General features: G+C 62.4%; 214 protein-coding genes, 1 tRNA gene, 2 pseudogenes and 1 riboswitch (1 of these 218 running past the window's edge). Of the genes and pseudogenes, 84 read left to right on the plus strand and 133 right to left on the minus strand.

Annotated features, from left to right (window positions below; translation table 11 throughout):
- From BM408_RS00010 to gspG, 3 genes are all read right to left on the minus strand, one after another.
- Window positions 1–1,113, minus strand: a 1,113-nt coding sequence (locus BM408_RS00010) for a SpvB/TcaC N-terminal domain-containing protein (protein WP_217649404.1), incomplete at its 3' end; no start/stop codon positions are given.
- Window positions 1,114–1,146: 33 nt separating this feature from the next.
- Window positions 1,147–3,891 (minus strand): FG-GAP-like repeat-containing protein, encoded by a 2,745-nt coding sequence (locus tag BM408_RS00015; RefSeq protein ID WP_175541630.1) that lies wholly within the window; start codon window positions 3,889–3,891, stop codon window positions 1,147–1,149.
- A gap of 232 nt (window positions 3,892–4,123) precedes the next feature.
- Window positions 4,124–4,573: a type II secretion system major pseudopilin GspG gene (gene gspG, locus BM408_RS00020; protein ID WP_092127187.1), complete on the minus strand. Its 450-nt coding sequence runs from the start codon at window positions 4,571–4,573 to the stop codon at window positions 4,124–4,126.
- Window positions 4,574–4,824: 251 nt separating this feature from the next.
- Here gspG and BM408_RS00025 point away from each other — a divergent pair, with 251 nt between their 5' ends.
- The gene (locus BM408_RS00025; RefSeq protein WP_092127189.1) at window positions 4,825–5,475 is read left to right on the plus strand and encodes a LysE family transporter; all 651 of its coding nucleotides are present in this window, start codon (window positions 4,825–4,827) and stop codon (window positions 5,473–5,475) included.
- Window positions 5,476–5,477: 2 nt separating this feature from the next.
- Here the strand turns inward: BM408_RS00025 and BM408_RS00030 are convergent, their stop codons facing one another.
- The gene (locus tag BM408_RS00030; protein ID WP_092125681.1) at window positions 5,478–6,956 is read right to left on the minus strand and encodes an aminotransferase-like domain-containing protein; all 1,479 of its coding nucleotides are present in this window, start codon (window positions 6,954–6,956) and stop codon (window positions 5,478–5,480) included.
- A 206-nt stretch (window positions 6,957–7,162) separates the two neighbouring features.
- Between BM408_RS00030 and BM408_RS00035 the strand changes: the two genes are divergently transcribed.
- The 3 genes from BM408_RS00035 to BM408_RS00045 all read left to right on the plus strand — a co-directional run bounded on the left by BM408_RS00035 (window position 7,163) and on the right by BM408_RS00045 (window position 8,775).
- Window positions 7,163–7,537, plus strand: coding sequence for a hypothetical protein (locus BM408_RS00035; RefSeq protein WP_092125683.1), 375 nt, complete (start codon window positions 7,163–7,165; stop codon window positions 7,535–7,537).
- 70 nt (window positions 7,538–7,607) lie between these two features.
- Window positions 7,608–8,243: a LysE family translocator gene (locus tag BM408_RS00040; RefSeq protein WP_092125685.1), complete on the plus strand. Its 636-nt coding sequence runs from the start codon at window positions 7,608–7,610 to the stop codon at window positions 8,241–8,243.
- 49 nt (window positions 8,244–8,292) lie between these two features.
- A complete protein-coding gene (locus BM408_RS00045; RefSeq protein WP_092125687.1) occupies window positions 8,293–8,775 on the plus strand; it encodes a RidA family protein in 483 nt (160 codons plus the stop codon).
- A 10-nt stretch (window positions 8,776–8,785) separates the two neighbouring features.
- On the opposite strand, the gene BM408_RS00050 is transcribed toward BM408_RS00045, so the two are convergent.
- Entirely contained in the window at window positions 8,786–9,949 is a 1,164-nt protein-coding gene (locus BM408_RS00050; RefSeq protein WP_092125689.1) for a PQQ-dependent sugar dehydrogenase, read from the minus strand.
- A 238-nt stretch (window positions 9,950–10,187) separates the two neighbouring features.
- On the opposite strand from BM408_RS00050, the pseudogene BM408_RS00055 reads away from it, so the two are divergent.
- Window positions 10,188–10,763: pseudogene (locus tag BM408_RS00055) on the plus strand (C40 family peptidase); the annotation flags it as partial.
- Window positions 10,764–10,952: 189 nt separating this feature from the next.
- Here BM408_RS00055 and BM408_RS00060 read toward each other — a convergent pair.
- Both BM408_RS00060 and BM408_RS00065 read right to left on the minus strand, forming a co-directional pair.
- Entirely contained in the window at window positions 10,953–14,681 is a 3,729-nt protein-coding gene (locus BM408_RS00060; protein ID WP_092125693.1) for a beta strand repeat-containing protein, read from the minus strand.
- 84 nt (window positions 14,682–14,765) lie between these two features.
- Window positions 14,766–16,400: a ShlB/FhaC/HecB family hemolysin secretion/activation protein gene (locus BM408_RS00065; protein WP_175541631.1), complete on the minus strand. Its 1,635-nt coding sequence runs from the start codon at window positions 16,398–16,400 to the stop codon at window positions 14,766–14,768.
- Window positions 16,401–16,957: 557 nt separating this feature from the next.
- Between BM408_RS00065 and BM408_RS00070 the strand changes: the two genes are divergently transcribed.
- The 9 genes from BM408_RS00070 (at window position 16,958) to budA (ending at window position 24,920) form a co-directional block, all read left to right on the plus strand.
- Window positions 16,958–17,866, plus strand: a complete 909-nt coding sequence (locus tag BM408_RS00070) for a CgeB family protein (RefSeq protein ID WP_092125697.1) — start codon at window positions 16,958–16,960, stop codon at window positions 17,864–17,866.
- Between the two features lie 113 nt (window positions 17,867–17,979).
- Window positions 17,980–19,011, plus strand: coding sequence for a winged helix DNA-binding domain-containing protein (locus BM408_RS00075; protein WP_175541632.1), 1,032 nt, complete (start codon window positions 17,980–17,982; stop codon window positions 19,009–19,011).
- Between the two features lie 219 nt (window positions 19,012–19,230).
- On the plus strand, window positions 19,231–19,734 hold the full coding sequence (locus BM408_RS00080) for a (2Fe-2S)-binding protein (protein WP_092125701.1): 504 nt from the start codon (window positions 19,231–19,233) through the stop codon (window positions 19,732–19,734).
- Window positions 19,731–21,929: a xanthine dehydrogenase family protein molybdopterin-binding subunit gene (locus tag BM408_RS00085; protein WP_092125704.1), complete on the plus strand. Its 2,199-nt coding sequence runs from the start codon at window positions 19,731–19,733 to the stop codon at window positions 21,927–21,929. Before BM408_RS00080 ends, BM408_RS00085 begins: the two co-directional genes overlap by 4 nt.
- 7 nt (window positions 21,930–21,936) lie before the next feature.
- On the plus strand, window positions 21,937–22,374 hold the full coding sequence (gene soxX, locus BM408_RS00090) for a sulfur oxidation c-type cytochrome SoxX (RefSeq protein ID WP_092125706.1): 438 nt from the start codon (window positions 21,937–21,939) through the stop codon (window positions 22,372–22,374).
- Between the two features lie 4 nt (window positions 22,375–22,378).
- The gene (locus BM408_RS00095) at window positions 22,379–22,852 is read left to right on the plus strand and encodes a SoxY-related AACIE arm protein (protein ID WP_092125708.1); all 474 of its coding nucleotides are present in this window, start codon (window positions 22,379–22,381) and stop codon (window positions 22,850–22,852) included.
- The gene (gene soxZ / locus BM408_RS00100) at window positions 22,852–23,175 is read left to right on the plus strand and encodes a thiosulfate oxidation carrier complex protein SoxZ (RefSeq protein ID WP_092125710.1); all 324 of its coding nucleotides are present in this window, start codon (window positions 22,852–22,854) and stop codon (window positions 23,173–23,175) included. The genes BM408_RS00095 and soxZ (BM408_RS00100) overlap by 1 nt, the downstream gene beginning before the upstream one ends.
- Window positions 23,172–23,948: a sulfur oxidation c-type cytochrome SoxA gene (soxA, locus tag BM408_RS00105; RefSeq protein WP_092125712.1), complete on the plus strand. Its 777-nt coding sequence runs from the start codon at window positions 23,172–23,174 to the stop codon at window positions 23,946–23,948. Before soxZ (BM408_RS00100) ends, soxA (BM408_RS00105) begins: the two co-directional genes overlap by 4 nt.
- Window positions 23,949–24,044: 96 nt before the next feature.
- Window positions 24,045–24,920 (plus strand): acetolactate decarboxylase, encoded by an 876-nt coding sequence (gene budA, locus BM408_RS00110; RefSeq protein WP_175541633.1) that lies wholly within the window; start codon window positions 24,045–24,047, stop codon window positions 24,918–24,920.
- 56 nt (window positions 24,921–24,976) lie between these two features.
- On the opposite strand, the gene BM408_RS00115 is transcribed toward budA, so the two are convergent.
- Entirely contained in the window at window positions 24,977–25,777 is an 801-nt protein-coding gene (locus BM408_RS00115) for an SDR family NAD(P)-dependent oxidoreductase (RefSeq protein ID WP_092125716.1), read from the minus strand.
- Between the two features lie 102 nt (window positions 25,778–25,879).
- On the opposite strand from BM408_RS00115, the gene BM408_RS00120 reads away from it, so the two are divergent.
- Together BM408_RS00120 and BM408_RS00125 are read left to right on the plus strand one after the other, a co-directional pair.
- Window positions 25,880–26,884, plus strand: coding sequence for a GlxA family transcriptional regulator (locus BM408_RS00120; RefSeq protein ID WP_092125719.1), 1,005 nt, complete (start codon window positions 25,880–25,882; stop codon window positions 26,882–26,884).
- Between the two features lie 144 nt (window positions 26,885–27,028).
- Window positions 27,029–28,180 carry an ABC transporter substrate-binding protein gene (locus BM408_RS00125; RefSeq protein ID WP_175541634.1) on the plus strand — a complete coding sequence of 384 codons (1,152 nt, stop codon included), beginning with the start codon at window positions 27,029–27,031 and terminating at the stop codon, window positions 28,178–28,180.
- Between the two features lie 40 nt (window positions 28,181–28,220).
- Here BM408_RS00125 and BM408_RS00130 read toward each other — a convergent pair whose 3' ends face one another.
- The 5 genes from BM408_RS00130 to aceE form a co-directional block, all read right to left on the minus strand.
- Window positions 28,221–29,645 (minus strand): reverse transcriptase family protein, encoded by a 1,425-nt coding sequence (locus BM408_RS00130; protein WP_092125724.1) that lies wholly within the window; start codon window positions 29,643–29,645, stop codon window positions 28,221–28,223.
- A 381-nt stretch (window positions 29,646–30,026) separates the two neighbouring features.
- The gene (lpdA, locus tag BM408_RS00135; RefSeq protein WP_092125726.1) at window positions 30,027–31,865 is read right to left on the minus strand and encodes a dihydrolipoyl dehydrogenase; all 1,839 of its coding nucleotides are present in this window, start codon (window positions 31,863–31,865) and stop codon (window positions 30,027–30,029) included.
- Window positions 31,862–32,452, minus strand: a complete 591-nt coding sequence (locus tag BM408_RS00140; protein WP_092125728.1) for an Ntn hydrolase family protein — start codon at window positions 32,450–32,452, stop codon at window positions 31,862–31,864. Before BM408_RS00140 ends, lpdA (BM408_RS00135) begins: the two co-directional genes overlap by 4 nt.
- Window positions 32,453–32,455: 3 nt before the next feature.
- Window positions 32,456–34,096: a dihydrolipoyllysine-residue acetyltransferase gene (aceF, locus tag BM408_RS00145; protein WP_092125731.1), complete on the minus strand. Its 1,641-nt coding sequence runs from the start codon at window positions 34,094–34,096 to the stop codon at window positions 32,456–32,458.
- A 53-nt stretch (window positions 34,097–34,149) separates the two neighbouring features.
- Window positions 34,150–36,873, minus strand: coding sequence for a pyruvate dehydrogenase (acetyl-transferring), homodimeric type (gene aceE, locus BM408_RS00150; protein ID WP_092125733.1), 2,724 nt, complete (start codon window positions 36,871–36,873; stop codon window positions 34,150–34,152).
- 343 nt (window positions 36,874–37,216) lie between these two features.
- On the opposite strand from aceE, the gene BM408_RS00155 reads away from it, so the two are divergent.
- The 3 genes from BM408_RS00155 (at window position 37,217) to folD (ending at window position 41,390) form a co-directional block, all read left to right on the plus strand.
- Window positions 37,217–39,781, plus strand: coding sequence for a PAS domain-containing sensor histidine kinase (locus BM408_RS00155; protein ID WP_092125736.1), 2,565 nt, complete (start codon window positions 37,217–37,219; stop codon window positions 39,779–39,781).
- A gap of 50 nt (window positions 39,782–39,831) precedes the next feature.
- Complete coding sequence (locus BM408_RS00160; RefSeq protein WP_092125738.1) at window positions 39,832–40,458, plus strand: response regulator transcription factor; 627 nt, start codon at window positions 39,832–39,834, stop codon at window positions 40,456–40,458.
- Between the two features lie 86 nt (window positions 40,459–40,544).
- On the plus strand, window positions 40,545–41,390 hold the full coding sequence (gene folD / locus BM408_RS00165; protein ID WP_092125740.1) for a bifunctional methylenetetrahydrofolate dehydrogenase/methenyltetrahydrofolate cyclohydrolase FolD: 846 nt from the start codon (window positions 40,545–40,547) through the stop codon (window positions 41,388–41,390).
- Between the two features lie 8 nt (window positions 41,391–41,398).
- Here folD and BM408_RS00170 read toward each other — a convergent pair whose 3' ends face one another.
- From BM408_RS00170 to BM408_RS00220, 11 genes are all read right to left on the minus strand, one after another.
- Window positions 41,399–41,854 carry a DUF4149 domain-containing protein gene (locus BM408_RS00170; RefSeq protein ID WP_092125742.1) on the minus strand — a complete coding sequence of 152 codons (456 nt, stop codon included), beginning with the start codon at window positions 41,852–41,854 and terminating at the stop codon, window positions 41,399–41,401.
- Between the two features lie 8 nt (window positions 41,855–41,862).
- Entirely contained in the window at window positions 41,863–42,339 is a 477-nt protein-coding gene (gene greA, locus BM408_RS00175; protein WP_092125744.1) for a transcription elongation factor GreA, read from the minus strand.
- 157 nt (window positions 42,340–42,496) lie between these two features.
- A complete protein-coding gene (gene carB / locus BM408_RS00180) occupies window positions 42,497–45,727 on the minus strand; it encodes a carbamoyl-phosphate synthase large subunit (protein WP_092125746.1) in 3,231 nt (1,076 codons plus the stop codon).
- The gene (gene carA / locus BM408_RS00185) at window positions 45,727–46,911 is read right to left on the minus strand and encodes a glutamine-hydrolyzing carbamoyl-phosphate synthase small subunit (protein ID WP_092125748.1); all 1,185 of its coding nucleotides are present in this window, start codon (window positions 46,909–46,911) and stop codon (window positions 45,727–45,729) included. Before carA ends, carB begins: the two co-directional genes overlap by 1 nt.
- A gap of 312 nt (window positions 46,912–47,223) precedes the next feature.
- The gene (gene fahA, locus BM408_RS00190; RefSeq protein ID WP_092125750.1) at window positions 47,224–48,504 is read right to left on the minus strand and encodes a fumarylacetoacetase; all 1,281 of its coding nucleotides are present in this window, start codon (window positions 48,502–48,504) and stop codon (window positions 47,224–47,226) included.
- A gap of 5 nt (window positions 48,505–48,509) precedes the next feature.
- Window positions 48,510–49,826 carry a homogentisate 1,2-dioxygenase gene (gene hmgA, locus BM408_RS00195; protein WP_092125752.1) on the minus strand — a complete coding sequence of 439 codons (1,317 nt, stop codon included), beginning with the start codon at window positions 49,824–49,826 and terminating at the stop codon, window positions 48,510–48,512.
- Between the two features lie 58 nt (window positions 49,827–49,884).
- The gene (locus BM408_RS00200; protein WP_092125754.1) at window positions 49,885–50,361 is read right to left on the minus strand and encodes a MarR family winged helix-turn-helix transcriptional regulator; all 477 of its coding nucleotides are present in this window, start codon (window positions 50,359–50,361) and stop codon (window positions 49,885–49,887) included.
- A gap of 98 nt (window positions 50,362–50,459) precedes the next feature.
- Window positions 50,460–51,434: a Bug family tripartite tricarboxylate transporter substrate binding protein gene (locus BM408_RS00205; protein ID WP_092125756.1), complete on the minus strand. Its 975-nt coding sequence runs from the start codon at window positions 51,432–51,434 to the stop codon at window positions 50,460–50,462.
- A gap of 38 nt (window positions 51,435–51,472) precedes the next feature.
- A complete protein-coding gene (locus BM408_RS00210; protein WP_092125758.1) occupies window positions 51,473–51,673 on the minus strand; it encodes a hypothetical protein in 201 nt (66 codons plus the stop codon).
- Between the two features lie 17 nt (window positions 51,674–51,690).
- On the minus strand, window positions 51,691–53,355 hold the full coding sequence (locus tag BM408_RS00215) for an FAD-dependent oxidoreductase (RefSeq protein WP_175541635.1): 1,665 nt from the start codon (window positions 53,353–53,355) through the stop codon (window positions 51,691–51,693).
- Between the two features lie 128 nt (window positions 53,356–53,483).
- Complete coding sequence (locus BM408_RS00220; RefSeq protein ID WP_092125760.1) at window positions 53,484–53,954, minus strand: CHRD domain-containing protein; 471 nt, start codon at window positions 53,952–53,954, stop codon at window positions 53,484–53,486.
- Window positions 53,955–54,140: 186 nt separating this feature from the next.
- Here BM408_RS00220 and BM408_RS00225 point away from each other — a divergent pair, with 186 nt between their 5' ends.
- The 6 genes from BM408_RS00225 (at window position 54,141) to BM408_RS00245 (ending at window position 59,063) form a co-directional block, all read left to right on the plus strand.
- Window positions 54,141–55,073, plus strand: a complete 933-nt coding sequence (locus BM408_RS00225) for a non-homologous end joining protein Ku (RefSeq protein ID WP_092125762.1) — start codon at window positions 54,141–54,143, stop codon at window positions 55,071–55,073.
- 24 nt (window positions 55,074–55,097) lie between these two features.
- Entirely contained in the window at window positions 55,098–57,719 is a 2,622-nt protein-coding gene (gene ligD, locus BM408_RS00230; RefSeq protein WP_092125764.1) for a DNA ligase D, read from the plus strand.
- Window positions 57,720–57,884: 165 nt separating this feature from the next.
- Entirely contained in the window at window positions 57,885–58,169 is a 285-nt protein-coding gene (locus BM408_RS00235) for a hypothetical protein (RefSeq protein WP_092125766.1), read from the plus strand.
- Between the two features lie 73 nt (window positions 58,170–58,242).
- Complete coding sequence (locus tag BM408_RS00240; RefSeq protein ID WP_092125768.1) at window positions 58,243–58,461, plus strand: hypothetical protein; 219 nt, start codon at window positions 58,243–58,245, stop codon at window positions 58,459–58,461.
- A 108-nt stretch (window positions 58,462–58,569) separates the two neighbouring features.
- On the plus strand, window positions 58,570–58,737 hold the full coding sequence (locus BM408_RS22870) for a hypothetical protein (protein WP_175541636.1): 168 nt from the start codon (window positions 58,570–58,572) through the stop codon (window positions 58,735–58,737).
- Window positions 58,738–58,760: 23 nt separating this feature from the next.
- Window positions 58,761–59,063 (plus strand): hypothetical protein, encoded by a 303-nt coding sequence (locus BM408_RS00245; RefSeq protein WP_175541637.1) that lies wholly within the window; start codon window positions 58,761–58,763, stop codon window positions 59,061–59,063.
- A gap of 109 nt (window positions 59,064–59,172) precedes the next feature.
- On the opposite strand, the pseudogene BM408_RS00250 reads toward BM408_RS00245, so the two are convergent.
- Window positions 59,173–60,124, minus strand: a pseudogene (locus BM408_RS00250) (PA2169 family four-helix-bundle protein).
- Between the two features lie 281 nt (window positions 60,125–60,405).
- Here BM408_RS00250 and BM408_RS00255 point away from each other — a divergent pair.
- Window positions 60,406–60,750: a MoaF N-terminal domain-containing protein gene (locus BM408_RS00255; RefSeq protein ID WP_092125770.1), complete on the plus strand. Its 345-nt coding sequence runs from the start codon at window positions 60,406–60,408 to the stop codon at window positions 60,748–60,750.
- Between the two features lie 28 nt (window positions 60,751–60,778).
- Here BM408_RS00255 and BM408_RS00260 read toward each other — a convergent pair whose 3' ends face one another.
- Entirely contained in the window at window positions 60,779–61,447 is a 669-nt protein-coding gene (locus tag BM408_RS00260; RefSeq protein ID WP_092125772.1) for a DsbA family oxidoreductase, read from the minus strand.
- A 276-nt stretch (window positions 61,448–61,723) separates the two neighbouring features.
- Between BM408_RS00260 and BM408_RS00265 the strand changes: the two genes are divergently transcribed.
- The 3 genes from BM408_RS00265 (at window position 61,724) to BM408_RS22875 (ending at window position 65,214) form a co-directional block, all read left to right on the plus strand.
- Window positions 61,724–63,679: a PhoX family protein gene (locus BM408_RS00265; RefSeq protein WP_092125774.1), complete on the plus strand. Its 1,956-nt coding sequence runs from the start codon at window positions 61,724–61,726 to the stop codon at window positions 63,677–63,679.
- Between the two features lie 210 nt (window positions 63,680–63,889).
- Window positions 63,890–64,939, plus strand: a complete 1,050-nt coding sequence (locus BM408_RS00270) for an Ldh family oxidoreductase (protein WP_092125776.1) — start codon at window positions 63,890–63,892, stop codon at window positions 64,937–64,939.
- Window positions 64,940–65,043: 104 nt separating this feature from the next.
- A complete protein-coding gene (locus BM408_RS22875; RefSeq protein ID WP_175541638.1) occupies window positions 65,044–65,214 on the plus strand; it encodes a hypothetical protein in 171 nt (56 codons plus the stop codon).
- A gap of 27 nt (window positions 65,215–65,241) precedes the next feature.
- On the opposite strand, the gene BM408_RS00280 is transcribed toward BM408_RS22875, so the two are convergent.
- Window positions 65,242–65,766: a MarR family winged helix-turn-helix transcriptional regulator gene (locus BM408_RS00280; RefSeq protein WP_092125780.1), complete on the minus strand. Its 525-nt coding sequence runs from the start codon at window positions 65,764–65,766 to the stop codon at window positions 65,242–65,244.
- 58 nt (window positions 65,767–65,824) lie between these two features.
- On the opposite strand from BM408_RS00280, the gene BM408_RS00285 reads away from it, so the two are divergent.
- Window positions 65,825–66,229, plus strand: coding sequence for a GFA family protein (locus tag BM408_RS00285; protein WP_092125782.1), 405 nt, complete (start codon window positions 65,825–65,827; stop codon window positions 66,227–66,229).
- A 29-nt stretch (window positions 66,230–66,258) separates the two neighbouring features.
- Here BM408_RS00285 and BM408_RS00290 read toward each other — a convergent pair whose 3' ends face one another.
- On the minus strand, window positions 66,259–67,422 hold the full coding sequence (locus tag BM408_RS00290) for an acyl-CoA dehydrogenase family protein (RefSeq protein ID WP_092125784.1): 1,164 nt from the start codon (window positions 67,420–67,422) through the stop codon (window positions 66,259–66,261).
- 117 nt (window positions 67,423–67,539) lie between these two features.
- On the opposite strand from BM408_RS00290, the gene BM408_RS00295 reads away from it, so the two are divergent.
- From BM408_RS00295 to fabG, 3 genes are read left to right on the plus strand one after another with little or no spacing between them, the layout of a single operon-like run.
- Complete coding sequence (locus BM408_RS00295) at window positions 67,540–68,748, plus strand: acetyl-CoA C-acetyltransferase (RefSeq protein ID WP_092125786.1); 1,209 nt, start codon at window positions 67,540–67,542, stop codon at window positions 68,746–68,748.
- A 5-nt stretch (window positions 68,749–68,753) separates the two neighbouring features.
- Complete coding sequence (locus BM408_RS00300) at window positions 68,754–70,901, plus strand: 3-hydroxyacyl-CoA dehydrogenase NAD-binding domain-containing protein (RefSeq protein ID WP_092125788.1); 2,148 nt, start codon at window positions 68,754–68,756, stop codon at window positions 70,899–70,901.
- 55 nt (window positions 70,902–70,956) lie between these two features.
- Window positions 70,957–71,700 carry a 3-oxoacyl-ACP reductase FabG gene (gene fabG, locus BM408_RS00305; RefSeq protein WP_092125790.1) on the plus strand — a complete coding sequence of 248 codons (744 nt, stop codon included), beginning with the start codon at window positions 70,957–70,959 and terminating at the stop codon, window positions 71,698–71,700.
- On the opposite strand, the gene BM408_RS00310 is transcribed toward fabG, so the two are convergent.
- Both BM408_RS00310 and BM408_RS00315 read right to left on the minus strand, forming a co-directional pair.
- Window positions 71,697–72,878 (minus strand): hypothetical protein, encoded by a 1,182-nt coding sequence (locus tag BM408_RS00310; RefSeq protein ID WP_092125792.1) that lies wholly within the window; start codon window positions 72,876–72,878, stop codon window positions 71,697–71,699. The two genes, fabG and BM408_RS00310, sit on opposite strands and share 4 nt — an antisense overlap.
- Window positions 72,879–72,904: 26 nt before the next feature.
- Window positions 72,905–73,312 (minus strand): GNAT family N-acetyltransferase, encoded by a 408-nt coding sequence (locus BM408_RS00315; protein ID WP_092125794.1) that lies wholly within the window; start codon window positions 73,310–73,312, stop codon window positions 72,905–72,907.
- 235 nt (window positions 73,313–73,547) lie between these two features.
- Here BM408_RS00315 and BM408_RS00320 point away from each other — a divergent pair, with 235 nt between their 5' ends.
- Window positions 73,548–73,886, plus strand: a complete 339-nt coding sequence (locus BM408_RS00320; RefSeq protein ID WP_092125796.1) for a hypothetical protein — start codon at window positions 73,548–73,550, stop codon at window positions 73,884–73,886.
- Between the two features lie 63 nt (window positions 73,887–73,949).
- On the opposite strand, the gene BM408_RS00325 is transcribed toward BM408_RS00320, so the two are convergent.
- Both BM408_RS00325 and BM408_RS00330 read right to left on the minus strand, forming a co-directional pair.
- The gene (locus BM408_RS00325; protein WP_092125798.1) at window positions 73,950–74,246 is read right to left on the minus strand and encodes a hypothetical protein; all 297 of its coding nucleotides are present in this window, start codon (window positions 74,244–74,246) and stop codon (window positions 73,950–73,952) included.
- Between the two features lie 81 nt (window positions 74,247–74,327).
- Window positions 74,328–75,188: an AraC family transcriptional regulator gene (locus BM408_RS00330; protein ID WP_092127192.1), complete on the minus strand. Its 861-nt coding sequence runs from the start codon at window positions 75,186–75,188 to the stop codon at window positions 74,328–74,330.
- An 84-nt stretch (window positions 75,189–75,272) separates the two neighbouring features.
- On the opposite strand from BM408_RS00330, the gene BM408_RS00335 reads away from it, so the two are divergent.
- The 4 genes from BM408_RS00335 to BM408_RS00350 all read left to right on the plus strand — a co-directional run bounded on the left by BM408_RS00335 (window position 75,273) and on the right by BM408_RS00350 (window position 78,042).
- Window positions 75,273–75,632, plus strand: coding sequence for a cupin domain-containing protein (locus tag BM408_RS00335; protein WP_092125800.1), 360 nt, complete (start codon window positions 75,273–75,275; stop codon window positions 75,630–75,632).
- Window positions 75,633–75,709: 77 nt separating this feature from the next.
- Complete coding sequence (locus tag BM408_RS00340; protein WP_092125802.1) at window positions 75,710–76,687, plus strand: bifunctional helix-turn-helix transcriptional regulator/GNAT family N-acetyltransferase; 978 nt, start codon at window positions 75,710–75,712, stop codon at window positions 76,685–76,687.
- A gap of 189 nt (window positions 76,688–76,876) precedes the next feature.
- On the plus strand, window positions 76,877–77,452 hold the full coding sequence (locus tag BM408_RS00345) for a chromate transporter (RefSeq protein WP_092125804.1): 576 nt from the start codon (window positions 76,877–76,879) through the stop codon (window positions 77,450–77,452).
- Window positions 77,449–78,042 (plus strand): chromate transporter, encoded by a 594-nt coding sequence (locus BM408_RS00350; RefSeq protein WP_092125806.1) that lies wholly within the window; start codon window positions 77,449–77,451, stop codon window positions 78,040–78,042. The genes BM408_RS00345 and BM408_RS00350 overlap by 4 nt, the downstream gene beginning before the upstream one ends.
- 15 nt (window positions 78,043–78,057) lie before the next feature.
- Here BM408_RS00350 and rlmB read toward each other — a convergent pair whose 3' ends face one another.
- A complete protein-coding gene (gene rlmB, locus BM408_RS00355; protein WP_092125808.1) occupies window positions 78,058–78,813 on the minus strand; it encodes a 23S rRNA (guanosine(2251)-2'-O)-methyltransferase RlmB in 756 nt (251 codons plus the stop codon).
- A gap of 254 nt (window positions 78,814–79,067) precedes the next feature.
- On the opposite strand from rlmB, the gene BM408_RS00360 reads away from it, so the two are divergent.
- Together BM408_RS00360 and BM408_RS00365 are read left to right on the plus strand one after the other, a co-directional pair.
- A complete protein-coding gene (locus BM408_RS00360; RefSeq protein ID WP_092125810.1) occupies window positions 79,068–79,946 on the plus strand; it encodes a c-type heme family protein in 879 nt (292 codons plus the stop codon).
- 56 nt (window positions 79,947–80,002) lie between these two features.
- Window positions 80,003–82,366: a protein kinase domain-containing protein gene (locus tag BM408_RS00365; protein ID WP_092125812.1), complete on the plus strand. Its 2,364-nt coding sequence runs from the start codon at window positions 80,003–80,005 to the stop codon at window positions 82,364–82,366.
- A gap of 151 nt (window positions 82,367–82,517) precedes the next feature.
- Here BM408_RS00365 and BM408_RS00370 read toward each other — a convergent pair whose 3' ends face one another.
- Window positions 82,518–83,276: an ABC transporter ATP-binding protein gene (locus BM408_RS00370; protein ID WP_254774661.1), complete on the minus strand. Its 759-nt coding sequence runs from the start codon at window positions 83,274–83,276 to the stop codon at window positions 82,518–82,520.
- Between the two features lie 106 nt (window positions 83,277–83,382).
- Between BM408_RS00370 and BM408_RS00375 the strand changes: the two genes are divergently transcribed.
- From BM408_RS00375 to BM408_RS00385, 3 genes are read left to right on the plus strand one after another with little or no spacing between them, the layout of a single operon-like run.
- Window positions 83,383–84,000 carry an arylesterase gene (locus tag BM408_RS00375; RefSeq protein ID WP_371326985.1) on the plus strand — a complete coding sequence of 206 codons (618 nt, stop codon included), beginning with the start codon at window positions 83,383–83,385 and terminating at the stop codon, window positions 83,998–84,000.
- On the plus strand, window positions 83,997–85,064 hold the full coding sequence (mnmH, locus tag BM408_RS00380; RefSeq protein ID WP_092125816.1) for a tRNA 2-selenouridine(34) synthase MnmH: 1,068 nt from the start codon (window positions 83,997–83,999) through the stop codon (window positions 85,062–85,064). The genes BM408_RS00375 and mnmH overlap by 4 nt, the downstream gene beginning before the upstream one ends.
- Window positions 85,061–86,158 carry an SMP-30/gluconolactonase/LRE family protein gene (locus BM408_RS00385; RefSeq protein ID WP_092125818.1) on the plus strand — a complete coding sequence of 366 codons (1,098 nt, stop codon included), beginning with the start codon at window positions 85,061–85,063 and terminating at the stop codon, window positions 86,156–86,158. Before mnmH ends, BM408_RS00385 begins: the two co-directional genes overlap by 4 nt.
- A gap of 164 nt (window positions 86,159–86,322) precedes the next feature.
- On the opposite strand, the gene BM408_RS00390 is transcribed toward BM408_RS00385, so the two are convergent.
- The 22 genes from BM408_RS00390 to BM408_RS00495 form a co-directional block, all read right to left on the minus strand.
- A complete protein-coding gene (locus tag BM408_RS00390; protein ID WP_092125820.1) occupies window positions 86,323–86,508 on the minus strand; it encodes a hypothetical protein in 186 nt (61 codons plus the stop codon).
- Between the two features lie 65 nt (window positions 86,509–86,573).
- Window positions 86,574–87,755, minus strand: a complete 1,182-nt coding sequence (locus BM408_RS00395; protein WP_092125822.1) for a PLP-dependent transferase — start codon at window positions 87,753–87,755, stop codon at window positions 86,574–86,576.
- A 157-nt stretch (window positions 87,756–87,912) separates the two neighbouring features.
- The gene (locus BM408_RS00400; RefSeq protein WP_092125823.1) at window positions 87,913–88,437 is read right to left on the minus strand and encodes a phosphoribosyltransferase; all 525 of its coding nucleotides are present in this window, start codon (window positions 88,435–88,437) and stop codon (window positions 87,913–87,915) included.
- A gap of 86 nt (window positions 88,438–88,523) precedes the next feature.
- Window positions 88,524–89,867, minus strand: a complete 1,344-nt coding sequence (locus tag BM408_RS00405; protein WP_092125824.1) for an adenylosuccinate synthase — start codon at window positions 89,865–89,867, stop codon at window positions 88,524–88,526.
- 52 nt (window positions 89,868–89,919) lie between these two features.
- Complete coding sequence (locus tag BM408_RS00410; protein WP_092125826.1) at window positions 89,920–91,110, minus strand: ATP phosphoribosyltransferase regulatory subunit; 1,191 nt, start codon at window positions 91,108–91,110, stop codon at window positions 89,920–89,922.
- 139 nt (window positions 91,111–91,249) lie between these two features.
- Entirely contained in the window at window positions 91,250–91,438 is a 189-nt protein-coding gene (locus BM408_RS00415) for a DUF2065 domain-containing protein (protein WP_092125828.1), read from the minus strand.
- A 5-nt stretch (window positions 91,439–91,443) separates the two neighbouring features.
- Window positions 91,444–92,343 carry a protease modulator HflC gene (gene hflC, locus BM408_RS00420; protein ID WP_092125830.1) on the minus strand — a complete coding sequence of 300 codons (900 nt, stop codon included), beginning with the start codon at window positions 92,341–92,343 and terminating at the stop codon, window positions 91,444–91,446.
- An 11-nt stretch (window positions 92,344–92,354) separates the two neighbouring features.
- Window positions 92,355–93,779, minus strand: a complete 1,425-nt coding sequence (gene hflK, locus BM408_RS00425; RefSeq protein WP_092125832.1) for an FtsH protease activity modulator HflK — start codon at window positions 93,777–93,779, stop codon at window positions 92,355–92,357.
- 56 nt (window positions 93,780–93,835) lie between these two features.
- On the minus strand, window positions 93,836–94,996 hold the full coding sequence (gene hflX, locus BM408_RS00430) for a GTPase HflX (RefSeq protein ID WP_175541639.1): 1,161 nt from the start codon (window positions 94,994–94,996) through the stop codon (window positions 93,836–93,838).
- A gap of 17 nt (window positions 94,997–95,013) precedes the next feature.
- Complete coding sequence (gene hfq, locus BM408_RS00435; protein ID WP_074574082.1) at window positions 95,014–95,283, minus strand: RNA chaperone Hfq; 270 nt, start codon at window positions 95,281–95,283, stop codon at window positions 95,014–95,016.
- A gap of 51 nt (window positions 95,284–95,334) precedes the next feature.
- On the minus strand, window positions 95,335–96,678 hold the full coding sequence (gene der, locus BM408_RS00440) for a ribosome biogenesis GTPase Der (RefSeq protein WP_092125836.1): 1,344 nt from the start codon (window positions 96,676–96,678) through the stop codon (window positions 95,335–95,337).
- Window positions 96,679–96,706: 28 nt separating this feature from the next.
- Window positions 96,707–97,870: an outer membrane protein assembly factor BamB gene (gene bamB, locus BM408_RS00445; RefSeq protein WP_092125838.1), complete on the minus strand. Its 1,164-nt coding sequence runs from the start codon at window positions 97,868–97,870 to the stop codon at window positions 96,707–96,709.
- Window positions 97,867–98,556, minus strand: coding sequence for a YfgM family protein (locus tag BM408_RS00450; protein WP_092125840.1), 690 nt, complete (start codon window positions 98,554–98,556; stop codon window positions 97,867–97,869). Before BM408_RS00450 ends, bamB begins: the two co-directional genes overlap by 4 nt.
- Window positions 98,557–98,652: 96 nt before the next feature.
- Complete coding sequence (gene hisS, locus BM408_RS00455; RefSeq protein WP_092125842.1) at window positions 98,653–100,002, minus strand: histidine--tRNA ligase; 1,350 nt, start codon at window positions 100,000–100,002, stop codon at window positions 98,653–98,655.
- Window positions 100,003–100,007: 5 nt separating this feature from the next.
- The gene (ispG, locus tag BM408_RS00460; RefSeq protein ID WP_092127196.1) at window positions 100,008–101,282 is read right to left on the minus strand and encodes a flavodoxin-dependent (E)-4-hydroxy-3-methylbut-2-enyl-diphosphate synthase; all 1,275 of its coding nucleotides are present in this window, start codon (window positions 101,280–101,282) and stop codon (window positions 100,008–100,010) included.
- A gap of 2 nt (window positions 101,283–101,284) precedes the next feature.
- On the minus strand, window positions 101,285–102,343 hold the full coding sequence (locus tag BM408_RS00465) for a helix-turn-helix domain-containing protein (RefSeq protein WP_254774662.1): 1,059 nt from the start codon (window positions 102,341–102,343) through the stop codon (window positions 101,285–101,287).
- Window positions 102,303–103,112, minus strand: a complete 810-nt coding sequence (pilW, locus tag BM408_RS00470; protein WP_092125846.1) for a type IV pilus biogenesis/stability protein PilW — start codon at window positions 103,110–103,112, stop codon at window positions 102,303–102,305. The genes BM408_RS00465 and pilW overlap by 41 nt, the downstream gene beginning before the upstream one ends.
- Complete coding sequence (gene rlmN, locus BM408_RS00475) at window positions 103,109–104,257, minus strand: dual-specificity RNA methyltransferase RlmN (RefSeq protein ID WP_092125848.1); 1,149 nt, start codon at window positions 104,255–104,257, stop codon at window positions 103,109–103,111. Before rlmN ends, pilW begins: the two co-directional genes overlap by 4 nt.
- 80 nt (window positions 104,258–104,337) lie before the next feature.
- Complete coding sequence (gene ndk / locus BM408_RS00480; RefSeq protein ID WP_092125850.1) at window positions 104,338–104,763, minus strand: nucleoside-diphosphate kinase; 426 nt, start codon at window positions 104,761–104,763, stop codon at window positions 104,338–104,340.
- Between the two features lie 129 nt (window positions 104,764–104,892).
- The gene (locus tag BM408_RS00485) at window positions 104,893–106,509 is read right to left on the minus strand and encodes a pseudouridine synthase (protein WP_092125852.1); all 1,617 of its coding nucleotides are present in this window, start codon (window positions 106,507–106,509) and stop codon (window positions 104,893–104,895) included.
- A gap of 3 nt (window positions 106,510–106,512) precedes the next feature.
- Entirely contained in the window at window positions 106,513–107,280 is a 768-nt protein-coding gene (scpB, locus tag BM408_RS00490; protein ID WP_092127198.1) for an SMC-Scp complex subunit ScpB, read from the minus strand.
- A gap of 123 nt (window positions 107,281–107,403) precedes the next feature.
- The gene (locus BM408_RS00495) at window positions 107,404–108,438 is read right to left on the minus strand and encodes an RluA family pseudouridine synthase (RefSeq protein WP_092127199.1); all 1,035 of its coding nucleotides are present in this window, start codon (window positions 108,436–108,438) and stop codon (window positions 107,404–107,406) included.
- Window positions 108,439–108,455: 17 nt separating this feature from the next.
- Between BM408_RS00495 and BM408_RS00500 the strand changes: the two genes are divergently transcribed.
- Window positions 108,456–109,280 (plus strand): outer membrane protein assembly factor BamD, encoded by an 825-nt coding sequence (locus BM408_RS00500; RefSeq protein ID WP_092125854.1) that lies wholly within the window; start codon window positions 108,456–108,458, stop codon window positions 109,278–109,280.
- Here BM408_RS00500 and BM408_RS00505 read toward each other — a convergent pair.
- Window positions 109,243–111,249: an ATP-dependent DNA helicase gene (locus BM408_RS00505; RefSeq protein WP_092125856.1), complete on the minus strand. Its 2,007-nt coding sequence runs from the start codon at window positions 111,247–111,249 to the stop codon at window positions 109,243–109,245. The genes BM408_RS00500 and BM408_RS00505 overlap by 38 nt on opposite strands.
- Complete coding sequence (locus BM408_RS00510; RefSeq protein WP_092125858.1) at window positions 111,249–111,452, minus strand: DUF465 domain-containing protein; 204 nt, start codon at window positions 111,450–111,452, stop codon at window positions 111,249–111,251. Before BM408_RS00510 ends, BM408_RS00505 begins: the two co-directional genes overlap by 1 nt.
- Before the next feature lie 84 nt (window positions 111,453–111,536).
- Here BM408_RS00510 and BM408_RS00515 point away from each other — a divergent pair, with 84 nt between their 5' ends.
- Entirely contained in the window at window positions 111,537–112,325 is a 789-nt protein-coding gene (locus BM408_RS00515) for a PP2C family protein-serine/threonine phosphatase (protein ID WP_092125860.1), read from the plus strand.
- Here the strand turns inward: BM408_RS00515 and BM408_RS00520 are convergent.
- From BM408_RS00520 to BM408_RS00580, 13 genes are all read right to left on the minus strand, one after another.
- The gene (locus BM408_RS00520; RefSeq protein WP_092125862.1) at window positions 112,311–112,970 is read right to left on the minus strand and encodes a hypothetical protein; all 660 of its coding nucleotides are present in this window, start codon (window positions 112,968–112,970) and stop codon (window positions 112,311–112,313) included. The two genes, BM408_RS00515 and BM408_RS00520, sit on opposite strands and share 15 nt — an antisense overlap.
- Window positions 112,967–114,076: a cell division protein ZapE gene (zapE, locus tag BM408_RS00525; protein ID WP_092125864.1), complete on the minus strand. Its 1,110-nt coding sequence runs from the start codon at window positions 114,074–114,076 to the stop codon at window positions 112,967–112,969. The genes BM408_RS00520 and zapE overlap by 4 nt, the downstream gene beginning before the upstream one ends.
- 13 nt (window positions 114,077–114,089) lie before the next feature.
- Window positions 114,090–115,517, minus strand: coding sequence for a dihydrolipoyl dehydrogenase (gene lpdA, locus BM408_RS00530; RefSeq protein WP_092125866.1), 1,428 nt, complete (start codon window positions 115,515–115,517; stop codon window positions 114,090–114,092).
- Window positions 115,518–115,582: 65 nt separating this feature from the next.
- The gene (gene odhB, locus BM408_RS00535; RefSeq protein WP_092125868.1) at window positions 115,583–116,854 is read right to left on the minus strand and encodes a 2-oxoglutarate dehydrogenase complex dihydrolipoyllysine-residue succinyltransferase; all 1,272 of its coding nucleotides are present in this window, start codon (window positions 116,852–116,854) and stop codon (window positions 115,583–115,585) included.
- A gap of 51 nt (window positions 116,855–116,905) precedes the next feature.
- Window positions 116,906–119,794: a 2-oxoglutarate dehydrogenase E1 component gene (locus BM408_RS00540; protein ID WP_092125870.1), complete on the minus strand. Its 2,889-nt coding sequence runs from the start codon at window positions 119,792–119,794 to the stop codon at window positions 116,906–116,908.
- 281 nt (window positions 119,795–120,075) lie between these two features.
- Window positions 120,076–121,791: a thiosulfohydrolase SoxB gene (gene soxB / locus BM408_RS00545; RefSeq protein ID WP_092127201.1), complete on the minus strand. Its 1,716-nt coding sequence runs from the start codon at window positions 121,789–121,791 to the stop codon at window positions 120,076–120,078.
- A gap of 118 nt (window positions 121,792–121,909) precedes the next feature.
- A complete protein-coding gene (soxX, locus tag BM408_RS00550; protein ID WP_092125872.1) occupies window positions 121,910–122,569 on the minus strand; it encodes a sulfur oxidation c-type cytochrome SoxX in 660 nt (219 codons plus the stop codon).
- Window positions 122,570–122,597: 28 nt separating this feature from the next.
- The gene (soxA, locus tag BM408_RS00555; RefSeq protein WP_092125874.1) at window positions 122,598–123,404 is read right to left on the minus strand and encodes a sulfur oxidation c-type cytochrome SoxA; all 807 of its coding nucleotides are present in this window, start codon (window positions 123,402–123,404) and stop codon (window positions 122,598–122,600) included.
- Between the two features lie 94 nt (window positions 123,405–123,498).
- On the minus strand, window positions 123,499–123,810 hold the full coding sequence (gene soxZ / locus BM408_RS00560) for a thiosulfate oxidation carrier complex protein SoxZ (RefSeq protein ID WP_092125876.1): 312 nt from the start codon (window positions 123,808–123,810) through the stop codon (window positions 123,499–123,501).
- Between the two features lie 49 nt (window positions 123,811–123,859).
- Window positions 123,860–124,327, minus strand: a complete 468-nt coding sequence (gene soxY / locus BM408_RS00565) for a thiosulfate oxidation carrier protein SoxY (RefSeq protein WP_092125878.1) — start codon at window positions 124,325–124,327, stop codon at window positions 123,860–123,862.
- A gap of 149 nt (window positions 124,328–124,476) precedes the next feature.
- On the minus strand, window positions 124,477–125,664 hold the full coding sequence (locus tag BM408_RS00570) for a c-type cytochrome (RefSeq protein ID WP_092125880.1): 1,188 nt from the start codon (window positions 125,662–125,664) through the stop codon (window positions 124,477–124,479).
- Window positions 125,651–127,003: a sulfite dehydrogenase gene (soxC, locus tag BM408_RS00575; protein WP_092125882.1), complete on the minus strand. Its 1,353-nt coding sequence runs from the start codon at window positions 127,001–127,003 to the stop codon at window positions 125,651–125,653. The genes BM408_RS00570 and soxC overlap by 14 nt, the downstream gene beginning before the upstream one ends.
- 27 nt (window positions 127,004–127,030) lie before the next feature.
- A complete protein-coding gene (locus BM408_RS00580) occupies window positions 127,031–127,414 on the minus strand; it encodes an ArsR/SmtB family transcription factor (protein WP_092125884.1) in 384 nt (127 codons plus the stop codon).
- Window positions 127,415–127,670: 256 nt separating this feature from the next.
- On the opposite strand from BM408_RS00580, the gene BM408_RS00585 reads away from it, so the two are divergent.
- From BM408_RS00585 to BM408_RS00595, 3 genes are read left to right on the plus strand one after another with little or no spacing between them, the layout of a single operon-like run.
- Window positions 127,671–128,999 carry a surface lipoprotein assembly modifier gene (locus BM408_RS00585; protein ID WP_092125886.1) on the plus strand — a complete coding sequence of 443 codons (1,329 nt, stop codon included), beginning with the start codon at window positions 127,671–127,673 and terminating at the stop codon, window positions 128,997–128,999.
- Window positions 129,000–129,058: 59 nt separating this feature from the next.
- Entirely contained in the window at window positions 129,059–130,489 is a 1,431-nt protein-coding gene (locus BM408_RS00590; RefSeq protein WP_092125888.1) for a FecR family protein, read from the plus strand.
- Between the two features lie 52 nt (window positions 130,490–130,541).
- Window positions 130,542–131,903: a FecR family protein gene (locus BM408_RS00595; protein ID WP_092125890.1), complete on the plus strand. Its 1,362-nt coding sequence runs from the start codon at window positions 130,542–130,544 to the stop codon at window positions 131,901–131,903.
- Between the two features lie 10 nt (window positions 131,904–131,913).
- Here BM408_RS00595 and BM408_RS00600 read toward each other — a convergent pair whose 3' ends face one another.
- The gene (locus tag BM408_RS00600; protein ID WP_175541640.1) at window positions 131,914–132,954 is read right to left on the minus strand and encodes a glycosyltransferase; all 1,041 of its coding nucleotides are present in this window, start codon (window positions 132,952–132,954) and stop codon (window positions 131,914–131,916) included.
- A 61-nt stretch (window positions 132,955–133,015) separates the two neighbouring features.
- On the opposite strand from BM408_RS00600, the gene BM408_RS00605 reads away from it, so the two are divergent.
- The gene (locus tag BM408_RS00605) at window positions 133,016–135,190 is read left to right on the plus strand and encodes an O-linked N-acetylglucosamine transferase family protein (RefSeq protein ID WP_175541641.1); all 2,175 of its coding nucleotides are present in this window, start codon (window positions 133,016–133,018) and stop codon (window positions 135,188–135,190) included.
- 70 nt (window positions 135,191–135,260) lie between these two features.
- Here the strand turns inward: BM408_RS00605 and BM408_RS00610 are convergent, their stop codons facing one another.
- The 3 genes from BM408_RS00610 to BM408_RS00620 form a co-directional block, all read right to left on the minus strand.
- Window positions 135,261–136,304, minus strand: coding sequence for an XdhC family protein (locus BM408_RS00610; RefSeq protein WP_092125894.1), 1,044 nt, complete (start codon window positions 136,302–136,304; stop codon window positions 135,261–135,263).
- Window positions 136,305–136,366: 62 nt separating this feature from the next.
- Window positions 136,367–138,517, minus strand: a complete 2,151-nt coding sequence (locus BM408_RS00615) for a xanthine dehydrogenase family protein molybdopterin-binding subunit (protein WP_092125896.1) — start codon at window positions 138,515–138,517, stop codon at window positions 136,367–136,369.
- A gap of 11 nt (window positions 138,518–138,528) precedes the next feature.
- Window positions 138,529–138,993, minus strand: coding sequence for a (2Fe-2S)-binding protein (locus tag BM408_RS00620; RefSeq protein ID WP_092125898.1), 465 nt, complete (start codon window positions 138,991–138,993; stop codon window positions 138,529–138,531).
- Between the two features lie 370 nt (window positions 138,994–139,363).
- Between BM408_RS00620 and BM408_RS00625 the strand changes: the two genes are divergently transcribed.
- On the plus strand, window positions 139,364–140,008 hold the full coding sequence (locus BM408_RS00625; protein ID WP_092125900.1) for a deoxycytidylate deaminase: 645 nt from the start codon (window positions 139,364–139,366) through the stop codon (window positions 140,006–140,008).
- A gap of 65 nt (window positions 140,009–140,073) precedes the next feature.
- Here the strand turns inward: BM408_RS00625 and BM408_RS00630 are convergent, their stop codons facing one another.
- The 7 genes from BM408_RS00630 to BM408_RS00660 all read right to left on the minus strand — a co-directional run bounded on the left by BM408_RS00630 (window position 140,074) and on the right by BM408_RS00660 (window position 146,543).
- Window positions 140,074–141,984: a propionate--CoA ligase gene (locus BM408_RS00630; protein ID WP_092125903.1), complete on the minus strand. Its 1,911-nt coding sequence runs from the start codon at window positions 141,982–141,984 to the stop codon at window positions 140,074–140,076.
- 35 nt (window positions 141,985–142,019) lie between these two features.
- Window positions 142,020–142,997, minus strand: coding sequence for an acrylyl-CoA reductase (NADPH) (locus BM408_RS00635; RefSeq protein WP_092125905.1), 978 nt, complete (start codon window positions 142,995–142,997; stop codon window positions 142,020–142,022).
- A gap of 390 nt (window positions 142,998–143,387) precedes the next feature.
- Window positions 143,388–143,861, minus strand: coding sequence for a DUF1203 domain-containing protein (locus tag BM408_RS00640; RefSeq protein ID WP_175541642.1), 474 nt, complete (start codon window positions 143,859–143,861; stop codon window positions 143,388–143,390).
- A 100-nt stretch (window positions 143,862–143,961) separates the two neighbouring features.
- Window positions 143,962–144,453, minus strand: a complete 492-nt coding sequence (locus BM408_RS00645; RefSeq protein ID WP_092125910.1) for an anthrone oxygenase family protein — start codon at window positions 144,451–144,453, stop codon at window positions 143,962–143,964.
- Between the two features lie 133 nt (window positions 144,454–144,586).
- Entirely contained in the window at window positions 144,587–145,123 is a 537-nt protein-coding gene (locus tag BM408_RS00650) for a CSN8/SAC3 domain-containing protein (RefSeq protein ID WP_139237280.1), read from the minus strand.
- 92 nt (window positions 145,124–145,215) lie between these two features.
- Entirely contained in the window at window positions 145,216–145,839 is a 624-nt protein-coding gene (locus BM408_RS00655; RefSeq protein WP_092125914.1) for an isochorismatase family protein, read from the minus strand.
- Between the two features lie 77 nt (window positions 145,840–145,916).
- The gene (locus tag BM408_RS00660; protein WP_092125916.1) at window positions 145,917–146,543 is read right to left on the minus strand and encodes a TetR/AcrR family transcriptional regulator; all 627 of its coding nucleotides are present in this window, start codon (window positions 146,541–146,543) and stop codon (window positions 145,917–145,919) included.
- Between the two features lie 161 nt (window positions 146,544–146,704).
- Here BM408_RS00660 and BM408_RS00665 point away from each other — a divergent pair, with 161 nt between their 5' ends.
- Window positions 146,705–148,333 carry a 4-hydroxyphenylacetate 3-hydroxylase family protein gene (locus tag BM408_RS00665; RefSeq protein ID WP_092125918.1) on the plus strand — a complete coding sequence of 543 codons (1,629 nt, stop codon included), beginning with the start codon at window positions 146,705–146,707 and terminating at the stop codon, window positions 148,331–148,333.
- Between the two features lie 720 nt (window positions 148,334–149,053).
- Here the strand turns inward: BM408_RS00665 and BM408_RS00670 are convergent.
- Window positions 149,054–149,959: a LysR substrate-binding domain-containing protein gene (locus BM408_RS00670; RefSeq protein WP_092125920.1), complete on the minus strand. Its 906-nt coding sequence runs from the start codon at window positions 149,957–149,959 to the stop codon at window positions 149,054–149,056.
- 192 nt (window positions 149,960–150,151) lie between these two features.
- Between BM408_RS00670 and BM408_RS00675 the strand changes: the two genes are divergently transcribed.
- Entirely contained in the window at window positions 150,152–150,802 is a 651-nt protein-coding gene (locus tag BM408_RS00675; RefSeq protein ID WP_092125922.1) for an FMN-dependent NADH-azoreductase, read from the plus strand.
- A gap of 124 nt (window positions 150,803–150,926) precedes the next feature.
- Here BM408_RS00675 and BM408_RS00680 read toward each other — a convergent pair whose 3' ends face one another.
- The 7 genes from BM408_RS00680 to BM408_RS00710 form a co-directional block, all read right to left on the minus strand.
- Window positions 150,927–151,190 (minus strand): hypothetical protein, encoded by a 264-nt coding sequence (locus BM408_RS00680; RefSeq protein ID WP_092125924.1) that lies wholly within the window; start codon window positions 151,188–151,190, stop codon window positions 150,927–150,929.
- Window positions 151,191–151,437: 247 nt separating this feature from the next.
- The gene (locus tag BM408_RS00685) at window positions 151,438–151,986 is read right to left on the minus strand and encodes an NADPH-dependent FMN reductase (protein ID WP_092125926.1); all 549 of its coding nucleotides are present in this window, start codon (window positions 151,984–151,986) and stop codon (window positions 151,438–151,440) included.
- Between the two features lie 166 nt (window positions 151,987–152,152).
- Window positions 152,153–154,087, minus strand: coding sequence for a family 2A encapsulin nanocompartment cargo protein cysteine desulfurase (locus tag BM408_RS00690; protein ID WP_092125928.1), 1,935 nt, complete (start codon window positions 154,085–154,087; stop codon window positions 152,153–152,155).
- Window positions 154,088–154,099: 12 nt separating this feature from the next.
- Complete coding sequence (locus BM408_RS00695) at window positions 154,100–155,032, minus strand: family 2A encapsulin nanocompartment shell protein (protein WP_092125930.1); 933 nt, start codon at window positions 155,030–155,032, stop codon at window positions 154,100–154,102.
- Window positions 155,033–155,112: 80 nt separating this feature from the next.
- Complete coding sequence (locus tag BM408_RS00700; protein ID WP_092125932.1) at window positions 155,113–155,382, minus strand: helix-turn-helix domain-containing protein; 270 nt, start codon at window positions 155,380–155,382, stop codon at window positions 155,113–155,115.
- Entirely contained in the window at window positions 155,379–156,320 is a 942-nt protein-coding gene (gene epsC / locus BM408_RS00705) for a serine O-acetyltransferase EpsC (protein ID WP_092125934.1), read from the minus strand. Before epsC ends, BM408_RS00700 begins: the two co-directional genes overlap by 4 nt.
- A gap of 11 nt (window positions 156,321–156,331) precedes the next feature.
- Entirely contained in the window at window positions 156,332–156,802 is a 471-nt protein-coding gene (locus BM408_RS00710) for a rhodanese-like domain-containing protein (protein ID WP_092125936.1), read from the minus strand.
- A gap of 332 nt (window positions 156,803–157,134) precedes the next feature.
- On the opposite strand from BM408_RS00710, the gene BM408_RS00715 reads away from it, so the two are divergent.
- The 4 genes from BM408_RS00715 to BM408_RS00730 are packed head-to-tail and all read left to right on the plus strand — an operon-like array spanning window position 157,135 to window position 161,253.
- Entirely contained in the window at window positions 157,135–158,154 is a 1,020-nt protein-coding gene (locus BM408_RS00715) for an ABC transporter substrate-binding protein (RefSeq protein ID WP_217649405.1), read from the plus strand.
- On the plus strand, window positions 158,151–159,005 hold the full coding sequence (locus tag BM408_RS00720; protein WP_092125938.1) for an ABC transporter ATP-binding protein: 855 nt from the start codon (window positions 158,151–158,153) through the stop codon (window positions 159,003–159,005). Before BM408_RS00715 ends, BM408_RS00720 begins: the two co-directional genes overlap by 4 nt.
- On the plus strand, window positions 158,998–159,852 hold the full coding sequence (locus BM408_RS00725) for an ABC transporter permease (protein WP_092125940.1): 855 nt from the start codon (window positions 158,998–159,000) through the stop codon (window positions 159,850–159,852). The genes BM408_RS00720 and BM408_RS00725 overlap by 8 nt, the downstream gene beginning before the upstream one ends.
- Window positions 159,853–159,900: 48 nt before the next feature.
- Window positions 159,901–161,253 carry an LLM class flavin-dependent oxidoreductase gene (locus tag BM408_RS00730; protein WP_092125942.1) on the plus strand — a complete coding sequence of 451 codons (1,353 nt, stop codon included), beginning with the start codon at window positions 159,901–159,903 and terminating at the stop codon, window positions 161,251–161,253.
- Between the two features lie 92 nt (window positions 161,254–161,345).
- On the opposite strand, the gene BM408_RS00735 is transcribed toward BM408_RS00730, so the two are convergent.
- The 6 genes from BM408_RS00735 to BM408_RS00760 all read right to left on the minus strand — a co-directional run bounded on the left by BM408_RS00735 (window position 161,346) and on the right by BM408_RS00760 (window position 168,193).
- A complete protein-coding gene (locus BM408_RS00735; protein WP_092125944.1) occupies window positions 161,346–162,299 on the minus strand; it encodes a TauD/TfdA dioxygenase family protein in 954 nt (317 codons plus the stop codon).
- A 63-nt stretch (window positions 162,300–162,362) separates the two neighbouring features.
- Window positions 162,363–164,195 carry a phosphatase PAP2 family protein gene (locus BM408_RS00740; protein ID WP_092125946.1) on the minus strand — a complete coding sequence of 611 codons (1,833 nt, stop codon included), beginning with the start codon at window positions 164,193–164,195 and terminating at the stop codon, window positions 162,363–162,365.
- 194 nt (window positions 164,196–164,389) lie between these two features.
- Complete coding sequence (locus BM408_RS00745) at window positions 164,390–165,514, minus strand: sigma-54 interaction domain-containing protein (RefSeq protein WP_092125948.1); 1,125 nt, start codon at window positions 165,512–165,514, stop codon at window positions 164,390–164,392.
- Window positions 165,515–165,547: 33 nt separating this feature from the next.
- Entirely contained in the window at window positions 165,548–166,342 is a 795-nt protein-coding gene (locus tag BM408_RS00750) for a MetQ/NlpA family ABC transporter substrate-binding protein (RefSeq protein ID WP_092125950.1), read from the minus strand.
- Between the two features lie 119 nt (window positions 166,343–166,461).
- Window positions 166,462–167,127, minus strand: coding sequence for a methionine ABC transporter permease (locus BM408_RS00755; protein WP_092125952.1), 666 nt, complete (start codon window positions 167,125–167,127; stop codon window positions 166,462–166,464).
- Complete coding sequence (locus tag BM408_RS00760; RefSeq protein ID WP_092125954.1) at window positions 167,117–168,193, minus strand: methionine ABC transporter ATP-binding protein; 1,077 nt, start codon at window positions 168,191–168,193, stop codon at window positions 167,117–167,119. The genes BM408_RS00755 and BM408_RS00760 overlap by 11 nt, the downstream gene beginning before the upstream one ends.
- A 316-nt stretch (window positions 168,194–168,509) precedes the next feature.
- Here BM408_RS00760 and BM408_RS00765 point away from each other — a divergent pair, with 316 nt between their 5' ends.
- Both BM408_RS00765 and BM408_RS00770 read left to right on the plus strand, forming a co-directional pair.
- On the plus strand, window positions 168,510–169,094 hold the full coding sequence (locus BM408_RS00765) for a DUF2239 family protein (RefSeq protein WP_092125956.1): 585 nt from the start codon (window positions 168,510–168,512) through the stop codon (window positions 169,092–169,094).
- Complete coding sequence (locus tag BM408_RS00770) at window positions 169,091–170,464, plus strand: MATE family efflux transporter (protein ID WP_092125958.1); 1,374 nt, start codon at window positions 169,091–169,093, stop codon at window positions 170,462–170,464. Before BM408_RS00765 ends, BM408_RS00770 begins: the two co-directional genes overlap by 4 nt.
- On the opposite strand, the gene BM408_RS00775 is transcribed toward BM408_RS00770, so the two are convergent.
- Window positions 170,448–170,891 (minus strand): hypothetical protein, encoded by a 444-nt coding sequence (locus tag BM408_RS00775; protein WP_139237281.1) that lies wholly within the window; start codon window positions 170,889–170,891, stop codon window positions 170,448–170,450. The genes BM408_RS00770 and BM408_RS00775 overlap by 17 nt on opposite strands.
- Before the next feature lie 91 nt (window positions 170,892–170,982).
- Window positions 170,983–171,540, minus strand: coding sequence for a hypothetical protein (locus tag BM408_RS00780; RefSeq protein ID WP_092125962.1), 558 nt, complete (start codon window positions 171,538–171,540; stop codon window positions 170,983–170,985).
- Window positions 171,541–172,433: 893 nt separating this feature from the next.
- On the opposite strand from BM408_RS00780, the gene BM408_RS00785 reads away from it, so the two are divergent.
- The 3 genes from BM408_RS00785 to BM408_RS00795 all read left to right on the plus strand — a co-directional run bounded on the left by BM408_RS00785 (window position 172,434) and on the right by BM408_RS00795 (window position 174,271).
- Entirely contained in the window at window positions 172,434–173,078 is a 645-nt protein-coding gene (locus BM408_RS00785; protein ID WP_092125964.1) for a glutathione S-transferase, read from the plus strand.
- A gap of 29 nt (window positions 173,079–173,107) precedes the next feature.
- The gene (locus BM408_RS00790; RefSeq protein ID WP_092125966.1) at window positions 173,108–173,683 is read left to right on the plus strand and encodes a hypothetical protein; all 576 of its coding nucleotides are present in this window, start codon (window positions 173,108–173,110) and stop codon (window positions 173,681–173,683) included.
- Window positions 173,684–173,881: 198 nt separating this feature from the next.
- Window positions 173,882–174,271 carry a hypothetical protein gene (locus BM408_RS00795; RefSeq protein WP_092125968.1) on the plus strand — a complete coding sequence of 130 codons (390 nt, stop codon included), beginning with the start codon at window positions 173,882–173,884 and terminating at the stop codon, window positions 174,269–174,271.
- A gap of 22 nt (window positions 174,272–174,293) precedes the next feature.
- On the opposite strand, the gene BM408_RS00800 is transcribed toward BM408_RS00795, so the two are convergent.
- Window positions 174,294–174,779 (minus strand): DUF4279 domain-containing protein, encoded by a 486-nt coding sequence (locus BM408_RS00800; protein ID WP_092125970.1) that lies wholly within the window; start codon window positions 174,777–174,779, stop codon window positions 174,294–174,296.
- Window positions 174,780–174,850: 71 nt separating this feature from the next.
- Here BM408_RS00800 and BM408_RS00805 point away from each other — a divergent pair, with 71 nt between their 5' ends.
- Window positions 174,851–175,081, plus strand: a complete 231-nt coding sequence (locus tag BM408_RS00805; RefSeq protein WP_092125972.1) for a hypothetical protein — start codon at window positions 174,851–174,853, stop codon at window positions 175,079–175,081.
- Between the two features lie 25 nt (window positions 175,082–175,106).
- Here the strand turns inward: BM408_RS00805 and BM408_RS00810 are convergent, their stop codons facing one another.
- From BM408_RS00810 to BM408_RS00835, 6 genes are all read right to left on the minus strand, one after another.
- Entirely contained in the window at window positions 175,107–175,841 is a 735-nt protein-coding gene (locus BM408_RS00810) for an AAA family ATPase (protein WP_092125974.1), read from the minus strand.
- Between the two features lie 11 nt (window positions 175,842–175,852).
- A complete protein-coding gene (locus tag BM408_RS00815) occupies window positions 175,853–176,113 on the minus strand; it encodes a UBP-type zinc finger domain-containing protein (RefSeq protein ID WP_175541643.1) in 261 nt (86 codons plus the stop codon).
- A gap of 11 nt (window positions 176,114–176,124) precedes the next feature.
- Window positions 176,125–177,852, minus strand: a complete 1,728-nt coding sequence (locus BM408_RS00820; RefSeq protein WP_092125976.1) for an FAD-dependent oxidoreductase — start codon at window positions 177,850–177,852, stop codon at window positions 176,125–176,127.
- A 126-nt stretch (window positions 177,853–177,978) separates the two neighbouring features.
- Window positions 177,979–178,764: a hypothetical protein gene (locus BM408_RS00825; RefSeq protein ID WP_092125978.1), complete on the minus strand. Its 786-nt coding sequence runs from the start codon at window positions 178,762–178,764 to the stop codon at window positions 177,979–177,981.
- Between the two features lie 233 nt (window positions 178,765–178,997).
- A complete protein-coding gene (locus BM408_RS00830) occupies window positions 178,998–180,143 on the minus strand; it encodes a DSD1 family PLP-dependent enzyme (RefSeq protein WP_371326979.1) in 1,146 nt (381 codons plus the stop codon).
- Window positions 180,144–180,185: 42 nt separating this feature from the next.
- Complete coding sequence (locus BM408_RS00835; protein ID WP_371326980.1) at window positions 180,186–181,157, minus strand: ornithine cyclodeaminase family protein; 972 nt, start codon at window positions 181,155–181,157, stop codon at window positions 180,186–180,188.
- Window positions 181,158–181,335: 178 nt separating this feature from the next.
- Here BM408_RS00835 and BM408_RS00840 point away from each other — a divergent pair, with 178 nt between their 5' ends.
- The 3 genes from BM408_RS00840 (at window position 181,336) to BM408_RS00850 (ending at window position 186,379) form a co-directional block, all read left to right on the plus strand.
- The gene (locus BM408_RS00840; RefSeq protein WP_092125982.1) at window positions 181,336–182,805 is read left to right on the plus strand and encodes an MFS transporter; all 1,470 of its coding nucleotides are present in this window, start codon (window positions 181,336–181,338) and stop codon (window positions 182,803–182,805) included.
- 136 nt (window positions 182,806–182,941) lie between these two features.
- Window positions 182,942–184,210 (plus strand): DEAD/DEAH box helicase, encoded by a 1,269-nt coding sequence (locus BM408_RS00845; RefSeq protein WP_092125984.1) that lies wholly within the window; start codon window positions 182,942–182,944, stop codon window positions 184,208–184,210.
- 213 nt (window positions 184,211–184,423) lie between these two features.
- Window positions 184,424–186,379, plus strand: a complete 1,956-nt coding sequence (locus BM408_RS00850; RefSeq protein WP_092125986.1) for a tetratricopeptide repeat protein — start codon at window positions 184,424–184,426, stop codon at window positions 186,377–186,379.
- 220 nt (window positions 186,380–186,599) lie between these two features.
- Here BM408_RS00850 and BM408_RS00855 read toward each other — a convergent pair whose 3' ends face one another.
- The 5 genes from BM408_RS00855 to BM408_RS00875 all read right to left on the minus strand — a co-directional run bounded on the left by BM408_RS00855 (window position 186,600) and on the right by BM408_RS00875 (window position 189,219).
- A complete protein-coding gene (locus tag BM408_RS00855) occupies window positions 186,600–187,022 on the minus strand; it encodes a DUF1801 domain-containing protein (protein WP_092125988.1) in 423 nt (140 codons plus the stop codon).
- 31 nt (window positions 187,023–187,053) lie between these two features.
- A complete protein-coding gene (locus BM408_RS00860; RefSeq protein WP_092125990.1) occupies window positions 187,054–187,497 on the minus strand; it encodes a DUF1801 domain-containing protein in 444 nt (147 codons plus the stop codon).
- A 34-nt stretch (window positions 187,498–187,531) separates the two neighbouring features.
- Window positions 187,532–187,942 carry an SRPBCC family protein gene (locus tag BM408_RS00865; RefSeq protein WP_092125992.1) on the minus strand — a complete coding sequence of 137 codons (411 nt, stop codon included), beginning with the start codon at window positions 187,940–187,942 and terminating at the stop codon, window positions 187,532–187,534.
- The gene (locus BM408_RS00870) at window positions 187,939–188,286 is read right to left on the minus strand and encodes an ArsR/SmtB family transcription factor (protein WP_092125994.1); all 348 of its coding nucleotides are present in this window, start codon (window positions 188,284–188,286) and stop codon (window positions 187,939–187,941) included. The genes BM408_RS00865 and BM408_RS00870 overlap by 4 nt, the downstream gene beginning before the upstream one ends.
- 168 nt (window positions 188,287–188,454) lie before the next feature.
- Window positions 188,455–189,219 carry an SDR family NAD(P)-dependent oxidoreductase gene (locus BM408_RS00875; RefSeq protein ID WP_092125996.1) on the minus strand — a complete coding sequence of 255 codons (765 nt, stop codon included), beginning with the start codon at window positions 189,217–189,219 and terminating at the stop codon, window positions 188,455–188,457.
- 130 nt (window positions 189,220–189,349) lie between these two features.
- Here BM408_RS00875 and BM408_RS00880 point away from each other — a divergent pair, with 130 nt between their 5' ends.
- Complete coding sequence (locus BM408_RS00880; RefSeq protein WP_092127210.1) at window positions 189,350–190,249, plus strand: LysR family transcriptional regulator; 900 nt, start codon at window positions 189,350–189,352, stop codon at window positions 190,247–190,249.
- A gap of 23 nt (window positions 190,250–190,272) precedes the next feature.
- On the opposite strand, the gene BM408_RS00885 is transcribed toward BM408_RS00880, so the two are convergent.
- The 4 genes from BM408_RS00885 to BM408_RS00900 all read right to left on the minus strand — a co-directional run bounded on the left by BM408_RS00885 (window position 190,273) and on the right by BM408_RS00900 (window position 191,942).
- Window positions 190,273–190,620 carry a hypothetical protein gene (locus BM408_RS00885; RefSeq protein ID WP_092125998.1) on the minus strand — a complete coding sequence of 116 codons (348 nt, stop codon included), beginning with the start codon at window positions 190,618–190,620 and terminating at the stop codon, window positions 190,273–190,275.
- A 19-nt stretch (window positions 190,621–190,639) separates the two neighbouring features.
- Window positions 190,640–191,035: a type II toxin-antitoxin system PemK/MazF family toxin gene (locus tag BM408_RS00890; RefSeq protein ID WP_092126000.1), complete on the minus strand. Its 396-nt coding sequence runs from the start codon at window positions 191,033–191,035 to the stop codon at window positions 190,640–190,642.
- A 70-nt stretch (window positions 191,036–191,105) separates the two neighbouring features.
- A complete protein-coding gene (locus BM408_RS00895; RefSeq protein WP_092126002.1) occupies window positions 191,106–191,615 on the minus strand; it encodes a hypothetical protein in 510 nt (169 codons plus the stop codon).
- Between the two features lie 3 nt (window positions 191,616–191,618).
- Window positions 191,619–191,942, minus strand: coding sequence for a DUF6172 family protein (locus BM408_RS00900; RefSeq protein WP_092126004.1), 324 nt, complete (start codon window positions 191,940–191,942; stop codon window positions 191,619–191,621).
- Window positions 191,943–192,143: 201 nt separating this feature from the next.
- On the opposite strand from BM408_RS00900, the gene BM408_RS00905 reads away from it, so the two are divergent.
- Window positions 192,144–192,680, plus strand: a complete 537-nt coding sequence (locus tag BM408_RS00905) for a hypothetical protein (protein ID WP_092126006.1) — start codon at window positions 192,144–192,146, stop codon at window positions 192,678–192,680.
- A 90-nt stretch (window positions 192,681–192,770) separates the two neighbouring features.
- Window positions 192,771–193,292, plus strand: coding sequence for a GNAT family N-acetyltransferase (locus BM408_RS00910; RefSeq protein WP_092126008.1), 522 nt, complete (start codon window positions 192,771–192,773; stop codon window positions 193,290–193,292).
- Window positions 193,293–193,295: 3 nt separating this feature from the next.
- Here BM408_RS00910 and BM408_RS00915 read toward each other — a convergent pair whose 3' ends face one another.
- The 11 genes from BM408_RS00915 to BM408_RS00965 all read right to left on the minus strand — a co-directional run bounded on the left by BM408_RS00915 (window position 193,296) and on the right by BM408_RS00965 (window position 202,305).
- Window positions 193,296–193,850, minus strand: a complete 555-nt coding sequence (locus BM408_RS00915) for a DsbA family protein (protein ID WP_092126010.1) — start codon at window positions 193,848–193,850, stop codon at window positions 193,296–193,298.
- A 164-nt stretch (window positions 193,851–194,014) separates the two neighbouring features.
- Window positions 194,015–194,263 carry a hypothetical protein gene (locus tag BM408_RS00920; protein ID WP_092126012.1) on the minus strand — a complete coding sequence of 83 codons (249 nt, stop codon included), beginning with the start codon at window positions 194,261–194,263 and terminating at the stop codon, window positions 194,015–194,017.
- Window positions 194,250–194,615 (minus strand): hypothetical protein, encoded by a 366-nt coding sequence (locus BM408_RS00925; protein WP_092126014.1) that lies wholly within the window; start codon window positions 194,613–194,615, stop codon window positions 194,250–194,252. Before BM408_RS00925 ends, BM408_RS00920 begins: the two co-directional genes overlap by 14 nt.
- A gap of 352 nt (window positions 194,616–194,967) precedes the next feature.
- Window positions 194,968–195,183 (minus strand): TOBE domain-containing protein, encoded by a 216-nt coding sequence (locus BM408_RS00930; protein WP_092126016.1) that lies wholly within the window; start codon window positions 195,181–195,183, stop codon window positions 194,968–194,970.
- A gap of 52 nt (window positions 195,184–195,235) precedes the next feature.
- Complete coding sequence (locus tag BM408_RS00935) at window positions 195,236–196,147, minus strand: ATP-binding cassette domain-containing protein (protein ID WP_092126018.1); 912 nt, start codon at window positions 196,145–196,147, stop codon at window positions 195,236–195,238.
- Between the two features lie 18 nt (window positions 196,148–196,165).
- Window positions 196,166–197,053 carry an aliphatic sulfonate ABC transporter permease SsuC gene (gene ssuC / locus BM408_RS00940; RefSeq protein WP_092126020.1) on the minus strand — a complete coding sequence of 296 codons (888 nt, stop codon included), beginning with the start codon at window positions 197,051–197,053 and terminating at the stop codon, window positions 196,166–196,168.
- 21 nt (window positions 197,054–197,074) lie between these two features.
- Window positions 197,075–198,238, minus strand: coding sequence for an FMNH2-dependent alkanesulfonate monooxygenase (ssuD, locus tag BM408_RS00945; RefSeq protein ID WP_092126022.1), 1,164 nt, complete (start codon window positions 198,236–198,238; stop codon window positions 197,075–197,077).
- A gap of 43 nt (window positions 198,239–198,281) precedes the next feature.
- Complete coding sequence (locus tag BM408_RS00950; RefSeq protein WP_092126024.1) at window positions 198,282–199,295, minus strand: aliphatic sulfonate ABC transporter substrate-binding protein; 1,014 nt, start codon at window positions 199,293–199,295, stop codon at window positions 198,282–198,284.
- 39 nt (window positions 199,296–199,334) lie between these two features.
- Window positions 199,335–200,381, minus strand: coding sequence for a sulfonate ABC transporter substrate-binding protein (locus BM408_RS00955; protein WP_092126026.1), 1,047 nt, complete (start codon window positions 200,379–200,381; stop codon window positions 199,335–199,337).
- Between the two features lie 137 nt (window positions 200,382–200,518).
- The gene (gene ssuE, locus BM408_RS00960; RefSeq protein ID WP_092126028.1) at window positions 200,519–201,121 is read right to left on the minus strand and encodes an NADPH-dependent FMN reductase; all 603 of its coding nucleotides are present in this window, start codon (window positions 201,119–201,121) and stop codon (window positions 200,519–200,521) included.
- Window positions 201,122–201,264: 143 nt separating this feature from the next.
- Window positions 201,265–202,305: a sulfate ABC transporter substrate-binding protein gene (locus BM408_RS00965; protein WP_092126030.1), complete on the minus strand. Its 1,041-nt coding sequence runs from the start codon at window positions 202,303–202,305 to the stop codon at window positions 201,265–201,267.
- Window positions 202,306–202,458: 153 nt separating this feature from the next.
- On the opposite strand from BM408_RS00965, the gene BM408_RS00970 reads away from it, so the two are divergent.
- Window positions 202,459–202,740, plus strand: coding sequence for an oxidative damage protection protein (locus BM408_RS00970; RefSeq protein WP_092126032.1), 282 nt, complete (start codon window positions 202,459–202,461; stop codon window positions 202,738–202,740).
- A 9-nt stretch (window positions 202,741–202,749) separates the two neighbouring features.
- Window positions 202,750–204,642 (plus strand): bifunctional tRNA (5-methylaminomethyl-2-thiouridine)(34)-methyltransferase MnmC2/FAD-dependent 5-carboxymethylaminomethyl-2-thiouridine(34) oxidoreductase MnmC1, encoded by a 1,893-nt coding sequence (gene mnmC / locus BM408_RS00975; protein ID WP_092126034.1) that lies wholly within the window; start codon window positions 202,750–202,752, stop codon window positions 204,640–204,642.
- A gap of 95 nt (window positions 204,643–204,737) precedes the next feature.
- Here mnmC and BM408_RS00980 read toward each other — a convergent pair whose 3' ends face one another.
- Entirely contained in the window at window positions 204,738–205,586 is an 849-nt protein-coding gene (locus BM408_RS00980) for a response regulator (RefSeq protein WP_092126036.1), read from the minus strand.
- A 68-nt stretch (window positions 205,587–205,654) separates the two neighbouring features.
- Window positions 205,655–206,875: an ABC transporter substrate-binding protein gene (locus BM408_RS00985; protein WP_092127212.1), complete on the minus strand. Its 1,221-nt coding sequence runs from the start codon at window positions 206,873–206,875 to the stop codon at window positions 205,655–205,657.
- 256 nt (window positions 206,876–207,131) lie between these two features.
- On the opposite strand from BM408_RS00985, the gene BM408_RS00990 reads away from it, so the two are divergent.
- From BM408_RS00990 to BM408_RS01030, 9 genes are all read left to right on the plus strand, one after another.
- Window positions 207,132–207,923, plus strand: coding sequence for a sulfite exporter TauE/SafE family protein (locus BM408_RS00990; protein ID WP_092126038.1), 792 nt, complete (start codon window positions 207,132–207,134; stop codon window positions 207,921–207,923).
- A gap of 58 nt (window positions 207,924–207,981) precedes the next feature.
- Window positions 207,982–209,793: a nitrite/sulfite reductase gene (locus tag BM408_RS00995; protein WP_092126039.1), complete on the plus strand. Its 1,812-nt coding sequence runs from the start codon at window positions 207,982–207,984 to the stop codon at window positions 209,791–209,793.
- 18 nt (window positions 209,794–209,811) lie between these two features.
- Entirely contained in the window at window positions 209,812–210,207 is a 396-nt protein-coding gene (locus BM408_RS01000) for a DUF934 domain-containing protein (protein WP_092126041.1), read from the plus strand.
- Between the two features lie 5 nt (window positions 210,208–210,212).
- The gene (locus BM408_RS01005; protein WP_092126043.1) at window positions 210,213–210,833 is read left to right on the plus strand and encodes a phosphoadenosine phosphosulfate reductase domain-containing protein; all 621 of its coding nucleotides are present in this window, start codon (window positions 210,213–210,215) and stop codon (window positions 210,831–210,833) included.
- Between the two features lie 42 nt (window positions 210,834–210,875).
- Entirely contained in the window at window positions 210,876–211,832 is a 957-nt protein-coding gene (cysD, locus tag BM408_RS01010; RefSeq protein ID WP_092126045.1) for a sulfate adenylyltransferase subunit CysD, read from the plus strand.
- Window positions 211,832–213,145, plus strand: coding sequence for a sulfate adenylyltransferase subunit 1 (locus BM408_RS01015; protein WP_092126047.1), 1,314 nt, complete (start codon window positions 211,832–211,834; stop codon window positions 213,143–213,145). The genes cysD and BM408_RS01015 overlap by 1 nt, the downstream gene beginning before the upstream one ends.
- A 101-nt stretch (window positions 213,146–213,246) precedes the next feature.
- Window positions 213,247–213,576, plus strand: a complete 330-nt coding sequence (gene fdxA / locus BM408_RS01020; RefSeq protein WP_092126049.1) for a ferredoxin FdxA — start codon at window positions 213,247–213,249, stop codon at window positions 213,574–213,576.
- Between the two features lie 70 nt (window positions 213,577–213,646).
- On the plus strand, window positions 213,647–214,750 hold the full coding sequence (locus tag BM408_RS01025) for an NAD(P)/FAD-dependent oxidoreductase (RefSeq protein ID WP_092126051.1): 1,104 nt from the start codon (window positions 213,647–213,649) through the stop codon (window positions 214,748–214,750).
- A gap of 151 nt (window positions 214,751–214,901) precedes the next feature.
- Window positions 214,902–215,016: riboswitch (TPP riboswitch) on the plus strand.
- Window positions 215,017–215,073: 57 nt separating this feature from the next.
- Window positions 215,074–216,372: a purine-cytosine permease family protein gene (locus BM408_RS01030; RefSeq protein WP_092126053.1), complete on the plus strand. Its 1,299-nt coding sequence runs from the start codon at window positions 215,074–215,076 to the stop codon at window positions 216,370–216,372.
- Here the strand turns inward: BM408_RS01030 and thiD are convergent.
- The 3 genes from thiD to thiM all read right to left on the minus strand — a co-directional run bounded on the left by thiD (window position 216,356) and on the right by thiM (window position 218,763).
- Window positions 216,356–217,201: a bifunctional hydroxymethylpyrimidine kinase/phosphomethylpyrimidine kinase gene (gene thiD / locus BM408_RS01035; RefSeq protein WP_092126055.1), complete on the minus strand. Its 846-nt coding sequence runs from the start codon at window positions 217,199–217,201 to the stop codon at window positions 216,356–216,358. The two genes, BM408_RS01030 and thiD, sit on opposite strands and share 17 nt — an antisense overlap.
- A gap of 73 nt (window positions 217,202–217,274) precedes the next feature.
- A complete protein-coding gene (gene thiE, locus BM408_RS01040) occupies window positions 217,275–217,907 on the minus strand; it encodes a thiamine phosphate synthase (RefSeq protein WP_092126057.1) in 633 nt (210 codons plus the stop codon).
- Window positions 217,908–217,929: 22 nt separating this feature from the next.
- Window positions 217,930–218,763 carry a hydroxyethylthiazole kinase gene (gene thiM / locus BM408_RS01045; RefSeq protein ID WP_092126059.1) on the minus strand — a complete coding sequence of 278 codons (834 nt, stop codon included), beginning with the start codon at window positions 218,761–218,763 and terminating at the stop codon, window positions 217,930–217,932.
- 228 nt (window positions 218,764–218,991) lie between these two features.
- Here thiM and BM408_RS01050 point away from each other — a divergent pair, with 228 nt between their 5' ends.
- A complete protein-coding gene (locus tag BM408_RS01050) occupies window positions 218,992–219,660 on the plus strand; it encodes a class I SAM-dependent methyltransferase (protein ID WP_092126061.1) in 669 nt (222 codons plus the stop codon).
- Between the two features lie 31 nt (window positions 219,661–219,691).
- Here BM408_RS01050 and BM408_RS01055 read toward each other — a convergent pair whose 3' ends face one another.
- Entirely contained in the window at window positions 219,692–220,693 is a 1,002-nt protein-coding gene (locus BM408_RS01055; RefSeq protein ID WP_092126063.1) for a glycosyltransferase, read from the minus strand.
- A 292-nt stretch (window positions 220,694–220,985) separates the two neighbouring features.
- Here BM408_RS01055 and BM408_RS01060 point away from each other — a divergent pair.
- The 4 genes from BM408_RS01060 (at window position 220,986) to BM408_RS01075 (ending at window position 223,685) form a co-directional block, all read left to right on the plus strand.
- Window positions 220,986–221,061: transfer RNA gene (locus BM408_RS01060), tRNA-Asn, on the plus strand.
- Window positions 221,062–221,256: 195 nt separating this feature from the next.
- Window positions 221,257–222,024, plus strand: coding sequence for a leucyl/phenylalanyl-tRNA--protein transferase (gene aat, locus BM408_RS01065; protein ID WP_092126065.1), 768 nt, complete (start codon window positions 221,257–221,259; stop codon window positions 222,022–222,024).
- Window positions 222,021–222,827, plus strand: coding sequence for an arginyltransferase (locus tag BM408_RS01070; RefSeq protein WP_254774663.1), 807 nt, complete (start codon window positions 222,021–222,023; stop codon window positions 222,825–222,827). Before aat ends, BM408_RS01070 begins: the two co-directional genes overlap by 4 nt.
- A gap of 78 nt (window positions 222,828–222,905) precedes the next feature.
- Window positions 222,906–223,685, plus strand: a complete 780-nt coding sequence (locus BM408_RS01075) for an IclR family transcriptional regulator (protein ID WP_092126067.1) — start codon at window positions 222,906–222,908, stop codon at window positions 223,683–223,685.
- Between the two features lie 98 nt (window positions 223,686–223,783).
- Here the strand turns inward: BM408_RS01075 and pbpG are convergent, their stop codons facing one another.
- Both pbpG and BM408_RS01085 read right to left on the minus strand, forming a co-directional pair.
- Window positions 223,784–224,848, minus strand: coding sequence for a D-alanyl-D-alanine endopeptidase (gene pbpG / locus BM408_RS01080; protein ID WP_092126069.1), 1,065 nt, complete (start codon window positions 224,846–224,848; stop codon window positions 223,784–223,786).
- A 206-nt stretch (window positions 224,849–225,054) separates the two neighbouring features.
- Window positions 225,055–225,781: the 3' end of a 2-isopropylmalate synthase gene (locus tag BM408_RS01085; RefSeq protein ID WP_092126071.1), read on the minus strand. It continues 812 nt past the right edge of the window; only the last 727 of its 1,539 coding nucleotides appear in the window; its start codon lies off the right edge, out of view; the stop codon is at window positions 225,055–225,057.

The following is a 225,781-nucleotide window of genomic DNA, read 5'->3' on the forward strand; positions in this document are numbered from 1 at the left end:
CCATGCTGTCTTGTACGTTACGCCATCGGCAATAAGGTACCGAACAATGTCCACCAGACCATCGCCATTCACATCGACAAACTGCATGCCTTCACCGTCACCTCCGCGCGACCAGACAGGATAGGGAAGATTCAACGCAGGTGGTTCATCCCATGTGGTTTGAGGTAACGCATAAGAGAACTGTATTGGCGCAAAGCATTTGAGCGCGCCGTCACATCTTTTGATGCTGGCAACCTTGGGACGCACCGTACCCACGGCAGTCGCATAAGAAACCTCATAGGCGGCAACGGAACTGCTTCCTTCATAAGCGCTCGCCGTCTTGAGCCGCACCTGATGTTTCACAAGGCTTCCTGCAGCATACAAAGGGACCACATCGGGTCGCGCTTCATAAACCAGCCGGACAGAATTGTTTGCAGCCTGCCCCGCCGCCGCATTTCCAGAGTAGTCAATCCGGCTGGGGTAGAAACTCCCATTGGCGTTGTCTTCGATGTAGCTGAACGTCATGAAGTTGGTCTTGACGTCGCTGATCTTGCTGATGGCCCACACGCTCACCGTGCTCTTGCCTTGCGCCTCAACGCGTGAGTCGGCTGTGTTGCCATACTCCAGGGTCAGCCCGGCCTTGGTTTGCACGGTGAAAGAAGCGACGCCATTACCGGCAGTTCCCGACGCAACGATCTTGCTGAAGCTGTCCAGCTCGGTCCGGTATTCGCTGCCGGCAACGCCATACGCACCGTTGACCAGAATCAAACGCTGGCCGTCCATGCAGTAGCGATCGTTCATGTCGAAGTTGACGCTGCCTCTTACGCCGTCCTGAGCCTTGGTGCGAGGGCAGCGGCCAATCACACTCAAGCCGCTCAGGCTCCAGCCCGTACCCAGCAAACCATTGCCTCCCTGGCTGTTGTAGGCCAGCTCCAGCTTGGGCTCCATACCGGCGACGCCGGGTGGAACCTGAATGGGAATGCGGTAGGTCGCCGCGCCAGATTCGTTCACCGAGAACTGCCCCGGCGTGCTGCCCGCGACTGTGGTGGTCTGGGCCATGGCAGGCAGAACTGCTGCGGTGCCAAGCCAGCACAGCGCCGCTCCCAGTATTGCTTTGCGATATTTTTCTTGCATCCCTTGCTTTCTTGGCGGCGTCTGTTCTGATCGCTACGGCGCAACGCTGGTGACAGTAGCTTTCTTGAGCCGCCCCAGCACCCAGCTGCCGCTGCCGGTGTTGGCCGGCCAGTATTCGTTGACTGTGGTCTTGCCTGCGCCGGCGCTATTGACGACGCTGATCTGTGTCGGGTCGCCGTACTGAGGGCTTTGGCCGTATTGATAAGAGTTGGTCACCGTTGGGTATGCGCTTCCGCCCAGGTCCCAGCTTTCTTCGACGCTCTGGCTGGGGTAGACAAAGGTCGTGCCTGTGGCCGAGCCTGTTCCCTGGGCGTAGGTGTTGGTCGTGCGTTTAAGCACACTGGCGTTGCCTGAGCCGGCCAGCCTCGTCTCGCTCTTGGCAACGCTTCCGGTCAAGGGCCAGTTCTGGTTGAACTCGGTGTAGCTTTCAATGTTGTTGGCCAGGTTCTTTGACTTCATCCATCTGAAACCCAGCATCCCCCGCCCTGTACCCTGCTCTGCCTTCAGACCGCCGTAGCTGTATTGCGTAGTGATCGCGCTACCGATTCCGTTGCTGCTGGATACGGAGCTCACCACGTACTGCGGATATTGCAGATCCAGCTTCGGATACGCCGAGGCATTGGGGGCGATGTCTTTGGTGTAGACCGCGCTATGGGTCAATGGCTGGGTCACCAACTGCACGACATTGCCTTGCCTGCTTATCTGGCTTGCCAAATCAGGGATTGGGTTGCTCTCCGTGAAAAAACTGACGGTGGCAGACTGGAATCGCGCCCAATCCGTTTTGCCGTCCCCGTTCCAGTCACCCGTGATGATGGGGAAGACGCCTCCATTGGAAAAGCCCACCCCCGGCCCCCATCCCGGGACATCGGGCATTCTTTCAAACCCGTTGCCCGTGGAAATGAAAAAACTGACGGATTCGGACTGGACGCGTGCCCAGTCTGTCTTGCCATCCCCATTCCAGTCGCCCGTGATGATGGGGTAGACGCCTCCATCGGAAAAACCTACCCCGGGCCCCCATCCCGGGACATCGGGCATTCTTTCAAACCCGTTGCCTGTCGAAACGAAAAAACTGATGGATTCGGATTGAACCCGTGCCCAATCCGTCTTGCCATCCCCGTTCCAGTCGCCAGTGAAGATAGGGTATACGCTCCCATTGGGAAAACCTACACTTGGGCCCCATCCAGGGACATCGGCAATTCTTTCAAAGCCTGTACCCGTAGAAACAAAAAAGCTGACGGCGCTGCCCTGAACGCGCGCCCAGTCGGTTTTGCCGTCACCATTCCAGTCGCCCGTGATGATGGGGTAAACGTTGCCGTCCGTGAATCCGGACCCAGGCCCCCACCCCGCAACATCGGCAATTCTTTCAAAGCCTGTACCCGTAGAAACAAAAAAGCTGATGGCGCTGCCCTGAACGCGCGCCCAGTCGGTTTTGCCGTCACCATTCCAGTCGCCGGTGATGATGGGGTAAACATTGCCGTCCGTGAAGCTGGACCCAGTGCCCCATCCCGCAACATCGGCAATTCTTTCAAAGCCGGTTCCCGTAGAAACATAGAAGCTGATACCACTGGATTGAACACGCGCCCAGTCGGTTTTGCCGTCACCATTCCAGTCGCCGGTGATGATGGGGTAAACGTTGCCATCCGTGAAGCCGGACCCGGGGCCCCATCCCGCAACATCGGCAATTCTTTCAAAGCCGGTGCCCGTAGAAACAAGAAAACTGATGCCACTGCCCTGAACACGCGCCCAATCGGTTTTGCCGTCACCATTCCAGTCGCCGATGATGACGGGATAAGTATTGCTGTCCGTGAAACTGGACCCTACCCCCCAGCCAGGAACATCGATGGATCTGCTGAAAACCACGAGACCTGCCGGCGTGTACGCAATAGAAGTGGGGGGCAGGCACACGCCCCCCGTGGCGCACTCCTGCAATGAGCCCAGCCTTGATCGCTTCGTGGCAACGCTCAAGTCATAACTGGCCCGGTAGCTCTTGAATGAGCCGGCACCTTCATAAACCTGCAACTCCTTAAGGCGCGCGGAGCTTCGAATGATGGTTCCTGCCAGATAACCCGTCGCCACATCCGGCCTGGCCTCGTAAATAAACTGCGCCGAATTCACGGGGGTCTTGCCGGCATTTATATTGCCCGCATAGTCAATGCGGCTGGGGTAAAAATCCCCATTGACGTTGTCTTCAACGTAGCTGAACGTCATAAAGTTGGTCTTGACGTCGCTGATCTTGTTGACGGCCCAGACCCTGACCGAGGTCTTGCCTTGCGCCTCAATGCGCGAGTCGGCCGTGTTGCCGTACTCCATCGTCAACCCGGCTTTGGTCTGAACAGTGAAAGAAGCAACGCCGTTGCCCGCAGTACCAGACGCGACGATCTTGCTGAAGCTGTCGAGCTCTGTTTTGTATTCACTGCCGGCCACGCCATAAGCACCGCTCACCAAAATCAGGCGCTGGCCGTCCATGCAGTAGCGGTCGTTCATGTCGAAATTGACGCTGCCCCGGGCGCCGTCTTGCGCCATGGTGCGTGGGCAGCGGCCGATGGCGCTCAGCCCGCTCAAACTCCAGCCCATGCCCAGCAAGCCGTTGCCGCCCTGGCTGTTATAGGCCAGCTCCAGCTTGGGCTCCATGCCGGCGACTCCGGGTGGCACCTGAATGGGAATACGGTAGGTGGCTGCGCCTGACTCATTCACCGAGAACTGGCCGGGCGTTGCGCCCGCGACAACTGTTGTTTGGGCTGCTGCCAGGCCTGTACCAAAGAAAATCAGGGGCAGCACAACAGCTGCGGCGATACGGGCGCAAGCCCTGCCTGTGTGTCTCATGGAACTCCCTCTTTGACCTCGTAGCGCCGTCTGCTATTTGTTTTTGAAGCGGCAAATTTGTTGTGGATTATGCCTATGGACCATGACGCACGGCATAACCTTTTTTGGAAGATATTCACCCCCTCCAATTAGAGGAGGACATGGCGATTGACGCCGTCATCTAACTGGCTGAGCCAACCCTTTGTTGCTATCGGTACGACACGTCTGCATTTTCCGCTTCACCGCCGGGCTGGCCGTCTTTGCCATAAGACAGCAGCTCGAAATCGGCGCCTGCAGAAGGAGGCCGGTAGATATACGGCTTGCCCCAGGGATCAAGCGGAACCGCCTTTTGCAGATACGGCCCTTGCCATTTCGTTTCACCGCTGGGCCTGGTCATCAAGGCCTCCAGCCCCTTGTCGGCACCGGGATAGGAACCGGTGTCAAGCCGATAGGTATCCAGGGCCTTGGCGAGGGCTTCAATTTGCGCCTTGGCCGCACCCTGCTCGGACTTTCCGATCTGGGCAAAGTAACGAGGGCCGACGTAGGCCGCCAGCAAACCAATGATGACCATCACCACGAGCAGTTCCAGCAAGGTGAACCCTCGAGGCCTTTGATCAATGCTGTGGGTATATTTTTTGAGAGTTGGCGGTTTTTTCATGGCATGCGGATTATTGACGAGCAGCTTCACAGGTTCCGGAGAAGGGCCCGCCAATGTTATGCGCGTTTCGTTTTCATCCCCTGGCCCGTTCCAACTGTTTGGCCTGGGACCGGCGTGCGTCATTTCGACATCACCCACCGTATCAGTCGCACACCACGCAACCTGGTCTTTGGGATCACCTCCGCCACCAACGCCTGCATCCCTGTAGGATGGCCTGCGTTTTTCACCTCCCTTACTTTCTCATCGCAAAAATGGCCATCGACACCTGGACCGCCTACTTCCTCGCCTCCATCCTGATCGCGCTCTCACCGGGCTCGGGCGCCGTGCTGGCCATGAGCCATGGCCTGAGCTATGGCATGCAGCGCACCCGCGCCACCATTGCCGGCCTGCAGCTCGGTCTGGTCATCATCCTGCTGGTGGCGGGCGCCGGGGTCGGTTCGTTGCTGGTGGCGTCGGAGCTGGCCTTTAGCGTGGTGAAGGTGCTGGGCGCCGGCTACCTGATTTACATCGGCTGGGCGCAGTGGCGCTCTTCAAACGGCATCGCGCCGGAGGGCGGCGAGAACCTGGCCGACGCCAACGGCCTGTCGGTCAAGCGGCGCTTTCTCACCGGCTTGCTCACCAATGTGACCAACCCCAAGGGCATTCTTTTCATGGTGGCGGTGCTGCCGCAATTCATCAGCCCTGCCCGTCCGCTGTGGCCGCAGTTGCTGGTGATGGCGCTGACGACCGTCGCCGTCGACACCGTGGTGATGCACGGCTATGCATTCGCGGCCAGCCGCCTGCAAAAACTCTTCAAGAACGCGCGAGCCATACGGCTACAGAACCGGGTGTTCGGCGGCATGCTGATGGCGGTCGGTGCGGGCCTGTTTTTCGTCAAGCGCAGCCACGCGGCGGCACATTAGGTTCAGGCGCTCCCAGCCCGCGCCGCCTCTACCGACACAATCTCCGCCAGCTTGCGCAATGCCTCACCGGCCTGGGCGGTATAGGGTGCGCCGCAGCTGATGCGCAAAAAGTGGTCGAAGCGGCTCGAGTTGGAAAACAGCGAGCCCGGCGACACGCGTATGCCCTGGCGGATGGCAGTATCAAAAACAGCCTGCGCCGAGGTGCCGGGCGGCAACTCCACCCACAGCAGCATGCCGCCGCCGGGCACCGACAGCCGGGTGCCGGCCGGAAAGTGCGAGGCGATCGCATCGGCCATCTGTTCGCGTTGCACCGTCAGCACGCGGCGCAGCCGGGCCAGGTGCCTGTCGTACGCGCTGGAGGCCATGAATTCGGCCACGGTGATCTGTGAGAGGACTTCATTGACGCGGCTTTGCGCGTACTTGAGCATGTGGATGCGTGCCTGCCAGCGCCCGCCGGCGATCCAGCCCAGGCGCAGACCGGGCGCCAGGGTTTTGCGCAGCGAGGCGCAGTAAATCACTGAGCCGCTGCGGTCCCAGGCTTTGGCGGCCTTGAGCGGAATGTCGTCGCGGCCCATGGCGGCGTAGGTGTCGTCCTCGATCAGCGCCACCTGCTGGCGCTCGCACAGGCGCACCAGCTTTTCCTTCTCGGCGTCGGGCATCACGCTGCTGAGCGGGTTGTGAAAGTTCGGAATCACCACCACCGCCCGTATCCGGTCGTGCGTCTGAAAGGCCAGGTCCAGCGCCTCGACCGAAATGCCCTGTGTCGGGCTGGTTGGTATTTCAAGCGCGCGCAGGCCCAAGCTTTCGAGAATCTGCAGCAGGCCGTGATACGTCGGCGACTCGACCGCCACCGTGTCGCCGGGGCGGGCCACCGCGCGCAAGGCAATGTTGATCGCTTCGATACAGCCGTTGGTGACAAGGATGTCCTCCGGCGCCAGCTGCATGCCGATTTCCAGTGCGCGCTTGGCCAGCACAGCATTGAGCGGCGAATCATTGAGGAAGTCAGGCGGGCTGGTCAGCATCAAGGGGTGCTTGCGCAGCGCGCGTATGGCGGCATTTTTCAGCTCCTGCGCCGGGTACATCTCGGGCGGGCCGTAGGTGCCGGCCAGGTTGGTGACCAGCGGGAAGATTTCGCACTTGGCAACGTAGTCAGACACCCGGTCGTGGATGCCGACGTACTGCGCCGGGTCCAGCTTGCGGCCCGGGTCGGGCTCGCTGGGCGGGGGCAAATCCACCCGGCGGCGCTTGAGCACAAAGTAGCCCGAGCGCGGCCGCGCCTCCAGCAGGCCTTCATCTTCCAGCGTATGGCAGGCCTCGACCGCCGTCGACAGGCTGACCTGGTGCAGCCGGGTCAAAGCCCGCACTGAAGGCATGCGTTCGCCCGGCATCAGCACGCCGGACTGGATGGCCTGCCGGTAGTGGCTGGAGAGCTGGAGGTAAAGGGGTTGCGCGTGAGCTTGCGCTTGGGGTTGCACGTTCATAAGCCGAATGATCCGTGAAGGGAAAGTAGAGGCACAGCCACAGATGGGGCGAAATCAGACCATAACAGATGACAAAAAAGCCTTCTGTACCGATACAGAAAGGGCTTGAGTGCATCTGTCGGGAATGCCGGGCTTTCCTTAATCTAGCGGTGTCCCTTCCCAGAGCCCTTCCCGTCCTGATTAGCCAACCCCTGAATGGAGCCGCCATGACATACCGCCCCCATCACCCTCATCACTCTTCTTCCCGCCAGCTTGAGCTTGACCCCGGTGAATCGCTGTTTTTCCACAGCAAGGCCGGCAGCGCGCTGATCAGCACCGCCGGCACGCTGCTGGTGACGGGCGCGCCCCGCTGGCTGGGCGAGCAGATCATGTGCAACAGCGCGGTGCTGGAGTCCGGGCAGGCGCACACCGTTCAGCAGGACGGCTGGGTCACTGTGACCGCACAGCATGGCGGTGCGGTGTGCGTCGTCAGCCCGAAAGGCTCGGGAAGTCTTGCCTCGCGATGGGCGGCGCTGCTTTCTGTCTGCGCCGGCGCGTTTGGCCGATATCTCAGCCGATACCGCAGCGCCAAGCCTGTTTAAAGCCGACGCGGTAAATTGGACCCCTGCCCTTTTCTTTCTTCTTCCTCTTGTTCATCCTCCATCAGCGCCCATGACCACCTCCGCCTGGCTCCTCTTCCTCACCATCTCCCTCGTCACCGCGCTCAGCCCGGGGCCGGGCATTTTGCTGGCGGTTTCCAATGCCGTGTCCTGGGGGCCGCGCAAGACGCTGTGGAGTTCGTCAGGCAATGTGCTGGGCGTGTTCTCTGTTTCGGCAGCGGCCATGGCCGGCCTGGGCACCTTGCTGCATACCTCGGCCTGGCTGTTTGCGGTGCTCAAAGCCGTAGGCGCGGTTTACCTGGTCTATCTCGGCTGGCGCCAGTGGACGAGCAAGACCTCGATGTTCGACACACCGTTGCCGACCGACACGCAGCCTGAAAAAAGCAATGCCGCGATGTTCCGCCAGGGCCTGCTGGTCGCGCTGACCAATCCGAAGAGCATCCTCTTCTTCACCGCCCTCTTTCCCCAGTTCATCCGCCCCGAGGCGCCCGTGCTGCCGCAGTTTCTGGCGCTGACCAGCGCTTTTGCCGCCTGCGTGCTGTTCTCGCACCTGGCCTATGTGCTGCTGGCCCGCCACACCCACCGCTGGTTCGGCACGCCGCGCCGGGCGCGTGTTTTTAACCGGATCTGTGGCGGCGCGTTTGGCCTGCTGGGCCTGAGCCTGCTGCGGCTGAAAAATCCCAACTAATTAATACCATCCACCCCTTCATCATTGACCCCAAAGAAAGCCTCACCCCATGGAAGACTCACGCCAGACCCGCTTCGCCGCCATCGAAAAAACCCTGGGCTACAGCTTTGACGGTGAAATCAAGATAGGCGGCAACTACACGTCCACCGTGCAGCACGGCGACGTGATCTACGTAAGCGGCCAGGTCCCGCGCGTGGGCAGCACCGTTGTTGTCACTGGCCGCGCCGGGGCGGATGTGTCGCTGACGCAAGCCCAGCTGGGCGCCAAGGTCTGCGCCATGCGCGCGCTGGCGCTGCTGCGGCAAAACCTGGGCAGCCTGGACCGCATCCAGCAGGTCATGCGGGTCACGGTCTACACGCAGTCAGCCACAGACTTCACCCAGCAAAGCGAGGTGGCCGACGCCGCGTCGGAAGTGCTGCATACGGTGCTGGGCGCCGCGGGCATCCACACGCGCACTTCGGTGGGTGTGGCGCAGTTGCCCAAGAACGCGACGGTCGAGGTTGACCTGATCGCCGCCGTGACGCCGGCATAAAGCCGCCCCGTCAGCGGCCCGGCAAGAGGCGTAGCAGCTTGCCGTTGCTGTTGTCGGTCAATACATAGAGCAGGCCATCGGGGCCCTGCTTCACGTCGCGGATGCGCTCGCCCACCTCGGTGAGCAGCTTGTTTTCACTGACCACCTTGCCACTAAAGGGGGCCGAGAGCTCGATCCGGTCGAGGTAACCAAACTTGAGCGAGCCGACAAACAGGTTGCCCTGCCAGGCTTTGCCGTAGCGCTCACTGGTCAAAAACGCCATGCCTGAGGGCGCAATCGACGGCACCCAGTAATGCAGCGGCTGCTGCATGCCGGCCTTTTCGGTGATGCCCTCGCCGATCTTGCCGCCGCCGTAGTTTTCGCCGTAGGTGATGACGGGCCAGCCATAGTTGGCGCCGGGCTTGGGCAGGTTGATTTCATCGCCACCTTGCGGGCCATGCTCGTGCATCCACAAGGTGCCGTCGGGCGCCAGCGTGGCGCCCTGGGCGTTGCGGTGGCCGTAGCTCCAGATTTCCGGCAGGGCCCCGGCCCGGCCTACGAATGGGTTGTCTTTGGGCACCGAGCCGTCTTTGTTGATGCGGACGATCTTGCCGTGGTGGTTGTCCAGGTTCTGGGCGTCTTCCTTGCGCGAAAACCGCTCGCCCAGCACGAGGAAGAGCTTCCCGTCAACGGTGCCCCCGGTCCGGCTTTCAACAATACGGCAGCCAAAATGCAGGTTGCTGGACACCTTGGGCTTCTGGCTGAAGATGACCTTGAGATTCTCCAGCCGGCTGTCGTCGGCGCTCAGGGTGGCGCGTGCCAGCGCCGTGCTGTTGCCGCCCCCGCTGGCCGCCGGCTCTGAATAGCAAAAGTACACCGTGCGGTTGCGGGCAAAGTCGCTGTCGGCCAGCACATCCAGCAGGCCGCCCTGCCCGCTCGCCGCCACCGGTGGCACGCCGGCCAGCGGCGCCGAGGGCTTGGCGCCCGGCGCGATCACCCGCATGCGGCCGGGGCGCTCGGTCACCAGAAAGCGGCCTTCCGGCAAAAACGCCACGCCCCAGGGGTTTTCAAGGCCAGCGGCCACCGTTTCAGGCCGTACGGCCTGGCTTTGGGCCGGATGGCAGGCTAAAACCGCAAACAAGGCCGCTATCAAAACAGGAGCTGGCTGCGCTCGTATCCATTGGCTTGGAGGCATATTGGGTCCCTTAAATTGTGCTGACTGGGCGATTTACGCCGCGTTTAGGCACCATTGCATCCGAAAACACCTCTGAAAAGGCGCTTTTTACCGCCCAATTCATATGTAAACATAGCATTCAGATGAAAAGTAAGGGTTTATGCGTACACAAAACCGTTACAAATCAATGGCTTAAATACGTTATCAAGAACCCACTTGAGGTTGACGTAGGACAGATCTGTCAAGTATCCTAGGCGCCATGCGAAAAATTGCCCCTGCGCTCATCATTGCCTCTGCGGCCTGGCTGGCAGCGGGCGTGCAGGCGGCTCCCGGTGGTTCCGGCAATTCCAATGACGACATGGACAGATTGCTGGCCGACAAAGGCCTGCTGACCCAGATCGACCATGTCCGCCAAAGCGTCAGCAACAAGGCTTCCGAGCTGGTCGTCAACGCCATGGGTTTCCTGGGCGTGCCCTACAAGCGCGGCGGCAACACGGCCGAAACCGGTTTTGACTGCAGCGGCTTTGTACGCGCGATTTATGAGCAAAGCGTCGGCCTCCTGCTGCCGCGCCGCGCCGAGCAGCAAGCCGCCGCCACCCAGCGCATCGACAAAAACGAACTTCAACCCGGCGACCTGGTGTTTTTCAACACCATGCGCCGCGCCTTCAGCCATGTCGGCATTTATGTCGGCGACGGCAAATTCATCCACTCCCCCAAGCCCGGCGCCGAAGTGCGCGTGGAAAGCATGGGCGTGAGCTACTGGCAGCGCCGCTTTGACGGCGCCCGCCGCGTCACCCCGCAAGGCAGCGCCCCGCAAGACACGGCCGCGCAGCGCACTGCCGCATTCCAGGCTTCGGCCCAACCAGTTACCCAGCCCGCCGCAGATCTGCAGGCGGCGAATGCTGCAGCGCCCCAGATGACGGCGGCGCAGCAAATGCAGCAAGTACTCCAGCAAGAGCAATTCCGGCGCTAAGCCGGTTTTTTTACGCCCTTCTGCTGCGCCCTCCCCGGGCCTTCCCTGTCTTTATTCCTTCTCGCGCTCGTTTTTGGGCGACATATCCAGCTCCACCGCCTGGCCGTTATCGATGGCTTCGCCGGCGCTTGAAGGCGAGCTTCGGACCATGAGCGGCTCACCTTCAGCCGTCAGCGTGCCGGCCTGAGCCAGCTGAAGCACAGTTCCGTCAGCCGACGCACCCTCTGCCAGACTGTTGCCGGACGGGATCACCCGGTTGTTCTCTGCGTTCGAAGACAGCTGCTGGTTGCCTTGAGGCCTGCCGTTCACGTTGACCAGGCCGCCGCCTGAATTGGTCACCTGCCCGAAGTTGCCGCTGACCGTGCCGCTGGCGGCGTTCAGCGTCACCTGGGAGGACGAGCCGGACAGCTGGGCATCACCCACTGCCGACACCGCCACCACGGGCGCCACGACATTGGCCACCACTGAGTCGCCGGCCAGCGAGGCGGAGCCCGAGGCCACCACCACCACATTCACATCGCCCTGCGCCTGCACAATCACATTGGCGCCGCTGATGCTGCCGCTGATATCGCCGGTGCTGCTGCTGACCTGCACATTGCCCTGGCTGACGGTCGTGCCCGTCACATCGCCGACGGCGGCCACTGCCACTTCGCTGGCCGTCACATTGGCTGAAACATCGCCGCCACTAGTGACCTGCACGGCGCCCAGGCTGATGGTGGAGCCGCTGACGTCGCCGCCGGCATTCAGGGTGTTGGTGGCGCTGGCGTCTTGCCCGCGCAGGGTGTGGTTGCTCAAGGCCACATTGCCCAGGGCATCAATGCCATAGCCCTTGACCCACAGTGTGCTGGCCAGGCTGAACGCGTTGGACACCACCGCGAACTGGCCGAGCGCGCTGGCCTCGGTGCCGCCCGACACCATGTGCACATTGCCGCGGCTGGCGCCGGTGCCGGCTACCAGGCTCAGCGCGCGTGCCACGCCGCCGCCGTTCTGGATGTCGCCATTAAGCGTGATGTCTGCGCCCTGGGTGGCCAGCGTGGTGTCGCCCAGCAGGCTGACCGGCGCATCGAAGACAATGCCGCCCGCACCGCTGGCCGTTACCGTGCCGCTGATGCCGGAGCCGCTGGCGCCGCTGCCCAGCGCCAGGCTGCGCAAGGTAGAGCCGCTGAAGTACAGGTTGTAGGGGTTGTTCACCACCACGTCTTCGGCAAAGGTGCCACCGGCCACACGGATATTGGCGCCGCTGCCGGCCTGGCCCAGCGTGTTGCCGACAGACATGGCCTGCGTGCCGCCGCCCAGCAGGCTGCCTATGCCCACAAAAAAGTCCTGCGTGGCCTGGGCGCCGTTCCAGCCCTGCACATAGCTGGAGGCCGAGCTGCCTACGTTGACGGCGAAGTCAAACGCGTTTTGCTGCGAAGCCTGCAGCCAGGTGTACTGGTTGTTGCCACCCGCCGTGCTGGCGTTGCGCACGGCGAAATCAAAGCCCGCGATGCTCAGCGCGCCGAAGTCGCGGCTGGCCGACTCGTCCTGCATGTAAACGGGGTTGCGCTCGGTGAAGCTGTTGTTGCCCGCCACCGTGATGTTGCTCACCTGCTGGTTGTAGAAGCGGTTGGACTGATAAAGCGCCAGGCCGCCCCAGGCGTTGTTGCGGGTGGCCGAGTTGGTGATGGTCACGTTGGCACTGTCGGTCAGCTGAATGCCGGCGCCTTGCGTTGTGCCGGCATCGTTGCCCACCGGCGCACCGTCGGCTGTGACATGGTCGATCACCGCGCCGTCCACGCCGTTCAAATCCAGCTCCGCCCGGCCCGCGCCGCGGCTGGTGACGTTGCTGATAGAGAAGTTATGCAGCCGCGCCGACGCGCCGCCTACCGGCGCGACCTTGATGCCGTAAGCGGTGGCCACGTTGGCGCTCGGGCCGTACAGCGTGAAGTCCCTGAGCGACACATCGTCAGCCGTGACGTTGATGCCGTAACCGTTCACGCCGCGCGCATCGATGATGGTGGCGCCCTGCCCCGCGCCGGCCAGCGTCAGCGCCTTGTTGACCTTGAGCGTGGTGGGCTGCACATAGCTTCCGCCGGCAACGTTCACCGTGCCGCCCGTGACTACGGCGTCCACACCGGCCTGAATCGTCGCCAGCGGCGTCAGCAGGCTGCCCTGCGCGCCGCCGGAACCTGTGGTGGCCACGTTCACGTGGGTGCGGTTGGACGAGGTATAGCCCTGGTCCTGCACAGACCAGCCGCCGTTGCCGGCGCTCAGCGCCAGCAGCGCCTGCTGCCAGGTCAGAGTCGGCGCGGCGGCAATCGGGTTGCTGTGGATGCTGGAGCCGTCCCAGTAGCCGTTCAGGTGCAGGTTCACGCCCCATTCATTGCCCGCCGGGCCCTGGCTGTTGCCTGCAATGGCAATGCCGTTGCCATCGGTGTATTGCACCGAGATGGCGCTCTTGGTGTTTTCAATGCGGTTGCCCGTCACGCTGCCGGTGTTGCGCCCATCGATCAGGATGCCGTTGCGCACGTCGTGAATGTTGTTGTTGCTGATGGTGAAACCGGTGACGCCGTTGGCCACCGCGATCCCGCGGGTAATGCCAGAACCCCAGGCGTAGCTGGTGTAAGGCTGGTTGACCGGGCCGGCGATCTCCATTCCCGTGACCGTCACATTGTTGGCTGTGATGCTGATGCCGTTAAGCTGGCCCGCCGTATCAGGCACCACAATCTTCGCGCCCGCCAGGCCCGTCAGCGTCATGTTGGCCTTGTTCAGCGCCACCTGCTCGGTGTAGTTGCCGGCGTGCACATCCACCGCCGCGCCCGCGCCGGGGCTGCCTGTCTTGGCGATGTTCACCGCGTCCTGGATGCGCGCGCCGCTGTACACATCGACCTGGCTGGCATTGCCGCTGACATTGGGCGCCTGCAGCGCCGACTTGAGCACCACGGTGTGGCCGTTCACCACAATGGCGTTGCTGGCCTGCTGCACGCCTTCCAGGTTGATCACGCCCGACAGCAGGTTGGCGGCATCGCCGACGGCCAGGCGCAAGGTGGCGCCGTCCAGGCTGGCGCCCGCGGCGTTGGAAACACTGGTGCCTGTGGCGCCCGTGGGAACGGCAAATTCATAGAGCCCGCCGTTAAGCGATACCGTGGCGGCCGTGCTGCCCGCCAGCGCGATGGTGCCACCTGTGGCCGTGATGCTGCCCTGGTTGGTGACCGACGGCGCCACCAGCGCCACCAGCCCGGCGCCTTGCGCGGTGATGCTGCCCTGATTGGTGATGCTGCCTGCGGCGCCGGTGATCTGCGCGCCGCCGGTGTTGATGAAGTTGTTCACATCAATGTTGCCGGTGGTCGCGATCAGCGAGCCCACATTCACGGTGGCGCCCTGGCCGAACATCACGCCGTTCGGGTTCATCAGCATGACGGTGCCGGGCGCGGTGAGGCTGCCCAGGATTTGCGAAGGGTTGGCATCGCCCGTCACCCGGTTGAGCATGGCCGACGCCGCGCTGGGCTGCAGGATTTGCACTGCCTTGCCCGCATCGATATTGAACGACGCCCAGTCGACCACGGCCCGCGCGCTCGTCTGGTTGATGGTCAGCTGGTTGCCGGACACGGAGCCCGACGCCGTACCCGAGAACACCGTGCCGTTTTGCGGCAGCCCGGCGCCGCCGGCGATGTCTATGCTCCAGCCGGCCGGGGAAAACAGCAGCGCTGCCGCGGCGGGCAGTGCTTTCAGCGCGAAAGATTTCCGGCGCGAGCGCGGAATGCCAAAGCAGGAAGCCGGGGGGTAAGAATCGGTTTGCATGGAACACCTCTTGAATGCAAAAAGGCCAATGACAGGGAATGGATCAATATGGAATGAGTCAATATGAAATGAATCACCGCAATTTCAGAACCGCACAAGCAGTGAGCCCATGAGGCGGGGGTCTTTGCCCTGCCCCTGCGCCTGGTAGCTCGCAATGGACTTGGTCAGCGGCCACGCCGCCTCGATCGCGGCCACCACATTTCTTTCAAAGAAAAGGCGCAAACCCAGGCCGGCGGACGCCAGGCTCTGGCTTGAAGGCGTGCCGGGCGTGACGCTGCCCACCTTCCACACCTTGCCGATGTCGTAAAAACCAAAGGCCTGCCAGGATCGGATACCCGGCGTGCTGGAGGCGCCGACATAACGCGGCTCAATACGAAACGCCAGCGCGCGTTCACCCACCATTTCGGCTGGCTCATAGGCCCGCCCAAACCGGCGCCCGCCCAGTGCGTACTGCTCTGACGAAAGCAGCGGCGTATTGGCCCACTGGCCACCGGCGCCCACGGTGAGGGAAACATTCGGGCTAACGAATTGCGAGCGCTCGTAGTCGAAAGACAGCTTGTTGAACACACCCTTGGCGCCGGCCCGGCTCTTGAGCAGGTCGGACTCCTTCGTGCCTCCCAGGCCCTGGCTGAAATCCACGTCCAGGGAGTTCTGCCCGTCCAGGCGGTCCAGCACGCGCCAGCTGATGCCTACGCGCAGCGCACGAATGCGGTCTTCAATCACGCGGGTGCCCAGCACGTTGGTGTGCACATCCGAGTGGTCATACACCGCGCGCGCAATCACGCTTTCATTGCGGGTTCTCAGCAAGGGGTAAGAAGCCGACAGCGACACCGTGTCCGCATCACCGCGCACGTCAAAGGGCGCGAGCACATCGCCCGGCTGTGTGCGCGCCCGCGAGACGGAAGCAGACAGCTTGAGCCCCTCCGTCGTCACGACCTGGCTGTAAGAGAGCTGCGCATACGACATTTCGGAGTTGCCCGTGCCAACGCCGACAAAACGCCACTGGTCGTTCACGCCCAGCAACTGGTTGCCGGTCACGGCCACCGTCACCTGCCCCGGCCCGAGGTATTTGGAGCCGTAATTGTCGATGGCGGCAAAGCCCTCCACCCGCTTGATGCTGGCCACCAGCGTGAGATCGGCCGCGCCCGGGGTTTTTGATGGAGACAGCACGCTGCGCAACTCGACGCCGGGCAGGTCGTTGGCCAGCAGCAGGTAGTGCTCCAGCACGGCACCCTTGATGGGCCGCGATGCCGTGATGCGCTCACCGATCAGCGCCAGCTTTTGCGCAATGCGCGGGTTGACGCCCTCTGCCGTCTGGACATTGACGCGCTCGATATAGCCTTCAATCACGCGCAAGGTAAGCGTGCCATCAGACAGCGATTGCGGCGGCACCACTACCAGGGAAAGGATGTAGCCCGCGTTGCGGTACATCGCGGTGAGCGATGACGCGAGCTCGAGGATGTCGTTGCCCGTGATCTCACGCCCGGTGTAGGTGTCGGCGCGTGCCTGCAGCACATTGCCCGGCAGCACGGTGGCGCTTTCGATGTGAATGCGCTGCAGCGTGACGCGGATGGACTTGAGCGAGTCGGGCATGGCCTCGACCGGTTCGCTGCGCAGTTGCGCGGGCGGCGGCGCCGGTGTTGCCTCGGGCTGGAAATCAAAACGTTCGCGAAGCCGGCCGGGGTCAATCGTGGGCGGCGGCTGTTGTGCCAGAGACACGGCTGGCGCGGCCAAAAGCACGCCCAGGGCATAAAGAAGAACTTGGTGTATGCCAACACCATCGGTACGCTTCATTGTCCATCCTCGCGGAAAATCCTGATTCAAGGCTCCCTGACACACCCAGGCCGACTATCTCGGCTCTATTTTTCGTGAATTAAGTCACAGTAACCAATTGTGAAACTTGATACAAGCCTGGAAAAAGTGATTAATTGCCGGTCACTTGTGTCATAGTGTTTCGCGATTTTTTTAGTGAGTCCTTGCGGCCTACTTTTAGGATCCATGAATCGGACCGAATTGCTACCTCCGGCTTATTAGCGATGCGCAAATCGCCTGATTGAGCGACCTACATGTTTCAAAATGTTTCCTGCCCTTTTGTAAAGTTTTTGACCCTGACTGCCATCGAACAACGGTAATGACCGGCCCGATGCGCACCGGGCGCATCGAGAATTGCAAGGCCCGAAGCAGGCTGCGTACGCTGCCCTCACCCATTTCCGGGGGCCCGTTGCGGGGCATGCGTTATAAGCGGCAAAGCAAAAACAAAAATCAGGACACGCCCCGTGAAGGTTCACGTCTATACCGATATCGACACCCTGTTCGGCCGTGCCTCGCGCGTGTGGATGGACATGCTGCTGGACACTGGGCATGAGGTTGAATTCATCGACCTGGGCACCAACACCGATGCGCCCTTGCCCAATGTGGGCGCCGCCGACATCAATGTGCTGATTGCCGGCATCTACGCACTCCCCCGCTTTGCAAAGCATGGGCTGCCGAGGCACGGCAAGCATGTGCTCTGGATGTTTGACCCGCTCACCAAAAACGAAGCCTCGGTGCACCGCCACAAGGCCAGCCTGTTTGATGCGCTTGCGCCCCAGTTGCACGCGGTCATGGCCATGGATACGTCCATCGCTCGCTATGTGGCGGCGCATTTCCCCGCGCTTGCCGTCTTCCACCTGCCCTATCTGGTGGACGGCAAACACGTGCGGGCGCCGCTGGCTGAAGCACAGCGAAGCAGAAACATCATCATGCTGGGCGGAGACACCCCGCGCAGGCGCGAAGCCGAGAAACACTTTCTCGCTTCCAGCGCCCCGCTGGAGGTCGAGTTCATCTGGAGCGGCATGTGGGGCGCGGCCCGCGATGCCTGCCGCGCCGGCTCGCGCATCAGCCTGAGCATTCATGCCGATGCGGAGCACACCTACTTCGACCAGTTCCGGGCTTTTGAAACCTGGGCCTCGGGTACAGCAGTCGTCTCCGACCACTTCGAAGGCTGGGCAGATTTCGGCATCGAGCCCGGCGTGCACCTGGCGATGGCCGCCCCGCAAGACATGCCGTCGGTATGCGCGGAGCTGCTGGCCGACGTGCTGCGGCGCGAAGCCATGGTGCAGGCTTCGCAGCAGTTGTTGCGTGAACGGTTTTCACCGGCCGTGTGGCAGGGCCGCATGCTTGCCATGCTCGAAAGCGTCGCCTGAGCTCGCAAGACCTCTCGCGTGAAGAGCTGATCGGCTTGCGCCTGGCAAGCCATAGGCTGGCGTCGCCACTCACAAATAAGCGCATAGAACATGCCGCGCAATGGTCCGGCGCCGTGCAGGCCCAGGAATACACCCATGCGCGTTGGGCCGTCGGCTCCCGGTTTGCGCCGGCTGCCGCCATCACCGACGCCGCCGTTGAACAGGCAGTGGCCAAACGCAAGGTGGTTCGCACCTGGGCCTTGCGTGGCACCTTGCACCTGGTGGCTGCCGCCGACGTGCGCTGGCTGGTGGCGCTGGCGGCGCCCGCGCTGCTGACGAGAACTGCGGCGGCGTATCGGGAAGTGAATCTGGACGCGGCCGCCTTTCGCAAAATCCTTCCCGCCATCCAGCAGTGCCTGGAGGGCGGCCGGCAATTGACACGTGAAGAACTTTTTGCCGAGCTCGCTCGCCGCCGCATCGATACTGAAGGCCACCGCGGCGGACGCATCATGTATCGCGCCGCGCAAACCGGGCTTATCTGCCTGGGCCTGCCGAACGGCAAGCAGGCCACCTATACCCTGCTCGATGAATGGCTGCTGCTGCAAGCGAAAGCACCGGAAGCTTCACGCGAAGACAGCCTCAAGCTGCTCGCGCAGCGCTACTTCGCAAGCCACGGCCCGGCCACGCTGGCTGATTTCATCTGGTGGTCCGGGCTGGCCGTGGGTGAAGCCCGGGCGGCGCTGGAGATGGCGATGCCCAGCCTGACAGAGGGGCTGCATGCGGGCAGCAAAGTCTGGTGGTCGGCACGCAGGCCGGCGCCAACCGCATTACCAGGCAGCACTGCGGTGGTGCATCTTCTCGCCGGCTTTGATGAATATCTTTTGGGCTACACAGACCGCACGCCCATCGTCGACAAGGCACAGGCGGGCAAGGTCATGACACCCAACGGCCTGTTCCGGCCGGCGCTGCTGGTGGGTGGGCGGGTGGCCGGGACCTGGCAAGCGCAAACAAAAAAGAACGCACTCGTCCTGAACATCGCGCCCTTTGCCGCTGCAGCGCTTTCGTCCCGCAAGACCAGCGCTGCCCTGCAAGAGGCGGCGCAGCGCTACGCCGCATTCAACGGCCTCGCACTGGGTGAGATTCGCCAGGGCATTGCACCGAAGTAATTCGTAGAAGTACTTTGTAGTAGTTCGCCGCTGCCGCAGCCATCACGCGCATGCGCGGCAAGGGTTTACCCCATCGAACTTTGCGCGCGGCCGCGAGTCAGCACATTACTCAGGTATAGCGACTGATGGTGCATTTGACATGCCGCAGCGCTACTATCGCCTCCAGTCTTCCGGCCTATCCTGGTTCCCTGGTTCCTTTCAAACAATGAGGAGTGCTCCATGGCAAAACTGAACGTCAACGGTGTCGTGCGTGAGTTTGAGGCGGAGGAGGACACACCGCTGCTGTGGGTCCTGCGCGAGCAGCTCGGGCTGACCGGCACCAAATACGGCTGCGGCATTGCGGCCTGCGGCGCCTGCACCGTGCACCTGGACGGCGTCCCCACACGCAGCTGCGTGCGGCCCATCTCGACGGTGGAGCCGACCGAAAAAATCGTGACCATTGAGGGCCTGTCGCCAGACGGCTCGCACCCCGTGCAAAAAGCCTGGGTCGCGCTGGATGTTCCGCAGTGCGGCTACTGCCAGTGCGGCATGGTGATGGCGGCAGCAGCGCTGCTCAAAGCCAAACCGAACCCGACAGATACCGACATCAACGAAACGATGAGCAACATCTGCCGCTGCGGCACCTACAACCGCATACGCGCCGCTATCAAAGTCGTCGCCGCCGGCGGCGCCACCAAGAGCGCAGCGCTCGCCATCCAGCACACCGATGGGAGCACGACATGAACGCCCCCGCCTCCACATCTCCACGCCTGTCACGCCGCCGTTTCCTGGCATCGGGCGCATCGGCCGGCCTTGTCGTCGCTTTTCACATTCCGTTTGGCAGCGAGGCTCTCGCGCAAGGCGCCGCCTCGCCGGAGATCAACGCCTGGGTCGTTGTAAAGCCCGATGACACGGTGGTGATCCGCATCGCCCGCTCTGAAATGGGCCAGGGCAGCTTGACGGGTCTGGCCCAACTCGTGGCCGAAGAGCTGGAGTGCAACTGGGCCAAAGTCACCACCGAATACCCCACACCCGGCCAGAACCTGGCGCGCAACCGCGCATGGGGCAATTTCTCGACCGGCGGCAGCCGCGGCATCCGCGAGTCGCAAGACTATGTGCGCAAGGGCGGCGCCACCGCCCGCATGATGCTGGTGCAAGCCGCGGCCGACGAATGGAAGGTGCCGGCGTCTGAATGCCGCGCCGCCAACAGTGTCATCACGCACACGCCCACCGGCCGCACCGTGACCTTCGGCAAGGTCGCGGTGGCGGCAGGCAAAGTCACGCCGCCCACCGAGGTCACACTGAAAGACCCGAAAGACTGGAAGCTGGTCGGCAAGCGCCTGGCGCGTCTGGACACGATAGACAAAGTCACCGGCAAGCAGATCTATGGCGCCGACCTCCAGATGCCCGGCCTGCTCAATGCGGCCATCAAGGACTGCCCGGTGTTTGGCGGCAAGGTCAAAAGCTTTAGCGCCGCCGCAATCGAAAAACGCCCCGGTGTGAAGAAGGTGCTGGCGGTAGGCGACAGCGCCGTCGCCGTGGTGGCCGACACCTGGTGGCGCGCCAAGACCGCCCTGGACGCCCTGCCCATTGAATGGGACTACGGCCCCAACGTCGCGAACTCCAGCGCCACTGTGGCCGCGATGCTCAAGGCTGGCCTGGACGCGCCCGATGCGGCCATCGGCAACCAGAACGGCGATGCCAAAGCCGCGCTGGCAACGGCTGCGCGCAAGATCGAAGCGGTGTATTCCTACCCGCACCAGAACCACGCGACCATGGAACCCATGAACGCGACGGCGCGCTGGACACCCGAGCGCTGCGAAGTCTGGACGCCTACCCAAAACGGCGAAGCGGCGCTGGCCGCCACCTCTGAAGCCGCCGGCCTGCCCGCCAGCAAATGCGAGGTCTACAAGATTCACCTGGGCGGCGGCTTTGGCCGGCGCGGCGCGGTACACGACTGGGTGCGCCAGGCGGTGGACATCGCCAAGCAGATGCCGGGCGTGCCGGTCAAGCTGCTCTGGTCGCGTGAAGAAGACATGCTGCATGGCCGCTACCACCCGGTCACGCAGTGCAAGATGACGGCCGGGCTGGATGCGCAAGGCAATGTCACTGCGCTGCACATGCGCATATCGGGCCAGTCCATCCTGGCCGGGGTGTCCCCGCAAAGCGTGCGCAACGGGCTGGACCCGGTGACCTTCCAGGGCCTGAATGCGCCGGGGCCTGAAGCCTCCATCGGCTACAGCTTTCCCAATCTGCTGATCGACCATGCGATGCGCAACCCCAGCGTGCCGCCCGGCTTCTGGCGCGGGGTGAACCTGAACCAGAATGCGATTTACCTGGAGTCCTTCATCGACGAACTCGCCTTTGCGACCAAGCAGGATCCGCTGGCCTTTCGGCGCAAGCTGATGACCAGCCACCCCAAGCACCTGGCCGTGCTCAACGCCGTGGCCGAGCGCGTGAAATGGAATGTGCCGCCGCCTGACGTGGGCGGCCAGAAGGTGTTCCGGGGCCTGGCCCAGACCATGGGCTTTGGCAGCTATGTGGCGGCCTGCGCTGAGGTGTCGGTAAACAGCGAAGGCGAGCTGAAGGTGCACCGTATCGTGGCCGCCACCGACCCGGGTTATGCCGTCAACCCGCAGCAGATCGAAGCGCAGGTTGAAGGCTCCTTTGCCTATGGCCTGTCAGCCGCCCTGTTCGGCGAATGCACCCAGAAAGACGGGCGCATGGAGCAGGACAACTTCAGCACCTACCCAGTCGTGCACATGCAGCACATGCCCAAGGTGGAAACCATCATCGTGGCCTCGGGCGGGTTCTGGGGCGGCGTGGGCGAGCCGACGATTGCGGTCGCGGCGCCGGCGGTGCTCAATGCCGTGTTTGCCGCCACAGGCAAACGCATACGCGACCTGCCGCTGAAGAACCACAGCCTGAAGAAGGCCTGAAGAACGCATGACCTGGCAAGGGGCCATCGCCGGTGGAATGATGATGATGGCGCCCTGTATCAGCTCTGCGCAATCAACGCTGCGTGTAGTTGGCGACGCGATTCCGCAAGCACTGACAAACACGCCCGGTGACGCGGTGCGCGGCCGCGCCATCGTGGGCAACCGCCAGCAAGGCCTCTGCCTGCTGTGCCATACCGGCCCCATTCCCGAAGAGCGCTTTCAAGGCAACCTCGCCCCCGACCTGTCGGGCGCAGGCGCGCGCTGGAGCGAAGGCCAGTTGCGCCTGCGCATTGCCGACGCGCAGCGTCTGAACCCGGCCAGCATCATGCCGTCTTATTACCGCACCGACGGGCTGACACGCGTGGGCGCCAGCTGGCAGGGCAAGCCGGTGCTAGAGGCACAGCAGATCGAAGATGTCGTGGCCTATTTGCTGACACTGAAGTGAATTCATGACCACCGCAAACAGTCTCTACCCGCTCAACCGCCGCCGCATTCTGGCCGGCGCGGCCGGCATGGGCCTCACCGTCATCCTGCGCCCTGCCGCCGCGCAAGCCGATGAGCTGGCGGCGGCGGTGGCGGCCTATACCCAGGGTGCCCAGGTGCGGGCGGGCAAGGTAAAGCTCGATGTGGCCGAGCTGGTAGACAACGGCAATGTCGTGCCCATCACCGTCACGGCAGAAAGCCCCATGACCACGGCGGACCATGTGAAAACCATCGCCGTCTTCAATGCCAAAAACCCCCAGCGCGATGTGGCCCGGTTCACCCTCGGCCCACGCGCCGGCAAGGCCAGCGTGACCACACGCATACGCCTGGCCACCTCACAGCAACTGGTGGCCGTTGCGCAGATGAGTGACGGCAGCTATTGGTCGCACACAGTGAATGTCATCGTGACGCTGGCTGCCTGCATCGAGGGAGAAGCCTGATGGCCCGCACCCTCATCAACGCGCCGTCAAGCGCAAAGCGCGGCGAAGTCATCGAGATACGCGCCACCATAGGCCACCCGATGGAAACCGGCTTTCGCCCCGGTGAAGACGGCAAAACCCTGCCGCGCAACATCATCCAGCGCTTTAGCTGCCGCTACAACGGCGAGACGATCTTCAGCGCCGAGCTGTTCTCTGCCATTTCGGCCAACCCCTATATCGCCTTTCACACCGTCGCCACCGAGACCGGCACCCTGGTGCTGAGCTGGGAAGGCGACAACGGTTTTGCGCAGACTGAAAGCATCAGCCTGGCCGTCACGGCATGACGCGGGCTTTCGCTGGGCTGCTGTTTTTACTCTTCGCCGCCGGGCACGCCGGCGCGCAAACGGCCCCCGCCGACACCCGCCGCTCGGGCTACGACTTCATGGGCGCCTCCACCCAGGCCATGCAAAAGGACGACACCCTCAACCCCGGCATGCTGTGGGTCAAGGATGGCGAGGTCTTGTGGAACCAGGCCGCGGGCGCCAGCGGCAAGGCTTGCGTGAGCTGCCATGCGGCGGCGCAAAGCAGCATGCGCGGCGTGGCGGCGCGCTACCCGGCGTTTGACGCGGCGCTGGGCCGCCCCGTGACCCTGAGCCAGCGCATCAACCAGTGCCGCCAGCAGCACCAGCTGGCCGCGCCGCTGCGCGCCGAAAGCCAGGAGCTGCTGAGCCTGGAAAGTTTTGTGGCGCTGCAATCACGCGGCATGCCCATGGCGCCGCCCGACGACGCCCGCCTGGCGCCGTTTCGCGAGCGCGGCGCGCAGCTCTTTGCACAGCGCATCGGCCAGCTGAACCTCTCGTGCGCGCAATGCCATGACGGCCTGGCCGGCAGGCGCCTGGCCAGCAGCATGATCCCTGAAGCACACCCCACCGGCTACCCGGTGTACCGGCTGGAGTGGCAGGCGATGGGCTCCTTGCAGCGCCGGCTGCGCGGCTGCATGAGCGGTGTGCGCGCCGAGCCTTTTGCCTATGGCGCGCAGGAGCTGGTGGAACTGGAGCTTTACCTGAACGCCCGCGCGAAAGGCATGCCCCTGGAGTCGCCCGGCGTACGGCCCTGACAGACAAAGCGTCAGCGCTTAGGGCTTCACCGGTTGCCTTTGTGCAGGCCGCCGCATACGATGGCCCGGCAACAAACAACTACAGAGGGAATTGGGATGATGACGGACACGCCATTGGCTTTTGCGCAGAAATCTTCGTGCTCGTCGCTGCGAACGGCCATCAGGCGAGGACGGGTGTTTGGCCTGCTTGGGCTGGCCAGCTTCGCAATCGCCCTGTCGGGCTGCGCGACTGTCACGTCCGCAGAGGCCGACAAACCCGCGCTCTACGTCTACTCCACCATCGACGCCCTGCTGTCGGGCGCCTACGACGGCGAGCTCACTGTCAAACACCTGGTCAGCAAGGGTGACTTCGGGCTGGGCACCTACAACCGGCTGGATGGCGAGATGCTGGTGTTGGGCGGCGTGCCCTATCACTTCACGGCGGACGGCGCCGTCACGGTTGCCAAACCGGACGACAAGATCCCGCTGGCCTATGTGCTGCCCTTCAGGCCTACCCATCGTTTTACGCTGGCGGGTTCGCCCACGGCCATGTCGCTGACAGACATCGAGGCCGCCATTGACGCGCGCCTTCCGAACAAGAACCTGTTTTACGCCGTCGACGTGACGGGGCAATTCACCGGCATCACCACCCGGGCGATTGCCGCGCAGACCCGGCCTTATCGCCCACTGGCCGAGCTGGTGAAGACCCAGGTTCTCTTTCCGCGGGATGCCGCCACCGGCACCATGGTCGGCATCCGCAGCCCGGCCTTCAGCAAGGGCGTGAGCGTTCCGGGCTGGCACTGGCATTTCATTTCGACCGACAGGTCCTACGGCGGCCATGTGCTGGCCATCGGCCTGGTGAACGCCGTCGCCAGCGTCACGCCGTCGCACAAGGTAGACCTGGATCTGCCGGCAAACGAAGACTTCGCCAACTCGGACCAGACCAAGGACAGGTCCGCCGAGCTTCACCAGGTCGAAAAGCAGCAAAAGTAGCCCGGCAAACAGCCAGACTGCCGTTTTTCTCGGGTGAATCCTGCCGGCACCCGATTTCAGGCCGCCTGGTAGCGTTGCGCGGCCTTTTGCAAAGACAAATTCGGCCCCATTGCCAGGCGCGCAGCCGAAAGGGCTTCCCACTGCGCGACGTCGGGCAATGACGGAATGGTCACCAGCTCGCGCTGATCAAACCCGCTCAAGGCCGCATCCACCAGCTCGTCCGGCTGCATCACGATGTGCTGCGGCAGGTGCTCAACAGGCACACCTGCGCGGTTCCAGAACGGCGTGCTGATCGCACCCGGCAAAACGGCCTGCACCTGCACGCCCTTGGCGCCTACCTCATGGTGCAGCGACTGCGTGAACGCCAGCACATAGGCCTTGGTGCCGCCGTAGACGCCGTTGAGCAGCTCGGGCGCCAGCGCCACGATGGAAGCGATGTTGATGACCGCACCCTGCCCGCGCGCCAGCAAACCCGGCAGCGCGGCCCGCGTGAGGCGGGTCAGGGCCACCACGTTGAGCTGGATCATCTCGTCCATGGCGTCGGCGCTGGAATCCACCAGCGGCGCGGTGGCGCCCAGGCCGGCGTTGTTGACCAGCAGGGTGAGGCCCTTGTCGGCCGCCAGGCGTTCTTCGACCTTCAGCATTCCGGCCTTGGCGGTCAGGTCGGCCGGCAGGGCTTCGACCTTGCGGCCGGTTTGTGCGGCCAGCTGCTGCGCCAGGCCCTGCAGGCGCTGCTGGTCGCGCGCGACCAGAACCAGGTCGTAGCCGCGGCGGGCCAGGCGGTCTGCGTAGATCGCGCCTATGCCGGAGGAAGCGCCGGTGATGAGGGCTGTGCCCTTGGAGGTAGGGGTGGTCATGGGGTTTCCTTTGTAGGGGTATCGATATGGAGGATGGACTGCAACCAGTTTAGGGAGCTACCATCTGTCCTAAAGGACCTATAACCCTTAATTTGGGACATCATGAAAAAACGCATTGGATTTCTTGTCGCGCCAGGCTTTCAGATCCTGGACATGGTGGCCGTCACGGTGTTTGAGCTGGCCAACACCGAGATGACCGAAGCCGCCGGGCCCATCTATGACATCGTCATGCTGTCGGAGCACGGCGGCGCGGTGGCCAGTTCGTCCGGCGTGAAAATTGAGACCAAGCCATTCCGTCAGGCCCGGTTTGACACGCTGCTGGTGACAGGAGCGCTGCGCGTTGCGCCCGCCTCCCCCGCCTTGCTGACGTATTTGCGCAAGGCAGGCGCTGCGTCACGGCGCGTGGCCAGTATTTGCACCGGCGCTCACACGCTGGCCGAGGCCGGCCTGCTGGACGGCCGGCGCGTCACCACGCACTGGTGTTTTGCGCGCGAGCTGCAGCGGCTCTTTCCCAAAACGCGTGTGGAAGAAGACCGCATCTTCATCCAGGACGGCCCGGTCTGGACATCGGCGGGCATGACGGCCTGCATCGACATGTCGCTGGCACTGGTGGAGGCCGATCTCGGTGTGGAGGTTTCACGCGCTATCGCCAAAACCATGGTCGTGTACCACCGCCGCAGCGGCGGCCAGTCGCAGTTCTCGGCCCTGCTGGAGCTGGAGCCCAAGTCGGACCGCATCCAAAACGCCCTGGCTTACGCCAAAAACAACCTGCGCAAAAACCTGGGCGTCGAGGAGCTGGCAGATGCGGCCAACTTGAGCCGCCGCCAGTTCAGCCGAAGTTTTCGCGCCGAGACCGGGCAGTCGCCGGCGCGCGCCGTCGAAACCCTGCGGGTCGAGTCGGCCCGCGCCATGATTGAAAGCAGCAGCCACCCCATCGAAATCGTGGCGCGCGAAAACGGCTTTACCGATCCGGAGCGCATGCGCAGGGCCTTCATACGCGCCTTCGGCCAGCCGCCACAGGCCATCAAGCGCGCGGCGCGCATACAAACACAAACACAAACACAAACACAAACACAAACACAAACACAAACACAAACACCCGCCTGAGGCCTCTCACCGGCCGGCGGCCATGTGCGCCGCCTCATGTTGATTCAACGATCAAGATTGATCGAAGATTTTTGCGGCCCTAGGATGCCAGCGGGTTCAATCTCGTCCCCGTATCGGTCTAATCATCCTCAGCACATCCTCAGCATGCACAACTCATTGATCAACTGGAAATCCGCCTTGCGTTACGGTATCGCCGCCAGCCTGGGCCTGGCATTCGCCCTGCACGCGTACGCACAACAAGACATCGTGGTCGGCCACGTCGCCGGCTTCACAGGGCCGGTGAAAAAAGACGCCAGCGAGATGAACCTGGGCGCAACGGTGGCCTTCGCCGCCGTGAACAGCGCCGGCGGCTTCAACGGCCGCAAGTTCCGCATCATCCAGGCAGACGACCACTACAAGCCGGATGAAACCGTGACCGAGATCAAGGCCATGGCCGACAAAGTGGTGGCGCTGCTCCCGGCCACCGGCTCCGCCAATATGGACAAGGTGCTCAAGTCGGGCGTGCTGGACAACGTGACCCTGCCCCTGGTGGGCACCATCCCCAGCCCTGAATCCATACGCACGCCGCTGCACCGCAATGTGTTTCACTTTCGCGCCGGCGACCGCGACCAACTGGAGAGGATGGTCGAGCAGCTGACCACCGTGGGCATGACCAAGATCGGCGTGCTGGCCTCCAAGAACACCGCCAGCGCCGAGCGCGTGGCCATCATCGAGCAGGCTTTGCAGCGGCGCAACCTGAAGCTGGCAGCCAATGGCTTGTTCACCGTGACAGCCAAAACCGACTTCTCGCCGGCGATCAGCGAACTCAACGGCAAAGGCATACAGGCCGTGATCCTGATCGGCCCGCCCAGCCCCATCGCCGACCTGGTGAAGGAAGTGCGGGGGCAAGGCATCAGCGCGCAGCTGCTGTCTATTTCTTATGCCGATGCCGCGCTGGTGACACAAGTCGCCGGGCTGGAGCTGGCGCGCGGCTTCATCATCGCGCAGGTGCTTCCCAACCTGAGCAACAACACCAAAGGGCTGATCACCAGCTTTCGCGAAGACTTCAAGAAATACTCTAACTCCAAGGACGCCCCCACCCACTTCAACCTGGAGGGCTACATCAGCGCCAAGCTGATCGTCGAAGCAATCCGCCGCAGCAAGGACGCCACACCCGAAGGCGTGCGCAAGGGCCTGGAGATGCTGCAGAAGTACGACATGGGCGGCTACACCGTGGACTTTTCACCGGCGCAGCACACAGGCTCGCGCTTTGTGGACCTGGCGGTGATTTCGCGTGACGGGCGGTTGATGTATTAGCCGACCTGCTAACGAAGACGGATCTTCTGCCCTGGATCGTTCAGTTTGCCCAGTCGATCTTGTCAAACAGGCGCATGAGCCTGGCCTGGCGCGTCATACTGAATTGTCCGACCCAGCCGATCCGACCCAGCAGATGTGAGCGAAAGTCGGCAAGCCGCTCCTTGTTTTGAGACGCCTGCCCGTGCAGCGCGCTTTGATGCAAACACGCTTTAAGCCGATCGAAATCATCACGTGGCACATTCGGGCGAACATTGACAACGACGCCGGTCACGCGCTGGCGCTGATGCCGGGGCAGGCAGCGCGTCTTGTCGGGGTGCAAGGCAAAGCCTTCATCCCGCACGATCTCCGCAACCCAGGCGTGCAAGGCGCGAAACTGCAGGCGCAGCGATGCGGGGCCTGAAAACACCAGGTCATCGGCATAGCGCGTGTAACTCGCACCAAACACCCAGGCCAATCCCTCAAGCCGCAAATCGAGATTGAAAGCACAGAGGTTGGCCAGCGCCGGGGAGGTCGGCGCGCCCTGCGGCAAATGCGCGGAAGCAAGGCGCTTGGCGCCCATCCAGTCAAGCCCGCCATCGTCGCGCAAGCGCTCGATGACCATCCCTGCCGTGTGGTGGGTGCAGAGCGCGGTGAGGCTTCGCGCCACACCCTCGGGGTAACCCAGCGTGCGCCAGACGGCGTTGACCTGGGCGGCTCCTATGCTGCCAAAGAAATCGCGCAAGTCAAAACGGATCACCACGGCTTGGCCCACATGGGCAGCCGCATGCGTTTTGACGGAGCGGCCGGCGGTAAAACCGTGCGCGGCCTCATGCACCGGTACCTCGCTCAGCAGCGCATGCAGGATGTGGCGCTGTACACGCTTGAGTTCGACCTTGGGTGTCTCCAGCAAACGCAGGCCGCCCGCCTGCTTGGCCTGCAGGCTGTAACGGTAGTGCTCGACAACTGGCCGCGTCGCCGGCGCCAGCCAGCGCAGTTGCTCGCGTGAGAGCTGGAGCCAGCGCGCCAGATCGGCATCGGTGGTGATGTCGGGCAAGGTGCACGCTTGCAGTCCCAGCGGCCGGGGCCGCATCGCCGGCGGACGCAGGATCAGCCGGCGAATGCGCGGCGGCCTTTCCGGTTCGGGGTCATCGCGGTCGTCGATCGCCTGCGAGGCTTGCGGCTCACTGGAATCGGCCTCGCCGTCTTCGTCTTCATCGTCGTCTTCATCCCCAAAAGCCAGGCCAAAGGCAGGTGAGTCCTCCAGCCGCCGTGCAAGCGAGGTGATGTCAAATTTCTGCCAGGTGATGGGTGACAGGAGCGTCAGCGGCTGAAGCAACTCCCGAAGCCACGCGGGGCGCTGCCCGAGTGCCGCCGCGGCCCTGGCCTGAAGTGCAGGCAAGGCGGTTCCACCCGGTTTGCCTGCATCGGCGAGCAGTGCGCGAGCCAGGCCGCGTGCAATCAAATGTCGGAAGCGGGTTTCGCGCATGGAATTGGGTTGACACCAGCATCCCAACCAGCAGGTCCCGCGTGAGCTGGGTGCGCAGAATGCGCAGGCCGCTCACGCGCCGAAATCGCAGAGTACAAAACAACCATGGGGGTACCCCATGGTGCGGACGGGCAGCAACGAATCGCATTCCGCTCGCAACACTTGGAATGCTGGCGTCGTCGAAATTCTAATGGCATGCCCCCGGCAACACGCTACTGTTCGACGCCAAGTGGGCAGTAAACAACGAGGGAATGCCTCTTTACCTCCCGCCTCAGGTGCGCAAAAGAAGTAGTTCAGGCTCTCTCGGCCGTTGCTGGCATTCAAAATTCAGGCAGAAAAAAGCCCGGGCAAGCCGGGCTTTTTGTTTGCGTGGCGCGCTGCTTACTTGCGCGCGGGCGGCAAGTCGGTGCAGCTGCCGTGCGCCACTTCCGCGGCCATGCCCATGCTTTCGCCGAGTGTGGGGTGCGGGTGGATGGTCTTGCCGATATCGACGGCGTCGGCGCCCATTTCAATGGCGAGCGCGATCTCGCCGATCATGTCGCCGGCATGGGTGCCGACAATGCCGCCGCCCAGGATCTTGCCGTGGCCGTGTGCTTCCGGGCTGTCGTCAAACAGCAGCTTGGTGAAGCCTTCGTCGCGGCCGTTGGCAATGGCGCGTCCAGACGCCGTCCAGGGGAACAAGCCCTTTTTGACCTTGATGCCTTGGGCCTTGGCTTGGTCTTCGGTGAGGCCGACCCAGGCGATTTCAGGGTCGGTGTATGCGACGCTGGGGATCACGCGTGCGTTGAAGGCCGCGCTGGCGAGTTCCTTGTTGCCTTGCAGTTCACCAGCAATGACTTCTGCCGCCACGTGGCCTTCATGCACGGCCTTGTGTGCCAGCATGGGCTGGCCGACGATGTCGCCGATGGCGAAGATGTGCGGCACGTTGGTGCGCATCTGGATGTCGACGGGGATGAAGCCGCGGTCGGACACGCTGATGCCGGCCTTTTCGGCGGCGATCTTCTTGCCGTTGGGGGTGCGGCCCACGGCCTGCAACACCAGATCGTAGGTTTGCGGCGCCGGGGCGCCCTCGCCTTCAAACGTGACTTCAATACCGGCCTTGGTCGCCTTGGCGCCCACGGTTTTGGTCTTGAGCATGATGTTGTCAAAACGCGGTGCGTTCATCTTCTGCCAGACCTTGACGAGGTCGCGGTCGGCGCCTTGCATCAGGCCGTCCATCATTTCAACCACGTCAAGGCGCGCGCCCAGCGTGGAATACACCGTGCCCATTTCCAGGCCGATGATGCCGCCGCCCAGGATCAGCATGCGCTTGGGGACTTCTTTCAGAGCCAGCGCGCCGGTGCTGTCCACCACGCGTGGATCATCCGGCATGAAAGGCAGGCGCACGGCTTGTGAACCCGCCGCGATGATGCAGTTCTTGAAGGCGATGGTTTGCTTCTTGCCGGTCTTTTCCTGGCCCTCGGCTCCAGCGGTTTCTTCGACCTGCAGGTGGTTGGCGCCGACAAACTGGCCCAAGCCGCGCACAACGGTGACCTTGCGCATCTTGGCCATGGCCGTGAGCCCGCCTGTGAGCTTGCCGACGACTTTTTCCTTGTGCGTACGCAGCTTGTTGATGTCGAGCTTGGGCTCGCCAAAACTCACGCCCAGGCTGTCGAAATGCTTGACCTCGTCCATCACTGCGGCCACGTGCAGCAGTGCCTTGGAAGGAATGCAGCCCACGTTGAGGCACACGCCGCCCAGCGTGGCGTAACGCTCTACCAGCACGACCTTCAGGCCCAGGTCGGCAGCACGGAAAGCGGCGGAATAGCCGCCGGGGCCGGCGCCGAGAACCAGCACGTCGCAATCCAGGTCGGCCGAGCCGCTGAAGCTGGCGGCGGCTGGCGCGGGCGCGGCAGCTGCGGCCGCCGGAGCGGCCGGGGCCGCAGACGGTTTCTTCTCCGGCGCAGGCGTGGGCACTGGAGCGGCAGCGGCGCCGGATGCTTCGATCGTCAGCACCACGGAACCCTGCTTGACCTTGTCGCCAAGCTTGACCTTGACCTCTTTGACCACACCGGCAGCCGACGACGGGATTTCCATCGAGGCTTTGTCGCTTTCCACCGTGATCAGGCTTTGCTCGGCCTTGATGGTGTCGCCGGCCTTGACCAGCACTTCAATCACGGACACTTCGTCAAAATCGCCAATGTCCGGCACCTTGATGTCTACCAGGCTGGATGCACTCATTTGGAGGCTTTCAATTTAAGGGTGAATATGTCTATCGGTCCGGCGGAGTTCTTGTCGAACTCGCAACCTGCGCTGAGGCCGGCCAGGGCCACCTCGCGCGCCGTCTTGGCTTTGTCCCATGCGGCATGCATGGCGCCCAATGCAAAGCTGCGGCCTGAGCCAATGCCCCAGAATTCCTTGAACTCAAAGACTTCGCGGTAGCTGTAAAGGCCGTAGATGCCGCTGGCATTGGCGATGACCACCGTGAACTGGCTGGACTCGTAGGGATCGTTGTCATCTTCCTTGGTCTGCAGGAAGAAAGTTTCTTTCAGCATGGGGTGCAGCTTGACGAAGGTGTCGAACACCTCGTCGCGCGAACCCAGCTTGAGCTGCTCTTTGGGCAAGGCCGCCATGGCCTTGCGCAGCACCGGAAAATGCGCCACCGTGCCGGCCATGCCCACATAGCTCATGCCGGCGGGCGTGTCGACCTTGAATATCTTGCTGTTGGCCTCAAAGCGGTGCGTCAGGCTGGTATCGCCGAAGGTCACCAGCGTGTCGGCCGCGATGGCAACCTGCCCCGCTTTCTTGACAACTACTAGCGTGGTCATGCTTTACAACAAGACTCGGCGGAAGTCGGCGAGGATTTGCCCCAGGTAGGCGTTGAAGCGCGCGGCGCCGGCGCCGTCGATCACGCGGTGATCCCAGGCCAGCGACATCGGCAGCATCAGGCGCGGCTGGAAGGCCTTGCCGTCCCAGACCGGCTCCATCTGGCTCTTGGACACGCCAAGGATGGCGACTTCAGGCGCATTGATGATGGGTGTGAAGTAACGCCCGCCAATGCCGCCCAGCGACGAAATGGTGAAACTGGCGCCCTGCATTTCGGCAGGGGTGAGCTTGCCGTCGCGGGCCTTCTTGGCCAGCTCGCCCATTTCCTGGCTGATCTGCAGAACACCCTTCTTGTCGGCGTCCTTCAGCACGGGAACGACCAGGCCGTTGGGCGTATCAGCCGCAAAACCGATGTGGTAGTACTGCTTGTAGACAATTTGGTCGCCGTCCAGCGAGGCATTGAACTCGGGGAATTTCTTCAGCGCCGCAACGCTGGCCTTGATCAGGAAAGCCAGCATGGTGACTTTGAGGCCGGCCTTTTCGTTTTCCTTGTTGGTCGAAACGCGGAAGGCCTCCAGCTCGGTGATGTCGGCGTCGTCATGGTTGGTGACGTGCGGGATCATCACGTAGTTGCGCAGCAGGTTGGCGCCGCTGATCTTCTTGATGCGCGACATGTCCTTGCGCTCGACCGGGCCGAACTTGGTGAAGTCGACCTTGGGCCACGGCAGCAGGTCAAGCCCTGCGCCGCCGCCCGACGATGCGGGCGCCTTCGCGGCCTGCGCCTGGGTGCGGACGCTGCCGTCCATCACCGACTTGGTGAAGGCCTGGATGTCGTCTTGCGTGATGCGGCCTTTGGGGCCGCTGCCTTTGACTTCTGCCAGCGGCACGCCGAGCTCGCGCGCGAACTTGCGCACCGAGGGTGAGGCATGCGGCAGGTTGCCTTGGGGCGCGACGGTGGGGTCATGGGCTGGCTGGCTCGCGGGGGCCGATGCGGCAGCCGGTGCAGGCGCAGCGGCTGCGGCCGGCGCGGCCGGGGCAGCAGCGGGCGCTGGTGCCGCAGCGGCCGGTGCGCTCGCCACAGAGCCTTCCAGGATAGCCACAAGGTCGCCGATATTGACGACGTCGCCCATCTTGACCTTGAGCTCTTTGAGCACACCCGCGGCGGACGACGGGATTTCCATCGAGGCCTTGTCGGACTCCACCGTGATCAGGGATTGCTCGGCCTTGATGGTGTCGCCGGGCTTGACCAGCACTTCAATGACGGACACGTCCTTGAAGTCGCCGATGTCGGGGACGCGGACTTCCACCGGGCCGGAAGCTGCGGGTGCTGCGGCGGGCGCCGGTGCGCTGGCCGCAGGGGCTGCGGGCGCGGCGGCCGGTTTTTCGGCTGAAGGTGCGGCTTCAGCGCCGGCCACTTCCAGCGTCAAAACCACTGAACCCTGTTTGACCTTGTCGTCGAGCTTGACCCTCAGTTCCTTGACCACACCTGCGTGGCTGGAGGGGATTTCCATGGAGGCCTTGTCGGACTCCACGGTGATGAGCGATTGCTCTGCTTTCACGGTGTCGCCGGCTTTGACCAGCAATTCAATCACCGTCACTTCGTCGAAATCCCCGATATCAGGAACTTGAATGTCTACCACTGCCATATTCTTGTCTCCGGTTGCTTCAGGCGTCTGGGCGTCTACGTCAGGGTTTTAACTCAAGCGTAAAGCGGGTTGATCTTGTCGACATTGATGCCGTACTTCTTGATGGCTTCGGTCACCTTGGCGACCGGCACCGTGCCCTCTTCGCTGAGCGCCTTGAGCGCCGCCACGACGATGTAGTGGCGGTTGACCTCGAAGTGCTCGCGCAGCTTGCTGCGGAAGTCGCTGCGGCCGAAACCGTCGGTGCCCAGCACCTTGTAGGTGCGTCCCTTGGGCATATAAGGCCGGATCTGCTCAGCGTAGGCCTTCATGTAGTCGGTCGATGCGATGACGGGGCCGGTGTGCTTTTCAAGCTGCTCGGCCACAAACGGCACCTGGGCTTTTTCGGTGGGGTGCAACAGGCTCCAGCGTTCGGCGTTCTGGCCGTCGCGGGCCAGTTCATTGAAGCTTGGGCAGCTCCACACATTGGCGGCAACGCCCCACTCTTTCTCGAGCAGCTCCTGTGCGGCAATGGATTCGCGCAGGATGGTGCCGGAGCCCAGGAGCTGCACGCGCGGCGTGAGCTTGGCGCCCTCTTTGCAGAGGTACATGCCCTTGATGATCTGCTCTTCGGTGCCGGGCTTGAGACCGGGCATGGCGTAGTTTTCGTTCAGCAGCGTGAGGTAGAAGTACACGTTGTCCTGCTTTTCGACCATGCGCTTCAGGCCATGGTGCAGGATGACGCCGACTTCATGCGCAAAGGTCGGGTCGTAGCTGATGCAGTTGGGGATGGTGCCGGCCAGGATGTGGCTGTGGCCGTCTTCGTGCTGCAGTCCTTCGCCGTTCAGCGTGGTGCGGCCCGAAGTGCCGCCCAGCAGGAAGCCGCGCGCCTGCATGTCGCCGGCCGCCCAGGCCAGGTCGCCGACACGCTGGAAGCCGAACATCGAGTAGTACACGTAGAACGGGATCATGATCCGGTTGTTGGTGCTGTACGAGGTGGCGGCCGCGATCCAGCTGCTCATGCCGCCGGCTTCGTTGATGCCTTCCTGCAGGATCTGGCCCTGTTTGTCTTCCTTGTAGTACATGACCTGGTCTTTGTCGACCGGCGTGTACTTCTGGCCGTCAGGGTTGTAAATACCGATCTGGCGGAACAGGCCTTCCATGCCGAAGGTGCGGGCTTCGTCGACCAGGATAGGCACAACGCGCGGGCCCAGGGCCTGGTCGCGCAGCAGCTGCGTGAGGAAGCGCACATAGGCCTGTGTGGTCGAGATTTCGCGGCCTTCGGCCGTGGGCTCGATCACCGACTTGAAGGTCTCCAGCGCCGGCACGGTGAACTGCTCGTCGGCCTTGACGCGGCGGTGCGGCAGGTAGCCACCCAGCGCCTTGCGGCGCTCGTGCAGGTAGCGCATCTCGGGCGTGTCGTCGGCCGGCTTGTAAAACGGGATGTCGGCGAGCTGGCTGTCGGGGATGGGGATGTTGAAGCGGTCGCGGAAGGCCTTGATGTCTTCGTCGGCCAGCTTTTTGGTCTGGTGGACGTTGTTCTTGCCTTCACCGATCTTGCCCATGCCAAAGCCCTTGACGGTCTTGATCAGCAGGACGGTGGGTTGGCCTTCATGTTTGACGGCCGCATGGAAGGCCGCATAGACCTTTTGCGAATCGTGACCGCCGCGGCGCAGGTTCCAGATGTCGTCGTCGCTCATCTTGGCGACCATCTCGAGCGTGCGTGGGTCCTGGCCGAAGAAATGCTTGCGAACGTAGGCGCCGTCGTTGGCCTTCATGGCCTGGTAGTCGCCGTCCAGCGTGTCCATCATGACCTTCTTGAGCGCGCCGTCTTTGTCGCGGGCCAGCAGTGGGTCCCAGTTGCTGCCCCAGATGAGTTTGATGACGTTCCAGCCGGCGCCGCGGAACTCACCTTCGAGCTCCTGGATGATCTTGCCGTTGCCGCGCACCGGGCCATCGAGGCGCTGCAGGTTGCAGTTGATGACGAAGACGAGGTTGTCGAGCTTTTCACGTGCGGCCAGGCCGATGGCGCCCATGGATTCGACTTCGTCCATCTCGCCGTCGCCGCAGAAGACCCAGACCTTGCGGTTTTCGGTGTTGGCAATGCCGCGGGCGTGCAGGTATTTGAGGAAGCGGGCCTGGTAGATCGCCATCAATGGGCCCAGGCCCATGGAGACGGTGGGGAACTGCCAGAACTCGGGCATCAGCTTGGGATGCGGGTAGCTGGACAGACCCTTGCCGTCGACTTCCTGGCGGAAGTTGAGCAGTTGCTCTTCGGTCAGGCGGCCTTCAAGGTAGGCGCGGGCATACACGCCGGGCGACACATGGCCCTGGATGTAGAGGCAGTCGCCGCCGTGGTTTTCGCTCTCGGCGTGCCAGAAATGGTTAAAGCCGGCGCCGAACAGGCTGGCCAGCGAAGCGAAGGAGCCGATGTGACCACCCAGGTCGCCGCCATCAGCGGGGTGCAGACGGTTGGCCTTGACCACCATGGCCATGGCGTTCCAGCGCATGTAGGCGCGCAGGCGTTCTTCGATCTCAAGGTTGCCGGGGGAGCGTTCTTCGTGGTCGGCTTCAATGGTGTTGACGTAGCCCGTGTTGGCCGAGAAAGGCATGTCGATGCTCTTCTGGCGGGCGTGTTCCAGGAGTTGCTCAAGCAGGAAGTGGGCGCGCTCAGGGCCTTCGCTTTCGATGACGGCGGACAGCGCGTCCATCCATTCACGGGTTTCCTGGCTGTCTTTGTCCAGCGCGTCGTTGGCGGCGGCGCGCAAGTTGTCGCCGGCTTGGGTGGGGTTGGCAGCCATTTTTTGTCTCCTGGGTAGCCTGATAAAGCTTGTTAACCTGCAACACAGCCTCTTGTCGGGGCTGCGCGCAGCACCTGTGTCGGATTTGGTCTAAACGTGTTGTAAACGCAATTTAGATTCAAGTCTCTAGTTTCTCACAATATTCCACAGATTTCAAATCGTGCTTATTGGTTTCATATTAAGAAATTTATAAACACAAACGAAACGGCTTGTGAACCAAGCCGAAAGCAATCTGAATCGCAAAACAGGAGATCCCCAAGGTCGCGCAAGCGCCAGGTTTCTCCTTAAAAGGCGAGGGTCAACGCAGCTCTGCGAAGGCATCTCACTTAAACTGCACCATCCCATGACCCAGCAAGTTCCCGCCCCCGCCGACGCCGCAAACCCCGCCACTATCGCTTTGTGGCGCCGCTGGTGGCGCAGGCAGTCGCCATCGCGCCAGGACCGCTTCATTACCCTGGGGCCGCTGCTGGCGGTCGCACTCTTTCTGGCCGCCGTGATTGCGGCATTCGGTTATCTGCGTATTGAAGAAATCGACCGCGAGCAGCAGGCCGTCAAACGCGACGTGGAATACGCACAGCAGCGCCTGCGCCTGCGCCTGCTGGAGCGGCAAGAGCAGCTTATGCGCATAGGCCGCGACGTCTCCAACAGGGAAGTCGATACCGAAGAATTCATCACCCAAGCCGAGTCGCTGGTGAACCAATACCCCGAACTGATGGCCGTTACCTGGGTGGACAGCAAGCGGCGCATCAAGGTGGCCTATGTGTCGCCCAGCGCCAATGCCAGCCAGCTGCGCGGCGTCGGCGAGCAACTCAAGGTAGGCGAAACCGACGGAACCTATGAACTGGCGCGGGATTTACGGCAACCCGTCTATTCGCGTCCGCTGACAGCCAAGGAGGCCGGCGGCTACAACACGCCGACCCTGCAACTGCAGGTTCCGCTCGACGACCAGGGCAAATTTGCCGGCGTCATCATGGGCGAATACTCCATCGACGGGCTGCTGCGCTTTGGCGTGCCGACCGAGGTCACCGCCAAATACGCCGTGACGCTGGTCGACGATAAAAATGCGGTGCTGGCCGGCAATGTGCCGCCGCCCCGCAACCCCGCAGCCCGCCTGCTGCCCTGGTCTGACGGCGCTGCCGAGTACGAGATACCGGTTTCACCGGTCGGCAACGGCCTGCTGATACGCGCCGAAGGCTACCGCGCCTCGCTGGGTGTTGTGGGCAGCGGCTTCTTCTGGCTGGTCAGTGCATTGAGCGCCTTGACGGTGTGGATGCTGCTGGGCACCTGGCGCCATACCCGGCGCCGCGTTCAGGCCCAGCAGGCGCTGATCTCCGAAACCAACTTCCGCCGCGCCATGGAAAACTCCATGCTCACCGGCATGCGCGCGCTCGACCTGCAGGGCCGCATCACCTACGTCAACCCTGCCTTTTGCCAGATGACCGGCCTGACCGAAGGCGACCTGGTAGGCCGCACGCCACCCTTCCCGCACTGGCCTGAAGGCGAAATCGACACCCTGATGCAGCGGCTGGACGACGAGCTGCACGGCCGCACGCCGCCCGGCGGCTTCGAGGTCCGGGTCAAACGCAAGAACGGCCAGATCTTTGACGCCCGCATGTATGTCTCGCCGCTGATCGATCCGCGCGGCCAGCAGACCGGCTGGATGACCTCCATGACGGACATCACCGAGCCCAAGCGTGTGCGCGAAGAGCTGACCGCTTCCTACGAGCGCTTTACAACCGTGCTTGAAGGCCTGGATGCCGCGGTGTCCGTCGCGCCGCTGGGCAGTGAGGAATTGCTGTTTGCCAACAAGCTGTACCGCTCCTGGTTTGGCGGTGAGGTGTCAGGCCACCTGAACCTGATCGCACAGGCGGGCGTACCCAGCGCCGTGCCTACCGACGACACGCTGGACGCAGTCGACGGCCTGGCCGGCCTGCCCACCGACACGCTGACTGCCGCGCAAACGGAAAACGCCGAGATCTTTGTGCCTGACCTGAGCAAGTGGCTTGAAGTGCGCTCGCGCTACCTGACCTGGGTGGACGGCCGCCTGGCCCAGATGGTAATTGCCACCGACATCACGCCGCGCCGCCATGCCGAAGAGCAGGCCGCCCAGCAAAACGAACGCGCCCAGACCGCCAGCCGCCTGATCACCATGGGCGAGATGGCCTCCAGCGTGGCGCATGAGCTGAACCAGCCGCTCACAGCCATCAACAACTATTGCAACGGCATGGTGTCGCGCATCAAGGGCAAGCAGATCAGCAATGAAGACCTGCTGATCGCCCTGGACAAGACCGCCAAGCAGGCGCACCGCGCCGGGCAGATCATCCAGCGCATACGCTCATTTGTAAAACGCAGCGAACCCAACCGCACGGCGGCCGATGTGGCCACCATGGTGAGCAACGCCATGGAGCTGGCCGACATCGAGCTGCGCCGCCACCATGTGCGCCTGAGCCACTACATCGCAGCCCGCCTCCCCGAGATCATGGTGGACCCTATCCTGATCGAGCAGGTGCTGATCAACCTGATGAAGAACGCGGCCGAATCCATCGAGCAGGCCCACATGCCCACGGCACGGCGCAGCGTGGAACTGCGGGTCGTGCCCAAATACATCGAAGACCAGGCCGTGGTGGAGTTTTCGGTGCTTGATTCCGGGCGCGGCCTCTCACCCGAAGTGATGGGCCGGCTCTATGAGGCCTTCTACTCCACCAAGGCCGAGGGTATGGGTATTGGCCTGAAACTGTGCCGCAGTATTGTCGAGTCCCACCAGGGACGAATGGAGGCCGAGAACCTCTACAATGGGGACGAAGTGGTAGGGTGCCGGTTTACCTTCTGGATTCCCGTGACGCCCCTGCTGGCGCCAACGGCGCCTGCTAGCGATACCATAGCAACCAAGGACACCGGCGTTCATTGAAGACCCTTCAGGAACCGTCTTTTCGAGAAGTTCACGAAAGAAAGTTTGGCATGAGCTTGATTCCCAAAAAAGGTACCGTCTACGTCGTTGATGATGACGAGGGCGTGCGCGACTCCTTGCAGTGGCTGCTCGAAGGCAAGGACTACCGCGTCCGCTGCTACGACTCGGCCGAAACCTTTCTCTCCCGCTACGACCCGCGCGAAGTCGCCTGCCTGATCGTCGACATCCGCATGGGCGGCATGACGGGCCTGGAGCTGCAGGACCGCCTGGTCGAGCGCAAGTCGCCTCTTCCCATCGTGTTTATCACCGGCCACGGCGACGTGCCCATGGCGGTCAACACCATGAAAAAAGGCGCGATGGATTTCATCCAGAAGCCCTTCCAGGAAGAAGCCCTGGTCAACCTGGTCGAACGCATGCTGGAACAGGCCAAGGAAGCCTTCAGCGACTACCAGCAGTCCGCCAGCCGGGACGCCCTGCTCGCCAAGCTCACCTCGCGCGAAGCCCAGGTGCTTGAGCGCATCGTGGCGGGCCGCCTCAACAAGCAGATCGCCGACGACCTGGGCATCAGCATCAAGACGGTGGAGGCGCACCGCGCCAACATCATGGAAAAGCTCAACGCCAACACCGTGGCTGATCTGCTGAAGATTGCTTTGGGGTCTAACGCACCAAAGGTCTGAACCCCCTTTCGCTATCTTTTTGATAGCTCGTAGCGCCCGTGTTGATTTAACAAGCGGGCGTTTTTACTTCTAAAACCGATTAAAAAATGACTGCCCAGCTGATCGACGGAAACGCCCTCTCCAAACAACTGCGAGCCGATGTCGCCCAGCGCGCCGCCGCCCTGCGCGCGCGCGGCATCACGCCGGGCCTGGCGGTTGTACTTGTGGGTGAAAACCCGGCCAGCCAGGTCTATGTGCGCAACAAGGTCAAGGCCTGCCAGGACAACGGCCTGCACTCGGTGCTGGAGCAATACCCCGCCACCTTGAGCGAAGCCGACCTGCTTGCGCGGGTGGAGGCGCTCAACAACGATCCGGCCATCCACGGCATTCTGGTGCAGCTCCCGCTGTCGGCGCATATCGATGCGCAAAAGGTCATCGAATCGATCTCGCCCGCCAAGGACGTCGACGGATTTCACGTCGCCAGCGCCGGCGCGCTCATGGTCGGCCAGCCGGGCTTCTGGCCCTGCACGCCCTACGGCTGCATGAAGATGCTGGAGAGCATCGGCTACGACCTCAAGGGCAAACACGCGGTAGTCATTGGCCGCAGCAACATCGTCGGCAAACCGATGGCCTTGATGCTGCTGCAAAAGAGCGCCACCGTCACCATCTGCCACAGCGCCACGAAAGACCTCAAGGCCATGACGCTGCAGGCCGATGTGATCGTCGCTGCGGTCGGCAAACGAAACGTGCTGACGGCCGACATGGTCAAGCCGGGCGCGGTCGTGATCGATGTGGGCATGAACCGCAATGACGAAGGCAAACTCTGCGGCGACGTGGATTTTGACGGCGTGAAAGAAGTGGCGGGCTACATCACGCCGGTGCCGGGTGGTGTCGGCCCCATGACCATCACCATGCTGCTGGTGAACACACTGGAAGCCGCCGAACGCGGCTGAATCGCCGCTTAATCTGCGGCGGGCTGTACGGCATGCGATGCTGGTTCCGTCCGTGCCAGGCGCCAGAGCGCCACGCCGGCAGACAGCCACTGCAGGATGTACAGCGCCGTACCCAGTCCGTGCCAGAGCTTGAGGTTGCCGCCCTCGGCACGCGCGCTGACGATGCGTGGCGCAATGCCAAACTCCACCAGCAAGGCCAGCAACAAGCCGGCCACGATGAATTTCATGGCTGCCTGTGCTTGCTGGGCAAGAGCCGCATCATCTTTTTTATTGAGCACCACCAGCAAGAGCATGGCGCAGCCCGCGCTGACCCAGGTCTGCGCGGTGAAAAGCTTGGCCGCCATGGCGCCGGCCACAGCGGGCGCCCCCAGATTGGCAAACAGCATGGGAACCACGACGAATCCGAGCCCGGTCAGGCTTCCCCACCACAAGGCAGCGAGCAAAACATTCAGGCGCAGCTTCATAACCCGGCTTAGATGTACATCACCGAAATGATTTCGTAGCGCTTGATGCCACCCGGCGCCTGGACTTCAGCGGTATCGCCTTCGTCCTTGCCGATCAAGGCGCGCGCAATGGGGGAACTGATGTTGACCCGGCCCAGCTTGATGTCGGCTTCGTCTTCACCCACGATCTGGTAGGTGACCTTGTCGCCGGTGTCTTCATCTTCCAGTTCGATGGTCGAGCCGAAAACCACTTTGCCGCCGGCGTCCAGCTCGGCGGGGTCGATGATCTGTGCGGCAGAGAGCTTGCCTTCGATTTCCTGGATACGGCCTTCAATAAAACCCTGGCGGTCTTTGGCGGCGTCGTACTCAGCGTTTTCGCTCAGGTCACCCTGGGCGCGTGCTTCAGAAATCGAATTGATGACCCAGGGGCGGTCAACGGTTTTCAGCTGGTGCAGCTCGGCCTTCAGGCTTTCTGCGCCGCGCTTGGTAATGGGGATGGTTGCCATGTTTTTTTTGCTCCTGCAAAAGCGAAACCGCCACCAGTCACCTGGCGGCGGCGCTTGAACTCAAAATTTCAGTCAAACAAGTTTAATGCAAATCAGGCTTGGCCCAATCTGGAAATAGCCCGGAAAACCCCCGGCAAAACCCGACTATCCCCGACTATCAAGCCAGTTGGGCATGCAGTTCCTGTACTGAATAAACATTCAGGTTGTCGAGATACTTCATGCCTTCCACCGCGGCTTCGGCGCCGGCGATGGTGGTGTAAGTCGTCACGCGGGCCAGCAGCGCCGAGGTACGGATTTGCCGCGAATCGGTGATGGCATTGCGCCGCTCTTCCACGGTGTTGATGACCAGCGCGATTTCATCGTTCTTGATCATGTCCACCACGTGAGGGCGGCCCTCAGTCACCTTGTTCACCACGGCGCAGGTAATGCCCGCCGCTTGAATGGCGGCCGCCGTGCCCTTGGTGGCCACAATTTCAAACTTCAAGGCCGCCAGCTTGCGCGCGACTTCCACGGCACGCGGCTTGTCGTTGTTTTTAACGGTGAGGAAGACTTTGCCCGAGGTCGGCAACTTGGTGCCCGCGCCCAGCTGCGACTTCACAAAAGCCTCGCCGAAGGTCTTGCCAACGCCCATCACCTCGCCGGTGGACTTCATCTCGGGGCCGAGAATCGTATCCACGCCGGGGAACTTCACGAAGGGGAACACCGCTTCCTTGACGCTGAAGTAAGGCGGCGTGACTTCATCCTTGATACCCTGCGAAGCCAGCGACTGGCCGACCATGCAGCGTGCCGCCACTTTGGCCAGCTGAATGCCGGTGGCCTTGCTGACAAAAGGCACGGTACGCGAGGCACGTGGATTGACCTCCAGCACGTAGATCACGTCCTTGCCGTCTATGTTCTGGATGGCAAACTGCACGTTCATCAAGCCGACCACCGTCAACGCTTCAGCCATGGCAGCCGTCTGGCGTTTGATCTCGGTCACGGTTTCCGCGCTCAGCGAATACGGTGGCAGCGAACATGCCGAGTCGCCGCTGTGCACGCCGGCCTGCTCGATGTGCTCCATCACGCCGCCGATGAATGTGCGGCCTTCCGGGTCGCGCAGGCAGTCGACGTCGCACTCGATCGCGTCGTTCAGGAAGCGGTCCAGCAGCACGGGCGAATCATGGCTGACCTTGACGGCTTCACGCATGTAACGCTCAAGGTCGCGCTGCTCGTGCACGATTTCCATCGCGCGGCCACCCAGCACATAGCTGGGGCGCACAACCAGGGGGTAACCCAGCGCTGCGGCTTTTTCAAGCGCTTCAGGTTCGGTACGCGCAGTGGCGTTGGGCGGCTGGCGCAGCTTCAGCTCGTGCAAGAGCTTCTGGAAGCGCTCACGGTCTTCCGCAGCGTCGATCATGTCGGGCGAAGTGCCGATGATGGGCACGCCGTTGGCTTCAAGGTCCAGCGCCAGTTTCAGGGGCGTCTGGCCGCCATACTGGACGATCACGCCCAGTGGCTTTTCCTTGTCGACGATTTCGAGCACGTCTTCGAGCGTCAACGGCTCAAAGTAAAGGCGATCCGACGTGTCGTAGTCGGTCGAGACGGTTTCCGGGTTGCAGTTGACCATGATGGTCTCATAGCCGTCTTCGCGCATGGCCAGCGCCGCATGCACGCAGCAGTAGTCAAACTCGATGCCCTGCCCGATCCGGTTGGGCCCGCCGCCCAGCACCATGATCTTTTTCTTGTCGGTCGGCGCTGCTTCGCACTCGCTGCCTTCGGCCTCGTAGGTCGAATACATATAGGCGGTGTTGGTCGCAAACTCGGCGGCGCAGGTGTCCACACGCTTGTAGACCGGGCGCACGCCCAGCGCACGGCGCTTTTCGCGGATGGCCGTGTCGGTGGTCTTGAGCTGCTTGGCCAGGCGGCGGTCGGAGAAGCCCTTTTGCTTTAGCGCGCGCAGCGTGACAGCGTCGATCTTGTCGAGCGACGTGGTTTCCAGTTCGAGCTCAATCTTCACGATCTGCTCGATCTGCACCAGGAACCAGGGGTCGATCTTGGTCAGCGCAAACACTTCATCGACGCTCATGCCCTGGGCGAAGGCATCGCCCACGTACCAGATGCGGTCAGGACCAGGAGCGCCGAGTTCTTTCTCGAGCACTTCGCGGTCTTGCGTCTTCTCGTTCATGCCGTCCACGCCGACTTCCAGGCCGCGCAGGGCTTTCTGGAAGGACTCCTGGAAAGTACGGCCCATGGCCATCACTTCACCCACCGACTTCATCTGGGTGGTCAGGCGCGAATCGGCCGCCGGAAACTTCTCGAACGCAAAGCGCGGAATCTTGGTAACGACGTAATCGATGCTGGGCTCAAAGCTCGCGGGGGTCGCGCCGCCCGTGATTTCGTTGCGCAACTCGTCCAGCGTGTAGCCGACCGCCAGCTTGGCAGCAACCTTGGCAATCGGGAAGCCCGTGGCCTTGGAAGCCAGCGCCGATGAACGCGAGACACGCGGATTCATCTCGATCACCACCATGCGGCCATCGACCGGGTTGATGGAGAACTGCACGTTCGAGCCGCCGGTGTCCACGCCGATTTCGCGCAGCACGGCCAGCGAGGCATTGCGCAGGATCTGGTATTCCTTGTCGGTCAGCGTCTGGGCCGGCGCGACGGTGATGGAGTCACCGGTGTGCACACCCATGGGGTCCAGATTCTCAATCGAGCAAACGATGATGCAGTTGTCGGCGGTGTCGCGCACCACTTCCATCTCGTACTCTTTCCAGCCGAGCAGAGATTCTTCAATCAGCAGTTCGTTGGTCGGCGAGGCTTCGAGGCCGCGCTTGCAGATGACTTCAAACTCTTCGGAGTTGTAGGCAATACCGCCGCCGGTGCCACCCAGCGTGAAGCTGGGACGGATCACGGTTGGGAAGCCGACAGTCTTTTGCACCGCCCAGGCCTCGTCCATGCTGTGCGCGATGCCGGAGCGGGCCGAGCCCAAACCGATCTTGGTCATCGCGTCCTTGAACTTCAGGCGGTCTTCGGCCTTGTCGATGGCTTCAGGCTTGGCGCCGATCAGCTCGACCTTGTATTTGTCGAGCACACCGTTGTGCCAGAGATCCAGCGCGCAGTTGAGCGCGGTTTGCCCGCCCATGGTCGGCAGGATGGCGTCGGGGCGTTCCTTGGCGATGATTTTTTCAACCGTCTGCCAGGTGATGGGCTCGATATAGGTGACGTCGGCGGTGGCCGGGTCGGTCATGATCGTGGCGGGGTTGCTGTTGATCAGGATGACTTTGTAGCCCTCTTCGCGCAACGCCTTGCAGGCCTGCACGCCGGAATAGTCAAACTCGCAGGCCTGGCCGATGATGATGGGGCCGGCGCCGATGATGAGGACGCTTTTGATGTCTGTACGTTTTGGCATTATTTTTTCCCTCCATGCTGTTCCATGAGGGCTGTGAAACGGTCAAACAGATAGGAAATATCGTGCGGACCCGGCGATGCCTCAGGGTGCCCCTGGAAGCAGAACGCCGGCTTGTCGGTGCGGGCCAGGCCCTGCAGCGTGCCGTCGAACAGGCTGATGTGCGTGGGCCGCAGGTTGGCGGGCAGGCTTTTCTCATCGACCGCAAAACCGTGGTTCTGGCTGGTGATGCTGACGCGGCCGTTGTCGAGGTCTTTGACCGGGTGGTTGGCGCCGTGGTGGCCGAACTTCATCTTGAAGGTCTTCGCGCCGCTGGCCAGGGCCATGATCTGGTGACCCAGGCAGATGCCGAAAGTCGGGATGCCGGTTTCAATGAGTTCGCGCACTGCCGCAATGGCGTAGTCGCATGGCTCCGGGTCGCCGGGGCCGTTGGCCAGGAAGATGCCATCGGGTTTGAGCTTGAGCACGTCGGCTGCAGGCGTCTGCGCCGGCACTACGGTGATGCGCGCGCCGCGCTCGGCCATCATGCGCAGGATGTTTTTCTTCACGCCGAAGTCAAAGGCCACGACGTGGAATTTCGGCGTGATCTGCACGCCATAGCCGGCGCCCAGTTTCCACTCGGTCTGCGTCCACTCGTAGGTTTGTTTGACCGAGACGACCTTGGCCAGGTCCAGCCCGGCCATGCTGGGCGCGCTGCGGGCGGCCGCGACGGCTTTTTCGATCGCGGGCTGACTCACTTCTTCGCCCGCAGGCAAAGCCAGGATGCAGCCGTTTTGTGCGCCTTTGGTGCGCAGGTGGCGTGTCAGCTGGCGGGTGTCGATGCCGGCGATGGCTACCGTATTTTCCTTGACCAGGTATTCGGTCAAGGTCATGGTCATGCGGAAGTTCGAGGCCAGCAGCGGCAGGTCCTTGATGATCAGGCCGGCGGCGTGGACTTTTTCAGCTTCGACGTCTTCGGCATTGATGCCGTAGTTGCCGATATGCGGGTACGTGAGGGTGACGATCTGCTGGCAGTAGCTCGGATCCGTGAGGATTTCCTGGTAGCCGGTCATGGCGGTGTTGAACACCACTTCGCCGACTGTGGAGCCCGCGGCTCCAATGGAATTGCCGATAAAGACCGTGCCGTCTGCGAGCGCCAGGATGGCGTGAGGGGTTCTTCCTGATTTTCCCTGTAGAGACAAAAGCACTGGGTTCTCCGGGTTGGTTACGGTTCGCCCAAGCGTGCACAAGAAACGTCTCGAAGAGACTCTTGCTGGCTGCCTTAGTTGGCTGCTTTTGTGAGGGTGTTTGCTTTGTCTGCGCTCGGGCGAAGCTGTGTTTTGAAAAGCCCTTGATTATAGCCTGAGCCATGCACGCGCCCGCCATTCGGCTGAGTGAATCGAGCCAAAATGGCGCAAGCGTTCCGCAAACCAATGGCTTTACCGGTCAAATCAACCTGTAGCCCTTTGTTCACTAGCGCAGGCAGCTACCAAATCAATAGCAAAGCCATCTGGCGCCCGTCACTGCGTGGCGCGCGCAGGCAGCACCTGGCCCCTGCACTCGCCAAAGCCGATGCGCCTGAAGCCGCTGCGCTCGCATGAGGCGCGCAGGATGACCGCGTCGCCGTCTTCCAGGAAGGTGCGCGTCTCGCCGTTGGCCAGCTTCAGCGCGTTCTTGCCTCCCAGGCTCAGCTCCAGCAAAGAACCGGCCTGCTCCGCTTGCGGGCCAGACAGCGTGCCCGAGCCCAGCAAATCGCCGGGCTGCAGGTTGCAGCCGTTGACGGTGTGGTGCGTCAGCATTTGTGCGACCGTCCAGTAGGCATCCAGAAAATTCGATTGCGACAGGCGCTCGGGGCCCAGACCCGCATCCCGCATGGCCTGCGTATGCAGCCAGACCTCCAGCGCCACACCAATGCCGCCTTGCTGGCGGTTGGCCGGTGAATCGAGGTAAGGCAAAGGCTGGGGGTCACCTTCAGGATGCGCAAACGGCGCCCGGAACGGCGCCAGCGCTTCCAGGGTGACGATCCATGGCGAAATCGTGCTGGCAAAGTTCTTGGCCAGAAAGGGGCCAAGCGGCTGGTATTCCCAGGCCTGCACGTCGCGCGCCGACCAGTCGTTGAGCAGCACCATGCCAAAAGCATGTGATTCGGCCTGGCCGATGGCGATGGGCTCGCCCAACGCGTTGCCCTGCCCCACCAGCACGCCCAGCTCAAGCTCGTAGTCGAGGCGGTGCGTGGGCCGCAATACCGGCACTTCTTCGTTAGGCCCTTTGGTCTGGCCCAGCGGACGGTGAAAAGTCTGGCCGCTCACGCCTATCGACGATGCCCGGCCGTGGTAGCCGATAGGCACCCACTTGTAATTGGGCAGCAGCGGCGCATCGGGGCGAAAGAGCTTGCCGACGGTGGTGGCGTGGTGGATGCCGGTGTAGAAATCGGTGTAGTCGCCGATGCGGCAAGGCAGGTGCAGGGTGACCTCACTCTGGCTTGTCAAAAAGCCTGCCCACTCGGCCTGCTTTGTACTGCCCTCTGCCAGGCCTTGCGAAATCGACGCCCTCAGCGCGCTCAGTTTCGCCGGGCTTTGCGCCATCAACTCGTTCATGTCACCGGTATCGACCAGCGCGGCCGCGCGCAGATCCAGCACCTTGTCGCCAATGGCCACGCCGATCTTGCGCGCACCCTGCGGCCCCTGGCTGTAGGTGCCAAAGGGCAGGTTCTGGATCGGAAAGTCGGTGCCAGCCTCGTTAGCAGATGCAACCCAGCTACGCAGTTGCGGGTCATGGGTGGCGTTGAGCAATGCATTCATGGCACTTAACCTTTGAATTGATCTTTGAGCCCGGCCCAGCAAGCGCTGTAGCCGGCATCCAGCGCCCCGCCCTCCAGCGCATAAGCCGTGGGAATAAAGCGGTAGCGGCTCTCAAACATAAAGGCCAGCGTGTTGTCCAGCTTGTGCGGCGCCAGCGGGGCCGTGCTGGCTTTCTCGAAGGCTTCAGTGTCGGGCCCGTGCGGCACCATGCAGTTATGCAACGACGCGCCGCCCGGCTTGAAGCCTTCGGGCTTGGCGTCGTACTGGCCGTAGACCAGGCCCATGAATTCGCTCATGAGGTTGCGGTGGTACCAGGGCGGGCGGAAGGTGTTTTCAGCCACCAGCCAGCGCGGCGGGAAGATCACAAAATCACAGTTGGCCGTGCCCGGCGTGTCAGACGGCGAGGTCAGCACAGTGAAGATCGACGGGTCCGGATGGTCGTAGCTGATGGAGCCTATCGTCATGAAATGCGCGGTGTCGTATTTGTAGGGCGCCAGGTTGCCGTGCCAGGCGACCACGTTGAAAGGACTGGCCGGCTGCACGGCAGACCACAGGCGGCCGCCAAATTTTTTGACGATTTCAAACCCGCCTTCGGCTGCCGGCGCGCTGTCGAATGCGGCGGTCGGAGCCAGAAAGTCACGCGCGTTGGCCAGGCCGTTGGAGCCTATGGGGCCCAGCTCAGGCAAGCGAAAGTGCGCGCCATAGTTTTCGCAGATATAACCACGCGATGCGCCGTCCGGCAAGGCCACGCTGAAAGCCATGCCGCGCGGCACCACAGCCACTTCACCGGGCTTCACGTCCAGAATGCCCAACTCGGTCGTCAACACCACCCGCCCCTGCTGCGGCACCAACAGCATCTCGCCGTCGGCATTGACCAGCGCGCGCCGCTGCATCGAACGATTGGCGACATACATATGCGCAGCCATGCCGGTCTGCGCCTCGGCGTCACCGTTGGCCGCCACGGTGCGAATGCCGTCCACAAAATCCAGAGGCTCCGCAGGAATGGCAAAAGGATTCCAGCGCAGCGGATCAGGCGGCGTGAGGCTGCCGCCTGCGGCGCCCGTCGTCCAGTGCGGCTGCGCATACAGCTTGTAGCCGCCCGCCATCACGGAAGGCTGGCGGCGGTACATCCAGGTGCGGCGGTTCTCGGCGCGCGGCGCGGTAAAGGCGGTGCCAGAGATCAGCTCGGTGTAGAGGTCATGCGGCGCGCGCTGCGGGCTGTTGCGGCCTTCGGGCAAGGCGCCGGCGACGGCTTCGCTGGCAAATTCATTGCCGAAGCCGGACTGGTAACGCAAGGTATTGGTGGAAGTGTGGGTGGTCATGGAAGTTTCTCCCGGGTCTCAAATATTCAGTGCAGTTCAATTCAGCGGCGCAATGCCCTCATTCTTCAGCTTCACCGGCTTCACCAGCGTCGTCAACCTCGACGCCACCGGCCCTGGCCTGCTCGATCAGGCGGTCGAAAAAGTCGCTGAGCTGCTCGCGCTCGGCCGCACTCAGCACGCCAAAAATATCCTGGTTGCGCTGGCCCACCACGTCCATGGCGCGCTGCCACGCCTTCTTGCCTTTGGGGGTCATGGTCAGCACCACGCCACGCCCGTCCGTCGGGCTGGCGGCCTTGATAACCAGGCCCTGGTCGACCAGCGACTGGGCCGCGCGGCTGGCCTGCCCTTTGTTGAGGTTGGCCTTTTGCGCCAGGTCATTCACCGACAGCGGTGCAAAAGTGCCTACAGCGGTAAGGCAACGGCCATCGCTCATCGACATTCCTGCACCGGCCGCATAAGCGCGCTGGCTTTCAATGTCGGTCAGCTTGTGCAGCAGGTGCAGGCGGTAGGTCAGGGTTCTGTCGAGCTTGATCATGTCCGTCTTGCCTCCGTCCGGTCCTTGGACCCGTTTGTTGTTCCCTCAGTACCGCCACAGCACCGTCCCTACCCTGCCTACCCTGCCTACCCTGCGCATCAATCCAGCTTGATGCCGCTGCCCTTGATCACCTGCGCCCATTTTTCGCGTTCAGCTTTGGCATAGCTGGCCATCTGCGCCGGCGTGCTGGGCGTGGGCTCAAGGCCCAGCACCTGAAAGCGCGCCTTCACCGGCGTGGAATTCAGCGCCTCCACCAACGCCTTGTTCAGTTTAGCGACCACGTCGGCGGGGGTTCCGGCGGGCGCGGCAAGGCCCTGCCAGGCATAGGCCTCAAAGCCTTTGAGTCCCTGCTCGTCCAGCGTGGGGATGGTTTCGAAGTTTTTCACACGCTGCGGGCTGGCAATGCCGATGGCGCGCAGGCGGCCGGCGTTGATAAAAGCCATGCCGCTGGCCGTGTCGACAAACATGAAAGGCAGCTGGCCGCCTGCCACGTCCTGCACCGCCGGCGCGGCGCCGCGGTAAGGCACATGCACCAGACTCAGGCCCGTCTTGCCGCGAAACAGCTCGGTCGCCAGGTGGTGCGGGCTGCCTGCGCCCGGCGTGGCGTAGCTGACGCCGGCCTTCTGCGTTTTGGCCCAGGCCATGAATTCAGGCAGGTTCTTCGCCGGAACGGCAGGGTTCACCACCAGGATCATCGGGAAGCGCGCCAGCAGGCCGATGGGGGCCAGGTCTTTTTCGGCGCTGTAGCTCAGCTTGCTGTAAAGCGCCGGGTTGGCGGCCAGTGTGGCCGTGTCGCCGGTCAACAGGGTGTAGCCGTCGGCTTTGGCATGGGCCACGTACTCGGCGCCGATGTTGGTGGCGGCGCCCGGCTTGTTATTGATCACGAGGGGCTGGCCCAGGGCCTTGCCCATGGTCTCGGTCAGCGCGCGGGCAACCACGTCCGAGCCGCCGCCTGCCGGATAGGGAACGACCCACTCGATCGGCCTGGAGGGATAGGTTTGCGCCGAAGCGGCAGCTGCGGCAAAAGCCAGAAGGCCCAGTGTGCGGCGCAAGAAAGCGGGAAGGCGTTGCATGTTGTCTCCGAAGTGTTGTTGAAAAGAATGAAGAAAAATCAGGTGCCGGCCAGGCGCTCTGACTGCGCGATCAGCGCCAGCGCCTGGCCGGCATCGGCCTGCCTGCTGAGCAAGGCGAGCGCCAGCGTGGCCAGGAACAAAGGCGCCCTGGCCTCGCCGACGCGGGCCGTCGCTTCGGCAAGCGCCGTATAGGTCTGGTCAAGATGGCCGGCCCCGGGTGCGGTCGTGGGAGTGGTCATGGGTTTCTCCTGAAGCATCAAGATGGGTGTGCCTGGCCGGCGGCAAGCGCCTGGCGATAGGGCTTGAGGGCCGCGTCGATATCTGCGGCTCCAGCGTTCTTCCAGCGCCCCAAGAGATAGCCGTCAGGCCGGACCACAAATGCCGAACCCTCGACGGCGCCGTAGCGCTCGCGGGCTTGCCCCAGCGCATCGACGCAAGCGCCGGCGGCCGGCTCGCCCTGGCCGGCAATGCAGATCACCTTGACCGCCGCGGGCCCCTCCTCGCCCGGCGTTGCCAGCGCCGCGATGTCTTGCGGCAATCCGGTTTGCCCTGCGAAGTACAACACCACAAACCCTTCACCAAAGCAGGACGTGAGGTGCACATCGCCGCAGTCGGCGCGCAGCAAGGCCTCCGGCGCCGGCATGCCGGCACGTGCGCCGCTCTCAAAAGCACTTTCTTGCGCCGGCAGGTTGAGCGGCGAGCTCACATATTCGACGGGGGTGGACTGGCGCGGATTGAGCAGCGAACTGACGGCTGCGTCTTCTGTCGCCAGGCGCAGCGCGGCCTCGCGCAACAGCTTGAAGCCGTAGTTGGGCGGCGCCATGAACTCCGTGCTCTTGGCCCCATAAACGATGTTTTCGCGCGTGGCCTGTACGCGCTCGGTGGAATAGCTGTCGAGCAAGGCCTCCTCTGCCCGCCCCTGTTGCACCAGCGCCAGCTTCCAGGCCAGGTTGGCCGCATCATCCAGGCCCGAGTTGAGCCCGCGCACGCCAAAAATCGGCACCAGGTGAGCGGCATCACCGGCAAACAGCGCGCGCCCATGGCGATAGCTGGGCAAGGTGAGGCACTTGGCGTTGTAGATCGAAATCCACAGCGGCTCCCAAGGCTCGTTCTCGCCAATCATCGACAGGTGGCTTTGCACACGCGGCAACACGTTCCCGGGTTTGACGGCCTCTACCGGGTCCTCGTCGTCGCGAATCTGGTAGTCGATGCGCCAGACGTCGTCAGGCTGGCGGTGCATCAGGATGGTGGAGCCCGGATTGGACGGCGGGTCGAACCAGGCCAGGCGCTCCACGGCGCGGCGGGTCTTCTGCACCACGTCGACGATCACATAGCGGCCCTCGTACTGCGTGCCTTCAAGCTGCAGGCCCAGTTGCTCCCGCACCGTGCTGCGGCCGCCGTCGCAGGCAACCACCCAGTCAGCCTGCACGGTGTGCGCGCCGTCAGGCGCCTCAATGTCCACCTGCGCGCCGCCGGCCTCGGGCCGCACCGCCCTCACCTTGCTGGACCAGCGCACGTCGGCCAGGCCGCCCTGCGCCAGCGCCGCCTTGTGCGCAAACTCCTCGGCATAAAACTGCTGGATATTGACCATGGGCGCAAAGCGCTGCGTCGGTTCGCTGGGCATCTGGAAATGCAGCACCTCCCGGTCTCGAAAGTAGCTGCGCCCGCCCACCCAGGAAAGGCCTTTTTCCACCAGTGCTTTGTCGGCGCCGACCCAGCCAAAGATCTCCTGCGAGCGGCGCGACATGCAGATCGCCCGGCTGCCGGCGCAATAGCCGTCATCGGCCTCCACCACCAGGCTGGCGATGCCGCAGCGCGCCAGCAGCGCCGCCAGCGTCATGCCGACCGGGCCGCCGCCGGCAATCAGCACCGGCACCCGGCGGGGCCAGCCTGCGGAATCAGGAGAAAGAGGCGTGGTCACGATGCGCTTGTCCCGGTTGATTAATGGTTGCGCTCGCAACTATAAATCAATCCGGTTGCGCCCGCAACCATTTATGAGGCAACCCCGGCAAGCCCGGGAGCGGAGCCGGCGGCCCGATTGGCCCCCGCCTAGTTGCGCACCACCGTCATCTGGCCGCGCACTTCACCGGCAGGGTAAGCCGCCGTATGAATATTGGCGTACCAGCGGCCCGCCATCAAATCGGCGGCCTGGGCGGGCGTGAGCGTGGCGCTGCCGTCCATGGGGCTGCGAATCGGGCTGGCCCAGCCTAAAGCCACGCCGGCATTGGCGCCAATGGCGGCCGGGCCGTGAAAGTGCCCTGCCGTTGCCGGGCCCGTGAGGCGGGTGTAGTTCACCTTCCAGCGAAGCAGGTTGGTACTGGTGTCGAGCACCGCATCCACCGAGCCGCTGCCGGTGCTGGCATTGGCCGGCACCTCATTGGCGCCCCGAAGCTGCGTGGTGAAGGCCACCAGATTTGATTGCTTTTCCTGTTTTTCCATCACACCGCAACCCGTGACGGCGGCAGCGGCCACAGCCATGGCGGCAAAGGATACGCGGGTGGCGTTGCGGCGAGAAAGCATGGGTCGGCTCCTTGAAAAGTTGCAGCAGATTGTGCGTGGCCCACCCTGGCCAGACCCGTAGGACAAACCCCATGCGAACAGTCGGTTCCGGACGACGCCCCTAGCCCATCGCAGGCCGACACCTCCACATGCGTCTGAACCCGAAACTGCTGTAACAGCCACACCCGCAAGAAAGCAAGACACACCATGGCATCACGCGTTTTATGGAAAGGCGCCATCAGCTTCGGCCTGGTGCACATCCCCGTGGCGCTGCATTCGGCCACATCCGAAAGCGGCATCGACTTCGACTGGCTGGACAAGCGCAGCATGGACCCGGTGGGCTACAAGCGCATCAACAAGCGCACCGGCAAAGAGATCACCAAGGAAAACGTCGTCAAGGGCGTCGAATACGAAGACGGCCAATACGTGGTGCTGTCGGAAGACGAGATCAAATCCGCCTACCCCAAGACCACGCAGACCATCGAGATCGAAAGCTTTGTTCCCAACAGCGAGATCCCCTTCGTCTACCTGGAGCGTCCCTACTACATCGCGCCCATCAACAAGGGCCAGAAGGTCTACGCCCTGCTGCGCGACACCCTGCTGAAAACCCAGCGCGTGGGCATCGCCCGCGTCATCATCCAGACCAAGCAGCATCTGGCCGTGCTGGTGCCTTCGGGGCCGGCACTGATATTAAATCTGCTGCGCTGGGGCGCCGATATCCGTTCGCTGAAGGAGCTCAACCTGCCACCCGTGGGCGCCAAAGTGGCCGGCCTGACCGACAAAGAACTGGCCATGGCCAAACAGCTGGTGGACGACATGACCGGCAAGTGGAAGCCGGATCAGTTCACCGACTCCTTCAAGGACGACATCATGGCGCTGGTCAAGCGCAAGGCCAAGGCAGGCAAACTGGAAAATGTGGTGCAGCCCGATGAAACCGAGGGAGCCGAAGAGACCGAAGGCCGCTCCGGCGCCAAGATCATCGACCTGACCGAGTTGCTGCAACGCAGCCTGCGCAAAGGCGGCGAAGCCCCCAAGGCCAAGGCTGCTGCCAAAACCAAGGCATCCGCCAAAACTCCGGCGCGCAAGAAAACCGCCGCCAAGTCAGCTTCGCATGCGCCGGCGAGACGGCGCGCCGCTTAAGTTCCGGCCCAGCAAGCCGACACCATGGGCGCCCGCGACCTGCTGAAAACCTACCAGGCCAAGCGCGACTTCACGCGCACGCCTGAGCCCGCACGAGGTGGCGCCCGCTCAGACAAGGCCCTCAGCTTTGTCATTCAAAAGCACGACGCGCGCAACCTGCATTACGACTTCCGGCTTGAGCTGCAAGGCACGCTCAAAAGCTGGGCCGTTCCCAAAGGGCCCAGCCTGGATCCGGGCGTCAAACGCATGGGCGTGCATGTGGAAGACCACCCTCTTTCCTATGCGGGTTTTGAAGGCAGCATCCCGGCCAAACAGTATGGCGCGGGCGATGTGATTGTTTGGGACCGAGGTTTGTGGACGCCGCTGGGCGACCCGGTGAAAGGCCTCAAAAGCGGCAAACTCAAATTTGAACTGCACGGCGAAAAGCTCAAGGGCGGCTGGACGCTGGTGCGTATGCACGGCCGGGGCAGTGAGGACCATGAGCCATGGTTGCTGATCAAGGAGCAGGACGAACATGCCCGCACCGAAAAAGAGTTCGACGTACTCAAGGCCTTGCCCAACAGCGTGCTCTCGGGCAATCCCCTGCCCCGTGATGCACCGGCAGCACCCGGCAAAAAAGCGCGGACAAAGGCGGCTGCCACAAAAAACAACGACATCCCCGAAGGCGCCACCAAGGCCAAACTGCCCGAGACACTGGCGCCGCAACTGGCCACCTTGGTCACACGCCCACCCGCCGATCCCGAAGGCTGGGTTTATGAAATCAAGTACGACGGCTACCGGATGCTGGCGCGCATAGAAGGCTCATCGGTGCGCCTGTTCACCCGCAACGGCAATGACTGGACCAGCAAGCTGCCCAAACTGGCCAAGGCTGTCGCCGCGCTGAAGCTGCCTTCAGGCTGGATAGACGGCGAGATCGTGGTGATGAACGAGCATGGCGTGCCGGACTTCGGCGCGCTGCAAAACGCCTTTGACCGCGCGAGCACCGCCAGCATCGTCTACTACGTGTTCGACCTGCCCTTCTTCGACGGATTGGATCTGCGCCAGTTGCCGCTCAGCCAGCGCCGCGAAATCCTGTGCACACTGGCCACCCGCCACCCGCAAGACAGCATCCGCTTTAGCGATGCGTTTGAAGCAGCGCCGCAAGACCTGCTCGACTCCGCCCGCCGCGTAGGGCTGGAAGGCGTGATCGGCAAGCGTGTGGACTCTTCCTACGTGTCAAGCCGTTCGCCAAACTGGATCAAGCTCAAGACGCAGTTGCGCCAGGAATTTGTAATTGGCGGCTACACGGCGCCCAAAGGCTCACGCACCGGCCTGGGCGCGCTGATGCTGGGCGTGCACGATAACGAAGGCAAGCTTCAGTACGCCGGCAATGTCGGCACCGGCTTCAATGACAAGACGCTGGGCACCCTGACAGCCCGGCTCGAAAAGCTTCATACCGACCGCAGTCCGTTTGCCAGGCTGCCCGCCGGCGTCAAAGGCCAATGGGTCAAGCCGCGCCTGCTGGCCGAGGTGGCCTTTGGGGAATGGACCCACAGCGGGCATATCCGCCACTCCGTATTCCAGGGCCTGCGCACCGACAAACCGGCCACACACATCCTCCGTGAAAAACCTGCTGTGCTTGCGAACCAGAAAGGAGCCACCATGCCTCCCGCCAAAAAAACCTCCGACGAAAAACCTGCGGCGAAGGGCTCCCTGAAACCAGCCACCAAGGCACCAGCCAAACCCGTCCCTGCGGCACTGAAATCCCTGCGCGTGACACACGCCGACCGCGTGATCGATGCCAGCACAGGCCTTACCAAACAAAACGTGGTCGAACACTACGCAAGCGTGGCGTCCCTCATGCTGCCACACCTCAAGGCCAGGCCCACATCACTGGTACGCGCGCCTTCGGGCATTGCCGGTGAGCTGTTCTTCCAGAAGCACGCAGAGGCCACTTCCATCCCGGGCATCAAGCTGCTGGACCCGAAACTCGACCCGGGGCACGCACCGCTGCTGGAAGTTCCCACCGCCGCCGCCCTGCTGGCGGCCACCCAGGTCAATGTGATCGAGTTCCATACCTGGAACGCCACCACCCGCTCCATCCACAAGCCCGACCGCATGACCTTTGACCTGGACCCGGGCGAAGGCGTCGGCTGGCCGCAGGTGCAGGAGGCCGCGCAACTGGTACACGCCTTTCTGGACGAGCTGGGCCTGGCGAGCTTTCTGAAAACCAGTGGCGGCAAGGGCCTGCATGTGGTGGTGCCGCTCAAGCGCCAGTACGACTTCGACACCGTAAAGGATTTTTCGCATGCGGTGGTGATGCACCTGGCGGCCGTGATTCCCCAGCGCTTTGTGGCCAAGAGCGGCCCGAAGAACCGCGTCGGCAAGATTTTTGCGGACTACCTGCGCAACGGCTTCGGCGCCACCACAGTGTCGGCCTGGTCGCTGCGCGCCCGGCCCGGCATGGGGGTGTCGGTGCCGGTGGCCTGGGATGAGCTGGCCTCGCTCACCGGCGGCGCCCACTGGACGGCGCAAACGCTGGGCGCCCGGCTGACCGCCGGCAACCAGCCGTGGCACGCTTACGAAGCCTCCCGTAACAGCCTGACCAGCGCCATGAAGCGCCTGGGCTTCAAACCGCCGCGGGCAGGCACCTCCCGCAAGCCGTGAGGCTCGGTCAACGGCCTCTGTCGTCCCCGTCCTACAGAAGCAGAATCCACACCCCGACAGGCTGTTTGCGCCAGCCTCGCTACATTGAAGTTGTAGCGGACGAAGGCCGCACGGGCCTTTGCCCGTTCACCTCGTATTCATCCAACGCACTTCAAGGAGAACTGTATGGCTTCCAACACCAACAATCCAAAGAAGAAAAACCCGCGCCCGGATCAAGACGCCAACCCGCAGGCTCAGGGCCAGCGCAACCAGCCCGGCCAGCAAGACCGCCAGAACGCGAACCAGGCCAGTGATGCGCAATTGAACCAGGGCGGCGCAGGCCAGGGCCAGCACGGCAGCGCCCGCGGCAACCAAGGCCGGCAGGACGACAGCCGGAGCGCTTCACGCAATCAGAAAACCGAACGCGATGAAAACATGGAGCCCAGCGAAACCGGCCGCAGCAGCAACTAAGGCTTCACATCGATCAAATGAAACCCGAGCGAAGGCCCTGCCTTCGCTTTTTCATACCCACAAAGGCCCTGCCATGCACACCACCAAGCTGCCCGATGCCATGGACATCACGCGCTATCTTCAGACCGAAGGACGCCGGGTCGCGGCAGAGCTCGGGCGCAGGCGAGCGCCGGATCCAACAGCCGCCCGCCAGCAGCAGTGCGCCGCACCCAGCGAGCCAAACCCGCCCCGCAGCCTCAGCGAAGCCCTGCAACGCATGGGCGTGGTCTCCCCACCCAGGCGCCGCCTGTAGGTGGCCGCCGCGACTTGGCATGCGGCAGTCTCAAACACTGGTTTTGCCGGCGCCCGCGTCCTATCATTCAGGCAGCGTGACAACAATGCCCATGCGCCTGGAGACATCATGAAAACGCTCTTGCCTCTCACGTCGGCAACCTTGATTGCCGTGTTCCTGTTGTCGGGATGCCCCGACCCCAAAGCGCCCAAGGCACCACCCAAGGTGCCGGAACCCAAGGCAGCACTGATGACGACCGCGCCGGTGTCGCCCCTCCATATCGCGATGCCGGCATGACGATGTTCTTGCGTGCCACACAGATGACTCTGGCGGTTCTGACAGGCATCACACTGGCCGCCTGCGCCACGACCGCAGGCGACCCGCCCTCACACCGCGTCAGCGTGGAAGGCCGGACCTATCTCATCAGCCAGCTGACCGCAGGCACCTGGACGGCGACTGCCCCGAACCCGGCCAACGCAGTCGCCGGCTCGCCGCCGGGACGCGCGGCGCTGCTGCAAGCCATCGAGCAACACTCAGGCTGCAAGGTCACCGACTCCGACTATTCCCGCAACGGGACTCAACTGGATGCGCAAGTCGATTGCGACAGCCGCCTGAAAAACTAGGGCCTGTGAGCACGCAAAAAAAGGGGCGACTCAATGCCGCCCCCTGGTTTGCCGAGCCTCGAGTGCCGGCAAAAAACTAGAACACTGATACCAGCAACCCAAGCAAGGATCAGGCCGCTTTCAGCGCATCGCGCAGGGCTTTGACCTGGTCATGGTTGCGCTGCGCGCCATGCGCCTGGCGCTCCACCACCGTGCGGATGGCGGTGGGAAAATTGCGCTTGAGAGCCTTGCGGTAGCGCGCCACCGCGGCGTCTTCACCGCGCTCGCATTCATTGAGCATGGCCTGGTCGCTGAAGGCACTCAGCGTCGCGCGCACGGAGACCCAGCCGCGGTGCAATGCGCCACTGACGGAGCCGCCCTCATCAGGCTTGCCGCCCAGCTGGCGGATCAGGGTCTGCAGCTCCAGCCCTGCGGCATTCATCGGCGTGGCGGCCCAGCAGGGTTTTGATGTCCTGCGCCTTGGTGTGCTCAGCGCATTCGCGGAAACCGTATTCGCCGTCACGGCAGGACTCGAGCAGGTCGTTCAGGCTTTCGATGATGTCTTCATCGTTATCGACTGCCGCCGCACCGGCAGGTGTCGCGAACGCGCCCTGGCCGGCTCTTTCTGCCCTTTGCCACGCAGCGCGGCTGGCGGGCCTGGCTTGCGGCCAGCTCAGGGTGGAACTCTCCCTGAGGGTCTCCCAATGGGTTGCCAGCAGGCTGTCGTTCTCCTCAAACCCGCCGGGGAACCGTCTGCGCGCCGACACGCCCAGCCGGTAGGCGGGCCCATAGTCGTCAAAGCTGCGGTCGGCTTCGTAGTAATGCTCGCTCATGTAGTTCTCACGCCAGTAGGCCTCTTCGGCCGTCGGATCCAGGGCCTCGGCGGCCTCTTTGCCACCCATGCCACCAGCCACGGCGCCTGCCAGCCCACCCACAACCGCGCCAGCCGGCCCGGCTACCACCCCGGCGGCGGCACCTGCGGCCACCGCGCCCATCGCGGCGCCAATGCCAGTGCCCACGGGATGGGCACCCGGCTCCTTGCTGATAGGGTCAAGATTGAAGTCATGCTCTTTGGCTGCCATGGTGTGCTCCTTAAGATCAAACGCAAATTGCAGGAACGTCCGGATTCCGGACACATGAATTCATCGTCGCGCGAGGGAAAAACCGCTGCGGTCAGGCAAGCACAGCCAACTTTGTAGGAGAGCGCCGCGCACAAGTGGGCATGGCCCGCGGCGCGCTTGTCCTACACCCGATTCACACAACTCCCACAGGGGCCGCCGTTGAAGAGGCCTAAGTTGAACTGCACCATTCATCCAGGCCCGCGTGCAGCAATGCTCAAGGCCTTCTTTCTGGAGCCATCCTCATGACAACTTCCACCTTCCCCGCCTCCCTGCACGGCAAGACCCTGCGCTGGACCTTCAAGGACGGCCCGACCAAGGGCATGAAGTTTGAACACATCTTTGAAAAAGATGGAAAGGTGACCTGGCGTAGCGCCGGCCCAGACGCCAAGGACCACCACGACAGCGCCAGCGCCGCCGTAAAAGTCTCGGACGACGTGCATGTGGTGTCCTATCTCTCAAAGGAAAGCGGCTACACGCTGACGGTGGCGCTTAACCTCAAGACCGGCACAGCCACCGGCTTTGCCTCCAACGGCAAGGACTGGGTCCAGCAGTCCGGCAGCTTTGAAGTGCTGGGCGCGAAAGGCTGAGAAAAAAGGCTGGGACAGCAGGCTGCGCTCAGCCACCCGCGGCGATCTGCCGCAAAGCCTGCTCGAACACTTCGGCGGGTTGCCCGCCCGAGATCAGGTGGCGGTCATTGATGATGACGGCCGGCACGGAGTGGATGCCCTGCGTCAGGTAGAACTGCTCGCGCTCGCGCACATCGTCGGCATATTCGTCTGAAGCCAGCACTTCGCGTGCGCGGGCTTCATCCAGGCCCGCACTCACAGCAGCTTTCACCAGCACGTCGTGCGAAGCAGGGCTCTGGCCGTCGGTGAAGTAGGCCTTGAACAAGGCTTCTTTCAGCACCTTTTGTTTGGCCGGGCTTTCCAGCTCGGCCCAATGCAGCAGGCGGTGCGCATCAAAGGTGTTGTAGATGCGGCTGCGTCCGCCGCCGGGCTCGTCCGCCATGCTGAACTTGAAGCCCACCTGCGCGCCGCGCGCGCGGATGTTCTCGCGGTTGGCTTGAGCCTGGGCAGGCGTGATGCCGTACTTCTGGGTGATGTGCTCGGTGATCTCCTGGCCCTCGGGCGCCATCTTGGGGTTGAGTTCAAAGGGCTGGAAGTGCAGCTCGGCGTTGATGTCGCCGCGCACGCGCTCCAGTGCCTGGTCCAGCGACTTCAGGCCGATGGCGCACCAGGGGCAGGAAACATCGGACACAAAATCGATTTTGAGGGTGGTGGTCATGGTTGCTACCTTGGCTTGGCTGGTTTTATTCAGGCCGATTCTGGCCCGCAGCCCTACAACTTGCGCCGCTGCCCCGGATATTCAAGTACCTGCGACGGGGTTAATCCCCGCCGGGCACCCCGCCGCCAGGCCTTCTGTGGCAGCCCATTTCAAGAAACTGTCACACAAGCTTCCTAAGATTCCGGCAGCACAGCCTGAGCACGCTTCCTGCCGGGAGCGCCGTCTGGGCCGCAGCTTCGCGATTCTTCCCCACCTGAAAACCTGGAAAACACAACAATGTCCGACCTGGCCCACCCCGCAAACCCCACCCGCCGCACCGCCCTGAAGTTCCTGGCGACCGCCCCCATGCTGCCGCTGGGCGCATTGGCCTCCAGCACCCTGCTGTCGGGCTGCGCCACCGGCAGCGGCCCGGCCGCTGCGGGCAACTACCTGTCGTCCAGCTTCTCGTCCATGGCCGCCCCTTCACTGGCCAATGCCGCCGCCATGGCCACCACCACAGTGGGTTCCAGCCTTCAGGTCCAGCTCAAGGACAACAGCACGCAAAGCTACAAGCTGGCCTACCAGCCCTTCTTTGTCACCGGCGACATGGTGCCGGACGGCAAAGGCGGCACGATCCTGGCCGGCGGCTACGTGGACATCAACAACCAGCCCATCATCGACCGCTCGGTGCCCGGCAAGGAACGCCAGATCTTCTCGGACGGTCCGGACGGCACCTCGCTGCTGGGCCTGGCCAACGCCAATGTGCCCGGCGTCAAGGGCAAGGCGGTGTTTGCCGTCGTGCAGTTTGAATACACCACACGCGACAACGCCGGCGCCGATGCCTATGGCAACCTGCCCTCCCCCATCGCCGTGCTGACGCTGGACCAGGACCAGTCCACCGGCAAGCTGAGTCTGGTGAAGTACCACAACGTGGACATGTCCAAGGCGCACGGCCTGTGGATCACCTGCGGCGCCAGCCTCTCGCCCTGGAACACCCACCTCTCCAGCGAAGAGTACGAACCCGACGCGCCTTTCGCCGCCGAAAGCTCGCAGTTCAAGAAGTTCAGCAAGAACGTCTACGGCGACGAAAACAAGGCCAACCCCTACCACTACGGCCACCTGCCTGAAGTCACCGTGCACCCCGACGGCACCGGCAGCGTCAAGAAGCACTACAACATGGGCCGCATCTCGCACGAGCTGGTGCAGGTCATGCCTGACAACCGCACCGTGCTGATGGGCGACGACGCCACCAACAGCGGCCTTTTTGTCTTCGTGGCTGACCGCGAAAAAGACCTGTCCTCCGGCACGCTCTATGTGGGCAAGCTGGGCACCGGCTTCTCCGTCGACCCGGCCGACCAGGGCGCGAAGATTTCCTGGATCAAGCTGGGCCACGCCAACAGCGCCGAAATCGAAAAAATGGCCGACACGCTCAAGCCGGCCGACATCATGACGGTGCACAAAACCGACCCGTCGGACGCCAGCTTCACCAAGGTGTTTTACAACGGCAACCCGAACTGGATCAAGATCAAGCCGGGCATGGAAAAGGCCGCCGCCTTCCTCGAAACCCACCGCTACGCCTACCTGATGGGCGGCAGCATGGGCTTCTCCAAGATGGAAGGCACCACCGTCAACATCAAGGACAAGGTTGCCTACTCTGCGCTGCAGAACATGGTGGACTCCATGGTCAAGACCGGCAAGGGCTGGAACGCGGCCAGCGGCATCGCGATGGACAAAGCCCTCGTCGCCGGCGGCGTGATGGCGCACAAGCTCGACGGCGGCCAGAAGGACCTGGGCGGCAACGCCATCAACAGCGAATGGATGCCGGTGCACACCAAGGCGCTGATCATCGGTGAAGACATCGCTGCCGACGCGCTGGGCAACAAGGCCCACCCCGACAAGATCGCCAACCCCGACAACCTGAAGTTCTCGGAAAAAATGCGCACCCTCTTCATCGGCGAAGACAGCGGCTCGCACGTCAACAACTTCATCTGGGCCTACAACGTCGACACCAAACAGCTGTCACGCCTGATGTCCATGCCCGCAGGCGCCGAAGCCACCGGCCTGCATGTGGTGGACGACCTCAACGGCTGGACCTACATCATGAGCAACTTCCAGCACGCCGGTGACTGGAACTCGCTGCACGGCAAGGTGCAGGCCGTGCTGGACCCGCTGGTCCGCGCGAACTACAAGGACCGCTACGGCGCGGCTGTGGGTTACCTCACCGCCGACCCAAGCAGCATGAAGCTGGGCTGATCACGGTTCAACACACGCTTTAGCCGGCGCCAGCCGGCGCACCAGGCGAGACATCAAGCGGAAAGCGGGCTCAAAGCCTGCTTTCCGCTTTTTTCATGGCGGCAACTCTTTCCAGCCAGCGCTGCCCCTTGCGCGCTGTGCGCTGCGGTTGCGACGACCGGTCTCTAGAATGAGCAACACCCAAAACAGAGCAAACCAGAGACAAGCACCATGCGATACGCCTACCAGGACCTCATCACTTTTGCCGAAAACCTGCTGACAGCCTCAGGGCTGGAGCCCGCCAAAGCCGCCGCGGTGGCCAGCATCCTGGTCGAAGGCGACCTGATGGGCCACAACACCCACGGCCTGGCCTTGCTGCCCGGCTACTTGGGCGAACTCGAATCCGGCTCCATGGAAAAGCTGGGCGCGCCCACCGTGCTGGCCGACCACCCCGCAGCCCTCACCTGGGACGGCCGCCGCCTGCCTGGCCCGTGGCTGGTGCTGGAAGCCATGGCGCTAGCCGCTGAACGCGCGGCCACCCAGGGCACCTGCACGGTGGTGATCCGCCGCAGTCACCACATCGCCTGCCTGGCCGCTTACCTCAAGCGCGCCACCGACCAGGGCCTGGTGATGCTGCTCACCTGCTCAGACCCGAACACGGCCAGCGTCGCCCCTTTCGGCGGGCTGGACGCCGTCTTCACGCCCAATCCGGTCTCGGCCGGCATTCCCACCGGCGGCGTGCCGGTGCTGATGGATGTGTCGACCTCCGCCACCACCAACGGCCTGACCAACCGGCTGCATAAGGAAGGCAAGCACCTGCCCGCCGCCTGGGTGATGGACGTGCATGGCGCGGCCAGCACCAACCCCTCGGTGCTGTTTGAAGAACCCAAGGGCACCATCCTGCCGCTGGGCGGCATGGATTCGGGCCACAAGGGTTACGGCCTGACCCTGCTGGTTGAAGCCCTCACCGGCGGCCTGGCCGGCCATGGCCGCGCCGACCCGAAAGAAGGCTGGGGCGCCACCGTGTTTTTGCAGATCATGGACCCGCGCGCTTTTGCAGGCCTGGACGCCTTCACGCGGCAGACCGGCCATGTCGCCGATGCCTGCCGCGCCTCGCGCCCAGCCCGTGAAGGCAGCGCGGTGCGCACGCCCGGTGAAAAAGGCATTGCACTGGCTGAGCAGCAAAAGCAGGCCGGTGTGGCGCTTTACCCGTCCATCCTGCCGTCGCTGGCCAGCTGGGCCATCAAGCTGGGTGTGACCGAGCCGGCCGCCGTCTCGTAAGGCCATCCGTAGGCCCGCTCTGACACCCATCAGCGCTTCTCCCCGATAAGGCGCAGGCCCTGCCGCACGCATAGTGACTCCACAACAATTCTGTGGAGAACAACATGTCTTTTGCGCTTTATATGGTCGGGTTTGTGATCTTTCTGGCCGGTGTCATCTGGGGCGCTGTGGTGGCCGGCGTGCCGCACCTCTATATCGGCATCGGTGCGCTGATTTTTCTGGGCATAGGCATTTTCAGCGCCGTGAGCCGCACCCGCAGCAAAGACCCATCCTAAGAAGCCAGGGAGCTTGCCGCAGCGGCTTTACGTGGCTGGCGGCGGCTCCTGCGCCAGCAGAACCCGCTGCAGCGCTCCCAGCGTGGCGCTCGCAGCGCGCAACTGGGCTTCATCGAGTTGCGCGGCCAGCGCATTGGCCCAGACCTTCTGCCCCGCCTGGATGGTCTGCAGGGCCTTTCGGCCATTGGCAGTCAGACGCAGCAGCTTGGCACGCACATGGGCCGGGTTGTCTTCATAGGCCGTCAGGCCCTCTTCCGTCAGCAAATCCGCCACGCGCTGCACGCTTTGGCGCGTCAGATTCATGGCGCGGGCAATCTGCGCCACCGACATCGGGGCGTCTTCCACCGCGGCCAGCACCTGCCAGCGGGCGGAGGTCTGGCCGGCCGGCGCAGCCAACGCGTCCCCTGCCGTGACCAGCAGCCCATTGAGCTGCATGACCTGCACAACCAGCCAGCTCAGGGTATTGGCAGCGGGCGTGCGTTCAACAGGGGCGGTGGGAGTTTTTTCACCCTTGTTGACAGCATGCTGTCGTTTATTTATACTTTTGGACATGACAACATTCTGTCATATTGCCTCCGATCTGCAAGCCATATCCACCAAGGGAAGCACCATGAAAAAGACCTATACCGGAAGCTGCCACTGCGGCGCCGTCCGTTTTGAAGCCGACATCGACCTCAGCCAGGGCACCGGCAAATGCAACTGCTCCATCTGCACCAAAACCCGTAACTGGAACGCCCTGATCAAGCCAGACGCCTTCCGGCTGCTGTCCGGCGAAGATGCGCTGAGCGACTACCAGTTCGGCACCAAAAGCGGCCATCACCTCTTTTGCCGGCATTGCGGTGTGCGCTCTTATGAACGCGGCTACCTTGAGCAGATTGGCGGCGATTACGTTTCCATCAAGCTGGCATCGCTGGACAACGTCGATCTGGAAGAACTGATCAACGCGCCGGTCAATTACGCCGATGGGCGCAACAACGCCTGGTGGAACAAGCCCGCTGAAACGCGGCACCTTTGAGAGCGGTTCCGGCCCGCAAGCCCCAGGCGCTACTTCGCGCCCAAACCCATCGCCCGCGAAATCACTTCCTTCATGATTTCATTCGTGCCGCCGTAAATCCGCTGCACGCGGGCGTCGGCGTAAGCGCGGGTGATGGGGTATTCCCACATATAGCCGTAGCCGCCGAAGAGCTGCACACATTCGTCCATCACCTTGCATTGCAGGTCGCTGCACCAGTACTTGGCCATGCTGGCGGTGGCGGTGTCCAGCTTGTCCTGTGCGACCAGCTCCACACATTTGTCGACAAACACACGGGCCACCTGCACCTCGGTTTGCAACTCGGCCATTTTGTAGCGCGTGTTCTGGTAGCTGGCCACCGGCTGGCCGAAGACCTTGCGCTCTTTCACATAGGCCAACGTCCAGTCGATGGCCGACTGGGCGGACGACACCGCCGTGATGGCGATCTGCAGGCGCTCCCAGGGCAGTTGCTCCATCAGACAGATAAAGCCGCGGTTCTCACGGGCTTGTCCGCCCAGCAGGTTCTCAGCCGGCACCTTCACGTCGGTAAAGAACAGCTCCGAGGTGTCTTGCGCCTTCAGGCCCAGCTTTTTGAGGCGCTTGCCGGTTTCAAAGCCGGGCATGCCGCGCTCCACCAGCATCAGGCTGGTGCCCTTGGCGCCTGCCGCCGGGTTGGTCTTGGCCACCACAATGACGAGGTCGGCATGCCAGCCGTTGGTGATGAAGGTTTTGCTGCCGTTGAGCAGGTAGCTGCCGTCAGCCTGCTTGATGGCGGTGGTTTTCACGCCCTGCAGGTCTGAACCGGCGGCGGGCTCGCTCATGGCGATGGCGCCCACCATTTCACCGCTTGCGAGTTTGGGCAGGTATTTCTGCTTTTGCGCTTGGGTGCCGTAGTGCAGGATGTAGGGCGCCACGATTTCACTGTGCAAGCCGTAGCCGATGCCGGTGAAGCCGCCCCGCCCGAGTTCTTCCATCTGGATCACGGAGTACAGCTTGTCCGCGCCCGAGCCGCCGTATTCCTCGGGCATGGTCATGCACAAAAACCCGTTCTCGCCTGCCTTGTTCCAGACTTTGCGGTCGACATAGCCCTGCTCTTCCCACTGTTCGTGGAAGGGCGCGATTTCCTTGTCCATGAAGCGGCGAAAGGCATCGCGAAAGGCTTCATGGTCTGGACTGAAGAGGCTGCGTTCGATCATGCGGGTCACCTGCGAAGGTAAAAACTATTTATGCAAAGCGGCTGCTTTGTGAAATGAATATACTGCAACAGCCTCTACTTTCGACTCCCCATCATCCCTGCCCTCCCAAGGAAAGCCATGAGCACCGAAGCCTTTATCTACGACGCCATCCGCACCCCCCGCGGTAAAGGCAAAAAAGACGGCAGCCTGCATGAAGTCAAACCCGTCAACCTGCTGGCCGGCGTGCTGACGGATCTGCAGCAGCGCAACGGCTTTGACACCGCCGCCGTCGATGACGTGGTGATGGGCGTGGTCTCGCCGGTGGGTGAGCAAGGCTCGGTGATTGCCAAGGTGGCCGCCCTCAAGGCCGGCTGGGACTTCCGCGCCTCGGGCGTGCAGGTCAACCGCTTTTGCGCTTCGGGCCTTGAGGCGGTGAACATGGCCGCGCAAAAAGTGCGCTCAGGCTGGGAAGACCTGGTGGTGGCCGGCGGCGTGGAAAGCATGAGCCGCGTGCCCATAGGCGCCGACGGCGGCGCCTGGGCGCAAGACCCCGAAACCAACAGCGCCACGCTGTTTGTGCCCCAGGGCGTGGGCGCCGACCTGATTGCCACCATAGAAGGCTTCAGCCGCAGTGACGTTGACGCCTTTGCGCTTGAGAGCCAGCAACGCGCCGCCAAAGCGCGGGCCGCCGGTTACTTTGCCAACTCGGTGGTGCCGGTGAAAGACTTCCTGGGTCAGACGATTCTGGGCGAAGACGAATTCATCAAACCCCACACCACGCTGGAAGGCCTGGCCTCGCTCAAACCGGCCTTCGACCAGTTGGGCGGCATGGGCTTTGACGCGGTGGCGCTGCAACGCTACCCGCAAGTCGAGCGCATTCACCATGTGCACCATGCCGGCAATTCGTCGGGCATTGTGGACGGCGCGGCCGCCGTGCTGGTGGGCTCTGAAGCCGCAGGCAAAACGCATGGCCTCAAGCCGCGCGCTCGCATCGTGGCCGCGGCGCTGAGCGGCGCTGACCCGACCATCATGCTGACCGGCCCCATGCCGGCCACACGCAAGGCGCTGGCCAAAGCCGGCCTGACGGTGGACCAGATCGACCTGTTCGAGGTCAACGAGGCTTTCGCCGCCGTGGTGATGCGCTTCCTGAAAGAAATGAAAGTGCCACATGACAAGGTCAACGTGAACGGCGGCGCCATCGCCATGGGCCACCCGCTGGGGGCTACCGGCGCGATGATTTTGGGCACGCTCATCGACGAACTGCACAGGCGCAAGCTGCGCTACGGCCTGGCCACCCTGTGCGTAGGCGGCGGCATGGGTATCGCGACCATTGTTGAAAGAATCTGAACGCCATGAAGACCATCAAATACCAGGTCGATAACAGCATCGCCACCATCACCTTCGACGAGCCCGACTCCCCCGTCAACACCATGTGCCTGCAGTGGCAGGACGACCTGAGCGAAGTCACTGCGCAGGTAGTGAAGGACAAAGCCGCACTCAAAGGCGTCATCCTCGCCTCCGCCAAGAGCACCTTCTTTGCCGGGGCCGATCTGAAGGCCGTGATGCGTCTGGCACCAACCGACGCGCCCAAGGCTTATGCCGAAGTCGAACGCGTGAAGAAAAACTTCCGCACGCTGGAAACGCTGGGCATTCCCGTGGCGAGCTGTCTCAATGGCACGGCACTCGGTGGCGGCTGGGAGGTCGCGCTGGTCGGCCACTACCGCGTGGCGGTGGATGACAGCAAGACCCAGTTCGGCCTGCCCGAAGTGACGCTGGGCCTGCTGCCCGGTGCCAGCGGCGTGACCAAAATGACACGCCACCTGGGACTGATGGGCGCGCAGCCCTACCTGGTCGAAGGCAAGACATTCAGCCCGCGCCAGGCGCTGGAGCAGGGCCTGGTGCATGAGCTGGTGGCCGATGCGGGTGAGCTGCGCGGCAAGGCATTGGCCTGGATTGCCGCCAACCCGGCGGCGCAACACCCGTGGGAAGCCAAAGACTACAAAATCCCCGGCGGCACGCCCGCCAACCCCAAGATTGCCGCGGCCCTTAGCGTCGCCCCTGCCATGCTCAAAAAGCAGACACGCGGCCTCTACCCCGCACCCGAAGCGATTCTGGCCTGCATGGTTGAAGGCACACAGGTGGATCTGGAGACGGCTTTCCGCATCGAAAGCCGCTACCTCGCCAAACTCATGACCGGCGCCAATGCCAAGGCCATGATCAACACCTTTTTCTTCAACATGAACGCCATCAAGAGCGGGCAGTCGCGCCCGCCCAAGGTGCCAAAGTTCAGGCCCAACAAGGTGGGCCTGCTGGGCGCCGGCATGATGGGCGCGGGCATTGCCTACGCGCAGGCCAGCAAAGGCATTGCGACGGTGTTGAAAGACGTGAGCCAGGACAAGGCCGATGCCGGCAAGGCCTACAGCAGCAAGATCACCGCGCCGCGCGTCGAAAAAGGCCGCATGACGGCGGCCGAGCAAAGCGCCCTGCTCTCGCGCATCACCGCGACTGACCAGGTGAGCGAGCTGGCGGGCTGTGACCTCATCATCGAGGCGGTGTTTGAGCGGCGCGACCTCAAGGCCAAGGTTACGCAGGAGGCCGAGCCGCTGCTGGCGCCTGGCGGCTTCTTTGCCTCCAATACCTCGACCCTGCCCATCTCAAGCCTGGCCACGGCCAGTGACAAGCCTGAAAAATTCATCGGCATCCATTTCTTCAGCCCGGTCGACAAGATGAAACTGGTCGAGATCATCCGCGGCAAACAGACCGACGACGAGACCGTAGCGCGCGCCTTTGACTATGTGCAGGCGCTGGGCAAGATTCCCATCGTGGTGAACGACTCGCGCGGCTTTTACACCAGCCGCACCTTCGGCACTTTTGTGATGGAAGGTGCGGCCATGCTGGGCGAAGGCATCCCGGCCGCCGCCATTGAGAACGCCGGTTTGCAGGCCGGCATGCCGGTGGGGCCGCTGGCCGTGCTGGATGAAACCGCCTTGTCGCTGAGCGTGCATGTGCTGGACCAGACGCGCACCGACTTCACCGCCGAGGGCAAGACCTATACCGCCACGCCCGGCGAGTTGCTGGTTGAGCGCATGGTGAAGGAGTTGAAGCGCTCTGGCCGCGCGGCCGGCGGCGGCTTTTACGAATACCCAGCCGAACCAGGTGCCAAAAAGCACCTGTGGCCCGAACTCAAACCCTTGTTTGAGAAACCCGATGCAGCCTGGGACATCAACGAACTCAAAGACCGGCTACTCTACCGCCAGGCGGTGGAAACCGCCCGCTGCCTCAGCGAAGGCGTACTCACCACGGTGCACGACGCCAATATCGGCTCTATCTTCGGCATCGGCTTTCCGGCCTGGACGGGTGGTGCGATGCAGTTCATTTACGGCATGGGTGTTGACGCCTTTGCCGCACGCTGCGCTGAGCTGGCCGCCAAATTCGGCCCCGGCTTTGTGCTGACGGATGCCGTCAAAGACGCGATCCGCAAGCACCAGCCGGTGTATTGAGCTGCTTCGATTACCCTTTCCTTCCTCTCATTCTTTTTATAGCTTCATCCATTTCATGCCAAGACTCAAAAACAAGATCAGCATCATCACCGGCGGCGCCCAAGGCATAGGCCTGGCCACCGCCCTCAAGTTTGCAGAAGAAGGCGCCATCGTGATCGTCTGCGACGTCAAACAAGCCGGGGTAGACGAAGCCGTCAAACAATGCCAGGCCCTGGGCGCCCAGGCCGTCGGTTATGTGATGGACGTGACCCAGCGCGCCATGGTCGACGCCGTGGTCGGCAAGGTCAAAGACCAGTTTGGCCGTATCGACGTACTCGTCAACAATGCCGGCATCACACAAGACGCACGCCTGCAAAAGATGACTCTGGAGCAATTCGACAAAGTCATTGATGTCAACCTGCGCGGGGTCTTCCACTGCGCGCAAGCGGTTGCCGACATCATGACCGCGCAAGGCAGCGGCGTGATCCTCAATGCCAGCTCAGTCGTGGGCATCTACGGCAACTTCGGCCAGACGAATTACGCCGCCAGCAAGTTCGGTGTTATCGGCTTTACCAAAACCTGGAGCCGCGAGCTGGGCCCCAAGGGCGTACGCGTGAATGCGGTGGCGCCGGGCTTTATCGCCACGCCCATCCTGAGCACCATCCCCGACAAGGTGCTCAAGGAGATGGAAGCCCATGTACCGCTCAAGCGGCTGGGCCGGCCTGAGGAGATTGCTACCGTCTATGCCTTCCTGGCAAGCGACGACGCCAGCTATATCAATGGGGCGGTGATTGAGGTGTCAGGCGGGATGTCGGTCTAAAACATCGGCCATTTCAAATAAGGGCGCGCTTTTTTCCAGGGGATGGTCAGCACAACACCTCTGCATTGCCTGATCGGCTCCGCAAAATCGTTGCTGACAACGGCAAGGCCATCGAACTGAGGCATGAACCCGAAGTCGTCACGCTCTTCGGTGTGAGATGGCTCAATACGGATTTTCTGCTTTACCGCCGGAGCATCTTCGTCGTCCTCTGAACGCAAAATTTTCTCGGCCCAGGCATCGAAACACTCATCAACCTCGCGGACTCCCGTCGCTGCGGACGGTTTTAAAGATTCGTCTCTGAGCTTGCGTGTTTCCGCGATGACCACATCGTCGATGTAGTACTTGAGCAAAGCGTTCTTTCCCTTCAAGAGCTTGCCGGTTTTCATGTCATAGGTTTCCACACCGTAGGCAAAAAGACCGTGAGCGCCGCCGTAGTAACCACCCTGCCCTCCACCCCACACCAGGAACCGGGGTGATTGGTACTGAATTTCAAAGCTGTCTTCTTCGCCGCCTTCCATGGACAGGTTGTACAGCCGGTCTGCGGTGCGCTCCACTAGCCTGCGGGCTTGTTCGGCATTAAATTGCTTCATGATGGCCGTGGGGTACCCGGAGAAAACCTGGGGGACCTTGACGCCGGACCGTGGATCCGTGAGGGTGCCGGCCACCACCCCGTTTCGCTTGGGCAGCCGGCTGAGCGTGGTGGGTCCTGTACCCAGCAGCTGACCCCAGACACTCATGTCGCCGAGGGGCGTCAGCTTTGATGCTTCAAAGTCAATCTGCACGGGTGTGTCGGGCAAGGCGGCCTTCCACTGGGCGGTGAAGGCCTTTGTGCTGCCTTCCTTTAATGAGTCCGGCATGCGCCAGTAACCCGTGGGATGGGTGCAGTCATCGCCTCGAAATGCCGCCTTGCACTCCGCCAGCCAACCGTCCTTGAATTTGACCAATGGAATAACCCGGCCCACTGAGCGATCAAAATAATCGGCCAGTGCCGGCGACTGGTTTTCAGGAGCCGGCTCCCGCGTCTTGAGTTCCTCCGCAGAGGCAAACTGAAGCACCAGTTCTTTGGCGCCGAGTTTGCCGACAAAAGTCGGCTCTTCAGCTTGGGCCAGCGCATGGTTTGACAGCGCAACAAGTGCCGTGAAGAAACAGCAAGCCCGGATACCGGTCAACACGCTCATGGTTTTTCCAGAATGGACAGAGTGCATCACCGCTTGCGCCTGATCACAAAGGCATTCTCGGCCTGCTGAAAGCCCACTGCCGGGTAGTAAGACATGGCGCCGGGCGCAGACAACAGGATGAGGGAAACCTCGTCCCCGATGATGGCCTGCGTGCGGCGGATCAGCTCTGTCCCAACGCCCTTGCCCTGGAGCGCCTTGTCGACGGCCAGGTCGGACAGATAGCAGCAATAGCTGTAGTCGGTGAGTGACCGGCTGACACCCACCAGGCGATCCCCCTGCCAGGCGGAAATGACAAGGCTGGGAGCGGCGAACATGCGGGCGATCCGCGGCAAGTCCGACGTGGGCCGGGTAATGCCGGAGGCATCGAAAACGCGCACGACCTGGGCGGGATCCAATGGGTAGTTGTGACGGTACTCAATCGTGCTGTCTGTCATTGCGCCCTCGAAAAGCCTGGTTGCGGTCGATGCCGACGATTCTAGGTGGGCGGCTTGCGTCCGTTTCGCCTGCGCCTGAAAAGCTCAGGTAAAGAGACAGGCAAAAAAAAGCCCGGATCAACCGGGCTGGAATCTGGCATGGCCAGAGGGAGGGATGCGACCCTGAGGTCGCAACCTGAATGTAATGGCCCCAACAAGGATCGCTTGTAGGAGAATGTCTCAAAATCATCTTTTCATGATCGTCAACCCCTCCGTCGTCGTCGACGAACTCATCCAGCGCATCACGTCCATCGTGCTGCGGACCTATGAGGTGGAGCAACTGCTGCCGGAGGGCAACAGCGAAAGCCTCTCGCTTGCCAGCCACGAGCTTGTCAGCGCCGTCGCCACAGACACGGGCCAGATCGATTTCTCGTGCGAATTGCTGCTCAAAGCCGAGGAGAGGCGCAGCTCGTTTCTGGTGAAAGTGCAGGGCCAGGCGGCCTATGAAACACCTGTATGGCGGATCAACGAGATTTATGACGTTGTGGTGGATCCGCTGGACCGCGGCGACTCGGGGTTTGCCGGCCTGGCGTGAAGCAGGCGCGGCTCAAATGATGAGCTATTGATCAAGAAAATGAGAACTGAAGCAAGCCAGATCTCACACGCCCATCAGCGTCTTCACTTTGACAATGACCGGCATCAACGCGACGATAACCAAGACCCCGGTACTGAAGGCCGTAGGCCTGAAGTCCCTCTTGAAGCCACCGCACTGCAAGAAAAGCAGGAACAACGGAAATGGCATGAACAACGCGAACCAGCCGTAGAACCCCTGAATGGGAGCAACAGATGGTACAAATTTGGCCAGCAAGCCGATGACGAGATAAACGAAGCTCGCAGCGAGAACAAGCTGCCCGTCCCGATTCTGGAACAGCGCATAACGAAGCCTGGTGATCATGAAGCTCTTTCAGTATTGATTTGTGGCATGGCTTCTTTCAGCCAGATAAAGCGCGCCCGGAACTAGAAGAAGCCCTGGCGCCTAGGCATGATTAGAGCGCATCTGCCGCAGCCAGGCCCCGGGCGCCAGGCCCACGCTGCCCTTGAAGCGCCGGCTGAAGTGGCTCTGGTCGGCAAAGCCGCAGGCAGCGGCCACCTCGGCCAGTCCCCGCCCGGCCAGCATGCCCGTCTGGGCCCGCTCTATGCGCACCGCGTTCAGGTAAATATGCGGCGGCACGCCGAATTGCCGGGCGAAGGCTCGGGTCAGGTGCACACGCGAGAGGCCGGCCTCGCGTGCGAGGGTATCGACGGTGATGTCCTGGTCGAAGTGGCTGCGCAAATAGTCGCGGATACGAACCATGCGTGCCATGCCGGTGGATCTGGTTTCATCGCCGCCCGAGTGCCGTTCACGCCGTTCACCGTAGCGCTGCAGCAAGCGCACCAGCACATCCCGCGTCAGTTCCTCTGCCCGCAGCGACTCCTGCGCCTGCCCTGCGGCGCTGATCGCACGCGCCAGCGCCTGACCCATGGCCGCATCACGCACCACCGGCTGGCTGAAGTAGGCCGCCATGTCCAGGCCGGCTTCCTTGTCGCGGCATTCGTTCACCACCTGCTGCGACACGTACAGCATGCTGTAGCCAAAGCCTTCCTGCGTGCCGCGCTGGCCGTCGTGCGATTCGTCGGGGTTAAGAAGGATCACGTCGCCGCGCAGGCTGGTGTGCAGCGCGCCGCCGCAGTGAAAGGTCTGCACGCCGGAGGCGGTGACGCCGATGGAATAGGTCTCGTGGCTATGGCGCTCAAAGCTGTGCTCGGTGAAATGGGCGTTCATCTGGGTCACGCCGGCCAGGGCGCCCGGGCGGAAGCGGGCCCAGTCTTTGGGTGTGTGGGCCTGGGCTTGCTGCATGAAACAATCGTACAAGACGCGGCAAGCGCGGACAAGCAGACTCTCCTCTTCAACCGTCTTCAACCGCAACGCAAGAGGAATTCCATGAAAACACAAGCCATAGACCTGCGCACCAAGCTCGCAAGCTTTGAAGGCCACTGGCAACCGCGCACCGTGAGCGAGTTCAACGGCCACGATGTGATGGTGGTCAAGGTCCAGGGGGAATTCAGCTGGCATTCGCACCCGGAGAGCGACGACTTCTTCCTGGTGCTCAAAGGTGAGCTGCACATCGATATCGACGGCCAGCCGACGGTCATGCTCAAGCCCGGCCAGTTGTATGTCGTGCCGCGCGGGGTGCCGCATCGCCCGCGCGCGCCCGAGGAGGCGCACCTGCTGCTGATCGAACCGACCGGTGCACCCAACAGCGGCGATGCTGCCACGGCGGCCCCGCGCCGGGTGATTTAAGCCAGTGATCGGGGCAAAAAAGCAGTGGAAATTCAATTTACTTGACTTTGTCAATTAATTGATTGACGATAGCCATCATGGCATCGTCAAACCCCTCCCCCGCACCCTCCCCAATTTCCTCCTCAGCACCCGCCGCCAGCACGGCGCACGTCAAGGCTGTTCGCCGTTTCAACCGCTTCTATACCCAGCGCATTGGCGTGCTGGACCCTTACCTTGGCAGCGAGTTTTCGCTGACCGAGGTGCGGGTGCTGTATGAGCTGGCCCACCGAGACCAGCCGACGGCCACCGAGCTGGGGCGTGACCTGTCGCTGGACGCGGGCTACCTCAGCCGCATCCTGCGGCGGTTTGAAAGCAAAGGCTGGCTGGCGCGCGTGCCCTCGGTGGCCGATGGCCGGCAAAGCCTGCTCAAGCTGACCGAGGCCGGGCACGCGGTGTTTGCGCCGCTACAGCAGCAGTCGCGCGACGAAGCGGCCGGGCTGCTGGCCGCGCTGGCGCCTGCCGAGCAGCAAAAAATCGTGAGCGCCATGGCCACGGTGGAGCGACTGCTGGCTGGGCCGGAATCACCCGCCGCAACACGCACCGTGATCCTGCGCGACCCGCAGCCCGGCGACATGGGCTGGGTGGTGCAGCAGCACGGCGAGGTTTATGCACGCGAATACGGCTGGAACAGCGAATTCGAGGCGCTGGTGGCCGACATCGCCGGCAAGTACCTGAAAAACCACGAGCCGGACTGGGAAAAATGCTGGGTCGCGGAGATCGACGGCGAGCGGGTGGGCGCGGTGTTTGTGGTGCGCAAGTCAGCCACGGTGGCGCAGCTGCGCATGCTGATCCTCACGCCCGGCGCGCGCGGGCTGGGCCTGGGCGCCCGGCTGACGGATGAATGCCTGGCGTTTGCACGCGCCAAGGGCTACAAAAAAATGGTGCTCTGGACAAACAGCCTGCTGACGGCGGCCCGCGCCATCTATTCAAAGCGCGGCTTTGTGCTGACCAAAAGCGAGCCCCACCATAGCTTTGGGCATGACCTGGTGGGTGAAACCTGGGAGTTGCGCCTGTAAGCGCCTCTAAGCGCCTGAATGCGACGCCGGCCATCGCCAAACACGGGCCCGCGCCTGGAAACTTAAGTAATTCAGGCCTGAAACCCTTGTGCAACAAGCGCAAGCAGCTCCTGTTTTAATAGCAGAGGGTTCCCGCCGGTTTCTGCCCGGGGCGCGGGAGTGCATCGATGAAGCGGCGATAATGCACCCATGAGTTCTCTGCCCGCGGAAGATCGCCCGCAACCCAAATCCCTCACCGACCTTTTTGTTTCATTCACCTTGCTGGCGCTGCAGGGTTTCGGCGGCGTACTTGCCATCGTGCAGCGTGAGCTGGTCGAGAAAAAACGCTGGATGACCCGCGAGGAGTTCATTGAAGACTGGGCCGTGGCGCAGATCATGCCGGGGCCCAATGTGGTGAACCTCTCCCTGATGGTGGGCGGGCGCTACTTCGGCCTCAAGGGTGCAATGGTGGCCCTGGCCGGCATGCTGACCGTGCCGCTTGTGCTGGTGTTGCTGCTGGCCGTGGTCTACGCCCAGTTTGCCGGCCACCCGGGTGTAGCCGGCGCGCTGCGCGGCATGGGCGCAGTGGCTGCCGGGTTGATTGCCGCAACCGGCCTCAAGCTTTCCGGCGCGCTCAAGAAAAACGTGCTGGGCCCACGCCTTTGCGCCGGGCTGGGCGTGCTGTGTTTTGTGGCGATCGCGCTGCTGCGCATTCCGCTGGCCTATGTGTTGCTCACCCTGGGTGTACTGTCTTGCGTGCTGGCCTACCGGAGGCTCAAGCCATGAACGAATCGCTGCAATCACTGCACCTGGTCTTTGGCGCGCGTGACTGGTTTGACCTGTTCCTGCATTACCTTTCGCTGTCGCTGTTGTCGGTGGGTGGCGCCATCAGCACCGCGCCCGACATGCACCGCTTTCTGGTCGACAAGCAGCACTGGCTGACCGACGCGCAGTTCAACGCCTCGATCGCGATTGCGCAGTCGGCGCCGGGGCCGAACGTGCTCTTTATTGCCCTGCTGGGCTGGAACGTGGGCCTGAATGCCGGCGGCATGCTGACGGGCTTGCTGGGGGTGTTTCTGGCGCTGCTGGGTATTTTGATTCCCAGCACCACGCTGACGTATACCGCCGCCCAGTGGGGCCACCGCAACCGCGAGCTGCGGGCGGTGCGTGCCTTCAAGCAGGGCATGGGGCCCATCGTGGTGGCCTTGCTGATCGCCACCAGCTGGATTCTGGCCAGCGCCAATGGCAGCTCGCTGAAGGACTGGCCGGTGTGGCTGCTGACGGCCGCCTCGGCCATCATCGTCTGGCGCAGCAAGATTCACCTGCTGTGGCTGCTGGGCGCGGGCGCCCTGCTCGGCTGGTACGGGCTGATCTAAAAAGCTGTTGACGATTTAAGCGGGGCGCCGCTGGCGCAACGCTTCGTACAGGCACACGCCGCTGGCCACGGACACGTTCAGGCTTTCCACCGCACCGTGCATCGGGATGCTGACCAGCTCGTCGCAGGTCTTGCGGGTGAGCTGGCGCATGCCCTCGCCTTCAGCGCCCAGCACCAGGGCGACCGGGCCTTTTAAATCCACGTCGTAAATCGTTTTCTCAGCGTCGTCACTCGTGCCTATGCACCAGATGTTGCGCTCCTTGAGCTCGTTCAGGGTACGCGCCAGGTTGGTCACCATGAAGTAAGGCATGGTCTCGGCCGCACCGCTGGCCACTTTGGCGACGGTGGCATTGATACCGGCGGCGTGGTCCTTGGGGGCAATCACGGCATGGGCGCCAGCGCCGTCGGCCACCCGCAGGCAGGCGCCCAGGTTGTGTGGGTCGGTGACGCCATCGAGCACCAGCAGCAGCGGCTGGGCTATGCCGGCTTCTTCCAGTTGCTCAAGCAGTTCATCCAGAGATTTGACCTGGGCCAGCGCGTCCACGCGGGCGACCACACCCTGGTGGCCATGGCTGCCGCACATCTTGGCCAGGCGCAGGCCGTCGGATTCGATCAGGCGGATGCCGGCCTCGCGGGCACGGTCGGTGAACTGGCGCATGCGGGCGTCGCGGCGCGAGACGTCAAAAAAGACCTCCAGCACGGACTTGGGAGCGGTTTTGATGCGGACACCGACGGCATGAAAGCCAAAAAGCACTTTGGGGGAAGAAGACATGGAGGGGATTATCGCCCTTGCCTCTTTAGCGGCATTCCTGCCCTTTCCGCCTAGCCTGACTTGCCGCATAACCGGTTTGCCCGGATTCAATCCGCGACCATGAACGCTCATTCATGTGCATTGGCATTACTACCGGTGCATTCAGGGCGACCAGCGGACACAATACCGGTGCAGTAAGACTAAAATAGTAACAATCTGTACACAATATCAATAACTAACTTTCTGGCCGCAAGACGGCACACGGTGGAGATGCTATGGGCTTGAGACTCAAATTCAATTTGGTGCTGATTGTGGTTTTCCTGGCCGGCTTTGGGGCCGCAGGTTATCTGTCACGCCAGCTTTTGCAAGACAACGCCCGCGAGGAAGTGCTGCGAAATGCCAGGCTGATGATGGATACGGCGCTTTCCGTGCGCGCCTATACCGTCGAGCAGATCAAGCCCCACCTGGACAAGCAGCTCGAAGAAGTCTTCCTGCCCCAAACCGTGCCGGCCTACGCCGCTACTGAAACCCTGGGCCATATCCAGAAGAAATACCGCGATTACGGCTACAAGGAAGCCACGCTGAACCCCACCAACCCGCGTGACCGCGCCACCGACTGGGAAGCCGACATCGTCCAGCAGTTCCGCCAGAACGCCGACTCGAAAGAGCTGATTTCCGAGCGCCCCGCCGCCACCGGCCGGCTGCTCTACATTGCCAAGCCCATCCAGATCACCAATGCCGCCTGTCTGCAGTGCCACAGCGTGCCGGCCAACGCGCCTGCCAGCATGATCAAGATTTACGGCGAAGCCAACGGCTTTGGCTGGAAACACAACGAGATCATCGGCGCGCAGGTCGTCACCGTGCCCATGGACATTCCCATCCGCAACGCCGACCGCGCCTTCAAGACCTTTATGGCGTCGCTGGCGGCGGTGTTCGCCGTGGTCTTTGTCGTACTGAATCTGATGCTCAGCTGGCTCATCGTGCGGCCTATCCGCCGCATGTCGCAGGCCGCCGACAAGGTCAGCACCGGCGACTTCGATGTGCCCGAGTTTGCCGACGGTGGCCGGGACGAGGTGGCCGTGCTGGGCAGCTCGTTCAACCGCATGCGCCGCAGCCTGGAAAAAGCCATGCAGATGATTGACCGCGGCGACTGAGGCCCGGTACGACCTGATTTTTGCCGCCACCATCATCTGACGACCTGCACCGACGAATGAGCGACCCCGACGAAAAAACCCGGACACTGCCGGTGCGCCCTGCCGGCGGCGAAGGCAGCGACGTGGCCGCGCTGTTGCCGGGCCAGACCGTTTTTGAATACCGCATCGACAAAATGCTGGGCGGCGGCGGCTTTGGCATCACCTACCTGGCGCAGGACATCAACCTGCAGTTGCCGGTCGCCATCAAGGAATACTTTCCGGGCGACCTGGCCGTGCGCGCGGCCGACCTGTCGGTCAGCGTCCGCTCCAGTGAAAACAAGGCCCAGTTCCAGTGGGGCCTGGAGCGCTTTCTCGACGAAGCCCGGGCACTGGCGTCTTTTCGCCACCCCAACATCGTGCGGGTGCTGCGTTACTTCAAGGAAAACGGCACCGCCTACATCGTGATGGAGTACGAGTCGGGCGACCCGCTCAAGCGCTGGCTGGCCAAGCAGCCCGCGCTGGACCAGCAAAGCCTGCTGAAGATCATCTACCCGCTGATGGACGGCCTGGAAGCCGTGCACAAGGTGAACTTCCTGCACCGCGACATCAAGCCGGACAACATCTACATACGCGCAGACGGCACACCCGTGCTGCTGGACTTCGGCGCGGCGCGGCGCGTCACCGGCAACCAGGACATGACCAACATCGTGAGCCCGGGTTTTGCGCCGTTTGAGCAGTACCACAGCAAGGGCCACCAGGGCCCGTGGACGGACGTCTATTCGCTGGGTGCGGTGATGTACTGGATGACCACCGGCCACAAGCCGATGGAGTCGGCGTCGCGGGTGCGCGAGGACTCCATGCCCAAAGCGGCTGATACAGCCAGCGCGGTGGTCTTCGGTGCGCCCCTGCTGCGCGCCATCGACTGGGCAATGACGCCCAACGAAACGCAGCGCCCGCAGGACGTGGCCGCCCTGCGCCAGGCCTTGCTGAGCTCAGACTTCCTCAAGACACAGACCCTGCGCGCAGCCGCCGTGGGTGGCAACACCACAGTGACCACGGTGGCCGCACAGCCTCCGGCGCCCGCGATGACCATGGCAACGGTGGAGAGCAAGACGTCTGCCAGCACGCCGGTGGACAACGCCCTGCTGGCTTACGCGGCCAACTCGCAGTCGATCCCGCTGAACAGTGCCGAGAACCTGCGCAAGAACGTGCTGGGCACCATCATGTTCCTGGACCTCGTGTCCTATTCCACCTACTCGGTGGACCAGCAGGTGCAAATCAAGGCGCTGTTCAACGAGCTGATCACCAAAGCCATAGGCGGCGTGAAGGAATCCTCGCGCATCATGATCGACACCGGAGACGGCGCGGCGATCTGCTTCCTGGGCGACCCCGAAGAGGCCCTGCAATCAGCCCTGTTGCTGCGCGACCTGCTGGTGCACAAATACGGCCGCAAGCTGTCGCTGCGCGTGGGCTTGCACCTGGGGCCCATCCGCATGGTGTTTGACATCAACAACCGCGTCAATGTGGTGGGCGACGGCATCAATGTGGCCCAGCGCATCATGGATTTTTCCAAGCCCAACCAGATTGTGGTTTCGCGCGCCTACTACGACGTCATCTCGCGCATCACCGACACCGCGGCCAGCCTGTTCGACTACCTCGGCCCGCACATGGACAAGCACCTGCGCTCGCACGAGATCTACGCGGTGCTGGACCCGAATGCCGCGCCGCCCGCGCCGGCAGAACGCAACATGGAGTTCGAGCACACCGCCTCGTTCGCGGCCCTCGCCTCGCTCACGCCAGAGATGGCGCACGACATCGAAAACGAGCTGGCCAAGGCCATTGGGCCGCTGGCCAAGGTGCTGGTGAAAAAAGCCCTGCCGCGCACCGTGAGCGCCCAGGGCCTGCGCGACTTGCTGGCGGTGTCGATTCCCGATGCCACGGCCCGGGAAGCCTTTTTAAAACCGCGCAACGCCAGTGCGCCGGTGCATTCAGCGCCGCACGGCGCCAGCGGCACGCGCACAGGAAGCACCGGAAGCACCAGCAGCAACCTCAGCCGCTCCGTGTCCATGCCGGCGTCCCAGATGGCGCGCGGCGATGCGAGCCGCTTGCCCACCAGCCTGCCGACGGGGCAGACGGGACATTCGCGCCCTTCGACGAGCTCCTTTCCGTCATCACGGTCTTCGGTCTCGTCACCGTCTTCGCATTCCTCGCCAAGCGCCACGTCCATCAATGTGCACACCTTCAGCGCAGAGGTGCAGGCCCAGCTGGAACGCGCGCTGAGCCTGTACATCGGCCCGCTGGCTAAAACCCTGGTGCGCAAGGAAGCCGGGCGCCAGCCAGCCTTCAGCGGCCTCGTACAGGCGCTGGCACAGCACATTGACAAGGCGGACGACCGGGCAAAGTTTGTGGCTGCGGCGAAAAAGCTGCACGCCGGCCACTGAAGGCTGCGGGAAAGCCACAGGAAAGCCGCAGCAAGGGCGGTCTCAGGGGTTTTCGCCGGCAGGGTTTTGCTACTTTTTTAGTAGCTGCTCACGCCCGTCTATTGCGGCAACCAGGCCATTTTTCACTCAAAGTGCGCCTGGTACCCGTCCTTCAGGCAGCGCTGACGCGCCCCGCATCAATGGTGATGCGCCGCTCGCAGCGCGCCGCAATCGCCTGGTCGTGCGTCACCAGGACCAGCGTGGTACCCAGTTCACGGTTGAGTTCAAACATCAGCGACATGACGGTTTCGCCGGTGGCGAAATCCAGGCTGCCGGTCGGCTCATCGGCCAGCAGCACCGCCGGTTGCACCACAAAGGCCCGGGCCAGCGCCACGCGCTGCTGCTCGCCGCCCGACAACACCTTGGGGTAGTGGCCGAGGCGCTCGCCCAACCCTACGCGTTTGAGCATGTCAGTGGCTAGCGCGCGGGCGTTCTTGGCGCCCGACAGCTCCAGCGGGAGCATGACGTTTTCCAGTGCCGTCAGGTTACCCATGAGCTGAAAGCTCTGGAAGACAAAACCGACCTTCTGGGCACGCAGCGCGGCGCGGTCATCTTCACTCAGGGCAAAGAGGTCTTGCCCCGCCAGCCTGACCGTGCCCTGGGTGGGCGTGTCCAGCCCTGCGATGATGGACAGCAAGGTGCTCTTGCCCGAGCCGGAGGCGCCCACGATGGCGGCGGTTTCCCGCGCAGCCAGCGCAAAATCAATATCGCGCAAAATAGTCAGCGTGCCGGTGGAGTCGGTGACCGACTTGAAAACGTGCTCAACGGAAATAATTGAAGAGGCCGGGGCCCTGGAAGCTTGCGGAGCATCTGCCGCGCCTGCTACGGCACTTCCGGCACCATTCACGCCACTAACCGCAGGTTCAAACATGTCAGCCTTGTCAAAAAATGTGAAATCAGACTTTACCAAGCTTGGCCTTGCGGCGGCGGCAAAGACCTTGGTAAAGCCTTGGGTAGCGCTGCTGGCGGCGGTGCTGATGGGTTCGGCCCTGACGGCGGGGGCGCAAACACCCCAGGCGCCAGGCACCAACGCCCAGGGCAACACCATTTTGGTCCTCGGCGACTCGCTGAGCGCCGAGTACGGCCTTAAACGCGGCACGGGCTGGGTGCCCCTGCTTGAAAAGCAGCTCAGCAGCGAAAAGAAATCTGCCAGGGTCGTCAACGCCAGTATCAGCGGTGACACCACCTCCGGCGGGCTTTCGCGCCTGCCCGCCCTGCTGGCGCAGCACAAACCGGCCGTGGTGGTGATCGAGCTGGGCGGCAACGACGCCCTGCGCGGCCTGCCGCTGGACATGACTGAGAAAAACCTGAGCACCATGACCCAGGCCGCCAAAAAGGCCGGCGCCCGCGTGCTGCTGGTGGGCATGCAGGTGCCGCCCAACTATGGCAGCGCCTATGCCGCCACCTTCTCTGGCCTCTTCGGCAAGATCGCCAAAGCAGAGAAAGTGGCGCTGGTGCCCTTCTTCCTCAAAGGGATCGCCGACGTTGCCGACCCGGTGGCCAACTTCCAGGCGGATCGCATCCACCCCAACGAACAGTCGCAGGCCCGCATGCTGGCCAATGTGTGGCCCGAACTCAAGAAACTGATCCAGTGAGCCTTGAACGCATTTCAGCCGAAGAGGCGCTGGGCGCCTTGGGCCGGTTTTCCGATGTCATCGATGCCCGCAGTGAAGGCGAATATGCCGAGGACCACCTCCCCGGCGCCGTGAACTGGCCCAGCCTGCGCGACGAAGAGCGAAAGATTGTCGGCACCAAATACAAGCAGATCAGCCAGTTTGAAGCCAAAAAACTGGGCGCTGCGCTGGTGGCCAAAAACATTGCCGAACATATCCAGCGAGATGTGCTCGATAAGCCCCGGGAATGGCAGCCGCTGATTTATTGCTGGCGCGGCGGCAAGCGCAGCGGTGCGCTGGCCCTGGTGCTGGACCAGATCGGCTTCAGGATCACGCTGGTGGACGGCGGCTACAAGGCCTTCCGGGCGGCCCTGGTGGCCGACCTGCAGCAGCTTGCCGCGCGCTTTCAGTACCAGGTGGTGTGTGGCCCTACCGGCTCGGGCAAGACGCGGCTGCTGCAGGCCCTCAAGGCCGAAGGCGCACAGGTGCTGGACCTGGAAGCGCTGGCCAACCACCGCAGCTCGGTGCTGGGCGCCATCCCCGGTGTGCAGCAACCCAGCCAGAAGGCTTTTGACAGCAGCATCTGGTCTGTGCTGCGCGGCTTTGACCCGGCAAAGCCTGTCTACATTGAAAGCGAAAGTAAAAAAGTCGGCAACGTGGCCGTGCCCGAAGGCCTGGTCGCGGCAATGCGGGTCAGCCCCTGCCTGCAGATCGAGCTGCCGCAGGACGAGCGCGTGGCCTTGCTGCTGGAGGACTATGCCTTCTTTGTCACAGACATCGCGTTTTTCTGCGAGCGGCTGGGCGCCCTGACGGAAGCCCGCAGCAAGGCCGTGGTGCAGGACTGGCAGGCGCGCGCCCGCAGTGGCGACGTGGCCTCTGTGGTGCGTGAACTGCTGGTGAAACATTACGACCCGGGCTACCTGCAGTCCATGCACCGCAATTTTTCGCAGCACGCCGCAGCCCGCGTGCTGTCGCCAGGTGGCCGCAGCGCCGGCGCCATGGCCGCGCTGGCCCGGACCATTCTTAAGGAGGAGAAAACACCATGAAAAAAATCCTTGCCGCTTTCGGTATCGCCCTTGCCGCGCTGGCCGCCTACCTGGGCCTGTGGCCGGTGCCCGTCGAACCGCAAAGCTGGGAAGCGCCCGTGGCCCCCGGCTACGTTGGCCCTTTCGCGGTCAATAACAAACTAGCCGACCTGAAAACAATCCCCCTGGGGGCCGAAGAAGGCCCGGAGCACCTGGTGGTGGCCCGGGATGGAAAGCTCTACGCCACGGTGGCCAGCGGCGCCATCCTGCGGATGAATCCGGACGGCAGCGGCCAGGAGGTGGTGGCCAATACCGGTGGCCGCGTGCTGGGCTTTGACTTCGACCCCGCCGGCAACCTCATCGCCGCCGACGCGTTCAAGGGCTTGCTGTCGATTTCGCCGGACAGGAAAGTGACGGTGCTGGCGGACAAAGCCGCAGGCACGCCGATTCTGTATGCCAATGCGGTGGTGGTCGCCCGCAATGGCAAGGTGTATTTCAGCGACGCATCCAACCGCTTTGGGGCGAAGGCCTGGGGCGGCACCTTCGAGGCCAGCATTCTCGACATCCTGGAGCAGTCCGCCACAGGCCGGGTGATTGAATACGACCCGGCGGCCAAAACCACACGCATCGTGGCAAAGGGTTTTAGCTTTGCCAACGGCGTGGCGCTGAGCCAGGACGAGCGCTCGCTGTTTGTGGCTGAAACCGGCAGATACCGCATCTGGAAGCTGCCGGTGGATGCGCGGGAACAGGACGTCAGCCAGCCCGGCGCCGGCCTCGAGCCGCTTTTTGACAACCTGCCGGGCTACCCCGACAACCTGATGCGCGGCCTGGACGGCAAGGTCTGGGTGGGCCTGGTCAAGCCGCGCAACCCGACGATTGACGGCCTTGCCCGCAAGCCCTTTGTGCGCAAGGTCATACTTCGCCTGCCGCGCGCCTTGTGGCCTATTCCCAAGGCCTACGGCCACGTGGTGGCATTCACGGAAGACGGAAAAGTGGTGGCCGACCTGCAGGACCCGTCGGGCGCCTATCCCGAGACAACCGCCGTGACGGAGACAGCGGACAGGCTGTATGTACAAAGCCTGCATGCCAGGGAACTGGGCTGGTTGCCCAAATAGGCTTGCGAGACCGCTGGTAAAACGGTAAAGCACCAGCCATCAACAAAAAACCCGGCTACACGCTGGGTGTGCCGGGTTTTCGAAAGGTGGGGGAAGCAACAGCCGCTTGCGCTCATCCTTGAAGGGACCAAGACTCCTTAAACAAAAGCGGGGAGTCTGGAAGTTCAGGGCGCCGGGTCAGTGGGTGGCACGCCAGCTGGTGAATCGCCGTCAGCAGGCGGTGCATCGGCTCCATCGTCGCTGGCGTCATCCGGCTTGCCCTCGGCCTTGCGCTTGAGCTTTTCTTCTTTTTTGCGTTTTTTCGCAAGCTCTTTCTGGCGCTTTTCGTACGAGTAATTGGGAGTTGCCACTGCGTGCTTTCGTGAATAAGTAACCCTTACTGTACTGCATTGGCGTCACTGAATCACCGGGCTTTTCATGCGGCTTTTTCCAGGGCTTGGGTGATGTCCGCCTGCAGGTCCGCCACAGCCTCCAGCCCGACCGAAAAGCGCACCAGACCGCCTTTGTAAGGCCAGGGCATGGTGCGCAGCGCCGGGATGTCATAAGGCGCGCACAGGCTCATGGGCCCCGCCCAGCTGTAGCCCAGTTTAAAGAGCTTGAGGCTGTCGCAAAACCGGTCGATCTGCGCTTGCGTGAATTCGGGTTTGAACACGGCGCTTACCAGGCAGGCAGCGCCCGTGCAATCGCGCTTCCACGCCTCGTGGCCGGGCGATCCGGGCAAAGCCGGGTGCAGCACCGCGGCGACTTGCGGCAAGGTCTGGAGCCAGGCAGCCAGCGCACGCGTAGCGGTGTCCTGGGCGGCATAACGCAAGGCGATGCTGTTGAGGCCGCGCAACACGAGTTCGACATCATTGCCGCTCACGCCGTAGCCCACACGCATGTGGCAAAAGTGAACCAGGTGGTGCAGCGCCTGATCACGCGTGACGACCGAGCCCATCAGCACGTCAGCGCCGCCGCTGGGGTATTTGGTCAGGGCCTGAGCTGAAATATCGATGCCCAGGTCGAAAGCGTTGAAAGCCAGGCCGGCGCCCCAGGTGTTGTCCAGCGCGGTCACGATGCCGCCGGGGTGCGCATCCTTGTGCGCCTTGACGGCCGCAACCAGCGCGGGCATGTCGGGAAACTCCATGGTGATGGAGCCCGGCGCCTCGATCCACACCAGCCGGGTTTTGGCGCTCAGCTTGGCGGCCAGGTCGGCAGGGTTCATCGGGTCGTAAAACCGGTGCGTGATGCCCCAGGCGGCGAGCTCACCCTGCGCAAAAGCCTTGTTGGGCCCATAGACGTTGTCGGGGATCAACAGCTCGTCGCCGGCCTTGAGTAGCGCCATGCCCACCAGCACCACCGCCGCCAGGCCGCTGGGCACCAGCGTGCAGTGCTTGCCGCCTTCGAGTGTCGCAATGCGCTCTTCAAGCGTAAAAGTGGTCGGCGTGCCGTGCAGGCCGTAGGTGTAGCCGGTCTTGTGTTTCCAGTCACGGCTGCGCAGCGCGGCGACAGTCGGAAAGGCGATGGTGGAAGCCTTGTAAACCCCGGGCGGGATCGAGTCAAACCCTGCCGGTGGCTTGTAGGGGTGGTGGATCAGGGTGGTGGATGTTTCGCTCATCCACTGATATTAACGGCAAGCTCGGAATCGTTGGGGACAGCGGTATTGTCTCAACTCCCCTATTCCAGCCGGGGCCGCGGAACCGGCTTTGCCGGGCCGCAGGCGCAGCGGCCCCCTCGGGGGGCAGGGAGCTACACGCAGTGAACGACCGTGGGGGCTATATCTTCCACTTCGCCATGAGCTGCTCTGGCGAAAGCGAGTCATAGCCTTCGAAAGGCTGGTGAATCCAGGGGTTGGTAGGCAGCAGCTCAACGGAGTAGTCAGGCTGGAAGGTGGAGACGCCCTTGGTCCAGATCACGGCGCTGCGCAGCTCAGTGATGGGCTTGTAGTTGTTCTTGAGCTGGTGGATCACGGCGTTGAGCGTGTGGCCGGTGTCGGCCAGGTCGTCAACCAGCAGCACCTTGCCAGCGATTTCGCCCTTGGGCGTGGTGATGTAGCGGGCGATGTCGAGGTTGCCTTGCGTCATGCCGGCGTCAGCGCGATAGGAGCTGGTGGACATGATGGCCAGCGGCTTGTCGAAGATGCGCGACAGGATGTCGCCGGGCCGCATGCCGCCGCGGGCCAGGCACAGGATGGTGTCGAACTTCCAGCCGGACTGGTGGATCTTGATGGCCAGTTTCTCAATCAGGTTGTGGTACTCGTCATAGCTCACATAGAGATGTTTGCCGTCTTCTGTCAACATGCGGTTGCTCCTGATTTAGTAGCTGCTTGCGCCCGTCTTTACTGGGCTACAAGCCTGTTTGGCTAAAGTTTCTTGCCGACGCTCGTTCAAACGGCTGCGTAGGGGTTGCGCAGCAGAATGGTGTGGTCGCGGTCCGGGCTGGTGGAGATCATATGGATAGGCACGCCGGTGACCTCTTCAATCCGGTGCAGGTACTTTTGCGCGGCTGCCGGCAGCTTGTCATATTGCGTCACGCCCACCGTGCTCTCGCTCCAGCCAGGCAGGGTTTCGTAGATTGGCTTGCAGCGCTCAATATCCTCGGCGCCCATGGGCAGGATGTCGGTGATATGACCGTCGAGCTCATAACCGGTGCAGAGCTTGAGTTCGTCAATACCGTCGAGCACGTCAAGCTTGGTGATGCACAGGCCCGACAGGCCATTGACCTGGGCTGAGCGCTTGAGCAGCGCGGCGTCAAACCAGCCGCAACGGCGGCTGCGCCCCGTGGTCACGCCCTTTTCGGCGCCCACGGTGCTGAGGTGGTAGCCCACAGTGCCAGGTTTTTCCCAGTCGAGTTCGGTCGGGAAAGGCCCGCCACCCACGCGCGTGCAATAAGCTTTGGTGATGCCCAGAACGTAATGCAGCATGCTTGGGCCCACGCCGGCGCCGGCGGCCGCATTGCCGGCCACGCAGTTGCTGGAGGTCACATAGGGATAGGTGCCGTGGTCGACATCAAGCAAAGTGCCTTGCGCACCTTCAAACAGCAGATTGGCGCCGCCCTCATTGGCGTCATTCAGTTCACGCGAGACGTCGGCCATCATGGGCTTGAGCAACTCGGCGTGGCGCATGGCTTCTGCGTACACGGTGTCGAAATCAACAGCCGGGGCGTGCAGGTAGCCGGTCAGCACAAAGTTGTGCAGGTCCAGCAGCTCGCGCAGCTTGGCGGCAAAGCGGTCGGGGTATTTCAGATCCTGCACGCGCAGCGCGCGGCGGGCGATTTTGTCCTCATAGGCGGGGCCGATGCCGCGGCCGGTGGTGCCGATCTTGGACGTACCGCCCTTCTCGCGATAGGCTTCGCGCGCAACATCCAGCGCGACGTGAAAGGGCAGGATCAGCGGGCAAGCCTCGCTGACGCGCAGGCGTGAGCGAACCTCAACGCCGGCTTTTTCCAGCCCTTCGATTTCTTCAAACAGCTTGGCGGCCGACAGCACCACACCGTTGCCGATGTAGCACTTCACGCCCGGGCGCATGATGCCGCTGGGGATCAGGTGCAGCGCGGTCTTCACGCCGTTGATCACCAGCGTGTGGCCGGCGTTGTGGCCGCCCTGAAAGCGCACCACGCCTTGCGACATTTCGGTCAGCCAGTCGACCAGCTTACCCTTGCCCTCGTCGCCCCATTGGGTGCCCACGACCACGACATTGCGGCCCGCAGTTGCGGTTTGTTTGTTTGTCATCTTCAATTCTCGTTAAGGTTCGTTGGAATCAAGCCTGGCGGGGCGCAGGGCCTCACGCAGCTTTCTTGAGGGGCTGGACCACCCATTGACCGGCAGCGTTGGCCAGTTCGCGGTCGCAATCAAATTCATTGACTTCATGTTCGTGGCCCGGCAACACGCAAGCCACGGTTTCACCACCGGCACGCAGGCGGGCGATAGCGGCGCGCAAACCGGCATCTTCGCCCCAGGGCGCGCGGATAGCAGCCTTCAGGGGCCGGGGCGGCAGCACGCTGACGAGTTCCTTCAAATCCAGGCTGAAGCCGGCTGCCGGGCGGTTACGGCCAAACACGGCGCCCACCTCGTCATAACGGCCACCGCGGGCCAGCTCGGCGCCCTGCCCGTAAATGGCAAAGCGGGTGCCGCTGTAATACGCATAGCCACGCAAATCGGCCAGGTCAAAACTGACTTTGACATCGCCCTTTTCGCCGCCGGTATGGGCAGCCAGCCATTTCAGGTTTTGCAAGGCGGCCTTCAGGCCTGTCGAAGGCGGCAAGACTCTTTCGGCCTCCGCCAAAACCTTCTCATCACCGTAGAGCTGCAACAGCGCTTTCAGGCCTTCGCGTGATTCAGCGGAAATGCCGTCTTTGAGGCTGGCCACCAGGCTGCCTAGCTCGCTGGCATCCTTGGCTGCGAGCGCGGTGTGAATGAGCGCCAGCGTCCTGGGGCTGACGGTGGCGCCGGCCAGCAGGCTGTTGACGATGCGCACATCCGCCATGTCAACGCTCAAGTCGGTCACGCCGGCGGCCTTCAGGCCTTCAAGCGCCAATTGCTGGGCTTCAAGGTCGGCCTCCAGCCCGGCATGGCCGTAGATTTCGGCGCCGAACTGCAGTGGCTCGCGGGTGGCGTGGGGGCGGTCGGTACGGGTGTGCAGCACGGGGCCGCAGTAGCAAAGGCGGGCCACGCCGTTGCGGTTGAGCAAGTGGGCATCAATACGGGCGACCTGGGGGGTGGTGTCGGCGCGCAGGCCCAGGGTGCGGCCGGAGAGCTGGTCGACCAGCTTGAAGGTTTGCAGGTCCAGTGCTTCGCCGGTGCCCGTCAGGAGCGACTCAAGGTGCTCCAGCAACGGCGGCATGACGAGTTCATAGCCGTAGCTGCGGGCTGTGTCGAGGAACAGGCGGCGCAGCTCTTCGATGTGGCGCGCCTCGGAGGGCAGGACATCGGCAATTTGATCGGGCAATTGCCATGATGACGACCAGGCGGGCATTGTGATTTTCGTGGGCTGTTAAAAACAGCATTTTACCGGGCTTGAAGCCGGTTTTCGGCCAGCGCAGGACAGGAGAAGGCTCTCAGGCAGAAATACTGGCCTGCCAAGCCGGGTGCGCCGGCGTGAAAAGAGGTGCAGTTCAGGCCAGCACAGCCAGTAGAACCAGGCCAATCACGATGCTGCAGAGCCCGAAGAAGCGAATCTGGCCGTCGCCCAAGGCGAGAATCTGCTCAAACATGCGGCGCCAGCCGCCGGGAGACAGAAACGGCAAAAGACCTTCGATCACCAGCACCAGGGCCAGTGCCTGCCAAAAGGTGTTGCCTTCCACCTTTTTTATTTTTTGGCAGGTGCAGTGCTGCTGCCGGAGCCGCGCATGGCCTTGAAGAAGTCGGATGAGGGGTCAAGCACCATCACGTCGCTCTTCTTGCTGAAGCTGGCCTTGTAGGCGTCGAGGCTGCGGTAAAACTGGGCAAACTGCGGGTCACGGCCAAACGATTCGGCATAGGTGCGCGCGGCTTCGGCGTCGCCTTCACCTTTGACTTTTTGCGCATCGCGGTAGGCGTTGGCGATGGTCACCTCGCGCTGGCGGTCGGCATCGGCGCGGATTTTTTCGCCTTCGGCCTGGCCGGTGGAACGCAGTTCATTGGCTACGCGCTGGCGCTCGGCCACCATGCGCTTGTAGACGGAATCGGTGATCGCTTCCACATAGTCCACACGGGTGATGCGCACGTCGACCACATCAACGCCCCAGGGCTGGGCGCCCTGCACGGCCTGCAGCACTTCACGTTTGACGTCGGCCATCAGCGCTTCGCGCTTGAGCGACAGCAAATCCTTGACGGTGCGCTTGTTGATCTCTTCCTGGAAGGCGTTGCGAACCACGCGGTTGAGCTGGTTGGCGCCGGCTTTTTCGTCCAGGCCGACATTGCGGATGTATTCGGTGGGCAGGGTGATGCGCCAACGCACGTACCAGTCGATGACGACGCGCTGCTTTTCAGCCGTGAGCATCGGCTCGGCATCAACGCTGTCGAGCACCAGCAGGCGCTTGTCGATATACGAGACGTTCTGGAACGGTGGCGGCATCTTGAAATGCAGGCCCGGCTCGGTGACCACGTCCTTGATCTGCCCCAGGGCATAGACCACGCCGAACTGGCGCTGGTCGACCACAAACAGCGTGGAGCTGAGCAGCGCCAGGAGGACGAGCAGCGAAGAAACAATAAATCCAACTCTATTCACGATCGTCTTCCTTAGCGTGTTTCACGTTCGCGCGAGCGGGCGGAGTCGCGCGAACGGGCATCGAGGGGTGGCAGGCTGGAGGTGGGCGCGGCAGGCACCGAAGACGACGAAGCCGTACCGGGAATCAGCGGTGTTTCGCCGTTCACGGCAGCATCGCCCTGGGCGCTCATCTGCATGATCTTGTCCAGCGGCAGGTACAGCAAGTTGCTGCCCTGGCGCGATTCAACCAGTACCTTGGTGACGCTGCTGTAGACCTGCTGCATGGCGTCGGTGTACATGCGGTCACGCGTGACCTGCGGGGCCTTCTGGTATTCGGTCAGCACCGAACGGAAGCGCTGCGCATCACCCTGGGCTTGCGCCACGATCTTCGCTTTGTAGGCTTCGGACTCTTCCTTCAACCGCGAAGCCGAACCGACGGCGCGCGGAATCACGTTGTTGGCATAAGCCTGAGCTTCGTTCTTGGCGCGTTCACGCTCCTGGCCGGCCTTGAGCACATCGTCAAAAGCAGCCTGCACCTGCTCCGGCGGGCGCACACCGCTTTGCTGCAGATTGATGCCCACGACTTCAACACCGACCTTGTAGCGGTCCAGGATGGTTTGCATCAGGGCACGCACGCGCGGCCCGATCTGGTCGCGCTCATCGGCCAGCGCCGAGTCCATCTTCATTTTGCCGACCACTTCACGAACGGCTGTTTCTGCGGCCTGAACCACTGCGGCAGCGGGATCCTTGCTTTCAAACAAATAGGCACGCGCGTCGTTCAGGCGGTACTGCACGGCGAACTTGATTTCGACGATGTTCTCGTCTTCGGTCAACATCGCGGAATCACGCAGCCCGGTCGCCTTGATGATGACGTCGCGGCCCACATCCACAGAGCGGATCTGTGTGACGACCACGATTTCATGGCGTTGAACGGGATACGGCATGCGCCAGTTGAAACCCGCACCCACCGTAGAGTGGTATTTGCCGAATTGGGTGATGACAGCCTGCTGGCCTTCCTGGACGATGAAAAAGCCCGTTCCGAGCCAGATCAGCACGGCGACGCTGGCAATCAGGCCCACGCCAATGCCGGCGCTTTTCATGTCGGGCTGAAATCCGCCACCATTGCCGCCGTTGTTGCCCCCATTGCCACGGCCGAAGCCGCCACGGTTGGGATTGTTCTTGCCGCCGCCAAAAAGCCCACCGAGCTTGCGGTTGAAATCGCGCCAGAGTTCATCCAGGTCAGGCGGGCCCTGGTTGGGTCCCTGCCCTTGCGGACGGTTGGCTTGCCTGGGCGGCTCCCTGTCCTCGCGCGGCGCTTCGGGTTTGGCATCACCAGCCGGCGGCTTGTCATCGTCCCGGCCCCAGCGCGGATCGTTGAGGTTGAACATGCCTTGGGCGCGTTGCTTGAGCCGGCCGGGAAAGGCCGTCAACGTCTGCAGCACGGGGTTCAGATTCATGGGATCAAACTCGCTTTTTTTCAGTAACCGACATTGTGCCTAATGAAACCGCTGGATCAGGCAACGTCCTCAATAGCTTGGGGTATTTCCTCAGCCGGCGGATTTGCCGCACGGTCAGCCAGCAAAGCCCGCAAAAGCGGCAAGCCCTCACCTGTCTGGGCGCTCACGAAGACACGCTCCACACTTCGGCTGGAGCCTTCAAATGCATCCCTCAGCTCGAACAGATCCTTCATGTGCAGGGGGAAGCTGTCCTTTTCAATGGCATCGAGCTTGTTGAAGACAAGTATTTGCGGCACGTCGGCGGCCCCGATCTCGGAGAGCACGCGCTGAACCTGTTCGATCTGCTCCAGGTACTCAGGATTAGCGCCATCCACCACATGCAGCAGCAGGTCGGCATCCGCAGCCTCCTGCAGCGTTGCGGCAAAGGCATCTATCAGCCCGTGCGGCAAGTCCCGTATGAAACCCACAGTGTCCGACAGGGAGACGGACCGGGCTGCATCCCCGAGGTACAGCTGCCTGGTCGTGGTGTCCAGCGTGGCGAAGAGCTGGTCTGCGGCATAGGCGCGGGCCTTGACGAGCGCATTGAACAGCGTGGACTTGCCGGCGTTGGTATAGCCCACGAGGGAAATCGTGAAAGAGTTGCGCCGCTCCCGCTGCTTTCGCTGGGTCTGCCGCTGTTTCTTGACCTTGGCCAGGCGTTCTTTGGTGCGTTTGATGGCGTCGCCGATCATGCGTTTGTCGAGCTCGATCTGCTTTTCACCCGGGCCACCGCGAACACCGGCGCCGCCGGTCTGCCGCTCCAGGTGGGACCACCTGCGCACCAGGCGGGTCGACATGTATTGCAGCCTGGCCAGCTCCACCTGCAACTTGCCTTCGTGGCTGCGCGCGCGTTGGGCAAATATTTCCAGGATCAGCAGTGTCCGGTCATTGACCGGCATGTCCAGATGCCGCTCAAGATTACGCTGCTGCGCCGGACTCAGGGATTGGTCAAACAGGACTTCAGTCGCGCCGGTGTCCAGCGCGAGCAATTTGATCTCGTCTGCCTTGCCGGTGCCGATAAAAAGCGCGGCGTCTGGAGCCCTGCGTTTGCAGGTAACGCGCGCAATCGGCTGCAGGCCCGCCGTTTGCGCGAGCAAACCCAGTTCCTGCAGATCAGCATCAAAGTTCGGGAGCCCCAAATCGACCCCCACCAGAAGAACGAGGGGTTTGGAGTTCACTGGCGCATCATACGAACTCAGCTGGCGGGGCTTTCTTCAGACTCGCTGGTCGCGAAATTGACGGCGCGACCCGGAACGATGGTGGAGATCGCATGCTTGTAGACCATTTGGGTCACAGTGTTGCGAAGCAGAACCACATACTGATCGAAAGACTCGATCTGGCCCTGCAGCTTGATCCCGTTGACGAGATAGATGGAAACAGGAACATGCTCGCGACGCAAGGTGTTGAGAAATGGGTCCTGCAAGAGCTGGCCTTTGTTATTGCTCACGATATTTTCCGTGTTCAAAAGTTAATAGAACTTGACCTTACCACAGGGCGTGGGCCGGGTCATGTAGTCCTAGGCCGATTCCTTGTCCTTAAAGGGGTTGTGCGAGCTTTTCATCTGGATGCGCAAGGGGGTTCCGACCAGGTCGAACTCCTTGCGGAAACGTCCTTCAAGGTAGCGCTTGTAGGACTCTGTGACGTGTTCAAGCGAGTTGCCGTGAATGATGATGATGGGCGGGTTCATGCCACCCTGGTGCGCATACCGCATCTTGGGGCGGAACACGCCCGAACGCTGAGGCTGCTGAAACTGCACCGCCTCCAGCAGCAGCCGCGTCAGCACCGGGGTGGACATCTTGCGGTTGGCCGATGCATGGGCCTGGATGATGGACTTCCAGACAGGACCCAAACCCTGGCGCTTGATGGCCGAAATGGGGTGGATAGAGGCAAATTTCAGAAAGCCGAGCCGGGTTTCAATGGAGCGCTCAAGAAGTTCGCGCTGGTAGGAGTCCACCGCGTCCGACTTGTTGACGGCCAGAACCACCGAGCGCCCGCTTTCCAGGATGTAGCCGGCGATATGGGCGTCCTGGTCGGTCACGCCCTGGGTCGCATCCAGCAACAGCAGCACGACGTTGGCGTTCTCAATGGCCTGCAGGGTCTTGACGACGGAGAACTTCTCGATGGCCTCGAAAACCTTGCCTTTGCGGCGCAGCCCGGCCGTGTCGATCAGCTCGAATTTCTGCCCTGCCCGCTCAAAAGGCACCGAAATGGTGTCGCGGGTCGTGCCGGGCAGGTCAAACGCCACCAGCCGCTCTTCGCCCAGCCAGGTGTTGATCAGCGTGGATTTCCCCACATTGGGGCGCCCCGCTACGGCCAGGCGGATGATGGAGGGATCCTGTGGCTCGGCCTCTTCCTCGGGGTCAGGCAGATTCAGAGGCTCCAGCGCCATGTCGACCAGCGTACGCATGCCCTGGCCATGTGATGCGGACACCGCCAGCACTTCACCCAAGCCAAGCTCGAAAAACTCGGACAGCTGCACGCCTTCGGTCATGCCTTCGGCTTTGTTGGCCGTGAGCACGGTCGGCTTGCCCAGCTTGCGCAGGTAGTTGGCGATGTCGTGGTCTTGTGCGCTGATGCCGGCCCGGGCATCCACCACAAAAACCACCACGTCGGCTTCCGCCACCGCCTGGCGGGTCTGCTTGGCCATTTCCTTGTAAATACCGGTGGTCGCATCGGGCTCAAATCCGCCCGTATCGATCACGATGTACTCGTGAGGGCCCAGCTTTCCGTTACCGTAATGACGATCCCGTGTCAGCCCGGCGAAATCGGCCACGATCGCATCCCGCGTCTTGGTCAGCCGGTTAAAAAGCGTCGATTTGCCCACATTGGGACGCCCGACTAACGCAATGACAGGTTTCATCAATCAGTTTCTGGCTGGACCGGAGTCCTTATTGGGGCTGGAAGCCGTAAATGCCGCCGCCCTGGGTGACGGCAATCAGCGTATTGCCGGCCAGCACAGGCGTGGCGGCGATGGCGGTGCCGTCGGTAGGCAGGCGATTGAGCAGGGAGCCGTCTTCACGCGACAGCAGGTGGATAAAACCCGAGAAATCGCCGATGGCGACGGAGCGCCCAATCACCAGCGGAGCAGACAGGCTGCGGTAACGCAGGCGGTCCGTGGTCCATGCGCGCTCGCCATCGGCGCGGCGCCATGCATTCACGGTGCCATCGGCTTCAGTGCCGAAGAGAAAGCGGTCATCGCCGTCTATACCCTGCACGCCGTTGGCAGGTTTGGACCAAAGCAGATTGCCGCGCGCAGCGTTGACACATCCGACGCTGGCCTGGAAAGCCCGCGTGCAGACAACGTCGCCTTGCCGGCTCACCCGGCCAACCAGGTCGACAAGCCGCTCCACGTCGTTGATGCCGCGTGGCGTGGCGATAGGCGCTTCCCAGCGCACACCGCCGTTGGTGGGGTTCAGACCCACCAGCCGGCCGCCCAGGCCCACCACCAGCGTGTCACCAACCGCCAGCATTACACCGGACTGGCGAAGGACGAGCGGTTCATTGGGGCGCTGCTGCGTCCAGAGCTTGCGGCCGTTTTGCCCATCAAATGCGCTGACCGACCGGTCTGCCGCCAACACAAAAATCCGGCCGCCCGCGACGAAAGGCGCGGTGAAGGCCTGGGCTGCCAGCTTCTGGCGCCAAATTTCTTTGCCATCCTGCAGGGCGATAACTTCGTTGGCTTTGCTGACCACGGCAACAACTTTGCCGTCGTTACCGGCGCCTGCAGCCAGGGGGGTATTCAGCGCCAGACGCCAGAAGTCGCGGCCGGTCTGGGTGTCGAGGAGAGCGACGGTGCCGTCGCCGCTGGCCACGGCCACGCTGGTGCCGGACACACCCGTTTCAAGCGGGAAGTTGACCTGCCCTACCCGGTTGCTCCAGACCTGGCGTGCAGACACCTGGCCGCTCACCGGCTGGAGTTCGGCCGGTTGTGGTTTGGCAGGGCCGCCGCCAAAAAAAGAGCATCCACCAAGGCCGCCCAGAGCTGCTATCAAAATAATAGCTGGGTACGCACGTGCTGCCTGGACCAAAGGCTTAAAAGGCTGATAAATCATTTCTTCACCTCAGGGTTCGGGGCTGCAGTTGCGGATGTGGTCTGCGCCGGATCCACACCCAACGCATTCAGTTTGACTTCAACAAGGCGCCGGTACTCGACGCGCTCGTCAAGCTCCTTGTAGGCCTTTTCATATTCCGCTCTGGCTTCCGCTTTCTTGCCCTGGGCGGCGAAGATGTCGCCCCGGCGGTCGGCTGCCAGTGCCGTAAAGTCCTTGGGAAAGGTACCTGCAAGCTGCTGGAGCGCCTGGTCATAGGCCTTCTTTTCAAGCAGCAGGCCAGCCAGGCGCAAGCGGGCAACGGCCTTGTAACCCTCGTCGGATGACTTTTCAGCCACCCAGGTCAACGCAGCGCTCGAAGCATCCAGGTTTCCCTTGTCGTAGTAGGTCCGGGCGGCCAGAAGGCTGGCTTGCTGGGCATAGCTGGTGCCGCCAAAACGCTCTTTCATGTCCGCCAGCGAGCGATCGATTCTTGCGGCATCGCCCGACGCCAGGGAACGCTCTACCTCGTCATACAAAACAGAGGCTTTTGCAGCCTGGTCGCGCTGCCAGTACTGATAGCCGTTCCAGGCGGCAAAGACACCGAACACGGCAATCAGGCCCCAGGTAATCAGGTCGCCATACTGCTTCCAGAAATGCTTGAGCTCATCAAGCTGTTCCTGTTCTTCCAAATCGAGGTGTTTTGCCATAAAAGTCTTCTAGTTCTGCCCGGTGACGGTGCGGATTGAGTTGGGGTGATTGTAGAGGGCCGGACTGAGCGCCCAAACGGCCGCGGCCCGGGGCGCTCAGCCGTGCAGGGTGTGCGCCCAGGCGGCCACATCGGCCAGCGGCTGGAGCACCTGCGCCTGCAGGGCCTGCTCCTTCTCACCCCGCAATGGCTTGACGGCAACGCGGCCCTGGGCAAGCTCGGCTTCGCCAAAAATCAGCGCATAGCGCGCTCCGCTGGCGTCAGCCTTCTTGAATTGCGACTTCATGCTGCCCATGCCCTCCCCCGTGCCGGCGTGCACCTGCACATTGACGCCCGCGTTGCGCAAGGCTTCGCAGGCGACCATCGCGGCCGGCATCTCCTGGGGTGACGGCACCACGGCATAGGCATCGGGCGCATTCGCCGGGGGCACCACGCCGACCGCCTCAAGCAGCAGCAGCATGCGCTCCACGCCCATGCCCCAGCCAACCGCAGGGGTCGGTTTCCCCCCGAGCTGCTCGAACAGGCCGTCGTAGCGGCCGCCGCCACAGACCGTGCCCTGAGAGCCGAGCTTGTCAGTGATCCACTCGAACACGGTGAGGTTGTAGTAGTCCATGCCGCGCACCAGGCGCGGATTGATGCGGTAGGCCAGGCCCACTGCGTCGAGCACCGCACGCACCGCGTTCAGGTGAGCGAGCGAAGCTTCACCGAGAAAGTCCATCAACTGCGGCGCCGCTTCGACCATCGCCTGCATGGCGGGATTTTTTGTATCGAGGATGCGCAGCGGGTTGCTGTGCAGCCGGCGCCTGGCGTCTTCGTCCAGCAGGTCGGCGTGCGCCTCAAAGTGCGCGATCAGTGCGGCGCGGTGCGCCATGCGCTCGGCCGGCTGGCCCAGGCTGTTCAATTCAAGCCGCACATGTTCCATCGGGATGCCCAGGTCGCGCAGCAGCGCGCGGCACATCAGGATCTGCTCGGCATCCACGTCGGGGCCGGCAAAGCCCAGCGCTTCGACGTCGATCTGGTGGAACTGGCGGTAACGCCCCTTTTGCGGCCGTTCGTGGCGGAACAGCGTCACGGCGGACCAAACCCGCATCGGCCCGTTGTACAGCGTGTTGTGCTCGATCATTGCGCGCACGATGCCGGCAGTGGCCTCTGGGCGCAGCGTGAGTTTGTCGCCGTTCATCGAATCGACGAAGGAATACATCTCTTTCTCGACGATATCGGTCACCTCGCCGAGGCCGCGCACAAAAAGCGCCGTGGGCTCGACGATGGGCGTGCGCACGTTGGCATAGGCGTAGCGCGCCATCAGTGCGCGCACCTTGGCCTCGAACCACTCCCAGCGCGCCGATTCGGGCGGCAGGATGTCATTCATGCCTTTGACGGCAAGCAGTTTTTCCGTCTTCGCCAAAGCGGGCTTCTCCGCCGCGGCGGCAGCTGTTTTTTCAACCATGGGTGTTACGCGGCTTCAGCGACGGCGTGCGTGCCAAAGCGTTTTTCAATGTAGTTTTCAACAATGACCTGGAACTCCTGCGCGATGTTGTCGCCTCGCAGGGTCAGCCTTTTTTCGCCATCAATGAACACGGGCGCAGCCGGCGCTTCACCAGAGCCGGGCAGGCTGATGCCGATGTCGGCATGCTTGCTCTCGCCAGGGCCATTGACGATGCAGCCCATCACGGCCACCTTGAGGCCTTCAACACCCGGATATTGCTCGCGCCAGACGGGCATCTGGGCGCGCAGGAAATCATCGATCTGCTTGGCCAGCTCCTGGAAGGTGGTGCTGGTGGTGCGGCCGCATCCCGGGCAGGCCGTAACGCTGGGCACAAAAGTGCGCAGGCCCAGCGCCTGGAGGATCTCGGAGGCAATCACCACTTCCTGGGTTCGGGCCTCGCCCGGTTGGGGAGTCAGGGAAACGCGAATGGTGTCGCCCACGCCTTCCTGCAGCAAAATCGACAGCGCCGTGGCGGAAGCCACCGTGCCTTTGGTGCCCATGCCGGCTTCGGTCAGGCCCAGGTGCAGCGCGTGGTCGGTGCGTTTGGCCAATTCGCGGTATACCGAGATCAAGTCCTGCACACCGCTGACCTTGCAGGACAGGATGATCTGGTTGCGGGCCATGCCCATCTCTTCGGCGCGCTGGGCAGAGTCCAGCGCGGAGGTGATCAGCGCCTCGTACATCACCTGCTTGGCATCCCAAGGCGTGGCACGCGTGCTGTTTTCGTCCATCAGGCTGGCCAGCAATTCCTGGTCGAGGCTGCCCCAATTCACGCCGATGCGCACGACCTTGTTCCAGCGCATGGCGACTTCGATCATCTGGCCGAACTGGCGGTCGCGCTTGTCACCTTTTCCGACATTGCCCGGATTAATGCGGTATTTGGACAGCGCCTCTGCGCACGCAGGGTAATCGGTGAGTAACCGGTGTCCGTTGTAGTGGAAATCGCCGACCAGCGGGACATCGATGCCCATGCGGTCCAGTTGCTCACGCACGTAGGGCACGGCCGCAGCGGCTTCGGGCGTATTGACCGTGATACGGACCATTTCAGAACCTGCGAGCGCAAGCTCCTTGACCTGGATGGCGGTGCCAATGGCGTCGACCGTATCCGTGTTGGTCATGGACTGAACACGTACCGGGGCATCGCCACCGACAGTCACAATGCGCGAGCCCCAAGCCACCTGCGCCTGAAGAGAGCGGCGCGGCTTGGGAAAAGCAGACTCTATGGGAAGGCAGCCTTGCAGCACTATTTCACCTCAAATCGGGCAACGTTATCCCTGGCGACCGCATTGAGGTCAAAAGCCTTGCCGCGTACCTGCACCTGGGTGGCATCCGCCCGGCCAACGACGGCAGCCAGCGGCAATACACCAGAGGCTGCTGCGACCTCCCCGGCCGTCAGCGTGCGGCGCAATACAACCGTTCCTTTGGCATCCGTGACTTCCACCCAGGATTCGCCCTTGGCCTGAAAAGTCACGATTCCCGGCGGGACTGCTGGCGACGCCGCGGGTGCAGGCACAAGCGGAGCGACCACAACGGCCGGCACGGAGACGGCGGCGGAAGCGCGCACGGCCGGAGGCGTCGCGGGCGAAAGACCAGAGATCGACAGGGGAACTGCTGCCGCAGGCTGCGGCGCTCCAGCTGGGGCCGCGCCGGCCGATGCGACCGGCCCCTGCACAACGGGCGCGGGGGCCTCGGCGGGAGCGGGGCTCGCCATGGCAACTACTGCCGGCAAAGGTTTGACGGCTTCAACGCCAGCGGCAGGCATGCCATCGGCTTCCACCTTGCCATTGGCAGCATCCTGCTTGGCGACAGGCATAAAAATCAGAACCAGCGCGCCGAGCAGCAGGGCCAGACCGGCCAGAACAGCCGTCCTGGAAACTTGTGTCCAGATTGAAGGCCCGGGACCTTCACCAGGAGAGCGAAACGGCGCATTAATGCCTGCGCCTTGATAGGTCAGCTTGGGCGCACTGGTCTGAGGCAAACGCTCGAGCACCGCCGCAGCATCAAGTTTCAGGGTGCGGCATACGCTGGAGGCAAGCGCCCGCACAAAAACCGAGTCGGGCAACAAATCAAGGCGGTCTTGCTCCAGCGCCTCGAGCTTCTTCACCGGGACCTTGAGAGACACCGCAAGGGCGGCGATATGTATTCCCGCAGCCTCCCTCGCCTGGCGAAGCAATGCGCCCGCCGTCAGTTCAGGGGCTGCATCACTGCCGTGACTAAAACCGGACTCGCCGGCAGATTGAGCGGCTGGCATCGGATCAAGGTCACTCATTGAAAGAACCCTTTTCGTATGCAGCCGCCTCACGGGACTGCGCGAAGCGCTTCTTCAGTTGATCGCCCAGCTGAAGTACCGCATCGCGGTTATTCAGCTTTCTCTCAGTCTTGATGCCTAGCCACAAGGTCTCAGCATTGGCAAGATTGCTGTTGTTAAGGCGGCGTATGTAAAACTGCGCGCGCGTATAGTCACCGCGCTCATACAGCAGGTTGGCCAGGTTGTAGCCCGTTACCGGATTTCCCGCATCCAGTTCATAAGAATGCATCAGGCTTTGCTCAGCTTCGGCCCGTTGCCCGGCACGAACCTGGCAGATACCCTGCGTCATCAACGTTTTGGCGGCGCCACCGTATGTGGGATTGGCCACAGCCTGCGCGAAATACCGCGCGGAATCGGCGTAGCGCCCTTGCTGGCACATCAGCCAGCCATAGTTGTGCGCGGCATCCGCGTCGCGCGGATTCAATGCAAGCGCACGGCGAAAACTGTCTTCGGCCATGGGCAGGTCATTCAAGCGCATGTACACCATGCCCCGCAGGTTGTAGGCGTCTCCGAAAGTCGGATCGGTCACCAGTGACTGCTTGATTTCATCCAGGGCCACATTGGTCTGGCCTTGCTCAAAATAACCCGTTGCGAGCTCAAGCCGCAGCCGCGCGCGCCGCCGCTGGTCGGACTCATCCGACTCGGTGACGATGTCGGTCCGATTGCCAGGCGCGCCGGCGGCATGCTGCTGATTGGCACAGCCCGTCAGCAATACAAGCACCCAACAGGCTGCTACCCACATTACATTGGAGAAAAATCTCATACGCCCATCCCCTTGGCCACAACGACCTTGATTCCCCCGAGCATACCTTGCCGTTGTGCAGCCATGCGCTGTTCTACGCCGGTGCGGTCCTGAACATCGCCGGCGAGTTGCCCACAGGCTGCATCAATATCGTCTCCGCGGGTTTTTCTGACGGTGGTCACAATGCCCGCATCCAGGAGAATTTTCGCGAAAGCCGAGACTTGCGGCATGTCGGACCGTTTCAACCCTGAGGCTGGAAACGGATTGAAGGGAATCAGATTGAATTTGCAAGACAAACCCTGCGCAGCATGCGCCTGAACCAGCGAAACAAGCTGGCGTGCATGTTCCGGCTGGTCATTGACCCCATCCAGCATGCAGTATTCAAACGTAATGAAATCCCTGGGTGCCGATGATTGATAACGGGTGCAGGCTTGCAACAGCTCCGCAATAGGATATTTTTTGTTCAGCGGCACCAGGTTATCGCGCAAGGTGTCTTCCGGCGCGTGCAGCGATACGGCCAGCGCTACCGGGCAATCTTTGGCCAGGCGATCGATCATCGGGACAACACCCGAGGTAGAGACGGTCACACGCCGGCGGGACAGGCCGTAGCCATGGTCATCCAGCATGACTTTTAAAGCCGGAAGCAATTGCGAGTAATTCTGCAGAGGCTCCCCCATACCCATCATCACGACGTTGGAGATAACTCTGTCTTCCCGGCCCAGATGCTGGCGCAGGAAATGCTCGGCAAACCACAACTGGGAAATGATCTCCCCGGTGGTCAGATTGCGGCTGAAGCCCTGGTGGCCCGTCGAGCAGAACCGGCAGCCGACGGCACAACCGGCCTGCGATGAAATGCAGAGGGTGCCGCGGTCCGTTTCCGGAATAAAAACGGTTTCAATGACGTCGCCGGCGCCTACGTCAAACAACCATTTGATGGTGCCATCGGCGGAATCGTGACGGGATACAACCTTGGGACCCTGGATATGCGCGGCGCCTGCGAGTTTTTCACGCAGGGACTTCGCCAGGTCCGTCATTTGCGCGAAATCTGTCGCGCCCTTCTGGTGAAGCCAGCGAAAGAGCTGGGTTGCGCGAAAGCGCTTTTCACCGAGCCGCTCACAGAAAGCGGCCAAACCCTCCAGATCGTAGTCAAGAAGATTGGCCGTCATCGCAGCGAGCGACCGACTGAACCGCCCCAAGCAAGCGACGGCCCTGAAAGGGAGTTGCAAAGCATAGGGGCGGACATGGTTTAGCGTGAGTAGACGTTCATGCCGGGGAAGAAGAACGCGATTTCCGCTTTGGCCGTTTCAGCGGCGTCAGAGCCATGAACAGCGTTGGCATCGATGCTGTCGGCGAAATCGGCGCGAATGGTGCCTGCGGCAGCCTTCTTCGGGTCGGTGGCGCCCATCAGGTCGCGGTTCTTCAGGATGGCGCCTTCGCCTTCGAGCGCCTGAATCATGACAGGGCCGGAAATCATGAAAGAAACCAGATCCTTGAAGAAAGGACGCTCTTTGTGCACAGCGTAGAACGCCTCGGCTTCGCCTTGCGACAGGTGGGCCATCTTTGCGGCAACAACCTTCAAGCCAGCAGCTTCAAAACGCGCGTAGATTTTCCCAATCACGTTTTTGGCCACTGCGTCGGGTTTGATGATGGAGAGAGTGCGTTCGATCGCCATGAGTTTTCCTTAACTAGAGATTTCTTGGATTTTCTAAATTATTCAAAAATTGAATAAAGCCTATGATTTTAACCTGCGGGCACACCGAAGACATATCAACCCCGAGCCCTGAGGTGCTTCTTGCGGGGTTCAGCGATTCCCGCCACGGTTTCCACCGCCACGATTACCGCCTCCGCGATTTCCACCGCCACCGCCGCTGCCGCGGCGCTGCCCGCCTGCACCATTACCACCGCCCATGCCGGCGCCGCCACCGCGGCGCTGCTGTCCCTGGCCCTGGCGCTGTCTTGTAAAGGTATCTGCGCCGATATACCCGAACGATGTTTTCATGGGGTCGGGTTGAGCCCCGCCGGGGCCTTTGTCGCCACGGTCATCACGCCTTTTTTGCCCCTGCATACCGCCGTTGCTGTTGCCCTGCGGCGGTCCAGCCCGGAAGCCCGCGCCTGGATTACCGCCGCCCTGGCTGCGCCCTTTTCCACCGCGACGCCGGTTATTGCCCCTTGGCGCGGAGTCATTTCGAGGCAATGGTGGCTGCAGGTCATCGGGGTCTTGCCCCGCCTCATCTTGCTGCCCCGTATCAGCAGCCCTCATATCGGGAACAGGCGCGGGGGCCCGGGCACGATCACCACGTGATCGCTCATTGCGGCGAGGCCCCCGACTTTGTCGCGGCTCTCCGGCTTCGCCGGCGGAGGGGCCTGCCTGCTGATTTCCCTGTGGGCGTGAGCCAACACGCGACTCCGAGCGATTTAAGGCACTGGTCAAAGCCCAGATATCGCGCTCATCCAACTCGACAAAAGCGCCCCGCTTGAGGCCGCGTGGGAGCACCATGGCCCCGTAACGAATGCGGATCAGCCGGCTGACGGCATGGCCAACGGCTTCAAACATACGCCGCACTTCGCGGTTACGTCCTTCAGAAATCGTGACCCGGTACCAGCAATTGGCCCCTTCCCCGCCACCCGCTTCGATGGAGCCAAATTGGGCAACACCATCGTCAAGGGTCACCCCTTCAAGAAGGCGTTTTTTCTCTTCATTGTTCAGGGCCCCCAGCACGCGGACCGCGTATTCGCGCTCCAGGCCGAAACGCGGGTGCATCAGCTTGTTGGCCAACTCGCCGGAACTGGTCAGGAGCAACAAGCCTTCGGTATTCAAGTCAAGACGCCCCACCGACTGCCATTTGCCCTGGAACAGCTTGGGCAGGCGCCGGAAAACCGTCGGGCGATTCTGCGGGTCGTCATGCGTGACGACCTCGCCCGTAGGCTTGTGATAGGCGATCACACGCGGCGGCGGCGCGTCGACGCGCACCCGGATCGGTTTGCCGTTCACCTTGACCGTATCGCCAAACTGGATGCGCTGGCCGATGTGGGCAGGTTCACCATTGACGGAAATCCGCCCCTCCAGAATCAACTGCTCCATCTCAAGACGGGAACCCAGGCCGGCCTGGGCAAGCACTTTGTGGAGTTTGGGGGTTTCGGGCTGCGGTGACAGCACACGCTTGGGCAGTGCGAGGGCCACATCCTCTTCGTCAGCGTCAAACTGCCCCGTGATCACGTCTTCGAACCGGATAGCCCCTGCCGCAGGGGCGGCGTTCCGTGCCTTGGCGGGCTTCGGCAAAGGCGCCGAATCAGCTTCCGGGGCCGCCATTACCTCAGGCGCGTCCTGGACGGGCAGCCCCGCCGGCAACACCGCCTTGGACTGGTCTTCATCAGGCATATCTGCGGATTCGGAGGCGGAGGAGTCTTGTTGGGTCATGTTTTACATTCTTGCGGGCAAATCGCCGTCATCCTGTCCTATGGGCTCGGAATCGCCGACTTCCGCGGGCTGTGCCTGCGGGCTCTCTGCGAGGGCATCCGCCGTTGCCGAAATATCGGGCACTTCAACTGTTTCGGCCAAACCTGCTGCCAGGGCAGTGTCCTCTGTAGCAAGCTCCAGGCCGGCCAATTCCGCCTCGCCGCCCGCCAGCCCAGCCATGCCAAATTCGATTTGCTCCAGCATGGCGACCGGCGTTGACGTATTGCCATCCATGACGGGAAGCTGATCCAGGGACTCGACCCCCAAATCGTCCAGGAACTGGCGGGTGGTTGCGTAAAGCGCTGGCCGCCCTACGGTCTCCCGGTGGCCGATCACCTCGACCCAACCGCGGTCTTCCAGTTGCTTGAGGATCATGCTGTTGATCGTGACGCCGCGAATGTCTTCCATGTCGCCGCGTGTAACGGGCTGACGATAGGCAATGATGGCAAGCGTTTCCAGCGTCGCGCGGCTGTAACGCGGGGGTTTCTCGGGGTGCAGCCTGTCGAGGTACTCGCGCATCTGCGGGCGGCTTTGAAAGCGCCAGCCTGTTGCAACGTGCACGAGCTCCACGCCGCGGCCCGACCAGTCACTCTGCAGTTCTTCAAGTACCAGCTTGAGGCTGTCGGCAGTCAGTACCCCGTTAAACAGGACGCCCATTTCACGCAATGGCAGCGGTTGCTGCGCGCAAATGAGTGCTGTTTCGAGGACGCGCTTTGCATCCGTCGTGTTCATGATTGTGGTCGTTCCGAAAAAAGGCGGAAAAAAAGCCGGGAAAACGTCGGTTCGGCGCTTGGTCGCGCATTGCAAACATGCGCAATCTCCGGGTCAGGATGCCATGTTGCAGGTAGCTGAAAACTACGAAATTTGATTGTATATCAGGCCCAAACCCGCTATGGCGGCCTGAAAGTCTGCAGGGGGCTCCGATTTGAACTCCATGGCTTGGCCGCTAACCGGGTGCCGGAACGCCAAACGGCATGCGTGAAGACCCTGGCGACCTAGCCCTGCCGCGGGCGCCCCGCCATAGACTTCGTCGGATACCAGCGGGTGCCCCAGAAAAGCCATATGAACCCGGATCTGGTGCGTACGCCCCGTATGCAGCTTGCATTTCACCAGGCAGTACTGTCCCGCGCTTTGCATCAAGGTCACCACGGTAGAGGCCGTTTTGCCGGCGTTCTTCTCCAGATCAACCACCGCCATGCGCAACCTGTTGCGCGGGTCGCGGCCTATGGGGGCCTCCACCTGACGCGTCTTTGCCCCCTGCCAGCCGCCATGGGCCAGGGCCAAGTACTCGCGGCTGACGTCGCGGGCAGCGATCAGGCCAACCAGTTGATCCATCACCGTCCGCTGACGAGCGACCACCATCAACCCGCTGGTGTCTTTGTCCAGACGGTGGACGATGCCGGCGCGCGGCAAAAACACGGCCTGGGGGTCATGCGCCAGCAAGCCATTCAAAAGCGTTCCACTCCAGTTGCCGGGAGCGGGGTGCACCACCAGCCCGGCAGGCTTGTTGATCACCATCAAATAGGCATCTTCAAACACGATCTCCAACGCCATAGCCTCGGGCTTGAAAGCCTGGCTTTGCGGCGTAGGCCGCAACTCGACCAGAAGTTCGTCTCCCGCCTTGACCTTGGTCGAGGCCTTGGTCACGACAACGCCGCCCACTTTCACGACGCCCGCTTCGATCAGTTGCTGCAGATAAGTGCGGGAGAACTCGGGCACAATGGCGGCCAACGCGCGGTCGAGGCGGCTGCCATGGCTGACTGCCGGAACGGTCACTTGCCGCAATTCCATTTCGGCAGTGGTATCCCCCTCCTCCTGAGCCTCGTCCGGAACGCCGCCAGGCGCAACAGCGGCCGATATAATCAATTTGCTCAGTTCAGAATCAGTCATCAAGAAGGTCGATTGCAATGTTTTCCACCAAATTATCGGTTGTTCCCAATGCAATGCCGCTTTTCGCAGCCGTTTGCGCACTGTCTTTTCTGATTGCGGGCTGCTCAAGCACACCGGCCCCTGACAAAACAGCCACCTGGAGCCCAAACAAGATTTACGCCGAAGCCAAGGATGAGGCGAGTTCGGGCGCCTACGACAAGGCAATTCCGCTGTACGAAAAGCTGGAGGGCCGGGCAGCAGGCACTCCGCTGGCCCAACAAGCCCAGCTCGAAAAAGCCTATGTGCAGTACAAGAGCGGCGAGTTGCCTCAGGCCATCGCAACGCTGGACCGTTTCATGAGGCTTCACCCGGCCAGCCCTGCCTTGGACTATGCGCTCTATCTCAGGGGCCTCGTGAACTTCAATGACAACCTCGGGATTTTCGGATTCATCTCCCGGCAAGATCTGTCTGAGCGGGACCAGAAGGCCGCCAAGGAGTCGTTTGAATCATTCAGGACCTTGATCACCCGCTTTCCGGAGTCGAAGTACACGCCCGACGCCCGCCTGCGGATGAGCTATATCGTGAACTCCCTGGCGCAATCGGAAGTGCATGTGGCGCGCTACTACTATTCGCGGGGCGCTTACATTGCGGCCATCAATCGCGCACAGAGTGCGATTGCTGATTACCGCGACGTTCCCGCACTGGAAGAAGCCACCTTTATTCTTTACAAGTCCTACGACGCTTTGGGCATGGTTGAATTGCGAGACGATACCCGCCGCATCCTGGAGAAAAGCTATCCCCAGAGCGAATACCTGAGCAAAGGCTTCAAGTCTGGAGACAATCCCTGGTACAAGTTCTGGTAAGGGCTTGCAGCCGCTCCAGCAACTCGTCTTCAGACATTAAGCGCTTCATGGGCGGAAGCGCTTTCAGCAGGCGCTTTCCGTAGCCCATGGTTGCCAGGCGGCTGTCGCACACCACCAGAACGCCTTCGTCACTTTCCCGGCGTATCAGGCGCCCAGCCCCCTGCTTCAACGCCACCGCTGCCTCGGGCAAAAAGTAGTCATTAAACGCACTGCGCCCTTGCGCCTCGAGAAGCTTTGCGCGCGCTTCAGCCAAAGGGTCGTTAGGCGGAGGAAAAGGAAGCTTGTCGATGATGACCAGTTGAAGGGCATCGCCGGGTACATCAATGCCTTCCCAAAAGGACGCCGAGGCCACCAGGACGCAACCCTTGCCGCCGTCAGAATTACCCTGGCGAAAGCGCTCGATCAACACGCGCTTGGGCATGGCGCCCTGAACAAGCACCTCCATGTCCGCCGTATCCTGAAAGGCCTCTCGCAGCGCATCGCCGATGGTGCGCAGCGCACGCAACGTGGTGGTAAGCACCATGGTCCGACCTCCCAGCTGACGCGACCATCTGGCAGCAGACTTGGCGACCTGCGCCGTGTGAGCGGGGTCACCGGGTTTGGGAAACGCCGGAGGAACGAATAACGCGGCCTGGCGCTGATAGTCAAAAGGACTCCCTACCCTCAAAACCTCTGCATCCTCCAGGCCACAAGGCTGGGTAAACCAGCTGAGCTTCTCGTCGTCTCCGAGCGTCGCTGAGGTAAATATCCACGACTTCGCCGAACCATCGGCCATGTTGAGCACCTTGCTTTTCATCGCCTTCGCGATGTCCAGCGGCGATTCGATCAGGCGCAGCTGTGTTCCGACATCCGCCCAGCGGACACATCCTGGCTGGCAAGCATTGACGAAAGAGCGGGAGCGGTCTGCCAGTGTCACGGCGCGCTCATGAAGCCGTACAAAGTCCGGGGCGATCTCACTGACCGTGTCCAGTGCAGCACAGGCCTGTTCGCAGGAGGCATGAACCGCCTGCAACGCATCACCCCATTCGGCTGCATCGAGGCCCTCGGGGCATTCACCCACCCACCTCAGCTTGGTCCCGGGATACTGCTTGCCGGCACAAAGACGTAACTCGCGTGCGGCATGCTCCACCGCGGAAACAACCTCCGGCCAGTCCACCAGGCCACGGGCCAATTGCAAGCCGCTGGCCAGCATGTCTCTGGCAAAGTCAAGGAGCTGGCCTGTGGTCAGGTTGGTTCCCAGAAATTGCACGCCCGTCTCATTGAGCTGGTGCGCCTCGTCAAATATGGCAATCCGTACAGACGGCAATAACTCGGCGACACCGGACTCGCGCACGGCCAGGTCGGCAAAAAAGAGATGGTGGTTGATCACCACAACATCCGCCGCCATGGCCTCCCTGCGCGCAAGATTCACGTGACATGCCCGAAATCGCGGACATGGCGCGCCCAGGCAGTTCTCACGCGTAGACGTCACCAGGGGAATCATGGGAGAGCGCTCATCCAGCCCCGGCAATTCAGCCAGATCGCCGGTCCGCGTCACCTTGGACCACTCTTCAATTCTCGCCAAGGCCCGCACGGAAACGCCATCGGGTAAATAGGCCTCCTGGCGGGCTGTTTCCATGCGGTGCAGGCAGAGATAGCTGGCCCTGCCCTTGAGCAGGGCTGTCTGCACCGGAAGCCCGAGCGCCTCGACCAGGCGAGGCAAATCACGGCCAAACAGCTGGTCTTGCAGGGCCTTGGTGGCCGTGGACAGCAAAACACGCTCTCCGCTCAGCAAAGCAGGGACAAGGTAAGAAAAGGTTTTACCGACGCCGGTGCTTGCCTCGACGACCAGCGGATAGGCCCCCTCTATGGCGCGCGCCACCGCCAGAGCCATTTCGGTCTGGCCGCTACGGGGTACAAACTGTTCCGCGGCCCGCGACAGAACGCCGCCAGGGGCAAAGACCTCCTCGACCTCAAGCGCAAGCGTCATCAGGCGGGCTCAGGAGGGTCAAGCGACAACTCAAGCTGCGCGATCTGGTCACGAAGCTGCAAACGGCGTTTTTTAAGCCGTCTGAGCAGCAACTCGTCAATGGGCAAGCTATGCGCCGCAATATCCACCAGGGCATTGAGGTCCGCATGTTCCATTTTGAGTTCAATCAGCTGCCGTTCCGGGGAATGTAAATTTAAGTCCAAGGTTTTTTATCCGTACGCGCTGCTTCGCTTGATAATACGTCGATTGCGACCATAAATCGAGCCTCCGGCTCGAACGACCACACAATGTCCAAAGGCTATCGAATCACAGCATCCACCGGTATCCATAAAGGCGATCGGGACTATCAACAGGATCAGGTCAATCTGTTCAGCCATTCACGGATTCCGGGCTGCATGCTGGGTATCGTGGCCGATGGCATGGGCGGACGAAGCGGCGGGCGAAAGGCCTCCGATCAGGTCATGCTGACGGCCAAGCAGCTTTTTGAACGCTATGCGCCAGAGACGGACGACGCTCCGGCCATGCTCAAGCAGATCATCGAAGAGGCCCACATCGTTATCAAACTGACCGCGATTTCAGCCGAGCAGGAACCTCACAGCACGCTGGCCGCGTTCCTCATCAATCCGGGCGGCGATTGCCATTGGGTGCATACCGGCGACTCCCGCATCTATCACTACCAGGGCAGCAAGCTGGTGCACCGCACGGTCGACCACTCTTACGTGCAAACACTGGTCGACAAAGGTGAGATCACTGAAGAAGAAGCCAATGTCCACCCGCAGTCAAACATCCTGATGGGCTGCCTGGGCACCGAGGAAGCGCCGCCCATCACCCACCATTTCATCCCTCAGTTGCGTCCCGAGGACGTGCTGCTCGCCTGCAGTGACGGGGTCTGGCACTACTTCAGCCCCAGCGAGATGGGCTCGGCGCTGTCCATGTTGTCGCCTCGCGAAGCCACCGAGTTCCTGATCCAGAAAGCCCGCTCGCGCGCACGGGGCGGCGGTGACAACCTCTCGCTGGTGATCGTCAAGCTCGAGCCCTTGGCCCCCGAACCTGCGCCTCGCTTAATTGCTGGGTAAATTGGGTAGAGGCAGGGATTTCGCCGGCGGCTTCGTTTGCTTCAGGCGATCAGCTTCGTGCTGGGCCTTGCGTTCCTGAGCCTCTTTTTGGCGCTCACTGAGTTTTTTTGCCTCTTCCGCTGCAGTAGCCTGCTTCTCGCTTCTGGCCTGGGATTTATCCTGGCCTCCCTTTAGCCTGGCTGCGGCGGCTTCGCTGTTGCCCTGCTCGCCAGCTTTTGTGGCGGCACGATCCTCGGCCTTCTTCTTTTCTCTTTCGAGGCGCGACTCATAGTCTTTCACGGCCTTGGCGCGTTGGTCGGCAGCCTCCTGCAGTTTTTCAGGCGACTGTTTTTCTTCCGTCTTGCGAATCTGGTCTGCGCCCCGGATGCGGCGCTCTTCATCATTGAGCAGCAGTTCCTGCCGCCGAAGATCACCCATCGCCTCGCGCCGCCGCTCATTGACCTTACCCAGGCAGCTGTTGACGGCGAATTTTTTATAGCATTCGGCATCTTCTGCCTGAAAGCCCGCTTCCAGCCTGGCACGATCGGCACCGATTCTTGCGCGCTCGACATCCCTCGTCGAAGGGGTTTCTGCAGGCGCTGCCGGTTGGGCGAGCGCAACCACGCACACAGTGGCGAGGAAGAATGCGGCAGTGAAATTTTTCATGTAAGTGTCGTATCCACGTCTCTGCGTTCGAGTGCCAGGAATTCCTTTGACTGCATTTCATTGAGCCGCGAGACCGTGCGAGGAAACTCATGAACCAGCGGTCCTTCTGTGTACAACGCCTCCGGAGCCACTTCTGCCGACATGATGAGTTTGACTCTGCGGTCGTACAGCACATCGACCAGCCAGGTAAAGCGCCTGGCTTCAGAAGCCATACGCACCGGCATATGAGGCACGTCGCTCAAGAGAACCGTATGGAACTGGGTCGCAATTTCAAGGTAATCATTCTGCGACCGCGGGCCTCCGCACAGCGTCTTGAAATCAAACCACACTACCCCGCCTGCTTTACGTCTGGCTTGAATCTGCCTTGATTCAATCTGTAACACCGGGTTTTCATCCTGAGACTCGGCGAGGGCATTGAAAGTTTCCGTCATCTCCGCATCAGCCTGGGGCCCAAGCGGAGTGTGATACAGCCGGGCTTGCTCCAGGGTACGGCCGCGGTAGTCGGTGCCGTTGTCGACGCTGATGATTTCCAGCTTTTCCTTGAGTAGCTCGATAGCCGGCAGCACGCGGTCGCGGTGCATTCCGTTCGGGTACAACTCGTCCGGATGAAAGTTGGAGGTCGTGACAAAACCAACGCCATTCTCAAACAGGGCCGTCAACAGGCGATGCAGAATCATGGCGTCGGTGATATCGGCGACATGAAACTCGTCAAAGCAGATCAGCCGGTAGCGTTTGGCGATACGCCTGCCGAGTTCATCCAAAGGATTTGCCGTCCCCTGGAGATCCTGCAACTCCCTGTGCACTTCCCGCATGAATTCGTGGAAATGCAGCCGAACCTTGCGCTTGAGAGGAACCGCTCCGAAAAAGCAGTCCATCAAAAAACTTTTGCCCCGGCCTACTCCGCCGTGCATGTACACGCCACGCGGCACATCCGGGTGGTTGATCAGTTTCTTGAAAGCATTGGAGCGTTGCTCCTTGAACTCGCTCCACTCGGTCGCACAACGCTCCAGTGCCTCAACGGCACGCAACTGCGCAGGGTCACTGGTGTAACCCCGCGCCGCGAGTTCAGCGTCATACGCCGAGCGTACTGGTTGAGTCACCGGCATTGCGCCTGTGGGCTCAGAAGTTGAGTGTGCGTTTGTCGACCGCCAGCGCGGCTTCCTTGGTCGCCTCGCTCAGCGATGGATGCGCATGGCAGATACGCGCAATGTCTTCGCTGCTGGCACGGAACTCCATGGCCACGACACATTCGGCGATCAGTTCGCTGGCAAATGGGCCGACGATGTGCACGCCGAGGATTTCGTCCGTTGCCGCATCAGCCAGCATCTTCACCATGCCGGTGGTGTCACCCAGTGCACGCGCACGGCCGTTGGCCATGAACGGGAAGGTACCGGCCTTGTAAGCGCGGCCGACAGCCTTGAGCTGCTCTTCCGTCTGGCCGACCCATGCGATCTCGGGGTTGGTGTAAATCACCCAGGGAATGGTGTTGAAGTTGACGTGGCCATGTTGCCCGGCAATACGCTCGGCAACCGCTACGCCCTCTTCCTCGGCCTTGTGTGCCAGCATGGGGCCGCGCACCACGTCGCCGATCGCCCAGACATTGGGCAGATTGGTCTTGCATTCCTCGTCAACCACCACAGCGCCACGCTCGTCGAGCTTCAGGCCCACGGCTTCCGGCGCCAGGCCGATGGTGTTGGCAACACGGCCGATGGAGACGATCAGCTTGTCGACTTCCAGCGTCTGGGCCTGGCCCTTGGCATCGGTATAGGCGACCGACACGCCCTTCTTGGCGGACTTGATCTCACCGACCTTGACGCCGAGCTCGATCTTGAGCCCTTGCTTGGTGAAGGCCTTGTGGGCTTCCTTGGCGATTTGCTGATCCACAGCGCCCAGGAAAGTCGGCAGGCCTTCCAGCACCGTAACTTCGGCGCCCAGGCGGCGCCAGACCGAGCCCATTTCCAGACCGATCACGCCGGAGCCGATCAGGCCCAGCTTCTTGGGCACAGCGCCAATACGCAGCGCGCCATCGTTGGACAGAATGTTTTCTTCATCAAACGGTGCGCCTGGCAATGCACGGGCGTTGGAGCCCGTCGCCACGATGATGTGCTTGCCGGAGATGGTTTCTTCAGCAGCGCCCGCGACCTTGACGTCATACAGGCCGTCTTTGGCTGCGATAAAAGAACCGCGGCCGTGGAAGAAAGTGACCTTGTTCTTCTTGAACAGGTAAACGATACCGTCGTTGTTTTGCTTGACGACCGTGTCCTTGCGGCCCAGCATCTTGGCGACGTCCAGGCTCAGGCCCTTGACCTCGATACCGTGGTCGGCAAAGTGGTGGCCGGCTTGCTCGTAATGCTCAGATGACTGCAGCAGTGCCTTGGACGGAATGCAACCGACGTTGGTGCAGGTGCCACCCAGTGCCGGGCCACCCTTGGCGTTTTTCCACTCGTCGATACAAGCGACGTTAAAACCCAGCTGAGCAGCGCGAATAGCGGCAATGTAACCGCCAGGTCCGCCGCCGATGACGATCACGTCAAATTGTTTGGACATGTTGTTTTTCCGATTGAGTAGTGACAGGCAGTCCGTCCAGCGACGGCCGCCTGCCCTGAAGTTTTTTAGATATCAAACAGCAGGCGGGCCGGGTCTTCCAGCGCTTCCTTCATGGCAACCAGGCCCAGCACGGCTTCGCGGCCGTCGACGATGCGGTGGTCGTAGCTCATGGCAAGGTAGTTCATCGGGCGCACCACGATCTGGCCGTTTTCGACCACGGCGCGGTCCTTGGTCGCGTGCACGCCCAGGATGGCCGACTGAGGCGGGTTGATGATGGGGGTGGACAGCATGGAGCCGAACACGCCGCCATTGGAGATCGAGAAAGTACCGCCCGACATTTCTTCAATGCCCAGCTTGCCGTCGCGCGCCTTGGCGCCGTATTCGGCAATCTTCTTTTCGATATCGGCAAAGCTCATCTGGTCGGCGTTGCGCAGGATGGGCACCACCAGGCCGCGCGGCGAGCCGACGGCGATACCGATGTCGAAATAGCCGTGATAAACGATGTCATTGCCGTCGACCGAAGCGTTCAGCACAGGGTATTTCTTCAGCGCATGGACAGCCGCCTTGACGAAGAAGCTCATGAAGCCGATCTTCACGCCGTGTTCTTTTTCGAACTTTTCCTGGAAGCGCTTGCGCATTTCCATCACCGGCGCCATGTTCACTTCATTGAAGGTGGTCAAGATGGCGTTGGTCGCTTGCGATTGCAGCAGACGCTCGGCGATACGCGCGCGCAGGCGGCTCATCGGCACACGCTGCTCGGGGCGGTCGCCGAGGTCGGAAGGCTTGGCAGACGCTGCGACCTGCGGCAAGGCGGTGGTCGGCGCACCCGTGGGGATAGCGGCTGCAGCAGCAGGCTTGGCGCCGCCGGCGGTGGCACCCAGGACATCGCCCTTGGTGACGCGGCCGTCTTTGCCGGTGCCCGGCACAGAGCCGGCAGCCAGGTTGTTGTCAGCCATCAGCTTGGCGGCGGCCGGCATGGGAACGCCAGCCATGGCGCCACCCGCTGCGGGGGCAGGTGCGGAAGCAACTGCGGCGGCCGGCGCAGCCGCTGCCGCAGCAGCCGGTGCGGCGGCAGGCGCTGCCGCGCCCGCTTTGCCTTCAGTGTCGATACGGGCGATCACCTGATCGGAGACCACGGTGCCGCCGTCGGCGACAACCCGCTCGGTGAGCACGCCGGCTGACGGGGCCGGCACTTCGAGCACCACTTTGTCGGTTTCGATTTCGATCAGGATTTCGTCAACAGCGATTGCCTCGCCGATTTTTTTCTTCCACTGCAGCATGGTGGCTTCGGCCACGGACTCGGACAGCTGGGGGACTTTGACTTCTACGATAGCCATGTTGTTTCTTTCGTGTACGTTCTTGTGTTCTTTGTGTTGGAGAGGCTGGCCTTACTTGGTCAGCACAAAGCCCTTGAGCTTGCCGAACGCGCCGTCGACCAGCGCCTTTTGCTGCTCCTGGTGCAGGTGCGAATAGCCCACGGCGGGAGACGCCGAAGCAGCGCGCCCGGAGTAGCCCAGCTTCTGGCCTTCCAGCATGTTCTCGTGGATGTAGTGCTGCACAAAGAACCAGGCGCCCTGGTTTTGCGGCTCGTCCTGGCACCACACGATGTCAGTGGCGTTAGGGTACTTCTTCAGCTCGGTCGCGAACGCCTTGTGCGGGAACGGATAGAGCTGCTCAACACGCAGGATGACCGTATCGTCCGCGCCTTTTTCTTCACGCTTTTTGGCCAGGTCGTAGTACACCTTGCCGGAGCAGGCGATGACGCGCTTGACCTTGTCGGCCTTCTTGTTGATCTCTTCCTTGTTCTCCGGAATGATGGTCTGGAAACCACCCTTGGTGAACTCGGAGAGCGGCGAGGTCGCGTCCTTGTTGCGCAGCAGCGACTTGGGCGTCATGATGACCAGCGGCTTGCGCAGGTTGCGCACCATCTGGCGGCGCAGCACGTGGAAGATCTGGCTGGCGGTGGTGGGCTGCACAACCTGCATGTTGGTGTCGGCCGACAGCTGCATGAAACGCTCCAGGCGTGCCGAGCTGTGCTCGGGGCCCTGGCCTTCGTAGCCGTGCGGCAGCATCAGCGTGATGCCGTTGACGCGGCCCCACTTCACTTCGCCTGAGGCGATGAACTGGTCGATCACAACCTGCGCGCCGTTGGCGAAGTCGCCGAACTGGGCTTCCCAGATCACCAAGGTGTTGGGGTCGTTGGAGGCATAGCCGTATTCAAACGCCAGCACCGCCTCTTCGGACAGGATGGAGTCGATGACAACAAATGGAGCCTGGTTGTCGGCCACGTTTTGCAGGGGCACGTAGGTGCCGGTATCGAACTTTTCGCGGTTCTGATCGTGAATGACAGCATGGCGGTGCGTGAAGGTGCCGCGGCCGCAATCTTCGCCCGACAGGCGCACCGGGTAGCCGCTGGCCACCAGCGAGGCGAACGCCATGTGCTCACCCATGCCCCAGTCCACAGGAATGTCGCCGCGGCCCATGGCTGCGCGGTCGTCATACACCTTTTTGACCAGTTGGTGCGGGGTGACGGTTGCGGGGATGGCCGTGATCTTGTCGGCCAGACGCTTCCACTCGGCCATGGGGATGGCGGTATCACCGGCATCCGTCCACTTCTTGCCCAGGTAAGGCACCCAGTCAACCGCGTATTTGCTCTTGAAGTTGGTCAGAACGGGGTCAAAGGTGCTCTTGCCGGCGTCCAGTGCGGCGCGCGTGGCCTTGACCATGTCGTCGCCCAGCGTGTCGCCCATACCTTGAGCCGCAAGCTTGTCCGCGTACAGCTTGCGCGTGCCGGGGTGCTGTGCGATCTTCTTGTACATCAGCGGCTGGGTCAGCGCGGGGGTGTCCTGCTCGTTGTGACCCAGTTTGCGGAAGCAGATGATGTCGACCACGACGTCCTTCTGGAATTCCATGCGGAATTCAAGTGCCAGCTGGGTGGCCAGCACGACGGCTTCCGGATCGTCACCGTTGACGTGCAGCACCGGCGCTTCAATCATCTTGACGACGTCGGAGCAATACAGCGTCGAGCGGCTGTCGCGCGGGTCGCTGGTGGTGAACCCGATCTGGTTGTTGATCACGATGTGCACCGTGCCACCCGTGAAGTAGCCACGGGTTTCGGCCAGCGCCAGCGTTTCCATGACCACGCCCTGCCCCGCGAAGGCGGCGTCGCCGTGCACCAGCACGGGCAGCACCTGCAGGCCCTTGGGGTCGGCACGGCGGTCCATGCGGGCGCGCACGGAGCCTTCCACCACGGGGTTGACGATTTCGAGGTGGGAAGGGTTGAAGGCGAGCGTCAGGTGAACCGGGCCGCCGGGGGTGGTCACGTCGGAGCTGAAACCCTGGTGGTATTTAACGTCGCCGCTGGGCAGGTCTTCGGGCGCGGTGTGGTCGAACTCGGCGAACAGGTCGGCCGGGACTTTACCGAGGGAGTTGACCAGCACGTTCAGGCGGCCGCGGTGGGCCATGCCGATCACGATTTCCTGCACGCCCTTGATGCCGCCTTGCTGGATCAGCTCGTCCATGCTGGCGATGAAGCTTTCGCCGCCTTCAAGGGAAAAGCGCTTCTGGCCGACGTATTTGGTGTGGAGGAAACGCTCCAGGCCTTCGGCGGCCGTCAGGCGGTCAAGGATGTGGAGCTTCTTTTCCTTGCTGAGGTTGGGCTTGCTGCGAATGGATTCGAGCTTTTGCTGCCACCAACGCTTGTGGTTCTGGTCGGTGGCATACATGTATTCGGCGCCAATCGTGCCGCAATAGGTTTCGCGCAGTGCGTTCATGAGCTCGCGCAGGCTCATGGTGTCTTTGCCGAAGAAAGTGTTGCTGGTGTTGAACACGGTTTCCTGGTCGGCGTCGCTGAAGCCGTAGAACGATGGCTCCAGTTCGGGAATCTTGTCGCGCTCGGCGCGCTTGAGCGGGTCCAGGTCGGCCCAGCGTGCGCCGACGTTGCGGTAGGCGGCAATCAGCTGCTGGACGGCGGTACGCTTGCGGCCCATTTCGGAGTCGGCGCCGCTGGCGAGGACAACCTTGGTCTGGCCTTGTTTGGCGCGCTCGGCAAAAGCATTGACGACCGGCAGATGCGGAACGTCCTTGGCATTGCTGCCGTCAACGGCTGGAACGTGCTGGAGTGCGTCGAAATACTCGCGCCAGTTGTCGGGCACGCTGCCGGGGTTGGCGAGGTAGTTTTCGTACATCTCTTCGACATAGGGCGCGTTGCCGCCGAAGAGATAAGTGTTGGCTTGATAGGCCGAATAGACAGACGATGCTGCCGGGTTGGAACTCATATCCGCTGACCTCCGTTTCCCTGAGGGAAACATTAGCTGGTTAAAGCTTGTTAATTAACCTTCCGCAACACGGCTGGACCGATTAGCGGATGCGACTGTGGCAGGAAGGGCCTTCAGAAACAACCCAGATTGTGCCACCGAACTGTGACAGCGGAAAGACCATGGTTATGCCCATTTCGAATGGACCATGCTTTTACACACCCTCACATGGCCGGTCATGAGAGCCAATGACAATTCATTGACAGCTCATTGACAGCTACCCTCTAGCTGAGGGCAAAAACTCAGGCAGCAAGGCCCGGATTGCCAGCCATGCCCACGAGTTTGGGCGTGTTGGGTTTGACGGGTTTGATGACCTTGTGGCTCTGGAGGTAGCTTTCCACCACCTCCCATACCGGCGGGCCGGCGTTTTTGCTGGCTTCGGCCACCGGCGCCCAGCCGGCCACCTTGTAGGTCTTGCCGGCTTCGATCAATTTGCCACCCAGGCGCATGTCCTGAATGCGTTCGCCCATCTTCGCGCCGGGCTCGCAGGTGTAGGTCAAACCGCCCACACGCACCATGTCGCCGCCCTGCTGGTAATACGGGTCGGGGTTGAAGAGGTTGTCGCCCACGTCTTCCAGAATGGTCTTGATCATGTCGCCGCGCATCTCGGTCAGCGTGGTCCAGGGGTAGCTGATGGCGGTCTGGTCCATCACGTGTTCGCGCGTGATGGCCTGGCCGGGCAGCAACGAAGTCCCCCAGCGGAAGCCGGGCGAAAACGCGATCTCCGCGCCACGCACCTTCATCAAGGCGTCCAGGATGAGCTGGTCAAAACTGCCATTGAAGTTGCCACGCCGGTAGAGCGTGCCCTCCGTCACTGCCAGCTTTTCACCCAGTTTGGCCGCATAAGGCGCCCTCACCTTGGCGATCAGCTCGTTCATGGCCGCATCGGCGGGCAGCAGATTGGCAAACACTGGCAACAGGCGGTATTTGAAACCGGCCACCTTGCCGTCCTTGACGTCCAGGTCCAGCACGCCCAAAAACTTGCCGTTGCTGCCGGCATTGGTCACGATGGTCTGGCCGCCCGGGTTTTTGACAATGACCGGCACCGGCACGCCGTCGTGCGTGTGGCCGCCCAGAATCGCATCGATGCCGGTGACGCGCGATGCCATCTTCAGGTCCACATCCATGCCGTTGTGGCTGAGCAGCACCACGGCCTGCGCGCCCTTCGCACGCGCCTCGTTCACGGTTTCCTGCATCTCGCTTTCGCGGATGCCGAAGCTCCAGTTCGGCGTGAGCCACGCCGGATTGGCGATCGGGGTGTAGGGAAAGGCCTGGCCGACGATGGCGACCGGCACGCCGTTCATTTCCTTGATCACATAAGGCTTGAATACCGCATCGCCGAAGTCGTTGGTCTTGACGTTTTGCGCGACAAAGTCGATCTTGCCGGCAAAGTCCTGCTCGACGATCTTCTTGATGCGCTCCTCGCCATAAGTGAAGTCCCAGTGGCCGGTCATCACGTCCACGCCCAGCAGCTTGCAGGCATCCACCATGTCCTGACCCTGCGTCCAGAGCGCCGTGGCGCTGCCCTGCCAGGTGTCGCCGCCGTCCAGCAGCAAGGCGCCCGGCCGTCCGGCCTTCAGTTGTTTGACCAGCGTGGCCAGATGGGCGAAGCCGCCTACCTTGCCGTACTGGCGCGCGGCCTTTTCGAAGTTGAGGAAAGTCAGCGCATGCGCCTCGGCCGTGCCCGACTTCAGGCTGGCAGCTTTGAGCAGGTGTTCGCCCACCAGATGGGGCGCCTGCCCGCGCATCGCGCCCACGCCGAGGTTGACGGAAGGCTCGCGAAAAAAAATCGGCAGCAACTGGGCGTGGCAGTCGGTCATGTGCAGCAGGTGCACGTTGCCGGTGCGCGGCAGCTCGTACAGGCTGGCTGCCTGGACGGCGCCGGCCTCACGCAGAGGGAAACCGGCGGCCAGGGCGGCCGCCATGACACTTGCAAACTCGCGGCGGGACAGATTCATGGCGTTGGACATCCTGCCCGGCGCGCCAGGCATTTTCAGGTTGCTATTAATTCAGGAGCTGGTTACGCCCTCGCATAAAGGGCTGGAGGTGAGAATCGCTCCTGATTCGCTCCCGGCTTTATTGATTGACGGGCGATTTCGGATCCAGCAGCAGCGCCATCACATCACGGATCTGCTGCTCATTGAGGATGGACGCATGGCCGAATCTGGGCATGTCGGAACAGGCGTTGTAGGCCTTGGCGTTCCAGAGCTTGCCCCAGGTGTATTCCACGATGGGCTTGCTTTCGGCCGACGCAGGGTTGCTCACGCCGCGCAGCTTGCCGTAGTTGTAGAGGCTGGGCCCGATGGAGCCGAAGGAGAGTTCGGCCTTGCTGATCTGGTGGCAGTTGTAGCAGCTGCCGCCGTTGGCTTCGCCGGCCTTGTCCGTCCAGGTCAGGCCACGGCCGTTTTGCGCGATTTTTTCACCTTCGGCCCAGTCGCCGAGGTACTTGCCGTCTACGGGCAGCTTCACGGTTTTCAGGTTGGCTTCTTCGATCGATTTGGCGAGTTTTTCCTCCAGCGGCTTGCCGGCGGCTTCAGAGCAGGCCTGGTTGGACGCGTCCGGCGCGAGCCGGTCCATCTTGGCGATGCCCTGCTCGCTGAAAGAGCTCTTGAGCACCTGCTGGGTGGCGTCTTCCACCTGCTGCGCGGTTGGGGCGGTGGCGCAGCTGGTCAGCAACAACGCGGTGAGGGCCAGGCCGGCAGCGGAAAAGGCGGCTTGTACGTATGACTTGTTCATGTGGGTTCCCGATTCCAGATTTGGCGGATTAACGCTTCAAGGCAGGCGCAATCGAAACGCCGCCCTTGCTGTTGACGCCCATGTACACACCCAGGGCAATGGTCGCGTCGGACGCGTAACCCGGGAAGGGGAAGCGCTGCTGGCGGTAGCAGTCGTTCAGCCGGCGCTGCATGCTCCACAGGTCGCCGCTGGAGACGCGGTAGGCCGGCCAGGAGCCGAAGCCGATGCCGGCGCCGGGCTGTTTGGTGAGGTTGGGCAAATCCTGCAGGCGCACGCGCTTGTTGTCTTCACCGTGGCACGATGCGCAAGAGAAGTCGTAGGGGCCGCCGCGAAGGTAAAACACCTTCTTGCCCACTTCGTACATCAGCTTTTCCTTGTCGTGCGACTGCGGCACGTTAAAAGCCATGTCACGCGATTCACCCGAGATATAGGCCACAAGCGACTCGATGGTCTTCTGCTCGCCCGCACCGAAGCGGGTCTTGGCGATCTCGCCGGCGTTAAAGCCCTGGAGTTGCTCCATGCAGGTCAAAAGGCGCGATTCCAGGTCCTGCACACGCTGCGTGTCGGCAAAAAACCGCGGCAGCTCGACAAAAGCACCTTTGACCACGCCGGGGCCTTTGCCCAGGTCGCATTTTTCAAGCGATGCTTTCTTGGGGCCACGCGCCTCTTTCCAGAGGCCTTCACCTTTGGCTTCGTAAAGCTCGGCCGGGTTGCCGTCGGCCAGCATGGCGCGGTATTCGGCAATGCCTTCGGCCGTGCTTTTTTGTGCCGCAGCGGGCAAAGGCAAGGCAGAGATCGCGGCCAGCGCCGCCAGCCCGAACAGGCTTGATTTCATCGTGGTCTCCTCAAATATCGCTCAGATTTATCGTTATGGGCGGCTTGCGCCGCTGCGGGAACACCCGGGCCAACACCCGGGCTCAAAGCCGGTTTCAGGCAATGACGGCTTCGTCGGTCCGCTTGTCGCCGTGGTTGTCGACCCAGCTGACCGCGATCTTGTCGCCGGCCTTGCCGCCCTTGAAGGCGAACTGCACGAAGGGGTTTTTGGACACGGCCGTGCCCCACTGGGCGCTCATGACGGTTTTGCCGTTCCAGGTGGCCGAGATGTTCTGGATAAACCAGGCCGGCACGGTCTTGCCGGCGGCGTCTTTGCGCTGGCCGCTTTCCATTTCATGGCTCACGAGCACACGCACCGTGGTTTTGTCGCCTTGGGCCTGTGCCCGGATTCGCATCGGTTCTGACATTTTTTTCTCCTGATTTCGGGGGTGGTGATGGTGGTCGGTGCAAAGCGGCTTAGCCGCCGCAGCCTCCGAGCGTGACCTTCACTTCCTTCACGGCGTAGAAATATTTGTCGCCGGCCTTGGCCAGCGCGTAGACATTGGAGGACTGGCCCATCTTGATGTTGGTCGACACGTTGGCGTCGGTGCCGGCAGGAATGTCGAACATGGCGGCCAGTGCGCTGGGGTTCTTCTCAACCACCAGGGCGATTTGCGAGGTGTTGGCGATGTTGCTTTGGGCGCCCACACGCACCACGTTGCCGTTTTCAGCGATTTCGGGCGCCTGCAGCAGCAGATCCTTGCTTTCGACCGGCGCGCTGGTGGCACCCATGGCCTTGGCCGCATCGGCCAGGGATTTGCTGTCAAAAGCGGCTTTGTTCCAGCCGGCTGCGTTTTGCGCATGGGCCGGGCTCAAACCTGCGGTAGCGGCCAGCACCAGCGCCGTGGCGCCAGAGCTGCTTGCCAAAAAATCACGACGTTCCATGATTGAACTCCTTTTTATATAACTTGAATGTCTTAAACACTGAACTCGATTGGACACAAAAACTCGAAAACGCGGGAGGGTATTTCTCCCAAGCATGCCTCAAAAAAACGCTGCCGGCCTTTGCGTGGTTTTTCATGCAGCCTCGCGCCCTACTTCACCGCGCCCTGCAGAAGCCATTGGGAAACCTGGCCGGCTTCCGCTGCGCTCAAAGCCTGCGGCGGCATCGGGATGGCACCCCAGACGCCTTGTCCACCGGACTTGATTTTGCCCGAGAGGTAATTCGCCGCATCGGCGCGATCTTTATATTTGTTGGCTATATCTTTGAAGGACGGCCCCACCAGCTTGTTGTCCATTCCGTGGCAGGCCAGGCAGGCATTTTTTTGCAGCAGCGGCATGACAGACGCGGCGCCTGCGGCTGCCGGTTTTGCCGTGCTGGAGGCCGGTGTCGCCGCCGCCGACGCGGAGGTTGCTATCTTTTCAGGAGCTGCCTGCGCCCTCCCCACCTGGGCTGGAGCGCTATTTGATGGTGAGCCTGCGGCCATGGGCGGCTGCGTGGTGTCAACCCCGCGGCTGGCGCCCACCAGCCTGGACTGCTCGGCCAGGTTGCCGTGCGCATTGCGCGCGTAATCCGGCAAAAAGCTTTTCACGACCACTTCGGTTTTGCAGTTCGCCATGCAGTTCGATCCCTGCACGTCCGGCTTGGCGGCGCCGCCCAGTTCCTTGCCCGGCCACATCGCGTGCGCTGTGGTCATGCCGTTGCGGTTGGGCAGGCGGGCCTGCACCTCGCGGATGTTGGCATCCGACAGCGTGTAGTCGTCAGGCAGCACATTGCCCAGGTTCAGGATGTAGGCCGTCACGGCGTAGACCTCGTCAGCGGTCAGTGTCTTGGGCGCATTCCAGGGCATCGCACGGTTGATGTAGTCCCACAAGGTCGACACCGTGGCGACCTTCATCAGCGTGGTGCGGTTGGGCTGGTTGGCCCCGGGCATCAGGCCGTCGACACGGCCGTTCTTGATATCTTGTGCGGTGATGCCGCCGGCGATCGGGGTGAAGATTTCGGACGACTCGGCAAAGCTGCCGTGGCACGAAGCGCACTGCGCCTCCCACAGCACTTCACCCTGCCGCACCGACCCCTTCCCCTTGGGCAGGCCCTTGAAATCGGGCCGCACGTCGATGTCCCAGGCCTTGATTTCGGCGGGTGTGGCGGTTCTGCCGACGTCTGCCAGCGCGGCTTGCCGTGCGACGGGCTGCGCATGGGCAAGCCCCGCGCCCAGCAGGCAAAGGCCCGCCAGCACGAGCGAAGGCGAAGAAAACCGGTGCAACTCAAACCTGGACATTTTTCACCTCGCCGTTTTCTTCCAGCGACCATGACTGGATGGCGTTGTTGTGATAAATGCTGCGCGAGGCGCGGACCTTGCGCAGTTCGCTGTAAGTCGGCTGGATCTGCCCGGTCTCGTCGACAGCGCGGCTCTGGAAGATCGCCGGTTTGCCGTCCCAAACAAAATCGGCATTAAAACGCGTCAGGCATTTGGCCAGCACCGGCCCTTCAAGCCGCGCCTGCGTCCAGTTTTTACCGCCGTCTGTCGACACATCGACCCGGCGGATCTTGCCGCGCCCGCTCCAGGCCAGGCCGGTGAGGTTGTGAAAACCTTTTTGCAGCAACACCTGACCGCCGCTGGGCGAGGTCACCACGCTTTTGACTTCCTGCACGCTGGTGTACTGGCGGTGCAGGCCGTCCGGCATCAGGTCGACATAGTGGATCGACTCGTCTTTGGTCCCGTAGGGCATGTCGCCCACTTCGATGCGCCGCAGGTACTTGACCCAGCTCACGCCCTGCACGCCGGGCACGACAAGCCGCAAGGGGTAGCCGTTTTCGGGCCGCAGCATTTCGCCGTTCTGCCCGTAAGCCACCAGCACCTCGCCGCTCATCACCAGGCTCATCGGGATGGTGCGGGTCATGCCCGAGCCGTCCGCGCCCTCGGCCAGGATGAATTTGGCGCGCTTGAAGTCCGCGCCGCACAGCTCCAGCAAGGTGCGCAGGGGCACGCCGGTGAATTCGCTGCAGCTGAGCATGCCGTGGGTGTACTGCACTGTCGGCACGGCAGCGTTGCCCCACTCCATGCCGGTGTTGGCGCCGCATTCGATGAAATGCATGCGGCTGACATTGGGCAGGCGCATCAACTCGTCCATGCCGAACACCATGGGCCGCTTGAGCAGGGTCTCGTCGGAGCCATTGAGCATCAGGCGGTGTTTGGAAGGGTCGATGTCCCACCAGCCCTGGTGGTGGCGCTCAAAGTGCAGGCCGCTGGGCGTGATGATGCCGAAGAGGCCTTGCAGCGGGCAAAAGCTCACGCTGGCCTGGCCGATGCGCGTCAGGCCCGGGCTCTCGCGGCGTTGCAGGTTCTTTTCCCACTCGCTGGGCAGGCCGTAGCCGCGGGCCGCGACGGGCTGGCCCAGCCCTTTGCTGTGAGGCGGGAGGTTCAGGATGTTGGCGTCACCCTCAGCCGCAGACGCGGCGCCCTGCGCACTGGCCTGCCCGGCCGCAAGAGCACTCGCGCTCGCCGCAGCGGCGGCAAATGCACCCGCCAGAAAGCCGCGGCGCCCTGCCCGCACTTCGTGGATCTGCTCGCGTGAGAGAAAGTGCTCGGGAGCGCGCTGAATGAATCGGTTCAACATCAAAAAACTTTCGAGTCAGGCTTTGTTTCAGGCGTCGGGCATGCCGGAGCGGGGCGACAGGCTTTCGCCTGGCGGCAGCGCGCCCGGCTCGTCCAGCTCGATCGCGATCTGGGTGCAGACGCTGCGGCACAGCGCCACCGCTTTTTCGCTTTGCACGCGGTAAATCACCTGCGTGCCTTCTTTGCGCTTGGCCAGTACGCCGGTGCGGTACAGCACGGCCAGATGCTGGGACAGGTTGGGCTGCGTGGTGTCGATTTCGGCCAGCAGCTCATTGACGGACTTTTCGCGCTCGCACAGGGCGCTCAGCACCCGCAGGCGCATGGGCGTGGCCAGCACGGCGAACAACTCGGCCGCCAGCTCAAACACCCGGCCTCTTTCGGCCTGCGCACTGGCGTGAATCATCTGGTCCATAGCGATATCTTCTTAATATAAGTAATGACTAATATTGTTCATCCAAACGGAGGGGACAAGCCCCCGTAAATACCCTTGGCCGCAGCCAAACCTGGTGAATATCACCAAGCCGCCCAAAAAGCCGCCAAAAGGTGTTGTGGCAACGCACGTTTCTCCTCTGTGCGATGTGTAAAAAACCCCTGAAAGACCCTCCTACGTGATATAAAACTTTTGTTGCTTACGGGTTGTTACCGAAGATGTTTCAAAAATAATACTTATGCTTTCAAAAAATATTGTTCTCTCGGGTGGGTTTCTCATTGCCGCACTGCTGGCCAACCCCGCTTTCGCGGAAGTTGACGCCCTGGTTTCCAATGCGCGCACCCTGCTCGACCAAAGCCAGGCGCAAAAGGCCTTTGACCTGCTGGAGCCGCAAGAAGCCACTCGCGCCGGTGACCCGGACTTCGACACCGTGCTGGGCATTGCCGCCAACGAAACCGGCCAGTACACCCGGGCGGTCTTTGCCCTGGAGCGTGTTCTGGCCGTGCAGCCCAGCAACTCACGGGCACGCGCCGAACTGGGCCGCGCGCTGTTCTCCGTAGGCGATACCAAGGCTTCCCGGCAGGTGCTGATGGAAACCAAGCAGGACAACATCCCCGCGGAAGCTGCCGCCACCATCGACCAGTTCCTGCAAGCCATAGACCGGACGGAAGAAGCCGCCCGCTCCTCGGTCAAGCCATTCCTCGAAGCCAGCATCGGCTACGACACCAACATCAACAGCGGCCCCGGCAACCCCAATGTGGCCGTGCCGGCCTTTGGCGGCCTGATCTTCACGCTGAACCCCGCCGGGGTTGAAACCAAAGACGCTTTTGTCACCCTGGGCGGCGGCCTGTCGGCCCGTTACGTGGTGGACCCACGCTGGTCGCTGATCGGCAATGTCTACGGCAACGCCCGCGTCAACGCCAAGTACAACGACTTCAACACCGGCCAGGTCGACGTGAACTTCGGCGCCAGCTACCGCTACGAAAAACACGAGTTCTCCGGCGTCGTCCAGGCCGGCACCTATACCGTCGCCGGCTCGCGCGCCCGCGACCAGCAAGGCCTGGTCGGCGAGTGGACCTATCGCCTCGACGGCTTTCGCCAGTGGAGCACCTACATCCAGTGGGGCGACCTGATGTACCCCGGACAGTCGCTGCGCGACTCCACCCGCACGGTCGTCGGCACCTCGTACGCGCATGCCTTCCGCGACAGCAACCTCATTGTGTTCGCCGGCGGTTATGTCGGCACGGAAAAAGAACGCGCGGCAGGCGTGCCGCACCTGGGCCACGACCTGGTCGGCCTTCGCTTCGGTACGCAAAAAACCCTGTCGGATGCGTGGGCCCTGTTTGCCAGCGCGAGCTATGAAGACCGCAAATACGGCGGCGCCGACCCGCTCTTCCTGGTCACCCGCCACGACAAGCAATGGAGCCTGAACCTGGGCGCCAACTGGGTGCCGGCCAAGCTGTGGCGCGTCACGCCCCAGCTGACGCTGACCTCCGTGAAATCAAACGTCGCCATTTCCGACTACAACCGCAGCCTGTTCTCGCTCACGGTGCGCCGCGACTTCTAAGGCCGGTTTCCAGCTCTTGATTGCAAGCACCACAACAGCAACAACACAAAGCTGCCGCCATGAAAACAAAACGGAACTTCCCGCTCAAGCGCGCCGCCATTTCGGCCGTGGTGGCGGCGGCTTTCCCCATGCTTCCCGCAACCACGATGGCCGCCGGTTCGGCGGGCGTGGCCCAGTTCATTGCCGGTGATGTCAATGTGCTGCGCCCTGACGGCAAGACCGAGGCGCTCTCCAAAGGCAAGGCGCTGCAAAGCGGCGAATCCATCCTGACGGGCAATGGCGGCCGCGCCCAGGTCCGGTTTTCCGACGGCGGCCTGATTTCACTGCAGCCGAACACCGAATTCAAGATCGCCAACTACGTTGATGAAGCCGATCCCAAACAGGACCGCTTCCTCGTCGACCTGCTGCGCGGCAGCATGCGCGCCATCACAGGCCTGATCGGCAAACGCAACCGCGAAAACTACAAGGTCACCACCACCACGGCCACCATCGGCATACGCGGCTCCGGTTTCAGCGTGGGCTACAACCCCGACGGCTCGCTGGGCATCACGACCGAGCTCGACGGCATCGAAGTCTGCAATTCCGGCGGCTGCGTGGGCCTCACGGCCGGCGAATCGGTGCGCGTGATCAGCCCCACCGAGGCGCCTGTGCGCACCAATGTGCGGGCCACCGTGCCGACACCTGCCCCTGTGCAGGAGGTTGTCACGGTGGGCAACCAGACCACGTCTGACGGCAAGGCCAGCATCGTTCCGCCGCCGCCCGTCACTGCACCGGTCAAACAGGTTTTCACCGACCTGGCCGCCGCCGTGGTGTTCACTGACCCGGCGACGTCCAATCCGGCAACCGAAAGCTACCACCCCGAGGCCGGCGTCGCCGTGCTGACCAGCTTCCTCAGCGGGCAGCCGATCGACTTCGACAGTGTCGACGGCAACAACATCCGCACCCAGTTCCGCAGCACACCCGGCCTCACCAACATGGAAAAGGGCACGCTGGGCGTACCGACCGACCCCGACTTCGTCGGCTGGGGCAGCTGGGTGACGGGGCAAAAAATCGTGGCGGGTGCGGCCACCGAGATTGCGTCCGTTCACTTTGTGATGGGCCGGCCGACGCCGCTAGCCCAGATGCCGGCCGACAACATGCAGGGCACTTACCAGCTGGCCGGCGGCACGGCGTTTTCCAGCCTGCACGGCGCGGGGCAGCTCGTTGGCGGCTCCATGACGGCCAATTTCGGTGCCTACAGCCCGGGCCAGGGTTACGGTTATGTCGACCTCACCACGCGCTTTGGCGGCACCGACTATTCCGCAATGCTCAACATTGACATCAACAATTCGAAGATCACCGGCACCTCCGGCACAAACGTCACCGGCTTCTTCACCGGGAACAACGCCAGCCGCGCAGCCATGGTCTACAGCACGCCTGTCGAAAACGCGGGCCAGGTTTCCGGCGCAGCGATCTTTCGGCAAACCAACCTGAGCTCCCCGCCGCAATAAGCCGGCCACCCCGCAACACATTGCATTCGACAAAGTATCCGGAGAAATCACCATGCCCTCGCATTTCAAGCTTCAGCATTCCGTCCTGGCCATGGCGCTGGCAGCCATTTACCCGCTGCAGGCATCGGCGGCGCCCTCTGCCGGTGTGGCCCAGTTCATCGCCGGTGATGTGAACGTCCGCCGCGCCGACGGCGGCACCGCGCCACTGGTCAAGGGTAAAGACATCGAAAGCGGCCAGGCCATCCTGACCGGCGCCAGCGGGCGCGCACAAGTCCGCTTCACAGACGGCGGCCTGGTGTCCCTGCAGCCCAACACCGAATTCAAGGTCGCCAACTATGTGGACAAGGCCGATCCCAAGGAAGACCGCTTCCTGGTTGACCTGCTGCGCGGCAGCATGCGGGCCATCACCGGCCTGATCGGCAAACGCAACCGTGAAAACTACAAGGTCACCACCACCACCGCCACCATCGGCATCCGGGGTTCCGGCTTCAACGTCGGCTACAACCCCGACGGCTCCCTGGGTGTGACCACAGAGCTCGACGGCATCGAAGTCTGCAATGCAGGCGGCTGCGTGGGCCTGACGGCCGGTGAGTCGGTCAGGGTCGTCAACAACACCGATGCGCCTGTGCGCACCAATGTGCGGGCCAACGTGCCAACACCGCCCGCTCAAACAGATCGTGTGGAAATCGAGAAGGTCGACGACAAAGGCAAACCCGTCGTCGTTGAGACAAAGACCGAGACCACCCCGCCCCACCCCACTCCGACCGGCGAGAACGGCACCTTCACCAACCTGACGGCCGTTGCGCATTACCACCTGCCACCGGTCACCTCCGACCCCAACGGCAACTTCGCCGGCCCGGCGCCTTCGGCGTCCGTCGTGCTGAGCGGCAGCAAGGCCACCGAATTCGAGGCAGGCGGGTATACCTTCAAGCCCACCGTGAACACGGCCGCCGGCTCTTTCGGCTCCATGGCCACCAACGACTTCATCGGTTGGGGCAACTGGGCCAGCGCCACCAAGAATGGCGTCACCAATGTCGCCGAACTGCACTACCTGATCGGCCAGGCCACGCCGGTGCTGCCCACCACCGTCGGCGTCGCCAGCTACAGCCTGGTCGGCGGATCGAACCCCACCTCCTACACCGGCGCCAGCGGAACGCTGCTCGGCACGTCCAGCCTCTCCGTCAACTTCGACACGAGCGGCGCCGGCCCGATGATGAGCGTGAACATCAACACCTCGTTCGGCAACGTGGTGGACAACTTCCTGTATTTCTCCAGCTCCACCTTCAGCAGCGCCAGCGGCAACATCAAGGGCATGTTCACGGGCACCAATGCCACTTACGCCGGCCTGATTTACAACGGTGGCCTGTCGCCCGCCGGCTCGTTCACCGGCACCGCCGTCTTCAAGGCGCCTTAAGCCTCCTGCCCTAAGCGGCTGCCGCAGGCCCGAGGTAAAACGCCATCTCCCGCTGCGTGGCCTCGGGGCCATGCACGGCCAGCGCTTGCTGCCTGCCTGCTTCACCCATGCTGCGGCACAGCCCAGGGTCGGCAGCCAGCCGCATCACCGCGTCGTAAGCCTCTTCCTGTGACTGGATGAGCAGGCCCGTCACACCACTCTCCATCACTTCGGCATAACCGCCACGGACGTGCGCCACCACGGGCAGGCCCGCGGCCATGGCTTCCACCACCACGCGGCCATACGCCTCCGTGGAGGCGCCGGTGCGATAGAAAAACGCGTCGAGCGAGCGGTAAAAATCCGGCGTGCTTTCAGCGCCTGCGGGCAACAGCTCGACGCCATCAACGCCCTGCAACGCCGCCGCCAGGCAGGTTCCGCCCATGATGCGCACCCGCAGACCCCGGCTGGCCAGCATGCGGTACAGCGCCGGGTCTTCAGGATGGTGCTTGTCCGGCGCATCACGGCTGACGCGGCCCACGGTAAAGGGTCGGCCCGCATCGCCAACCTGCGCAAACCGGCTGTCCGCCACCTCCAAAAAAGGCTGCACATCCATCAGGCTGCGCGAAATGCGGCCCGGCAGGCCAACGCTGAGCTGCAATAGCTTCGAAACAAACACCAGCTCCGGATCCACACCGGTGCTGTCACGCAGGCTTTCAATCGCCGCAAACAGCTGCGCATGGTTGGCCAGGTTGTAAAAGAGGATGATCTGCCCGAACTTCGCGTACTTCAGCCAGATGCCCGGGCGCATGTGCACACCGGCAATCAGCAGTGCGCCGTCCCGGGGAAACTGCTGCGCGAAGGGCTGGATGGCGGTAATGCCCTGCCCCGCATAGCTGGGGTGCACCGGCACATCCGACCAGAGCTTCACCGGCCGCCGCCCTTGCAGCAGGCGCCGGATGTCCAGCAACTCACGCTCGGCGCCGGTAAAGGCCTCGCTGAAACGCCCAAGCAGGTGCAGCGTCGGAGGCTGTGCGGCGGGAGGCAAAGGAGAAGCAGTGGCGGGGGTGTTCATTCTTGCGCGATTATCCCTGCGATGCCCCCTTGGAAGCAGCCGCTGCCACATAATCCGGAAGATGCAAAACACGCTCCCGAGCGCACCCGATGCAGCCGGCCTGGAGGCCCCCGAAGACGGCCGCGGCTGGATGCTGCGCGGCGCCCAGCTGCACGCAGCCGGCCAGCTTGAACAAGCCTTGATCGCCTTTGAAAAAGCCCTGGCCCTGCAACCCGATGATGTCAACGCCGCCTCGGCCTGCGCCACGCTGCTCTCCGCGCTCTCCAGGCCCGTGGCCTCTTACAAGGCACTGCTCTCGGTAGAGGCCCTGCTGCTGGAAACCGCCGACGGCGCCGCCAACCTGGCCATCGCCGCCGAAAGCTGCGGCGACCTGGCCCGCGCCCGCGTGGCCTATCAGCGCGCATTGGCGCTGGACCCCAACCACGCACGCTCCCTCAACAACGTCGGGCTGATGGCCGCCGCACAGGCGCAGTGGGAGGCCGCCCTCGAATGCGCCCACAAATGCCTGGCGCAAGACCCGGCCCATGCGCCCTACCACGTCAACCTCAGCGACTACCTCTGCGGCGCCAGGCGCTACGCCGACGCACTGGCCGTGCTTGAAACGGCAGCGGCCCGCTTCCCGGACAACCTGGACATCCGCATACGCAGCGCCGCCGTATTGGCCTTCAACGGCGACTTTGAAAAATCGCTTGAAGCCAGCCGGCGCTTTGACGCTGCCACGCTGGCCTACTTCCAGGAATTCCTCGGCCGCGCCATTGCACCCGCCTACCTGGACCACAAACTGCGCCTGCTCCAGGGCGAGCTCCCCGACGCCCGGCAGCTCTACACCGGCCAGGCCTTCGAGGCCATGACCGTCTGCGACTGGCGCGACAACGATCAGGTCACGGCCACGCTGCGGCAAATGCTGGACGAATGCCTGCGCACCGGCCAGCGCCGCGACTGGCGCGATGCGCAGTTTTACGGCCTCATGCTGGGCATGGACGAAAACGAGCTGGCGCAAGTGCGCAAGATATCGATCGCCAAAATCGGCGAAGGCCTCAAAGCGTCCCTGCCCCCGTTTGTGCAACGCCCGAAAACCGCAGTGCGGCGCGACGACCGCATCCATATCGGCATCACCGTGCAGAGTCTGCGAGACGAACGCCACGCACACGCGCTCAAACGCCAGCTCGCGCTGCACGACAGCAGCCGCTTCGCCATCCACATCTATTCACCCACGCGGCACCCGGAGCTCGAGCACAGCGAGATGCTGAAACCCCATGCCGCCAGCGTGACTGAAATCGCCCACATGTCCGACATCGAAGCGGCCGGCCGCATGCGGCTGGACCCGCTCGACGTCTTTGTCGACATGACCTTTGACACCGCCTGGTGCCGCCCCGAAATACCCGAGCTGCGCGTGGCGCCTGTGCAGGTGCGCCAGCTCACCTGGCACCGCCACAACCCGCCGCGGCCCTGCGACTACAACATGTCCGACACCTTTGTGCATCCGGACGGGCTGGACCTTGCGCCCTACGGTGCCATCGTCCGCCTGCCGCACACCTGCTGGCTGGCCACGCACGACGAAGAGCCGGAGAGCGGCTGGGACAGCCGTGAGCAAGCCGGCCTCCCGACCGACGCACTGGTGCTGAGCGCTGTGGTCCCCTCGGTCATGCTGGACCCGCAAAGCTTCGGCGCCTGGATGAAGATACTGCGTTCGCTGCCCGACGCCGTACTCTGGCTGCCCGCCTACAGCCTGCCCATTGCCGCCAACCTGGTGCGCGAGGCCAATGCCGCCGGCGTGAATGAAAACCGCCTGCTGTTTGCCGCCCGCCTGCCGCGCGCACAGTCGCTGGCCTGCCTCAAGCACGCCGATTTATTCCTGGACACCCTGCGCTTTAACGCCAACCAAGGCCTGGAAGACGCCCTGCGCGTGGGCGTGCCGGCTCTCAGTTGCGCGGGCGACAGCATGGCTTCGCGCCTGGGCGGCAGCATCATCCGTGCGGCAGGCCTGCCGCAATGTGTGATGCAGAGCGAAGCTGCCTATGTGGTCGAAGCCGTGCGCCTGGGCCGCAACCCGCAGGCGCTACAGCAGCTCAGGCAACAGCTGCTGGCCGAAAAAGCCAAAGCGCCGCTGCTTGACCTGGCGGCCCGCGTACGCGAGTGGGAAGCTGCGTGGGCAACCATGGCCGAGCGCACGCGTGCAGGGCTGGCGCCAGCGGCCTTTGATGTGCCATCCTCGGGCAAACAGCCTGCCGGCTGACGCTATCCATTCAGGAGCAGCTTACGCTCATCCCTATTGGCTTGAAGGCACATTTCGTGCCTAAACAGGCTTAAGCCGCGCCAGGCGATGCCGGCAGCGCGCACACCTCACCCGTCGGCAGCAAGCCGGCCTGCGCCTTGGCTTCGGCAATGCCCACGGCGCGCGGCAAGGCCACGCTATTTTTCACCGCCGTGAGCTCGGCCAGGATGGAGATTGCGATCTCGGGCGGCGTCTTGCTGCCGATATAGAGGCCAATCGGCCCATGCAGCTTGGCCAGTTCCTCGGCCGTCATATCGAAATGCTCAGCCAGCCGTTCACGGCGGCGCTGATTGTTCAGCCGCGAGCCGATGGCGCCCACGTAGAAAGCTTCGGAGCGCAAAGCCTCCATCAGCGCCAGGTCGTCCAGCTTGGGATCGTGCGTCAGTGCAATCACCGCGCAGCGGGCGTCCAGCTTCATGGCCTGCACCACGTCGTCCGGCATGCCGGTAGCCAGTTCCACACCTTCCACCTGCCAACTGTCACGGTATTCCTCGCGCGGGTCACACACCGTCACCGCGTAGTCCATGCCCTGCGCAATCTGCGCCACAAAGCGCGACAGCTGCCCCGCGCCAATGATCAGCAAACGCCAGCGCGGGCCGTGCATGGTGACCAGCGCGGCTTCAGACACCTGCATGCCCTGGCTGGGCTGGGCCGTGCTCAGCGTGACGGCGCCCGTGTGCAAATCCAAGCGGCGCGCCACCAGCTCACGGGCTTGCAGGCGCTGCAGCAGCTCATCGATGCGGCTGTTTGCCGTCAGCGGCTCAATGGCCAGCTCAATGGTGCCGCCACAAGGCAGGCCGAAGCGGCGCGCCTCATCGGCCGAGACGCCATACGTGACGATGGCCGGCTGCGCGCGCCCCAGGCCCTCACGGCGGGCGCGGTCAATCATGTCGTCTTCAATGCAGCCACCGGATACCGAGCCCACCACCCGGCCGTCTTCACAGATGGCCAGCATGGAGCCCTCGGGCCGCGGGCTGGAGCCCCAGGTCTTGAGCACCGTCACCAGCTCACAACGCAGCCCCGCCGCCAGCCACTGCGACGAGGTTTTCAGAACTTCCAGGTCAATGTTGTCCATGCGTCAAATGCTAGCAGTCTGTACCCATTTCTGTCTTGGCGTCGCCTCAATCCCTTTCGGCATCAGGCCTTGGCCAGGTTGTCATTGAGCGGCAAGGTGCGCACCCGCTTGCCGGTGGCGGCAAACACCGCATTGGCCACCGCCGGCGCCACCAGCGCCGTGGCCGGCTCGCCAATGCCGCCGGGCTTCTCGGTGCTAGGCACCAGCGTGATGTCCATCACCGGCGACTCATGCATGCGCAGCACCGGGTAGTCGCCAAAGTTGGTCTGCTGCACCCGGCCCTTTTCCAGCGTGATCTGGTTGTTCAGCGCGGCCGAGAGGCCAAACACAATGCTCGACTGGATTTGCGCCTGCACCGTGTCGGGGTTGACCATGCGGCCCAGGTCGGCCACCACCGTCACCTTGTGCACGGTGATCTGGTTGTCTTTCACCGACACCTCCGCCACCTGCGCCATATAGGTGTCGTAGCCCTCCATCAGCGCGATACCACGGCTGCGGCCTGCCGGCGGCGGCGTGCCCCAGCCGGCCTTATCGGCCGCCATCTTCAGCACATTGGCAAAACGCGGCTGCTTCTCCAGCAGCGACATGCGATAGGCGTACGGGTCTTTGCCCGCCGCCTGCGCCATTTCATCCACAAAACTCTCGTTGGCAAAGGCGTTGAGCGCATGGCTCACCGAGCGCCAGTAGCCCACACGCAGCCCGCTGTCGTGAATCACCAGGTCGTACTGCGTGTTCGGTATGTCGTAAGGCATCACGCCCGCCTCAGCCATAAAGGGGTCCAGCGTGTCCTTGGGCAGGCCGAAGGCGCGCTGCGTGATGGACTGCGAAGTCACCTTGAAGTTCAGCGCCACCGGTTTGCCGTCAGCCCCCAGCCCGGCAGAGAGCTGGTTCACCGCCATGGGCCTGTAGAAGTCGTGCGTCGTGTCGTCCTCGCGGCTCCACAGCAGCTTGACGGGCTTACCCACGGCCTTGGAGATTTGCGCCGCCTGCACGATGAAGTCCAGCTCCAGCCGCCGGCCGAAGCCCCCGCCCAGAAAGGTGGTCTTCAGCGTGATGTCTTCAGGCTTGAGGCCCAGCGCCGCCGCCACACTGCCCTCAGCGCCCTGCTGGAACTGCGTGGGGCCTATCAGCAGGATCTTGCCGTTCTTGTAGTCGGCCGTGAAGTTCATCGGCTCCAGCGTGGCGTGCGCCAGCAGCGGCGATACGTACTCGGCCTTCAACGTCTTGGCCGCGCCCTTCATTGCGCCGGCGGTGTCACCCTTGGCCGGCACGATGGGAATCACCTTGCCGCTGTCGGCCGCCTTGCGTATGCCCTCCAGCATGCTGGCGTTGTCTATGGCCGCAACCGGGCCTTCATCCCACTGCACCGTCAGCACCTGGCGCGCCTTGAAGGCATGCCAGTAGCTGTCGGCCACCACCGCCACGCCGTCAGGGATCTGCACCACGTCGATCACGCCCGGCATGGCCTTGGCTTTGGACGCATCAAAACTGGTGACCTTACCGCCAATCACCGGGCATTGCTGCAGGCTGGCGTAGACCATACCGGGCAGCTTCACGTCAATGCCAAATTCGGCGGTGCCGTTGACCTTCATCGGCGTGTCAAGCCGCTTGGTGGGCTTGCCGACCACGGTGAAGTCTTTCGGGTCCTTCAGCGCCACCTTTTCCGGCACCGGCAGTTTGGAGGCCGCCTCGGCCAGCGAGCCGTAGGTGGCCTTCTTGCCGTTCGGCCCGATCACCATGCCGTTCTCTGCCTTCAGCGTGGAGGCATCGACATTCCATTTCGCAGCCGCCGCCGACACCAGCATGGTGCGCACCTGCGCGCCGGCAATGCGCAGCTTTTCCCAGCCGTCACGCACCGAGGTCGAGCCGCCCGTGATCTGCGCGCCCAGCAAGGCATTGGTGTAGACCTTGCCCGGAGGCGCAATCGCCACCTTGATTTTGCGAATATCCACATTCAGCTCTTCGGCGATCAACATGGGCATCGAGGTATACACGCCCTGCCCCATCTCGGAACGCGCCGACAGCAACGTGATGGTGTTGTCGTCCGCAATGTGCACCCAGGCATTGGGCGTATACAGCGTGCCGGCCGCCTGCGCGGCCAAAGGCACACCCAGCGTGACGCCCAGCATCAGCCCGCCGCCCGCAACGCTCAGCGCTGATGTGGTCTTGAGGAAGGTACGGCGGTTTGGAGAAATCAGTGAAGTGGTGTTCATGATGGTTCTCCTCAGGCTTTACGCATGGTGGAAGCGGCATCCTTGATCGCCGCGCGAATGCGCGGGTAGGTGCCACAGCGGCAGATGTTGCCGCTCATCGCCGCATCAATATCGGCGTCGCTGGGGTTTTTGTTGCCTTTGAGCAAGGCCGCCGCGCTCATCAGTTGCCCCGACTGACAGTAGCCGCATTGCGGCACATCGTGTTTGATCCACGCCACCTGCAGCGGGTGCGTGTTATTGCGCGAAAGGCTTTCAATCGTCGCCACCTTCTGGCCGGCGGCTGCCGAGAGCGGCGTCTGGCACGAGCGCACCGGGTTGCCGTTGAGGTGCACGGTGCAAGCGCCGCACAAGGCCGCGCCGCAGCCAAACTTGGTGCCGGTCATGCCCAGCTCATCGCGTATCACCCACAAGAGGGGTGTGTCGGGTTCTGCCTTCACGGAAACGGCGCGGCCGTTCACGTTGAGAGTCGTTGTCATGGTGGGGTCCCCTTTTTAGTCGCTGCTTACTCGTTGTAATCACAGGATCTGGCAGGCCCCCGGTTTTAGCTACTACCCGAAGGCCTTGCGCAATTCATGCTACGACTGGGCACCGGGAGGTATCTGGGTAGAAACCCTTGACTGAAACAAAGTGTCAACAATTTTCTGCAAAACGAGTCAACGCCTGCAAGCCCGGGCACCACTACAAAACGATTACACATACACAAAAAAAACCGCAAGGATTGCAAACTCCCTCCGAATAGAGGACGAAAAACAGTCTTGCTTCCCTACTATCTGTATGCGAGCTCATGGGCTGCCAGCTTGACTTGCACTGCAAATTCTTCTCAATCACACCAACAGAAAAAACCCAATGAAATTCAAACTCGACCCGAGCAGACCGCCAGACGAAGATGACTACTACCTTGGAGTTGCTCTTGCAGTTAGAAGAAAAGCAAACTGCACCGGCAATCGTGTTGCAGCGGTTATTGTCAAAAACAAACGCGTTATCGCAACGGGGTACAACGGCGTACCCGAAGACATGCCCAACTGCCTGGACGGCGGGTGCCTACGATGCAGCAATCCTGGCGGGCAATTTAAATCCGGCACAAGATACGACCTCTGCATCTGTGTTCACGCCGAACAAAACGCATTGCTGACAGCCGCGCGATTCGGCATATCGGTTGAGGGAGCCCATTTGTATACAACCATGCAGCCGTGTTTTGGCTGTGCCAAAGAAATTTTGCAAGCCAAAATTGAAAAGGTTTTCTATCTGCACCCGTGGGTCCCCACTGATGTTGACCCCGTGATGGACGCCGCAATGAAAGCCGAGTACGCCAAAATTATCGGAAAGCTTAAAGTGAAGAAGCTTGACTTTGACGACCCTGTGGCAACCTGGGCCGTAACGACAATGAGACAAGCCGCACTGGCTTCAGACAAGAACCCGGACAAAAAAACACCACCGAAGACTGCGAAGAAAAAGGTGGCGAAAAAGAAATCCAGGACTTCGCCCAGGTAAGGCGAGATATCTACGCCTACAGAGCGGCGATCGGGGGCGGCAATCCATCGCTATTTATGCATGCCCTAGCCAGCCACCCGATCCCGAATCTGCTGCAGCGCCGCCGGGTCGTCCATCGTCGTCAGATCGCCCGGATCCCTGCCCTCGCACACGGCCTGGATCGCGCGGCGCAGCATCTTGCCGCTGCGGGTCTTGGGCAGGGCTGACACGAAGTGCACACGTGAGGGCCGGGCAACCGCGCCGAGGTCGGTGTCGACGCGTTTCATGATCTCGCCTTCGAGCTTGAGGGCTGCCGCGCTGTCGGCCAGCACCGTGGCGTCTTTGGGCACGGCAAAGGCCATGGCGACCTGGCCTTTGAGTTGGTCGGCCACGCCCACCACTGCGACTTCAGCCACCAGCGCGTGGCCTGAAATGCTCTCTTCAATCTCGCGTGTGCCCAGGCGGTGGCCGGCGACGTTGATGACGTCGTCAGTGCGGCCCAGGATGAAAAAATAACCGTCTTCGTCGCGTATGCCCCAGTCAAAGGTGCTGTAGACCATCTTGCCGGGCACGCTCTTCCAGTAAGTGTTGACGAAGCGGGCGTCGTCCTTCCAGATGGTTTGCATAAAACCCGGCGGCGTCGGGCCTTCGATGACGACTACGCCTTTTTCATTGGGCTGTGTCAGCTCTTCACCGGTGGACTCATGCAGGATCTTGACCTTGTAGCCATACATGGGCACACCCGGGCTGCCGAAGCGGCTGGCTTTCTTTTCAACCGCATTGGCGATGGTGATGATGGGCCAGCCCGATTCGGTCTGCCAGTAGTTGTCGATGATGGGCACGTTCAGGCCTTCGCTGATCCAGCGCGCTGTCGGTTCGTCCAGGGGTTCGCCGGCCAGGAAGAAGGCGCGCAGGCTGGAGAGGTCGTGTTTTTTCAGCAGGGCCGGGTCCTGTTTTTTCAGCACGCGCACTGCCGTGGGCGCGCTGAACATCGCGGTCACCTTGTACTTCTCGACCAGGCTCCACCAAATCGCGCCGTTGGGCTGCTGGTCCATGCCCTGTGTGGGCAGGCCCTCATACATGATGGTTGCCATGCCGGCAATCAGCGGGCCGTAGACGATGTAGCTGTGGCCCACCACCCAGCCGATGTCGCTGGTCGAAAAATAGGTCTCCCCCGCGCGGCCGTCAAAGATATGTTTCATGCTGGCGGCCAGCGCCACGGCATAACCGCCGGTGTCGCGCTGCACGCCTTTGGGCTTGCCGGTGGTGCCGCTGGTGTAGATGGTGTAGCTGATGGCGGCGGAGTCCAGCCATTCACATTGCACCTGGGCGTGCATGTATTTGGCGCGCAGGTTCTCCCAATGCAGGTCTCGGCCGGCCACAAAATTCATGGGCGCCAGGCCGCGGTCGACCAGCAGAACCGCCTCGGGCTGATGTTTGGCCTGGCGGATCGCTTCGTCGAGCAAAGGCTTGTACGCCACCACCTTGCCGCCGCGCGAGCCGGCATCGGCGCTGATGATCACGCGCGGCGCGGCGTCGTCGATGCGCGAAGCCAGCGCGCCGCTGGCAAAGCCGCCAAACACCACGCAGTGGATGGCGCCTATGCGCGCACAGGCCAGCATGGCAAAAGCGGCCTCGGCGATCATGGGCATGTAGATGAGCACGCGGTCGCCCTTGACCACGCCCATGGCCAGCAGGCTGGCGGCCATGCGCTGCACCTCAACGTGCAGCTCTTTGAAGGTGTAGGTTTTTTCAATACCGGTTTCGCTGGAGACATAAATCAGCGCCGCCTGGTCGGCCCGGTCTTTGAGATGCCGGTCTACCGCGTTGTGGCAGAGGTTGGTCTGCCCGCCTTCGTACCACTGGGCAAAGGGCGGCTTGTCGTCGTTGCAGACACGGGTGAAGGGCTTGTGCCAGTCGATCAGCTTGGCCTGCTCTGTCCAGAAGGCATCGGGCTGCTCTATGGACTGGCGGTAGAAGTCTGCGTAGCTCGTCATTGTCTTGTCTCCGTTTTATTGTCTTGAATCGATGTTCAGATTTTGACGACCACACGGCCGCGCACCTTGCCGGCCATCAGCTCGGCGGCTTTTTCCGCAGCGCGGGCCAAAGGCACTTCTTCCACCATAGCTTCGAGTTTCGCAGTGTCCAGGTCTTTGGCCAGGCGCTCCCAGGCTTGCTGGCGTTTGGCCAGCGGCGCCATCACGCTGTCGATGCCCGCCAGCGTCACGCCGCGCAAGATAAAAGGCATCACCGTCGCCGGAAAGTCCGCGCCCTGCGCCAGCCCGCAGGCCGTGACCACGCCGCCGTAGCGTGTCTGCGCGCAGGCATTGGCCAGCGTGTGCGAGCCCACGGCGTCGACCACGGCTGCCCAGCGTTCTTTTTGCAGCGGCTTGCCGGGGGCCGAGAGCTCGGCACGGTCAATCATGCTGCTCGCGCCCAGCTGCTTTAAGTAAGCCTCTTCACTGGCCTTGCCGGTGGCGGCCACCACGGTATAGCCCAGCTTGCCCAGCAGCGCGACGGCCACGCTGCCCACGCCGCCGGTCGCGCCCGTCACCAACACTTCACCGTCGCCGGGCCTGGCGCCATGCGCCTCCAGCGCCAGCACGCTCAGCATGGCGGTGTAGCCCGCCGTGCCAATGGCCATGGCCTGGCGCGGCGTAAAAGCCGCCGGCAGCCTGACCAGCCAGTCGCCCTGCAGGCGGGCGCGCTCGGCCATCAGGCCCCAGCGTGTTTCGCCCAGGCCCCAGCCGTTGTGCACAAAGCGGTCGCCGGCCTTCCAGCCGGCGTGGGTCGATTCGATCACCGTGCCCGCGCCGTCAATGCCGGCCACCATGGGCCAGCTGCGCACCACCGGCCCCTTGTTGGTAATGGCCAGGCCGTCTTTGTAATTAAGGGTGGAGTAATCGACCTGCACCAGCACGTCGCCGGCGGGCAGCTGGGCCTCGTCGGTGTCGGTGATGGCGGCCGAGAAACCGGCGTCGGACTTGCTCAGTTGAAGGGACTTGAACACGGGTTTGTCTCCGTAAAGGTGATGGCCTGCGCTGGGCCGAAAGGGTGAAAGTAGTGTGAAGGCTGGCTAAAACTGAATTCTTAATTATGGATAACGGGCTTTCAGCTGGCTGACGGAGGTAGCAATTAACCCTGTCCTGGGCGCCATTTACTATCAATTTAATAGCAAACTATTAACACGTGATCTGCTCAAATCGCGGATTTCGTCCCTACAAAGCAGTGGGGTAGCCGCAAAAGCCGTTCTCGACACAAAGTTTCTGATGAAAACCGCACTTTGCCCAGTCCACGTGAGGGAAGCAAGCTATTAAATTCATAGTAGACGGCGCCGCACCCGGCAAAAGCACCGCCCGTTGGCGCTCCGCTTGAGTGAGGGCCTGGGCCCCGCTCGCGTTTATGCCCGGACGACTTGAGCGGAAAAACAGCCGCGTTTGGCATTGTGCAGGTGGATGTAGGCGACGTCTTCCCGGGAAAAGTACCCTTGAATTTCGGCGGTGGCAGCCAAACCCTCGCAGACGCTGGCGGCGACCATCATGTGTGCAGCATCGTATGCGCGCACAGACATCAGGCGGCTGGTTACGTAGCCTGGAAGTTCACCGACTGGCGACTTGCACTGCCGGGCGCCTCGCCGAACAAATATCGGGCCGGATGCACGATAGGGTGACGTGGCCGGTTGGTGAAGAAACGGCAAGAGCAACAGCTCTTCTCCGACGCGCGCATCCTCCAGGCTGACACGGCATGGGTAGCCTGGGCTTTCTGTGGCGAAGCAGCGCACGGCAGAGTACTCCTTTAACTGCTCGTCGGTAAGGCTGAAGAGATTCTGGAACTGCTCGTGGTCAATTCCGACCACCTGGAAGCTGTGAGACATGGGAACTCCTTCTTTGGGTTCACCATGATGCCGCCCTATGGCCGGCTGGCCTCGCCGGATTCGGACATCAAATTCGCGCAAGTGCCTGCCAGACCGGCGCCTAAAGCCGGACCAGCGCCCAAACCAGCAGCGCAGCGGCCACCAGGCCCGCAATCGTGCGCACGTGATTCCACATCGTCCAGCCAGACACATAGCCTCGCCAAAAACCGGCGGCCTCCGCGCTCGCCGGCTCCATCTGCGCCAGCGTGTTGTTGCGCGGCACATTGAAAGCCATGGTCACGCCGAAAGTGCCCACCACGTAGCAAAAACTCCCCGCCGCCAGGCATAACGCGGCCGGAGTTTGCCAGTGCGTTACGGCGTAGACAAACAGTACGGCGCACGCCAATGCGGTGCCCATAAAAAGACCGAGGAAAAGCGGGTTGAGCACCACCACATTGATGGATTGCATCGCGGCAATGCCGGCGGGCGGGTTGATGCGGGCGAGAGCGCCCATCACGAAGCTGGAAAACGCCAGGAAGATGCCCGCGACAAGCGCGCAGCCCAGGGCCGTGAGAAAGGTCAGTGCAAAGAGCCAGGTGTCGGCAGGTGGCATGGGATCCTCGCAGGTCGGGGTGGAACTGGGGGCCTACTGTAAAGCCGGGAAACCTTCGAGGCAAATAGCCCGCGGTTCTACTTCACAAAGTCCGATCCACCAGAAATCGTGGAGTATTTGCAGGAATCAGGAATCAGGAAGAAGGAGAAAGGGATTCAAGAATTGGGGCAAAGAACGCATCCGAAGCCGAATGAGATTCACAGGAATAGTCGTGAAGAATAAGCATCGCCATTGACTGACCCGTGATGACTGTTTTTAGAACATACCTGACCTTGTTCTCAGCGTCGAACAAGTCAAGGTTCTGCACTACACCAATGGCTGTCGAGGCAACCGTCTCTCTCATCACACGCCATTTAAATTTAGTCTGTTCTGCAGATTGCTGAAAGCTCTGCCGGATCTCCAAGGCTAACTGGACGGGCGAAATTCCTATGTTCTCGGGCAGCGCTTGCACTCTGACGAAGCAGGCGCTTTTTCTGTCGAGCGGCCGAAAAATCGGCTGGTTTGGTTTGGAAGACTGATCTACACGCCAATCTTCAGGAAGCTCCAGTAGCCATCCATCGATTGCCACCTTTTTCATGCGTGGGGCCATCGATTGAGCTTGGCCAAGCGCTCCGAGTGGCGCTAAAACAGGCAACAGGAAAATGCTTTGTAAAAAGGCACGTAGATGCATGGATGGCCTCACGCTGTGAGTATTGAAATTCGGTGTATCGAATCCTGCCAATGATTCGACCGAGATGATTGGGCGGGACCAGTGGACGAGCGCTACTTCACCAAGCCCAGCACATCCTTGAAAGCCTCATGCTCGGCCGTGCGCAGCCACTCAAACGCCACCATCTCGGTCGTCACCAGCTCGGCGCCGTTGCCGGCCAGGCGGTCGAAGGCCGCGTCGCGGTTGCGTTCGCTGCGTGAGCTGCAGGCATCCGTCACCACCCAGACTTCAAATTCGTCTTCCAGCAGATCCAGCGCGGTCTGCATCAGGCAGACATGGGCTTCACAGCCGGCGATGACGATGGTGCTTCTGCCCTCTTCCGGTTCGGGCGCCGCCTTTTGCAAATGCTTGGGCAGGCTGCGGGCGTTGCCGCCGGCCTGCACTTTGCGCACCGGTGGACGCAGCATCTCGCCCAGGCCGTCGGCCACGGCGCTGAAAGACATCTTGTCCAGCGTCTTGCCGCCGGCCGCCTGGATAGCGGCTTGTATCTCGGGCACGTTGGGGCCCAGCGATGCGGGGTTTTCGGCGGTGCCCCACACGGGCACGTCCAGCAGTTTGGCGATGCGCGCCAGCCTCAGCGCATTGGCCAGCACCACACTGCTTTCAAAGATGGAGGGCATGAGGCGGGACTGGTAGTCCACCAGCACCAGTTGGGAGTCGTCGGCATCGAGCAGCATGGGAAATCCTGGGAAAAAATCAAGAACAGTGAGGCGATCACGCCACCACCCGTTCAAGCGCTCGGGCGTTCAGGCCTTTAAGCGTGTGGAGTGCGCTGCAGGCGCTCTACCAGACTGATCAGGTAGGCCTCAAACAGCAGCGTGGCGTCTTGCCCGAACATGCGGATACGGCCTGTGTGCATCATCAGCAGAAGGCCGACACCGTGTGCGAACAAGGCCGTATTCTCGCGCAAGGCTTCCTCGGCGTTCAAACCCATGGCTTGCAGGGCCGCTTCGCAAGGCCGCAGGGCGTCGTGCAGGCGGTCGTTGAGCTGGAAGTTCAGCTCGGCCGTCAACCCGCGCGGGCGCATGCCCTGCACCAGGTAAAAGCCCAAATCCAGGTCGCGCGGGTTGGCCGCGAAGAAGCCGAACCAGGCATCGGCCTTGGCCTCCAGCAGGTCGGCCGGCGCAGTGCAATCGGCGCCGGCGGCATCGACCACGGCATTCAGCCGCTCCAGCGACTCGGCCAGCAAGGCGCCGTAAATCGCCTCTTTGTTTTCAAAATAGGAATAGATGGCGCCGGCGGTGTAGCCGGCTTCTTTGGCGATCTCGCGGATGCTGGCACCCTCAATGCCCAGGCGCTCAAACACCGCGCGGGCGGCGTCCAGCACCCCCTTGCGGCGTGAGTCGCTTTGGGCCAGCTGGCGGTCTATTCGGGCTTGCATCGGTCAAATGTAAGCCCAAAGTCAGCCTGAAAATCCCCAAAAAATGGTGAAAATTAACGCTTGTTTTAAATTTTGAACAATGTTCAAATATTTAAACGACACCTCAAACTTCCCCACCAGCCACCCGCAAGCCATCTCTTCCAACCCTACAGGAGACAGCCATGAACGCCCCCGCCCCAGCCGCCAGCCTGATGTCCGGCGATGACTTTCGCGAGTCGCTGCGCCGCTACAAACCCCGGGTCTTCCTCGACGGGCGGCAGGTCGACAACGTGGCCGATGAGCGCGGCTTTGGCCCCGGCATCAATGCGATCGCGCTGACCTATGACTATGCGCTGAAAGCCCAGTACGCCCCACTGATGACGGCGGTGCAGCATACCAGCGGCAAGCGGGTCAACCGCCTCAGCCACATCAACACCAGCAGCGGCGATTTGCTCAACAAGCTGGAGGCGGTGCGCCTGGTCTGCCAGGAAACCGGCTGCGCCCAGCGCTACCTCACGCACGACGCACTCAACGCCATCGGCCAGGTCTCGGCGCGCATAGACGACGCCCAGGGCCGGAGCGAACACACCGCCCGCTTCCTCAACTACCTGCACCGCGTGCAGGACCAGGATTTGACGCTGGCGGTCGCCATGACCGACGCCAAAGGCGACCGCAGCCGCCGCCCGCACGAGCAGGCCAATGTCGACAGCTATGTGCATGTGGTCGAGCGCAACGCCAAAGGCATCGTCATCTCGGGCACCAAAGCCATCGTGACCGGTGCGCCTTACGTGCACGAGTTCCTCGTCATGCCCTGCCGCAACATGGGCAAAGAAGACGCCGACTTCGCCGTCTGTTGCGCCGTGCCGGTCGACGCGCCCGGCATCACCATCATCGCCCGCCCGGCAGGCCGCCCCGGCGAGAAGGTCGAGCACGGCGCCGCGCTCTTCAGCCGCAAATACGGCCAGAGCACCGGCGTGGTGATGTTCGACAAGGTGTTCGTACCCTGGGAGAGCGTGTTTTACGACGGCGGCAACGGCACCTGGGAACACTCCGGCCACCTCACCTACAGCTACGCCACCCACCACCGCCACACCTGCATAGGCGCACGCGCGGGTTTTGGCGACTTGCTGATTGGCGCCGGCGCGCTGATGTGCGAGGCCAACGGCTTTGACCCGGGCAAGGAAACCCACCTGCGCGAGCAGATGGTAGAGCTCATCACCATCACCGAAAGCTTTTACGCCTGCGGCGTGGCCGCCAGCGTCTACGGCAAGGCCGACGAACACAGCAAGACTTTTGTGCCCGACGCGGTGTTCAGCAACATCGGCAAGCTGCTGCTGGCCACCAAGATTTATGACATGCACCGCATCGCCCACTACGTCAGCGGCGGCCTGATCGTCACCCTGCCCGGCCCCGACGAAGACCACAACCCCGAAACCGGCGCCAAACTCTCCGAAGTGCTGCGCGCCAACCCCGACGTGCCGTATGAGCAGCGCATAGAAACCGCCCGCTTCATCGAAGACCTCACAGCCGGCTACCAGGGCGGCTGGTACAGCGTCATCAGCCTGCACGGCGGCGGCTCCCCCGCAGCAATGAAGCAGGAGATCTACCGTAACTACCCGGTAGGGTCCAAGGTAGAGCTGGTCGAGCGGATTCTGGAACGGGGGGTTGCGCATGACCCTGACCGGGCCATTACGCGGAACCGGCAGCCCGGGAAGTGCTGCGACACCGGGTGCACGGCGCCTGGGCAGCCTGTGATGGTGGATTTGCCTTCTTTGCCTTCTGCTTCCGGCGCAGGCGGAGTGGGGCGTTAGCTGTTGAATTTATTGCTGGCTGTGGGCGAGGGGGTTTTGGCCTGTTCTTGCTTGGCCTTTGTGCTTTTTGCTGAGGCTTGCTGGCCGGGGGTTGCCCGGCATGCAACTCACTTTCTTTTGCTTCGCCAAAAGAAAGTAAGCAAAGAAAAGGCGACCCTACTGTCTGCGTCCCCTGCGCTTCGCTCCGGGGCAACCTGCGGTGCTCGGTCCAGACGGGGTCAAAAACAACTCGCCTGCGGCTCAAACAAGTTTTTGCCCTTATCCGTCTGGACCTCCGCTCCTCGGCGCAGCCAGAAGGGGTGGGGAGAGGAAATACCGAACAGCCTAATACCAATACTGAATACCAGAAGAAACAAGGACTCGCCATGGCGAGTCCTTGTTGGTTTTTTGTCTTTGGTATTTGTCCCCGTTCCCGTTCCCGTTCCCGATTGCCCCGTCCTGGCTGGGCCGAGGAGCGCAGAGACAAGCGGATCAGGGCAAAAACTTGTTTGAGCGAAGCGAGTTGTTTTTGACCCCGCTTGGCTCGAGCACCGCAGGTTGCCCGAAGCGCAGCGTAGGGACCCAGACTGCGGGTCGCCTTTTCTTTGGTGACTTTCTTTTGGCGAAGCAAAAGAAAGTTACTGGCCGCCGGGCCACTCCCGGCCAGCGGTCATCGACAAGCCGACTTGCCGCCGAGCACCCCCCGGCCGGCCACCCTCAGCAAAAAGCACAAACAAAAAATCAAACCAAACCATCCCCATTCATCCGCTCCCCAATAAAGTCCAGAAAACTCCTCACCGCCGGCACCTGTCCGCGCCGCGAGGGGAACACGGCATGGGCCACACCGGAAGGCAGCGACCAGCCCGGCAGCACCGGCACCAGTAACTGGGCCTGCCGCTCGGCTCCGCTCATGGAGTCGGGGATGAAACTCATGCCGGTGCCGGCCAGCACCGCGAGCTTGAGGGTTTGCAAATCGTCGGCGACATAGCGCGGCTGGTGCTGCAGCACAAACTCTTTTCCGTCGGGGCCGAGCAGCCGCCAGGATGAGCGCCCGTCGCTCCAGGACATGGCCACCGTGTCGAGCTTGAGCAGGTCTTCGGGTTTTTCGGGCATGCCCTGGCGCTGCAGCAACGCCGGGCTGGCCAGCAGGCGGCCGGAGCTCACGCCCAGGTTCTTGACCACCAGGCTGCCGCTGTCTTCCAGTGTGGGCCGCACGCGCAGCGCGATGTCTATGCCCTCTTCCACCAGGTCGATCACGCGGTTGGTCACGCGCATGTCGACGCGCACGTGCGGGTACATCTCCAGGAAGCGCGGCACCAGGTAGCCCATGGAACTCTGCGCCAGCGTGACCGGGCAGGTGATGCGCAGCGTGCCGCGCGGCTCGACCTGCATCTGCGCCACGGCTTCGGATGCCGCCATGGCTTCGTCGCGCATGGCGTTGCAGTGGCGTAAATAGATCTCGCCGACTTCCGTCAACGAGAGCTTGCGGGTGGTGCGCTGCAAAAGGCGCACGCCCAGGCGCGTCTCCAGTTCGGCCACGCGGCGCGACAGGCGCGACTTGGGCAGGCCCAGCGCCCGGCCGGCGGCGGCAAAACCGCCCCGCTCCACCACTTCGGCGAAATACAGCATGTCGTTGAGGTCTTGCATGGCGCGGCTTCCTTTCTGGGGCTCAAAACAGGATTTTCCAGCCTCTATTGTCTCATCAGTAGAACGATAAGTCACATCTTTGCCGACTTATCAAACACTCACACCATCCGCACAATCTATCCATGGCTGCGATTCATGGTGAACACGGCCTAACAACCTGATTCACAAACCAACTTTCTAAGGATTTCCATCATGACCAAGCTTCTTCACGTCGACTCCAGCATTCTTGGCGGCAACTCGGTTTCCCGCCAGCTCACCGCCCAGATCGTGGCCTCCTGGCGCGCCGCCAACCCCGGCACCGAAGTCAGCTACCTGGACCTGGCCGTCAACACCCCCACCCACCTGTCAGCCGAATCGCTGGGTTTTCGCATGCCTGCCGACGCCGTGCTGAGCGATGCTCAAAAACGCGAAAACGCCGTGTCTGAAGCCCTGGTAACGCAATTCCTGGCCGCCGACGTGATCGTGGTGGGCGCACCGCTGTACAACTTCGCCATCCCCAGCCAGCTCAAGGCCTGGATCGACCGCATCGCACAAGTCGGCCGCACCTTCAAGTACACCGACAAAGGCCCCGTGGGCCTGGCCGGCGGCAAGACGGTGATAGTGGCTTCCGCCCGCGGCGGTGTGTATTCGACCAGCGAAGCCGCTACCGCCATGGAGCATCAAGAGAGCTACCTGAAGGTGGTGTTCGGTTTCTTCGGCATCACCGACGTGCGCTTTGTGCGCGCCGAAGGCCTGGCCATGGGCGAAGCCGCCAAGGCAGCGGCCCTGGCTTCCGCTGAAATCGAAATCGTGACGCACACACGGCCCTCCGCCAACCAGGACAAGGCTGCTTTGGCTGCCTAAGCTCCACGACAGGCTCCCAAGAGCGCACAGCAAAAAGCCCGCAAGCGCGGGCTTTGCTGTTTCTAGCTGATATCACTTCCGGACTCCCCGTGCCTCCAAAACTAGCGAGACAGGTGCATAAGCATCACAGACTCGCCTGCTCCGCCGGCAATTCGACCAATGCGGCCTGTCCGTTGTTAGCGATATCGCCAATAACGTTCTTCAGCTCTGGAAATTGACTAACCACATACGCAGACGCAGATTGGATCGTTTGGAATGAAAAAACCACCCGCGCAACCATGTCGGAACGATTGACGCCACTTTTATAGCGTGCGCGATCAAATGATATGTAGAACCACAAGTCTCCAGCAGTGTTGAATTGCGCTGAAACTTGACCCAATCGTTTCATTAAATTTTGACCCACTCTCTTTGTGAGGCGTGGGAGGACTTAGGTGGGTCAGGTCTGGATGGAAATTTCAGTTCTAACTGGGTCAAATTTCGACGACATTCAACACTATTAAATTGAGTAGCTGCCTGGTACCGTTCTTACGGGCAAACCTGACATGTCATCGGCAGGCATAAAGCACCACCAAGGCCCTTTAACTGGCCCTGGCTAAAGCCTCGCCTCAAATACCTGCTTTTGTATCTGGCGCTGCTCAGGCGTGTTTTTTGACCCAGTCCACATAGGCGTCGACCCAGCCTTGCAAAAACTTGCGGCTCGCCTCGCCGATATTGCCGTCGGCGTCATACAGGCCTTCCTTGTTGTGGATGAAGGCCTCGGGCTGTCCCAGCGTGGGCGCATTCAGGTAAGCCAGGATATTGCGCAGGTGCTGCTGCGACAGTGCCGTGCCGATGGGGCCGACGGACGCGCCGATCACGCCTGCCGGCTTGCCGTTCCAGGCGCTTTGGCCATAGGGGCGCGACGCATGGTCGATGGCGTTTTTCAGCACGCCGGGAATCGAGCGGTTGTATTCAGGCGTGGCAAACAGCAGGCCCTGCGCCGCGTTGATCTCGCCTTTAAGCCGGAGGACTGAAGCGGCCTGATTCGCGTCGTCGTCCTGGTTGTAGGGTGGCAGGTCGTCAATGCGCACATGGGTGAAGCTGAAATCCGCGGGGAACAGCTTTTCAAGCGCCCTGGCGAGCTTTTTGTTGAACGAGTCCTTGCGGATGCTGCCGACGATGACGGCGATGTTGTATTGGGCCATGGGGTTCTCCAGAAAAGATGGAAGGGGAAAAGGGGAAGAGAGGAAGTGAAGGGAAGAAAGGCGAAAGAAAAATGCCAGACCTCATATGTAAGGCATTTTCGAAAACCCTGCTGTAGGACGGCAAGCTAACCGACCTTTACACCCCATCTTCCCTGCTCTCTGCCCCTCACCCCGCGCGCCGCTGCCCCGCCAGCCGCTTGACGACCGCGACCAGCCGGTCTATCTCGTCAAAAGTGTTGTAGAAGGCCAGCGACGGCCGCACCGTGGTCTCGACCCCAAAGCGCCGCAGGATCGGTTGCGCGCAATGGTGGCCTGTGCGCACGGCAATGCCCTCTTCATTGAGCGCATGGCCGACTTCTTCGGTGCTGTAGCCCGCCAGCACAAACGACATCACGCTGGCCTTGTCGGCCGCGGTGCCGATCAGGCGTACACCCGGGATGGCGCCAAGCTGCTGCATGCCGTAGACCAGCAGATCGTGTTCATAACGTGCGATGTTTTCAATGCCGATGCGGTTCACATAGTCGATGGCAGCGCCCAGGCCCACCGCATCGGCGATGTTGCCGGTGCCGGCTTCGAACTTGTTGGGAATCGGCTGGAACACGGTTTTTTCAAACGTGACATCGGCAATCATGTTGCCGCCGCCCTGCCAGGGCGGCATGTCTTCCAGCACCTCGCGCCTGCCCCAGACCACGCCGATGCCGGTGGGGCCAAAGACCTTGTGGCCCGAGAAAACAAAGAAGTCCGCGCCCAGCGCCTGCACGTCCACCCGCATGTGCGAGACCGACTGCGCGCCGTCCACCAGCGCCTTGGCGCCGGCGCGGTGCGCCATCTCGACAATCTCTTTCACAGGCACCACGGTACCCAGCGCGTTGGAGACCTGCGTGACGGCCACGATCTTGGTGCGGTCGTTCAGCAGCTTGCGGTATTCGTCCAGCAGCACCTGGCCCGAATCGTCGACCGGGATCACGCGCAGCTTGGCGCCCTTGGCGGCGGCGAGCTGCTGCCACGGCACGATGTTGGCGTGGTGCTCCAGGTTGCTGACGATGATCTCGTCGCCCTCGCCTACGTGCTGGCCGCCCCAGCTTTTGGCCACCAGGTTGATGGCCTCGGTGGTGCCGCGCACAAAGATCACTTCATTCACGTCAGGCGCGTTGATGAACTTCTTCACCCGCTCGCGAGCGCCTTCATAGGCGTCGGTGGCGCGCGCGGCCAGCTCATGCGCCGCGCGGTGGATGTTGGAGTTCTCGTGCTCGTAGAAATGCGAAATCCGGTCTATGACGGACTGCGGCTTGTGCGTGGTCGCGGCGTTGTCGAACCACACCAGCTGCCGGCCATTGACGCGCTCCTGCAGGATGGGAAAGTCGCGGCGCACCGCATGCACATCAAACGCCGGATGCGCCGACTGGCCTGCCAGCGGCACGGTGGCGTGCGGCGCGGGTTTGGCGGGCGTGACGTAGCCCGTGGGCAGCACCACTGAATCAACGAAGTAGAACTTCGGCTCGGTGGGTGCGGCTTCTGGGGGCTGCGCCGCTTGCGCGGGCCCATAAACGGACGGCACGCCGGGCTGGCTGAAAGGCAAGCTCGCCAGGCCATCGAGGCCGGCATCGCGCCCGTCCGCGCTGGGCTGGCCATGCCGATCACCGAGGAAATAGTAGGGCGCGGCGCCCGTAGGCGGCTGCGCAGCCGCGGCAGCTTCTGGCACGCCCACTGCAGCGCCGCCAATGCGCGGCTCATACGCAGGCAACACGCTGACAGCCGTGTCGGGCACACCGTTGCCGGCCGCCGCATGCGGCAGCAAGGCCGGTGCCCGGTTGGCCAGCGAAGGCAGTTGCGCCGGTGATGCCGGAATCAGGTTGCTGCCGGGAATCTGCCCTTGCGGGATCGGCGTGCCCGGAACGCCTGGGCCAAAGCCCGCGGGGCTGGCCAGGGGCGAGCCCGGCGGCGCCAGGTGCAAAGGCCCCTGCACGCCCGGCACGGGCGATGCGGGCAGCGTGGGCGCCTCGCCCGGCAAGGCCGCAAACAAGGCGGTGGCCATGCGTGACAGCAATGCCGTATCGATAGGCGACTCAGGCTGCACGGCCTGGGGAGTGGAAGCGAGCATGTTCACCGCGCTTTATTTATAGGTATCGGGGTAGTCGTGGTATTTGCCGATCTCGACGTCGTCTAGCACCGCCAGCGCATCGGTGGTCAGCACCGCGAGCGAGCAATACAGCGAGATCAGGTAAGACGAGATCGCATGGTTGTTGATGCCCATGAAGCGCACCGACAGGCCCGGGCTTTGTTCGCCGGGTAGGCCCGGCTGGAACAAACCGACCACGCCCTGGCGCTTGTCGCCCACACGCAGCAGCAAAATCTTGCTCTTGCCGTCAGCCACCGGTACCTTGTTCGAAGGGATCAGCGGAATGCCGCGCCAGGTGATGAACTGCGAGCCGAAGAGGCTGACCGTGGGCGGCGGCGTGCCGCGGCGCGTGGCTTCACGGCCAAAGGCGGCAATGGCCAGCGGGTGCGTGAGGAAGAAGGCGGGTTCCTTCCAGACCTTGGTCAGCAGCTCGTCCAGGTCGTCGGGCGTGGGCGCGCCGGTCAGCGGGAAGATGCGCTGCTCGTCCGTGACTTGCGCCAGCAGGCCGTAGTCCGGGTTGTTGATGAGCTCGCTTTCCTGGTTTTCCTTGATGGTCTCTATCGTCAGGCGCAGTTGTTCCTTGATCTGGTCGTGCGGGCTGCTGTAGAGGTCGGAGATGCGGGTGTGCACGTCCAGCACGGTGCTGACGGCGTTGAGGAAAAATTCGCGCGGCGCTTCCTCGTAGTCGACAAAGGTGCGCGGCAGCTGGTTTTCTTCTTCGCGTGCGGTGCATTTGACCTTGATCGACTCCGGGTTCTTGACCTTGTTGAGGCGGTAGATACCGGCCTCGACAGGCACCCATTGCAGCAGGTGGGTCAGCCAGCGCGGCGAGATGGTCTCGAGTTGCGCTGTGGTTTTGGTTGCATTGGCTAGTTGCCGCGCGGCGTTATCGCCGAGTGCGGTGGTTCCGCCCACTGTTGCCGACATAGAAAAACTCCCTCGTTGGAAAAAACAAAGCTACAAAGAAAAATCAATGGGCTGCAGTGTCGTGGGCCAGTGGGCAGGCTTCAACATGCTATAGCCATCAAGTTGATGCCGCGCACCAGATTGGCCTGGCTGATGGCCTCACCGCGCGTGACCAGCGACGAGGGCGACATGCCCAGCGCCACCGCGAGTTTTTCGACCGTGACCAGCGAAGCAATCGCCCTGCCCCGCTCGATCTCGCCCACATAGGAGCGGTTGAGGTCCGAGCGTTCGGCCAGCCCTTCCTGCGACCAGCCCTGAGCCTCGCGCGACTGGCGCACCGCGATGCCGAAGCTTTCAACCAGCGCCGTCATATCAGTGCGCTCCCGAGTGTTTGCGCTGCGGCCTCCACACCGGCCGAGTCGCGCGAGACGGCCTGCGTGACATTGCCGCCTGCCGGCACGTCATAAGTGATCCACACATTGCCGCCTATCACCGCCCCCTTGCCCAAGGTGACCCGGCCCAGGATGGTGGCACCAGCGTAGATCACCACGTCGTCTTCCACAATGGGGTGGCGCGGCAGGCCTTTTTGCAGCTTGCCCTCCAGGTCTTTCGGAAAACGTTTGGCGCCTAGCGTGACGGCCTGGTAGAGGCGCACACGCTGGCCGATCACGGCGGTCTCGCCGATCACAACGCCCGTGCCGTGGTCGATAAAAAAGCCGGGGCCGATCTGGGCACCCGGATGAATGTCTATGCCGGTCTGTGAATGCGACAGCTCGGCCGCAATGCGCGCCAGCAGCGGCAGGCCCAGCTTATAGAGCTGGTGCGCCAGGCGGTGGTGGATCATTGCCAGCACGCCCGGGTAGCACAGCAGCACTTCGTCAACGCTGCGGGCGGCGGGGTCGCCGTTGTAGGCGGCCAGCACATCGCTGTCCAGCAACTGGCGGATGCCGGGCAAGGCGCCGGCAAAGCTGCGCGCGGCCAGCAGCGCTTCTGTTTCGATATCGGCATCGCCCCGGCCCTGGTGGCGCGCGCTGTAGGTCAGCTCCAGCCGCACCTGCGCAAGCAGCCCGTGCAGGGCCGAGTCCAGCGTATGGCCAACGTAAAAGTCTTCACTCTCCTGGCGCAAGTCAGGCGGGCCCAGCCGCATCGGAAAGAGTGCGCCCTTGAGCGCTTCGATCACCTGGGCCAGCGCGTCACGCGAAGGAAACTCGCGCCCACCCGGCTCACGTGAACGCTTTTGCGATTCACGCCACTGGCACCGCACCGCATGCAGGTCGCCCACAATCTGGTTGACATCAAACACCGCCATGGCAACCTCCCTCAGTCCTGTTCCCAGGGCAGGCCCCGGAAGCGCCAGCCGTCGGCCACACCGCGATGCTGCTGCGCATCGATCTCGCCTTCAAAGCCTTCGAGCACGTTGTAGACCTGCGTGAAACCGGCCTTGGCTGCCGCCTCTGCCGCCAGCGCCGAGCGCTTGCCGCTGCGGCACAGCAAAAGCACCACGGCCTCCTTGCCGCCCACCTTGGCTTCAAGCTCACGCACAAAGCGCGGGTTGCGCGTCAGCGCCGTGCCGGTGGCCCAGGCCACATGAAGGCTGCCGGGCACATGGCCGACAAACTTGCGCTCTTCACCCGAGCGCACGTCGACCAGCAAGGCCTCGCCCGACGAAAAAAGCTGCCATGCGAGTTGTGGCGGCACACCGCCGGCATAGGGCAAGCCAGCTTGCTGCGCGGCTTCGCGCGCCTCTTCCAGCGCCTGAGGCAAAACCAGTTCGGATGTTTCAGAAGGCATCGTCGTTCCCTGAGCAGTCGTTCAAAGTTGTTTCCATACAGCCCGGATCAGCCGCCATTTCGATGGGGATGGGCAGCAGCCGGGGCCCATGAAACGGACTCTAGGTGGCGCGATTCAAAACGCCAAAGAATAAAAACGAGCTTCTTAAAACCGAAATCATCTTTAAGACCGAGGTGCGCCAAAGCGCGCAGGCACTGTCAGTCGATCAGCAGGCAACTGCATCGAATGCAGCAGCCGGGCTGCTTAAACCCGCGAAATCCCCCGAAATAGGCCCTGAATCACTGGCATGGATGCTGCGTTGTCGAGCGCGTCAACCACTCTCTCTTCATGCCATGACCATCACTCGCTTCCTCGGCCTTGCCGCTTTGTCTCTCGGTTTGTTTGCCACGCAGGGCCATGCCGCCCCACCGCTTGAGAAAACCGAAATCCGCTACCAGGGCTGGGCCGGCCAGGTCACCTGGATAGAGCTGGCCGAGGAGCTGGGCTACCTCGCACCGCTCAAGGCCAAGTGGGTGGGCAACACCATCAGCGGCCCGCAAGACATCCAGAGCGTGGTCACTGGCGACGTTGACCTGGGCGGCGCCTTCAACGGCGCGGTCGTCAAGCTGCTGGCCAAGAAGGCGCCGATCAAGGCCGTGCTGGGTTACTACGGCGTAGACGAGAACACTTACAGCGGCTACTACGTCAAAGACGACAGCCCCATCAAATCGGCGCGCGACCTGCTCGGCAAAAAGGTCGCGGTGAACACGCTGGGCGCCCACCATGAGTTCATGGTCCGTGAATACCTGGACCGCGCCAAGCTGAGCGACGCCGAGGCCAAGCAGGTGACCCTGGTGGTCACGCCGCCCGTCACCGGCGAGCAGGCGCTGCGCCAGGGCCATGTGGAGGTCACCACGCTGGGCGGCGTGCTGCGCGACAAGGCGCTGGAGCGCGGCGGTATACACCCGCTGTTTACCGACCGCGCTCTGTACGGCAACTTCACCGCGGGAACCATCGTCCTGCACAACAAATTCATCGAGCAAAACCCCAACACCAGCCGCCACCTGGTGTCGGCGCTGGCACGCTCCATCGAGTGGGCCCGCAACACACCGGCCGCCGAGGTGCGTGCGCGCTTTGTCAAAGTCATTGAAGCCCGCAAGCGCGCCGAAAGTGCCGACACCATCCAGTACTGGAAAAGCACCGGCGTGGCGGGAACCGGCGGCGTGATCAAAGACAGCGAACTGCAGATCTGGATCAACTGGCTGGTCAAGGACGGCCTGCTCAAGCCCGGCCAGGTCAAGCCCGCAGACCTCTACACCAACGCCTTCAACCCCTACTTCAACAACGCCGAAAAACTGGCGGCCGCCAAATGAGCACCGCCAAGATCCGTTTTGAAAACGTCAGCAAGGAGTTCACCGTGCGCGCGGACGACGGCGGCGCCGCAAAGCGCTTTGTCGCGGTGCATGACGTCACGCTGGAGGTGAAGCCGGGCGAATTCCTGGTGCTGGTCGGGCCCAGCGGCTGCGGCAAGTCGACGCTGCTCGATTTGCTGGCCGGCCTGGCGCTGCCCACCAGCGGCCGCGTGCTGATCGACGGCAAACCCGTGACAGGCCCGGCGCGTGACCGCGGCGTGGTGTTCCAGCAATACGCCCTCTTCCCCTGGCTGAGCGCACTCGACAACGTGGCCTTCGGCCTGGAAGTTGCAGGCGTGGGCAAGCGTGCCCGGCGTGAGAAGGCCGCGCACTACCTGGCGCTGGTGGGCCTGACCGACTTTGCCAACCGCTTTCCGCATGAGCTCTCGGGCGGCATGAAGCAGCGCGTGGCCATTGCGCGCAGCCTGGCTTACGAGCCCGAGGTGCTGCTGATGGACGAGCCTTTCGCCGCACTTGACGCACAGACGCGTGAAACGTTGCAGGAAGAGCTGGTCGAGATCTGGCAACGCACCGGCAAGACGATTGTGTTTATCACCCACGGCATCGACGAAGCCGTGGTGCTGGGCCAGCGCGTGGCGATCATGACCACGCGGCCCGGCCGCATCAAGCAGATCGTGGACATCCCCGAATCCCTGCGGGCCGACACCGACGACGTGCGCTCGCTGCCGCTCTTTGGCGAGCTGCGCCACGAGATCTGGTCGCTGCTGCATGACGAAGTCGCCTCGGCCCGCCAGGAGCGCCGTGCGCGCATTGCCTCACAACCCGAAAAGAAAGAACACGCCCATGTCTGAGATTGCCCTGAACGCGGGAACACATGCCACCGCCCAGCAAGCACTGCTGCTGAAAACGCCACCGGTCTGGCTGCGGCTTTACCACCAGTTGGCCAACGCCACCTGGCGCTCCGGCCTGATCGTCGCGCTGGCCTTGCTGTGGGAGCTGGCGCCGCGGCTCGGCCTGACCGACCCGACCTTCCTGCCGCCGCTGAGCGAAGTACTGGCCGCCGGCTGGACGCTGGCGTTGAACGGCCAGCTCTGGGAACACACTTCCATCAGCCTGGCGCGCTCGCTGGGCGGCTTGCTTCTGGCCATTGTGCTGGCCATTCCGCTGGGCCTGGCCATAGGCTGGTACCAGCGCCTGGGCAATGCGCTGAATCCGCTGATCGAGCTGCTGCGCAACACCGCACCGCTGGCCCTGCTGCCGGTATTCCTCTTGCTGCTGGGTATTGGCGAGGTGTCCAAGGTCTCCATCGTGGTCTACGCCTGCGCCTGGCCGCTCTTGCTCAACACCATCTCGGCGGTGCGGCAGGTTGACCCGCTGCTGGTGAAATCGGCGCGCACCATGGGTGCGACATCTCGCCAGCTGTTCCTCAAAGTGATACTGCCGGCGTCTGTACCGACCATCTTTGTGGGCATACGACTGGCGGCTGCCTCCGCCATGCTGGTGCTGATCGCCGCCGAGATGGTGGGCGCCAAGGCCGGGCTGGGCTACCTGATCATTTACGCCCAGTTCAGCTTCCTGATTGCCGACATGTACTTCGGGATCATCGCCATCACCGCCATAGGCGTAGCAGTGAACTTTGCGCTGCAGAAGCTGGAGAGCCACTTCACCGCATGGAAGCCGGCGCCTGCCCGCCACTAAACACCTGATTGACTGACATACAGACTGACAGAAACAGAAAGACATCTCATGACACAACGCAAACTGCGCCTGGGCGCTTTCATCATGGCCACCGGCCATCACATCGCCGCCTGGCGGCATCCCGGCTCACAAGTGGATTCGGGCGTCAACATCGACCACTACATCGAGGTGGCCCAGATCGCCGAGCGCGGCCTCTTTGACCAGGTCTTTGTGGCCGACAGCCCAGGCATGGCTTTTCACGGCGACGACGAAGCCTTCAGCCGCCAGGGCCGGGTGTCTTACTTTGAACCGGTGACTTTGTGGGCTGCGCTCTCGGCCGTGACCAAACACGTCGGCTTTGTGGCAACAGCATCGACCACCTATGAAGACCCCTTCCTGCTGGCGCGCAAGTTCTCCTCGCTCGACCACCTGAGCAAGGGCCGCGCCGCCTGGAACGTAGTGACCACGGGCGCTGACAACGTGTACGGCAACTTTGGCCTGGACAAGCACCCCGAGCCCGCCGTGCGCTATGAGCAGGCCCATGAATTCATCGATGTGGTCAAGGGCCTGTGGGACAGCTTTGAAGACGACGCCTTCTTCCGCGACCCGGCATCAGGCAAATACTTCGACCCGGCCAAGGTGCATGCGATCAACCACTCGGGCAAGTACTTCAAGGTCAGCGGCCCGCTGAACCTGGAGCGCCCGCCGCAGGGCTACCCGGTGATCGTGCAGGCAGGTTCGTCCGAGCCCGGCCGTGAGCTGGCCGCGGCGTCGGCCGAAGCCATTTTCACCGCCTGGACCAGCCTGGCCGAGGCGCAGGCTTTCTACCGCGATGTGAAGGGGCGGCTGGCCAAATACGGCCGCCGGCCCGAGCAATTGCTGGTGCTGCCCGGCATCTCCCCAGTGGTCGGCCGCACGCAGGCAGAAGCCGACGCCAAGTGGGCCGAGCTGCAAAAGCTGATCCACCCCTCCGTGGGCCTGAACACGCTGCACACCTTCTGGCCCGGTGAAGATTTGTCGAAGTGGGACCTGGACGCGCCGCCGCCCTACATCCCCGAGCCGCCGCCCGGGCAAAACAGCCGCGCCCATGTGGTGCTGGAGCTGGCCCGGCGCGACAAGCTCACCGTGCGCCAGCTCTATGAATACCTGGCCGGCGCGCGCGGCCACTGGGTGGTGGTGGGCACGCCGCAAACCATTGCCGACAAGATGCAGGAGTGGTTTGAAAACGGCGCGGCCGACGGCTTTAACGTGATGCCGCCGGTGCTGCCTGAGTCGCTCAATGATTTTGTCGAGCTGGTGATTCCAGAGTTGCAGCGGCGCGGCCTCTTTCGCACCGAATACGAAGGCAGCACCCTGCGCGAAAACCTGGGCCTGGACCGGCCGGCCAACCAGTTCACCGTCAAGGCGCAAAAGGTCGCCTGATGCCCGTTTAAACCAATTGCTCCGTGTCCCAGTGGGTGGGATTTTCAGGGCCTGCGGTTTCACGCCGCAGGCCTTTTTTTTCGCACGTGCTTTTAAGCAGCGACAGGCACCGGCGCTGCCGGGCTCTTGCCGGCGCCATCAGGCTGCACAGCCTTTCCATGCAACACTGAGCGCCGGCCATCGACGCTGACAGGCACATCGCCCGCCAACGTCACGCGGCGCACCACGCGGTGCTGGTCGCCGTAGTCGTTGATGGCGTAATGCTGCGTGGCGCGGTTGTCCCAGATCACCACGTCGCCCTGTGTCCAGCGCCAGCGCACGGTGTTCTCCAGGCGGATGATGTGCTCCTGCAGCACCGACAGCAGGTGTTGCGAGTCGGTGCTGGAGTAACCCACCAGCTTCTTGACGAAATGGCCCAGCACCAGCGCGCGCTCACGGGTTTCAGGGTGCACGCGCACCACCGGGTGCTCGGCTTCATGCAGGGTGCGGGTGAAGACCTCGCGGTAGTGCTTCGCACCTTCGTCAGAGATATCTTTCTCCGGGCGATGCGCGGCGTAGTCGTAATCGTTGCCGTGCACGGCCCAAAGCTTGTCGGCCAGCTCGCGCAGCGCCGGCGGCAGGCCCTGGTAGGCAGCGGCCGTATTGGCCCAGACCGTGTCGCCGCCCCAGGGCGGGATCACCACGCCGCGCAGCACAGAGATCTTGGGCGGCGCCACCGCAAAGGTTACGTCGGTATGCCAGGAGTTGGCGCGGCCGCCGTGGGCCGAGTCCAGCTCCAGGATATAACCCGTGCCCTGGCGCGAGGGCACCGTCGGGTGCGGCACCGGATCGCCCAGCCGCTGCGCGAACGCCTCTTGCGCCGCATCGTCCAGATGCTGCTGGCCGCGCAGAAAAAGCACCTTGTGTTTGAGCAACGCCTGGTTGAGCGCGACCACGGTGTCGCCGGAGATTTCGGCCGACAAGCGCAGGCCGCGCACTTCAGCGCCAATGCGGCCGGCGACCGGCGTGATGTCAAGAACAGGAGGGGATGAATGAACTTGGGTCATGGGGTGCCTTTCGTTGGGGGAAATAAGAGGAAGTGGCAAGAGGACGTGACGCAGGCCGCGTGTTCAGACAATGGCTCGCGTACCGTCGAAACGCGTGAAAGAAAAACCTTCAAAGGGCTCACGAAAGCTGGCCTTCTGTTCGCGCAGCAGGCTGATGACCAGCGCCTCACCCTGGGCATAAGAGGCTGCCGCGTCTGAGCGCCAGTGGATGCCGGCCCACGATCGCCCGGAGCCGTAGTTCAGTGCCAGCTTGTTGAGTTCGCCGCCTATGGTCAGCGGCGGGCCCTGGTAAGGGATCAGCCGCGTCGGGTCGGCCGGGTCGGGTTGCACCGGGTTGGGAAACGGCCGCGACTCGTCATAAAAGGCCTTGAGCAGCGTGGCCGTGACCGCGCCGATGATGGCGGCACCGCCCGGGTAGGAGGAATGGATGGGCGCGCCTTCGGGGTAGACGTGCGAGAGCAGAAAGCTGCCGTTCTTTGCGCGGCTGCGTTCCAGCGCCTGCGAGCCCAGCAGCGCCGCGTGGACCGGGTAGTCGCTGACGCCATTGGCCAGCCGGTGATGCACCAGGCCACCAAATGCTTCAGGCCGCAGCACGCGCTGGGCATACCACTTCTGGTAGTAGTTGATGCGGATGCCCAGCGAAGCGGCCAGCGAAAGAATCGACTGGAAGTAAGCCGCGCCGAAGGTGCCGGAGGCGCCGCCCTGCGTCTTCGACGTCAGATAGGGATTGTTGGGCGCCAGTGGAATCTGCGCCCCTGAATAGATTCCGCCGTAGCCCGCATCGGCGGACGCCGGCGTGCTGAGCAGCTGGTTGCCGATGTAACTGAAGGCTGCCGCGGCATGGGCGTAGGTGGCCAGGTCGCGCCCGGTAGCGATATAGCGCAGGGTCGGGTCCTGGGTGATTCGCCCGCGCGGCGCATTGCCGTTTTGCACATGCAGCCATTCATCGTAGTTCGTCAAAAACTCGTTGGCCGGGGTGTAGGTGCGAATGCGGGCAGACAGGCTCTGCGGCCCGAAGGGCACGTCGCGGTACAGGAACTGCGAAATCACCGGACCGTCCACCACGCCCGGCGGTGTGGCCCAGCGGCCGGTGCGGCCGCTGGGGTCCTTCGCATCGACATAAAACGCCGCGCCGCGAAACAGGGTCTGCGGTGTCACGCGGCCGTTGATTTTGGGGCCATTAAAATCCGGCGCGCGGCTGAGCTCTTCGGCGGCCAGCAACACGTCCTTGTGGGTCGTGCCCTCGCGGTATTCGCTTAGGGGCACGTCGCGCAGCAGTGATTTCCAGTACAGCTCAATGGCCTCACTGGCGCGGGCCGCGCTGGCCAGTGCAGGGGCAGGCGGCAAGCTGAATTGCCCGGCGTTCAGCCCGTCAAGGCTGACGGCCAGCGTGCCCACCGGGTTGAGCAACTTGCGCGTGCCGCCTAGCGGGATCTTCTCGAAGTCGGCCGGCTCGCGCGACGCAAATGCTGCGGTGGCAAGTTTCCATGCGGCCGGGTCCACCTCGCCGCGGGCGTTGTGCGGCAAAGCGCGGCTATCCGAACCTATCCGGTCCGGGTAGCGGTCTTCATCGCCATTGGTGGGATGCGGCGGGACGGGCACCTCGGCGTTGGCCCTGGCTAGATCGGTACGCAAGGCCAATGTGCGCTGGCGAAAGCGTTCGTCATAGGCATCGGCCGCCGTGGCACTGCCTTGTGCTGCCTGTGCCGCCGCGGGCAGCGCGGTCAACAGCAGTGACGGGGCCGCGGCTCCGGTGGCCAGGCCGGCGAGGCTGGCGCCGGCCTGGCCCAGAAAACCTCGCCGTGGGACGCTCTGCGGTGCGCCGCCGGAATCGCCAGCGCTTGTTGTGGTCGTTGGGGTTGTTGGGCTTGTTTTGGTCGTGGTGTTCTGAGACATGAAGGCCTTGAAAAATAGACGAATGAGTGAACGGTGTCATTCAGCTATTGCAGAAGGCATGCCAAAGAAATCGGCCTGTATCGAGAGGATCTGGCGTCCGGCTGCTGCATAACAAGCACCGCCATGACGGATGGCAGCAGTGCGCCCATCACCTTGCGCAAAATGCAGCAGCGCAAGGGCCGCTGGGCAGTGGGTCAGCCTGCGGTTGCGGGAGCTGCTGGCTCAGAAAGGTCATGGCCGGCATCGAGCAGGCCATGACGCTTGAGCAGCGTGCGCAGCACATTGCGCGACAGGCCGAGCTGGCGCGCGGTGTGCACCTGGTTGCCGCCGCACAATTCAAAGGCGGTTTTGACAAGAGTCTCTTCGACCTTGTTGAACAAATCCGGTTGGGCGGCGTGCAAGCGCTGTAGGAACACCTCGCGCAGCGCATCGATGGCGGGAGCCGCAGCGATGGCCGTGTCTGCGGCCTGCGCCGCTGCCGTAGCGGGGAGCGGCCTGCCCCCGCGCGATGCGCCCGCGACGGAACGCTGGATCACCTGCAGATCCACCGCGGTCAACCTGCTTGCGGGCGCTACGATCAAGGCGTAGTGCACGACGTTTTCAAGTTCGCGGATATTGCCGGGCCAGTCGTGCGCCAGCAAAGCCTGCTCGGCATCAGGCGCCAGGCTGGCGCCGGTGATGCCCAGGCGGGCCGAATAGTTGGCCAGGAAATGGCGCGCCAGCGGCAGGATGTCGCCGGGGCGTTCATACAGCGGGCGCAACTCCAGCGTGGCGACGCTGATGCGGTAATAAAGGTCGGCACGAAAGTGGCCTGCCGCCACCGCATTGCGCAGGTCGACGTTGGTGGCGGCGATCAGCCGCACATCCAGCGGAATGGGCTTGCGTGAGCCCAGGCGCACCACCTGGCGCTCTTGCAGCACGCGCAGCAGCTTGACTTGCAGGGCCAGTGGCAGGTCGCCGATCTCGTCGAGAAACAGCGTGCCGCCGTTGGCCGATTCAAACCAGCCCGCGCGCGCCTGCGATGCGCCGGTGAAGGCGCCGCTTTCATGGCCGAACAGTTCGGCATCAATCAACGCTTCGCTGAAGGCGCCGCAGTTCACCGCGAGAAAAGGCCCACGCCGCCCGCTGCCCTGGTGCACGCGGCGCGCCAGCAACTCCTTGCCGGTGCCGGTCTCGCCTATCACCAGCACGGTGGCGTCGGTGGGCGCGACCTGCTCGACACGCTCAAGCAAGGCGACCGAGCCCGGATCCTCGAACACCAGCGCCTTGGCGCGTATGGACAAGGCCCCGGCGTCGGGAAGCGTCAGCAGGTGCGACATGCGCGTGCGTCCGCAGCGGTTTTGTGGCGCGGTTTAGAAGCCGGCGAGCACGGCGCCCTTGAACTCGGCCTGCACGTACTTGCGGATTTCTTCCGAGTGGTAGGCCTTCACCAGTTTGGCGACCCATGGCTTGTCTTTGTCTTGCTCACGCACAGCCAGCAGGTTGACGTAAGGCGACTTGGCCGCTTCCTGGGCAATGGCGTCCTTGGGGTTCAGGCCGGCCGACAGCGCGTAGTTGGTGTTGACGGCCGAGGCGTCCAGGTCGTCCAGCGAGCGTGGCAGCTGGGCGGCGTCGAGCTCAACAAACTTGAGCTTCTTCGGGTTCTCGATCACGTCCAGCGGCGTGGCTTTGAGGCCGGCGTCGGGTTTGAGCTTGATCAGGCCCTTGTCTTGCAACACCAGCAGCACGCGGCCGCCATTGGTCGGATCGTTAGGGATGCCGAAGCGTGCGCCTTCTTTCAGCTCGGCCAAGCTCTTGACCTTCTTGGAGTAGAGGCCGATCGGGAAGTTGACGGTGTAGCCGACATTGACGATCTTGTAGCCGCGGTCTTTGACTTGCTGGTCGAGGAAGGGCTTGTGCTGGTAGCTGTTGCCGTCCAGGTCGCCGGCGGCGAGTGCGGCGTTGGGCTGGATGTAGTCGCTGAATTCAACGATCTGGATTTTCAGGCCGTCTTTTTCGGCAATCTTTTTGACCTGCTCAAAAATCTGGGCGTGCGGGCCGGCGGTGACGCCTATCTTCAGCGGCTTGTCTTGTGCGAGCACGGCAACGGGCAGCGATACGGCCAGCGCGAAGGCGGCGGCGGACTGGATGAGGGTGCGTTTGTTCATGGTGTTTCCTTTGGATCAATTGAGAAATGGCTGTCTTTTTGTTGTGTCCCCTCTTCTCCCGGGAGGAAGAAATTCAGGGAGTCAACATCGCCGCTGAAAATGCAGGTGGGGCGTCATGTTCATTTGTGGCTCAACCGGCGCACGGCCCAATCGCCCAGGCTTTGCACCGCCTGCACAAAGAGAATCAGCACCAGCACCACAGCCAGCATGACTTCAGGCAAAAAGCGCTGGTAGCCATAGCGGATGCCCAGGTCACCCAGGCCGCCACCGCCGATGGCTCCGGCCATGGCTGAATAACCGGTGAGGCTCACAAAAGTGATGGTCAGGCCCGCGACGATGCCGGGCAGCGCCTCGGGCAGCAAGACTTTGAGCACGATTTGCCGCGTGGTCGCGCCCATGGCCAGCGCGGCTTCAATCAGGCCGTGATCGACTTCGCGCAGCGAGGTTTCCACCAGCCGCGCGATAAAGGGCGCGGCCGCAATCGTGAGCGGCACCACGGCAGCCGCCGTGCCGATGGAAGAACCCGTGAGAAAGCGCGTCAGCGGAATGATGGCTACCAGCAGGATGATGAAAGGCGTGGAGCGCACGGCGTTCACGATGCCGCCGACTACACGGTTGGTGGCCGCGTTCTGCAACACCCCGCCCTGGTCCGTCAGGCGCAAAAACACGCCCAGCGGAACGCCGATGACCGCGCCCACCAGACCCGAGATACCGACCATGACGATGGTCTCCCACAGCGAGCTGACAAAGAGCTCGAGCAGGGCCTGAGAAAAATTACTGAACATGGGCCAAGCCTCCAGGCAATCCGTGCAGCTCTGCACCGACTTCATCGACATGCACACCCGCGCCGCGCAAGTGCGCCACTGCCGCGTTGAGCTGCTCGCGCGCGCCGCGCGCAAACACCGCGAGCGAGCCGAAAGGCTTGCCCTGAATCTCGTCGACCTGGCCATGCACGATAGAAAGGTCAATACCGAAGCGGCGAATCACATCCGACAGCAGCGGCCGGTCTGATTCGTCGCCTGCAAATGCGAGGCGCAACAACTGCCCTTCTTCGGCGTGCTCGGCGCTCATCAGCGTGCGTATGCGCGCCAGCACACTGTCGGGCAACTCTTGCGGCACGATCTCGGCGATCAGGCTGCGGGTGGTTTCGTGTTGGGGGCGGGTGAAGACGTCAATCACCGGCCCGCTCTCGACAATGCGGCCGGCATCGATCACCGCCACACGGTCCGCCACCTGCTTGATGACCTGCATCTGGTGCGTGATCAGCACGATGGTCAGGCCAAACTCCTTGTTGATTTGCCGCAGCAGGCCGAGGATGGAGCGCGTGGTTTCCGGGTCCAGCGCGGAAGTCGCTTCGTCAGACAGCAGCACCTTGGGCCTGTTGGCCAGTGCGCGCGCAATGCCGACGCGCTGCTTTTGCCCGCCGCTGATCTGCGCCGGGTAGCGGTCTGCCAAAGCGCTCAGGCCCACCAGCTCCAGCAGTGGGCCGACGCGCGCCTTGATCTCGTCGGCAGACAGGCCGGCGATTTCAAGCGGCAAGGCCACGTTGCCGTACACCGTGCGGGACGACAGCAAATTGAAGTGCTGAAAGATGATGCCGATGTCGCGGCGCGCCACGCGCAGTGCGTCGCCGTTCAGCGAGGTCAACTCGCGCCCGCCCACCAGCACCTGGCCTTCGGTGGGCCGGTTCAGCAGGTTGATCACCCGCACCAGCGAACTTTTACCTGCGCCGCTGCGGCCGATGATTCCGTAGACCTCGCCTGGCTGGATGTGAAGGTCCACGCCCCTGAGCGCCTGGACCGGCCCCGTGGGGCCCTTGTACGTTTGAAAAATTCCCTTGAGCTCGATCATGAAATCCGCTGGCCCTCTTCGCCGCCATGTGTGCCGCAAGCTTTCTTGTGGAAAGTGCTGGCTTTTTTTGAACAGGTAGGGAATGTAAAGGCCTGAATCTCAAACTCAAAAGAATATTAAATAGGTTATTTAGATTAATTTCGACTATTGAATAGTGATAACACTTAATTACACCCGGCTTAAATTTATCTGGACAATTTATACCCGGGTGTTATAGAATTTATTCACCCGGATGAAATTCATCTGCTTCTTGGCCCTTTTTTGGCCTTTTCTCAACAGTTTCCGAACACTTTCTGGACGCTTTAACGCGCTTCTTATGTCATCTGTTTCCTCACCTGATACTCCGCCTCGTCTGGTCGCCTTCTCAGGCTTTCGCCAGGTCGCCGCCGGCGACCGCACGCAGGTCATCCACGCGCTGCGCAAACTCTTCACTACGGAAGAAACGCTGCTCCGCGTTTTCAACGACGCGACTGGCGAGCGCATCGACCTGGATCTGCGCCCCGAGGCTGAACCAACGCCCTCGCCTGCCCCGGCCGAAGAAACCGTTGCAACCCGCCCGGTGGGCCGGCCCAAGCTCGGTGTGGTGGCGCGTGAGGTCACGCTGCTGCCGCGCCATTGGGAATGGCTGGGCAGCCAGCCTGGCGGTGCGTCGGTCACCCTGCGCCGCCTCATCGACGAATCCCGCAAGGCCAGCGAAGGCCGTGTCAGCGTACGTGCCTCGCGTGAAAACGCCTACCGCTTCATGAGCGAGATGGCCGGCGACTTTGCAGGCTTTGAAGAAGCCACCCGCGCGCTGTTTGCGGGCGACAAAATCAAATTTGAAGACCTTGTCGCGCCCTGGCCTGAAGACGTACGCCTGCAGCTGGCAAAGCTCGCCGCCACCAGCTGGAGCGCCGCATGAAGCCGCCCGCCGGCAAAGCCCTGAGCGACAGTGTGCCGATGTGGAAGACCTTCGCGGCCTTCCTCGGCCCCATGTTGCTGAGCAATATCCTGCAGTCGCTCTCGGGCACGATCAACAACATCTACATCGGGCAGATGATTGGCGTGGGCGCGCTCGCGGCCGCGACCAGCTTTTTTCCCATCATGTTTTTCTTTATTGCCTTCACCATCGGGCTGGGCGCGGGGGCAGCGGTGCTGATCGGCCAGGCCTGGGGCGCGCGTGATACGGGCAAGGTCAAGGCCGTGGCCGGCACGGCGCTGACGGTGGGCGCGGGCTTTGGCCTCTTGGTAGCGGTCTTTGGCGGCACCTTCACGGCGCCCTTGCTGAAGGCGCTGGGCACACCGCCCGACATCCTGGCCGACACAACGCTGTATGCCCGCATCATGCTAATGGCCATGCCGGCGCTGTTTGTCTTCCTGCTGTCGACCTCCATGCTGCGCGGCGTGGGTGATACGGTGACACCGCTTTACACCCTGTGCATTTCAACGGCCTGCGGCCTCATCGTGACGCCCGCGCTCATCCTGGGATGGGGCGGACTGCCCAAGCTGGGCGTGGCCAGCAGCGCCATTGCCACCATCGTGTCCTTTATCGTCGCGGCCGGCTGGCTGGCCTGGCGCCTGCACCGCATCAAGAGCCCGCTGGCGCCCGACGCCGAATTCAGGCGGCACCTGCGCGTGAATCCGGCCATCCTCAAGACCGTGCTCAAAGTCGGTGTGCCCACCGGCGTGCAGCTGATCGTTATCTCTCTGGCAGAGATTGCGCTGCTCTCGCTGGTCAACGGCTACGGCTCCAGCGCCACCGCGGCGTACGGCGCGGTGAACCAGGTGGTGGCCTATGTGCAGTTCCCGGCGATTTCGATCGCCATCACCGCCTCCATCCTGGGCGCGCAAGCCATTGGCGCAGGCCGCACCGACAAGCTGGGCGCCATCACGCGCACAGGCCTGCAGATGAACCTGGCGCTGACCGGCGTGCTGGTGCTGCTGGGTTATTTGTTCTCGCGCCACCTGATGGGCTTTTTCATCACCAGCGAGCCGGTAATCGAGCTGTCGCAAACCCTGCTGCACATCATGCTGTGGAGCAGCGTGGTCTTCGGCATGCAGGGCGTGGTGTCGGGTGTGATGCGCGCCAGCGGCACGGTATGGGTGCCCATGGGGATTTCGATCTTCTGCATCGCATTGATCGAAGTGCCTGTGGCGTGGTTCATGAGCCACCGCATCGGCATCAACGGGATCTGGATGGCCTACCCGGTGACCTTTGTGGCGATGCTGGGCTTGCAGACCGCGTATTACCGCCTGGTGTGGCGCAAGCAGGCGATCAGGCGGCTGATTTGAACTGCACGGGGGCAGCCGCCTTTTGGCCGCTGCCCATGCGGCCCGGCAGCAAGGGGTAACCCAGGCGCCGGGACCGCTGAGCTGGCTCAGGCGCAAGGCCCGCCGGGCGGCTGTCGGCAAACTCGGGCAAATGCTCGGCCAGTGGCTCAAAGCGGCTCACGATCCCCGGGCACACCCAGTGGCGCACCCAGCGCGCCATGGCGATACGGGGGTCGCCGATGCGAAGGCTGTCGGCAAAACGCGGGCTTTTGAAGGAGCGCGCCACATGCCGCTCCACCAGCGGCGTGGCCTCATCGGCCACCCAGTCCAGAAAGCCGGGGGACATCTTGAGGCGGCTTGCCTTGACCAGCTCTATCACCAGGCTGTCCAGCGCGGCAACGGCCAGGATGGAAGCTTCTTCGGCGGAAATGGGGTGGCTGCGGATCATGGTGATGCGGGAAAACGGAAGGTTTATCTTGCCCGCGCAAGATGACACCTTCATGTCTATACAAGCGCCGCCAAAGCAAACGCCGCCAAAGTCATTGTTCGGGCGGCAGCAGCATGGCAATGCGCTCACTCAGCCCATCCGCCCTGTCGGGGCCGGCGATTTCCTCAACATTGAGGATGATGTCGCGGGCAATCGCCATCATGGCCTCACGGCTGCGCGCCTCACGCAGCTGGTCCCGGTAGTGCGTTGCCAGCGCGGGCATCTTCCTCACAAACATGCGCTCGCAGATGTCGAACAGAAACATGCGGGTGGTCGCCAGAGAGCGCTTGCCTTCAAAGTTGTCGCTGCCGGCCTGGGCCGGCTCTTCGGCCAGCGGCGCGGGCCGCGTGGGCGTGGCGCTCTGCGCGGGCGCCTCCGGAGCCGCCGGAACCGACGGCGCAGCAGAGGCAACACTTGCCGTGGCGGGCACCAGGTACCCGCCGGCAATCAGCTTTTTCAGGATGCTGCCATCGTCCTGCAGCAAGGCCTGCATTTCACTCTCGGTCTTGCGGCCGTCCGCCAGAAAAAGCGCCGAGCGCTCACGAAGGTTGAGCACGCGCTCCTTCGAGACCAGCTCAAGCTTTGCTTTTTCGGTTTTTTGCAGAGGCATGCAGCGCGCACGTTCGGAGTTGTAAGGACATGTGAACGTTAGGGGGTGCGCGTGTCCGGTTCGTGACATCGGTCTCTGTGAGTGCTGCCGCGAGGTAAAGATGTTTTTTTCTTTGGTGGTTCGGGGTGGGGGAACAGTTACTTGCGGGGGGTGGTGGTGTCATGGCGTCGACATTGTTTCGATGTACAGCTGTTTGCGTTTGATGAGGGTTATGAGTTGGTCGTTTGTTTGATCGTGGAAAAGCTGCTGGCCGGGGGTTGCCCGGCAGCAAGTAACTTTCTTTTGCTTCGCCAAAAGAAAGTCACCAAAGAAAAGGCGACCCGCAGTCTGGGTCCCTACGCTTCGCTTCGGGCAACCTGCGGTGCTCGAGCCAAGCGGGGTCAAAAACAACTCGCCTTCGGCTCAAACAAGTTTTTGCCCTGATCCGCTTGTCTCTGCGCTCCTCGGCCCAGCCAGGACGGGGCAATCGGGAGCGGGAACCGAAGACAGAAATACCAAAGACAAATACCAACAAGGACTCGCCATGGCGAGTCCTTGTTTCTTCAGGTATTCGGGTTTCTGTCTTCGGCTGTTTGGTATTCGGTATTGGTATTCCTGTCTCCACCCCCTTCTGTATGCGCCGAGGAGCGGAGGTCCAGACGGATAAGGGCAAAAACTTGTTTGAGCGTAGCGAGTTGTTTTTGACCCCGTCTGGACCGAGCACCGCAGGTTGCCCGTAGCGAAGCGAAGGGACGCAGACAGCAGGGTCGCCTTTTCTTTGCTTACTTCCTTTTGGCGAAGCAAAAGAAAGTGAGTCGCCGCCGGGCGACCCCGGCCAGCCGCCCTCAGCAGAGAACACCCCACCTTGATACGATAAACCCACCAACCCCTCAAACCCCACCAACACCCCCCTTATGCAACTCATAGGAATGCTCGACTCCCCCTACGTCCGCCGCGTAGCCATCTCCCTGCAGCTGCTCGGCCTGCGTTTTGAACACCAGTCGGTCTCAGTCTTCAGCACCTTCGAAAAATTCCGCAGCATCAACCCGGTGGTCAAAGCCCCTACCCTGGTCTGCGACGACGGCACGGTGCTGATGGACTCCACGCTCATCATTGACTACGCCGAAGCGCTGGCCGCCCAGGCACCGGCTCACAGAAGCCTGATGCCCGCCAAGCTAGCCGAGCGCCAGCAATCCCTGCGCGTCATCGGCCTGGCGCTGGCGGCTTGTGAAAAAACCGTGCAGATTGTGTATGAACGCATGGTGCGCCCGCCTGAAAAACTGCACCAGCCCTGGGTGTCGCGCGTGACAGGCCAGTTGCTGGCAGCCTACGGCGAACTGGAAGCGGAGCTGCAGCGCAAACCGCTGGCCGTAACCAGCGACACCATGGGCCAGGACGGCGTGACCGTCGGCATCACCTGGTATTTCACACAGGCGATGCTGCCCGAAGTGGTCAATCCGGCAGACTACCCGGCCTTACGTGAGTTCTCTGCGCGGGCTGAGCAGTTGCCGGAATTCACGGCTGCGCCGCACAGCGACATCACCTACTCATGCCATTGACGCACCCTGACGTCCGGATTTAAAAACCCATGCGCCCTCTCGACAGTACAAGCAGCTCAGCGGGCCTTGGTCGATTCATCCTGGAGCGGCCCGCAGCGGTAGCGCTTGTCTTGCCATGGCTGTTGGTGATGTGGCCATTTGCCTTTCTTTCATCGACCCTGCTGCAAACGCCGTGGTTCCCGGAGATGGTCAATACCGTGGCCGAATGGATTCCGATGATCGACCGGATGGCCCGGGGAGCGCGCGATCCGGCATGGACACGCGCCGCGCTGGCCTGCTTGTGGGCCAGCGGCCCGGTCTGGTTCGTCGCCGCGGCCATTCTGGGCCTGCGAACGCTCAAGGCCAGGATTTACCCTCAAAAGCACGTGGACGTATCGTTCTACCTGTTCAGCATTCTGCTATTTAGCGGAGTCATGCTTGTCCTGGCGACGATCCGGCCGAGCGGCCTCAGGCGGGTCGATTTGATAGGCACCATCTTTACGGATGGTTGGGGCCTCTTCACGATCGGCTGGTTTCCCATCACGTGTTTCTTTGTCGTTTTCGGATTGATAGCCGCCATCCCGCTCTCCCGCTTGTTTGGCGTGGAGCACCACCGCGACACCTAGTCTGGAAGGCCCGGTCAACGCAAAGACCGCACTCTTTCAGGGTCATCTGCATCACAGCAGATAGTGCGATAGAGTCGCCATGCCAAACCTGAACACGCGGTTGCGTGACAGAGGGAGAAACCACTGCCGGGACATGCAGAAGTTTTGGCTACTGATCGATATGCAAGTGCGCCAAAAGCATTCATTGAAAGATCGAACATGAAAAAACGGGCTATTGCGACCCTGCTTCTTCTTTGCGTCAGCACTCACGCTGCATTTGCCATGTCATTCAGGGATGCGGCAGAAAACCTTCTGTACTTTGAGCACGCGAAGCAGAGTGCCGAACATTGCGAGAAACAGGGTGTGTCTGTTCGTCCCGCTTTGGCTGATTGGCAGCGGGAAACCATGCCGGTGTATCGTCAATCCATGGATGCGATACGCGCGGAGGGAGCCAAAAGAGGCTTGTCCAAGCCTGAGCAGGAAGACGTTCTTGCCACAGCGCTTGAAGATCAAAAGCAGCCTGCGCGGGACCACATCGCAAAGAAGGGCGTGACCTGCAACAAGTTCGGCGCCGTTCTGACGATGTATTCCACGCTTTTAAAACGTTGAATCGCAGTAGATGATGCCAACTTCACACACAGGTGAAGTTGAATGAGCATCCCACTTCGAGTTCCCTCACGATCTTCATCGAACCGTCACCAACGCTGAAAAACGGATACGGGCTTTCAGACAGGCAGCCCAAGGTGATGCTGGCCGAGGAGGCGACGGCAATCAGCTCCTTGAAGTAGGCTTTGTAGGGACCTACAGTCGCCCATAACCAGTCCAGATGCTCTTCCAGTGACGCACCCTCGCCAAGCGGGGACTGCAGCAGCCACAGATCCTCTTTCCAGCGCTTTCCGCCAAAACGCGCCTCACCTTTGAGGTATGTGGAGTTCGGCGAAATTCCGGTATTCAAAGTGATCGCATCATGGTGCGTGCCTACGCCGTAAATACTGAGGCTGGCATCAAAACGAAATGGAAGGCTGCTTCGCGGGGCGGTGCCGTAACGAATCACACGCTGCTGGCGGCGTCGCAAACGCTGAAGCCGTCTCTGCGTGGAAGTTGAAATTCTTGTCATGCAACTGCATCCTAGCGTAAGTAAACGTGGCGCCAGTAGACGCAACAGCCTCTGCCCGCTAGGATGGCCGGATGGCACCCGCTCCTATCCCCGATCCAGAACCTACACCGGAACTCTCGGAAGAAAAAATCAATGAAGCCCGCGACGCCTGGTGCCGGGCTTATGAGCATGTCTGGGCGGATCTCTCAAAAGGCGCTTATGACAAGGCCGCGATTCAGAAAGCGGCGGACGAGCACTGGCAGCGGAGCCCGAAATCAAGCCCGGTGATGGTGGCGACCATGGACTACACCAAGCCAAATTGAATGACGGCTTGCAGTGCAAGCCAGGTCATTCTTCATCCGCCAGCAATTGCTCCAGCCGCCTCGGATAGTTGTTCAAAAAATCCCGTGTGACGGCAAAGTGTTCGGTGTCTTCATACTGGACCTCCGATATTCCCGAGCCATCAAACAGCAATATCTTTGCGTTCGGGTACGACAACAGGATAGGGGAATGGGTGGCAATGATGAATTGCGACTCTTCCTGAACGAGCTGGTGTATGGCTGAAAGCGCCGCGAGCTGGCGGTTGGGTGACAGTGCTGCCTCGGGCTCATCAAGCAGGTAAAGCCCATTGCCGCGAAACTTGTGCGTCAACAGGGACATGAAGGCCTCCCCATGCGAACGCTCATGCAAGGAGCGGTCACCGTAGCCGCCGAGATAGCCCACCTCGTCCATATAGGTCGCAACATTAAAAAAGCTCTCGGCCCGAAGGAAATATCCATCCTTGGGCTTGCGAAAACTGTGCGCCAGACGGAGGTTTTCATGCAGCGACGATACCGAGTCGGTGGTTGACAGCCGGACATTTCGGGTCCCGCCCTCGGGGGCATAACCCAGCGCCATCGCGATGCCTTCAAGAACCGTGGACTTGCCCGCACCGTTTTCACCGACAAGGAAGGTGACATCGGGGTGAAAGGTCAACTCCCCAAGCTCCCGCACGGCTGGAATGCTGTACGGGTAGCTGTCGAAATCAATCTCCGCATCAGGGCGGATCGAGACTTGTTGAAGATAAGGTCTTGGTGTGAGCATCGTCTGTTTGATTAACCCACCTGCAGCTTGTGCTCATAGCACCACATCCAGCTTTCGCCCGGCTCAAACGACTGGATCACTGCGTGCCCCGTTGCCGCATGGTGTTTGCTGGCATGCTTGTTTTTGGAATCGTCGCAGCAGCCGATGTGGCCGCAGTGCACGCACAGCCTTAAATGCATCCAGGTGTCGCCCATCGCCAGGCATTCTTCGCAGCCTCTTGAATTGGGCGAGTGAATCTCGGCGGGGACGTGGGTGCAGGGTTTGATACGCATAAAGAACTCCTTCAGGCAGCCACTGCGGCACGGTCCATCGCGGCCAGGTGCTGGTGGATCATCGCCACTGCAGCGGCGCCCTCGCCTATTGCGCCGCCCACACGCTTGACGGAGCCGCTACGCACATCGCCGATGGCGAAGAGGCCGGGGATGTTGGTCTCCAGCGGCGCGGGTTTGTATTCGGAGTGCTTGCAGGTGACGGACTCGCCGGTCATGACAAAACCATGCGCATCAATCGCCACGCCGCAGCTGGTGAGCCAGCTGGTTTCCGGGTCTGCGCCGACGAAGAGGAACACATTGCGCACTGCAGCGTCTTGCTCACTGCCGCTTTTGCGGTGCCGCCAGGTCACGGCGCTCAGGCCCGCGTCGGCGTCGCCATGCAGTTGCACGACTTCGGTGTGCGGGCGCAGCTCGATGTTGGGTGATGCCTCGATGCGGTCAATCAGGTAGCGCGACATGCTGGCGGCCAGGCTGGGGCCGCGCACCAGCATATTGACCTTGGCCGCATGCTGCGACAAGAACACCGCCGCCTGGCCGGCCGAGTTGCCGCCGCCCACCAGCACCACCTCGGTCTGGCTGCACATTTTGGCTTCGAGTGCGGAGGCCCAGTACCAGACGCCACGGCCTTCAAATTTTTCCAGATTCGGCACCTCGGGCCGGCGGTAACGCGCGCCGCTGGCCACCACCACGGTTTTGGCGCGCAGCCTGCGGCCATCGGTGAGTTTTAAATGCAGCTCGCCTTTGATGGCCTTGTGTGAACAGTCCAGCGACTGGGCTTGCGCAGGGATCAGCATTTCGACGCCGAACTTCTGCGCCTGCACATAGGCGCGGCCGGCCAGCGCCTGGCCGGAGATGCCGGTGGGAAAGCCCAGGTAGTTTTCAATCCGCGCGCTGGCGCCGGCCTGGCCGCCGTAAGCCCTGCAGTCGAGCACCAGCACCTGCAGGCCTTCAGAGGCGGCATACACCGCTGTGGCCAGGCCGGCGGGCCCGGCGCCGACCACGATCACGTCAAACAGTTCGTGGTGCTCTGCTGTATCGACCATGCCCATGCAGCGCGCCAGCTGGTTTTCCTCGGGGTTGACCAGAACCGAGCCGTCGGGGCAAACGGCCAGCACATCGCCTGCGGCAGCGCCGTACTCCACCATCAGCGCGGCAGCGCCGGCATCTTTGGCGATATCGATGACGTGGTGGGGTTCGCCATTGCGGTTCAAAAAGCTTTGCAGGCGCACCACGCCGGCAGACTGCGGCTGGCCGATCAGCACCGGGCCGCTGGCGCCGGCTTCGATCAGCGCCACGCGCCGAAGGATGAGCGCACGCACCAGGCGCTCGCCCAGGTCGGCCTCGGCAATGATCAGCGCGCGCAACTGGCCGGGCGGCACCAGGAGGGTATCGACATCGTCTTCGGCATGGCCGTCTACCAGCGCGGGCGCGCCAGACAGCTGCCCTACCTCGGCCAAAAATTCACCCGGCCCCTGGGTGGCGATGGGCACGACGTGGCCCAACCCGTCACGCTGCGTGATGGTGACCGAACCCTTGAGCAGCACAAACATGCCGGGGCCGGGCTCGCCGGCGGCAAACAGCCTGTCGCCTTTTTTGAACTGCAGCACGCTGCCGAAGCGGTGGATACGCGCAATCTCCGCGGCGGTGAGCACCGGGAACATCTGGTGCCTGCGGCTGGTGTCCAGCGCAGGTGGGGTTTGCGGTGAAGAGGTCTGGGTGCGGGTCAAATGGTCGGCCATCGGGAAAGCTCCGGTCTGTGGACGATTGTCATTAGACGATGAATCAGTGACCGTATTTGCGCCCGCTACAAACTTTCACACAGGCAACTACGCCCACCCCTGTGACGCACGACCTGATGGCCGCCCCTACTTCAGCTCGCGGCAAGCACCGCGTTCACAGCGGATAAAAAGCTTGGCGCCGTTTTTGCAGCTGGTGGTGTAGCTCTCATAGGTCACGGCCGTGGCGCCTTCCCAGGGCGTGACGGGAACGGTGCAGCCGCGCTGCCTGGCAAACCGGTCGGCGCGCGGTTTTTCTCGCACCGGGGCAGGCGCTGCCGATGCGGTAGTGGTCGATGCCGGCGCCTGGGCAGTGGTTTGAGCAGCGGCAGCCACCGTTTGCGCCTGGGCTGGCGCAGCCGGGCTTGCAGGTGCTGCCGCAGCAGCGGCGCCGCCGGGCCTGGCGGCCGTGGGAATGAAAGACATGGGGTGCACCGTGGCGTGCGCCTTGCTGCCATCGACGATGTGGTGGCCGCGGTCGCGCATGCAGTCGACCACCAGAGGCTCCACACGCTGGCTGACGGCCGGGTGGGATTGCGTGTTGATGGTGGCGACGGTGCCGGCGGCCATGCCGACGTCCATGCCGCGCGCCATGCCGCGCGCCACGCCGCCGTTGAAGAGGCCCTCAACGCCGCCGCCCATCAGCCCGCCAATCAAGGCGCCGCCCAAGCCGGCGGAAGCCTGAGTCAGTGCGCGGTCGATCTCAAAGCCGCTGGCCCAGCGGCGGCACTCGCCCAGGTCGTTGTAGAACTTGGTCGGCTCGGCGCCTGTGGCGTCGACGATGCGGGTTTCAGGCTTGGACGCACAGCCGGCTCCCAAAAGAGCAGCCGTCAAGGCCAGAAGCAGCGTGACGGCGCGCGGAGCGGTGTGGGTCATGGGTGTCTCTTTTGCGTAGGAAGCCGATCCGCTGGATTATGGGCGAGCCGTAACAAAGTGTCACTTTTTCGCTGCACTTCTCACACTGTAAATAAAACCCATGGCCTGTTTCGCCTGCATCCTCCGGGTCAAATCGACCTGTAGCCCAATCGCCATGGTCGTTAACAGCTATATTCTTAATAGCATCACTTACAGCCGCGCCTCTGGCCCCTAGGCCCTCGCACCGCAAGGCCTCACCAGCCGTGCAAACGGCTCCAGGTGGCAAGTTCGCCGTCTTCCGTCAGCGCGTGGTACTCGGGGTATTGCGCCCCGGTGGCGCAAGCATGGTTGGGCAGGATGCGCAGCTGCGTGCCGATGGGGAAACGCCTGGCGATGTCGGTGTCAACCTCTCCTTCGCGCGAGAGGATGCCGTGCTCCTGGTTGGCGCCGCTGATTACATAGCCGGTCAGCACCTCGCCGCCGGTACTGCACACCTGGCCGTAACCGAAGTCGTGCGCCTGTTTTTGCGTGCCGCGGTCGCGGCTCATGGCCATCCAGCCGGCATCCACAATCGCCCAGCCTTTTTCGACCTGATGGCCGATCACGGTGGTCAGCACGCTTAGGGCGATGTCGTCCGTCGCGCACACGCCGATGTTGTGCATCACCAGGTCAAAAAACACATACACACCGGCGCGCACTTCGGTCACGCCGTCAAGCTGCGCCGCCGACAGCGCCGTGGGCGTGGAGCCCACGCTGACCACCGCACACGGAAAGCCCGCCGCCCGCACGCGCTCTGCAGCCTGCACGCAGGCAGCGCGCTCCTGCTCGGCCATGGCCGTCAGCGCTTCGGGTGAATTGAGGTCGTAGCTTGAGCCAGCATGCGTCATCACACCGCCCAGCAACATGCCGCCCTGGTGCAGCGTGCGCGCCACCTCCAGCAAAGCGGCTTCACCGGGCTTGATGCCAGAGCGGTGGCCGTCGCTGTCGATTTCTATCCAGACCTCAAAGGTTTCACCATGCCCGCGGCCAAAGGCGACGATGGCCTGGGCCGAGGCCACGCTGTCGGTGATGATTTTTAAATCGCAGCCCTGGCGGCGCAAGGCCAACGCCTGCGGCAGCTTGGTGGCCACCATGCCGACGGCATAAAGAATGTCACCAAAACCATCGGCATAAAACTGCGCGGCCTCTTTCAGCGTCGACACCGTGATGCCCTGCGCGCCGGCTGCCCGCTGGGCTTTGGCCACCGGCGTGCACTTGCTGGTTTTGACATGCGGGCGAAAGCGCACGCCCAGCGCATTCATGCGGCCCTGCATGCGGGCGATATTGCGCTCCATGCGCGGCAGGTCGATCAGCGCGGCGGGGGTTTCAAGGCTGGCGAGGGATTCGGCGGTGGCGGACAAGAAGGTTCTCCGGGCAATAAGTTGGGTCAATGATTGAAAGATTTACCAGGGCCAGGCGATGCTGCGGCCCGTGCCGGCTGCCAGGGCGCGTGTGTACAAAAAGCGCGCCACCGTCAGGTCTTGCAACGCCAGGCCCGTCATGTCAAACACCGTGATGTCGGCGGGCTGGCGATTCGCCTGGGCCTGGCCGGTCAGCAGGTCGCCCAGCTCGGTGGCGGGTGTTTCAGGCGCCCATTGCGTTTCGCCAATCTGCCTGGCCTGGGTGATGTCATCCACAAACAAGCGCGCCCGCGCCAGCAGACCTTCGGGCAGCTCGCGCTTGCCTTTGGTGTCCGCGCCCACACAGTTCAGGTGCGTGCCGGGCTGCACGGCCTCAACATCAAACAATGGGCCTGCGCCCGGGGTGGCGGTGATCACCACCTCACTGTCCGCCACGGCGGCATTGCCGTCAAGCGCGTGCGTCAGCTTGCACTGCGCGGCAAAGCGCGCTTCAAAGGCTGCATTGGGTTTGCCATCAAAAGTGACATAGCGCACCTCGCGCAGCGACGGCACGAGCCGGAGCGCAAAGCTGAGCTGCACCTGCGCCTGCACGCCCGCGCCAAACACGCAAAGCCGGGTGCTGCCCGGCCGCGCCAGTTGCAGCAAGCCCAGCCCGCCCGCCGCGCCCGTGCGCTGGGTGGTAATCGCATTGCCGTCGATAACGCACAGCGGCCGGCCGGTGGCCGGGTCTATCAGCATGACGGTGGCCTGGTGCGGCTCGCCGCCCTGCTCACGGTTGCCCGGCCAAAAGCCCGCGGCCTTAAAGCCCAGCAGGCCCTGCGCGGGCACACTGCCCGACTTGATGCCGAATACACCGCCAGTGGATAGCGCCTCACGCACGACCGGAAACACGCGGCCTTCACCCTGGCTGTGCAGCACAAAGGCTTCGCGCACGGCTTCCAGCACGTCGGCCGGCAAGAGCATGGATTCGACTTGCTGCTTGTCGAGCAGCAGCAGTTGCGCATCAGCTGGCATGGCGGCTCCCGTCATGATTCACGCAAGAGCGGGGAAACTGGCAGGATGAGGGACAGTGAGGTGCTGGGGCGTAGCGTGATGTCATCTGGAAATATTATCCATTATTAGACTATTTGTCAAATATCAGACAGCGCAAATCCTTCAATATCTCTCGCACCCCAATCCACCAGGAGCCCACATGCCCGGCAACCCGCACGCCCCTTGCGACGAAGGCATCATCCGCGCCCAGCATCAGAAAACCGGCAGCGCGCCGCACCCCGGCTTTGCACTGGCGGCCACGGTGCTGGGTTCGTCCATGGCCTTTATTGACGGCTCGGTCGTCAACATCGCCCTGCCCGCCATCCAGCGCGACCTGACGGGCGGCTCTGCCGACGGGCTGGCGGCCATGCAGTGGGTCATCAATGCCTACCTGCTGGCGCTGGGCTCGCTGGTGCTGGTGGGCGGCTCGCTAGGCGACCGCTTTGGCCGCCGCAAGATTTTTATCCTCGGCATCGCGATCTTTACGGCGGCTTCTGTGGCCTGCGGTTTTGCGCCAGGGCCGCTGGCGCTGATCGCCGCGCGTGCATTGCAGGGCGTGGGCGCAGCGCTGCTGGTGCCCGCCAGCCTGGCCATCATCGGCAATGTGTTTGAGGGTGAGGCGCGCGGCAAGGCGATTGGCACCTGGGCCGCCTGGGCCGCGATCACCGGCGCGGCCGGGCCGGTGCTGGGCGGCTGGCTGGTCGATGCGGTGTCGTGGCGGTCCATCTTCTTTTTGAATGTGCCCATGGCGGTGGCCACGGTGTGGCTGGCGCTTTATGCCGTGCCCGACAGCCGCGACCCGGATGCGCCGCAGCAGCTCGACTGGCTGGGCGTGCTGCTGGTGGCCGGCGGCCTGGGCGCCCTCACCTACGGCCTCACGCTGGCGCCCGAGCGCGGCTGGCAGGCGGGCAGCGTGCTGGGCTTTATCGCGCTGGGCGCGGCGCTGCTGGTGGCCTTTGTGCTGGCGCAGGCGCGCACGCGTGCGCCCATGATGCCGCTGGGCCTCTTCAAGTCACGCAACTTTGTGGGCACCAATTTGCTCACGCTGCTGCTGTACTTTGCGCTCAGCGGCGCGCTGTTCTTTTTGCCCTTTGTACTGATTGGCGCTTTCAAATATTCCGCCACCGCGGCCGGGGCCACGCTGCTGCCGTTCTCACTGCTGCTCGGCTTTCTGTCGTCCAGCACGGCCAAACTCACCGAGCGCTTCGGCGCGCGGCGCATGCTGATCGCCGGGCCAGCTGTGGCGGCTGCGGGCTTTGCGCTGCTAGCCCTGCCCGGCGTGGGCTGGTCTTACTGGGTGGGCTTTTTCCCGGCCATGGTGGTGCTGGGCCTGGGCATGACGATAGCCGTCGCGCCGCTCACCACCACCGTCATGAACGCGGTGCCCACCGCCCATGCCGGCATCGCCTCGGGCATCAACAACGCCGTGGCCCGCGTGGCAGGCTTGCTGGCCGTGGCGGTGCTGGGCGTGGTATTTGCCGCCAGCCTGCAGGGGCCGGTGCAGGCGGCGGCGCCTGAAGTGCTGGTGAATGCGTTTCGCTGGGTGGTGCTGGGTTGTGTGCTGTGCGCGCTGGGCGCGTCGGCGTGTGCGCTGCTGTTTCTGGCGCCGCAGACGCAGCCTGCGAAATGAGGTTTTCAGGCTTTCGTCCGAGCGTTTAGCTTCGCCAGAGGCCCGAGGCTTAAACTTGCGGCTTCAGGCGGCAACGCAAAGCTGGCCCCGCGCCGCTTGCGGCCCGCCCTCTCACACCCTTCTCCACACCCACCTCATGCCATTTTCCTCACTGGGCTTTTCGCCCGCGCTGCTGCCCGCACTGATGCGCGCCATGGAGGAACAGGGCTACACCGCCCCCACCGCCATCCAGTCAGCCGCCATCCCCGCCATTCTGGAAGGGCGCGACGTGCTGGGCTCGGCGCAAACGGGTTCGGGCAAGACGGCTGCGTTTTCGCTGCCGCTGCTGCAACAACTGGTCAATGCGCCGGTACCCACGGGGCGCCAGCACCGGCCGGTGCGTGCGCTCATCCTGGTGCCCACGCGCGAACTGGCCGCGCAGGTCGGCGAAGCCATCGTGGGGTTTGCCAAATACCTGCCGCAGCGCGTCAAGGTCGCGGTCGTATTCGGCGGCGTCTCCATCAACCCGCAAATGATGAATCTGCGCGGCGGCGCGGACATCGTCGTCGCCACGCCCGGCCGCCTGCTTGATTTGATCGACCACAACGCCTTGACGCTGACCCACACCAGCACGCTGGTACTCGACGAAGCCGACCGCCTGCTCGACCTGGGCTTTGGCGAAGAACTGAACCGCATTCTGGCCCTGCTGCCAGCGAAACGCCAGACGCTGTTTTTCTCAGCCACCTTCCCGCCCGCGATTGAAGCGCTAGCCTCCAGCCTGCTGCGCAACCCGCTGCGCGTGGAAGTCGCACCGGTAGAGCAAGCCGTACCCGATATCACCCAACGCGCCATTGAAGTCGACGCACCCCGCCGCACCCAGCTGCTGCGCCACCTGGTGCAAACGGAAAAATGGGAGCGCGTACTCGTCTTCGTCGCCACCAAACACGCCGCCGAAATCGTCGCCGACAAACTGCGCAAGGTGGACATCGAAGCCGAACCCTTCCACGGCGAACTCAGCCAGGGCAAACGCACCCAGGTGCTGCAAGACTTCAAGATCAAGGCCGTGCAAGTAGTAGTCGCCACCGACGTCGCCGCCCGCGGCATCGACATCGCGCAAATGCCGGTAGTCTTGAACTACGACCTGCCCCGCTCCGCCACCGACTACACCCACCGCATAGGCCGCACCGGCCGCGCCGGCGAATCCGGCCTGGCCGTGAGCTTTGTGAGTGCGGCTACCGAAGCGCACTTCCGCCTCATCGAAAAGCGCCAGGGCATCAAGGTGGCGCGTGAGCAGGTGGCGGGGTTTGAGCCTGTGGAAGTGGTGGCCCCGAATCCGGTTGATCCTGCGGGCACCGGTGGTATCAAAGGGAAGCGGCCTAGCAAGAAGGATAAGTTGCGGGCGACGCAACCTGCAGGTAGTCGTTGAGGTCGTATAGGACAGCGGACTCTTAACCCGCAGGTCGAGTGTTCAAGTCGTTCGGGACCACCTGCTTTCTTCTCTGTGAGGTTTAACCCTAGCAACGATGCAGGCGTCTTATTTTGCTACTCCAGATTTTCCAGGTAGACGATTCATTGGGCGTCTGTCGCCATCGTCGTGCCAGCGACCCGTTACATTTAATGACTTAGCGGAGGAAGGGTTATGGCGAAAGCATTCGTAGGTCACAGTTTCACTGACGATGACAAGAAACTGGTCTTGTCAGTAACCGAATTCCTCGAGGCCTTTAAAGGCTCAAATCCAGCATTCGTCTGGGTGCACGCGGAGGGCGCCAGGCCAGAAGACATCGTAGACAAAGTGCTTCCGATGCTGCGGTCCTGCGATATTTTCATTGGCATCTGCTCCAAGAAAGAAAGAGTTGCGACCTCTTCGTCGTTCCGATCCGCCCTTTGGAACAAAAAGCTCCAGGTGATCGAAGAGTCCAGTCTCCAATGGAAAACATCAGACTGGATCATTCAAGAGATTGCAATTGCACGTGAGCGCGAAATGCGGCTCATTTTGTTGCTTGAGGTAGGTGTGCGCGCCCCCGGCGGATTGCACGGCAACGTCGAGTACATCCAATTCCAACGTGACAACATGAGCAACGCTTATCTGAGGTTGACTCAGATGCTCGGCGCGATCTTGGTGCAGGCCCCGCCGCCACAAATTTCTGATGTTGCGGCTCCCGAGCACTCCCAGACAGGCGAGGCACCGAAGTCGACCGATGAATCCCCGTTAAGCGCCCCAAAAGCAACTTGGGAAGCAATCGACTATGAAATGGCACTTTTTCATGCGATTCTGTTTGAGGACGACGAGTATCTTCAAACCGTAAACGAAGCCTTTTCGGCCTCAGAACTTAGCAAGCGCGAGAACGGGTTTTCCCGATGGGAAGCTCGCAAGGAATATTCGCTCCTGATTCTGGACAAAGGTGGCAGCTTCGTTAATCTGGAAAAAATGGTGAATCAGCACCGTACTGACCACGCGATGGTGAGCATGCTCGCACGCGCAGTTAGCCATTTCAATGACGACCGAGGGGCAATAAAGCTTCATGAAGAGGCAGCAATTGCAGCGACCAAAGCAGGTTCTGTCGGCGCCGCAGCTCGAAGCCTAGCTACTGCCGTAGAGCTTTGCTGCAAGGTTAAAGATGAGGTCGAAGCAAGGCGGATCATGTCCCTGCTAGCAGCTCTTCCCGCAACTGATACAGATGTCCGAGACGCAAGACTGCGGGCTACTGCACTTATGGCGAAGTTCAAGGGCCACCCGCTTTTGAGAATTGCGGCGCTGGAATACCAAGTGGCCCTTGCTCCGTCCGATGCAGATAAGCGCTTCGCTTTGGCCTATGCCTACTCCGAGGCCGATGACGTACCCGCAACGCTACTTCACTACCTCGCGATTCCGGATGCACGACGAAATGACACTGCTTGGAACAACTTGGGGGTAGCGCGCCAGAGCCTAAAACTTTCCGTCTTAGCGATTGAAGCATTCAATACGGCAGAGCAAAAAGGAAACACTCTATCGATGAGCAATTTGGCTCTGGCGTATCTGAAAGCCGGCTTCTACTCGGAAGCGGAGGCCATGTGCAAAAAAGGTCTCGAAGGGCCCGATCCTCACGATAACTTGCCTTCAACGTTCGCGCAGATTAAAGGTGCGCGGATTGATGAGAAGAAGCAGGAAGAGTCGGCAATCGAGGAAGCTGAGCCGAGAAGCAGGCTAATGAAAGAGCTTGGGAGAGGAATGCTTGATCCTCTGCCAGATCTCGTTTCGACGCAATGGATGGGGCCAGAATGTCCACTCACGTTGATGCGCATCGGGGATCAGATCGAGCTGCGTGGTCAGTATGAACAGCAGCCGAACGCCCTCTTTCGTGCGCTTGGCGGACTGGCCTCTACTGACACCTATGACTTAATAGTCAAAGGGACTCTTTACGGTCGAGCGGCAGTAGGAACCATCGAGCGCAAGAAGAAGGGAGAGACGACGACAAGCACAGCCCTCGCGCTAGGCCTCCATGGCCCGAGTGATGCGCTCATACTTTTTGCTGACGATGCACGATCTATTGGAGTCGTTGAGAACCCCGGTAAGAACGAAAAAAAGTTCAAGATTGATGTCGTCTCGAACGCATGAGCGTCGATCCCCGATCATTGCGCTGGTCGACTGTTAAGGACTCTAGCTAAATTGCCAGCGGGTAAGGTTGGGCAGAACGGTCCATTTTTTGGCAAGTGATCTTACGGTCATCTCCGCATGAACATTTGTCTTCTTCTACGCTGTCGATGTTTCTTGATACACAAGCACTTGTAATTCCGCTTCCAACTGTCACATTCCTCATAGAAAGTGGTGGTCAACGCTACGCCTTATTCAAAGCCGCAGCCGCACGCACCAGCGCCTTCAAGGCCTTCTCGTCAATCTTGTCGCCCTCATGAAAATCAATCGCGCGGCGGGTGTTGCCTTCGAGGCTGGAGTTAAAGAGGCCTGAGGGGTCATCCACCTTGGCGCCTTTGGCGAAGGTCATCTTCACTGCCGCCTTGTAGGTCTCGCCGGTGCAGATGATGCCGTTGTGGGACCAGACCGGAACGCTCCACTTCCATTCTTCGACCACGCCGGGGACTGCCTGCTTGACGATGGCGCGGACCCTGGCGAGGGTTTCGCCGCGCCAGTCGTTCAGGCTTGCGATTTTTTCGTCGATCAGCTGAGAGGCTGGAACGCTGCTTGCCGCCGGGGCGGCCTTGCTTTTGGTGGCGGCTGTTTTGGTAGCAGTTGTTTTGGGCATGGTGTTTTTCCTTTCTTCGTGTTGATGCGGCTCACATCTTTTCGAGGGGCAGTTGGCTGGCTTGTTTGACCCAGACGGCGAACTGGGCCTCGTCCAGCGGCTCGCCCTCATGGATATGAAAGTAGCGCGTGTCCTGGCTCTTGGACTCGACGGGCGGCACGGGCTTTAGCGACAGGCCGCGAAAGAAGGCCACCTTGATGTACTTGTTAAAGCAATGGAAGCTGAGGAACCAGCCCTCGCCTTTCACGCCATAGAAAGGCGAGTTCCATTTGACGGCCTTATGCACGCCGGGCACGGTGCGCACGATGAGCGCGTCCAGCTGGCGCCCTACATCGCGCTTCCAGCCCGGCATGGCAGCGATGTAGGACTGCACGGGCGCGTCGCCCTCGCCCTTGGCGATCTGCGGGTTGCCGCCTGAAAGAAGTACCGGTTTGGGTGCCGGCTTGGCAGCTGTCTTTTTGTCTGTCGCGTTCATTCAGTGCCTCGCGTTGATGAGTCCCGCCAGACGGTCAATCCGCCCGCACCAAAACTTTCTCCAGGTTGGCAAAGAACTGTTGCCAGCCATATTTGGCGCCCTGGAAGGCCTGCTCTTGATCTGGCCGGAAGCCCGATTGCTCCATGCGCAGTTGCGTGCCGGTGCCCGCGGGGGTGAGCGTCCAGGTGACGACGCTCTCCAGGCCGTAGGCGGCCCAGGTGTAAGACAGCGTGGTGTTCGGCTCGACCACCAGCACCTGGCATTCGACGGCGCCCCAGTCTGCAGTCAGCTTGAAGCGGTGGTCTACGCTGGGCTTGAAGTCGTTTTTCATCAGCCACTCCTGGATCAAATGCGGCTGGGTGAGCGCGCGCCAGATTTTTTCGGGCGCATAGGGGATTTGGCGTTCGATGACGACGGAGCGGGTCTCAGTAGCTACTTGGTTCATTGGTCCATCCTTTTTAAAAGTGATTCGAGGTGATCGATGCGGTCGTTCCAGAAGGCGCCGTAAAAGCTGACCCAGTCGCGCAGCGCCGCAAGCGCCAGCGGCTGGGCGCTGTAATGCGTCTCGCGCCCGGCGGGCCTGTCGATGACCAGCTGCGCCTGCTTCAAGACGCGCAGGTGCTTGGACACCGCCGGTTGCGACACGCCCGCGCGGTCGGTCAGGGCGCGTACGGTTTGCTCGCCGTCGCGGGCCAGGCGTTCAAAGATGGCCCGGCGTGTCGGGTCGGCCAGGGCTTTGAATATCTCGTCAGAGACCTGGTTTGAAAACTCAGTGGCGGCGGTTTGCATGCTCGAATCATAACCATTTGGTTATTTGATTGTCAACTCCCACCACTTTCACTATCAGATCAATAGCAAACTATGCCCTTCCTGATTGGGGAAAGTGCCGATTGGACCCATGAACTCCGGTCCAGGCCTAGCTGGGTCTGCTGAGCCTGCTGGCTGTTTTATGGCGCGTCAGAACACCAGCCCGCCCGCAACATCGATGGTGCAGCCGGTCACCCATGCCGCATCGCCGGAGACAGCAAATGACACCGCCGCAGCAATATCGGCTGGCTGCCCGACACGGCCCAGCGGCGTCTTGGGCACGAAGTACGCGGCGTAGGCTTCCGAGGAATCGGCATTGCCATCTGTCGCCACAAAACCGGGGGCGATGCCGACGACGCGGATATTGCGCGGGCCGAGCTCCGCGCCGAAGGTGCGGGTCAGGATGTCGACCGCGCCCTTGGTGGCGCAGTAGATATGGGCCTGGGCGGATGGGCTTTTGGCGACGCCGGAGCTGATGTTGACGATGACACCGCCGGCCGGCAGCACGCGTGCCGCGGCCTGCGTCATCAGCGTCAGGCCGCGCACATTCAGGTCGAAATGCCGGGCGATGCTGTCAGCGGTGATCGTGTCCAGCGAATCCAGCTGGTAGATGCCGGCGTTGTTGACCAGGATGTCGAGCCGGCCGAAGTGGCGCAGCGTGGCGTCGACCAGCGGCTGGATCTGCTCGGCGCGGGAGATGTCGGCCTGCACGGCCACGGCCTTGCCGCCGGCGGCGGTGATGCGGGCGACGACGGCGGCGGCTTCTTTTTCGCTGCGGGCGTAGTTGACGACGACCGAAGCGCCGTCGCGGGCAAGGCGCTCGGCAATGCCGGCGCCTATGCCTTTGGAGGAGCCGGTGACGATGGCGACTTTGCCGTTGAGATTGCGGCTGGGGTTGCTGGTTGGGTTGGACATGATGGATTCCTTTGGCAAGTAAGTGATGAATGAAAGCAGTGAAGCCGGACGCAATGATGGGCGCCGAATTAAGAAAGAAAAATAGTGATTGGCGTCATTCCGTTTGAAGCATTGCTTCATAATCAGGGGCGTGACACCCGACCTGATCCCCGCTATTGCGGTCTTTGCGCGTGTGGCCCACCACGCCAGCTTTACCCGCGCCGCCGACGAGCTGGGCGTCTCGCCTTCAGCGCTGTCGCAGACCATCCGCACGCTTGAAAAGCGCCTGGGCGTGCGCCTGCTGGAGCGCTCGACGCGGCGCGTCAGCGTCACGGAAATCGGCCAGCGCTTTTTGCAAGATGCCGAACCCGGCCTGGCCACGCTGACAGCTGCGATCGAACGCGTGAATGAAGTGCGCGAGTTACCGACTGGCCTGCTGCGCCTGAACCTGCCCAAGGTGGCTTACGACGTGCTGCTGCAGCCGCACCTGGTCGCCTTTATGGAGGCGTTTCCCGACATCACGCTGGAGCTGCATTGCGACAACGCGCTGGTTGACCTGGTGGGCAGCGGCTTTGACGCCGGCATACGGCTGGGCGAAAACCTGGCGCCGGAAGTGGTGGCCGTGCCGCTGGGCGGGCGCTGCCGCCTGGCCACAGTGGCCGCGCCCAGCTACCTCAAACGCCGCACACCACCCAAGACACCGGAAGAGCTGGGCCAGCACCGCTGCGTCAACGTCCGCATCGCCAACAGTGTTTACCGCTGGGAGTACTCGAACAAGGGGCGCGATTTTGAGGTGGAGATCAAGGGAGCTGTGCTGACCAATGACGGCGACCTGTTGCTGAACGCCGTGCGCTCGGGCGCCGGTATCGGCTGTGTGTTTGAAGCGCAGGTCGAGGACGATATCGCCAACGGCCGGCTGGTGCCGCTGCTAAAACCCTGGTGGCCGGGCTTTCCGGGCTTTTACCTGTATTACTCAAGCCGCACGCATGTGCCGCGCAAGCTGCGGGTATTTATTGACTTTATGCAGCAGCGGCTTAACGCGGAAAAGTAAGCGCACGGCGCCTGTGCGTCAGGTCAGAGCGCGCGTTTGACTTGCTGCACGATGCTCACGATCGACGGCGTGGCGAGCACCAGGCAAAGCAGCAGCGGGGCCGCGAGCCCTGCCAGCAGGCAAGCGCGCGTTCTGGGGCCGATGAACAAGCCGATCACGCTGGTGAAAGCCGAGAGTACGAGCGCCGCCGTTGAAAGCAGCCATATTGACAGCAGCGCGTCGCTTCGCGGTGAATGAATGAATTTCCCGTCCGTCCTGACCGGGGTGTCGGGAATGAAATTTCTCGCGTACCACTCACCCGCGCCCAAGCCCACCAGCGTGAGCACCAGAAGCGCAAAACCTACGATGACCCACCATGAACAGCGTTTCATAAATGCCCCAGGTTAAAAGTCAGCGGCGGTGAAATGAGGCCTGCAGAAACCGCATGCCGGTGAGTATCTGCTGAACCCGTTCACCCGACAGCGTGCCGATGTGTTCGCCCAGGCGCGTTTTGTAGACGCTGGAGACTTGAGAGACCACCACCACGCTCTGCTTTTCCAGGCTGCCTTCACCAGGCTCGAGCAACACATTGCCCGGCTCGGTGGCGCGGTTGAGGTTGGAGGTGAGCGCGCAGACGACCACGGTGCTGATGCGGGAGCGGTTGAAAAGGTCGTCTTGCACAACGACGTGGGGATGCGGGGAGCCGGGGATGGCGCCGCGTGAAGGGTCGGCTTCTATCCAGAACACGTCGCCTTGCCGGACGGTGTCTGGATAAGGGTCTTGGGGGGCTTCCGGGTCTCTGTCCATGGGGCGTTGATCCTCACCTGGGTATTCACAATAGATCCGCACGCAGATCTCATCCTGTAGCTACCAGGCTTTAAGGATGCGTGCCTTGAGGCATATCCGCCTTAGGCACATTCTTGGGCTTCACCCGCACGAAGTATTCCCGAAGATGAGAACTGGGCGTGCTCTCCGTGCCTCCTGAGTACACCCACATCGTGTCTGGCCCCACAAAGTTATAAACGGTGATGGCATCCCTGCCGGTCACCGGTTCTACCGATTTGACTGCCACCGCATCCGATGTCGCGCCAAGCACACGATAAGGATGTGTTTCGCGAGAACCCACCAACGGGCTCTTTCGACTCTCTGAGGTTTCCGTCTCAATAGTTGGCATATCGAAAGTAACGGCCTTTGCCGTGAAGGTAATTGTCAGATGGCCCATGAGCTGCGACAGAAACAGGGTCGTCTTGTTTTCAAGCTTTGAGCGCTCTGAATTGAAGCGCATGCTGAGATTGGCATCAGACTTCCATTGACCGACAAGACTTGGCTGCGCATTCGCGGAGGCAGCGAAGGCTGTTATCAGCAGAATTGCAAAGAGTCTGCGCATGCCTTATTCGCCGTCATCAAAGCCGTCGTCACCTTCACCTTGAGGCCTGGGTGCTTTCACCCCGGGCTTGGCCAGCACTTCCACATAAAACTGCTCACCGCCGTCTTTGACGATCTCGTCGATCGACTTGATGAGACCGGCTTCCGGCACCGCGGCCGCCGAGTCCTGGCTGTAGCCTGACTTGCAGTCGAAGTCCCAGAAGTCCACGCCCTTGGGCAAGGCCTTGGCACGTTCGCGTTTGAAGTATTTACGGATGTCGTGTTTGGCGGCTTCGAGCAGGCGCTCGCGGTTCTTGCCTTCGACTTTGAGCTGGAACGTTTTTTTCATGAGTACTTTGGTTTAGGGCCTGGCGTGCTGCCGCCACGTGTTGCTACCGATTATCGGGCCGCAGCGGCACCCATCCCCAAGACGGTAGCCGAAACCGCCCGGGCGCGCCACAATCGGCGCGGCATGGCGTTTGCTTTGCATGAACGTCAGCTTCTACAACAACCCCACGGCCCTGGTATGGCAGGGCGCAAGGAGATTCCGATGATCTACGGTTTAACGTATCTGGGTGTCATTCATACCGCCATCAGCCTGGTGGCCGTCGCGGCGGCGCTGATCGCCTTCTTTCGCGACAAGGAAATCCTCGCCGCGTCCACACTGGGCAAGGTCTATATCTGGACGACCATCCTGACCTGCCTCACGGGCTTTGGCATCTTCCAGCATGGCGGCTTCGGCAAGCCGCATGCGCTGGGCGTCATCACGCTGCTGGTGCTTGGCATTGCCTGGGTGGCGGGCAATACCAAGGTGCTGGGCCGCGCCTCACCTTATGTCGAGACGCTGAGCTACTCGATCACCTTTTTGTTCCACATGATCCCGGCGATCACCGAAACATCGACACGGCTGCCGCTGGGTGCGCCACTGCTGCCCAATGCCGAGGCGCCGGAGTTGAAAGCCGCCACAGGCGTGCTCTTGCTGCTCTACATCATTGGTGCGGTGTTGCAGGCGCGGCGCATACGCGCGCATAACGCAGCGAAGGCAGCGCAGGCCGGCGCCCTGCCCGGCTCCGCGGCGGCTGGCTGATACACGGCAAAATACCTGCACGCGCTGCGCCCGCTGGTGCCTGAAACCAGCGGGCGTAGCAACATCCTCCATCCGTCCACAGAATTCCCCATGCACCCCGTCACCTGCACCGAAGAGCGCCACGCCGGCCAGATCCTCGCCATCTTTAACGAGGCCATTGCCAACTCCACCGCGCTGTATGACTACAAACCGCGCACACCCGAAAGCATGGTGACCTGGTTTGCCACCAAGCGGGCGAACAATTTTCCAGTGATCGGGCTGGAGGACGACAGCGGCAAGCTGCTGGGCTTTGCGAGCTACGGGACGTTTCGCGCCTTCCCTGCGTACAAGTACACGGTGGAGCACTCTGTCTATATTGAAAAAGACAGCCGCGGCCAGGGCCTGGGGCGCAAGCTGCTGGAGGCGATTGTGGCCAAGGCAGAGGAGCAAGGCATGCATGTGCTGGTCGGCGCGATTGACCTGAGCAACAGCGCCAGCATCGAGCTGCACAAGCGCCTGGGCTTTGAGCACAGCGGCACGATCAAGCAGGCGGCTTTCAAGTTTGGCCGCTGGCTGGACCTGGCGTTTTTGCAGAAGACGCTGGTGACGCCCTTGCAACCGGTGGATGGTTAAGGGTTAAGCCTGCTGGCCAGCCAGCACCTTGTCGATGGCCTCATGCAGGTGCTGCAGGCCAAACGACACATCACAGAACACGCCATTGACGTAGAACGCCGGCGTTGAGCGCACGCCCAGGTGGCGGCCGCTTTGCATGTGCTCCTGCACGCGCTGCAGGTAGACGTGGTCGCTGATTTCGTTCTGGTAGCGCGCCATGTCCAGGCCGACTTGCGCGGCGTAGTCGAGCAGGTGTTTGTCTTTGAGGTGCTGCTGGTGGGCGAAGAGCAGCTCATACATGGGCCAGAACTTGCCCTGCGCACCGGCCGCCTCGGCGGCTTCCGCGGCCATCTCGGCATGGGGGTGTATTTCGCGCAGCGGGAAGTGCCTGAAAACAAAGCGCAGCTGCTTGTCGAAGTGCGGCAGCATGATCTTCAGCGCCGCGTGGGCCTGAAAGCACGAGGGGCATTCAAAGTCGCCGTACTCAACGACGGTGACCGGGGCGGACTGGCGGCCGCGGATGTGGTCTACGGCCTCGTCAGGCTCGAGGATGGGGTCCGGCGTGGGCTGGGAGGCCATGGAAGTCACCTTTCAACTGTGCGTTTGCAAACACAGTATGCGCCCGGGGTGTGCCGTGATCAAGACAGCGGCCAGGCAAAAGGTAAGCAAAGCCCGCAGCGCGGCCCCTGCAAAAAGAACAAAGGCCGCACAAGGCGGCCTTTGTTTGTGAGCAGATCGCTTGATCAGCTCTGGTTGGCGGCGTTCTCGAGGGCTTCGTCGAGCGCCTTGCAGGAGGGCGAGCACACGGCCTGGGACTTGCCCAGAACCTTGCGGGTGCCCATGAGGGAGCGGGCACGGTGTTTGCCGCACATGAAACACGACATGGTGGCGGCGCCAAAAGACGTGGTGGCTGCAAACGGCGAGCCCGACACCTTGGACTTGTAGCGCAGGCCGTCAGCGAGTACGGCGGTTTTGGCGTCAGCTCTTGCCATGGTTGGGGTCTTCCTTCAGTTGGGGGTTGATGGGTTTCTTGGCCTTTTCAATGGCCGCTTTGGCCTGCTGCTCGGCGGCGAGCGAGGCGTCCAGCTCTGAGCGGCACAGGCCCGCGTACTGGTAGTTCACGTTTTCATACAGCTCGGCGGCTGCCGGATGGGTGTCCAGCAAAGCGCCCAGCGCGGTCCCCGGCTCCACGTCGCCCAGCTCATCGAGCAAATGCAGCACCACGGAGCGGTATTGCTCGGGGCCGACCGGCACAGCGCTGTGCTCCAGCCGTTCCAGCAACTCGGCCAGCACGTGGGTGACCGTCAGGTCGGTTTTATGAGGATGAGGATGGGTGGCGTTCATGCAGTGAATTTGGGGCTTCCTTCCCCAAAATCAAGCGTCGTGCGGGCCCAGGACACCGGCCTTGCGGCGGCAACCAGGCCCGTGCGGGCCTAGCCTGGATCAGCCCCGGGCGCTATATTTTTTATAGCTGGTGACGCTTGTCTGCCGTGGGTTGGAGGCCTATTTTACCGCAAAAGTGAGGGGGCGTCCCTTCACCTCACCTCTGCCCGGGGTTTTGCGGGGCCGGCAGGGGTGGCAAAACTCCAAAATTCAGGCGAAAAAAGACCCAATCTCTTTAAGCACGGGGAGAGTTTGCTACTTTATTGGTAGCAAACCGCCCTCCTCCGTCTTTCAACCCGCTGCGGAAAGAAAGTTACAGCTTGGCGATGGACACTTCGGTCGATTTGACCAGCGCGACCACTTCGCTGCCCACCGCCAGCTCGAGCTGGTCGATGGAGCGCGTGGTGATGACGGAGGTGACGATACCCCAGGGCGTTTCGACGTCGAGCTCGGACACCACGTCGCCGCGGATGATTTCTTTGACCTTGCCGCGGAACTGGTTGCGGACATTGATGGCTTGGATGGACATGGGGTTCTCCTGGAACTTGGTTAAAAAATCGGTGAATTACTAAGCGAAGGTTTCAGACCGCCCAGCGCACGCCGTGCGCGGGCGTGCCCGGCCACACGGGCTCGGTGGAAGCGGCGGCGTCGCCGGGCTGCTGCAGCACGCGGTCGAGGATCTTCTTTTCGATCTGGCCGAACAGCGGGTTGCTGCGCTCGCGCGGCCTGGTGATGTTGACCCGCTCGTCCAGCGCGATGCGGCCGTCCTCGATCAGGATCACGCGGTCGGCCAGCGCCACGGCTTCCTGCACGTCGTGCGTGACCAGCAAGGCGGTGAAGCCGTTGCGCTGCCAGAGGCCTTCAATCAGCTGGTGCATCTCGATGCGGGTGAGCGCGTCCAGCGCGCCCAGCGGCTCGTCAAGCAACAAGAGGCGCGGGTTGTGCACCAGGGCCCGGGCCAGCGACACGCGCTGGCGCTGCCCGCCTGACAGGCGCGCCGGCCAGTCGGGCTGCCGGTCGCCCAGGCCCACTTGCGCCAGCACATTGGCCGCGGCGGCATGCGCGCCGCGCGCCAGTCCCAGCGCCACGTTGTCGATCACGCGGCGCCAGGGCAGGAGCCGCGAATCCTGAAACATGATGCGGGTGTCTTCGCGCAGGCCGGTGACATCTTGCCCATCGAGCCGGATGCTGCCTTGCGTGGCGGCTTCCAGGCCCGCCACCAGGCGCAGCAAGGTGGACTTGCCGCAGCCGCTGCGGCCGACGATGGCGACAAACTCACCGGGCTCGATGACCAGCTCGGTGTGTTGCAGCACCTGGCGCTGGCCGTAGCGTTTGGAGAGGCCGCGAATCTCAAGGCGCACGCCGCGATCTTGTGTGGACGGCTGTGCCTGCGGCGGCAGCGTGTCAGACGCGCTATCGCGACCGGCATCGCGCCCGGACTCCGCCGCGAGATAGGTTTGCGACGACTCAAAAGAAACCTGGGGGTGAAGCATGGTGTTTCCTCAAGCAGATCAGGCAGCGACAGATTGGTAGCCGGGGTGCCAGCGCAGCCAGTAACGCTCCAACCCGCGCGCAAACACGTCGGCCAGCTTGCCCAGCAGCGCATAGAGCAGGATGCCGACCAGCACCACATCGGTCTGCAAAAACTCACGGGCGTTCATCGTCAGGTAGCCGATGCCGGACTGCGCCGAAATGGTTTCCGCCACGATGAGGATCACCCACATCAGGCCCAGCGAAAAGCGCAGGCCCACGAGGATGGACGACAGCGCGCCGGGCAGGATGACCTCGCGGTATAGCTGCCAGCGCGACAGGCCGTAGGTGCGGCCCATCTCGATCAGGCCCGGGTCCACATTGCGAATACCGTGAAAGGTGTTGATGTAGATCGGGAAGAAGACCGACACCGAGATCAAAAAGAGCTTGGCAGTTTCGTCAATGCCAAACCACAAAATAACCAGCGGAATCAGCGCCAGCGCGGGGATGTTGCGCACCATCTGGATGGTCGAGTCCAGCAGGGTCTCCAGAAACCTGACCGAACCGGTGAGCAGGCCAAACACCAGCCCCAGCCCGCCGCCTATGGCGAGACCCGCCAGCGCGCGCCCGGCGCTGACCTTTACATGCGTCCACAGCTCACCCGAGACCGCCAGCGTCCATGCGGCCTTGAGGACTTCGGAAGGCGCGGGCAGCACGCGGGTCGACAGCCAGCCCAAAGAAGAAGCGATTTGCCAGAGCGCAATCAGGCCGACCGGCACCACCCAGGGCAGCAGCCGCTGGCCGACATCGCGCAGAAAAGCCGCCACCTGGGCCGGCCCGGCATTGCCGAGCGGCAAAAAGCCCAGCCCCGGTGCATCGACGGCTTCGGGCAGTGGCGTGACTTGCAGTTCACGAACCTGGTCTGTCATGGGGAATCCTTTTGTGGGGGTTCAGCTTTGCGAGACGCGCGGCAAATATTCATTGGCCACAACCTCGCCGAAGGGGCCGTTGAGCACCTGGCCGGACAGCTTCTGGCGCAGCTTGCGCGGCAGCAGCGGGAACACCAGCTCGGCGAAGCGGTAGGCTTCTTCAAGATGCGGGTAGCCCGAGAGCACAAAGGTGTCCAGGCCCAGCGCGGCGTATTCCTCGATGCGGGCTGCGACGGTTTTGGGGTCGCCCACCAGCGCGGTCCCGGCGCCGCCACGCACCAGGCCGACGCCGGCCCAGAGGTTGGGGCTGATCTCAAGCTCAGCCCGCGTGCGCTTGCCGCCACCGGCATGCAGCGCGGCCATGCGGCGCTGGCCTTCGGAGTCCATACGCGAGAACGCGGCTTGTGCGCGGCCCACGGTGTCATCGTCCAGGCGGCTGATCAGGCTTTCGGCGGCGCGCCATGCCTCGTCGTCGGTCTCGCGCACGATGACGTGCAGGCGGATGCCGAATTTGACGGTGCGGCCCTGTTTGGCCGCCCTCGCCTTCACGTCGGCGACTTTCTTGGAAACCTCGGCGGGTGGCTCGCCCCAGGTCAGGTAGGTGTCGACCTGCTCGGCGGCGAGGTCATGCGCCGCAGCGGACGAACCGCCGAAGTACACCGGCGGATAGGGTTTTTGCACCGAGGGGTAGAGCAGCTTGGCGCCCTTCACGCTCAGGTGCTTGCCCTGGTAGTCATAACTTTCGCCCGCGTGGCTGCGCGAAATGATCTCGCGCCAGATGCGGATGAACTCGGCCGACTGTTCGTAGCGCTGCGCATGGTCGAGGTAGACGCCGTCGCCTTCCAGTTCGGTCTGGTCGCCGCCGGTGACAAGGTTGATCAACAGGCGGCCGCCCGAGAGGCGGTCAAAGGTAGCGGCCATGCGCGCGGCCAGGCTGGGCTGGTGCAGGCCGGGGCGCACGGCCACCAGGAACTTGAGGTTTTTGGTGACAGGCAGCAGGCTGGAGGCCACCACCCAGGGGTCTTCGCATGAACGGCCGGTGGGAATCAGCACGCCTTCATAACCCAGCGTGTCTGCCGCCTGGGCCACCTGCTTGAGGTAGTCGTGGTTGACCTCACGGGCGCCCTCGCCCGTGCCAAGGTAGCGGCTGTCGCCGTGGGTGGGGATGAACCAGAAAACCTGCATGAAAACTCCTTGAATACAGTGGGTGGTGGGCTCTGCGCCGCGCTTATTTGCGGGCTACTTGTGTGGCTTCGGGCCGCCACACGATGTCGGCGACTTTCACCGCTCGCGGGATCAGGCCCAGGCGCAGGAAGGCATCGGCCACGCGCTGCTGGTCTGCGATGGCGGTGGCGTTGAGCGGCCCGACAGGCGACACCGGGCGGCGCTGGATAAAGAGGCTCACAACACCGGCGTCCAGGCCGCTGAAGTCGGATACCAGCTTGATGGCCTGCCTGCGGTCGCTTTGCACCAGCGCGTCGGCGCGGGTCAACTCTTCAAACAGCGCCGCCAGCGTTTGCCCATGCTGGGTGGCAAAGGGACGCGAGGCCAGGTAGAAGGAGTTGTTGCTCGACAAATCGCGCCCGGTGGCCAGCACGCGTGGCTTGATGGCGAGTTCGATGGCGGCGTAGAACGGGTCCCAGATGGCCCAGGCATCGACGCTCTTGCGCTCAAAGGCGGCACGCGCATCGGCAGGCGCCAGGTAGATGGGCTGAATGTCGTCCCACTTCAGGCCGGCCTTGTCGACCGCGCGCACCAGCAGGTAGTGCGCGCTGGAGCCTTTTTGCAGCGCGATCTTTTTGCCTTTGAGTTCCGCCAGGCTGCGTATGGGCGAATCGCCCAGCACCAGGATGGCCGAGCTGTCGGGCTTGGGCGGCTCGACGCCGACGTAAACCAGGTCTTTGCCGGCGGCCTGTGCAAACACGGGCGGTGAGTCGCCGGTGAGGCCGAATTCAAGGCTGCCCACGGCAAGCGCTTCGAGCAGCTGCGGCCCGGCCGGAAATTCAGCCCAGACGATTTTGGTGTTGGGAAAGCGCTTTTCGAGCACGCTCTTTTGCTTGAGCACAACGAGGTTGACGGCGGACTTCTGGTAGCCGATGCGCAATTGCTCAGGCGCTTTTTCTGTCTTGCCTGTGGCTTGCTGGGCCTTTACACCCTGCAGGCCCAGGCCCCACAGCGAGGCCGTGGTGGCGATGATCTGCAGGAAGCGGCGTCGCAACTGAAGCGGTGTGATGGTGTTCATGATGTGGTTCCTTGGCGTTGATGAGGGCGCTCAGAACGGTCAAGGAGCCGGTTTGTAGGCGGCTTCGCTGACGGCAATGGCCTTGGGAATCAGCTTCAGTTCAAAAAAGGTGTCGGCCAGTTTTTGCTGGTCGGCGATCACGCTGGCCGGCACAGGCTTGACGTTGAATTCATAGCGCTTGAGGCTGAGCTCGACCACGTCGACCGGCAGGCTTTGCAGCGGCGCGATCAGCTCGGCGGCCTTCTTGATATTGGCCTTGAGCCAGACGCCCCGCTCCACCGAGTCGTCAAACAGGGCCTGGATCACTTTGGGGTTCTTGTTCACGAAGTTGCGCTCGGCCAGGTAGTACTGGTAGTTGTTGACCACGCCCTTGCCGTCGGCCAGCACACGGGCGCCAATGGCTTTTTCAGCGGCGGCGGTGAACGGGTCCCAGATCACCCAGGCGTCGACGTTTTTGCTTTCAAAGGCGGCACGCGCATCGGCCGGGGCCAGGTAGACGACCTGGATGTCGCTGAGTTTGAGATTGTTTTTCTCAAGCAGCTTGACCAGCAGGTAGTGAACGTTGCTGCCCTTGTTGAGCACGACTTTTTTACCTTTGAGCTCCGCCACGGATTTGATGGTGGAGTCTTTGGGCACCAGGATGGCTTCAGCCTCCGGCGCTGCCGGGTCGTAGCCGATGTAGGCGAACTTGGCGCCGGCGGCCTGCGCAAAGATGGGCGGCGCCTCACCCACATAACCCACATCGACAGAGCCGAGGTTCAGGCCTTCGAGCAGTTGCGGGCCTGCTGGAAACTCCACCCATTTCACGGTGGCGTTGAGTGGCTGCAGGCGCTTTTCCAGGGTGCCCTGGGCTTTTTGCAGCACAAAGAGGCTGGCGGCCTTCTGGTAGCCGATGCGCAGTTCAACTTTTTCCTGGGCATGGGCGACGGGCAGCGTCAGCAAGGTGATGAGGCCGGCCAGCAGGCCGACCAGCACCAGGCTCAGGATGAGGTCGAACCAGATGCGCGCCTTTGATGGTGGCCGCTCTGGAATGCCGGATGAAAAACTCGGCTCGGTGTTCGATGCGTAATCGGAAGCGATGGTCATGGTCATGTCCTTGTTCGGTGGTCTTCCGGGTGGCTGCGCCGTAATGGGCAAAGCCTCTCCCCGGCCGCCTGCGAGGCGGTTTCAAAATCTGCGTTTGGGGTCAGGGTCCGGGCTGCACGGCAGCCCGGGGCGCGGTGTTAAACGCTACATCGCACGCGGGAGAAATGCACAGGCTCAAAGCCCGTCGTCGGAGGAGGCAGGCGAAAACTTTCGGCCAGCAGTGTGAGCACTGCGTCATCAAGACGCACGGTGATCTCGGGGCCGACTTCATAACGTTTGTCGGCAGCCTGCGGCACTTGTGAATCGGTGGCGTAGACACCCGGCAGGATGTGACGGGCGGCCAGCGCCTGCAGCACAGGGCGCAAGGCGTAATCCAGCGCCAGCATGTGATGCGGGCTGCCGCCGGTGGCCAGTGGCAGCACGGTCTTTTCTTTGAGCGCGCTTTGCGGCAGCAAATCGAGCAGCACCTTGAGCAGGCCGCTGTAGGCCGCCTTGTAGACCGGCGTGGCCACTACGATGGCTTTCGCCCGCGCGATCTGGTCAATCGCCTTGACGATGGCCGGGTGCCCCCATTCAGCCAGCAGCAGCGGCTGCGCCGGCAGCTCGCGGATATTCAGGCGGTCGACCACCAGGCCGCCCCGCAGGGCCAGCCTGTGGCTGATCGAATCGAGCAGCGCCGACGAGCGCGACTGCTCGGACGGGCTGCCGGCAATCAATAAAACGGATTGTTGCGCGGACATTTTCTAGAGTTCCCTGATGTGTCTTGGATAACCAAGCGCGGTGTGACAGCTCTCTGATCCCAGTGCCGGCGCGGAACCGGCTTAGCCGGGCCGCAGCGGGCGCCCCCTGGGGGGAGGCGGCCAAAGGCCGCTTCGGGGGGGTGTTATTTCTTGGTGTAGATTTGGTCGAAGGAGCCGCCGTCGGCGAAGTGTTCCTTGTCAGCCTTGGTCCAGCCGCCGAAGGCCTGGTCGATGGTGAACAGGTTCAGCTTGGGGAACTGCTTGGCGTACTTGGCAATCGCTTTTTGCGAGACGGCCGGGCGGTAGAAGTTTTTGCCGGCAATGTCCTGGCCTTCTTCGGAGTAGAGGTACTTCAGGTATTCCTCGGAGATCGCGCGGGTGCCCTTTTTATCTACGTTCTTGTCGACCACGGCGACGGCGGGCTCGGCCAGAATGCTCAACGAAGGCGCGACCACGTCAAACTTGGCGCCGAATTCCTTTTCGAGCAAATACGCTTCGTTTTCCCAGGCGATCAGCACGTCACCCTGGGCGCGCTGCGCAAAGGTAATGGTGGAGCCGCGGGCGCCGGTGTCCAGCACCGAGACATTGCCGTACAGCTTGGCGACAAACTCTTTGGCCTTGGCGTCGCTGCCGTACTTGCGTTTGGCGAATTCCCAGGCGGCCAGGTAGTTCCAGCGGGCGCCGCCCGAGGTCTTGGGGTTGGGTGTGATCACATTGATGCCGGGTTTGACCAGATCATCCCAGTCCTTGATGCCCTTGGGGTTGCCCTGGCGCACGGCCAGCACGATGGTCGAGGTGTAGGGAGACGAGTTGTGCGGCAGCTTCTTTTGCCAGTCGGCCGAAAGCCAGCCGCCGTTTTTGACCAGCGCGTCGGTGTCGCCGGCCAGTGCGAGCGTGGCCACATCGGCGTCCAGCCCGTCAATGATGGAGCGGGCCTGTTTGCCGGAGCCGCCGTGCGACTGCTTGATGGTCACGTCCTGGCCGGTCTTGGCTTTCCAGTATTTGGCAAAGGCGGCGTTGTATTCCACATAGAGCTCGCGGGTCGGGTCATAAGACACGTTGAGCAAAGTGACGGGCGGCTGCTGGGCTTGGGCCGTCAGCAGTGACCCTGCCAGCGTCAAACCCAAACCCAGGGCGGCGGCCATGCGGGTGGAAACATTGATAAAGTTGCGGCGTGAAGTCATGGTTGCTCTCTTTTCCAGGAAAAATGCGTGTAAATGCGGACAAAATGGATTCTGGAAGCAGCCTTAGAAAACTGGAACGAATAAAAACTCAGTTCTTTATTCTGTAAACATCCTTAGACCCTTTAGACCCCCCGATACAGAAAGAACCCCGCCATGGCACGCCTCGTCAATTGCATCAAGCTCGGTAAAGAAGCCGAAGGCCTGGACTTTCCGCCCTACCCCGGCCCGCTGGGCAAGCGCCTGTGGGAGCAAGTCAGCAAGGAAGCCTGGGCTGAGTGGATGAAGCAGCAAACCATGCTGGTCAATGAAAACCGGCTGAACCTGGCCGACGCCCGCGCTCGCCAGTACCTGGCCCGCCAGATGGAAAAGCACTTCTTCGGCGACGGTGCCGACGCTGTTCAGGGCTACGTTCCTCCCACGACCCCCACGCCTTGACCTGACGGCATGCCCGAGCGCATCGAGTGGCTGGACGACGGCACCGCCGGCGGCAGCCCCTTCAGCCCGCGCTTTGGCGACCGCTACCGCAGCGAGCTGGGTGGGCTCGACCAGGCGCGTGAAGTCTTTCTTAAAGGCTGCGGCCTGCCCGAGGCCTGGAGCGGCCAGCCGCAATGGACGGTGCTGGAAACCGGCTTCGGCCTGGGCCTGAATTTTCTGGTGACCTGGGCCGCCTGGAAGGCCGACCCGCAGCGCCCCCGCCTGCTGCATTTCGTCTCGACCGAAGCTTTTCCGGCCAGCGCGGCAGATGTGCTGCGCGGCGCCCAGACGCATCCTGAACTGATTCCCTTCGCCGAAGAGCTGCAGCGCCAGTTGTGGGGCCTGCTGCCGGGCTTTCACCGCCTGGTGTTTGAGGGCGGGCAGGTTTTGCTGACCCTCTGCATAGGCGACACCAAGGCCGTGCTGCGAGAGCAGTCGTTTGAGGCCGATTCGGTGTACCTGGACGGCTTCAGCCCGCAGCGCAACCCGGACATCTGGGACTTGCACACCTTCAAGGCTGTAGCGCGCTGCTGCCGGCGCGGCACGCGCATCGCCACCTGGACGATCGCCCGTAGCGTGCGCGACGCGCTGGCGCAATGCGGTTTTGTGGTGAACAAGGTGCCGGGCATACCGCCCAAGCGCGACAACCTGCAGGGCGAGTTCAACCCGGCCTGGGAGCCCAAACGAGCGCAGTTGCCACCCGCGCGCCGCGCGCCTTCAAGCTGCGTGGTGATTGGCGCGGGCCTGGCCGGTGCGGCCGTGGCGGCCAGCCTGGCGCGCCGCGGCTGGCAAGTGACGGTGCTGGATGCTGGTGAGGCGCCTGCGGCGGGTGCGTCCGGCCTGCCCGCCGGCCTGCTGGCACCCCACGTCTCGCCTGACGACAACGTCTTGTCGCGCCTGTCTCGCGGCGGTATCCGGGCCACGCTGCAGCAAGCCGAAGCCCTGCTGCAGCCCGGCAGCGACTGGGCGCCCACGGGCGTGCTGGAGCATTGTGTGGAGCACCCGCGCAAGCTGCCTGACACCTGGCACAGCGATTGGGCCGATGCGGCCGCCGACTGGTCACGGCCGGCCAGCGCCGTGCAACTGGCGCAATGCAGCCTGCCGCCTGAAGCGCCTGCGCTGTGGCATGCGCGGTCGGGCTGGATCAGACCGGCCGGCCTGGTCAATGCCTGGCTGGCCACGCCGGGCGTGCAATGGCGCGGCCGGTGCGCGGCCAGCAAGCTGGAGCGCGCAACCGGCGGGTGGCGGGTGCTGGACGCAGAGGGCCGCGAACTGGCCACGGCTGAGCTGGTGGTGCTGGCGGCAGGCTATGGCAGCCGCGCGCTGGCCACCAGCGCTGATCGCGGCACAGACCTGGCCTTGCAAGCCATTCGCGGCCAGGTGACCTGGGGCCCGCATGAGCCGGGCTTGGCCGATGCGCTGCCGCCCTTCCCCGTGAACGGCCTTGGCAGCCTGGCGCCTGCGGTGCCCGCGCCTGGCGGGGGCACGGCCTGGCTGACGGGAGCCAGCTTTGAAAGGGACAATCCGCAGCCCGAGATACGCGCCGGCGATAACCGGCACAACCTGGAGAGGCTGCAAACATTGCTGCCGCAGGCGGCCGGCGTGCTGCTTGAAAAGTTTGAAACAGGCCAGATCCAGGCCTGGGCCGGTGTGCGCTGCGCCACGCCAAGCCGGTTGCCCGCGCTGGGAACGATCGGCACAACGGAGCATGGCTTGTGGGTGTGCAGCGGGATGGGTTCGCGCGGCCTGACGTTTGCGGCGCTGTGCGGTGAGTTGCTGGCCGCCCGGCTGCACGCCGAGCCGTTGCCCGTTGAGCAGCGCCTGGCCGATGCGCTAAAGCCGCAAACGGTTGCCGGAATTTAGGCCCAAACAGGTTCCCCAGCCATTAGGGGTGGGCATAAGCAGCTACTAAATCAATAGCAGAGCAACCGAGCGCAGATGCCCGGTTAAGGCTGGGCTCAGCCCGCGTTGACGCTGCGCAAGAGCCGCTTGAGCTTTCCGGGATGCAGGGGCTTGCGCAGGCTGCCGCGCGCGCCGGCAAACCAGCCGCGTATCGCATCGGCTGGTGACAGCTTGCTCCCCGTCAGGATCAGGAACTCAGGGGCCGGACGCACCGCCCCGATCCGCTTGAGCATTTCCCGGTGTTCGATGTCGGGCATCTCCATGTCGAGTATCACCAGCTTGTAGGGCTGCGCCTGCATCAGCTTGAGCGCTTCGACGCCGGTGGCCGCTTCGTCGACTTGCGTCAGGCGGGCCATGGCCAGCCGGGCGCGCAGATAGAGGCGCGCGCCCAGGTCGCTCTCGACCACCAGCACGCGCGCTTGCTCGGCCTCGGGCGGCAGGGTATCAAGCGGCGATGGTGCGGTGGGCGCCTCGGCGTCCACATCAAGGTCCAGATCCAGCAGCGCCGTTGATTCGGACAGCAGATCCAGGTCAAGATCGACATCTCCCGCTGCGGCGCCCAATACCGCCCGCGCCAGCAGCTTGTCCATGCCCTCGACCACGGCGGCCCACTGCAGGGGGCGCCTGAACACCAAAATAGCCCTGTCGGGGGCGTTGCTGCCTATCCAGATGAGTTTGAGGTGGTCGTGGGCGGGGTTGGCCAGCTCCAGCGCCGCCTCCCAGCTGTCGCCGTCGATGAGGGCGATGTCGGCGTCTTCGGGCGCTGAAGGCGTCCAGAGCGCATAGGCGGTCGGCTGGGTTTCGGAAAGGCGGAATACCGTGTTCAGGGTGTGACGCTCCGCGTCATCGAACCCAAACACTTTTACAAAAATCCGCTTGACAGCCTCGCCACCCGTATTCGTCATTTGGGCACGATTATGCGGGGATTCCGCATGCCCATTCCAACGAAATCCCTGCCTGCGTTGTCAAAAGGTCACTTCATGGCCTCTGCCGGCCGCCGGGCCTTGACATAAGCGTCGCCAGGCAAATAGGCCTTGCCGTCGGCATAACGCCACTGCACCATCGTGCCCTTGTTGCCGCGCAGGTCCAGCTTGCCGACATAGGCGCCCATGGTGGACTGGTGGTCGATGGCGCGGAACTCGGCCGGACCGAAGGGCGTGGAGAACTTCAGGCCGCGCAATGCCAACACCAGCTTTTCGTTGTCGGTGGAGTTGGCTTTCTTGATCGCGGCAAAAATCGCCTGCATGGTCGCGTAACCCACCACAGAGCCGACCTTGGGGTATTCGCTGAAGCGGCGGTAGTAGTTGGCGGCAAAGCTGGCGTGCTCGCGCGAGTCGATCTGGTCCCAGGGGTAGCCGGTGACGATCCAGCCCTTGGGTGTTTCGTCTTTGAGCACGTCGAGGTATTCAGGCTCGCCCGAGAGCAGCGACACCACAGGCACCCTGGGGAAAATGCCGCGCTGGTTGCCTTCACGCACCAGCTTGGCCAGGTCGGCGCCGAAGGTCACGTTGAAGATGGCATCGGGTTTGGTTTGCATGATGGCCTGCAGCGTCGTGCCGGCTTCGAGCTTGCCGAGGGCGGGCCATTGCTCGCCGACAAACTCCACGTCGGGGCGCTTGGCCTTGAGCAGCTCCTTGAAGGCCGCCGCGGCGCTGGTGCCGTATTCGTAGTTGGGTGCAATCACGGCCCAGCGTTTGGCGGGCATCTTGGCGGCTTCTTCCACCAGCATGGCGGCCTGCATATAGGTGCCGGGGCGCAGGCGGAAGGTATAGCGGTTGCCTTTGTCCCAGATCAGGGCGTCGGTCAGCGGCTCGCTGGCGATGAACACCCTTTTGTTCTTCTGGGCATGGTCGGCCAGGGCCAGACCGACATTGGACAAAAACCCGCCGGCCAGGACATCGACCTTCTCTTTGGAGGTCAGCTCAATGGCGTGACGCAAGGCTTCTTCAGGCTTGCCGGCGTCGTCGCGCGCGATGACTTCGACCTTGCGGCCCAGCAAGCCGCCGGCGACATTGATCTCTTCAACCGCCAGCTGCCAGCCCTGGCGGTAAGGCTGGGTGAACTGGGGAATCGTTGAATAGCTGTTGATTTCGCCGATCTTGATGGGGGCCTTTGCGCCCCCCTGCGCCAGCGCCAGACCTGCCGCGGATGCAAGCAACAAACCGCCCAGCAGGGCAGATTTCGTAAATTTCACGATTTTCTCCAGAAAGTAAGCGATTCGGTCCACCGGGCTGACAAGCACTCAGTGCGTCAGGCGGGAAAAGCAGGGACTGTACCAGCGCATTGTGAATACGGGGGGGATGTTATGGCTAATGGGCAACCAGCTTAAACAGACTTGACCTCAAATCCTCTGGAAACCCGCATGAATTCTCGCGAATAAGCTTATCCGGATAACGGTGGAACAAATGTGTAGTTTGTTTTTATAAGCAGCACATTTACATTTTCCGGCTATGCATGACTTTGCCTTTGTATTTGCCGGGTTTGCTGTCGGCCTGGTGGTGGGACTGACCGGCGTGGGCGGCGGCTCGCTGACGACGCCGCTGCTGATCTTCTTTTTCGGCGTCAAACCGCACCTCGCCATCGGTACGGACCTGCTCTTTGCGGCCTTCACCAAAATGGGCGGCACCGTCAGCCTGGCGCGCGCCCGGGTGGTTGACTGGAAGATCGTCGGGCAAACGGCCGCAGGCAGCATTCCGGCGGCCCTGGCTACTCTCTATATGTTGCAACGCATGGGGCCCGCCAACCCGGGCACTCAGGCCATCATGACCACCACGCTGGGCCTGGCGCTGCTGTTGACGGCCGGCGCCACGCTCTACAAGGTGCTGCGCGGCAAGGATGCCCCCACCACCATCGCGCCTGAACAGATCAGCCAGGCCACGCGCGCGCGCCACTGGGCGCTGCCGGTGTTGTTTGGCGCGGTCATCGGCACGCTGGTCACGCTGACGTCCGTCGGTGCGGGCGCCATCGGCGTGATCGTGCTGATGCTGCTCTACCCCACCCTGCCGCTGCCGCGCATCGTGGCGGCCGACATTGCCCACGCCGTGCCGCTGACGCTGGTGGCGGGCTTGGGCCACGCGTCCATCGGTTCGGTCGACTGGCCTTTGCTGGTCAAGCTGCTGGCAGGCTCGCTGCCCGGCATCTGGCTGGGTTCGCACCTGGTGCACAAAACCCCTGACCGCGTGATCCGTTCGCTTTTGTCCGTGCTGCTGGCCTATGCCGGCGTGAAACTAATTTCGATCTAAGCCGATCTGAACCCGCTCCCTTTATAAAAATCCCCACGAAGTTTGAGTCCCGACAGCCATGTACCAATACACAGAATTTGACCGAGAGTTTGTCAAAGCCCGCGCCAACCAATACCGTGACCAGCTGACCCGCTGGCAGGCCGGCCAGTTGCCGGAAGATGAGTTCCGCCCACTGCGCCTGCAAAACGGCTGGTATGTGCAGCGCTACGCGCCCATGCTGCGCGTGGCCGTGCCTTATGGCGAGCTCTCCAGCGCGCAAGTGCGCGTGCTGGCCAAAATCGCCCGTGAATACGACCAGCCCAATGCCGCGCTGTTCCATGAGGCGCAGGCCAAACAAGACAAGCTCGGCCCCGTCAATCTGAAAAATGGCCTGTCGGTCAGCTCCAAGCTGACCACCGGCTACGCCCACTTCACGACGCGCCAGAACGTCCAGTACAACTGGATTCCGCTCGACAAATCTGCCGAAGTGATGGACCTGCTGGCAAGTGTCAGCATGCACGGCATCCAGACCAGCGGCAACTGCATCCGCAACATCACCAGCGACGAGCGCGCCGGCATCGCCGTCGACGAGATTGCCGACCCGCGCCCCTTTGGCGAAATCCTGCGCCAGTGGAGCACGCTGCACCCCGAGTTCGCCTTCCTGCCCCGCAAGTTCAAGATCGCCATCAGCGGCGCCCGCGAAGACCGCGCCGCCACAGCCTGGCACGACGTCGGCCTGCACCTGATCCGCAACGCCGAGGGCGAGCTGGGCTTCAAGGTGCTGGTGGGTGGCGGCATGGGCCGCACGCCGGTGATCGGCACCGTGATCCGCGAGTTCCTGCCCTGGAACCAGATCATGAATTTCCTGGAAGCCGTGGTGCGCGTTTACAACCGCTACGGACGCCGCGACAACATCTACAAGGCCCGCATCAAGATTCTGGTGAAGGCCGAAGGCCAGCGCTATATCGACGATGTCGAAGCCGAGTACAAGCAAATCATTGAACACGACGGCGCGCCGCACACCATCACCCAGGCCGAGCTGGACCGGGTGACGGCGTCTTTCGTGCCGCCCACACTCAATTGCGACCGCAAGAGCGCGGACGTCAAGATCGCCAACATCCTGCGCGCCGCCGCCGAAGACGATGTGGAGTTCGGCCGCTGGCTGCAACGCAATGTGGCACCACACCAGAACCCCGACCTGCGCGCCGTGACCCTGTCGTTCAAGCGCCTGGGCCAGGCGCCCGGCGACGCCACCGCCGACCAGCTCGACATTGCCGCCGACCTGGCCGACCAGTTCAGCGCCGGTGAAGTGCGTGTGACGCACGACCAGAACCTGCTGCTGCCCTGGGTGCGTTGCGACGAACTGCCTGAGCTCTGGCGCGCCGCCCGCAAGGCCGGTTTTGCCAAGCCCAACATTCATCTGCTGACGGACATGATCGCCTGCCCCGGCGGCGACTTCTGCTCGCTGGCCAATGCGCGCTCCATCCCGATCGCCGAGGCGATTACCGAGCGCTACCAGGACATGGACGAGTTGCATGACCTGGGAGAGATCGACCTGCACATCAGCGGCTGCATCAACTCCTGCGGCCATCACCACAGCGGCCACATCGGCATCCTGGGCGTCGACAAGGACGGCCTGGAGTGGTACCAGGTGTCGCTGGGCGGCTCCGACGGCTCCACGCTGAGCGGCGCTTCAGTGCCCGGCAAAGTGGTGGGCCCGTCGTTTACAGGCGCCGAAGTGCCTGAAGTCATTGAAGCCGTGCTTGAAACCTACCGCCAGCTGCGCGAAGACGGCGAGACCTTCATCGCCACCTTCCGCCGCGTCGGCATCGAGCCGTACAAAGCCGCCGCCAAGGCTGCGCGCTTTGCCCCCAACACCGTCGCGCACTGAACACTGAAAGGAATCACCATGAAATTACTGCCTTTCAGCGAACAAAGCGGCGCCGACCAAGCCGGCACCCTGGTGCTGGCAAACGATGCCGATCCCTTCGAAGTCACGCTTGACGGCGTGTCGCGCATCGACCTGCACTTCCCGAAGTTCACCGACGGCCGTGCTTATAGCCAGGCTTTTTTGCTGCGCCGCCGCCGCGAATTCAAGGGTGAAATCCGCGCCACCGGCGACGTGCTGGTGGACCAGCTGGCCCAGATGGAGCGCAGCGGTTTTGATACCGCCGTGCTGCGTGCCGACCAGGATCTGGCCGTTGCCCAGCGTGTGCTGAGCAGCTACCCGGGCTATGCAGCGGGCAAATACCAGGGCGACGCGGTAGACGTGCAACCCCATTTCAAGGAAGCGGCTGCCGCCTGAACACCATGAGCCTCGACCTTGCAAAAATCAACGCAGAACTCGGCCACAACGCACAGGGCCTGGTGAGCTGGGCCGTGGGACTGGGCCGGCCCGCCATCGTCACCACCAATTTCCGACCCTTCGAGGCAGTGATATTGCACATGGTGACGCGCGCCAATCCCGGCGTTCCCGTGGTCTGGATGGACAACGGCTACAACACCGAGGCCACCTACCGCTTCGCCGACGAAGTGACAAAGCTGCTCAAGCTGGACCTGCATATTTACCTGCCGCGGCGCTCCCGCGCGCACCGCGAGGCCGTGGAAGGCCCGACCCCGGCGCTGGACGATCCGCGCCATGCGGCCTTCACTGAAGAAGTCAAACTCGAGCCGTTTGCCCGCGCCCTGCGTGAAACCGCGCCCCAGGTCTGGTTCACGGCCTTGCGGGCCACCGACACTGCGGTGCGCGCCCAGATGGACCCGGTCAGCGTCAACCCCGACGGCCTGATCAAAGTCGCGCCGCTGCTGCACTGGTCGTCCAAAGACCTGTACCAGTACTGCGAAATCAACGGCCTGCCCAACAACTTCGACTATGTGGACCCTACCAAGGGCGAAGACAACCGCGAATGCGGCCTGCACCTTGCGCACTGACGGCCCTCCCCCATTGCTTGCCTTGCCCCACCACGCTGACCTATGAACGCCCGCACACCCTCCCAACTGCTGCCAGCCGACCCGGCGATCTCCATCGCGCGGCTGTCCAATGCCCACCTCGACGCGCTGGAAGAAGAAACCATCTTCATCCTGCGTGAAGTGGCGGCTGCTTTCGAGCGCCCTGCCCTGCTGTTTTCGGGCGGCAAGGATTCGCTGGTGATGCTCAAGTGCGCCGAAAAGGCTTTTGGTGTGGGCCGTATCCCCTACCCGCTGCTGATGATCGACACCGGCCACAACTTCCACGAAGTGACCGATTTCCGCGACCTTCGCGCCAAAGAACTGGGCGCCGAGCTGATCGTGCGCAATGTTGAAGACTCGATGAAGCGCGGCACGGTGCGCCTGGCCCATCCGGGTGAATCACGTAACGTGCACCAGTCGGTCACATTGCTGGAAGCGATTGACGAGTTCCGTTTTGATGCGCTCATCGGCGGCGCCCGCCGCGACGAGGAAAAAGCCCGCGCCAAGGAACGCATCTTTTCGCACCGCGACAGCTTCGGCCAGTGGCAGCCCAAGGCCCAGCGCCCTGAGCTCTGGACGCTGTTCAACACCCGGCTGCAGCCCGGCGAACACTTTCGCGTGTTCCCGATCTCCAACTGGACAGAACTTGACGTGTGGCAATACATCGAGCGCGAAAAGATCGCGTTGCCCTCGCTCTATTACGCGCATCAGCGCAAGGTGGTCGAACGCAAGGGCCTGCTGGTGCCGGTCACCGACCTCACCCCCGCACGCGACGGCGAGCAGGTGGTTGAAAAAACCGTGCGTTTTCGCACCGTCGGCGACATCACCTGCACCTGCCCGGTGGACAGCCCCGCCGCCACGGCCGCCGAGATCGTGATTGAGACGCTGGCAGCCGACGTGAGCGAGCGCGGCGCCACGCGCATGGACGACAAGACCTCCGACGCTTCGATGGAAAAGCGCAAGAAAGACGGGTACTTCTGATGAGCACTATGGATTTGATAGCTGGCCACGCTCAATTGGCGGCCTCCACGGGCCAAAACGACCTGAAATCCGCGCTGAAATTCATCACCTGCGGCTCGGTGGATGACGGCAAAAGCACGCTGATCGGCCGCCTGCTGGTAGACAGCCGTGCAGTGCTGCAAGACCACCTGGCCGGTGTGCAGCGTGGCGGCGAAACCGACCTGGCGCTGCTGACGGACGGCCTTTCAGCCGAACGCGAGCAAGGCATCACCATCGACGTGGCTTATCGCTACTTCGCGACAGAAAGCCGCAAATTCATCATCGGCGACGCGCCCGGCCACGAGCAATACACCCGCAACATGGTGACGGCCGCCTCCAGCGCAGATGCCGCTGTGGTGCTGGTCGATGCCACCAAGCTCGACTGGAAGAACCCGTCGCTGGAGCTGCTGCAGCAAACCCGCCGCCATTCGCTGCTGGTCAACCTGCTGCGCGTGCCATCCATCGTGTTTGCGGTGAACAAGCTCGATGCGGTCGAAGACCCGGCGCTGGCCTTCAAGAACATTAACGCGGCCCTGGCGGCATTCGCCCAGGCCGCGCAAATCCCGGTCAAAGCCACCGTGCCGGTGTCGGCCCTCAAGGGTTACAACGTGGTCGACGCAAAACCGGGCTGGTGCGGGTATGAAGGCCTGTCGCTGCTGGAACTGCTGGAGCATCTGCCCGCCACGGCGGCCGAGACGACCGAAGCGTTCTCCTTCCCGGTGCAGTGGGTTGAAAAGTTCTCGTCCTCGTCCGACACCTCGCAAGGCCGCCGCGTCTTCTGGGGCCGCGTTGCCACGGGCGGCGTACAGCCGGGTCAAAGCGTGACCATCCTGCCCAGCGGCAAGACGGCCGTCGTGGCCCAGGTGCTGGACCATACCCGCCAACCCAAGTCCATCCTGGCAGGCCACAGCGCAGGCATCGTGCTGGACCGGGAAGTCGACGTGTCGCGCGGTGACTGGCTGCTGGCGACAAACACCTTTGAGCCGTCGCGCGAGATTTCGGCCACCATTGCCTGGATGGACGACGAGCCGCTGGTCGCAGGGCGTGTGTACTGGACGCTGCATGGCCACCGCTGGGTCAAGGCCAAGGTCAAGCGCATCGTTCACAAGCTCGACGTCAACACCCTCGCCGAGGAAGACGCCACCGAGTTGCCACCCAATGCCATTGGCCACATCGAATTGAGCCTGCAGGAGCCTCTGGCAACCCTGCCTTACGCGCGTTCGCGCATCCTGGGCTCCCTGGTGCTGGTGGATACCGCCTCGCACCGGACCTCAGGTGCGGCGTTGGTCATTTGAGACGGCGCTCACCCGCCGCGCGCCGCGCTTCGCATTCCCGATAACCCTGTTGGCGGAAACCTCTTAAAATCAAGGGTTTCCACCGACTAGCCTAGAACAACATGACTCACATCGTCTCCGATTCGTGCATCCGCTGCAAATACACCGACTGTGTGGACGTCTGCCCGGTGGACTGCTTCCGCGAAGGTCCCAACATGCTGGTGATCGATCCGGACGAATGTATTGATTGCGCCGTCTGCATCCCCGAATGCCCGGTCAATGCCATCTATGCCGAGGAAGACGTGCCGGCTGACCAGATCGCGTTCATCAAGCTCAATGTCGAGTTGAGCCGCGCTGAGGGCTGGAAAAGCATCACCAAGCGCAAAGATGCCCTGCCGGACGCCGAGGAATGGAAAGACAAGACGGGCAAGCTGTCTGAGCTGATCCGCTGATCAGACTGGGGAAGCCGGCGCCCGCAACCGCGACCGGAACTCCCCTGCTCCCGGCATTGCCCCAAAATCCATGGAACCCCAACTGAACCAAGAAGTGATCAACACCGCAGCCCAGCACGACGGCCCCATCGAAACCGATGCGGTTATCGTGGGCGCAGGGCCGGTGGGATTGTTCCAGGTGTTTGAGCTGGGCCTGCTGGAAATCAAGGCCCACGTCATTGACTCGCTGGCCTACCCCGGCGGCCAGTGCATAGAGCTTTACCCCGACAAGCCGATTTACGACATCCCCGCTGTGCCTGTGTGCACCGGCAGGGAGCTTACCGACAACCTGCTCAAGCAGATCGAGCCCTTTGGCGCGACCTTCCATTTCGGGCAGGAAGTCAGCATCGTTGAAAAGCAGCAGGACGGCCGCTTCTTTGTGGAAACATCCAAAGGCACGCGCTTCCTGACAAAAACCCTGTTTATCGCTGCAGGCGTGGGCGCTTTCCAGCCCAAGCTGCTGCGTGTGGACGGCCTGGACAAATTTGACAATACCCAGTTGTTTTACCGTGTGAAGAGCCCTGCCGACTTTGCCGGCAAGAACCTCGTGGTGGTGGGCGGCGGTGACTCCGCGCTGGACTGGGCGCTGAATTTTGTGGCTGAAGGGCCCAACAAGGCCGAAAGCGTCATCCTGATTCACCGCCGTGACGGTTTCCAGGCAGCACCCGCCAGCGTTGCCAAGATGCGCGAGCTCTGTGACGCCCATGAAATGCAATTCATCGTGGGCCAGATCACCGGCTACGAAGAAAAAGACGGCAAGCTGACCGGCGCAAAAGTCACCGGCTCCGACGGCATCACACGCATCGTGCCACTCGACGTGTTGCTGGTGTTCTTCGGCCTGTCGCCCAAGCTCGGGCCGATTGCCGACTGGGGCCTGGATATCGAGCGCAAACAGCTCAAGGTGGACACCGAAAAGTTCTCCACCAACATCCCGGGCATTTTTGCGGTGGGCGACATCAACACCTACCCCGGCAAGAAGAAGCTGATTTTGAGCGGCTTCCATGAGTGCGCGCTGGCGGCCTTCGGCGCCGCGCCATTCATCTTCCCCGACAAGAAAATCCACCTGCAATACACCACGACCAGCCCGAAACTGCACAAGGTGCTGGGTGTGGAGTCACCCGTGTTTGACGATTGAGCCGGCCCGGCTGCGCCCCTGACTGAAAGCCCGCCACCCGCGGGCTTTTTTCTGCCTGCTCAGGCGGCATCAAGAGGCGGGCCGCACGCGTGACGGGTCTCGCCAAAACCAGGCTTGAATCCGCCTACAATTTACGCAGTGCCCGCAAGGGTGCTTTCGCTGGGGGTGCTGCTGCGGTTCGCCAATAAGGAACGGCAGTGGCTGAGAAAGTCCCTTTGAACCTGATTTGAGGTAATCCTCGCGCAGGGAAGCATGTTCCAGAAGTCCGCCTTGTCTTGCGGACTTCCAGCAGGCCGACCTGGCATTGACGACTGGAACTGCTAATGACCACACCTTCTGCCCCTCCCTCCAACGGCAATACCGCGCTCGCGCCATTGCCTGCTGCCGACCGCCTCTTTGGCTGGAGCGACCATGCCGCGCTCTGGCTCAGCCTGGGAGTCGGCTTGCTGGTCATGCAGATCGGCGCCTACCTGGTGCCGGCCGTAGGCACCCAGACGGCCCTGGCGGTCATTGTTTGCGGATCCATCCTGGGTGCGGGTCTGCTGGCCTGGACGGCCAAGATCGGCTGCGACAGTGGGCTTTCAAGTGCCGGGCTCATGCATGCCACCTACGGCAGCAGCTTTGCGCGCCTGCCGGTGCTGCTCAATATCGTTCAGCTCATCGGCTGGACCACCTTTGAGCTGGTGGTGATGCGCGACGGCACAGTGGCCATCGCACGCCAGTCCGGCAGCTTCGCGGGGACCTTGTGGCCCATTCTGGCCACCCTGCTGTGGGGCGCAGTGCTGCTGGCGCTGCTCTCGGGCTCCATGGTGAAACTGGTGCGCAAATTCATAGGCCGCTATGGCCTGCCGCTGGTCATTGCCTCGCTGCTGTGGCTGAGCTGGCAGTTCCTGGCCAAAGCCAATGCCCAAGGCCTGGCCACGCTGTGGAGCCGGCCCGGCGAAGGCGGCATGAGCACGCTGTCTGCGCTGGACCTGGTGATTGCGATGCCGGTGTCATGGTTGCCGTTGGTGGCCGATTTTGCGCGCCATGGCCGTGACGGCAACAGCGCCCTGCGCGGAACCTGGCTGGGTTATGCCGTGGCCAATATCTGGTGCTACGCGCTGGGCGTATTGGTGGCTATCACGGCGCCAAGCACCGATCTGGTGGCTGCGCTGCTGCTGGCGCAAGGCGGCCTGATTGCGCTGGGGCTGATTTTGATCGACGAAGTCGACAACGCCTACGGCGACGTGTATTCGGGCTCAGTGGCCGGCCACAGCCTGAAGCCCGCATGGAGCGTGCGGCGCTGGGGCGTACTGCTGGCCTTGCTATGCACCGCGCTGGCGCTGGTGCTGCCCATGCACAGCCTGGAGCCCTTCCTGTTGATGCTCAGCTCGGTATTCGTGCCCCTGTATGGCGTCATCCTGGCGCGGCTGGCGGGCACGTCCGGTATTGCTTCGCTGGTGACCGAGCGCAAGGTGGATGCCAGCGCCGTCGCGATCTGGGTACTGGGGATTGCGTGCTACCACCTGTGCGCAAAATTTGCGCCCGAGTGGGGCTCTGCGCTGCCGACCTTGGTGCTGACGTTTGCCCTGGCGCGGCTCAGCCGCACCACCCGCACCGGGCTTACCGTAGCGGCTTGAGCCGCATTGCGATGGGCGCGTGGCCGTGGTTCAGCGGCCCGCTCCCGGCGCCTGTACGCACCCGGGCGCCCGCCTCCATTGCCGCACGGACATAGGCGTGCGCGGATTGCACCGCCTCCAGCAGGGATTGCCCCAGCGCCAGGTGCGCAGCGATGGCGGACGACAGCGTGCAACCCGTGCCGTGGGTATTGGGACTGGGAATACGCAGCCCACGCATCCAGTGCAGCTCGCCGCTTTGTGTGGCCAGCAGGTCGCTCACCACGTCGCCGGGCAAATGGCCGCCCTTGAGCAGCACGGCGCGAGCGCCTTTGGCCAACAGCTCTTGCGCGGCGGCCTGCATCGCCTCTTCGGTGGCCAGCGGCCGCCCTACCAGCAGCGAGGCTTCGTCCAGGTTAGGGGTGACCACCAGGGCACGCGGAAACAGCTCGCGCACCAGTACCGCAATGGCCGGGTTGTCGATCAAAACCGCACCGCTGGTCGCGACCATGACCGGATCCAGCACCACTTTCACCATCGCATGGCGGTCAATCGCCTCCGCCACCGTCTGCACAATGTCGGGGGCATGCAGCATGCCTATCTTCACCGCGTCCGCGCCTATGTCTTCGATCACGGCATCGATCTGGTCGCGCAGCATCTGCGGCGGCACGCCATGAATGGCACGCACGCCACGCGTGTTCTGCGCCGTCAAGGCGGTGATGGCCGTCATGCCGTAGCAGCCCAGCGCGGCAAAAGTCTTCAGGTCGGCCTGGATGCCGGCCCCACCACCGCTGTCGGAACCCGCGATGCTCAGCACACGGGGATATTCGTAGTCAAAAGCGTTGTCAGTCATTGATCGCATTCATCTTGTTGTTCTGGTCTTCTGGTCTTCTGGTCTTCTGGTCTTCTGGTCTTCTGGTCTTCTGCTAGACGCACATGGTCCTGAGCGCAGCGGCGGCAGCCAGCGGATCATCCGCGCCGCAGATCGCGCTCACCACCGCCAGGCCATCAGCCCCGGCACGCAACACATCACGCGCATTGCCGGCATGGATGCCGCCAATGGCCACCAGCGGCAATGGGGTCGCAGCACGCACCACCGCCAGGCCTTCCAGGCCCCATGGGTCTTTGGTATCCGTTTTGGTGGGTGTTGAAAAGAGAGGGCTCACGCCCAGGTAGTCGACCGGCAGCGCAGCGCTTTGCTGCACGTCATCCATGGACTCGACCGACCACCCAATGAAAACGCCGGGCGGCAGCAACTTGCGCGCCTCATCCGCCGGAAGGTCGTTCTGCCCAAGGTGCACACCCTCGGCGCCACAGGCCAGGGCAATATCGATGCGGTCGTTGATGACCAACGGTATGCCCAGAGGCGTCAACAGCGCTTTCAGGATCAGGGCCTGGGCCAGGAATTCGCGGGTGCCCAGTTGCTTTTCACGCAGTTGCACACAAGTCACTCCGCCCTGCACGGCGGCGGCCACGACATCGGCAAGGGGCCGGCCACGGGTCAGCGCCTGGTCCGTGACCAGATACAGCCGCAATGCGTCGGGGTTCAACCGTGCCACGATATCGCTTTCATTGCGGCCCTCACCAGCTCGCCAGTTCCAGCTTCAACCGGGATTCAAATGTGGCCCGGTCCAGCAATTGCAGCTCATCCAGCAGTTGCACGGCCATGCTGCCCACACCCAGGCCGCGTGCCTGCGTTTTTTCCGCAGCCACCTCGCCGGCCACACCCAGAACCGCCATGGCGGCCGTGGTAGCCCGCCATGGATCGGGTTGCACTGCGCAGAATGCCCCCACCAGCGCGGTAGCCGAACAGCCCACGCCCGTAATACGCGTCATCCAGGGGTGTCCGTTTGAAAGGCGGGCCCATCGGTGGCTGGCATCCAGGATATGGTCGGTCTCGCCGCTCACGCAAATCGTTCCGCTGGTTCGTGCTATCAGCGCCTGCGCGGCAACCAGCGCATCGCCGGCAGCCGCGCTGCTGTCTACGCCGCGTGTTTTCACGGCCGCACCGGCCGTACTCATGATTTCGGAGCCATTGCCGCGAATCACGGTGGGTGCGGCGACGGCCAGCAGGCTTTCCAGCGTGGCATTGCGATAAGGCGTGGCACCGGCGCCCACCGGATCCAGTACAGACGGAATTCCCCGCACTGCCGCAGCGGCCAGGGCCAGCTTCATGCTCTCTACCCAATACGGGTCCAGTGTGCCGATATTGAGCACCAGGGCTTGCGCAATGCCGGCCATGTCCCGTACTTCTTCATGCGCATGAGCCATCACAGGCGATGCCCCTGCGGCCAGCAGCACATTGGCGTTGAAATTGATCACCACCAGGTTGGTGATGCAATGCACCAGCGGCGAACGCTCCCGAACCGCCGTGAGGTCGGACCAGATATCTGCAGCAGAAAGCGTGAAAGCCATGAATTCCTTGAGGCGAAGGTGTCCGCTACGAACGTGATATGTGCGAAGGATGGCAGGCCGAGGCCATGACCGGTCAATTATCGCGGAACGACACGCCACGGCGTCGGGCGCCCTGTCTCACGGACAGGACAACATAGAATGAACGCAGCCCCTCCTTGCGTTATGCTTTTCAAACCCCATTCGCAACGCCCATCCAGACAAGCTGGTCGCACCTTATAGCTCACACTTATGAATCAAACGCCGGTTCACGAAACGCATAATCCCGATCTTCTGGACATTATTCCCTGGGGAGCCAGCAAGGTGATTGAAGTGGGATGCAGCTCTGGCGCCCTGGCAAGGGAATTCAAGAAAATATCGCCGAACTGCCACTACCTTGGCATTGAAATAGATCCAGACTATGCAAAACTGGCGCAGCGGCACTGCGATGAGAGTCGGGTCCTTGACATCGAGGCTGCGGACGATGCGTTCTGGAAAGAAAACTCCGACAGAGACTGCTGGATTTTCGGCGATACCCTCGAGCACTTGAGAGATCCATGGCGTGTGCTGCGTCAAGTGCGCAGCGTCATACCGCCTGGCGCGTGCATCGCCGCCTGCATTCCCAATCTGCAACACTGGTCCTTGCAAGCCAAATTGAGCATTGGCGATTTTCGCTACGAAGACACCGGCATTCTGGACAGAACCCATTTACGCTTCTTCTCCAGGCAGACTATTCTGGAAATGTTCAACGACGCCGGCTTTACGGTTACCGCCTGCATACCCAGACTCTTTCCGGATCCCAGAAGTGAGCCGTTTCTACCTCTCATCGAGCAGTTTGCAAGGCTGACAGGCGCGAATCCACAAGTGGCGGTGGACGATGCAATGCCAGTGCAGTACGTTATAAGCGCCACGCCCCGGTAGTGAGGGCCTTGGCCGTTCACATCAGGAACGGCTAAGGCCAGGCTTTCCACATTTGCGCGTGAGTGACATTTCGATAGTTTGACTGCTCGCACATGCCATCACTCGTTTCTTCCGGCAGGTGGCCTTTGTATTTTTCCCGGAATTTTCCTGCGTAGGTTTTGTAGCTGTCTTGAAAATTCCCGCCCGATTTATGGGCGATCATGATGTCCTTGCACACAGCCAATTTAAAGCCGCGTAAAAAAGCGGCATAAGTAAAGTCTGTGTCGTAAACATGAAAGCCGTCAAAGGTGTCTTCGTCGAAACGCACCGACTCGACGACACGGCGATTGGCCGCAAAAAGAACTCCATCTAAGGCCTGAATATCGCCAATCTGCGACAGTTCCGGCCCGCCCCACACCACCACATCGAAAAAATCACTGGGCCATGCCCCGGCCGATGGATAGGCAACCACACCGTGAATATGAGGGTCACCACTGCTCATCCATCGGCTATCCTTTAGTCGAACAGTGCCGGCGCAGCCGATGACATCGAAGGTTCGCAAATGCTCACGGACCCGGCTGTCGAAACTCGGCGAGATGATCTCAATGTCATCATGGCAAAAAATCAGAATATCGCCCCGGCTTTTTTCGACGCCTCTGTTGTAGCCTTCACACAGTGACCGGGCATCATGAATGCCAATGATTTCATGCGGGGAATCACCAAAACGCTCCCTGAGATTGGCACAGACAAGTTCGTATTTAACCGGATCGACGCTGCAGATGATGACGGAGATCAATGAATCCTCCTTCGTCTCGCTGCGTCCAATACCGGCACTGTGGGCGGCGGGAACCGAGCGACTTACTGCACGACGGACAATCAGAAGAAAAATGACCCCAGCGAGGCAGAGCGCGGCGAGGATGGCGGCACCAACCGGGTATTTTTGCCAAAGCAAACAGGCGGCCAACGCGAGCGCACAGCAAGCCAGGGAGACCCCATATCTGATTTTTCGGCTTGCCCGGATCTGGGGTGGAGTGTCGGTCTGATTAGCGTCCATGGTGGGGCATGAGGTTATCACTTATGGGAGCATTGCTCGGCCGTGGGCGCCGGGTTGTGGCCCGACATCTCCTCCGCCATGGATGGAACCCTCTTTGACGCAATGAATAGCGCTATGAATATGAGAGCGCTACAAACTTCTCATTCGAAGCTTAGGGGAGCCCGGTCGCTATCCGGCGGCTATGTTGCGTCGGCTGCCGCGATAAGCGCCCCTATCTGCAAGCTGAAGTCAGAGGAGGAAGTGCCTCAGAATTTAAAAGTGCAAAATTTGACGCTATAATCTAAGGCTGTATTCCTCAATAGCTCAGTTGGTAGAGCGCCGGACTGTTAATCCGTAGGTCCCTGGTTCGAGCCCAGGTTGAGGAGCCAGTAAATTCCGAATGGGCACTCTTGAGGTGCCCATTTCTTTTTGCGCTGTCCAAACCTGGAAGACCGCCCTTCGGGTCTTCCTCCGGATCACGCGCCGCCACGCACAGGCCTTGCTGCTGGTATCCACTCGGCTACCATGTGCGCATGCGCTTCACGGCCAGTTTCTACACCCTCCCGCCGGCAAGCTTTTGAGTCATGGGGAAACTTCCACGCCCCATACCCTGGCTTGCCGCAGGCGAGGGCTTTCCGCCGCTGGAAGAGGCCTGGAGCCACCACGATCCAGCGCCCGGGCTGCTGGCTGCAGGTGCCGCCCTGGACGTCCCGACGCTGGTCCAGGCTTATTCGCAGGGCATTTTTCCCTGGTTCAGCCTGGGTCAACCCGTACTCTGGTGGAGCCCCCACCCTCGCATGGTGTTGCAAACGCAGAATTTCAAACTGCATCGCTCCCTACGTAAGCGCATAGCCTGGTTTCAGGCGCAAGCTGGCTGCGAAATCCGCTTTGACAGCGACTTTGAGGCCGTTGTGAATGCCTGCGCGAACAAGCCGCGGGCAGGCCAGCCCGGGACGTGGATTGTTCCGGACATGGTGCAGGCCTATACCTCACTGCACAAGGCGGGTCACGCCCACAGTGTGGAAACCTGGGCAAACGGGGCCTTGATTGGAGGTCTGTATTGCGTCAACCTCGGCCGCATGGTGTTTGGCGAATCGATGTTTGCTCACCAGACCGATGCCTCGAAGATTGCCCTGTCCGCGCTGGTGGCTTTTTGCCGTGCACACGGTGTAGACATGATTGATTGCCAGCAGAACACCCAGCACCTGGCTTCCCTGGGCGCTGGCGAAATCGGCCGGCCGGACTTTGTCGCCCACCTTGGGCGGAACGTCGGCAAAACCGCTCCCACCTGGCAGTTCAAACCCGTATACTGGAATCAGCTTCTAACGTCGGGAACGCCAGACCTACCGTGACGCACCTCAAAGACCTGCCCCTGCAAACCTTGCAGTTTTATGCAACGGCCCCCTACCCGTGCAGCTATCTGCCGGGCAAGCAGGCCCGCTCGCAGGTCGCCACGCCCAGCCACCTTATCCACAATGATGCTTATTCGGATCTCGTGACGAACGGGTTCCGGCGCAGCGGCATGTTTACGTACCGCCCCTATTGCGATGGTTGCCAGGCATGTGTGCCGCTTCGAGTGCCCGTCAACAGCTTCAGCGCAGACCGCAGCCAGCGCCGCGCCTGGAACCGGCATCAGACGCTGCACGCCCGTATTCTCAAGCTGTGTTTCATGCCCGAGCACTACCAGCTCTACCTGCGCTACCAGAACGGCCGCCACGCCGGCGGGGGCATGGACCATGACAGCATCGACCAATACACGCAATTCCTGCTGCAAAGCCGCGTCAATTCGCGCCTGGTGGAATTTCGCGAAAACCTGCCCAATGGCGAGCCGGGTGCGCTGAAGATGGTGTCCATCCTGGATGTGCTGGAAGACGGCATTTCGGCGGTTTACACGTTTTATGAGCCCGATCCGCGCGCCAGCTACGGCAACTACAGTGTGCTTTGGCAAATAGAGCAAGCTCGCCAATTGGACCTGCCTTATGTCTACCTCGGTTACTGGATCGCCGAGAGCCCCAAGATGAACTACAAGGCGGGCTTCAAACCCAACGAGGTACTGATTGACGGCCGCTGGTCGCTTTCCACAGGCGCTCCGGTCACCTCCAATGCCGCCCCAGAGCAAGGCAATGCATATGCCGGCAAGCTTGATAAGGTCTAGGCTTTTCGGTCACCTGCTTAAAAATCACTAAGTGCACTTACATTTCACAGGGTAAAATTTGCAGCAGGAAGCCTGCATATGAAAAAACCCGACACCGCACTCCCCGCCACACCGACCGTCCAGGTCCTTGAGAGGATGTTCACGCTGCTGGAGATTCTGGCCAATCGTGAAGAGGCACTCTCGCTCAAGGAAATCAGCGAAAAATCAGGCCTTCATCCTTCAACGGCACACCGCATCCTGAACGACCTGGCAACAGGCCGTTTTGTGGATCGGCCGGCTGCCGGCAGTTACAGGCTGGGGATGCGCCTGCTGGAGCTGGGCAATCTGGTCAAGGCCCGCCTGGACGTGCGCGATGCGGCGCTACTGCCGATGCGCGAGCTGCACAAGATCATCCAGCAGCCGGTGAACCTGAGCGTGCGCCAGGGCGACGAGATTGTGTATGTAGAACGCGCCTACAGCGAGCGCTCCGGCATGCAGGTGGTACGCGCCATCGGCGGCCGCGCCCCGCTTCATCTGACATCCGTGGGCAAGCTCTTCCTGGCTTTCGATGACCCGCAGCGCTTGCGCACCTACGCGACGCGCACCGGCTTGTCGGGGCAGACACGCAACAGCATCACCCAGTTGCCAATCCTCGAAAGAGAACTCTCCAAAGCGCGGCAATACGGCATCGCGCGTGACAACGAGGAACTGGAGTTGGGCGTGCGCTGCATGGCCGCAGGCATTTATGACGACCAGAACAAGCTGGTGGCGGGTTTGTCTATCTCGGCGCCGGCTGATCGGCTGGATGAGCACTGGCTGCCTAAGTTGCAGGCAACGGCCAACGAGATTTCAACTGCTTTGGGCTACAAACCCAAATAAGGGAATCCGTAGAAAATCTTGAATGGGAATGGGCGCTAGCCCACGAATGATGTGCGTACGCAGCTATCAATACGATAGCTGGCGATTTCTACGGCCGTTTAGCCGTTGACCTGCTTGGCAGAGGTACTCACGTTGAGTTTGTGCTCGGTCACGGGATTGGATTCCACCCAGCGGCGAACGCGTTCAGCGTCGCCCAGGCGGCTCAGCTTGCCTGCGGAATCAAGAAACACCATGATCAGCTTGCGGCCCGCAATTTTGGTCTGCATGACCAGGCATTGGCCAGCTTCAGAGATATAGCCGGTCTTCTGCAAACCGATGTCCCACTCGGGGTTCTTCACAAGGCGGTTGGTATTGTTGTACTGCAGCGTGCGGCTGCCAACGGCCACCTGATAGCCAGTGGAAGTGGACAATTCACGCAGCACGGGGTCTCCGTGGGCAGCGTTGACCAGCGTGGCCAAATCCTGAGCGCTCGACTGATTACGGCTCGAAAGGCCTGTGGGCTCCACATAGCTGGTGTCGGTCATGCCCAGCATCTTGGCCTTGGCGTTCATCAGGCTCACGAAAGTGCCCATGCCACCAGGATAGGTGCGTCCCAAGGCATGTGCCGCGCGGTTCTCGCTGGACATCAGTGCAAGGTGAAGCAATTCGCCGCGCGTTAGCGTGGTACCGACCTTGAGGCGCGAGCTGCTGCCTTTTTCGGTGTCCACGTCATCCTGGGTCACCGTAATCAATTCGTCCATGGGCAGCTTGGCGCCGCTGATGATCACGCCGGTCATCAGCTTGGTGAGCGAAGCGATCGGCAACACAGCATGGTCGTTTTTGCTGAACAGCACTTCACGTGTGTCCTGGTCAATCACCAGCGCCACGCTGGACTTGAGTTCCAGCGGATCCTGCGCACTATGCAAGCCGGCGATCTGACCGAAAGAAGGCTTTGGAGGCGCAGAGACGCGAATGATGCTTCTGCGCTGTTTTGCACCTGCAACAAAACGTACGCTCTTGCGCGTGGAAATGACTTTCTTGGAAGCGGCCGCTTTCGACGATGCGTGCTGCTTCTTGACGACGGTGTTTTTGCCTGCGGCGTTCGCGGCAGGTATTGCAAAGGCAGTTGCCAGAGCCAGGAATCCAACGATTTTTAATGCGCGATTGAAAATCAGATGAGCCATGGTGGGTATTGCCTGCGTGGGATTGCAATGGATGAGATGGCTGGAGTGTATACAAATAGAAAAAGTCACGCAATATCAAAAACTTGCGTGACTTTCCTAAAAACACACTCACTTCGGGGCAGATTTGCAGTCCATCAGCACCATTTGCGGCAAGACATAACCCTAAGTCATTGAATATAAAGGATTTTATTTTCCTATTTGTTACATTATCCCTGTGCGGCCACCCGGTCAGCTTTACTTTGGAGTTTGTTCAGGGCGCTCAAATAAGCCTTTGCCGACGCCACCACGATATCGGGGTCCGCCCCCACGCCGTTAACCACCCGCCCGCTGTTTTGCAGGCGTACCGTGACTTCCCCCTGGCTTTCTGTCGACCCGCTGATCGCGTTCACAGAGTAAAGCACCATCTCCGCACCGCTTTTGACGTGTGATTCGATGGCTTTGAGGGAGGCATCTACGGGGCCGTTACCGTCCGATTCGCCTTTGACTTCCTTGCCCGCGACCGTGAACACGACACTGGCCTGGGGCCGCTCGCCGGTCTCGCTGTGCTGCGACAGGGACACAAAGCCGTACTGCTCGTTGTCATGCGACGCGCTTTCGTCACTGGCCAACGCAAGGATGTCCTCGTCAAAAATCTCGCTCTTGCGGTCGGCGAGTTCTTTGAACTTGGCAAATGCATTGTTGATATCCGCTTCGCTTTCCATGGCGACGCCCAGCTCCAGCAGGCGTTGTTTGAACGCATTGCGTCCGCTCAGCTTGCCCAGCACGATCTTGTTGGCGCTCCAGCCCACATCTTCTGCGCGCATGATTTCGTAGGTATCGCGCGCCTTGAGCACGCCGTCCTGGTGGATACCTGAGGCATGGGCGAAGGCATTGGCGCCGACCACGGCCTTGTTGGGCTGCACCACAAAGCCGGTGGTCTGGCTCACCATGCGG

Source organism: Polaromonas sp. YR568 (genome assembly GCF_900116715.1).
In the GTDB taxonomy this organism is placed as follows: Bacteria; Pseudomonadota; Gammaproteobacteria; order Burkholderiales; family Burkholderiaceae_C; genus Polaromonas.

Excerpts from the sequence above, each read along its gene's own strand:
- BM408_RS01030 (WP_092126053.1), top strand. The coding sequence starts at position 215,074 with ATGACCACACCTTCTGCCCCTCCCTCCAACGGCAATACCGCGCTCGCG.
- BM408_RS00855 (WP_092125988.1), bottom strand. The coding sequence starts at position 187,022 with ATGCCCAAAACAACTGCTACCAAAACAGCCGCCACCAAAAGCAAGGCC.
- lpdA (WP_092125726.1), bottom strand. The coding sequence starts at position 31,865 with ATGAGTGCATCCAGCCTGGTAGACATCAAGGTGCCGGACATTGGCGAT.
- BM408_RS00300 (WP_092125788.1), top strand. The coding sequence starts at position 68,754 with ATGAAGACCATCAAATACCAGGTCGATAACAGCATCGCCACCATCACC.
- BM408_RS00220 (WP_092125760.1), bottom strand. The coding sequence starts at position 53,954 with ATGCTTTCTCGCCGCAACGCCACCCGCGTATCCTTTGCCGCCATGGCT.
- soxY (WP_092125878.1), bottom strand. The coding sequence starts at position 124,327 with ATGGAACGTCGTGATTTTTTGGCAAGCAGCTCTGGCGCCACGGCGCTG.
- BM408_RS00645 (WP_092125910.1), bottom strand. The coding sequence starts at position 144,453 with ATGCCACCTGCCGACACCTGGCTCTTTGCACTGACCTTTCTCACGGCC.
- BM408_RS00860 (WP_092125990.1), bottom strand. The coding sequence starts at position 187,497 with ATGAACGCGACAGACAAAAAGACAGCTGCCAAGCCGGCACCCAAACCG.
- der (WP_092125836.1), bottom strand. The coding sequence starts at position 96,678 with ATGAAACCTGTCATTGCGTTAGTCGGGCGTCCCAATGTGGGCAAATCG.
- BM408_RS00315 (WP_092125794.1), bottom strand. The coding sequence starts at position 73,312 with ATGACAGACAGCACGATTGAGTACCGTCACAACTACCCATTGGATCCC.
- BM408_RS00080 (WP_092125701.1), top strand. The coding sequence starts at position 19,231 with ATGGCAAAACTGAACGTCAACGGTGTCGTGCGTGAGTTTGAGGCGGAG.
- BM408_RS00690 (WP_092125928.1), bottom strand. The coding sequence starts at position 154,087 with ATGCTCGCTTCCACTCCCCAGGCCGTGCAGCCTGAGTCGCCTATCGAT.
- fabG (WP_092125790.1), top strand. The coding sequence starts at position 70,957 with ATGCCAAGACTCAAAAACAAGATCAGCATCATCACCGGCGGCGCCCAA.
- BM408_RS01015 (WP_092126047.1), top strand. The coding sequence starts at position 211,832 with ATGAGCACTATGGATTTGATAGCTGGCCACGCTCAATTGGCGGCCTCC.
- BM408_RS00890 (WP_092126000.1), bottom strand. The coding sequence starts at position 191,035 with ATGGACAGAGACCCGGAAGCCCCCCAAGACCCTTATCCAGACACCGTC.
- BM408_RS00695 (WP_092125930.1), bottom strand. The coding sequence starts at position 155,032 with ATGTCGGCAACAGTGGGCGGAACCACCGCACTCGGCGATAACGCCGCG.
- soxX (WP_092125706.1), top strand. The coding sequence starts at position 21,937 with ATGACCTGGCAAGGGGCCATCGCCGGTGGAATGATGATGATGGCGCCC.
- BM408_RS00030 (WP_092125681.1), bottom strand. The coding sequence starts at position 6,956 with ATGAACGTGCAACCCCAAGCGCAAGCTCACGCGCAACCCCTTTACCTC.
- hflK (WP_092125832.1), bottom strand. The coding sequence starts at position 93,779 with ATGAATCTGAACCCCGTGCTGCAGACGTTGACGGCCTTTCCCGGCCGG.
- BM408_RS00835 (WP_371326980.1), bottom strand. The coding sequence starts at position 181,157 with ATGCCAGCTGATGCGCAACTGCTGCTGCTCGACAAGCAGCAAGTCGAA.
- BM408_RS00340 (WP_092125802.1), top strand. The coding sequence starts at position 75,710 with ATGGCATCGTCAAACCCCTCCCCCGCACCCTCCCCAATTTCCTCCTCA.
- BM408_RS00980 (WP_092126036.1), bottom strand. The coding sequence starts at position 205,586 with ATGACGAATACGGGTGGCGAGGCTGTCAAGCGGATTTTTGTAAAAGTG.
- BM408_RS00685 (WP_092125926.1), bottom strand. The coding sequence starts at position 151,986 with ATGGCCCAATACAACATCGCCGTCATCGTCGGCAGCATCCGCAAGGAC.
- BM408_RS00235 (WP_092125766.1), top strand. The coding sequence starts at position 57,885 with ATGGCTTCCAACACCAACAATCCAAAGAAGAAAAACCCGCGCCCGGAT.
- pbpG (WP_092126069.1), bottom strand. The coding sequence starts at position 224,848 with ATGGCTCATCTGATTTTCAATCGCGCATTAAAAATCGTTGGATTCCTG.
- BM408_RS00970 (WP_092126032.1), top strand. The coding sequence starts at position 202,459 with ATGGCACGCCTCGTCAATTGCATCAAGCTCGGTAAAGAAGCCGAAGGC.
- BM408_RS00740 (WP_092125946.1), bottom strand. The coding sequence starts at position 164,195 with ATGTCTCAGAACACCACGACCAAAACAAGCCCAACAACCCCAACGACC.
- BM408_RS00285 (WP_092125782.1), top strand. The coding sequence starts at position 65,825 with ATGAAAAAGACCTATACCGGAAGCTGCCACTGCGGCGCCGTCCGTTTT.
- fahA (WP_092125750.1), bottom strand. The coding sequence starts at position 48,504 with ATGAATGCATTGCTCAACGCCACCCATGACCCGCAACTGCGTAGCTGG.
- BM408_RS00160 (WP_092125738.1), top strand. The coding sequence starts at position 39,832 with ATGAGCTTGATTCCCAAAAAAGGTACCGTCTACGTCGTTGATGATGAC.
- BM408_RS00200 (WP_092125754.1), bottom strand. The coding sequence starts at position 50,361 with ATGATCAAGCTCGACAGAACCCTGACCTACCGCCTGCACCTGCTGCAC.
- BM408_RS00665 (WP_092125918.1), top strand. The coding sequence starts at position 146,705 with ATGAACGCCCCCGCCCCAGCCGCCAGCCTGATGTCCGGCGATGACTTT.
- BM408_RS00130 (WP_092125724.1), bottom strand. The coding sequence starts at position 29,645 with ATGCGCGAAACCCGCTTCCGACATTTGATTGCACGCGGCCTGGCTCGC.
- BM408_RS00870 (WP_092125994.1), bottom strand. The coding sequence starts at position 188,286 with ATGCAAACCGCCGCCACTGAGTTTTCAAACCAGGTCTCTGACGAGATA.
- BM408_RS00155 (WP_092125736.1), top strand. The coding sequence starts at position 37,217 with ATGACCCAGCAAGTTCCCGCCCCCGCCGACGCCGCAAACCCCGCCACT.
- BM408_RS00995 (WP_092126039.1), top strand. The coding sequence starts at position 207,982 with ATGTACCAATACACAGAATTTGACCGAGAGTTTGTCAAAGCCCGCGCC.
- BM408_RS00310 (WP_092125792.1), bottom strand. The coding sequence starts at position 72,878 with ATGAGCGTGTTGACCGGTATCCGGGCTTGCTGTTTCTTCACGGCACTT.
- BM408_RS00805 (WP_092125972.1), top strand. The coding sequence starts at position 174,851 with ATGGCACCCGCTCCTATCCCCGATCCAGAACCTACACCGGAACTCTCG.
- ssuD (WP_092126022.1), bottom strand. The coding sequence starts at position 198,238 with ATGCAGGTTTTCTGGTTCATCCCCACCCACGGCGACAGCCGCTACCTT.
- BM408_RS00330 (WP_092127192.1), bottom strand. The coding sequence starts at position 75,188 with ATGCAGCAAGCCCAGGCCCACACACCCAAAGACTGGGCCCGCTTCCGC.
- BM408_RS00360 (WP_092125810.1), top strand. The coding sequence starts at position 79,068 with ATGGGCTTGAGACTCAAATTCAATTTGGTGCTGATTGTGGTTTTCCTG.
- BM408_RS00905 (WP_092126006.1), top strand. The coding sequence starts at position 192,144 with ATGATCTACGGTTTAACGTATCTGGGTGTCATTCATACCGCCATCAGC.
- BM408_RS00675 (WP_092125922.1), top strand. The coding sequence starts at position 150,152 with ATGACCAAGCTTCTTCACGTCGACTCCAGCATTCTTGGCGGCAACTCG.
- thiD (WP_092126055.1), bottom strand. The coding sequence starts at position 217,201 with ATGACTGACAACGCTTTTGACTACGAATATCCCCGTGTGCTGAGCATC.
- BM408_RS00910 (WP_092126008.1), top strand. The coding sequence starts at position 192,771 with ATGCACCCCGTCACCTGCACCGAAGAGCGCCACGCCGGCCAGATCCTC.
- BM408_RS00590 (WP_092125888.1), top strand. The coding sequence starts at position 129,059 with ATGAAAACAAAACGGAACTTCCCGCTCAAGCGCGCCGCCATTTCGGCC.
- BM408_RS00385 (WP_092125818.1), top strand. The coding sequence starts at position 85,061 with ATGAAAAAAATCCTTGCCGCTTTCGGTATCGCCCTTGCCGCGCTGGCC.
- pilW (WP_092125846.1), bottom strand. The coding sequence starts at position 103,112 with ATGAGATTTTTCTCCAATGTAATGTGGGTAGCAGCCTGTTGGGTGCTT.
- BM408_RS00350 (WP_092125806.1), top strand. The coding sequence starts at position 77,449 with ATGAACGAATCGCTGCAATCACTGCACCTGGTCTTTGGCGCGCGTGAC.
- ligD (WP_092125764.1), top strand. The coding sequence starts at position 55,098 with ATGGGCGCCCGCGACCTGCTGAAAACCTACCAGGCCAAGCGCGACTTC.
- BM408_RS00920 (WP_092126012.1), bottom strand. The coding sequence starts at position 194,263 with ATGGCAAGAGCTGACGCCAAAACCGCCGTACTCGCTGACGGCCTGCGC.
- budA (WP_175541633.1), top strand. The coding sequence starts at position 24,045 with ATGATGACGGACACGCCATTGGCTTTTGCGCAGAAATCTTCGTGCTCG.
- BM408_RS00395 (WP_092125822.1), bottom strand. The coding sequence starts at position 87,755 with ATGAGCGAAACATCCACCACCCTGATCCACCACCCCTACAAGCCACCG.
- soxA (WP_092125712.1), top strand. The coding sequence starts at position 23,172 with ATGACGCGGGCTTTCGCTGGGCTGCTGTTTTTACTCTTCGCCGCCGGG.
- BM408_RS00405 (WP_092125824.1), bottom strand. The coding sequence starts at position 89,867 with ATGACAAACAAACAAACCGCAACTGCGGGCCGCAATGTCGTGGTCGTG.
- BM408_RS00290 (WP_092125784.1), bottom strand. The coding sequence starts at position 67,422 with ATGATCGAACGCAGCCTCTTCAGTCCAGACCATGAAGCCTTTCGCGAT.
- soxZ (WP_092125710.1), top strand. The coding sequence starts at position 22,852 with ATGGCCCGCACCCTCATCAACGCGCCGTCAAGCGCAAAGCGCGGCGAA.
- BM408_RS00820 (WP_092125976.1), bottom strand. The coding sequence starts at position 177,852 with ATGGCCGACCATTTGACCCGCACCCAGACCTCTTCACCGCAAACCCCA.
- BM408_RS00615 (WP_092125896.1), bottom strand. The coding sequence starts at position 138,517 with ATGAACACCACTTCACTGATTTCTCCAAACCGCCGTACCTTCCTCAAG.
- BM408_RS00915 (WP_092126010.1), bottom strand. The coding sequence starts at position 193,850 with ATGGCCTCCCAGCCCACGCCGGACCCCATCCTCGAGCCTGACGAGGCC.
- BM408_RS00595 (WP_092125890.1), top strand. The coding sequence starts at position 130,542 with ATGCCCTCGCATTTCAAGCTTCAGCATTCCGTCCTGGCCATGGCGCTG.
- BM408_RS00320 (WP_092125796.1), top strand. The coding sequence starts at position 73,548 with ATGATCGTCAACCCCTCCGTCGTCGTCGACGAACTCATCCAGCGCATC.
- BM408_RS00505 (WP_092125856.1), bottom strand. The coding sequence starts at position 111,249 with ATGACGCTTGCGCTTGAGGTCGAGGAGGTCTTTGCCCCTGGCGGCGTT.
- BM408_RS00120 (WP_092125719.1), top strand. The coding sequence starts at position 25,880 with ATGAAAAAACGCATTGGATTTCTTGTCGCGCCAGGCTTTCAGATCCTG.
- BM408_RS00085 (WP_092125704.1), top strand. The coding sequence starts at position 19,731 with ATGAACGCCCCCGCCTCCACATCTCCACGCCTGTCACGCCGCCGTTTC.
- gspG (WP_092127187.1), bottom strand. The coding sequence starts at position 4,573 with ATGAAAAAACCGCCAACTCTCAAAAAATATACCCACAGCATTGATCAA.
- BM408_RS01005 (WP_092126043.1), top strand. The coding sequence starts at position 210,213 with ATGAGCCTCGACCTTGCAAAAATCAACGCAGAACTCGGCCACAACGCA.
- BM408_RS00625 (WP_092125900.1), top strand. The coding sequence starts at position 139,364 with ATGAAATTCAAACTCGACCCGAGCAGACCGCCAGACGAAGATGACTAC.
- BM408_RS00725 (WP_092125940.1), top strand. The coding sequence starts at position 158,998 with ATGTCTGAGATTGCCCTGAACGCGGGAACACATGCCACCGCCCAGCAA.
- BM408_RS00730 (WP_092125942.1), top strand. The coding sequence starts at position 159,901 with ATGACACAACGCAAACTGCGCCTGGGCGCTTTCATCATGGCCACCGGC.
- BM408_RS00735 (WP_092125944.1), bottom strand. The coding sequence starts at position 162,299 with ATGACCCAAGTTCATTCATCCCCTCCTGTTCTTGACATCACGCCGGTC.
- BM408_RS00375 (WP_371326985.1), top strand. The coding sequence starts at position 83,383 with ATGGGTTCGGCCCTGACGGCGGGGGCGCAAACACCCCAGGCGCCAGGC.
- BM408_RS00610 (WP_092125894.1), bottom strand. The coding sequence starts at position 136,304 with ATGGACAACATTGACCTGGAAGTTCTGAAAACCTCGTCGCAGTGGCTG.
- BM408_RS00770 (WP_092125958.1), top strand. The coding sequence starts at position 169,091 with ATGAAGCCGCCCGCCGGCAAAGCCCTGAGCGACAGTGTGCCGATGTGG.
- greA (WP_092125744.1), bottom strand. The coding sequence starts at position 42,339 with ATGGCAACCATCCCCATTACCAAGCGCGGCGCAGAAAGCCTGAAGGCC.
- BM408_RS01000 (WP_092126041.1), top strand. The coding sequence starts at position 209,812 with ATGAAATTACTGCCTTTCAGCGAACAAAGCGGCGCCGACCAAGCCGGC.
- BM408_RS00750 (WP_092125950.1), bottom strand. The coding sequence starts at position 166,342 with ATGAACAAACGCACCCTCATCCAGTCCGCCGCCGCCTTCGCGCTGGCC.
- BM408_RS00640 (WP_175541642.1), bottom strand. The coding sequence starts at position 143,861 with ATGTCTCACAGCTTCCAGGTGGTCGGAATTGACCACGAGCAGTTCCAG.
- BM408_RS00955 (WP_092126026.1), bottom strand. The coding sequence starts at position 200,381 with ATGACCATCGCTTCCGATTACGCATCGAACACCGAGCCGAGTTTTTCA.
- BM408_RS00050 (WP_092125689.1), bottom strand. The coding sequence starts at position 9,949 with ATGCCTCCAAGCCAATGGATACGAGCGCAGCCAGCTCCTGTTTTGATA.
- BM408_RS00520 (WP_092125862.1), bottom strand. The coding sequence starts at position 112,970 with ATGAAAAATTTCACTGCCGCATTCTTCCTCGCCACTGTGTGCGTGGTT.
- BM408_RS00335 (WP_092125800.1), top strand. The coding sequence starts at position 75,273 with ATGAAAACACAAGCCATAGACCTGCGCACCAAGCTCGCAAGCTTTGAA.
- BM408_RS22875 (WP_175541638.1), top strand. The coding sequence starts at position 65,044 with ATGTCTTTTGCGCTTTATATGGTCGGGTTTGTGATCTTTCTGGCCGGT.
- ssuE (WP_092126028.1), bottom strand. The coding sequence starts at position 201,121 with ATGTCCGCGCAACAATCCGTTTTATTGATTGCCGGCAGCCCGTCCGAG.
- rlmN (WP_092125848.1), bottom strand. The coding sequence starts at position 104,257 with ATGACGGCCAATCTTCTTGACTACGATCTGGAGGGTTTGGCCGCTTTC.
- aceF (WP_092125731.1), bottom strand. The coding sequence starts at position 34,096 with ATGGCAGTGGTAGACATTCAAGTTCCTGATATCGGGGATTTCGACGAA.
- BM408_RS00450 (WP_092125840.1), bottom strand. The coding sequence starts at position 98,556 with ATGGCAAAACACCTCGATTTGGAAGAACAGGAACAGCTTGATGAGCTC.
- BM408_RS00210 (WP_092125758.1), bottom strand. The coding sequence starts at position 51,673 with ATGACCACTCCCACGACCGCACCCGGGGCCGGCCATCTTGACCAGACC.
- BM408_RS00825 (WP_092125978.1), bottom strand. The coding sequence starts at position 178,764 with ATGACCCACACCGCTCCGCGCGCCGTCACGCTGCTTCTGGCCTTGACG.
- mnmC (WP_092126034.1), top strand. The coding sequence starts at position 202,750 with ATGCCCGAGCGCATCGAGTGGCTGGACGACGGCACCGCCGGCGGCAGC.
- BM408_RS00720 (WP_092125938.1), top strand. The coding sequence starts at position 158,151 with ATGAGCACCGCCAAGATCCGTTTTGAAAACGTCAGCAAGGAGTTCACC.
- BM408_RS00800 (WP_092125970.1), bottom strand. The coding sequence starts at position 174,779 with ATGACAAGAATTTCAACTTCCACGCAGAGACGGCTTCAGCGTTTGCGA.
- BM408_RS00760 (WP_092125954.1), bottom strand. The coding sequence starts at position 168,193 with ATGATCGAGCTCAAGGGAATTTTTCAAACGTACAAGGGCCCCACGGGG.
- BM408_RS00260 (WP_092125772.1), bottom strand. The coding sequence starts at position 61,447 with ATGACCACCACCCTCAAAATCGATTTTGTGTCCGATGTTTCCTGCCCC.
- BM408_RS00245 (WP_175541637.1), top strand. The coding sequence starts at position 58,761 with ATGACTCTGGCGGTTCTGACAGGCATCACACTGGCCGCCTGCGCCACG.
- BM408_RS00620 (WP_092125898.1), bottom strand. The coding sequence starts at position 138,993 with ATGACAACGACTCTCAACGTGAACGGCCGCGCCGTTTCCGTGAAGGCA.
- BM408_RS00600 (WP_175541640.1), bottom strand. The coding sequence starts at position 132,954 with ATGAACACCCCCGCCACTGCTTCTCCTTTGCCTCCCGCCGCACAGCCT.
- rlmB (WP_092125808.1), bottom strand. The coding sequence starts at position 78,813 with ATGTCTTCTTCCCCCAAAGTGCTTTTTGGCTTTCATGCCGTCGGTGTC.
- BM408_RS00765 (WP_092125956.1), top strand. The coding sequence starts at position 168,510 with ATGTCATCTGTTTCCTCACCTGATACTCCGCCTCGTCTGGTCGCCTTC.
- BM408_RS00170 (WP_092125742.1), bottom strand. The coding sequence starts at position 41,854 with ATGAAGCTGCGCCTGAATGTTTTGCTCGCTGCCTTGTGGTGGGGAAGC.
- BM408_RS00840 (WP_092125982.1), top strand. The coding sequence starts at position 181,336 with ATGCCCGGCAACCCGCACGCCCCTTGCGACGAAGGCATCATCCGCGCC.
- ssuC (WP_092126020.1), bottom strand. The coding sequence starts at position 197,053 with ATGACAGACCAGGTTCGTGAACTGCAAGTCACGCCACTGCCCGAAGCC.
- BM408_RS00225 (WP_092125762.1), top strand. The coding sequence starts at position 54,141 with ATGGCATCACGCGTTTTATGGAAAGGCGCCATCAGCTTCGGCCTGGTG.
- soxZ (WP_092125876.1), bottom strand. The coding sequence starts at position 123,810 with ATGTCAGAACCGATGCGAATCCGGGCACAGGCCCAAGGCGACAAAACC.
- BM408_RS00325 (WP_092125798.1), bottom strand. The coding sequence starts at position 74,246 with ATGATCACCAGGCTTCGTTATGCGCTGTTCCAGAATCGGGACGGGCAG.
- BM408_RS00990 (WP_092126038.1), top strand. The coding sequence starts at position 207,132 with ATGCATGACTTTGCCTTTGTATTTGCCGGGTTTGCTGTCGGCCTGGTG.
- BM408_RS00930 (WP_092126016.1), bottom strand. The coding sequence starts at position 195,183 with ATGTCCATCCAAGCCATCAATGTCCGCAACCAGTTCCGCGGCAAGGTC.
- BM408_RS00585 (WP_092125886.1), top strand. The coding sequence starts at position 127,671 with ATGCTTTCAAAAAATATTGTTCTCTCGGGTGGGTTTCTCATTGCCGCA.
- soxC (WP_092125882.1), bottom strand. The coding sequence starts at position 127,003 with ATGTTGAACCGATTCATTCAGCGCGCTCCCGAGCACTTTCTCTCACGC.
- BM408_RS00495 (WP_092127199.1), bottom strand. The coding sequence starts at position 108,438 with ATGACTGATTCTGAACTGAGCAAATTGATTATATCGGCCGCTGTTGCG.
- BM408_RS00270 (WP_092125776.1), top strand. The coding sequence starts at position 63,890 with ATGCGATACGCCTACCAGGACCTCATCACTTTTGCCGAAAACCTGCTG.
- BM408_RS00865 (WP_092125992.1), bottom strand. The coding sequence starts at position 187,942 with ATGAACCAAGTAGCTACTGAGACCCGCTCCGTCGTCATCGAACGCCAA.
- BM408_RS00255 (WP_092125770.1), top strand. The coding sequence starts at position 60,406 with ATGACAACTTCCACCTTCCCCGCCTCCCTGCACGGCAAGACCCTGCGC.
- BM408_RS00670 (WP_092125920.1), bottom strand. The coding sequence starts at position 149,959 with ATGCAAGACCTCAACGACATGCTGTATTTCGCCGAAGTGGTGGAGCGG.
- cysD (WP_092126045.1), top strand. The coding sequence starts at position 210,876 with ATGAACGCCCGCACACCCTCCCAACTGCTGCCAGCCGACCCGGCGATC.
- BM408_RS00655 (WP_092125914.1), bottom strand. The coding sequence starts at position 145,839 with ATGCTGCTCGATGCCGACGACTCCCAACTGGTGCTGGTGGACTACCAG.
- BM408_RS01075 (WP_092126067.1), top strand. The coding sequence starts at position 222,906 with ATGAAAAAACCCGACACCGCACTCCCCGCCACACCGACCGTCCAGGTC.
- BM408_RS01050 (WP_092126061.1), top strand. The coding sequence starts at position 218,992 with ATGAATCAAACGCCGGTTCACGAAACGCATAATCCCGATCTTCTGGAC.
- bamB (WP_092125838.1), bottom strand. The coding sequence starts at position 97,870 with ATGATTTATCAGCCTTTTAAGCCTTTGGTCCAGGCAGCACGTGCGTAC.
- soxB (WP_092127201.1), bottom strand. The coding sequence starts at position 121,791 with ATGAATCTGTCCCGCCGCGAGTTTGCAAGTGTCATGGCGGCCGCCCTG.
- BM408_RS00400 (WP_092125823.1), bottom strand. The coding sequence starts at position 88,437 with ATGTTGACAGAAGACGGCAAACATCTCTATGTGAGCTATGACGAGTAC.
- BM408_RS00060 (WP_092125693.1), bottom strand. The coding sequence starts at position 14,681 with ATGCAAACCGATTCTTACCCCCCGGCTTCCTGCTTTGGCATTCCGCGC.
- odhB (WP_092125868.1), bottom strand. The coding sequence starts at position 116,854 with ATGGCTATCGTAGAAGTCAAAGTCCCCCAGCTGTCCGAGTCCGTGGCC.
- BM408_RS01025 (WP_092126051.1), top strand. The coding sequence starts at position 213,647 with ATGGAACCCCAACTGAACCAAGAAGTGATCAACACCGCAGCCCAGCAC.
- BM408_RS00630 (WP_092125903.1), bottom strand. The coding sequence starts at position 141,984 with ATGACGAGCTACGCAGACTTCTACCGCCAGTCCATAGAGCAGCCCGAT.
- hisS (WP_092125842.1), bottom strand. The coding sequence starts at position 100,002 with ATGGTTGAAAAAACAGCTGCCGCCGCGGCGGAGAAGCCCGCTTTGGCG.
- BM408_RS00580 (WP_092125884.1), bottom strand. The coding sequence starts at position 127,414 with ATGGACCAGATGATTCACGCCAGTGCGCAGGCCGAAAGAGGCCGGGTG.
- BM408_RS00775 (WP_139237281.1), bottom strand. The coding sequence starts at position 170,891 with ATGATCCGCAGCCACCCCATTTCCGCCGAAGAAGCTTCCATCCTGGCC.
- BM408_RS00965 (WP_092126030.1), bottom strand. The coding sequence starts at position 202,305 with ATGACTTCACGCCGCAACTTTATCAATGTTTCCACCCGCATGGCCGCC.
- BM408_RS00515 (WP_092125860.1), top strand. The coding sequence starts at position 111,537 with ATGTCCAAAGGCTATCGAATCACAGCATCCACCGGTATCCATAAAGGC.
- BM408_RS00895 (WP_092126002.1), bottom strand. The coding sequence starts at position 191,615 with ATGCGCAGACTCTTTGCAATTCTGCTGATAACAGCCTTCGCTGCCTCC.
- BM408_RS00810 (WP_092125974.1), bottom strand. The coding sequence starts at position 175,841 with ATGCTCACACCAAGACCTTATCTTCAACAAGTCTCGATCCGCCCTGAT.
- BM408_RS00845 (WP_092125984.1), top strand. The coding sequence starts at position 182,942 with ATGCCATTTTCCTCACTGGGCTTTTCGCCCGCGCTGCTGCCCGCACTG.
- BM408_RS00925 (WP_092126014.1), bottom strand. The coding sequence starts at position 194,615 with ATGAACGCCACCCATCCTCATCCTCATAAAACCGACCTGACGGTCACC.
- aceE (WP_092125733.1), bottom strand. The coding sequence starts at position 36,873 with ATGGCTGCCAACCCCACCCAAGCCGGCGACAACTTGCGCGCCGCCGCC.
- BM408_RS00125 (WP_175541634.1), top strand. The coding sequence starts at position 27,029 with ATGCACAACTCATTGATCAACTGGAAATCCGCCTTGCGTTACGGTATC.
- BM408_RS00650 (WP_139237280.1), bottom strand. The coding sequence starts at position 145,123 with ATGCATCTACGTGCCTTTTTACAAAGCATTTTCCTGTTGCCTGTTTTA.
- epsC (WP_092125934.1), bottom strand. The coding sequence starts at position 156,320 with ATGGCGGTGTTTGATGTCAACCAGATTGTGGGCGACCTGCATGCGGTG.
- BM408_RS22870 (WP_175541636.1), top strand. The coding sequence starts at position 58,570 with ATGAAAACGCTCTTGCCTCTCACGTCGGCAACCTTGATTGCCGTGTTC.
- BM408_RS00345 (WP_092125804.1), top strand. The coding sequence starts at position 76,877 with ATGAGTTCTCTGCCCGCGGAAGATCGCCCGCAACCCAAATCCCTCACC.
- BM408_RS00950 (WP_092126024.1), bottom strand. The coding sequence starts at position 199,295 with ATGAACACCATCACACCGCTTCAGTTGCGACGCCGCTTCCTGCAGATC.
- BM408_RS00700 (WP_092125932.1), bottom strand. The coding sequence starts at position 155,382 with ATGACGGCGCTGGTTGAAAGCTTCGGCATCGCGGTGCGCCAGTCGCGC.
- BM408_RS00240 (WP_092125768.1), top strand. The coding sequence starts at position 58,243 with ATGCACACCACCAAGCTGCCCGATGCCATGGACATCACGCGCTATCTT.
- BM408_RS00605 (WP_175541641.1), top strand. The coding sequence starts at position 133,016 with ATGCAAAACACGCTCCCGAGCGCACCCGATGCAGCCGGCCTGGAGGCC.
- BM408_RS00540 (WP_092125870.1), bottom strand. The coding sequence starts at position 119,794 with ATGAGTTCCAACCCGGCAGCATCGTCTGTCTATTCGGCCTATCAAGCC.
- fdxA (WP_092126049.1), top strand. The coding sequence starts at position 213,247 with ATGACTCACATCGTCTCCGATTCGTGCATCCGCTGCAAATACACCGAC.
- BM408_RS00025 (WP_092127189.1), top strand. The coding sequence starts at position 4,825 with ATGGCCATCGACACCTGGACCGCCTACTTCCTCGCCTCCATCCTGATC.
- BM408_RS00500 (WP_092125854.1), top strand. The coding sequence starts at position 108,456 with ATGTTTTCCACCAAATTATCGGTTGTTCCCAATGCAATGCCGCTTTTC.
- BM408_RS00785 (WP_092125964.1), top strand. The coding sequence starts at position 172,434 with ATGCAACTCATAGGAATGCTCGACTCCCCCTACGTCCGCCGCGTAGCC.
- BM408_RS00265 (WP_092125774.1), top strand. The coding sequence starts at position 61,724 with ATGTCCGACCTGGCCCACCCCGCAAACCCCACCCGCCGCACCGCCCTG.
- BM408_RS00815 (WP_175541643.1), bottom strand. The coding sequence starts at position 176,113 with ATGCGTATCAAACCCTGCACCCACGTCCCCGCCGAGATTCACTCGCCC.
- BM408_RS00140 (WP_092125728.1), bottom strand. The coding sequence starts at position 32,452 with ATGACCACGCTAGTAGTTGTCAAGAAAGCGGGGCAGGTTGCCATCGCG.
- BM408_RS00795 (WP_092125968.1), top strand. The coding sequence starts at position 173,882 with ATGAAAAAACGGGCTATTGCGACCCTGCTTCTTCTTTGCGTCAGCACT.
- BM408_RS00485 (WP_092125852.1), bottom strand. The coding sequence starts at position 106,509 with ATGACCCAACAAGACTCCTCCGCCTCCGAATCCGCAGATATGCCTGAT.
- BM408_RS00035 (WP_092125683.1), top strand. The coding sequence starts at position 7,163 with ATGACATACCGCCCCCATCACCCTCATCACTCTTCTTCCCGCCAGCTT.
- BM408_RS00205 (WP_092125756.1), bottom strand. The coding sequence starts at position 51,434 with ATGCAACGCCTTCCCGCTTTCTTGCGCCGCACACTGGGCCTTCTGGCT.
- BM408_RS00935 (WP_092126018.1), bottom strand. The coding sequence starts at position 196,147 with ATGCTTCACCCCCAGGTTTCTTTTGAGTCGTCGCAAACCTATCTCGCG.
- BM408_RS00095 (WP_092125708.1), top strand. The coding sequence starts at position 22,379 with ATGACCACCGCAAACAGTCTCTACCCGCTCAACCGCCGCCGCATTCTG.
- BM408_RS00660 (WP_092125916.1), bottom strand. The coding sequence starts at position 146,543 with ATGCAAGCCCGAATAGACCGCCAGCTGGCCCAAAGCGACTCACGCCGC.
- folD (WP_092125740.1), top strand. The coding sequence starts at position 40,545 with ATGACTGCCCAGCTGATCGACGGAAACGCCCTCTCCAAACAACTGCGA.
- BM408_RS00900 (WP_092126004.1), bottom strand. The coding sequence starts at position 191,942 with ATGAAAAAAACGTTCCAGCTCAAAGTCGAAGGCAAGAACCGCGAGCGC.
- BM408_RS00745 (WP_092125948.1), bottom strand. The coding sequence starts at position 165,514 with ATGTCGCACCTGCTGACGCTTCCCGACGCCGGGGCCTTGTCCATACGC.
- scpB (WP_092127198.1), bottom strand. The coding sequence starts at position 107,280 with ATGAACACGACGGATGCAAAGCGCGTCCTCGAAACAGCACTCATTTGC.
- BM408_RS00045 (WP_092125687.1), top strand. The coding sequence starts at position 8,293 with ATGGAAGACTCACGCCAGACCCGCTTCGCCGCCATCGAAAAAACCCTG.
- BM408_RS00710 (WP_092125936.1), bottom strand. The coding sequence starts at position 156,802 with ATGCCTTCTGAAACATCCGAACTGGTTTTGCCTCAGGCGCTGGAAGAG.
- hmgA (WP_092125752.1), bottom strand. The coding sequence starts at position 49,826 with ATGACCACCCACACTTCCACCAATACCTTGCGTTACCAGTCCGGCTTC.
- BM408_RS00680 (WP_092125924.1), bottom strand. The coding sequence starts at position 151,190 with ATGAAACGATTGGGTCAAGTTTCAGCGCAATTCAACACTGCTGGAGAC.
- aat (WP_092126065.1), top strand. The coding sequence starts at position 221,257 with ATGGGGAAACTTCCACGCCCCATACCCTGGCTTGCCGCAGGCGAGGGC.
- soxA (WP_092125874.1), bottom strand. The coding sequence starts at position 123,404 with ATGAAATCAAGCCTGTTCGGGCTGGCGGCGCTGGCCGCGATCTCTGCC.
- BM408_RS00715 (WP_217649405.1), top strand. The coding sequence starts at position 157,135 with ATGACCATCACTCGCTTCCTCGGCCTTGCCGCTTTGTCTCTCGGTTTG.
- BM408_RS01055 (WP_092126063.1), bottom strand. The coding sequence starts at position 220,693 with ATGGACGCTAATCAGACCGACACTCCACCCCAGATCCGGGCAAGCCGA.
- zapE (WP_092125864.1), bottom strand. The coding sequence starts at position 114,076 with ATGCCGGTGACTCAACCAGTACGCTCGGCGTATGACGCTGAACTCGCG.
- BM408_RS00410 (WP_092125826.1), bottom strand. The coding sequence starts at position 91,110 with ATGCCCGCCTGGTCGTCATCATGGCAATTGCCCGATCAAATTGCCGAT.
- BM408_RS00370 (WP_254774661.1), bottom strand. The coding sequence starts at position 83,276 with ATGTTTGAACCTGCGGTTAGTGGCGTGAATGGTGCCGGAAGTGCCGTA.
- BM408_RS00040 (WP_092125685.1), top strand. The coding sequence starts at position 7,608 with ATGACCACCTCCGCCTGGCTCCTCTTCCTCACCATCTCCCTCGTCACC.
- BM408_RS00755 (WP_092125952.1), bottom strand. The coding sequence starts at position 167,127 with ATGTTCAGTAATTTTTCTCAGGCCCTGCTCGAGCTCTTTGTCAGCTCG.
- BM408_RS00570 (WP_092125880.1), bottom strand. The coding sequence starts at position 125,664 with ATGTCCAGGTTTGAGTTGCACCGGTTTTCTTCGCCTTCGCTCGTGCTG.
- ndk (WP_092125850.1), bottom strand. The coding sequence starts at position 104,763 with ATGGCGATCGAACGCACTCTCTCCATCATCAAACCCGACGCAGTGGCC.
- BM408_RS00780 (WP_092125962.1), bottom strand. The coding sequence starts at position 171,540 with ATGCCTCTGCAAAAAACCGAAAAAGCAAAGCTTGAGCTGGTCTCGAAG.
- BM408_RS00790 (WP_092125966.1), top strand. The coding sequence starts at position 173,108 with ATGCGCCCTCTCGACAGTACAAGCAGCTCAGCGGGCCTTGGTCGATTC.
- soxX (WP_092125872.1), bottom strand. The coding sequence starts at position 122,569 with ATGAACAAGTCATACGTACAAGCCGCCTTTTCCGCTGCCGGCCTGGCC.
- BM408_RS00115 (WP_092125716.1), bottom strand. The coding sequence starts at position 25,777 with ATGACCACCCCTACCTCCAAGGGCACAGCCCTCATCACCGGCGCTTCC.
- lpdA (WP_092125866.1), bottom strand. The coding sequence starts at position 115,517 with ATGTCCAAACAATTTGACGTGATCGTCATCGGCGGCGGACCTGGCGGT.
- BM408_RS00295 (WP_092125786.1), top strand. The coding sequence starts at position 67,540 with ATGAGCACCGAAGCCTTTATCTACGACGCCATCCGCACCCCCCGCGGT.
- BM408_RS00280 (WP_092125780.1), bottom strand. The coding sequence starts at position 65,766 with ATGTCCAAAAGTATAAATAAACGACAGCATGCTGTCAACAAGGGTGAA.
- BM408_RS00365 (WP_092125812.1), top strand. The coding sequence starts at position 80,003 with ATGAGCGACCCCGACGAAAAAACCCGGACACTGCCGGTGCGCCCTGCC.
- BM408_RS00875 (WP_092125996.1), bottom strand. The coding sequence starts at position 189,219 with ATGTCCAACCCAACCAGCAACCCCAGCCGCAATCTCAACGGCAAAGTC.
- BM408_RS00885 (WP_092125998.1), bottom strand. The coding sequence starts at position 190,620 with ATGAAACGCTGTTCATGGTGGGTCATCGTAGGTTTTGCGCTTCTGGTG.
- BM408_RS00850 (WP_092125986.1), top strand. The coding sequence starts at position 184,424 with ATGGCGAAAGCATTCGTAGGTCACAGTTTCACTGACGATGACAAGAAA.
- carB (WP_092125746.1), bottom strand. The coding sequence starts at position 45,727 with ATGCCAAAACGTACAGACATCAAAAGCGTCCTCATCATCGGCGCCGGC.
- thiM (WP_092126059.1), bottom strand. The coding sequence starts at position 218,763 with ATGGCTTTCACGCTTTCTGCTGCAGATATCTGGTCCGACCTCACGGCG.